The 230686-nt window shown below is 60.1% G+C and carries 210 protein-coding genes, 1 tRNA gene, 1 other RNA gene, 3 pseudogenes and 1 riboswitch (1 of these 216 cut by a window edge); of the genes and pseudogenes, 98 read left to right on the top strand and 117 right to left on the bottom strand.

Annotated features, from left to right (window positions below; all coding sequences use genetic code 11):
• Nucleotides 1-415: 415 nt before the first annotated feature.
• Entirely contained in the window at nt 416-1312 is an 897-nt protein-coding gene (locus ACN0SD_RS10050; protein ID WP_417808112.1) for a LysR family transcriptional regulator, read from the bottom strand.
• A 99-nt stretch (nt 1313-1411) separates the two neighbouring features.
• Here ACN0SD_RS10050 and ACN0SD_RS10055 point away from each other — a divergent pair, with 99 nt between their 5' ends.
• Complete coding sequence (locus ACN0SD_RS10055; protein WP_417808113.1) at nt 1412-1702, top strand: putative quinol monooxygenase; 291 nt, start codon at nt 1412-1414, stop codon at nt 1700-1702.
• Nucleotides 1703-1767: 65 nt separating this feature from the next.
• Complete coding sequence (locus ACN0SD_RS10060; RefSeq protein ID WP_417808114.1) at nt 1768-2781, top strand: zinc-binding alcohol dehydrogenase family protein; 1014 nt, start codon at nt 1768-1770, stop codon at nt 2779-2781.
• Between the two features lie 152 nt (nt 2782-2933).
• Here the strand turns inward: ACN0SD_RS10060 and ACN0SD_RS10065 are convergent, their stop codons facing one another.
• The 3 genes from ACN0SD_RS10065 to ACN0SD_RS10075 all read right to left on the bottom strand — a co-directional run bounded on the left by ACN0SD_RS10065 (nt 2934) and on the right by ACN0SD_RS10075 (nt 5147).
• Nucleotides 2934-3581, bottom strand: a complete 648-nt coding sequence (locus tag ACN0SD_RS10065; protein ID WP_417808115.1) for an SDR family oxidoreductase — start codon at nt 3579-3581, stop codon at nt 2934-2936.
• Nucleotides 3582-3730: 149 nt separating this feature from the next.
• Entirely contained in the window at nt 3731-4252 is a 522-nt protein-coding gene (locus ACN0SD_RS10070; RefSeq protein WP_417808116.1) for a hypothetical protein, read from the bottom strand.
• Between the two features lie 16 nt (nt 4253-4268).
• Complete coding sequence (locus ACN0SD_RS10075; protein ID WP_417808117.1) at nt 4269-5147, bottom strand: haloalkane dehalogenase; 879 nt, start codon at nt 5145-5147, stop codon at nt 4269-4271.
• A 72-nt stretch (nt 5148-5219) separates the two neighbouring features.
• Here ACN0SD_RS10075 and ACN0SD_RS10080 point away from each other — a divergent pair, with 72 nt between their 5' ends.
• Nucleotides 5220-5828, top strand: coding sequence for a TetR/AcrR family transcriptional regulator (locus tag ACN0SD_RS10080; RefSeq protein ID WP_417808118.1), 609 nt, complete (start codon nt 5220-5222; stop codon nt 5826-5828).
• A complete protein-coding gene (locus ACN0SD_RS10085) occupies nt 5825-6409 on the top strand; it encodes a 3'-5' exonuclease (RefSeq protein ID WP_417808119.1) in 585 nt (194 codons plus the stop codon). The genes ACN0SD_RS10080 and ACN0SD_RS10085 overlap by 4 nt, the downstream gene beginning before the upstream one ends.
• A 106-nt stretch (nt 6410-6515) precedes the next feature.
• On the opposite strand, the gene ACN0SD_RS10090 is transcribed toward ACN0SD_RS10085, so the two are convergent.
• The 4 genes from ACN0SD_RS10090 to ACN0SD_RS10105 form a co-directional block, all read right to left on the bottom strand.
• Complete coding sequence (locus ACN0SD_RS10090) at nt 6516-7040, bottom strand: GNAT family N-acetyltransferase (protein WP_417808120.1); 525 nt, start codon at nt 7038-7040, stop codon at nt 6516-6518.
• A gap of 345 nt (nt 7041-7385) precedes the next feature.
• Complete coding sequence (locus ACN0SD_RS10095; protein ID WP_417808121.1) at nt 7386-8315, bottom strand: calcium/sodium antiporter; 930 nt, start codon at nt 8313-8315, stop codon at nt 7386-7388.
• Between the two features lie 545 nt (nt 8316-8860).
• Complete coding sequence (locus tag ACN0SD_RS10100; protein ID WP_417808122.1) at nt 8861-9040, bottom strand: hypothetical protein; 180 nt, start codon at nt 9038-9040, stop codon at nt 8861-8863.
• Between the two features lie 145 nt (nt 9041-9185).
• Entirely contained in the window at nt 9186-9839 is a 654-nt protein-coding gene (locus ACN0SD_RS10105; RefSeq protein WP_417808123.1) for a DUF2461 domain-containing protein, read from the bottom strand.
• Nucleotides 9840-10119: 280 nt separating this feature from the next.
• Here ACN0SD_RS10105 and ACN0SD_RS10110 point away from each other — a divergent pair, with 280 nt between their 5' ends.
• Entirely contained in the window at nt 10120-10371 is a 252-nt protein-coding gene (locus tag ACN0SD_RS10110) for a hypothetical protein (RefSeq protein ID WP_417808124.1), read from the top strand.
• Nucleotides 10372-10484: 113 nt separating this feature from the next.
• Here ACN0SD_RS10110 and ACN0SD_RS10115 read toward each other — a convergent pair whose 3' ends face one another.
• Nucleotides 10485-11558, bottom strand: coding sequence for a site-2 protease family protein (locus ACN0SD_RS10115; RefSeq protein WP_417808125.1), 1074 nt, complete (start codon nt 11556-11558; stop codon nt 10485-10487).
• Between the two features lie 804 nt (nt 11559-12362).
• Here ACN0SD_RS10115 and ACN0SD_RS10120 point away from each other — a divergent pair.
• Nucleotides 12363-12586, top strand: a pseudogene (locus tag ACN0SD_RS10120) (aldehyde dehydrogenase family protein); the annotation flags it as partial.
• Nucleotides 12587-12833: 247 nt separating this feature from the next.
• On the opposite strand, the gene ACN0SD_RS10125 reads toward ACN0SD_RS10120, so the two are convergent.
• Nucleotides 12834-13181: a hypothetical protein gene (locus ACN0SD_RS10125; RefSeq protein ID WP_417808126.1), complete on the bottom strand. Its 348-nt coding sequence runs from the start codon at nt 13179-13181 to the stop codon at nt 12834-12836.
• Between the two features lie 417 nt (nt 13182-13598).
• Between ACN0SD_RS10125 and ACN0SD_RS10130 the strand changes: the two genes are divergently transcribed.
• Nucleotides 13599-14096, top strand: coding sequence for a helix-turn-helix domain-containing protein (locus ACN0SD_RS10130; protein ID WP_417808127.1), 498 nt, complete (start codon nt 13599-13601; stop codon nt 14094-14096).
• A complete protein-coding gene (locus ACN0SD_RS10135; RefSeq protein ID WP_417808128.1) occupies nt 14090-14476 on the top strand; it encodes a hypothetical protein in 387 nt (128 codons plus the stop codon). Before ACN0SD_RS10130 ends, ACN0SD_RS10135 begins: the two co-directional genes overlap by 7 nt.
• A 652-nt stretch (nt 14477-15128) precedes the next feature.
• Here ACN0SD_RS10135 and ACN0SD_RS10140 read toward each other — a convergent pair.
• Entirely contained in the window at nt 15129-15323 is a 195-nt protein-coding gene (locus tag ACN0SD_RS10140; RefSeq protein ID WP_417808129.1) for a hypothetical protein, read from the bottom strand.
• A gap of 125 nt (nt 15324-15448) precedes the next feature.
• On the opposite strand from ACN0SD_RS10140, the gene ACN0SD_RS10145 reads away from it, so the two are divergent.
• Complete coding sequence (locus ACN0SD_RS10145) at nt 15449-15733, top strand: nucleotide-binding domain-containing protein (protein ID WP_417808352.1); 285 nt, start codon at nt 15449-15451, stop codon at nt 15731-15733.
• An 89-nt stretch (nt 15734-15822) separates the two neighbouring features.
• Here ACN0SD_RS10145 and ACN0SD_RS10150 read toward each other — a convergent pair whose 3' ends face one another.
• Entirely contained in the window at nt 15823-16854 is a 1032-nt protein-coding gene (locus ACN0SD_RS10150) for an Ldh family oxidoreductase (protein ID WP_417808130.1), read from the bottom strand.
• A gap of 52 nt (nt 16855-16906) precedes the next feature.
• Nucleotides 16907-17536, bottom strand: a complete 630-nt coding sequence (locus ACN0SD_RS10155; protein ID WP_417808131.1) for a helix-turn-helix domain-containing protein — start codon at nt 17534-17536, stop codon at nt 16907-16909.
• Nucleotides 17537-17686: 150 nt separating this feature from the next.
• Between ACN0SD_RS10155 and ACN0SD_RS10160 the strand changes: the two genes are divergently transcribed.
• The 4 genes from ACN0SD_RS10160 to ACN0SD_RS10175 all read left to right on the top strand — a co-directional run bounded on the left by ACN0SD_RS10160 (nt 17687) and on the right by ACN0SD_RS10175 (nt 22579).
• Nucleotides 17687-19366 carry an aconitase X gene (locus ACN0SD_RS10160; RefSeq protein ID WP_417808132.1) on the top strand — a complete coding sequence of 560 codons (1680 nt, stop codon included), beginning with the start codon at nt 17687-17689 and terminating at the stop codon, nt 19364-19366.
• Nucleotides 19367-19381: 15 nt separating this feature from the next.
• On the top strand, nt 19382-20341 hold the full coding sequence (locus ACN0SD_RS10165; RefSeq protein WP_417808133.1) for a dihydrodipicolinate synthase family protein: 960 nt from the start codon (nt 19382-19384) through the stop codon (nt 20339-20341).
• Nucleotides 20332-21246: a proline racemase family protein gene (locus ACN0SD_RS10170; protein WP_417808134.1), complete on the top strand. Its 915-nt coding sequence runs from the start codon at nt 20332-20334 to the stop codon at nt 21244-21246. The genes ACN0SD_RS10165 and ACN0SD_RS10170 overlap by 10 nt, the downstream gene beginning before the upstream one ends.
• Before the next feature lie 82 nt (nt 21247-21328).
• Nucleotides 21329-22579, top strand: coding sequence for an NAD(P)/FAD-dependent oxidoreductase (locus tag ACN0SD_RS10175; RefSeq protein WP_417808135.1), 1251 nt, complete (start codon nt 21329-21331; stop codon nt 22577-22579).
• A gap of 60 nt (nt 22580-22639) precedes the next feature.
• Here ACN0SD_RS10175 and ACN0SD_RS10180 read toward each other — a convergent pair whose 3' ends face one another.
• From ACN0SD_RS10180 to ACN0SD_RS10190, 3 genes are all read right to left on the bottom strand, one after another.
• Nucleotides 22640-22984 carry a RidA family protein gene (locus ACN0SD_RS10180; RefSeq protein ID WP_417808136.1) on the bottom strand — a complete coding sequence of 115 codons (345 nt, stop codon included), beginning with the start codon at nt 22982-22984 and terminating at the stop codon, nt 22640-22642.
• 39 nt (nt 22985-23023) lie between these two features.
• Nucleotides 23024-24058, bottom strand: a complete 1035-nt coding sequence (locus ACN0SD_RS10185; RefSeq protein WP_417808137.1) for a trans-3-hydroxy-L-proline dehydratase — start codon at nt 24056-24058, stop codon at nt 23024-23026.
• Between the two features lie 130 nt (nt 24059-24188).
• Nucleotides 24189-25703 carry an aldehyde dehydrogenase (NADP(+)) gene (locus tag ACN0SD_RS10190; RefSeq protein WP_417808138.1) on the bottom strand — a complete coding sequence of 505 codons (1515 nt, stop codon included), beginning with the start codon at nt 25701-25703 and terminating at the stop codon, nt 24189-24191.
• Nucleotides 25704-25904: 201 nt separating this feature from the next.
• Here ACN0SD_RS10190 and ACN0SD_RS10195 point away from each other — a divergent pair, with 201 nt between their 5' ends.
• From ACN0SD_RS10195 to ACN0SD_RS10225, 7 genes and pseudogenes are all read left to right on the top strand, one after another.
• Complete coding sequence (locus tag ACN0SD_RS10195) at nt 25905-26717, top strand: transporter substrate-binding domain-containing protein (protein WP_417808139.1); 813 nt, start codon at nt 25905-25907, stop codon at nt 26715-26717.
• A gap of 74 nt (nt 26718-26791) precedes the next feature.
• Entirely contained in the window at nt 26792-27457 is a 666-nt protein-coding gene (locus ACN0SD_RS10200) for an amino acid ABC transporter permease (RefSeq protein WP_417808140.1), read from the top strand.
• A 12-nt stretch (nt 27458-27469) separates the two neighbouring features.
• A complete protein-coding gene (locus tag ACN0SD_RS10205) occupies nt 27470-28123 on the top strand; it encodes an amino acid ABC transporter permease (RefSeq protein WP_417808141.1) in 654 nt (217 codons plus the stop codon).
• Nucleotides 28116-28838: an amino acid ABC transporter ATP-binding protein gene (locus ACN0SD_RS10210; RefSeq protein ID WP_417808353.1), complete on the top strand. Its 723-nt coding sequence runs from the start codon at nt 28116-28118 to the stop codon at nt 28836-28838. Before ACN0SD_RS10205 ends, ACN0SD_RS10210 begins: the two co-directional genes overlap by 8 nt.
• Before the next feature lie 111 nt (nt 28839-28949).
• Nucleotides 28950-29057, top strand: a pseudogene (locus tag ACN0SD_RS10215) (IS481 family transposase); the annotation flags it as partial.
• Nucleotides 29058-29127: 70 nt separating this feature from the next.
• Nucleotides 29128-29229, top strand: a complete 102-nt coding sequence (locus ACN0SD_RS10220) for a hypothetical protein (protein WP_417808142.1) — start codon at nt 29128-29130, stop codon at nt 29227-29229.
• Nucleotides 29230-29631: 402 nt separating this feature from the next.
• A pseudogene (locus ACN0SD_RS10225) lies at nt 29632-30769 on the top strand (IS3 family transposase).
• A 162-nt stretch (nt 30770-30931) separates the two neighbouring features.
• On the opposite strand, the gene ACN0SD_RS10230 reads toward ACN0SD_RS10225, so the two are convergent.
• The 3 genes from ACN0SD_RS10230 to ACN0SD_RS10240 are packed head-to-tail and all read right to left on the bottom strand — an operon-like array spanning nt 30932 to nt 36244.
• Nucleotides 30932-34300, bottom strand: coding sequence for an error-prone DNA polymerase (locus tag ACN0SD_RS10230; RefSeq protein WP_417808143.1), 3369 nt, complete (start codon nt 34298-34300; stop codon nt 30932-30934).
• The gene (locus ACN0SD_RS10235) at nt 34297-35751 is read right to left on the bottom strand and encodes a Y-family DNA polymerase (protein ID WP_417808144.1); all 1455 of its coding nucleotides are present in this window, start codon (nt 35749-35751) and stop codon (nt 34297-34299) included. Before ACN0SD_RS10235 ends, ACN0SD_RS10230 begins: the two co-directional genes overlap by 4 nt.
• On the bottom strand, nt 35693-36244 hold the full coding sequence (locus ACN0SD_RS10240) for an ImuA family protein (RefSeq protein WP_417808145.1): 552 nt from the start codon (nt 36242-36244) through the stop codon (nt 35693-35695). The genes ACN0SD_RS10235 and ACN0SD_RS10240 overlap by 59 nt, the downstream gene beginning before the upstream one ends.
• A 539-nt stretch (nt 36245-36783) precedes the next feature.
• Here ACN0SD_RS10240 and ACN0SD_RS10245 point away from each other — a divergent pair.
• From ACN0SD_RS10245 to ACN0SD_RS10255, 3 genes are read left to right on the top strand one after another with little or no spacing between them, the layout of a single operon-like run.
• The gene (locus ACN0SD_RS10245; protein WP_417808146.1) at nt 36784-37767 is read left to right on the top strand and encodes an HlyD family secretion protein; all 984 of its coding nucleotides are present in this window, start codon (nt 36784-36786) and stop codon (nt 37765-37767) included.
• Nucleotides 37764-40490 carry a ribosome-associated ATPase/putative transporter RbbA gene (gene rbbA / locus ACN0SD_RS10250; RefSeq protein WP_417808147.1) on the top strand — a complete coding sequence of 909 codons (2727 nt, stop codon included), beginning with the start codon at nt 37764-37766 and terminating at the stop codon, nt 40488-40490. The genes ACN0SD_RS10245 and rbbA overlap by 4 nt, the downstream gene beginning before the upstream one ends.
• Nucleotide 40491: 1 nt before the next feature.
• Nucleotides 40492-41619 carry an ABC transporter permease gene (locus tag ACN0SD_RS10255; RefSeq protein ID WP_417808148.1) on the top strand — a complete coding sequence of 376 codons (1128 nt, stop codon included), beginning with the start codon at nt 40492-40494 and terminating at the stop codon, nt 41617-41619.
• Between the two features lie 81 nt (nt 41620-41700).
• Here ACN0SD_RS10255 and ACN0SD_RS10260 read toward each other — a convergent pair whose 3' ends face one another.
• From ACN0SD_RS10260 to ACN0SD_RS10325, 14 genes are all read right to left on the bottom strand, one after another.
• Entirely contained in the window at nt 41701-44172 is a 2472-nt protein-coding gene (locus tag ACN0SD_RS10260) for a plasma-membrane proton-efflux P-type ATPase (protein WP_417808149.1), read from the bottom strand.
• On the bottom strand, nt 44169-45296 hold the full coding sequence (locus ACN0SD_RS10265; protein ID WP_417808150.1) for an alpha/beta fold hydrolase: 1128 nt from the start codon (nt 45294-45296) through the stop codon (nt 44169-44171). Before ACN0SD_RS10265 ends, ACN0SD_RS10260 begins: the two co-directional genes overlap by 4 nt.
• A 59-nt stretch (nt 45297-45355) precedes the next feature.
• Nucleotides 45356-46135: a glucose 1-dehydrogenase gene (locus tag ACN0SD_RS10270; protein ID WP_417808151.1), complete on the bottom strand. Its 780-nt coding sequence runs from the start codon at nt 46133-46135 to the stop codon at nt 45356-45358.
• Nucleotides 46136-46146: 11 nt separating this feature from the next.
• Nucleotides 46147-47334 (bottom strand): thiolase family protein, encoded by a 1188-nt coding sequence (locus ACN0SD_RS10275; protein WP_417808152.1) that lies wholly within the window; start codon nt 47332-47334, stop codon nt 46147-46149.
• Between the two features lie 27 nt (nt 47335-47361).
• Complete coding sequence (locus ACN0SD_RS10280; RefSeq protein ID WP_417808153.1) at nt 47362-48555, bottom strand: acetate/propionate family kinase; 1194 nt, start codon at nt 48553-48555, stop codon at nt 47362-47364.
• A complete protein-coding gene (locus ACN0SD_RS10285) occupies nt 48552-49925 on the bottom strand; it encodes a bifunctional enoyl-CoA hydratase/phosphate acetyltransferase (RefSeq protein WP_417808154.1) in 1374 nt (457 codons plus the stop codon). The genes ACN0SD_RS10280 and ACN0SD_RS10285 overlap by 4 nt, the downstream gene beginning before the upstream one ends.
• A 39-nt stretch (nt 49926-49964) precedes the next feature.
• Nucleotides 49965-50732 carry an enoyl-ACP reductase FabI gene (gene fabI, locus ACN0SD_RS10290; protein WP_417808354.1) on the bottom strand — a complete coding sequence of 256 codons (768 nt, stop codon included), beginning with the start codon at nt 50730-50732 and terminating at the stop codon, nt 49965-49967.
• A 23-nt stretch (nt 50733-50755) separates the two neighbouring features.
• Nucleotides 50756-52492, bottom strand: a complete 1737-nt coding sequence (locus ACN0SD_RS10295; RefSeq protein WP_417808155.1) for a PHA/PHB synthase family protein — start codon at nt 52490-52492, stop codon at nt 50756-50758.
• Nucleotides 52493-52495: 3 nt separating this feature from the next.
• Complete coding sequence (locus ACN0SD_RS10300; protein ID WP_417808156.1) at nt 52496-52960, bottom strand: hypothetical protein; 465 nt, start codon at nt 52958-52960, stop codon at nt 52496-52498.
• Between the two features lie 489 nt (nt 52961-53449).
• Nucleotides 53450-53680 (bottom strand): hypothetical protein, encoded by a 231-nt coding sequence (locus tag ACN0SD_RS10305; RefSeq protein ID WP_417808157.1) that lies wholly within the window; start codon nt 53678-53680, stop codon nt 53450-53452.
• A 13-nt stretch (nt 53681-53693) separates the two neighbouring features.
• Complete coding sequence (gene cydB / locus ACN0SD_RS10310) at nt 53694-54842, bottom strand: cytochrome d ubiquinol oxidase subunit II (protein ID WP_417808158.1); 1149 nt, start codon at nt 54840-54842, stop codon at nt 53694-53696.
• Between the two features lie 15 nt (nt 54843-54857).
• Nucleotides 54858-56483, bottom strand: coding sequence for a cytochrome ubiquinol oxidase subunit I (locus ACN0SD_RS10315; protein ID WP_417808159.1), 1626 nt, complete (start codon nt 56481-56483; stop codon nt 54858-54860).
• Nucleotides 56484-56824: 341 nt separating this feature from the next.
• A complete protein-coding gene (locus tag ACN0SD_RS10320; protein ID WP_417808160.1) occupies nt 56825-57490 on the bottom strand; it encodes an FmdE family protein in 666 nt (221 codons plus the stop codon).
• Nucleotides 57491-57517: 27 nt separating this feature from the next.
• A complete protein-coding gene (locus ACN0SD_RS10325; protein ID WP_417808161.1) occupies nt 57518-58276 on the bottom strand; it encodes a sulfite exporter TauE/SafE family protein in 759 nt (252 codons plus the stop codon).
• A gap of 426 nt (nt 58277-58702) precedes the next feature.
• Between ACN0SD_RS10325 and ACN0SD_RS10330 the strand changes: the two genes are divergently transcribed.
• The 4 genes from ACN0SD_RS10330 to ACN0SD_RS10345 all read left to right on the top strand — a co-directional run bounded on the left by ACN0SD_RS10330 (nt 58703) and on the right by ACN0SD_RS10345 (nt 63995).
• Nucleotides 58703-60190: an amino acid permease gene (locus ACN0SD_RS10330; RefSeq protein WP_417808162.1), complete on the top strand. Its 1488-nt coding sequence runs from the start codon at nt 58703-58705 to the stop codon at nt 60188-60190.
• Nucleotides 60191-60265: 75 nt separating this feature from the next.
• On the top strand, nt 60266-61669 hold the full coding sequence (locus ACN0SD_RS10335) for a glutamate decarboxylase (protein ID WP_417808163.1): 1404 nt from the start codon (nt 60266-60268) through the stop codon (nt 61667-61669).
• 66 nt (nt 61670-61735) lie between these two features.
• Nucleotides 61736-63169, top strand: coding sequence for a dihydrolipoyl dehydrogenase family protein (locus ACN0SD_RS10340; RefSeq protein ID WP_417808164.1), 1434 nt, complete (start codon nt 61736-61738; stop codon nt 63167-63169).
• A 124-nt stretch (nt 63170-63293) separates the two neighbouring features.
• Entirely contained in the window at nt 63294-63995 is a 702-nt protein-coding gene (locus ACN0SD_RS10345) for a Crp/Fnr family transcriptional regulator (protein ID WP_417808165.1), read from the top strand.
• A gap of 68 nt (nt 63996-64063) precedes the next feature.
• Here ACN0SD_RS10345 and ACN0SD_RS10350 read toward each other — a convergent pair whose 3' ends face one another.
• Together ACN0SD_RS10350 and ACN0SD_RS10355 are read right to left on the bottom strand one after the other, a co-directional pair.
• Entirely contained in the window at nt 64064-66010 is a 1947-nt protein-coding gene (locus ACN0SD_RS10350; RefSeq protein WP_417808166.1) for a MacB family efflux pump subunit, read from the bottom strand.
• Between the two features lie 2 nt (nt 66011-66012).
• On the bottom strand, nt 66013-67176 hold the full coding sequence (locus tag ACN0SD_RS10355) for an efflux RND transporter periplasmic adaptor subunit (protein WP_417808167.1): 1164 nt from the start codon (nt 67174-67176) through the stop codon (nt 66013-66015).
• A gap of 698 nt (nt 67177-67874) precedes the next feature.
• On the opposite strand from ACN0SD_RS10355, the gene ACN0SD_RS10360 reads away from it, so the two are divergent.
• Nucleotides 67875-68585, top strand: a complete 711-nt coding sequence (locus tag ACN0SD_RS10360; protein WP_417808168.1) for a LuxR C-terminal-related transcriptional regulator — start codon at nt 67875-67877, stop codon at nt 68583-68585.
• 20 nt (nt 68586-68605) lie between these two features.
• On the opposite strand, the gene ACN0SD_RS10365 is transcribed toward ACN0SD_RS10360, so the two are convergent.
• Genes ACN0SD_RS10365 through ACN0SD_RS10385 form a run of 5 tightly spaced genes read right to left on the bottom strand, consistent with a single transcriptional unit; the run spans nt 68606 to nt 74680 of the window.
• A complete protein-coding gene (locus tag ACN0SD_RS10365) occupies nt 68606-70069 on the bottom strand; it encodes an oligosaccharide flippase family protein (RefSeq protein ID WP_417808169.1) in 1464 nt (487 codons plus the stop codon).
• Between the two features lie 20 nt (nt 70070-70089).
• Complete coding sequence (locus ACN0SD_RS10370; RefSeq protein WP_417808170.1) at nt 70090-71286, bottom strand: glycosyltransferase family 4 protein; 1197 nt, start codon at nt 71284-71286, stop codon at nt 70090-70092.
• On the bottom strand, nt 71283-72341 hold the full coding sequence (locus ACN0SD_RS10375; protein ID WP_417808171.1) for a UDP-glucuronic acid decarboxylase family protein: 1059 nt from the start codon (nt 72339-72341) through the stop codon (nt 71283-71285). The genes ACN0SD_RS10370 and ACN0SD_RS10375 overlap by 4 nt, the downstream gene beginning before the upstream one ends.
• A 45-nt stretch (nt 72342-72386) precedes the next feature.
• Complete coding sequence (locus ACN0SD_RS10380; RefSeq protein WP_417808172.1) at nt 72387-73787, bottom strand: sugar transferase; 1401 nt, start codon at nt 73785-73787, stop codon at nt 72387-72389.
• Nucleotides 73784-74680 (bottom strand): WecB/TagA/CpsF family glycosyltransferase, encoded by an 897-nt coding sequence (locus ACN0SD_RS10385; protein ID WP_417808173.1) that lies wholly within the window; start codon nt 74678-74680, stop codon nt 73784-73786. The genes ACN0SD_RS10380 and ACN0SD_RS10385 overlap by 4 nt, the downstream gene beginning before the upstream one ends.
• Nucleotides 74681-75006: 326 nt before the next feature.
• Between ACN0SD_RS10385 and ACN0SD_RS10390 the strand changes: the two genes are divergently transcribed.
• On the top strand, nt 75007-76536 hold the full coding sequence (locus ACN0SD_RS10390) for a mannose-1-phosphate guanylyltransferase/mannose-6-phosphate isomerase (RefSeq protein ID WP_417808174.1): 1530 nt from the start codon (nt 75007-75009) through the stop codon (nt 76534-76536).
• A 20-nt stretch (nt 76537-76556) separates the two neighbouring features.
• On the opposite strand, the gene ACN0SD_RS10395 is transcribed toward ACN0SD_RS10390, so the two are convergent.
• Nucleotides 76557-77759, bottom strand: coding sequence for an O-antigen ligase family protein (locus ACN0SD_RS10395; RefSeq protein ID WP_417808175.1), 1203 nt, complete (start codon nt 77757-77759; stop codon nt 76557-76559).
• 379 nt (nt 77760-78138) lie between these two features.
• On the opposite strand from ACN0SD_RS10395, the gene ACN0SD_RS10400 reads away from it, so the two are divergent.
• From ACN0SD_RS10400 to ACN0SD_RS10420, 5 genes are all read left to right on the top strand, one after another.
• Nucleotides 78139-79380, top strand: a complete 1242-nt coding sequence (locus ACN0SD_RS10400; protein WP_417808176.1) for a polysaccharide biosynthesis/export family protein — start codon at nt 78139-78141, stop codon at nt 79378-79380.
• Nucleotides 79381-79432: 52 nt separating this feature from the next.
• Complete coding sequence (locus ACN0SD_RS10405; protein WP_417808177.1) at nt 79433-80383, top strand: glycosyltransferase; 951 nt, start codon at nt 79433-79435, stop codon at nt 80381-80383.
• On the top strand, nt 80380-81480 hold the full coding sequence (locus ACN0SD_RS10410) for a glycosyltransferase family 4 protein (protein WP_417808178.1): 1101 nt from the start codon (nt 80380-80382) through the stop codon (nt 81478-81480). The genes ACN0SD_RS10405 and ACN0SD_RS10410 overlap by 4 nt, the downstream gene beginning before the upstream one ends.
• Before the next feature lie 106 nt (nt 81481-81586).
• Complete coding sequence (locus ACN0SD_RS10415; RefSeq protein WP_417808179.1) at nt 81587-82756, top strand: glycosyltransferase family 4 protein; 1170 nt, start codon at nt 81587-81589, stop codon at nt 82754-82756.
• Complete coding sequence (locus ACN0SD_RS10420) at nt 82753-84939, top strand: GumC family protein (RefSeq protein ID WP_417808180.1); 2187 nt, start codon at nt 82753-82755, stop codon at nt 84937-84939. Before ACN0SD_RS10415 ends, ACN0SD_RS10420 begins: the two co-directional genes overlap by 4 nt.
• A 174-nt stretch (nt 84940-85113) precedes the next feature.
• On the opposite strand, the gene ACN0SD_RS10425 is transcribed toward ACN0SD_RS10420, so the two are convergent.
• Both ACN0SD_RS10425 and ACN0SD_RS10430 read right to left on the bottom strand, forming a co-directional pair.
• Entirely contained in the window at nt 85114-86421 is a 1308-nt protein-coding gene (locus tag ACN0SD_RS10425) for an HlyD family type I secretion periplasmic adaptor subunit (RefSeq protein ID WP_417808181.1), read from the bottom strand.
• Nucleotides 86421-88154: a type I secretion system permease/ATPase gene (locus tag ACN0SD_RS10430; RefSeq protein WP_417808182.1), complete on the bottom strand. Its 1734-nt coding sequence runs from the start codon at nt 88152-88154 to the stop codon at nt 86421-86423. Before ACN0SD_RS10430 ends, ACN0SD_RS10425 begins: the two co-directional genes overlap by 1 nt.
• 337 nt (nt 88155-88491) lie before the next feature.
• Between ACN0SD_RS10430 and ACN0SD_RS10435 the strand changes: the two genes are divergently transcribed.
• A complete protein-coding gene (locus ACN0SD_RS10435) occupies nt 88492-89124 on the top strand; it encodes an acetyltransferase (RefSeq protein ID WP_417808183.1) in 633 nt (210 codons plus the stop codon).
• Nucleotides 89125-89177: 53 nt separating this feature from the next.
• Here the strand turns inward: ACN0SD_RS10435 and ACN0SD_RS10440 are convergent, their stop codons facing one another.
• Genes ACN0SD_RS10440 through ACN0SD_RS10460 form a run of 5 tightly spaced genes read right to left on the bottom strand, consistent with a single transcriptional unit; the run spans nt 89178 to nt 94089 of the window.
• Complete coding sequence (locus tag ACN0SD_RS10440) at nt 89178-90428, bottom strand: DegT/DnrJ/EryC1/StrS family aminotransferase (RefSeq protein WP_417808184.1); 1251 nt, start codon at nt 90426-90428, stop codon at nt 89178-89180.
• Nucleotides 90425-91426, bottom strand: coding sequence for an NAD-dependent epimerase/dehydratase family protein (locus tag ACN0SD_RS10445; RefSeq protein WP_417808185.1), 1002 nt, complete (start codon nt 91424-91426; stop codon nt 90425-90427). The genes ACN0SD_RS10440 and ACN0SD_RS10445 overlap by 4 nt, the downstream gene beginning before the upstream one ends.
• Nucleotides 91427-91430: 4 nt before the next feature.
• Nucleotides 91431-92552, bottom strand: a complete 1122-nt coding sequence (locus ACN0SD_RS10450) for a DegT/DnrJ/EryC1/StrS family aminotransferase (protein ID WP_417808186.1) — start codon at nt 92550-92552, stop codon at nt 91431-91433.
• Nucleotides 92549-93568: a Gfo/Idh/MocA family protein gene (locus ACN0SD_RS10455; protein ID WP_417808187.1), complete on the bottom strand. Its 1020-nt coding sequence runs from the start codon at nt 93566-93568 to the stop codon at nt 92549-92551. The genes ACN0SD_RS10450 and ACN0SD_RS10455 overlap by 4 nt, the downstream gene beginning before the upstream one ends.
• Entirely contained in the window at nt 93565-94089 is a 525-nt protein-coding gene (locus ACN0SD_RS10460) for an acyltransferase (RefSeq protein WP_417808188.1), read from the bottom strand. Before ACN0SD_RS10460 ends, ACN0SD_RS10455 begins: the two co-directional genes overlap by 4 nt.
• A 738-nt stretch (nt 94090-94827) precedes the next feature.
• On the opposite strand from ACN0SD_RS10460, the gene ACN0SD_RS10465 reads away from it, so the two are divergent.
• Both ACN0SD_RS10465 and ACN0SD_RS10470 read left to right on the top strand, forming a co-directional pair.
• A complete protein-coding gene (locus tag ACN0SD_RS10465; protein WP_417808189.1) occupies nt 94828-97728 on the top strand; it encodes a DUF4082 domain-containing protein in 2901 nt (966 codons plus the stop codon).
• A gap of 260 nt (nt 97729-97988) precedes the next feature.
• Nucleotides 97989-102149: a DUF4082 domain-containing protein gene (locus tag ACN0SD_RS10470; RefSeq protein WP_417808190.1), complete on the top strand. Its 4161-nt coding sequence runs from the start codon at nt 97989-97991 to the stop codon at nt 102147-102149.
• Nucleotides 102150-102198: 49 nt separating this feature from the next.
• Here ACN0SD_RS10470 and ACN0SD_RS10475 read toward each other — a convergent pair whose 3' ends face one another.
• The 10 genes from ACN0SD_RS10475 to ACN0SD_RS10520 form a co-directional block, all read right to left on the bottom strand.
• The gene (locus ACN0SD_RS10475) at nt 102199-102927 is read right to left on the bottom strand and encodes a Crp/Fnr family transcriptional regulator (protein ID WP_417808191.1); all 729 of its coding nucleotides are present in this window, start codon (nt 102925-102927) and stop codon (nt 102199-102201) included.
• 138 nt (nt 102928-103065) lie between these two features.
• Nucleotides 103066-103842: an enoyl-CoA hydratase-related protein gene (locus ACN0SD_RS10480; protein WP_417808192.1), complete on the bottom strand. Its 777-nt coding sequence runs from the start codon at nt 103840-103842 to the stop codon at nt 103066-103068.
• Entirely contained in the window at nt 103829-105481 is a 1653-nt protein-coding gene (locus tag ACN0SD_RS10485; RefSeq protein ID WP_417808193.1) for an AMP-binding protein, read from the bottom strand. Before ACN0SD_RS10485 ends, ACN0SD_RS10480 begins: the two co-directional genes overlap by 14 nt.
• 77 nt (nt 105482-105558) lie before the next feature.
• Nucleotides 105559-105927, bottom strand: a complete 369-nt coding sequence (locus ACN0SD_RS10490) for a DUF1850 domain-containing protein (RefSeq protein ID WP_417808194.1) — start codon at nt 105925-105927, stop codon at nt 105559-105561.
• Entirely contained in the window at nt 105924-108008 is a 2085-nt protein-coding gene (locus ACN0SD_RS10495; protein ID WP_417808195.1) for a TRAP transporter permease, read from the bottom strand. Before ACN0SD_RS10495 ends, ACN0SD_RS10490 begins: the two co-directional genes overlap by 4 nt.
• A gap of 70 nt (nt 108009-108078) precedes the next feature.
• Nucleotides 108079-109029: a TAXI family TRAP transporter solute-binding subunit gene (locus ACN0SD_RS10500; protein ID WP_417808196.1), complete on the bottom strand. Its 951-nt coding sequence runs from the start codon at nt 109027-109029 to the stop codon at nt 108079-108081.
• 196 nt (nt 109030-109225) lie between these two features.
• Nucleotides 109226-110377, bottom strand: a complete 1152-nt coding sequence (locus ACN0SD_RS10505; RefSeq protein WP_417808197.1) for an ABC transporter permease — start codon at nt 110375-110377, stop codon at nt 109226-109228.
• Nucleotides 110374-111312, bottom strand: a complete 939-nt coding sequence (locus ACN0SD_RS10510; RefSeq protein ID WP_417808198.1) for an ABC transporter ATP-binding protein — start codon at nt 111310-111312, stop codon at nt 110374-110376. The genes ACN0SD_RS10505 and ACN0SD_RS10510 overlap by 4 nt, the downstream gene beginning before the upstream one ends.
• Entirely contained in the window at nt 111309-112259 is a 951-nt protein-coding gene (locus ACN0SD_RS10515) for an HlyD family secretion protein (RefSeq protein WP_417808199.1), read from the bottom strand. The genes ACN0SD_RS10510 and ACN0SD_RS10515 overlap by 4 nt, the downstream gene beginning before the upstream one ends.
• Nucleotides 112256-112906 (bottom strand): TetR/AcrR family transcriptional regulator, encoded by a 651-nt coding sequence (locus tag ACN0SD_RS10520; RefSeq protein ID WP_417808200.1) that lies wholly within the window; start codon nt 112904-112906, stop codon nt 112256-112258. The genes ACN0SD_RS10515 and ACN0SD_RS10520 overlap by 4 nt, the downstream gene beginning before the upstream one ends.
• Before the next feature lie 136 nt (nt 112907-113042).
• Between ACN0SD_RS10520 and ACN0SD_RS10525 the strand changes: the two genes are divergently transcribed.
• Nucleotides 113043-114287, top strand: coding sequence for an Hsp70 family protein (locus ACN0SD_RS10525; protein ID WP_417808201.1), 1245 nt, complete (start codon nt 113043-113045; stop codon nt 114285-114287).
• 51 nt (nt 114288-114338) lie between these two features.
• Nucleotides 114339-115037, top strand: a complete 699-nt coding sequence (locus ACN0SD_RS10530; protein WP_417808202.1) for a DUF2161 domain-containing phosphodiesterase — start codon at nt 114339-114341, stop codon at nt 115035-115037.
• On the opposite strand, the gene ACN0SD_RS10535 is transcribed toward ACN0SD_RS10530, so the two are convergent.
• Both ACN0SD_RS10535 and ACN0SD_RS10540 read right to left on the bottom strand, forming a co-directional pair.
• Complete coding sequence (locus tag ACN0SD_RS10535; protein ID WP_417808203.1) at nt 115003-115635, bottom strand: DUF3047 domain-containing protein; 633 nt, start codon at nt 115633-115635, stop codon at nt 115003-115005. The two genes, ACN0SD_RS10530 and ACN0SD_RS10535, sit on opposite strands and share 35 nt — an antisense overlap.
• Nucleotides 115636-115706: 71 nt before the next feature.
• Nucleotides 115707-116138: an Lrp/AsnC family transcriptional regulator gene (locus tag ACN0SD_RS10540; RefSeq protein WP_417808204.1), complete on the bottom strand. Its 432-nt coding sequence runs from the start codon at nt 116136-116138 to the stop codon at nt 115707-115709.
• Between the two features lie 118 nt (nt 116139-116256).
• Here ACN0SD_RS10540 and rocF point away from each other — a divergent pair, with 118 nt between their 5' ends.
• The gene (rocF, locus tag ACN0SD_RS10545; RefSeq protein ID WP_417808205.1) at nt 116257-117183 is read left to right on the top strand and encodes an arginase; all 927 of its coding nucleotides are present in this window, start codon (nt 116257-116259) and stop codon (nt 117181-117183) included.
• Nucleotides 117183-118238, top strand: a complete 1056-nt coding sequence (locus ACN0SD_RS10550) for an ornithine cyclodeaminase (RefSeq protein ID WP_417808206.1) — start codon at nt 117183-117185, stop codon at nt 118236-118238. Before rocF ends, ACN0SD_RS10550 begins: the two co-directional genes overlap by 1 nt.
• Before the next feature lie 18 nt (nt 118239-118256).
• Here ACN0SD_RS10550 and ACN0SD_RS10555 read toward each other — a convergent pair whose 3' ends face one another.
• Nucleotides 118257-118820 (bottom strand): gluconokinase, encoded by a 564-nt coding sequence (locus tag ACN0SD_RS10555; protein ID WP_417808207.1) that lies wholly within the window; start codon nt 118818-118820, stop codon nt 118257-118259.
• Between the two features lie 269 nt (nt 118821-119089).
• Here ACN0SD_RS10555 and ACN0SD_RS10560 point away from each other — a divergent pair, with 269 nt between their 5' ends.
• Nucleotides 119090-120154, top strand: a complete 1065-nt coding sequence (locus ACN0SD_RS10560; protein ID WP_417808208.1) for an AbrB family transcriptional regulator — start codon at nt 119090-119092, stop codon at nt 120152-120154.
• A gap of 52 nt (nt 120155-120206) precedes the next feature.
• On the opposite strand, the gene rpmG is transcribed toward ACN0SD_RS10560, so the two are convergent.
• On the bottom strand, nt 120207-120374 hold the full coding sequence (rpmG, locus tag ACN0SD_RS10565; RefSeq protein ID WP_028719409.1) for a 50S ribosomal protein L33: 168 nt from the start codon (nt 120372-120374) through the stop codon (nt 120207-120209).
• Between the two features lie 194 nt (nt 120375-120568).
• On the opposite strand from rpmG, the gene ACN0SD_RS10570 reads away from it, so the two are divergent.
• Nucleotides 120569-121630 (top strand): bifunctional transcriptional activator/DNA repair enzyme AdaA, encoded by a 1062-nt coding sequence (locus tag ACN0SD_RS10570; protein WP_417808209.1) that lies wholly within the window; start codon nt 120569-120571, stop codon nt 121628-121630.
• Nucleotides 121631-121690: 60 nt separating this feature from the next.
• Here the strand turns inward: ACN0SD_RS10570 and ACN0SD_RS10575 are convergent, their stop codons facing one another.
• The 4 genes from ACN0SD_RS10575 to ACN0SD_RS10590 all read right to left on the bottom strand — a co-directional run bounded on the left by ACN0SD_RS10575 (nt 121691) and on the right by ACN0SD_RS10590 (nt 124689).
• Entirely contained in the window at nt 121691-122401 is a 711-nt protein-coding gene (locus ACN0SD_RS10575; protein WP_417808210.1) for a DUF533 domain-containing protein, read from the bottom strand.
• An 80-nt stretch (nt 122402-122481) separates the two neighbouring features.
• Nucleotides 122482-122865: a DUF302 domain-containing protein gene (locus tag ACN0SD_RS10580; protein ID WP_417808211.1), complete on the bottom strand. Its 384-nt coding sequence runs from the start codon at nt 122863-122865 to the stop codon at nt 122482-122484.
• A 154-nt stretch (nt 122866-123019) separates the two neighbouring features.
• Nucleotides 123020-123444: RNase P RNA component class A (rnpB, locus tag ACN0SD_RS10585), an RNA gene on the bottom strand.
• A 42-nt stretch (nt 123445-123486) separates the two neighbouring features.
• On the bottom strand, nt 123487-124689 hold the full coding sequence (locus ACN0SD_RS10590; protein WP_417808212.1) for an MFS transporter: 1203 nt from the start codon (nt 124687-124689) through the stop codon (nt 123487-123489).
• 189 nt (nt 124690-124878) lie between these two features.
• Here ACN0SD_RS10590 and ACN0SD_RS10595 point away from each other — a divergent pair, with 189 nt between their 5' ends.
• Together ACN0SD_RS10595 and ACN0SD_RS10600 are read left to right on the top strand one after the other, a co-directional pair.
• Nucleotides 124879-125313, top strand: coding sequence for a hypothetical protein (locus ACN0SD_RS10595; protein ID WP_417808213.1), 435 nt, complete (start codon nt 124879-124881; stop codon nt 125311-125313).
• Nucleotides 125314-125652: 339 nt separating this feature from the next.
• On the top strand, nt 125653-126108 hold the full coding sequence (locus tag ACN0SD_RS10600) for a hypothetical protein (RefSeq protein WP_417808214.1): 456 nt from the start codon (nt 125653-125655) through the stop codon (nt 126106-126108).
• A 344-nt stretch (nt 126109-126452) separates the two neighbouring features.
• Here the strand turns inward: ACN0SD_RS10600 and ACN0SD_RS10605 are convergent, their stop codons facing one another.
• Genes ACN0SD_RS10605 through gatC form a run of 4 tightly spaced genes read right to left on the bottom strand, consistent with a single transcriptional unit; the run spans nt 126453 to nt 129607 of the window.
• Entirely contained in the window at nt 126453-127139 is a 687-nt protein-coding gene (locus tag ACN0SD_RS10605; protein ID WP_417808215.1) for an N-acetylmuramoyl-L-alanine amidase, read from the bottom strand.
• Nucleotides 127136-127843 carry a hypothetical protein gene (locus ACN0SD_RS10610; RefSeq protein ID WP_417808216.1) on the bottom strand — a complete coding sequence of 236 codons (708 nt, stop codon included), beginning with the start codon at nt 127841-127843 and terminating at the stop codon, nt 127136-127138. Before ACN0SD_RS10610 ends, ACN0SD_RS10605 begins: the two co-directional genes overlap by 4 nt.
• 1 nt (nt 127844) lies before the next feature.
• Complete coding sequence (gene gatA / locus ACN0SD_RS10615) at nt 127845-129323, bottom strand: Asp-tRNA(Asn)/Glu-tRNA(Gln) amidotransferase subunit GatA (protein ID WP_417808217.1); 1479 nt, start codon at nt 129321-129323, stop codon at nt 127845-127847.
• Nucleotides 129320-129607: an Asp-tRNA(Asn)/Glu-tRNA(Gln) amidotransferase subunit GatC gene (gene gatC, locus ACN0SD_RS10620; RefSeq protein WP_038131791.1), complete on the bottom strand. Its 288-nt coding sequence runs from the start codon at nt 129605-129607 to the stop codon at nt 129320-129322. The genes gatA and gatC overlap by 4 nt, the downstream gene beginning before the upstream one ends.
• Nucleotides 129608-129751: 144 nt before the next feature.
• Here gatC and ACN0SD_RS10625 point away from each other — a divergent pair, with 144 nt between their 5' ends.
• From ACN0SD_RS10625 to ACN0SD_RS10670, 10 genes are all read left to right on the top strand, one after another.
• A complete protein-coding gene (locus ACN0SD_RS10625) occupies nt 129752-130444 on the top strand; it encodes a metal-dependent hydrolase (protein WP_417808218.1) in 693 nt (230 codons plus the stop codon).
• Between the two features lie 83 nt (nt 130445-130527).
• Nucleotides 130528-130896, top strand: coding sequence for a MerR family transcriptional regulator (locus tag ACN0SD_RS10630; RefSeq protein WP_417808219.1), 369 nt, complete (start codon nt 130528-130530; stop codon nt 130894-130896).
• A 238-nt stretch (nt 130897-131134) separates the two neighbouring features.
• Nucleotides 131135-131533, top strand: a complete 399-nt coding sequence (locus ACN0SD_RS10635) for a MerR family transcriptional regulator (RefSeq protein WP_417808220.1) — start codon at nt 131135-131137, stop codon at nt 131531-131533.
• 30 nt (nt 131534-131563) lie between these two features.
• Nucleotides 131564-133339: an acyl-CoA dehydrogenase C-terminal domain-containing protein gene (locus tag ACN0SD_RS10640; protein WP_417808221.1), complete on the top strand. Its 1776-nt coding sequence runs from the start codon at nt 131564-131566 to the stop codon at nt 133337-133339.
• 157 nt (nt 133340-133496) lie between these two features.
• Nucleotides 133497-133856, top strand: a complete 360-nt coding sequence (locus ACN0SD_RS10645) for a DUF6404 family protein (RefSeq protein WP_417808222.1) — start codon at nt 133497-133499, stop codon at nt 133854-133856.
• A gap of 80 nt (nt 133857-133936) precedes the next feature.
• On the top strand, nt 133937-134149 hold the full coding sequence (locus ACN0SD_RS10650; protein WP_417808223.1) for a hypothetical protein: 213 nt from the start codon (nt 133937-133939) through the stop codon (nt 134147-134149).
• Nucleotides 134150-134165: 16 nt separating this feature from the next.
• The gene (locus ACN0SD_RS10655; protein ID WP_417808224.1) at nt 134166-134696 is read left to right on the top strand and encodes a hypothetical protein; all 531 of its coding nucleotides are present in this window, start codon (nt 134166-134168) and stop codon (nt 134694-134696) included.
• 165 nt (nt 134697-134861) lie between these two features.
• Nucleotides 134862-135488: a glutathione S-transferase family protein gene (locus ACN0SD_RS10660; protein WP_417808225.1), complete on the top strand. Its 627-nt coding sequence runs from the start codon at nt 134862-134864 to the stop codon at nt 135486-135488.
• Between the two features lie 9 nt (nt 135489-135497).
• Complete coding sequence (locus ACN0SD_RS10665; RefSeq protein ID WP_417808226.1) at nt 135498-136709, top strand: acetyl-CoA C-acetyltransferase; 1212 nt, start codon at nt 135498-135500, stop codon at nt 136707-136709.
• An 11-nt stretch (nt 136710-136720) separates the two neighbouring features.
• The gene (locus ACN0SD_RS10670; protein ID WP_417808227.1) at nt 136721-138910 is read left to right on the top strand and encodes a 3-hydroxyacyl-CoA dehydrogenase NAD-binding domain-containing protein; all 2190 of its coding nucleotides are present in this window, start codon (nt 136721-136723) and stop codon (nt 138908-138910) included.
• A gap of 171 nt (nt 138911-139081) precedes the next feature.
• On the opposite strand, the gene ACN0SD_RS10675 is transcribed toward ACN0SD_RS10670, so the two are convergent.
• Complete coding sequence (locus tag ACN0SD_RS10675) at nt 139082-139750, bottom strand: Hint domain-containing protein (RefSeq protein ID WP_417808228.1); 669 nt, start codon at nt 139748-139750, stop codon at nt 139082-139084.
• Between the two features lie 190 nt (nt 139751-139940).
• Entirely contained in the window at nt 139941-140588 is a 648-nt protein-coding gene (locus ACN0SD_RS10680) for a sulfotransferase family 2 domain-containing protein (protein WP_417808229.1), read from the bottom strand.
• Between the two features lie 107 nt (nt 140589-140695).
• Between ACN0SD_RS10680 and ACN0SD_RS10685 the strand changes: the two genes are divergently transcribed.
• A complete protein-coding gene (locus ACN0SD_RS10685) occupies nt 140696-142333 on the top strand; it encodes an AMP-binding protein (RefSeq protein ID WP_417808230.1) in 1638 nt (545 codons plus the stop codon).
• Between the two features lie 107 nt (nt 142334-142440).
• The gene (locus ACN0SD_RS10690; protein ID WP_417808231.1) at nt 142441-143460 is read left to right on the top strand and encodes a hypothetical protein; all 1020 of its coding nucleotides are present in this window, start codon (nt 142441-142443) and stop codon (nt 143458-143460) included.
• A gap of 69 nt (nt 143461-143529) precedes the next feature.
• On the opposite strand, the gene ACN0SD_RS10695 is transcribed toward ACN0SD_RS10690, so the two are convergent.
• The 5 genes from ACN0SD_RS10695 to ACN0SD_RS10715 form a co-directional block, all read right to left on the bottom strand.
• Nucleotides 143530-144795 (bottom strand): SPOR domain-containing protein, encoded by a 1266-nt coding sequence (locus tag ACN0SD_RS10695; protein ID WP_417808232.1) that lies wholly within the window; start codon nt 144793-144795, stop codon nt 143530-143532.
• A gap of 67 nt (nt 144796-144862) precedes the next feature.
• Nucleotides 144863-145495: a uracil phosphoribosyltransferase gene (gene upp, locus ACN0SD_RS10700; protein ID WP_417808233.1), complete on the bottom strand. Its 633-nt coding sequence runs from the start codon at nt 145493-145495 to the stop codon at nt 144863-144865.
• Nucleotides 145492-146724 (bottom strand): phosphopentomutase, encoded by a 1233-nt coding sequence (locus tag ACN0SD_RS10705; protein WP_417808234.1) that lies wholly within the window; start codon nt 146722-146724, stop codon nt 145492-145494. The genes upp and ACN0SD_RS10705 overlap by 4 nt, the downstream gene beginning before the upstream one ends.
• Nucleotides 146721-148031 carry a thymidine phosphorylase gene (locus tag ACN0SD_RS10710; RefSeq protein ID WP_417808235.1) on the bottom strand — a complete coding sequence of 437 codons (1311 nt, stop codon included), beginning with the start codon at nt 148029-148031 and terminating at the stop codon, nt 146721-146723. Before ACN0SD_RS10710 ends, ACN0SD_RS10705 begins: the two co-directional genes overlap by 4 nt.
• Nucleotides 148031-148423: a cytidine deaminase gene (locus tag ACN0SD_RS10715; RefSeq protein ID WP_417808236.1), complete on the bottom strand. Its 393-nt coding sequence runs from the start codon at nt 148421-148423 to the stop codon at nt 148031-148033. Before ACN0SD_RS10715 ends, ACN0SD_RS10710 begins: the two co-directional genes overlap by 1 nt.
• A 242-nt stretch (nt 148424-148665) precedes the next feature.
• Here ACN0SD_RS10715 and ACN0SD_RS10720 point away from each other — a divergent pair, with 242 nt between their 5' ends.
• The 4 genes from ACN0SD_RS10720 to ACN0SD_RS10735 all read left to right on the top strand — a co-directional run bounded on the left by ACN0SD_RS10720 (nt 148666) and on the right by ACN0SD_RS10735 (nt 156179).
• Nucleotides 148666-150942 carry an NADP-dependent malic enzyme gene (locus tag ACN0SD_RS10720; RefSeq protein WP_417808237.1) on the top strand — a complete coding sequence of 759 codons (2277 nt, stop codon included), beginning with the start codon at nt 148666-148668 and terminating at the stop codon, nt 150940-150942.
• 200 nt (nt 150943-151142) lie between these two features.
• Nucleotides 151143-153035, top strand: a complete 1893-nt coding sequence (locus tag ACN0SD_RS10725; protein ID WP_417808238.1) for a propionyl-CoA synthetase — start codon at nt 151143-151145, stop codon at nt 153033-153035.
• Nucleotides 153036-153201: 166 nt separating this feature from the next.
• Nucleotides 153202-154728 carry an ATP-binding protein gene (locus ACN0SD_RS10730; RefSeq protein ID WP_417808239.1) on the top strand — a complete coding sequence of 509 codons (1527 nt, stop codon included), beginning with the start codon at nt 153202-153204 and terminating at the stop codon, nt 154726-154728.
• Entirely contained in the window at nt 154725-156179 is a 1455-nt protein-coding gene (locus ACN0SD_RS10735) for a sigma-54-dependent transcriptional regulator (RefSeq protein ID WP_417808240.1), read from the top strand. Before ACN0SD_RS10730 ends, ACN0SD_RS10735 begins: the two co-directional genes overlap by 4 nt.
• A gap of 22 nt (nt 156180-156201) precedes the next feature.
• Here the strand turns inward: ACN0SD_RS10735 and ACN0SD_RS10740 are convergent, their stop codons facing one another.
• Complete coding sequence (locus tag ACN0SD_RS10740) at nt 156202-156963, bottom strand: NAD kinase (RefSeq protein WP_417808241.1); 762 nt, start codon at nt 156961-156963, stop codon at nt 156202-156204.
• Between the two features lie 163 nt (nt 156964-157126).
• Between ACN0SD_RS10740 and glyA the strand changes: the two genes are divergently transcribed.
• On the top strand, nt 157127-158419 hold the full coding sequence (gene glyA, locus ACN0SD_RS10745; RefSeq protein WP_417808242.1) for a serine hydroxymethyltransferase: 1293 nt from the start codon (nt 157127-157129) through the stop codon (nt 158417-158419).
• Between the two features lie 52 nt (nt 158420-158471).
• Here the strand turns inward: glyA and ACN0SD_RS10750 are convergent, their stop codons facing one another.
• Nucleotides 158472-158840 carry a hypothetical protein gene (locus ACN0SD_RS10750; protein WP_417808243.1) on the bottom strand — a complete coding sequence of 123 codons (369 nt, stop codon included), beginning with the start codon at nt 158838-158840 and terminating at the stop codon, nt 158472-158474.
• A 126-nt stretch (nt 158841-158966) separates the two neighbouring features.
• On the opposite strand from ACN0SD_RS10750, the gene ACN0SD_RS10755 reads away from it, so the two are divergent.
• The gene (locus tag ACN0SD_RS10755) at nt 158967-159740 is read left to right on the top strand and encodes an alpha/beta fold hydrolase (protein WP_417808244.1); all 774 of its coding nucleotides are present in this window, start codon (nt 158967-158969) and stop codon (nt 159738-159740) included.
• A gap of 33 nt (nt 159741-159773) precedes the next feature.
• Here ACN0SD_RS10755 and ACN0SD_RS10760 read toward each other — a convergent pair whose 3' ends face one another.
• From ACN0SD_RS10760 to ACN0SD_RS10770, 3 genes are all read right to left on the bottom strand, one after another.
• A complete protein-coding gene (locus ACN0SD_RS10760) occupies nt 159774-160250 on the bottom strand; it encodes a hypothetical protein (protein WP_417808245.1) in 477 nt (158 codons plus the stop codon).
• Between the two features lie 100 nt (nt 160251-160350).
• Entirely contained in the window at nt 160351-160533 is a 183-nt protein-coding gene (locus tag ACN0SD_RS10765) for a hypothetical protein (protein ID WP_417808246.1), read from the bottom strand.
• Between the two features lie 112 nt (nt 160534-160645).
• A complete protein-coding gene (locus ACN0SD_RS10770; protein WP_417808247.1) occupies nt 160646-160963 on the bottom strand; it encodes a hypothetical protein in 318 nt (105 codons plus the stop codon).
• Nucleotides 160964-161205: 242 nt separating this feature from the next.
• Between ACN0SD_RS10770 and ACN0SD_RS10775 the strand changes: the two genes are divergently transcribed.
• On the top strand, nt 161206-161343 hold the full coding sequence (locus tag ACN0SD_RS10775; protein ID WP_295532888.1) for an entericidin EcnAB: 138 nt from the start codon (nt 161206-161208) through the stop codon (nt 161341-161343).
• A 46-nt stretch (nt 161344-161389) separates the two neighbouring features.
• Here the strand turns inward: ACN0SD_RS10775 and ACN0SD_RS10780 are convergent, their stop codons facing one another.
• The 3 genes from ACN0SD_RS10780 to lepA form a co-directional block, all read right to left on the bottom strand.
• Nucleotides 161390-161896, bottom strand: a complete 507-nt coding sequence (locus tag ACN0SD_RS10780; RefSeq protein ID WP_417808248.1) for a PhnA domain-containing protein — start codon at nt 161894-161896, stop codon at nt 161390-161392.
• 106 nt (nt 161897-162002) lie between these two features.
• Complete coding sequence (locus ACN0SD_RS10785; protein WP_417808249.1) at nt 162003-162683, bottom strand: hypothetical protein; 681 nt, start codon at nt 162681-162683, stop codon at nt 162003-162005.
• A 152-nt stretch (nt 162684-162835) separates the two neighbouring features.
• Nucleotides 162836-164635: a translation elongation factor 4 gene (gene lepA / locus ACN0SD_RS10790; protein WP_417808250.1), complete on the bottom strand. Its 1800-nt coding sequence runs from the start codon at nt 164633-164635 to the stop codon at nt 162836-162838.
• Nucleotides 164636-164777: 142 nt separating this feature from the next.
• On the opposite strand from lepA, the gene ACN0SD_RS10795 reads away from it, so the two are divergent.
• Together ACN0SD_RS10795 and ACN0SD_RS10800 are read left to right on the top strand one after the other, a co-directional pair.
• Nucleotides 164778-164966: a heavy-metal-associated domain-containing protein gene (locus tag ACN0SD_RS10795; protein ID WP_417808251.1), complete on the top strand. Its 189-nt coding sequence runs from the start codon at nt 164778-164780 to the stop codon at nt 164964-164966.
• Nucleotides 164967-165183: 217 nt separating this feature from the next.
• Nucleotides 165184-165498 carry a hypothetical protein gene (locus ACN0SD_RS10800; protein WP_417808252.1) on the top strand — a complete coding sequence of 105 codons (315 nt, stop codon included), beginning with the start codon at nt 165184-165186 and terminating at the stop codon, nt 165496-165498.
• Between the two features lie 13 nt (nt 165499-165511).
• On the opposite strand, the gene ACN0SD_RS10805 is transcribed toward ACN0SD_RS10800, so the two are convergent.
• Complete coding sequence (locus ACN0SD_RS10805) at nt 165512-165997, bottom strand: low molecular weight protein-tyrosine-phosphatase (RefSeq protein WP_417808253.1); 486 nt, start codon at nt 165995-165997, stop codon at nt 165512-165514.
• Between ACN0SD_RS10805 and ACN0SD_RS10810 the strand changes: the two genes are divergently transcribed.
• The 3 genes from ACN0SD_RS10810 to ACN0SD_RS10820 all read left to right on the top strand — a co-directional run bounded on the left by ACN0SD_RS10810 (nt 165996) and on the right by ACN0SD_RS10820 (nt 167898).
• Nucleotides 165996-166691, top strand: a complete 696-nt coding sequence (locus ACN0SD_RS10810; RefSeq protein ID WP_417808254.1) for an NAD-dependent deacylase — start codon at nt 165996-165998, stop codon at nt 166689-166691. The two genes, ACN0SD_RS10805 and ACN0SD_RS10810, sit on opposite strands and share 2 nt — an antisense overlap.
• Before the next feature lie 216 nt (nt 166692-166907).
• Complete coding sequence (gene rpmB / locus ACN0SD_RS10815) at nt 166908-167195, top strand: 50S ribosomal protein L28 (protein ID WP_038128638.1); 288 nt, start codon at nt 166908-166910, stop codon at nt 167193-167195.
• A 151-nt stretch (nt 167196-167346) separates the two neighbouring features.
• A complete protein-coding gene (locus tag ACN0SD_RS10820) occupies nt 167347-167898 on the top strand; it encodes a copper chaperone PCu(A)C (RefSeq protein ID WP_417808255.1) in 552 nt (183 codons plus the stop codon).
• A gap of 9 nt (nt 167899-167907) precedes the next feature.
• Here the strand turns inward: ACN0SD_RS10820 and meaB are convergent, their stop codons facing one another.
• Complete coding sequence (meaB, locus tag ACN0SD_RS10825) at nt 167908-168894, bottom strand: methylmalonyl Co-A mutase-associated GTPase MeaB (RefSeq protein WP_417808256.1); 987 nt, start codon at nt 168892-168894, stop codon at nt 167908-167910.
• A 128-nt stretch (nt 168895-169022) separates the two neighbouring features.
• Between meaB and ACN0SD_RS10830 the strand changes: the two genes are divergently transcribed.
• Together ACN0SD_RS10830 and hrpB are read left to right on the top strand one after the other, a co-directional pair.
• Complete coding sequence (locus ACN0SD_RS10830; RefSeq protein WP_417808257.1) at nt 169023-169772, top strand: DUF3108 domain-containing protein; 750 nt, start codon at nt 169023-169025, stop codon at nt 169770-169772.
• A 6-nt stretch (nt 169773-169778) separates the two neighbouring features.
• Complete coding sequence (gene hrpB, locus ACN0SD_RS10835; protein ID WP_417808258.1) at nt 169779-172211, top strand: ATP-dependent helicase HrpB; 2433 nt, start codon at nt 169779-169781, stop codon at nt 172209-172211.
• Here the strand turns inward: hrpB and ACN0SD_RS10840 are convergent.
• The gene (locus ACN0SD_RS10840; protein WP_417808259.1) at nt 172208-172633 is read right to left on the bottom strand and encodes a CoA-binding protein; all 426 of its coding nucleotides are present in this window, start codon (nt 172631-172633) and stop codon (nt 172208-172210) included. The genes hrpB and ACN0SD_RS10840 overlap by 4 nt on opposite strands.
• Before the next feature lie 177 nt (nt 172634-172810).
• Nucleotides 172811-173587: a 23S rRNA (guanosine(2251)-2'-O)-methyltransferase RlmB gene (gene rlmB / locus ACN0SD_RS10845; RefSeq protein ID WP_417808260.1), complete on the bottom strand. Its 777-nt coding sequence runs from the start codon at nt 173585-173587 to the stop codon at nt 172811-172813.
• A 144-nt stretch (nt 173588-173731) separates the two neighbouring features.
• Here rlmB and ACN0SD_RS10850 point away from each other — a divergent pair.
• Nucleotides 173732-173815: transfer RNA gene (locus ACN0SD_RS10850), tRNA-Tyr, on the top strand.
• A gap of 22 nt (nt 173816-173837) precedes the next feature.
• Here the strand turns inward: ACN0SD_RS10850 and ACN0SD_RS10855 are convergent.
• A complete protein-coding gene (locus ACN0SD_RS10855) occupies nt 173838-174245 on the bottom strand; it encodes a hypothetical protein (protein WP_417808261.1) in 408 nt (135 codons plus the stop codon).
• Nucleotides 174246-174318: 73 nt separating this feature from the next.
• Here ACN0SD_RS10855 and ACN0SD_RS10860 point away from each other — a divergent pair, with 73 nt between their 5' ends.
• From ACN0SD_RS10860 to ACN0SD_RS10880, 5 genes are all read left to right on the top strand, one after another.
• Nucleotides 174319-175323 carry a hypothetical protein gene (locus ACN0SD_RS10860; RefSeq protein WP_417808262.1) on the top strand — a complete coding sequence of 335 codons (1005 nt, stop codon included), beginning with the start codon at nt 174319-174321 and terminating at the stop codon, nt 175321-175323.
• 84 nt (nt 175324-175407) lie between these two features.
• Nucleotides 175408-176691, top strand: coding sequence for an O-acetylhomoserine aminocarboxypropyltransferase/cysteine synthase family protein (locus ACN0SD_RS10865; RefSeq protein ID WP_417808263.1), 1284 nt, complete (start codon nt 175408-175410; stop codon nt 176689-176691).
• Between the two features lie 188 nt (nt 176692-176879).
• A complete protein-coding gene (locus ACN0SD_RS10870) occupies nt 176880-179897 on the top strand; it encodes a hypothetical protein (RefSeq protein WP_417808264.1) in 3018 nt (1005 codons plus the stop codon).
• Between the two features lie 138 nt (nt 179898-180035).
• Nucleotides 180036-181928: a monovalent cation:proton antiporter-2 (CPA2) family protein gene (locus tag ACN0SD_RS10875; protein ID WP_417808265.1), complete on the top strand. Its 1893-nt coding sequence runs from the start codon at nt 180036-180038 to the stop codon at nt 181926-181928.
• Nucleotides 181929-181957: 29 nt separating this feature from the next.
• Nucleotides 181958-182572, top strand: coding sequence for a LysE family translocator (locus ACN0SD_RS10880; protein ID WP_417808266.1), 615 nt, complete (start codon nt 181958-181960; stop codon nt 182570-182572).
• A 64-nt stretch (nt 182573-182636) separates the two neighbouring features.
• On the opposite strand, the gene ACN0SD_RS10885 is transcribed toward ACN0SD_RS10880, so the two are convergent.
• From ACN0SD_RS10885 to ACN0SD_RS10905, 5 genes are all read right to left on the bottom strand, one after another.
• Nucleotides 182637-183149 carry a CarD family transcriptional regulator gene (locus ACN0SD_RS10885; RefSeq protein WP_417808267.1) on the bottom strand — a complete coding sequence of 171 codons (513 nt, stop codon included), beginning with the start codon at nt 183147-183149 and terminating at the stop codon, nt 182637-182639.
• 332 nt (nt 183150-183481) lie between these two features.
• On the bottom strand, nt 183482-183820 hold the full coding sequence (gene fdxA / locus ACN0SD_RS10890; RefSeq protein ID WP_417808268.1) for a ferredoxin FdxA: 339 nt from the start codon (nt 183818-183820) through the stop codon (nt 183482-183484).
• Nucleotides 183821-183925: 105 nt separating this feature from the next.
• Nucleotides 183926-184204, bottom strand: coding sequence for an RNA-binding S4 domain-containing protein (locus ACN0SD_RS10895; protein ID WP_417808269.1), 279 nt, complete (start codon nt 184202-184204; stop codon nt 183926-183928).
• A 12-nt stretch (nt 184205-184216) separates the two neighbouring features.
• A complete protein-coding gene (locus ACN0SD_RS10900; protein WP_417808270.1) occupies nt 184217-187042 on the bottom strand; it encodes a helicase-related protein in 2826 nt (941 codons plus the stop codon).
• A gap of 18 nt (nt 187043-187060) precedes the next feature.
• Nucleotides 187061-187585 carry a tetratricopeptide repeat protein gene (locus tag ACN0SD_RS10905; RefSeq protein ID WP_417808271.1) on the bottom strand — a complete coding sequence of 175 codons (525 nt, stop codon included), beginning with the start codon at nt 187583-187585 and terminating at the stop codon, nt 187061-187063.
• A 112-nt stretch (nt 187586-187697) separates the two neighbouring features.
• Between ACN0SD_RS10905 and ACN0SD_RS10910 the strand changes: the two genes are divergently transcribed.
• Together ACN0SD_RS10910 and ACN0SD_RS10915 are read left to right on the top strand one after the other, a co-directional pair.
• Nucleotides 187698-187985, top strand: coding sequence for an SCP2 sterol-binding domain-containing protein (locus tag ACN0SD_RS10910; protein ID WP_417808272.1), 288 nt, complete (start codon nt 187698-187700; stop codon nt 187983-187985).
• Complete coding sequence (locus tag ACN0SD_RS10915; RefSeq protein WP_417808273.1) at nt 187985-188962, top strand: alpha/beta hydrolase; 978 nt, start codon at nt 187985-187987, stop codon at nt 188960-188962. Before ACN0SD_RS10910 ends, ACN0SD_RS10915 begins: the two co-directional genes overlap by 1 nt.
• On the opposite strand, the gene ACN0SD_RS10920 is transcribed toward ACN0SD_RS10915, so the two are convergent.
• Genes ACN0SD_RS10920 through ACN0SD_RS10935 form a run of 4 tightly spaced genes read right to left on the bottom strand, consistent with a single transcriptional unit; the run spans nt 188943 to nt 192884 of the window.
• On the bottom strand, nt 188943-189668 hold the full coding sequence (locus ACN0SD_RS10920) for a peptidase (RefSeq protein ID WP_417808274.1): 726 nt from the start codon (nt 189666-189668) through the stop codon (nt 188943-188945). The genes ACN0SD_RS10915 and ACN0SD_RS10920 overlap by 20 nt on opposite strands.
• Before the next feature lie 33 nt (nt 189669-189701).
• Nucleotides 189702-190514 carry a transglutaminase family protein gene (locus ACN0SD_RS10925; protein WP_417808275.1) on the bottom strand — a complete coding sequence of 271 codons (813 nt, stop codon included), beginning with the start codon at nt 190512-190514 and terminating at the stop codon, nt 189702-189704.
• A complete protein-coding gene (locus ACN0SD_RS10930; RefSeq protein ID WP_417808276.1) occupies nt 190511-191467 on the bottom strand; it encodes an alpha-E domain-containing protein in 957 nt (318 codons plus the stop codon). Before ACN0SD_RS10930 ends, ACN0SD_RS10925 begins: the two co-directional genes overlap by 4 nt.
• A gap of 4 nt (nt 191468-191471) precedes the next feature.
• A complete protein-coding gene (locus ACN0SD_RS10935; protein WP_417808277.1) occupies nt 191472-192884 on the bottom strand; it encodes a circularly permuted type 2 ATP-grasp protein in 1413 nt (470 codons plus the stop codon).
• A gap of 201 nt (nt 192885-193085) precedes the next feature.
• On the opposite strand from ACN0SD_RS10935, the gene ACN0SD_RS10940 reads away from it, so the two are divergent.
• Nucleotides 193086-194903: a M3 family oligoendopeptidase gene (locus ACN0SD_RS10940; RefSeq protein WP_417808278.1), complete on the top strand. Its 1818-nt coding sequence runs from the start codon at nt 193086-193088 to the stop codon at nt 194901-194903.
• 76 nt (nt 194904-194979) lie between these two features.
• Here ACN0SD_RS10940 and ACN0SD_RS10945 read toward each other — a convergent pair whose 3' ends face one another.
• From ACN0SD_RS10945 to lgt, 5 genes are all read right to left on the bottom strand, one after another.
• A complete protein-coding gene (locus ACN0SD_RS10945; RefSeq protein ID WP_417808279.1) occupies nt 194980-195789 on the bottom strand; it encodes a Hint domain-containing protein in 810 nt (269 codons plus the stop codon).
• A 338-nt stretch (nt 195790-196127) separates the two neighbouring features.
• Complete coding sequence (locus ACN0SD_RS10950) at nt 196128-196289, bottom strand: hypothetical protein (RefSeq protein ID WP_417808280.1); 162 nt, start codon at nt 196287-196289, stop codon at nt 196128-196130.
• Between the two features lie 234 nt (nt 196290-196523).
• Complete coding sequence (gene pgeF, locus ACN0SD_RS10955) at nt 196524-197285, bottom strand: peptidoglycan editing factor PgeF (protein WP_417808281.1); 762 nt, start codon at nt 197283-197285, stop codon at nt 196524-196526.
• Between the two features lie 16 nt (nt 197286-197301).
• On the bottom strand, nt 197302-198378 hold the full coding sequence (locus tag ACN0SD_RS10960) for a class I SAM-dependent methyltransferase (RefSeq protein ID WP_417808282.1): 1077 nt from the start codon (nt 198376-198378) through the stop codon (nt 197302-197304).
• Nucleotides 198375-199280, bottom strand: a complete 906-nt coding sequence (lgt, locus tag ACN0SD_RS10965; protein ID WP_417808355.1) for a prolipoprotein diacylglyceryl transferase — start codon at nt 199278-199280, stop codon at nt 198375-198377. Before lgt ends, ACN0SD_RS10960 begins: the two co-directional genes overlap by 4 nt.
• 124 nt (nt 199281-199404) lie before the next feature.
• On the opposite strand from lgt, the gene ACN0SD_RS10970 reads away from it, so the two are divergent.
• Complete coding sequence (locus ACN0SD_RS10970) at nt 199405-199680, top strand: accessory factor UbiK family protein (RefSeq protein WP_038128706.1); 276 nt, start codon at nt 199405-199407, stop codon at nt 199678-199680.
• A gap of 80 nt (nt 199681-199760) precedes the next feature.
• Here ACN0SD_RS10970 and ACN0SD_RS10975 read toward each other — a convergent pair whose 3' ends face one another.
• The gene (locus tag ACN0SD_RS10975; protein WP_417808283.1) at nt 199761-200537 is read right to left on the bottom strand and encodes a transglutaminase-like domain-containing protein; all 777 of its coding nucleotides are present in this window, start codon (nt 200535-200537) and stop codon (nt 199761-199763) included.
• A 104-nt stretch (nt 200538-200641) separates the two neighbouring features.
• The gene (aroC, locus tag ACN0SD_RS10980; protein WP_417808284.1) at nt 200642-201742 is read right to left on the bottom strand and encodes a chorismate synthase; all 1101 of its coding nucleotides are present in this window, start codon (nt 201740-201742) and stop codon (nt 200642-200644) included.
• A 179-nt stretch (nt 201743-201921) separates the two neighbouring features.
• Between aroC and ACN0SD_RS10985 the strand changes: the two genes are divergently transcribed.
• The 4 genes from ACN0SD_RS10985 to ACN0SD_RS11000 all read left to right on the top strand — a co-directional run bounded on the left by ACN0SD_RS10985 (nt 201922) and on the right by ACN0SD_RS11000 (nt 206705).
• Nucleotides 201922-203283, top strand: a complete 1362-nt coding sequence (locus tag ACN0SD_RS10985; protein WP_417808285.1) for a dicarboxylate/amino acid:cation symporter — start codon at nt 201922-201924, stop codon at nt 203281-203283.
• Between the two features lie 82 nt (nt 203284-203365).
• Nucleotides 203366-203471: riboswitch (TPP riboswitch) on the top strand.
• A 36-nt stretch (nt 203472-203507) separates the two neighbouring features.
• Entirely contained in the window at nt 203508-204500 is a 993-nt protein-coding gene (thiB, locus tag ACN0SD_RS10990) for a thiamine ABC transporter substrate binding subunit (protein ID WP_417808286.1), read from the top strand.
• Nucleotides 204476-206026, top strand: coding sequence for a thiamine/thiamine pyrophosphate ABC transporter permease ThiP (locus tag ACN0SD_RS10995; protein ID WP_417808287.1), 1551 nt, complete (start codon nt 204476-204478; stop codon nt 206024-206026). The genes thiB and ACN0SD_RS10995 overlap by 25 nt, the downstream gene beginning before the upstream one ends.
• Complete coding sequence (locus ACN0SD_RS11000; protein WP_417808288.1) at nt 206010-206705, top strand: ATP-binding cassette domain-containing protein; 696 nt, start codon at nt 206010-206012, stop codon at nt 206703-206705. Before ACN0SD_RS10995 ends, ACN0SD_RS11000 begins: the two co-directional genes overlap by 17 nt.
• Nucleotides 206706-206720: 15 nt before the next feature.
• Here the strand turns inward: ACN0SD_RS11000 and ACN0SD_RS11005 are convergent, their stop codons facing one another.
• Nucleotides 206721-207422: a DUF599 domain-containing protein gene (locus ACN0SD_RS11005; protein WP_417808289.1), complete on the bottom strand. Its 702-nt coding sequence runs from the start codon at nt 207420-207422 to the stop codon at nt 206721-206723.
• A 79-nt stretch (nt 207423-207501) separates the two neighbouring features.
• Here ACN0SD_RS11005 and ACN0SD_RS11010 point away from each other — a divergent pair, with 79 nt between their 5' ends.
• The 6 genes from ACN0SD_RS11010 to ACN0SD_RS11035 all read left to right on the top strand — a co-directional run bounded on the left by ACN0SD_RS11010 (nt 207502) and on the right by ACN0SD_RS11035 (nt 213685).
• Entirely contained in the window at nt 207502-208935 is a 1434-nt protein-coding gene (locus ACN0SD_RS11010; protein WP_417808290.1) for an FAD-linked oxidase C-terminal domain-containing protein, read from the top strand.
• Between the two features lie 45 nt (nt 208936-208980).
• Nucleotides 208981-210060 carry an FAD-binding protein gene (locus ACN0SD_RS11015; RefSeq protein WP_417808291.1) on the top strand — a complete coding sequence of 360 codons (1080 nt, stop codon included), beginning with the start codon at nt 208981-208983 and terminating at the stop codon, nt 210058-210060.
• Nucleotides 210060-211334, top strand: a complete 1275-nt coding sequence (gene glcF / locus ACN0SD_RS11020; protein WP_417808292.1) for a glycolate oxidase subunit GlcF — start codon at nt 210060-210062, stop codon at nt 211332-211334. Before ACN0SD_RS11015 ends, glcF begins: the two co-directional genes overlap by 1 nt.
• 75 nt (nt 211335-211409) lie before the next feature.
• Nucleotides 211410-212186, top strand: a complete 777-nt coding sequence (locus ACN0SD_RS11025) for a trypsin-like serine peptidase (protein WP_417808293.1) — start codon at nt 211410-211412, stop codon at nt 212184-212186.
• A 13-nt stretch (nt 212187-212199) separates the two neighbouring features.
• Complete coding sequence (locus tag ACN0SD_RS11030) at nt 212200-213087, top strand: trypsin-like serine peptidase (RefSeq protein WP_417808294.1); 888 nt, start codon at nt 212200-212202, stop codon at nt 213085-213087.
• A 136-nt stretch (nt 213088-213223) separates the two neighbouring features.
• Nucleotides 213224-213685: an Hsp20 family protein gene (locus tag ACN0SD_RS11035; protein WP_417808295.1), complete on the top strand. Its 462-nt coding sequence runs from the start codon at nt 213224-213226 to the stop codon at nt 213683-213685.
• Nucleotides 213686-213821: 136 nt separating this feature from the next.
• On the opposite strand, the gene ACN0SD_RS11040 is transcribed toward ACN0SD_RS11035, so the two are convergent.
• The 4 genes from ACN0SD_RS11040 to ACN0SD_RS11055 form a co-directional block, all read right to left on the bottom strand.
• The gene (locus ACN0SD_RS11040; RefSeq protein WP_417808296.1) at nt 213822-214844 is read right to left on the bottom strand and encodes an aspartate-semialdehyde dehydrogenase; all 1023 of its coding nucleotides are present in this window, start codon (nt 214842-214844) and stop codon (nt 213822-213824) included.
• A gap of 76 nt (nt 214845-214920) precedes the next feature.
• Nucleotides 214921-215535, bottom strand: a complete 615-nt coding sequence (locus tag ACN0SD_RS11045; protein WP_417808297.1) for a glycosyltransferase family 29 protein — start codon at nt 215533-215535, stop codon at nt 214921-214923.
• Nucleotides 215532-216554: a glycosyltransferase family 4 protein gene (locus tag ACN0SD_RS11050; RefSeq protein ID WP_417808298.1), complete on the bottom strand. Its 1023-nt coding sequence runs from the start codon at nt 216552-216554 to the stop codon at nt 215532-215534. Before ACN0SD_RS11050 ends, ACN0SD_RS11045 begins: the two co-directional genes overlap by 4 nt.
• Before the next feature lie 9 nt (nt 216555-216563).
• Entirely contained in the window at nt 216564-217757 is a 1194-nt protein-coding gene (locus ACN0SD_RS11055; protein WP_417808356.1) for an MFS transporter, read from the bottom strand.
• A gap of 125 nt (nt 217758-217882) precedes the next feature.
• Between ACN0SD_RS11055 and ACN0SD_RS11060 the strand changes: the two genes are divergently transcribed.
• Nucleotides 217883-218233, top strand: a complete 351-nt coding sequence (locus tag ACN0SD_RS11060) for a winged helix-turn-helix domain-containing protein (RefSeq protein ID WP_417808299.1) — start codon at nt 217883-217885, stop codon at nt 218231-218233.
• A gap of 103 nt (nt 218234-218336) precedes the next feature.
• On the top strand, nt 218337-219938 hold the full coding sequence (locus ACN0SD_RS11065) for a mucoidy inhibitor MuiA family protein (RefSeq protein WP_417808300.1): 1602 nt from the start codon (nt 218337-218339) through the stop codon (nt 219936-219938).
• 6 nt (nt 219939-219944) lie between these two features.
• Here the strand turns inward: ACN0SD_RS11065 and ACN0SD_RS11070 are convergent, their stop codons facing one another.
• Nucleotides 219945-220442 (bottom strand): hypothetical protein, encoded by a 498-nt coding sequence (locus ACN0SD_RS11070; protein ID WP_417808301.1) that lies wholly within the window; start codon nt 220440-220442, stop codon nt 219945-219947.
• Between the two features lie 60 nt (nt 220443-220502).
• Nucleotides 220503-221153, bottom strand: coding sequence for a carbonic anhydrase (locus ACN0SD_RS11075; RefSeq protein ID WP_417808302.1), 651 nt, complete (start codon nt 221151-221153; stop codon nt 220503-220505).
• Between the two features lie 163 nt (nt 221154-221316).
• Between ACN0SD_RS11075 and ACN0SD_RS11080 the strand changes: the two genes are divergently transcribed.
• The 3 genes from ACN0SD_RS11080 to ACN0SD_RS11090 all read left to right on the top strand — a co-directional run bounded on the left by ACN0SD_RS11080 (nt 221317) and on the right by ACN0SD_RS11090 (nt 224011).
• Nucleotides 221317-221697, top strand: a complete 381-nt coding sequence (locus tag ACN0SD_RS11080; protein WP_417808303.1) for a hypothetical protein — start codon at nt 221317-221319, stop codon at nt 221695-221697.
• 62 nt (nt 221698-221759) lie between these two features.
• Complete coding sequence (locus tag ACN0SD_RS11085; RefSeq protein ID WP_417808304.1) at nt 221760-223172, top strand: leucyl aminopeptidase family protein; 1413 nt, start codon at nt 221760-221762, stop codon at nt 223170-223172.
• Nucleotides 223169-224011 carry a C40 family peptidase gene (locus tag ACN0SD_RS11090; RefSeq protein WP_417808305.1) on the top strand — a complete coding sequence of 281 codons (843 nt, stop codon included), beginning with the start codon at nt 223169-223171 and terminating at the stop codon, nt 224009-224011. Before ACN0SD_RS11085 ends, ACN0SD_RS11090 begins: the two co-directional genes overlap by 4 nt.
• 47 nt (nt 224012-224058) lie before the next feature.
• Here the strand turns inward: ACN0SD_RS11090 and ACN0SD_RS11095 are convergent, their stop codons facing one another.
• Nucleotides 224059-224403, bottom strand: a complete 345-nt coding sequence (locus ACN0SD_RS11095; RefSeq protein WP_417808306.1) for a DUF2794 domain-containing protein — start codon at nt 224401-224403, stop codon at nt 224059-224061.
• Nucleotides 224404-224742: 339 nt separating this feature from the next.
• Between ACN0SD_RS11095 and ACN0SD_RS11100 the strand changes: the two genes are divergently transcribed.
• Nucleotides 224743-225192 carry a cytochrome c gene (locus ACN0SD_RS11100; protein ID WP_417808307.1) on the top strand — a complete coding sequence of 150 codons (450 nt, stop codon included), beginning with the start codon at nt 224743-224745 and terminating at the stop codon, nt 225190-225192.
• A gap of 36 nt (nt 225193-225228) precedes the next feature.
• Here the strand turns inward: ACN0SD_RS11100 and ACN0SD_RS11105 are convergent, their stop codons facing one another.
• Entirely contained in the window at nt 225229-225591 is a 363-nt protein-coding gene (locus tag ACN0SD_RS11105) for an I78 family peptidase inhibitor (RefSeq protein WP_417808308.1), read from the bottom strand.
• A gap of 73 nt (nt 225592-225664) precedes the next feature.
• Here ACN0SD_RS11105 and ACN0SD_RS11110 point away from each other — a divergent pair, with 73 nt between their 5' ends.
• Nucleotides 225665-226795 carry an S-(hydroxymethyl)glutathione dehydrogenase/class III alcohol dehydrogenase gene (locus ACN0SD_RS11110; RefSeq protein WP_417808309.1) on the top strand — a complete coding sequence of 377 codons (1131 nt, stop codon included), beginning with the start codon at nt 225665-225667 and terminating at the stop codon, nt 226793-226795.
• A gap of 22 nt (nt 226796-226817) precedes the next feature.
• Here ACN0SD_RS11110 and ACN0SD_RS11115 read toward each other — a convergent pair whose 3' ends face one another.
• Together ACN0SD_RS11115 and ACN0SD_RS11120 are read right to left on the bottom strand one after the other, a co-directional pair.
• A complete protein-coding gene (locus tag ACN0SD_RS11115; RefSeq protein WP_417808310.1) occupies nt 226818-228923 on the bottom strand; it encodes a hypothetical protein in 2106 nt (701 codons plus the stop codon).
• Nucleotides 228920-230686, bottom strand: the 3' portion of a protein-coding gene (locus tag ACN0SD_RS11120) for a DUF4159 domain-containing protein (protein ID WP_417808311.1). 975 nt of this gene lie beyond the right edge of the window; 1767 of the gene's 2742 nt are visible here — the last part of the coding sequence; its start codon lies beyond the right edge, outside the window; it ends in the stop codon at nt 228920-228922. The genes ACN0SD_RS11115 and ACN0SD_RS11120 overlap by 4 nt, the downstream gene beginning before the upstream one ends.

Here is a 230686-nt window from a genome sequence, read left to right on the forward strand (position 1 = left end):
GCAGCCGCATGTGGGCTGGGTGGCGATGACACCGCGCTTCTATTGATCATCGAAGGGCTCACGCAGACATGGCCACTGCGCGGCGAGGCCGCAGTCGAGGCGGCAAAGCGGCTGGGTCATGCGCTGCGGGTTCCAGTCAGCTGAATAGAGCAATATCAGGTCATCGAACGCGTTTGCCCCTAAAACCCAATTTGTGACGCGGACTTTGCAAACTCGAGAGACGCTGGGACGCTGGGAGCGAACCGATTTGGCAAAATACCCCCTTTGACAGGCGGCGCGCCATATAGCGGCCTTGAACACAAAATCATGCGCGAGATCGGAAGACAGTGCCAAAAAGCATAGTTTTGGCTAACGAAAAAAACGTCTTTCATAGTCAACCAGCTTGCACGCGACCGTCCCGGTTTCTTGCATCGCGCTATCGCATTTCCCGCGCCGCCATGGCATCGCTGAGTGCATTTGCCAACGCGCGGACCCGTCGTGGCTGGGCCCTCCCGGGGGGAAACATCATTTGGAGCGGGTTCGGCGGCGCGGCGTGTTTTTCCAGCAGCGCGACCAGCTTTCTCGCTTCGAGATCAGGCGCAACGTCGAGTTCTGATTTCAGGATGATACCATATCCCTCAAGCGCCCATTGCCGCACCAAAGAGCCATCGTTTACGATCTTGTTGCCACGCACGGTCACGGTTTGCGGTTTCTTGTCTGTTCCAAATCGCCAGACATTGTCCAAGGTCGTCCCGAACCGCATGATCAGGCAATTATGTTGCGTCAGATCCGCGGGGGTCTGCGGCGCGCCATGCGCTGCGATATAGGACGGGGCCGCACAGACAATACGGCGGAAATGGCCGAGATTTCTGGTTCTCAAGGTGCTATCGGTCACCGTGCCAAAGCGCATCGCCAGATCAAATCCCTGGCCAACAATATCGACATAGCTGTCCGACAAAAGCAGCTCGATTGAAATCGCGGGGTGCTCTGCAGTAAAGGTGGAAATCACGTTTGAGACGATACTTCGGCCAAGATCAATGGGCGCGCTGATCCGGATCGGACCGGACAGGGTGTCTGCGCCGTGGCGGATACGCGTTTCGAGATCCTGAAGCTCTGCCAGAACAGCCTTGGCCCCGCTGAGCAACGTGCGGCCCTCGTCGGTCAGGCTTAGCGAGCGCGTCGTGCGGTTGAACAGGACGACACCGTAATGCGCCTCAAGGGTGGCAAGCCGCTCCGAGACCGTGGTGCTCGAAAGGCCGGCTTCGCGCGCGGCGGCGACAAGGCTGCCTTTCTCGGCAATGGTCAGAAACAGGCGGATATTGTCGATCAGCATTGTTCGGAAATACCGGATTATCATTTCGAATGATGGATGTTTATCCGGCTTTGACAGGTATGTATATCTTTGTCATCAAATCAAACAAGGATCAGCCCAATGTCCAAGCTTACCATCGTCGCCAACATCCACGCCAAAGCCGATAAAATCGATCTGGTGAAATCCGAACTTCTCAAGCTCGTCCCAATCACCCGCGCCGAAGCAGGCTGCATCAACTATGACCTGCATCAGGACAACGAAGATCCGGCGCATTTCACATTCTACGAGAACTGGGAAAGCCGCGAAATCTGGCAAGAGCACATGAACGCGCCGCATCTGGCCGCTTACATGGCAGCAACGGAAGGCGCGGTTGAGCAGTTTATCCTTGCCGAAATGACCCAGATCGACTGATCCAGTTCGCAGCCGGTTCTTAACGAACGGCGCCGCGCATCCTCCCCTAAATCCGGAGACCGAAAATGAAAGCCATCGGCTACACCACAAACGGCGCCATTGATCGTGCCGACGCCCTGCTCGATCTTGAGATTGAGAAACCCACCGCCACCGGCCATGACATTCTGGTCAAGGTTGCGGCCGTGTCGGTCAACCCTGTCGACACGAAAGTCCGCCAGAACCGCCCGGCAGAGGGCGACACGCCTGTGATCCTTGGTTGGGATGCCGTGGGCGAGGTGGTGGAAATCGGCGACAAGGTCAGCCAGTTCAAACTGGGCGACAAAGTCTGGTATGCGGGCGCGATCAACCGCACCGGCACCAATGCAGAATACCACCTCGTGGATGCCCGGATTGTCGGCCACGCGCCGAAATCAATCGACACCTCTGCGGCTGCCGCCCTGCCGCTGACCACGCTAACGGCGCAAGAGATGATCTTTGACCGCCTGAAAATCACCGATCCGGTGCCGGGCGCGACGAATGCCATCGTCGTCATCGGCGGTGCGGGCGGTGTTGGCTCTATCGCGATCCAGCTTTTGCGTGCGCAGACCGATCTGACGATCATCGCCACCGCCTCACGTCCCGAAACGCAGGACTGGGTCAAGGAACTGGGCGCGCATCACGTTGTGGACCACTCCAAGCCGCTGCCCGACCAGATTGCCGCCCTCAATATCTGCGCGCCTGCGTTCGTGTTCTCGACCAACCATTCGGAAACCTATGTGACCCAGATTGCCGAGTTCATCGCGCCGCAGGGCCGGTTTGGCCTGATCGACGATCCCAAAGGGCTCGACATCACGCCGTTCAAGGGCAAGGCCGTGTCGATCCACTGGGAGCTGATGTTCACCCGCTCGCTGTTCACAACCGACGACATCGCGCGCCAAGGTGAAATACTGGATACCATCGCAGGCCTGATCGATGCGAATAAGATCCGCTCGACCGCGACGGAAAGATTCGGGGCGATCAATGCTGAAAACCTCAAGCGCGCCCATGCCCTGATCGAAAGCGGCAAAGCCAAGGGCAAGATCGTTCTGGAAGGCTTCTGAAATGCAGGTGCGCAGGTTTGACCACGTCAATATCCAGACCACCCAGGTTGATGCGATGGTGGCTTTAAGGTGCCCTTGATCGTCGTTCATTGAAAGACAGCGCGCCCGGCCAAAGGTTTCCTCCTTTGGCCGAACGCTTTTGCTAAACCCGATTAGAAATCTTGCACTGTCGGGCGCAGGACGATCTGGTTCACATCCACATCTGCGGGCTGAGAGATGGCATAGGCGATAGCGTTTGCGATGGCAGAAGGCGCAATCGCCATCTTGTAGACCTCACCAACCATAGCGGCGCTGCCTTCGTGCGAACTGCCCAGCTTGAGATCGGTGTCGATCAGACCGGGCTCGATGATGGTCGTGCGGATTGCCCCGCCGATTTCCTGACGCAAGCCTTCGCTGATGGCGGCTACGGCAAATTTTGTGCCGCTGTAAACTGCGCCACCGGGCGAGACCTTGTGACCCGCGATAGAACCGATGGTGATCATGTGGCCGCTGTTCTGCGCCGTAAATTCGGGCAGCGCGGCGGCGATCCCATAGAGAACGCCCTTGATGTTGATGTCGACCATGCGGTCCCATTCCTCGACCAGCGTCTCGGTGATTGGGGCAATCGACATGACGCCCGCGTTGTTGATCATCACATCGACGCGGCCAAAGCTCTGCTTGGCGGTTTCGACCAGCGCCTTGACCTGCGCGGCATCCGCCACATCCGTCACGCGCATTTCGGCCGCGCCACCGGCGGCGCGGATGTCGGCCACGATGGCCTCCAGCTGGTCCTTTCGCCGCGCGCCCAGCGTTGTCGTCACCTACTCTTCCTTTAGCTCGGGGTATACTTCTCCCACTTGCTTCGGGATATCAGGTGCTTGAACGATCGCGCCGTGACAGGGCAACAAAATATCCGGCGGGTCTGAGGCAAGCAGCGCTTTCACGCTGTCGAGATAGGCCGCGCGATCCTTTATGCCAAAGTTTGGGAACACTTTGTTCGCGTGGATCTTGTCGCCCAGCTTGCCCTCGCGGTTGTTTTGGAGCCAAAAGCATCGACGACATGCCAAAGGTATCGCGCCTCGTTCTGGGCGATCAACCACATCTCGCCATTTTTCAACCCCTCAGGGCTATACAAGCGCATCCCCTCGGGCAACGCTGCGCGCAGCGCCTCCAGCCCGTCAAATGCCAGCCCGGTGCGCCCCTGAAGCCGCTCATGCATGGCAGGCGGTGCAACCAATGCTGCCTGCGGATAGGCTTGCGAATACTCGACCAGACCGCCGTTGTGATAGCCATTCGGCGCCAGAAGGAAGGCAACTTTGCCAATTTCGGCAAGGCTGGATTTTGCGCCATTGCTCAACCCTGATACGGGGCTGAACAGGCACAGATCACCCGACCGCAAAACAACCGCCGTGCAGCGAAAGTTGCTCTTAGTGGCCGTAGAGAGGCCAGGAAGACCTTGCACAGGGTCGAATGCCGATAGACTGGCTGCCATGATCCGTCTCCCGCGTTTATAGGCCCGCGTGCCAGTCGCGGATGGACTCGCCGATCTGATCGGGCGAATCCTCTCGGATGAAGTGCAGGCCGGGCACGGTGACTTCGGTCAGGTTCGGCCAGCTGCGCACGTACTCACGCGCCGGACCCGCGATCAGCACCCCGGGTTCGGCATTGACGAAGAGCTTCGGGATCGGCGTCTGCGTCAGCCATCGCGAATATGCCCCGACGATTTCGGCCACATCGGCGGGTTCTCCGCCAATCGGAATCTGGCGCGGCCAAGTAAGCGTCGGGCGCCGGTCCTCGCCCGCATTGGCAAAGGGGCGACGGTATTCGTTCATTTCTGCGTCACTCAGATCACGCAGGATCGAGGCAGGCAGGATAGCTTCAACAAACAGGTTGTTCTCAAGAACCATCTGCTCTCCGGCGGGGGACCGCAGGGCGCTGAACAGCTCACGGCTTTTCTCGGGAAAATTGTCCAGGCTTGGCACCGGGGCGACGACGGCCTCCATGAAGGCAATGCCCTTGACTGCTTCGGGGTGGGTATGAGCCCCGTGAAAGCCAAGGCCCGAACCCCAGTCATGGATCACCAATGTGACATTTTCCGTGACACTAAGCTGCTCCAGCAGCGCGAAAAGATACTTGCGCTGTTGGACAAAGGTGTAACTGTCCGGCCCGGAATTATCGAGCTGGTCGCTGTCGCCCATGCCAATCAGATCGGGCGCAATCAGCCGCCCTTTACCAGCCAGATACGGCATCACGTTGCGCCAGAGATAGGACGAGGTGGGGTTGCCGTGCAGGAACACTATCGGATCACCGGTGCCCTCTTCGATATAGGCCATCTGCTTGCCATAAACTGTGGCAAATTTCTTTTTGTCGCGGAATGATGGTGTCATGATGGGCCCTTCGGGCTTGTGATTCAGTCAATGTGGAAATAAAAGAACGAGCGTTCTAAAACAAGGCCGAAAATGTCCAGACCCAAATCCCGCTCCCGCGAAACGCTGCTCGACAACGCGCTGAATACGTTCTGGAAGACCGGCTACCACGTTGTTTCCATAGGGGATCTGGTGCGCGAAACCGGCGTTAGCCGCGCCGGAATTTACAGCGAATATTCTGGCAAGCAGGATCTGTTTCACGCCTGTCTGGACCGCTATCAGGAGGTGGTGGTAACGCCCGCCTTCTCCCCGGTCGAAGCCGAGGGCGCAGGGCTTGACGCGATCCGCACCTATCTGTCGAACCTGATGGCGCGGTTCGAGGCTGCGGGTGGGTTCGGCATCGGCTGCCTTGTCGGCAATACGCTCACCCAGATTCCCGAAGACGACACCGCAACCCGTGAAAAGCTGCTGGAGCATTGCACGCGGTTGACCAACGGTTTTCGCAAGGTTCTGGTCCATGAGAATGGCCCCAACGGGCCTTTGTCTGCCGATGAAATCGACGATCTCGCCCGCTACACCATGATCTCGGTCCAAGGGCTGTGGTCTTATGCCCGGCTCACCGATGACGTTGCCGCCCTGCGTGCCTATTCGGAGACGCTGGTCGCATCGTTGAAGGCGTCTCTGCGCGGCGCGTTACATTGAGCAACGAAATGCCCTCTGGTGATTTTCAGTTCATCGCACTTGATGTGGAAACCGCCTGTGGTGACAGCGCCAGCATCTGCCAGATCGGGCTGGCGTGTGTCGGATATGATGAAACCATTCAGACGTGGTCGGTTTATGTCGATCCGCAAATGCCCTTTGCGCCGTTCAACACTAAGCTACACGGGATCGGTTCGCAGACAGTGCGTGACGCGCAAACTTTTGCGCAGATCTGGCCCGACCTGTTGCCGCTACTGTCGCGCCACCCCATGGTGCAACACAGCAGGTTCGACGAACACGCGATCAACGCCGCCTGCATAGCCCGCGGCATGCCGCGCCCGCGCCTGACATGGCACGATAGTGTGGCAATTGCACGTGCTGCCTGGCCCGAGCTAAAGGGGAATGGCGGCCACGGGCTGGCCAATCTTAAGCAGGTTTTGGGCCTCGACTTTCACCACCACGATGCAGGCGAAGACGCCCGCGCCGCCGCGATGGTTGTGCTGCGGGCACAGGCGATCTGCTCAGGGCATCCGGTCTTGGAGGCATTGAAGTTGAAACCGTTCCAGCTGTCCTGGCCCTTTTAGGGATCAGCCTTTTAAGCCCACGCTTTGGTTCGTGTATCAGCTCCGGGCTGAGATCGGTGATGCACCCTACCCGCATCGAGTCTAGGGCAGGCGCGGTGTTGTTGTTTCAGTTATCAAAGTAGACATAGATGTCAGTGTCGGCTGTCGAAACTCCCGGATCAACAACGAACCCAGCTTTCTGAAGAACCCGAGCCGACGCTAAGTTACCGCGGCTCACACCTGCGACCAACCTCAGGGGCCGGTCTTCCTTTACGGCGGAAACCAGACCGTCCAAAAGCTCGGAGCCAAAACCTTGCCCCCATACCGCTTCGGAAAGCAGGTAGCCAATGTGCATGATGGGCGTTTTGTCCGCATCAGGGTCGGGCGCCAGTATCATGAGTCCCACGAGGTCGTCGCTGAATTTCGATTCAACAAGCAGGACTTCGCTTTCCTCTGCCCGCGCATCTATCCATGATGAAACACCACCAGACTGATCCCCCAATTGAAGAGGCGGTGGTAGATGCTCAAGCACAGGGCGGGTCAAGATCGACGACAGATTGGCTTCAAGCGAAAGGCGTGCTTTCCGATCTTCGATAACGGGCCGCCAACTATGAATAAATAGCCGCGCAGTGTCGAATTTCTCTAACCTCATGTTGGTTCCAAAACGGTTACACTGACGACAGATTATTCTGCAATCCGCTTTCTGGGAATAACCGTTTTGTCCTGCGGGCTTTCAACAGCCGGAATTGCTGCACGATGCACGGATGGCTGGTTCGGTGAAGCTGCGCTGCGGCGTGGCTTGGCTCGTCCAAGGGCAGCTCTGGGCCGTCTGCGACACCGATCCGGGCTCGCCTCGTGACGAGCTCGCCGCGCTGCATCCAAGGTTGGCATCGAGCCCATACTAACGCTACTATGCGTCGCGGCAGAGGCGCGTCTGCTCTATGGTCGCTGTAAAGGCGGCCGATTAATGCCAATGCTTGAAGCCTACTGCCTCTCCTTAATCTGTGCGCCACTGCGCCAACCACACATAGGCAACGTAAGCGACCAACACGACCAGGCCGATAACCCTGCCAATGACCGGTCGGGTCAGCAGCACTGCCGTCAGCGCCAGTGAGGCTGCAATCATGATTGGCAGGTCGAAGGTCAGGAACCTGTCGGCGACCGGCACAGGCTTGATCAACGCCGTCACTCCAAGAATTCCGAGCACGTTGAAAATGTTAGAACCAACTATATTGCCGATTGCGATTTCTGACTGACGCCGAAAGGCTGCGATGATGGACGTGGCCAGTTCAGGAAGTGACGTGCCCACCGCCACGATTGTCAAACCGATGAAAGCTTCCGAAACGCCAAAGCCCCGGGCAATAGACACCGATCCATCGACGAGAAACCGGGCACCGAACATTAAGACGACCAACCCACCCAGAACCCAGAGTGCAGAGACAAGCATAGAGGCAAGCACCGATGTGCCACCGTCGTCATCAATTGCAGCACCGGGTTGAATGTAGGCCCAAGTCAGGTAGCCCGCCAACGCGATGACCAACAAACCGCCCGACAGCCGCCCGATTTCGCCCATTGCAAAGATCGGCACCAACGCGACCGCCGCTGCGACCATGACAGCCGTATCGCGCTGCAGAGTCACGCCAGAGACACGAATGGGCCAGACCAGACTGGTCAGGCCAACGATCAGCAAGATGTTGGCGATATTCGATCCAACGATGTTGCCAACAGCGATGTCAGGCACACCGCGCAACGCCGCTTGAACCGAGACAAGAAGCTCTGGTGTGGAGGTCCCGAATCCCACGACGGTTAAACCAATCAGTAGTGGCGGAATCGCCATGCGCCGGGCAATCCCAACGCTACCGCGCACCAGCGCTTCCCCACCGAAGAACAGGCCGATCAGACCGGCGACGACGTAGATGTAATCCAACGAAAACCCCTCGCGGGCAGTCCATCCACCCTGAATGGAGATAGGTATGACATCCGGCTGACCACAACAGCTCTTGCTAAGAATTCCTCCTACGTTTCCCCCAAGTTCGGTAGCTGCTCTGACATGGGTGAAGTGCTGCGCACTGGCAATTCTGATTGTGACAGACCCGAAAGGGTCCAACGCCATGAGTTAACTTCATCTACAAGGACCGCACTGTCACTGAAGACAGCCAAGTCTTGGAAGCAGGCGGTATCGTCGATCCGTTTTGATACAGTCAAAATTGTTCGATCTCAGTGAATGTCTCAAAAGTCCGTTTTGCCGCCTCTTACTCCCTAAAAATGCTGCGCGATGCACGAATGGCCGGTCTGGTGAAGCTGCACCGCAGCGCTGGCCGTTGACATGAGTGGCGGCTCTGGGCCGGTCGCGTCTATCTACTCAAGCGGCAGATCTCAGACGATCGCCGCAACCGCGAAGTCCTCGGCACGATTGATCGAGAAGCGGGTTGCGCAGAGGAGGTGGCTTGATGAGGCGCCGAGCACATTGCGTCAGCGAACTTTTTGGATCTTCAACTTGTCTTGCTTTGCTCTACTCTTGATCGACTCCTCTGAGCGCGTGAGGGCTTTGGCAATCGACTTTAGGCTCATTCCCTTTTTTGCCAATAAATGCAATTTTCGAATTTCATCAGATGTCCAAGATTGGCGGTGACGTTCATAGCGTTCTGTCATTGGTTTTTTGCCTTATTGTTGTGCCGACGTGAGGATTGTGAGTGCCGCGCGCTGATGCCTATGGATCTCGAAATAATATGCTTTTGGGGTGTAAGCACCATGCGCTTCGATCGTCTCAGATCTGACCGCAAGGAGGAGGGAACACTCAATCAAAGTATAGCACGAGTGGGCGTGCTGAACGAAAGATTTCAATCAACAGATCGATCACGTCGTCGTCCAGAAAAAGCGCGTCCGGAATGTCTGTGCGGCATCCCAAACCGACCATCTTTAGATAGGGTGCTGCTGGATTATTGCTGTCAAAACCATCTGGTAGCGCATTTGACGCCTTTCGCGTGATAATACCATCTGGAAACGCCACCTTGAACTGAGCATCGTTAACGATTTCCTCAAAGCCCTGCGAGTCATCGACCAAACGTGTGCGTAATTTTGCAAGCGCTGCTTTGCTGGGGTGAAAAATTCCAGCCCCTGCGTGACAATTCCCCGGCTCGATGTGAAGGTAATATCCAACGTCTTCGGCGGGATCTCCAGCATTGGCAAACACATCTACGTCAGTGCGGTAAAGGCCGGGCCCGACACGATCTCGTGCCTCCTGAAAGAACTTGGAATAACTTTGCTTGGGTTTGATCCTTGCCTCTGCCACGTGCGGGTCAAAACGACCCGCATAATCGTGGAGCGTCGTCGCAATGCCCGTGAAATTGCGCAACGCGTCGTCACGTTCTTCTCGATGGGCGTCCATCCAAACTTTGCGGTTGTTCGATGCAAGATCGGCAAGGAACACAAACGTTTCTGGTTCTACCATGGGATCGGCTCCTGTCTCGCAGTTGCGCAGCGGGGGCGCTGCTTTTGTATCCTAGCCTCAAGCAAACAACCATGGGCTTGTAGTCCGACTGCCATATTTTCAAGTTTCCGCCTCATGGCGATCGGCATGAATGCGTCGCTTCAATCGAACATCCACTTTGGACCGATTGAGTGTGAGGTCAAAGGGTCCACGAGAGGTCTATGGAGGTGTTCGCGTGCGGCTCTAACGCTGTGTCAAACTTTGCAGTTCCAGCCTGTCCGCAAGCGGTGCGCTGCCAGTCATGCAGCAAAAGCGAGAGGCAGGCCGTGTGAAAAGTGAGAAGCGCCAAGCCAAAACGAAAGAGTTTTTAAATGCCGAGCTGTTAGGGCTTGAGTGTGACGTGTTGGTGCCCGCAGCATTGGAGCGGCAGATCACGCTCGACAACTGCGCCAAGATCAATGCCAGCATCATCCTTAAAATGGCGAACGGACCCGTGTCACCGGAGGCCTACAGAAAGCTGAGCGAAGCAGGTAAATCATCGTGCTCGATATAGAGTGGCGCAGACGATAGCGTCAGTAGCATCAATTAGGGGGGGGGGGGGGGGGGCGAGATTTTCACACACTCCAGATTTCTTGGCGAATGGGGCCTATGCGCCGCTCCACGCTTTCAGCGTCTTGTGAGGATGATCCACTCACCAATATTTTCACGATTGATGAAGCCCACAAGACGTCCCGCCCGGTCCAGCACCGCAACGACGGGGGCTTGTCCTGCCGCCAAAGCGTCCAGCACCGCGTCCATCCCGGTCTCAAGCGTCACGGTTGGAACGTCTTCGATCATAACCGTTGAAACAAGTTCGGCACGATGCTCGGCCTCTGGGCGGGCCAACACGCTTGCCCGCGTCAGCACCCCGACAAGCCGACCGTCGGCGGCCAGCACGGGAAATTCCGATTGAGAACTGTGCAAGATCGCCTGCGCGGCCATCTCGAGCGTCGCGTCCGGAGCAAGGGTCTGGAACGTGGTAATAACCGCATCACGCGCCTTTGCGCGATGGGCCAGACCGCGCATCACCGCATCCGAGCTTTCCGCCCCGGCGGCGAAAAAAATGAACACCGCGATCAGAACCAGAATGGGATTGCCCCCGGTTATCCCCCAGAATGCGAACAGAAAGGCAATGATTTGCCCGGTGCGCGCGGCAAGTTCTGTGGCCTTGATCCGATCCATAAAAATCGAGAGAACGGCGCGGAACACCCTGCCGCCATCCATCGGGAAGGCCGGGATCATATTAAAGGCAACCAGCAGGAAATTGACCAAGGCCAGCCGCCCCCAGAAATCCTGTGAGGCGTTCTCAAGCGATTGCAGATCGCCCAGCCGGGTCGCCGCGCCCAGAAGCACCGTCAGCAACAGCCATATCACGACATTCACGGCCGGGCCCGCAAGCGCGATCAGAATCTCCTGCCGCGGATTTTCGGGAAACCGCTCAAGTCGCGCCATCCCGCCAATCGGCAAAAGCGTGATATCGGGCGTCTTCACCCCGAAGCGGGCCGCCATCGTGGCATGACCAAACTCATGCAAGACCACGCAAACAAAGACGGCCAGAATGAACAGCACGCTGGTCGTTGCGGCTTGTGGGCCCTGCGTGGCCCAAGCACCTGCCGCGATCCAGATCAGCAGCAGAAAGAAGGTGACATGCACCCTGAGTTCCGTGCCCCGGATCTTCCCGATCGAATAGGACCAACGCATATTATCCCCCGCTTCAGAGGCCTGGAGATTGCACCAATCGCGCCCCTTCGCCCCGTCATTTCATGTACCAACAGTCTGGGCGTGGGAGCAGCATAGGGCAAGACGTTCCGCGATCCGTCTGTCGATTTGCTGTCCAAGACGCAGGGGTTGAAACGTAAGCAGTGCGCCATCCCAGTGGTTTCGGCTTGATATGAGTTCAGGCATTGCAGCTCGCAACTGAGTTTGCGGGAGGTTGACGGTGGAACACCAAAAACGAGCTCCGAAATGAGGCTGGCAGGTTGCAGGGAGTGTCGCGGATCAATGTCCTTGATGGCCCGACCGGACGGCGCCGCTGACACAGACGCCACGGCATCGGCAGACACAGGCGTTGTCAAGATCGAGATCTGTGGTGCAACTCGGCATGTGATGCCCGATTGCAGCCCGGAACGTGCAACGGTTTTTAGCCGCGCCATTGGGGAAGGTGTAGCTGCGCACTTGAGTGGCAACAGCCGTGCCGACGGTGCTGTTTCTCTTAGTATATTCGAGCAGGAATTGAACGGCCCTCAGGTTACCGGTCTTTCTGTCGATTAGGTGCCCCCCTGTGCAGCCGCGCAACGTTCGAAAATTCTGCGCGATGTAAAAATGAGTAAGCGGTGCGCTGCCCCCACCTTCCTTGTGAGCCCCTGATCTGAGATTCAGTCCTGATGGATGGATTATCAGGAAGTTTCTCCATGGAGCGCTCAACGGAGTTTCTCAGTAACATTGATATGGTTGTGGGGCCGCGTGGTCACCGCCGCTGGCCTGATGCGGTGTCGCGAGGGCGTGGGGCGGCGCTGGCTGGAGAGCGCGGCCAAATCGAACCTCAAGCGGGTTTGTCTGGAACTGGGCGCCAAATCCCCCAATATCGTTCTCGCCGATGCGCCCGATCTCGACGAGGCGGCCAAGATGTCCGCCAACTGAATTTTCGCAACTCGGGTCAAGTCTGCATCGCGGGCTCGCGCTTGCTGGTGAAGCGCTCAATCCACGATGCGTTCGTTGAAAAGCTTATTCGATGCATGGCGGGCGGATGGTGTGATGGCCGCTGTTGATAGATTGGTTTCCCCCTCTCGACAGCATCGCAATTTTCTATTGTGGTAAGTAGTAAAGCCTTCACATACGGAAGGAAAATTCATGTCTGAGGTGGCCCTCATCGGCATTGAGTAGCAAAGCGCGTTTCTCAACCGAATGGCGCTCGCAATGACGGATCGGAGCAGTTCAACCGCCCGGATGATTTGTTTTGAACTGGTCGTCGAAGGATCAATCCTGAACGGTCATGGTGGCACCTTCGGAGTTGAGGAACTGGTTGCCGTTGAGATGGCTGATCGTAACGCAATTCCTGCCCTTGCGCGGGCCGCTAGTCATGACCATGCAGATGCCGCCTCGGTCATATTCCCATTCGCCAGAATACGACATCAGCAGCGCTTTCATCGTCACGTTCCCGTTCGGCAGATATTTCAGTTTCACGTTCATCCCCATTCTCTTAACGGTGATGTCTTTGCCGATGATTTGATGGGAAATCTGCTCTTGGGTCAGGGGTTCACCTGCCAAGGCGGACAAGGGGATTAAGGCAAGCAGAATTGCGACCAGAGTACGATGTTTTTGCAATTTCCATATCTCCCGTTGGTTAGGTCCAGTCATGTCGTTTCAAGATGAGAGCGCAAGAGGTTTACTGCACAGGCCTGAACCCACCCCACGCACAAACGACGGCCTACTCATCAATAGATAGTAATTAATTACTTTCTTTTTTCAAGCCATACTGCAATTGCTGGCGGAGGTTGGCCCGCATGCAGAACTTGGGGATCGCGATGGCGCTGTTGCACGAATCTGAAACTGGCCGCAGCGCCCCTTTCTCCGGACACACTTATCCTGCGGCCATTCGATCTCTGCTGGCCACTGGTGTTTATCTCGTCTCAACTTTTCGCGTTGATCCTGTAGGGACAGCAATTGACGACGTCACATTCCTCCGTCACAGGTAAAGCAATCTTTCCATTATGCCCCCTTAAAAAGCAAAGATAGTTTTACATGCCTGAACTCCCTCTCCTGCGGAATCGCCGCCGCGACCTCGCCTTGACCCAAGCAGCCGTGGCCAAAGCGGCGGGCATCAGCATCCCGACACTGCGCAAGCTCGAACAGAGCAAAGGTAGCATCGGGTCGCTGTCGCGCGCCCTGCCCTGCTTGCAGCTCCGGTGGTCTTGGTTTCACGACATCGATGCCGGGCCGGACCTTGCGCGGCGGCGGCGAATACGCGGGCTCAGCCAGCGCGCGCTGGCGGAAAAGGTCGGCTGCTCACGGCCAACGATCATCGCGCTCGAGCGAGACCTGACCGGCAGGGTTGAGACGTTGCTGCGGGTTCTTCCGATCCTCGGGATCCGTCAGGCCCTGCGTCCGGAGGCAGCAGCTAGGAGGCCCGGGCTGGTCCCGACAACGAACGATCCCGCCCGAGATCTGGTGATTACGCCCCCTGATCTGGCGGCCAGGATCATCGCACATTTCGCAGACCGGATGTCCGGCATGTGCTAGACCCGGCCCGGGGCGCGGGCGCGTTTTACGACCAGTTTCCCGATCATGTCGAACGCTCCTGGTGCGAGCTGGCGCTCGGTCGGGATTTCCTCGCGTGGGGCGATCCGGTCGATTGGATCATGACGAATCCGCCTTGCTCGAAGATCCGCAGTTTCACCCGCCATGCGATGACAATCTCCGAGCATATCGTCTGGCTGGTGCCGATCGTGAATATCACCACCAAGGCGCGGCTACGGGATTTGGCTGAGCACGGATACGGCATCGCGGAATTGGTGCTCCTCGAGACCCCGCGCGGCTGGCCGCAGAGTGGGTCCCAGCTCGTCGCGGCGCATCTGCGGCGTGGCTACGTCGGCGACTGGCGCGTGTCGCGACTTGCGTAAGCCCGCGATCTGACGTGCTGTTGATCCATCGCGCGTGACTGATGATGATGGGATGAGCTCGGGGTGTCTCGCCCGCATGGTGATCGCAGGTGTGGCCCCGGAAAATCGTGCGCGGCTCGACAGACGACGCAAGCCCGCAGCTGATCAGGCATGCTGGAGATGATCGTGCGGCAGAGAGGACCGGTCCATCCTGACGCACCGCAATCGCGCACGCGGCCTCCCTGCGCTGCTCGAAGACCCGTGGCAATCTGGACGCGCTGTTGATGGGGCGCTGACGACGTCCACGCCCGTAGTGCGCCTGCTGATCGGCCAGACGTATCACGCGCCGAGCCACACGGCCCCCGCTTCGCGAACACCTTTGCCCCTGAGCAATCGCGTTGAAAGCAATCAGCCTTTTTTGTCGCCGCGCCTTGGCGTGGCGCTGGTGCAAGGTTGGCATCGCCAGCCGCGCAGTTGGCTCAATAATATATGCACCGCATATTATCGAGCCGACGGAGCGCCTCCCCGGCGTTAGGGGCAGACAGGTAGCTTTAGCTACCTACAGTCTGTCCATGTGCCTGGCTTTGACCGGACCCATTTGCGAAATAGAATTTCGCAAACTTATCAATACGCTAGGTTATCCACATCCCATATCAAGACATTCATTTTTTCGCTACGGATTTTCATTCACCGACTCTAAATGAAGTGCCATGACGCGCAATGAGAGACGCATGCCATGGCTTACCAGTTCGTCCATATCGAGACTTATAGCCTCAAGCCGACCAGGGTGGCCGGCACGAAGGATCACTTCAATGACCTCAATCAGGTCTTCGGTGAAGCTCTGCGTGAGCCGCGCTACTGTGAGCATGTTCCGTCGCCACGCCCCCCCGTCGCGATAAGGGGGGCGGCGCGATCCCTCTGACCGATCTGCGCGCCCACCATGACGCAAGGCGCGCCGCGATCCGGGAGACCGTGGCAAGTAGCGCCGTCTCAGTGTATCGTTGCGACCCCGATGTTGCCGTCACTGCAATCGCTGGAAATCGGCGGTGGAGCGGGTTCAATGAAATCGGACCGATCCCAAGAGGATGTGAGCTCTCATTTGCTATTGCGGAGCCGGAAAAGCTTCTTGAAGGTTGCCAAGTCACATGGATGGTTCGCAATGACGGGGCAGAGGCTGAGTCTGTGAACGATTTGGGCACGTCGCAGGGACAGGTGTTCGAAACACAGAAAGCAGCGCCTACAAAGGAGGCCATTTCATGGATGTGGTGGTCAAACTGAACGGGCGGCAGGTGGGCAGGCGCGGCGTAAAAGTGCGTGTTTCTGGTTTGGGCACCCGCCACGACATCTGCCCATCACTCTGACCGACGTCAAAGCGCTGCAAGACCCTTTGCTTCAAACTGATCAAGTTGTTCAATCTCTGCCTGGCTCAGATGAATGCCATCACGCAAAGATTGGTCGCGCGCCTTAAAGCGGCGTTGGGACGGAAGCCGTGCGCCCTGTGCGCCGATTGCGGTCAAAAGCCTTTCTCCCTCTGTCAGAGGATCACGCCCGCTGCGGGCTGAAAAAGTTGCCGGATCAAGGGCTAGAACCAGCGCCCCATGACGCGGCAGCAAATGGGTCCCTCCCATGAAATCGAGGGCTTCTTTGCTCATGAATTCGCCCAGCATCGCCCCCGCGAGCAACTCGACCATGGTTGAAATTGCAGATCCCTTGTGGCCTCCAAAGGGCAACATAGCACCGGCCAGCGCCGCATCGGGATCATTGGTGGGGTTGCCCTCACGGTCCACGGCCCATCCATCCGGGATTTGCGTACCAGCGCGACGGTGTAACTCGATCTCGCCACGGGCGGCAACCGAGGTGGCAAAATCAAAGACGTAGGGATGGGAATTCGGGCGTGGCCAACCAAAGGCAATCGGGTTCGTGCCCAATAATGGCTCTTTCCCGCCCGTTGGCGCGACGGATGCATAGCTTGGGCACATGGACAGAGAGGCAAGCCCGTCTTCGGCGAGCGCCTCCACATCATGCCAAAGCGCCGAGAAATGCAGGCAATCCCGGATAACCAAGGCCGCCAGACCGGTCTCTTTGGCCCGTGCCACAAGAGCATCTTTCGCTGCATAAAAAGCCGGATTGGAGAACCCGCCTTTCGCATCGACCTCAATTACGGCTTTGCCCGTGTCAATCACCTCCGGCACCGCATCCGGCACAACCTTTCCTGCCATCAGTACACGCAAACAGCCCTCAATCCGGTAAATCCCGTGAGATTTGCAGGCGTCGCGCTCACCGGCCACAATAACACTCGCGACCGCTTCGGCATTTTTCAGGCTTAACCCACAGCCCTTGAAGATAGATTGAACGCGGGCGTGCAGCGCCTCGACAGAAATGGGTTTGGGCCCGGCCATATGCGAATTCCTATTTTTATCTGGGAAGGGCTGGCCTATCCGGCTAGGTTCACTATGCAAAATCGGTGTAGGTACAGGCCCAGAATACTCTGGTTTCCGTATCATCAAGCGCCCGCAAGCCATGTTTCAGAGTGCTATCGAAATAGGCGCAATCGCCCTGTTCCAAAATCACGGGTTTGTAGTGTTCGACCACAAGCTCAACCCGACCCGAGAGCACATAAAGAGTTTCTTCTCCGGTATGGGATTCGAGATCTTCCACACGCAACTCGTCCCGTTGCTCAACTGTGGTGACCAGCGGGATGATCTTCTTTTCAGCCAGCGCATTACACAGCACCTCATATTCAAAGTGCTTGGCCCGCACCACGCGGCCCTCACCGGCCTTCGTCACAGTCATGCGCGTGGTTTGATTCGTGTCATGATCTTCGGAGAAAAGCCGCTCCATTCCGATATTATAGGCCCGTGCAATTCGCACCAGATTCTCATAGCTGGGTGACACCCGCCCATTTTCGATTTTGTGGATCGTCGATAGGGCCACGCCGGATTTCTGGGCCGCGCCCTCTAATGTCAGATCAGCAGCTTGACGAACCGCCTTCATTCGGCTGCCGAGCTCGGCCCGCAAATGATGGCGTTCGGTCTCCCAGTCCGTTTCAACGGATAGGTTCGCGACTTTTTCCATTTTCATCATAATTTTTCTTTTCTTACCAGTCGTGATTGTTTAAGCATATGATTGCATCAATTACAACAATAGCAATCCAAAGCCCATTTGCGGAATACAAATGTCGGGGATACGGCACCGAACGCGGGGCACGGGCTAAGCCAACTGGAGGACAGCATGTCTGAGGTGATCGTCTCTGCCGAAGTTTCGGGACCGATACTCTTGTGCGAAGAAGGGCTGAGTGTCTGGGGCGGCGTCGATCCCGTCACGGGGCAAATCATAGACGCGCATCACCCTCAGCACGGGCAGTCTCTGGCGGGACATATCGTCATGATGCCTACAAGCCGCGGTTCGTGTACGGGAAGCGGTGTCCTGCTTGGGCTGGCATTTGCGGAACACGCGCCGAAAGCGCTTATTTTTCGCGAGAATGAAGATATTCTGACGCTCGGAGCCTTGGTGGCGACCAAGTTGTTCGACCGCCCGATCGCCGTTCTGCGCCTCTCTGCGCAGGAATATGACGCGCTGGCCCGTGAATCGCGGGCAGAGATCGTCAAAACGCATTTGATTGCAGGGGATTTGCGCTGGCCGTTGACGCCCAAGGCGGATGCGCTTGATTTGACAGATCAGGATCGTCAGTTCCTTGCGGGAGAGTTTGGCGAAGCGGCGCAAGTGGCAATGGAGATCATCACCACCATGGCCATCGCGCAAGGCGCCACACAACTCATCGATGTCAGCCGCGTGCATATCGACGGTTGTATCTATGCAAGCCCGGCCTTTCTCACCTTTGCCCGCGCAATGGCGGATAAGGGCGGGCGCGTACGTGTCCCGACCACCATGAATGCTATTTCTGTCGATCACGCAAACTGGCGCGCACAAGGGGTGGCCGAAGACTTTGGCCGACCCGCAAGTCAACTGGCTGATGCCTATGTCGAAATGGGCGCAAAGCCGAGCTTCACCTGTGCGCCCTATCTTTTGGCTGATAAGCCAAAAAAGGGCGAGGATATTGCATGGGCCGAAAGCAATGCCGTGGTCTATGCCAATAGCGTGCTTGGTGCGCGCACCGTCAAACATGCAGATTTCATGGATCTCAGCATTGCCCTGACCGGACGCGCGGCCTTGTCCGGCGTATATCTGGATGGAAATCGTGCTCCGGAACGGATTTTGGATGTCACTGTGCCCGAGGGCATCGATGACGCGTTCTGGCCCATGCTTGGCTGGCTCGTAGGTCAAGCCGCGCCGGATCGCATTCCTTTAATCCGTGGACTGGAAACCACCAGCCCCAGCGAGGATGATCTCAAGGCGCTTTGTGCCGCTTATGGGACCACCTCGGCGGCACCTATGCTGCATATTGCGGGGATTACGCCAGAGGCCGATCTCCCTCCACTGGCTCATGCAGATCAAATGGATATCCAGCCGAAGGACTTTGCCCAGCTTTGGGACGGTTTTAATCAAGGTGCCGAAAAAGTCGAACTGGTTGCCCTTGGAAGCCCGCATTTCTCCACCGTTGAATGCAATGCCTTTGCCCATCTTATGACGGAGCGGCGGGTCAGCCCCGAGGTCACAACAATCATCACTTTAGGGAGGCAGAGCCTTGCCCAAATCACGGCAAGCGGCGTCAAATCACGGTTAGAGGCGGCGGGCGTCAAAATCGTGCCGGACCTGTGTTGGTGCTCCATATCCGAGCCGGTTTTCCCACCGTCGGCCCGCACGCTTATGACCAATTCTGGCAAATACGCCCATTACGCCCCCGGCCTGTCAAAACGCGCCGTGCGCTTCGGTTCCTTGTCACAATGCGCCCAAACGGCTTGTACAGGAGTAGCTCCTGCACAGCCCCCGCATTGGATCACACCTGAATAACCACGGAGACATGATATGAATAAAGATGTGTTTTGGGGCACGATCCCCGCCCTTTTGACTCCCTGTACAGAGGACCGACAGCCCGATTTTGATGCGCTCGTGCGCAAAGGCACGGAGATGATGAGCGCGGGCATGTCCGGCGTTGTCTATTGCGGTTCCTGTGGCGACTGGCCGCTCATGACTGACGAACAGCGGATGGAAGGCGTCGAGCGCCTGACCGAAGCTGGCGTGCCCGTGGTTGTCGGCACAGGTGCGGTGAATTCTAAATCTGCCGTTGCACATGCCGCCCACGCCCAGAAAGTCGGCGCAGCAGGCCTCATGGTGATCCCGCGGGTGTTGTCTCGCGGCCTGTCTGTCGCGGCTCAGCAGAACCATTTCAAGGCCATTCTGGACGCGGCCCCGGGTGTTCCTGCGATCATCTACAACAGCCCCTATTACGGCTACGCAACCAAAGCCGACCTGTTCTTTACGCTGCGTGCAGAGCACAAAAACCTCATCGGGTTCAAAGAATTCGGGGGCAAGTCCGATCTGAGCTATGCCGCCGAACATATCACATCGAAAGATGACGACGTTCTGTTGATGGTTGGCGTGGATACAGAGGTCTATCACGGTATCGTCAAATGCGGTGCGGTTGGCACTATCACCGGCATCGGCACGATCTACCCGAAAGAAACGCTTTTGCTGACAGCGCTGTCGAAAAAAGCCGCCGAGGGAGATCCCGAAGCTGATCAGCGCGCGCGCGAATTGACCGAGGCCTTCTCTGTCTTGGCAAAATTTGATGAAGGCGTTGACCTGGTGCTGTATTTCAAACACCTCATGGTGCTCAAAGGTCATGAGGAATACCGTTTGAACATCTATGAGACCGACGCGCTTTCTCCGTCACAAGCGCATTTCTGTGAGGCTCAGTTCCACCAATTCAACCGCTGGTTTGAAAACTGGGCGAAACAAGGCGGAGTGATCGCTGAATGCATGTGATTGACAGTCACACTGGCGGAGAACCCACGCGGGTAATTCTAGAAGGTGGTCCGGACCTTGGGTCCGGGCCGCTGGCCGACCGCGCGGCCCGCCTCGCGGCAGAGCACAAAGAATTCTACCAATCCGTCATTTTGGAACCGCGCGGACAAACCGCGATGGTCTGTGCGCTTTTGGTCGAGCCTGTAGATCCCGAATGTGTGGCAGGCGTAATCTATTTTGATTCCGAAGCTGTACTTGGCATGTGTGGTCACGGGACAATCGGATTGGCCGTAACACTTATGCATTTGGGTCGGATTGGGCCGGGGAAGCATAAAATCGAAACCCCCGTGGGCGTGGTCATTGTCGAGGTGCATAGTGCCAATACGGTGACGGTAACCAATATCGAAAGCCGCCGCATCAAAAGCGGCGTGTCAATTCAGGTGGACGGGTTGGGCACTGTGACTGGCGATATCGCCTATGGCGGCAACTGGTTTTACATTTTGGACCCATCGCCGGTTCCGGTCACGCCCGCGCAAATCCCTAAGCTGACACAAGCGGCACTTGATCTGCGCGAGGCGTTGCAGAGTGCGGGTGAAAATATTGACCATGTGATCTTTTGTGGCCCGGCCCTGACTGATGGCGGGCATAGCCGCAATTTCGTCTTTTGTCCTGACGGTGCCTATGATCGCTCACCTTGTGGCACGGGCTGTTCGGCGCGGCTGGCCTGTCTAGCGGCAGATGGACGGCTCTCGGAAGGCGAAGAGATTCTGCAAGAAAGCATCATTGGTAGCTCCTATCGCCTGTCTTATCGCGCGGGTGCAAATGGCGGGGTGATCCCTTCCATCACGGGACAGGCTTGGATCATGGCCGAAAGCAATTTGATTTTTGACCCGACCGACCCATTCCGACACGGGATTAAAGGGTAAACTCTGTCATCCCGACCTCTGTTCGGCGCGCGACCACCTAGCGCCGGCCGGATTTCATTTCCATGCTCTGTGAGGCACAAAAATGTCCCATTCCGGATCTTCCGAAATCGTCATTATCGGCGCCGGAATCATTGGCGTTTCAACCGCTCTGGCCTTGCAGAACGAGGGGCGAAAGGTGCGTATTTTGGAGCGCAAAAGCGTTGCCGCAGAAGCTTCGCGCGGCAATCAAGGAGCTTTTGCCTATACGGATATCGAGCCGCTTGCGACGCCGGGCATCATGCGCAAGGCGCCAAAATGGTTGCTCGACCCCTTGGGGCCGCTGTCCCTGCGCCCGGCCTATGCCCTGAAAATCGCGCCGTGGATGTATCATTTCTGGCGGGCGACTTCCAAATCCCGCTATGCCGCTGCGATTAAAGCTCAGTCCGATCTCATGCGTCTGTCGCAGGCAGCTTTGGAGCGGTTAATTACCGCGACGCAAGGCGAATCTTTCATACGACGTGAAGGGCAACTGCAAGTTTACGAAGGGGCCGCCCAGTTTCAGGCCAGTTTGCCCTCCTGGGAATTACGTCGCCATCACGGGATTGCTTTTGACCTTTTGAAGAGCCCGAAAGAAATCGCGGAAATTCAACCCGGTCTGCACCGGCGTTTTACCCATGCTGGCTATACGCCGACCTGGATGAACGCCGTCGATCCGGCGCTTTGGACTGAATATCTCGCGGAACGCTTTGTCAAACGCGGCGGGACAATCGAAATAGCCGATATACATGCGTTGTCCCCCATTGAAAGCGGGGTGGAGATTAAAACCGCCGCCGGTGATATTAGGGCCGCGCAGGTTGTCGTCGCAGCTGGCGCATGGTCACACCATCTGGCGCGGACATTGGGCGAACGTATCCCGCTTGAGACCGAGCGGGGGTACAATACCACATTCCCAACCGTGAACTTTGATCTCAAAACCCATCTCACCTTTTCCGACCACGGCTTTGTCATCTCTAAGATCGGAGATGGGCTACGCGTTGGCGGGGCGGTCGAGCTTGGCGGATTGAAACTCCCGCCGAATTACAAACGTGCCAAAATACTTGTGGAAAAGGCCAAGAGATTTCTTGATGGTTTTGACCCGAAAGGCGGCATCGAATGGATGGGTTTCCGTCCCTCTATGCCCGACAGCCTGCCCGTGATCAGCCAGTCATCTATAACAAAACAGGTGATTTATGCATTCGGGCACGGGCACCTCGGGTTGACGCAATCTGCGGGAACGGCGGAACTTGTATGCGCACTGGCCGCAGGACGTGATCCGGAGATTTCTCTGTCCCCCTTCGACGCGGCACGGTTTTGAAAGATACGCCCCCAAGGTTGACCTCTGGCGGGCGTCTGTTTTCCAGGGTGCAGTTTGCGATCAATCGACGGCGGCTATAACCATGAACTCCACAAGATAGTCCGGCGTTGCCAAACGCGCCTCGCCACAGGCCCGCGCGGGCGGGGCTTTCGGATCGACCCAAGCATCCCACACAGCATTCATTGCGGCGAAATCATCCATTGTGGCCAGCCAGATCGTTGTCGATAGGATCTTCGATTTGTCTGAACCGGCCTCGGCCAAAAGACGCTCGACCGACGCCAAAGCATCCTTTGATTGCTCCGTCACATCGGCACCATGTCCGACCTGACCGGCGAGATAGATGGTTCCGTTATGCACCACCGCTTGGCTCATTCTTGCGCCGGGTTCGATACGTTTGACTGTCATATTGTAGATGCCTTTTCACTGTTGCGCTCTCGCGCGGAGTTATCCTGTGATCCGAGGCCAAGTGTCTGACAGGCGATAGCCTCCCGGCCACGGATCAGATGGGTCCAGCATGTGTTGATGTGTGCCCGTGATCCAAGCCCGCCCGTTGATCTCCGGCCGGATCGCCTCAAAGCCACCAAGCGGCACGGTCCCCAAAATACGACCATGAAACTCCGACCCGATGATGGACACGCCTGTAAAGCGGTCCTCCGGCCCCATTTCGCCGCGTGCATGCAAAATAGCCATGCGGGCCGAAACCGCCGTGCCGGTCGGAGATCGGTCGAGTTTCCCCGGCTGGATGGCAACAACGGATTGCGCGCGCAGGCTGTGGCCCTCGCGGGTGATCGGTCCGGCAAACAGACAGAAGGAATGATGCGCCCAGTCCGGCTTTTCAGGATGTTCGAAACGGTATTGCGCATTCGCCGCATTGGTGATGCGGATGCCCAGTTCAGCAATTTCGCGGGCATTGCCTTGTATCAGTTCCACGCCTAGGGCCTGTGGATCGACGACAACGAAACTATCACCTCCAAAAGCTGTGTCTACCGTGATCTCCCCCAGACCGGGCACAGTGAGCGGCACGTCCAGACGGCTGGCAAAAGAAAGGAGGTTCTCTACATAAATCCGCTCCGCCTTGCCATTGGCGCAATCGGCACGCACACGGACCAAACCGCCGGGGGCCTCCAGCACCATCTCCGTGACGGGTTCCTCCATAGGAATGATCCCACTGTCGAGCAAAACCGTCGCAACGCAAATTGAGTTGGACCCTGACATGGGAGGCGTGTCTTCTGGCTCCATGATAATCCACGCGGCTTGTGCCTCTGGATGCTTGGGCGGGACCAAGAGATTGACGTGGCGAAATACCCCGCCGCGAGGTTCGTTTAGAACAAAATTGCGCAGGGTCTCATCTTCTGCGATCCATTTTCGCTGGTCCCAAATTGTATCGCCGGGAGGCGGTGCTACACCGCCAATAATGACATCCCCCACCTCGCCCTCAGCATGACAAGACACCACATGAACGACTTTCTTGCTGCGCATTTGTTTTGCCCTCGTATGTCTTGTTTCAAAGGTGCCACGCATCCCATCTTCGTCCAACCGCCATTTGTCGTTCGGTCATGGTCGATTACGTTGGATGCAGATGGCGACCAGTGCGGCGTGATATTGTGCGTCACACAAGATCAACCGGCAGAACTGCTTCGGGGATATCTTGATAGCACACCGGTCGCAGGAAGCGGCGAATGGACAAGGTGCCAACCGAGGTGGCTCCAAAGTTGGTTGAGGCCGGATAGGGGCCGCCGTGGACCATGCTGTCACAGACTTCAACGCCAGTGGGGAACCCATTAGCCAAGATGCGGCCAGCCTTGCGTTCGAGCACGGGCAAGAGGCGGCGGGCCAGAGCAGTATCGTCCTCATCCATATGCAGGGTTGCCGTCAATTGCCCGTCAAAGCTCCGGGCAATTTTGTGCATTTCATCGGCATCCTTCGCGACTACCACAAGGCCCAGAGGTCCGAACACCTCATCTGAGAGCGCATGATTGCCTAGCCAGTCAGAGGCGGACACTTTGAACAGGAATGGTTTGGCCTCCCGCTGGTCACACATGGATGTGAGCAAATCCTGCACGCCCTGTTGCGCACCGATCTTGGCCGCGCCGGAGGTGTAAGCCTTGGCGATACCGTCGGTGAGCATGACCTGAGCGCCCAGTTCAGAAAGCGTCGCACGGGCCGATTCGACAAAGGCATCGGCCTCGGACCCATCGATCACAACCGCGATCCCTGGGTTGGTACAGAACTGTCCGGCCCCCATGGCGAGCGATCCTGCCCAACCTTTGCCGAGGTCTTCGCCGCGTGCGGCAATCGCTTCGGGCAGCATGAACATCGGATTGACCGAACCAAGCTCACCGAAAAACGGGATCGGTTCAGGGCGTTTCATACACAGATCAAACAGGGCGCGCCCACCCGCCAATGAACCCGTAAAGCCCACAGCTTTGATAAAGGGATGCTGAACCAAAGCTTGACCGACAGAAAGGTCGCCGCCTTGGACGAGGGAAAACACGCCTTTTGGCATATTGCATTTTTCGACAGCGGCATGGATGGCCTCTGCGATGATTTCGCCTGTGCCAGGATGGGCGTCATGGCCTTTGACCACAACCGGACAGCCCGCTGCAAATGCCGCCACAGTGTCGCCACCCGCAGTCGAGAATGCCAGCGGAAAGTTTGACGCGCCAAAGACAGCAACCGGCCCAATAGGGCGCTGCATCATCCGCAAATCTGATCGGGGTAACGGCGTGCGGTCTGGCAAGGCTATGTCGTGGCGACGATCGAGATAGTCACCTTTTAGAATGTGGTCTGCAAACAGGCGTAGCTGGCCGGTGGTGCGCCCGCGTTCGCCCTGAAGTCGTCCGGTAGGCAGGCCCGTTTCCTGTGTGCCGATTTCCGTGATCGCCTCGCCGCGCGCTTCAATCTCGTCGGCAATGGTGTTGAGGAACGTAGAGCGGGTTTCGCGACTAGAGTAGCCAAACTCCCAAAATGCCTCTTCTGCAGCGGCGCAGGCCTGCGCAACCAGATCTGGCGTGCCGACGGAAAATTTATGCGACGTACCCCGTACGGGCGCAGAGACAAATGTGTCTTCCGTCGAAATCCATGTTCCAGCGATCAAATGCTTGCCATGTGGGGTGAAAGTCATGCTGTACCTCTTTGAAATCACGAACAGGGCGCAGCAAGCGCCATCATTTTTGGTCACGCTACCGCCTACCAAAATTTTTCCTCGAAAACCAGCATTTTTCTTATAGGAAAATTATTGCCAAAAAGAGCAAAGTAACCTTATGGTGAGCACAGGGAATCAAAAGAATACCCAAAAAGACCCAACAGTTGAGGATAACTAACCATGAAAAAATATACTTTGGCGACCCTTCTCGTTGCTGCCGCAGGATTTGCTGGCACCGCAGCGCAAGCGGACAAACTGGACGACGTGATATCGTCGGGCAAACTGCGCTGTGCAGTCGTTCTCGATTTCCCGCCGATGGGGATGCGCGATGAAAACAACAAACCCATCGGGTTTGACGTGGATTATTGTAATGATCTTGCCGCAGCGCTTGGCGTTGAGGCCGAGATTGTGGAAACCCCCTTTCCCGAACGCATTCCGGCACTGATGTCGGGTCGGGTGGATGTGGGTGTTGCCTCTACGTCTGACACGTTGGAACGTGCCAAGACCGTTGGTTTCTCTATCCCGTATTTCGCGTTTGAAATGGTGGTGACTGCGAATACCGGAACAGACATCGATTCCTTTGAGGCGATGAAGGGGCACACTGTTGGCGCCGTGGCCGGGACTTATGAGGCCATCGCTTTGGAGAAATATGTGAACGAATGGGGTGATGGCTCTACGTTCCGTCCCTATCAAACACAGGCGGATGTGTTCCTTGCGTTGAGCCAAGGCCAGCTTGATGCCACCGTGTCCACCTCCACTGTGGCAATGGCCAACGTGAAATCGGGAAATTTCGACGGGATTTCTGTTGTCGGCAGCGCACCGTTTGACATCGACTACGTCGGCCTGTTCGCCAAGCGGGATGAATATGGGTTCATCAATTATCTGGACCTTTTCGTGAACCAACAGATCCGCACCGGTCGTTATGCCGAGCTTTACGAAAAATGGGTCGGTGGCGATCTTCCGTCCCTCGTCGTGCCGGGAGCCTATCGCTGAACCCGAGTTGATCTCTAGAGCGGCGCGGTTTTTTCGCGCCGCTTTTCTTCTCTTCAGCAGGGCATACAACAGAAATGTTTGATTATACCTTCCAATGGAATCAGGCCTTGGCCCGACTTCCCAAAATGCTGGATGGCGCGGTGATCACGATGGAGATCGCGATTATATCGATGCTCCTGGGCATTCTATTCGCCATCATCCTGACGATGTTTCGCCAAACCAACTCCCGACCGCTCAACGCCATCGCAACTGCTTGGATTGAGATCGCCCGAAACACCCCCGCCCTGTTCCAAATCTATATGGCACATTTTGGGGTTGCGAGTTTCGGTATTCACTTCTCTCCTTTCACGTCGCTATTGATTGGCATCACCTTCAACAACGCAGGCTATCTGGCCGAGAATTTCCGTGGCGCTCTGAAAGCTATCCCGGAGACACAGGCCCGTGCAGGGCAATCTCTGGGAATGTCTCCAGCGCAATCGTTCCGCTATATCGTCATGCCGCAAATGTTGCGGATTTCTTTCCTGCCGATGACGAACCAGATGGTATGGGCCATTCTTATGACCTCCTTGGGCGTTACCGTGGGCATGAATTCGGACCTTTATGGTGTCACACAAGACTTGAACGCGCTGACCTTCCGGACTTTTGAGCTTTTCGCCATCGCCGGTGTGATTTTCTACATCATCACCAAAATCATCACTCTGAGCGCGCGCCTGATCGCAACGCGCCTGTTCAGGTATTGAGGGACAATCAGAATGTTTGATACCGCTCTCTCTGTGAATGATCTGGTCTTTCTCGCCAAAGGTGCAGGCATTACGATTGTGGTGACGGCAATCTCCGTCATGATTGGCACGATCCTTGGCATCCTCTTCGGGGTGATCCGTGTTCAATTGGGCGCTGTGTTCTCGGCGCCATTGACCTTCTTCTTAGACATCTTCCGCTCGGTGCCTTTACTGATCCAGTTAGTGTTGGCCAATGCCTTCGTCGGGATGGTGCTCCAGCTTCAACTCTCCGGCTTTTTCGTCGCCTGTATGGTGTTGTCGCTCTACACCTCTGCCTATTGCTCCGAGATCGTGCGCGGCGGCATTGATGCGGTGCCGACGGTCACACGCCGTGCAGCGCGCTCGCTCGGGATGACATGGGGTCAAGACATGCGTCATATCGTGATGCCTCTGGCAACGCGGGTGGCTTTGCCCTCATGGATTGGTCTGGCGCTTGGCGTTATGAAGGACTCTGCGCTCGTCTATGTGGTTCAAGTGACTGAGCTATTGAAATCCACGCAGATTCTCATCACGCGTCTACAGGAGCCTTTGTTCCTGTTGCTGATCTGTGGCGCGTTCTACTTTATCATCAGCTTCCCGCTTGCGCGGTTTGGCGGATATCTCGAAAAAAGGTGGTCCAATGATTGAGATCCAAAATGTCCGTAAATCCTTTGGCCGACTCGAGGTTCTCAAGGGCATTGATTTAAATGTCAGTAAAGGCGAAGTGGTCACCGTGATCGGCGGCTCCGGTTCGGGGAAATCCACACTTCTGACCTGTATCAATGGGTTAGAGCCGATTGATACAGGCAAGATTCTGGTGGATGGCACCGAAGTTCATGCCAAATCCACCGACCTGAACAAGTTGCGCCAAAAAATCGGGATCGTGTTTCAGCAGTTCAATGCCTTTCCGCATCTCACCGTTTTGGAAAACGTCACTCTGGCACCGCGCAAAGTATTAGGGATGGGCAAGGCCGAGGCCGAGGCCATCGCCGAAAAGCATCTTAATCATGTGGGGCTGGGTGATAAGTTGACCGCCTATCCGACACGTTTGTCGGGGGGGCAGCAACAGCGAATGGCCATTGCCCGTGCTTTGGCGATGTCGCCCGATTACATGCTCTTTGACGAGGTAACCTCTGCGCTTGATCCACAATTGGTTGGCGAAGTTCTTGAAACGCTCAAGATGCTCGCTGAAGAGGGGATGACAATGATTCTTGTCACCCATGAGATGAGCTTTGCACGGGACGTGTCCGACCGTGTGGCGTTTTTTCACCAAGGGATCATGGTAGAGATCGGGAAACCTGAACAGCTTTTCGGGGATCCGCAGCACCCTGAAACGCAAAACTTTTTGGCCAGCGTGCGTTGAAAGGTAAAACCGCATGTATGTCGATGCCACTGGCTCTGATGATGTGTAGATATGCCGTTACTCGCGGGACATTTCCTTTAACCTTCCAGGATTGGGAAGAAGGAGATGTTCATGACCAAGGATCAACGCGAAATTCAGCGAAAACTACGGATACTGAGATACGCAGAAGAGATCGGTCACGTTGCGAAAGCCTGCCGTTATTTTGGGATTGGCCGATCAATGCCTATGGTTTTCCTTCCTGGTGCCTAAGAAAGACAACCTGCAGCCACTCTCCTGACTGCTGAAGAATGTGAGGGTTGCCGAGTTCAAGGCCGTCAAAATGTCACAAGGGCAGAAGACGAGCCGGTTTATTGCCTGGACCTATTATCCTGAATCGCAGCGATCCCTTTAGGGGATCGGGTTCGTCAACAGGACGTAGGGCTAGCGCCTTCACCCGACGCTCGCTGGCTGTTGCAAGCTGCGGCGCAGCGCAACACGGCCAGTGTCCGCTAAGGGCCGGTTTTTCCTTAGTCTGAGAAAATCCGAAACATCACCGCTCAATCCGAACTTCGCTTAATCCGGTGAAATAGTGTCTAAGTCGAGCCCCCACAACCAATAAAATTCCCTGTAAAATTCTTGCGAGCAATGCCACGTCTCTTGTTGCCTTTGGCAAAATAGGCGGTGCTACACTGGCGCTACAAATTTGACCACCAAACCTATTACGCCCTGACAAGCGGGGCGATTGTCGCTGTGACCTGAGCCCCTAAACCTCCTCCAAATTTGTGTAGAGTCCGCCCAACAAAAGGACGGATAAATGAAGGCACGATTCACAGACGAGCAGATCATTGCGATGATCAAAGAACAGGAAGCTGGCGAGAAGACCGCCGATGTATGTCGGCGGCATGCACTGCCAGGCAGGCGATTGCAAAGCAATCTGCCGAGATGGGGATCAGCTCGGCGACGTTCTACAAATACAAATCGAAGTATGGCGGGATGGAGCCTTCTGACGCAAAGCGATTGCGGGTTTTGGAGGACGAGAACGGCAAGCTGAAGAAGCTGTTGGCCGAACAGATGCTCGACAACGCCATGCTCCGAGACATCAATTCAAAAAAATGGTGACGCCCGTTGGGAAGCGGAAAGCGGTGGCGCATTTGATGGAGGTCCATCAGGTCAGCCAGCGACGGGCGTGCGATGTGCTGCAAGTTGATCGGTCATCGGTGCGATACCTGACGCGCCGTGGCGATGACACTGAGCTACGCGATGCGATCAAACGGGTATCCAGAGAACGGCGACGGTTTGGTTGTCGTCGTGTCCATGTGATGATTGCCCGGGAAGGTTTTGCGGTGAACCACAAAAAGGTGAGGCGCATTTATACCGAAGAGAAGCTTCAGGTGCGGCGCAGAGGTGGCAGGAAGCGTGCGTTGGGCACGAGAAAGCCGATGGTCCTGCCCGATGGCCCAAACCAACGTTGGAGCTTAGATTTCGTGTCTGACGCGCTGACAGATGGACGTCGGTTTCGCATTCTGGCAGTTGTCGATGACTTCAGTCGCGAGAACTTGGTGCTGGTCGCGGACACATCATTGTCGGGCCAAAGGGTTGCCAGAGAACTGGACCGTGTGATCGCTGAGCGGGGCATGCCAGAGACGATTGTATCGGACAACGGCACTGAGTTCACCAGCATGGCGATCCTCAAATGGGTTCAGAAAACCGGCATCGATTGGCATTACATCGCGCCTGGAAAGCCTCAGCAGAACGCCTTCATTGAAAGCTTCAACGGCAAACTGCGAGACGAATGCCTCAACGAAACGCTGTTTGGAACATTGCGCGATGCCCGCAACACGCTTGAAGAATGGCAGGAGGATTACAACTGGCGCAGACCACATTCAGCATTGGGCAACCTGACACCGATGGAATTTTTGCAGAGAAAGGCAATGGACAAGATGGCGGCCTAACGCCAAAGATTTAACCCTAAGGACTCCGCCCAGAGCTGGAGGGAACTTGGGGCTCAGGTCAGGGGCAAGAGAAGAGTTCTCCAAGGCGGCGTGGTGTCAGTCGTCAGTATCTAAAGCCCTTGTCGCGGGAGCAAGCATATCCCAGCAGCGCTACACATGGCCTCAATGAAAATCCCGGCTCGGGAACAATCGCTTGGCCTGATCGCGGGGATGCATGGCGCGTGGGGCGGGGCGCGACCTTGGAGCGTTGTCGGTTTGCGCAGTGGTCTGGCCGATGGCCTCTTCCATCGGGTGGCCCAGATCAGACAGGCGGTGCGAGACGTCTTCGATCTGCTGCGCGATCAGATGGACGACAATGCCCTCGCGCTGGAGCGGACCCGTCACCCGCAGGAGTCGCCCGCTCATCACGGCGCGGCGGAAGCGCTCGAATACCTGCTTCCAAACTACTACATTGCTGACCCCGGTCTCGTCCTCCAACGTCAGAAATATCACGCCCGAGGCAGTGCCGGGCCGCTGGCGTGTGATGACGAGGCCGCAGACGGTGGTGCGCTGCAACGGCGCAACGATCAGCGCATCGTGACGGGTGAGGCCGGGCATCGAAGGGCGCAGCAATTCCATCGGGTGGGCGCGCAGCGTAAGGCGCGTGGCGACGTAATCCTCGACCACCTCTTCGCCCAGATGCATTTGCGGCAGGGTTACAGCGGGTTCCCGGATCGCCTCGCCGTCGATTGGATCGTTGAACAGCGGCAACTGCGATGGCGCACGGATCGCGCGAACCTGCCATAACGCATCGCGGCGGGTCAGCCCCATGCCAGCGAAAGCATCCGCCTCGGCGAGCCGCTCAAGGGCGGCGGGCGCGACGCCGGCGCGCAGCCAGACGCTTTCGGGGTCACGATAGCCATTGCGGCGGGCGGCAGTGATCCATGTGGCATCCTCTTGCTTGAACCCTTTGATCTGGCGAAACCCGAGCCGCAGCGCCAGCGCGCCGTCGGGGCGGCGTTCCAACGTGTTATCCCATTCGCTGTGGTTGACGCAGATGGGGCGCAGTTCGACCTGATGCTCGCGGACGTCACGCACAATCTGGGCCGGAGCATAAAAGCCCATCGGCTGGGAGTTCAGCAACGCGCAGGCAAAGATCGCCGGATGATGGCGTTTCAGCCAGGCCGAGACATAGACCAGAAGTGCAAAGGCCGCCGCATGGCTTTCGGGAAATCCGTAATCGGCAAAGCCCTCGATCTGGGAGAAGCAGCGCTCTGCCACGTCCGGACCATATCCATTGGCGAGCATGCCGGCAATGAACTTGTCGCGGTGTTCACCAATGGTGCCCATGCGACGAAAACTGGCCAGCGAGCGGCGCAGGTGGTCGGCCTCTTCAGCGCTATAGCCCGCACCGACCACTGCGATTTGCAGGGCCTGTTCCTGAAACAACGGCACACCAAGCGTGCGGCGCGTGACCTCTTCCAATGCGGGACCGAAGGGCTCGGAGCGCTCCAGTCCCTGACGGCGCTTGATATAGGGTTGGACCATGCCACCCTGAATCGGGCCGGGCCGCACGATGGCAACCTCGATCACCAGATCGTAGAACTCCTTCGGCTTCATCCGGGGCAGGAAATTCATCTGCGCCCGGCTTTCCACCTGAAACACGCCGACCGCATCGGCGACCTGCAACATCCGATAGGTTTCGGGATCCTCGGGGGGCACGCTGTCCAGCGTCAGATTTTGCTTTTCGTGATCTTTCAAAAGATCAAACGCCTTGTGGATGCAGGTCAGCATTCCCAGAGCCAGCACATCGACCTTTAGGATGTTGAGCGTGTCTATGTCGTCCTTGTCCCATTCGATCAGGGTGCGATCCTTCATCGCGGCATTCTCAATCGGGGCCAACTCGTCCAGCCGTCCCTTGGTGATGATAAAGCCGCCCACATGCTGGGACAGGTGACGAGGAAAGCCGATGATCTCGCCGATCAGATGCAGGGTTTGCGACAATCGCCGGTCGCCGGGATCAAGACCCAACTCGCGGATACGTGCCATGTCGGGGCCGTTGCTGGAATAGCCCCAGATCTGGCCCGAAAGTCCGGCGGTTACGTCTTGGCTGAGCCCCATCACCTTGCCCACCTCGCGGATCGCGGCGCGGGAGCGGAAATGGATCACCGTCGCGCATAGCCCCGCGCGATGGCGGCCATATTTGGCGTAGATCCACTGGATGACCTCCTCGCGCCGCTCATGTTCGAAATCGACATCAATATCGGGCGGCTCTCCCCTGTGACGGGACACGAAGCGCTCGAACACCATGCCGATCAGGTCGGGGGAAACATCGGTGATGCCCAGCAGATAGCACAGGATCGAATTGGCCGCAGAGCCTCGCCCTTGACACAGGATACCTTGGGAGCGGGCAAATTGCACAATGTCGTGGACGGTCAGGAAATAGGCCGGGTAGTTCAGCTCCTGCACGACAGCCAGTTCCTTGGCCAGCAACGCCTTTGCCTTCTCTGTGGCGCCCGCCGGGTAGCGGCGGACCAACCCCTCTTTGGCAAGTCGGGTCAGGCGTTCCATCGGGGTTTCGCCGCCCTCTGCGATCTCGTCGGGGTATTGGTAGCTGAGTTCCGAAAGGTCGAAACTGCAACGGCCCGCGATCTCCAGCGTTCGGCGCAGGGCCGCGGGATGGTCGCCAAACAGCCGTTGCATATCCTGCGCCCCTTTCAGACGCCGTTCGGAATTGGGAAGCGCCCGAGTACCGATGGTGTCGATCGTGCAGCCCTCGCGCATGCAGGTCAACACATCGGCCAGTTGCCGCCGCATGGCGCGATGCATCAGCACATCGCCCACCGCGACCATGGGCGCGGCACAGCGCAAGGCAAGCCGGGCGCAGGCGGCCAGATAGACTTGGTCTGACCCGTCGTAGCGCGGAGCTGCCCCCAGATAGACATGGCCCGGAAAGCGGCGCCGGACCCTTTGAAGATCCGGCGCGACCGCGTCCAGATCACCGGGCAGCGCAATTAGGATTATCCCCGCGCAGCCGTCCAAAATATCCGCCATAGCCAAATCGCATTCGCCTTTCTCGGCGCGCCGCTTGCCAAGTGTCAAAAGGCGTGTCAGCCGCTGATAGGCGGCAAGATCGGTGGGCAGCGCGATCCACTCGACCTTGCTGTCGTTCAACCGCAGACGGCAGCCAATGATCAGTTTGGGCAGGCGCGGAACGTCGGGGTTGGGGATATCCCTTGGCGTCCCGATTGCCTGTCTAGAGCAGCTATCCACGCGGTGCTGAGACCGGATTTGCACGGTGTCGGCGACCTGTTCCTTGAGGATTTGCAACGCGCGATAGGCCCGCACCACTCCGGCCAGGGAATTGCGATCTGTGATGGCGATGGCATCAAGGCCCAGTTCCGCCGCACGGGTGACAAGTTCCTCGGGGTGGGATGCACCCGTCAGAAAGGTGAAATTGCTCGTGACGCACAGCTCCGCATACCCGCCCGGCGCGCCTAGGGGCGCAGCAGGCACGACATGCTGCCCGTCGGTGCGGGGGGCCTCGCTCATGCAAACACCCCCTGAACGAACCAGCTGGGATTTTGCGGGGTGTAGAACATCCACAGCCGCCGCCCCTGCAATGTCTCGACCCGCCAATAATCACGTATGCCGCTTTGCCAAGCATCGTCGATCAGCCACCATTCCGGGGCGATCCGCTCGGGCCCCGTAGCGCGGCCCGTGCTCAGAGCCATCCTGCGCCAGCGGAAATATCTGGGCGGACGCAGGCCGGTGGCGGCGATGGGTTCGGGCGCGAAAAGCAGGATGGGGCGCGGACGCAGGCAGGCCCAGCCCCGTTCGGGTTTGGAAAACGCCGCCGGGGCGATGGTGAAACTGCGTTCGGGGATATGGCTGTCGGCAGGTAGGAAACGCTGCACGTTCTCCAGCCCAATCCGTGTGCCGATCCGCGTGATCAGGTCATCAAGCCGCCCCGGATCGCGCACGCGCCCATGCGTGACCTGCTCGGCGGGTAGAGGTTCGGTCTGAACCGCCTGCAGCCGCATCTGGTCGATGCCAAAGCCCGCATCCACCTCGGCAACGCCGCGCTGAAACAGCGGCAGGATACGGGCCGGATCACGCAATGGCCGCGCCAAACGCAGTTCCACATCCTGCGCATCGCCATCCACCCGGCGCAGAGTCAGGCACAACACCCGCGCCCCCGCCTGATGATCTTTCAGCTTGTCGCATAGCCGTTCGAGCAACCGTTCCGTCCCGGCCATGACGTCACCGGCCAACCCAATCGGCTCGGGCAAGGTCATGCGCACGGCGTAATGGGGCGGCTCTGCCTCGGGGCAGATTTGTTCCGGCTGTGCACCAAGCGCCTGATCCAGTCGCAACAACACGGTTGGCCCAAATCGGCGCGCCAAGGGCGCACGCGGGCTGTCTGCCAACTGGCCAATGGAGCGCAAACCCATGCGCTGCAGGGCTGTCACCGTGTTAGCCTCAAGCCTCAAGGCGTCCACGGGCAGTTTCTCAAGCACCGCACCCTCGCCATAATGCGCCCGCGCCCACGCCGCCCCGCGCGTGTTGCCACTGCCAATCTGCACCGACAGCCCCGCACGGGCGAGGCGTGCGCGCATCGTGGCAATCATCGCCTCCTCGTCCCCGAACAGGTGTGCCGACCCGGTGATGTCCAGAACCAGCCCGTCACGCCCCTCGAACCCCACCCAAGGGCACCAGCGCGTCGCCCAGCGGCGCAACACAGTCAGAAACTGCATATCCGCCTGTGGGGCCGCCGGGCGGCTGGACAGGTCCGGGCAAAAGGCACGCGCATCAGAAAACGGCATCCCGCGATAAAGCCCCCGTGACTGAGCAGCCACGTTCAGGCAGTAAATCCGGTTGGCATTGTTTTGCGACAGCGTCAGAACAAGCGGGCCATCGGTTGGATGCGGGCCTAGAACCCGGTCACTCGCGAGCCGAGGAAACCACAGCGACACAATGCGTTTCTGCGTCCCATCGAACATGCCAGACCCCAATCGTTCCTGATTTGTTCTTAATAAGACTCCAGCGTTGTCGAGTCGAGTCCCGAGCCTCGAACACCGGCGTGCAATGCCACCGCGTCTCGACCGCGTTACTGCCCATTCCTTCGGGAATCAGACACAGCCCCGTCGTGCCTCCCGTCTTGGCCGCGAGTTGCAGCCGTCGCCCGGCGGTGAGGCTGATCGGGGCCGTCATCTCGAGAACGATAAACGGCACGGCGCCATCGCGCAGCGCTTCCTCCGCCACCGCAAGCGTGTCAATCTGATCCTTCGTCCGCGCTAGGATCAGTCTTGACGGATCGAACCCCTCGAACCCCAGCGGATAGAGCTGTTCGGACCGCCAGCGCTCCCGCACCCAAAGCACATCAACCCCGATTTGCGCAGCAGTCCACAGCGCAAAGCTGGCCGAGGCAGGTCCGCAGGCCTCGTGCACACGAGCGCGATTGGGAGGATAAGCGATCATATCAGACGATGACATTGGGAGGCTCCGGCAAGGTCAGATGCACCAAGAATACACAATATGAATTCAGGGTCGATCAAGTATCCACCTAAGCCAGACAGGGAAGCACGACGCAGCATTTGGCTAATAGAGTTCTCGACGGACCTTCGCCGCGTGCCGATAGCCTGTGCTAGCATATCGCCCCATCGTGGGTTGGTATCGTGGCAGGGCGTGGCGGATGCGAGGGTCTATCAAGACTATAGCAAGCCTATAGCAAATCCACCCGCCATAGGGATAATCGTGGCAACCTCAAGCGGGTGTTTCCAGCTATCAAAGCTGAATGCGGCCGATACTGATTTGCGCGTCTCAAGAGCCCCTGACCCCTTTAAAACAAAAGCGAAACGCGCGTAAAATTCAGCACAATCGCATAGCAGCTATGCGAACATCGTCACGTTGACTTCAACAATGCGCTACTGATATGCCAATTCCAAGCATTCTGCGCCGCAGCGCGATTTCGCGCCCCACGGCAGGGCAACCGAAGTTCCAGTTGCAAGCCGCAAAACCTGGAGATCGAACCCATGCAGTGGAAGCGTTTGAGCCTGATCCTCGCCGCCCTTCTAGTGATCGCGGGGGGTGGATATTACTACTGGCTCAGCACCAAGGCCCCGGCCTTGCCCGCCGGTTTCGCGATGAGCAATGGACGAATCGAGGCCGAGCGGATCGACGTATCCACCAAGCTTGCGGGGCGGATCGCCAAAGTGCTGGTCACCGAGGGGCAATGGGTGAAGGCTGGCGACGTGATCGCGCAGATGGACACAGCCGAGATTGACGCCCAGTTGCGTCAGGCTCAGGCTGCCGTCGCGCAGGCCGAGCAGCAAAAACTGCAAGCCGAGGCTTTGGTTAACCAGCGCGAGGCGGCATTGGAATTTGCGCAATCCGAATTCAAGCGCACCGATCAATTGGTTAAAAATGGTCATACCACGCAAGAGCGACTCGACTTAGCACGTACCGCATTGACCACTGCCGAGGCGGGGCTGGCCGAAGCGAAGGCGGGCATCAACCTTGCGGCGGCGACGATTGCATCGGCCCAAGCAAGCATGGACCGGCTGCAAAGCGTGCGCAATGACGCCGATCTGGTCGCCCCCCGTGATGGCCGGGCGCAATATATTCTGGCGAAAGCGGGCGAAATTGTGGGTGCGGGCGGCACGGTGGTGACGCTGACCGACCTCACCGATATCTACATGACGATCTTTTTGCCTGCCGCCGATGCCGGTCGCCTGTCGATCGGGGCGCAGGCCCGCCTGATCCTTGATCCGATCCCGGAATATGTGATCCCCGCGACGGTGACTTTCGTGGCCAGCTCAGCGCAATTCACGCCGAAATCGGTGGAAACCTCGGATGAGCGCGAGCAGCTGATGTTTCGCGTCAAACTGACAATCTCGCCCGAGTTGCTGGCGAAATATCAGGAACAGGCCAAGGCCGGGGTGGCAGGGATCGGCTATGTGCGCGTCGATGACAGCGCGCAATGGCCCGAGACGCTTCAGGTGAAGCTGCCGCAATGACGCGCGCACCGGTCGCAAGCCTGTCGGGGATCACGCATCGCTACGGTGCCACTTGCGCGCTGGACAATGTAAGCCTCGACATTCCGGCGGGCTGCATGGCGGGGCTGATCGGGCCGGACGGGGTGGGAAAATCCTCGCTGCTGGCGCTGATCGCAGGCGTGCGCAAGTTGCAAACCGGTAAGGCGATGGTGCTGGGCGGCGATATTCGCGAACGCGCCCATCTGCAGGCCTGCAATCACCGCATCGCCTATATGCCCCAAGGCTTGGGGCGCAATCTTTACCCGACGCTAAGCGTGCGCGAGAACCTTGATTTCTTTGGTCGCCTGTTTGGGCAATCGCAGGCGGAACGGCGCGCGCGCATCGACGATCTGTTGCAATCGACCGGTCTCGACCCATTCCCCGACCGTGCGGCGGGCAAGCTCTCGGGCGGGATGAAGCAAAAGCTGTCGTTGTGTTCGGCGCTGATTCACGATCCCGATTTGATGATTCTGGATGAGCCGACCACCGGCGTCGATCCGCTGTCGCGCCAACAATTCTGGGATCTGATCGACCGCATTCGCGGTGAGCGCCCCGCGATGAGCGTGATCGTCGCCACCGCCTATATGGACGAGGCCGAGCGCTTTGACTGGCTGGCCGCGATGTCGGATGGCAAGGTAATCGCCACGGGCGTGCCCGCCGAGATCCGCGAACAGGCTGGGCAGCCGACGCTGGAATCGGCCTTTATCGCGCTTTTGCCCGAAGAAGAGCGCGCCGGACATCACGAGGTAATCGTGCCCCCGCGTGTGCCTAGCGACGGCCCGCCCGCGATCGAGGCGCAGGGGCTGACCTGTCGTTTCGGCGATTTTACCGCCGTCGATCACGTCGATTTCCAGATCGAGCGTGGCGAAATCTTTGGCTTTCTCGGCTCAAACGGTTGCGGCAAGACCACGACGATGAAGATGCTAACCGGGTTGCAGCCTGCCAGCGAAGGCAAGGCGCTGCTATTTGGCGAAGTGCTGGATGCGGGCGACATGGCGACGCGGCGGCGCGTGGGTTACATGTCGCAATCCTTCTCGCTTTACAGCGAGTTGAGCGTGCGGCGAAATCTTGAACTGCACGCCCAACTTTATCAACTGCCCGTCGAGAAACGCGCGTCGCGGGTGCGCGACATGCTGGAGCAGTTCGACCTCACCGAAGAGGCCGACAAGCGCCCCGATGCGCTACCTCTGGGCATTCGACAGCGCCTGCAACTGGCCGTGGCGTTGATCCATTCCCCCGAGGTGCTGATCCTTGACGAGCCGACTTCGGGGGTCGATCCGGTGGCGCGTGACAGTTTCTGGCAGCACCTGATCGACTTGTCGCGCAATCACGGCGTGACGATTTTTGTCTCGACCCATTTCATGAACGAGGCCGAGCGTTGCGACCGGATATCGTTGATGCATGCAGGGCGCGTTCTGGCCGTGGGCACCCCGGCGGATCTGGCACATAGCAAGGGCACGGACAGCCTTGAAGAAGCCTTCGTCAGCTATCTACGCGAGGCTGAAACGACGCCGGATCGCGCCCCTGCCCCGCCCGCGATCCACGCCGCGACCGAAAGCCCCGCGAGCGTGCATCGCAGCTTTGACCCCGCCCGGCTATGGGCTTTTGCGCGGCGCGAAAGCATTGAATTGCTGCGCGACAAGATCCGGCTCAGCTTTGCTTTTCTCGGTCCGCTGATCCTGATGCTGACTTTCGGCTATGGCATTTCCTTTGACGTGCAGGATCTGCCCTATGCGGTGTTCGATCAGGACCAAAGTGCTGAAAGCCGCGCATTGATGGAGAGCTTTTCGGGCTCGCGCTGGTTTTCCGAGCAGCCCCCCGCGACCAGTTCCGCCGATCTGAGCGCGCGCATGAAAAGCGCTGAACTTGTCGTCGGCATCGAGATTCCGCCCGAGTTCGGCAAGGACTTGTTGCGTAGCGAACGCCCCGAGGTGCGGGTCATGGTGGATGGCGCGATGCCGTTTCGCGCCGAGACCACGCGTGGCTACCTGTCCGGGCTTGCCGCCTCTTACATGTCCGATCAGATTGAACGCACCTACGGGCGCGTGATCAATACATCAGCGGCCAGCGTCGAGACCCGATTTCGCTATAACCAGTCCTTTGAAAGCGTCTATGCGATGATCCCCTCGGTGATCATGCTGATGCTGATCCTGATCCCGTCTATGATGTCCGCGATGGGCGTGGTGCGCGAAAAAGAGACTGGCTCAATCGCCAATTTTCGTTCCACCCCGGTGACGCGGACCGAGTTTATCTTGGGCAAGCAACTGCCCTATATCGTGATTGCGCTGATCAGTTTCGTCACGCTGATGATGATGGCTTACGGGGTGTTTGGCGTCACGGTTAAGGGGTCGATCAGCACGCTATTGCTGGGCACGTTGCTGTATGTGATGGCGGCGACCGGATTTGGCGTGCTGATCTCGGCGTTTACGCGCACGCAGGTGGCCGCGACCTTTGCCGCCGCCGTTATCGCGATCATTCCGGCGGTCAATTTCTCGGGGCTGCTGGTGCCGGTGTCGTCACTATCGGGCAGCGGGCGGCTGATCGGTCTGGCCTTCCCCTCGGCGTGGTATCAGCAGATCAGCGTGGGCACCTTCACCAAGTCGTTGGGCTTTGGCGAGCTGTGGCAAAACCACCTGATGCTGGCGGGGTTTGCGGTGTTTTTCATCGCCGTGTCGATCCTTGCGCTGCGCAAGCAGGAGAAATGAGATGATGCGCTGGCTCACCAATGTCTTCCGGCTCGGGCTCAAGGAACTCAGCAGCTTGCGGGCCGATCCGGTGCTGATCGTGCTGATCGTCTATATCTTCAGCTTTGCGGTCTATTCGGTGGCGACGGGGGCCAAGCTCGAGGTGCTCAACGCCTCGGTCGCCTATGTCGATCAGGACCGCTCGGCGCTAAGCGGGCGCATCCTAAGCGCGATCCTGCCCCCCGAATTCAACCCGCCCGAAGAGATCGCCGCGAGCGACGTGCAAAAGGTCATGGATCGCGGGCAATATGTTTTCGTGCTCACGATCCCGCCCCATTTCGAGGCCGATGTGCTGGCCGGGTATCAGCCCGAAATCCTGCTGGATGTCGATGCCACGGCGATGGTGCAGGCGGGCAATGGGTCGGTTTTTCTGCAAGAGATCATCGCCGCCGAAGTGACCAAATTCGTCTCCGGGAATGACACCGACAGCGTCCTGCCCATCGATCTTGTCGTGCGCACGCTGTTCAATCCCAACCGCAACACCGTCTGGTTTTCCTCGGTGATGCAGATCATCAACAATATCACCATCCTGTCGGTGCTACTGACCGGTGCCGCCCTGATCCGCGAGCGTGAACACGGCACGATTGAGCATCTTCTGGTGATGCCCGTCACGCCTTCGGAAATCATGGTCGCTAAGATCTGGGCCAACGGGCTGGCGATCATTGTCGCGGCGATCCTGTCGATCTGGCTGGTGGTGCAAACACTCCTGAGCGTGCCGATTGCCGGCTCGATCCCGCTATTTGTGCTGGGCGCGGTGCTGTATTTGGTGTCGGTCACGGGGCTGGGCATCTTGCTGGCCACCTTCACCACCTCAATGCCGCAATTCGGGCTGCTAGCCTTGCCGGTGCTGGTGGTGATGAACCTACTGTCAGGCAGCACGACACCAATGGAGTCGATGCCAGTCTGGCTGCAAAATGTGATGCAGATTTCGCCCTCGACGCATTTCGTCGCCTTCTCGCAGGCGATCCTCTATCGCGGCGCGGGGCTGTCACTTGTCTGGCCCGGCATGGTGATCATGGCAGCGCTGAGCGCGGTGTTCTTTGCCGTCGCGCTCAAACGGTTCCGCCTGACCATGGCCACCGCGCATTGAGCCATCGCTAGATCGCGCTTCAAGACTGCCGCGACGGCGCAAATACCTGCGACGTCGCGGTTTTCAGAGACGCGCGACAACCTAGCTATGCCTGTGCGCGCCATGCGAGAATAGCGGCTGGTTGGTCTTATCCAGCAGCACCTGCTTGAAGCGCGGGCGATGCGCCATCAGGCTGTCGGCCCCGAGCTTGACAAAGTCCAGCACCACCATCCAGACGAGGTTATAGACCCAGACCCAAGCGATGATATGCCATGGCAACGCGGGCATCAGCCAGCCAAAGCCTGTCATCAACACCGCCAACACCTGCGTCGCAAGAATTGCCGAGACCAGCGGCCAGGCCGGATAAGGCTTGCGCCAAAAACTCTTGCGATTGCGGGTGACAAACAGCATCAGGTGGCCACCGACCACGAGTTGCAAAAAGATCATCGTTTGCAGATGCGGCGTGTCCATCGCGAACGGGATCTTGCCCAGATACATCAGGCCAAAGGTCTGGACCACCGACAAAAACCCTAGCAGAGACGAGACACCCAGCACCCAAGGCATGTTCCAGCGCACCGGTTTCTTGCTGAGCCAGGTATTGTCATAGGCGATGGTCATGATCGGAATGTCATCCAGCAAGGCAAGCAGGATGATCATCACAGCGGTCAGCGGATAAACCCCGAAAATCAGCATCGCAAGCACCACGAACAGCATGATGTCGATGGTCATCGCGATGCGGTAGATCGTGTAGGAGGTCATTCGCTCAAAGATCCGCCGCGCCTCTTCCACCGCCGAGATAATGGTCGAAAGCCCCGGTGTCGTCAGGATCAGATCGGCTGCGGCGCGCGCGGCATCGGTGGCGCCGGACACGGCGATCCCCACATCGGCCTGCTTGATCGCGGGGCTGTCGTTCACCCCGTCCCCCGTCATGCCGACAAGGTGGCCGCGATCCTGCAACGCCTTGACGATGCGGTATTTATGCTCGGGGAAGACGCGGGCGAACCCGTCGGCGGCCTCGACCTGTTGGGCGACGTCCGCAGGCACCTGATCGCCATCGCTCCCGAACAGATCGGTGGCAGGGCGGATATTCGTGCCCAGCCCCAGCTTACCCGAAATTTCGCGCCCGATGGCGGTATCGTCGCCAGTCACCATCTTGACCTCGATGCCATGGGCGCGCGCCTCGGCAATGGTTTGGGCGGAATCTTCGCGCGGTGGATCAAACAGTGGCAGGATGCCAAGGAAAGACCAACTTTTCCCGTCATCATCCGAGCGCGCGACGCCCAGCGTGCGAAACCCCTTGGTGGCGAGGCTATCCACGATTCCCTTGGCACGCGTGGCGCTGGCGTCATCGAGCGCGCAGAGATCAAGGATCACCTGCGGCGCACCCTTGCTAACGCGAAAGGCGCCCTGCGGGCCGGTTACATCGGCAATCGTGCGTTTGCCCACCGGATCGAAGGGGATAAAGGAGGTCTGCGTATAGCCAGCAAGAGCTGCCTCTTTCAGCCCACCGATCACGGCAAGGTCGATGGCGTCCTTGTCTTCGGCCTTGGAGGCAAGCGCGCCCGCAAGGATCAGCGCGGGCGCATCGGTGGCCGCGAACAGTTCAGGATCGCCGAGCGTCAGCTTGTTCTGGGTCAGCGTCCCGGTCTTGTCCGAACACAGAATGTCGATCCCAGCCATTTCCTCGATGGATTGCAGACGCGACACGATTGCCTTCTTCTTAGACAACGCAAGTGCGCCAAGCGCCATCGTCACCGACAACACGGCGGGCATCGCCACCGGGATCGACGCAACGACAAGGATCAGCACGAACTGCAACAGCCTCGAGGGGCTTTCTCCGCGAAACAGTTCGACCAAGATCAGCACCGCCGATAGAACCAGCGCCACGAGGATCAGGAAATCGCCGATCCGCATCACCGCTTTCTGGAAATGCGACACCGCGCCCGCGCCTTCCACAAGCTTGGCGGTGCGACCAAAAAAGGTATTAGAGCCGGTCGCGGTGACCTGCGCTACCATCTCGCCCTGCTTGGTAATCGAGCCGGAATAGGCGTCTTCGCCGGGCTTTTTCGCCACCGGCAGGGATTCGCCCGTCAGTGCGGCCTGATCAATCGATAGATACGCACCCTCTCGCAGGCGCACATCGGCAGGAATCACGTCGCCAAGACGAATGCGGATCACATCGCCGGGCACCAGATCGGCGGCGTCGATCTCTGCCCATTTTCCGTCGCGCAGGGCGCGCGCCTTGAGCGCCAGTTGGTTTTTCAGCGCAGACAGCGCATCATCCGCCTTGCGTTCTTGCCAAAACCCGACGCCTGCATTGAACAGCAGCAGCACCAGAATGATCGCCAGATCCGCCCAATGCGCATCCAACGCCGAGAGCACCGCCGCCGCCTCGATCATCCACGGGATCGGCCCCCAGAAATAGCCAGCCAGCTTTTTCAGCGGGCTGACATGGTGCTCTTCGAGCGCGTTGGGGCCGAATTTCTCATGCCGCTTGCTGGCCTCGGCCGCGCTCAACCCTGCCGTCAGATCAGTTTCCTCGATCGGCGCGGCGGCAGTCGCCCGCGCCGTCATGACACCGCCTCCATGATCCACTTGGCGATCCCCGGCCAGGTGTCTTTCAACGTGTTGGAGCCCATGAACAGGCCGATATGCCCACCCGGCACGGTCTGCTTAACCATCTTCGCGGGATCGGTGCCAACGAGGTGTTCAGCGGCGTAGACCTGCTCCCATGTGGTGATGTCGTCGCTTTTACCCGCCAGCATATACAGCGGACAGGTGATCGCTTTGAGATCAAGCGTCCGTCCCAGCCCGACGAACTTGCCCTTGGCAAACATGTTTTTCTTGAACAGCAATTCGATCGATTGAAGATAATAGGGTCCCGGCAGGTCGATCGGATTCTCATACCAACGCTCGAACGTCTTGGTGCGCTTAAGGTATTTTTCATCCGTTGCGTGGGCGTAGAGATCGATGAACTTGCCCAGATATTGCTTGCCCGGGTGCATGTTTTTCCACCCCGCCAGCATGTATTTGCCCAGCATCCGCCCACCGCCGCTTTTGACCATCTCGCGATACAGATCGAGCGGCATTTCATGGGCCAGCTTGCGGATCGGGCCGTGTCCGGCATTGGTGTCGATGGGCGATCCGGCCAGCACGAGCGCGGCCACCTTTTCGGGGAAGCGCGCGGCATACATCGCCGACATCCAGCCGCCTTGGCACAGCCCGACCAAGGCCACGCGCCCGCCCAGATCATCCACCACCACGTTGATCTCGGCGAGATACTTGTCGATGTCGAAATCGCGCATCTCGGGCGTGGCCGGCTTCCAGTCCATCGCCAGCAGACGCGGCACCCCCGCATCGAGCAGCGTCTCGATCAGGCTTTGCCCTTTCTGGTAATCTGCGATGGTCGAGCTGTGCCCGGCATAGGGCGGATCGATCAAGACCGGCACGCCGTCTTGCGCGGCCCCCTTGCGAGAGAAATCGCGCAGCCGCATCGTGTCCATATCCTGAACAATGCGGTTTTCGGTGGCCCAAACCGAGGGCGGAGGATCACTGATTTCGGCGATCTCGGCCACTGCCTTCATGTTATCGCGAAACATTTCCAGACCGTCCTGCCCCATCTCCATGCTCATGGCCAAGGGCCAGAACCACGGAACGGAATGGTCGATTTTCGGGGCCTTAACAGATGATGTCGTCATGATCTTTCCTTTCAAGAAATCTACACGCGCTTCCTCCCCAAGCGCGGCACTTGCTTGCGTTATTGAGCAGTATAGCCGCCATCAACCACCAGCTCGCTGCCGGTGGCGAATTTCGACTCATCGGATGCCAGATACAGCACCGCATAAGCCACATCGTCGGGTTCGCCGAGATGGCCCAGCGGATGGCGGGCTTCTAGGGCCTTTCGTGCCGCCTTAGCATCACCATCCTCGGCGATATTGGCAAGAAAACCGCGCACCATCTTGGTGTCGATGAACCCCGGGTGCACAGTATTTACGCGAATATTGTAGCGATTGGCCGCGCAATGCAGCGCCGCCGAGCGGCTGAGCAAAACGATCCCAGCCTTACTGGAATCATAGGCAACCATGCGGCTATCGCCGACCAACCCCTCGATCGACGAGATATTGACAATCGAGCCACCGCCCCGCGTCTTCATTACGGCAATCGCGCGTTGCGTGCCCAGCATCGTCCCCTCAAGGTTGATGCCCATCACCCAGCGCCACTCATCCAGCGTCACCTCTTCAATGTTTTCGCCAGCACCGACGCCTGCATTGTTCACCAGAATGTCCAGCCCGCCGTAGCGCCTAATCGTTTCAGCAATTGCCGCGTCCCAGCTTTCCGGACTGGTGACGTCAAGCGTGACGAAACTCGCCTCGCCGCCCTCTTTGGCAATCGCGGCTAGCACCTCTTGCGAGCCATCCGCCTTGCGGTCACTCAGCACGACCTTGGCACCCTCACGCGCCAACATTGCCGCAATCGCTGCCCCAAGCCCCCGGCGCGCGCCAGTGACCAGAGCAACCTTGTCTTTTACACGATCCATTTTGTGTCTCCTTAATTCAATGCCTCAAGGGCCAGCGCGATGCCCTGACCGCCCCCGATACACAGCGTCACCACGCCGCGCCGGATGCCGTCGCGTGCCATCGAATGCAGCAGCCGCGTTGTCAGCACCGCGCCGGTCGCCCCGATCGGGTGGCCATGCGCGATCGAGCCGCCCTCGACATTCACGATGTCTTCGGGGATCGAAAGTTCCTTCATCACGGCCAGCACGATGGCCGCAAACGCCTCGTTGATTTCAAAGCGTTCGACATCGCCAACGCTCCAGCCCGCGCGATCAAGCGCCTGACGCACCGCCGGCACCGGACCAAGGCCAAAGAACCCCGGCTCGACCGCGCCGATACCGTAAGACACCAGCCGCGCCATCGGGGTGATGCCTTTGCTCTCGGCCCAGCCGCGTTCGGCCACCACCATCGCCGAACCCGCCGAGTTCAGCCCCGGCGCATTGCCTGCGGTGATCGTGCCGTCCTTGCGGAACGCAGGGCGAAGTTTGGCGAGCGATTCCATCGTCGTTTCGGGGCGGTTGTGTTCGTCTTTCTCAAACATCACCGACCCTTTGCGCGATTTGATCTCGACCGGGGTGATTTCGGCCTCGAACTTGCCCGCCGCCTGCGCCGCCGAAAACCGTTCCTGCGAGCGCAGCGCAAAGCGGTCCTGTTCCTCACGGGTAAGGTTGAACTTCGTCACCAGATCCTCGGTGTGCCAGCCCGAATGCTTGTCGGAAAACGCATCGTTCAGCCCATCGAGCAGCATCGAGTCGTAAATCTCGGCGTTGCCCATCCGGTAGCCCCAGCGCCCGCCTGCCATCAGGTAGGGCGCGCGGTCCATGTTCTCCATGCCGCCGCCGATGGCGCTGGAAAGGTTACCAAGCCAGATTTCCTGCGCCGCACTGGCAACCCCCTGCGCCCCCGAGCCACAGACCCGATTGACCGTCATCGCGGGCACCTCGACAGGCAGCCCGCCCCCGATTGCGGCCTGACGCGCCGGGTTCATCTTGTTGCCGGCCTGAATGACATTTCCCATCGCGACCGTGCCGATATCGGCCCCGCTTAACCCCGAGCGTTCCAGCGCGGCGCTGATCGCCACGGCGCCAAGTTCCGTCGCCGGTGTGCCCTTGAGCGTGCCATCGTAAGTGCCGATTGCGGTGCGTGTGGCAGCCGCGAGAATAACTTCGATCTTAGACATGATTAGCTCCTTGATTAAATTAACCTATTATTTCGCCCGGCCCTCCGCGTCCGGGCGCAGAACACGCAACGTGTGGCGCGCGATCATCAGGTCTTCGTTGGTGGGAATGACGAACACGGGAACCGCGCTGTTCGCGCCGCTGATGCGGGGACCGTCGGTTTCATTCGCAGCCGCATCCAACCGGATGCCCAGCCAGTTTGCGCCCTCGCACACACCCGCGCGCACCGGGGCTGCGTGCTCACCAATGCCGCCGGTGAAGATCAGCGCATCCAGCCCACCCAGTGCCGCGACAAGCGATCCGAGTTCCCGCCCGATCCGGTAGATGAACAGCTCGACGGCCTCGCGGGCCTCGGGGGCGGCGCTAGCCAGAAGCGTGCGCATATCATCGCTGATCCCCGACACACCCAAAAGCCCCGAGCGGCGATAGAGAAGATCGCTGAGCGCAGCCTCATCCATGCTCCGTTCGCTCATGAGATACAGCAATACACCGGGGTCAATCGCGCCCGAGCGGGTGGCCATCACCAGCCCGTCAATCGCCGAAAACCCCATGCTTGAGGCGACCGAGCGCCCCTTATGGATCGCGCACATGCTGGCCCCGCCGCCCAGATGCGCCACCACGACCCGGCCATCGGCCTTGTCCCCCAAATATTCGGGCAGGGTTGAGGCGATGTATTCGTATGACAGCCCGTGAAAGCCGTAGCGCCTAATCCCCGCGTCATGCATCTCGCGCGGGATCGCGTAGCGGGTAGTCAGCGGCGCATTGGTGGCATGAAAGCCGGTGTCGAAACACGCGACCTGCGGCAGATGCGGATGGCTTGCGCTCAGCACACGCACCGGCACAAGGTTATGGGGCTGATGCAGCGGCGCCAGCGGATTAAGCGCGGCCAGTTTGCGCGTTATCGACTTGTTCAGGCGCACGGGTGCGGCAAATTCCGGCCCGCCATGCACGATCCGGTGGCCCGCCCCGATTAGGGTCATGCCACTGTCATGGCTCTCGATCCAGCTTAACACCCGCGCCAGCACCGACTCATAGTCGCCCGACTTCAACGCGGTATCGATGCCGCCATTAACCGCCTTGATCTTGAGATGGGGCGCATCGCCCAACCCGTCGGCCTCGCCATCGGCAAAGGGCGTCGGATCGACCCCATCAGGCCCCACCGCGAACAGCGAAAACTTGAGGCTGGTCGAGCCAGCGTTGAGGGTGAGAATGACGTCGCTCATGCTACGCCCCCCGCCTGATGCGCGTGAATCAACGCCGCGACCGCACAGGACGCCAACCGACTTTGTGCGCTATCGGCGCGGCTGGTAAGGATGATCGGGATGCGCGCTCCCAGAACTACGCCCGCCGCCTCACTGGAAGCGAGATATTCCAACTGCTTGGCAATCATGTTGCCCGCATCCAGATCGGGCGCGAGCAGGATATCTGCCCGCCCAGCCACATCGGAATGGATATGCTTGATTTCCGCAGCCAGCGTCGAGACCGCATTGTCAAACGCCAATGGTCCATCCAGCACCGCGCCGGTGATTTGCCCGCGTTCGGCCATCTTGCACAGGGCGGCGGCATCCAGCGTCGAGGGGATGCGCGGGTTCACCACCTCGACCGCTGACAGGATCGCGACGCGCGGGTTTGCGACCCCCAGCGCATGCGCCATCTCAATGGCGTTCTGGACAATCTCAGTCTTGGCCGCGAGATCGGGGGCGATGTTGATCGCGCCATCGGTGATAAACAGCAGGCGGTCGGTGCCCGGCACATCCATCAAGAACACATGGCTAAGGCGGCGCTTGGTGCGCAGGTTCATCTCGGGCTGCAGGATCGGGTGGAGAAATTCGTCGGTATGCAGACTGCCCTTCATCAGCGCGTGAACACGGCCTTCATGGGCCATGCGCGCGGCCGTTTCGGCGGCAGCGTCAGAATGTTCGGTATCCTCGATGGGCCAGTTGGACAGATCAACGCCCGCCTCTTTCGCAGCGGCCCGGATGCGCGTCTCGGGGCCGACGAAGACGGGCGAGATCAACCCAGCTTGCGCGGCCTCGATGGCGCCTGCAACGGCGTTGGGTTCGACCGGATGAACGATGGCCGTGAGGATCGGCTTGAAGGTTTTCGCCTGCGCGATCAGTTTGCGAAATTTTGCGCCGCGTTCGCCGATGATGAGGTTGGGGCTGTCCGCTGGGGCGCGGGTGATCTGGTTGGCCGGGGCGGTGACTTGCAAGCTGCCCTCGACCACCCGTTTGCCCTCATGCCCGGTGCCGGTGCACTCGAACACGACAGCCCGCGTCGCGACATCGACACTGCGCACGCTCACCTCGAGATCCAGCGTGTCCCCCACCGCGAGGCCCGCGTGAAAGCGCAGATTCACTGCGTCGATCCGGCTGCCTGCACCGGGCAGACGCGTGCCGATCAGCGCCGCCAGACTTGATCCGGCCCAGGCGATTGGCCCGGTTTCGCACGCAACAGGCCCGCCGCCGCCACCAAGGGCTGAGATCAGCTCAAGATCGCGCACGGTCAGCTTGCGGCTTAGCCGGGCGCTGTCGCCGGGCTTGATCTGCTCGATGGTGCGATTGGCGATGAAATCTGTCTCGGTCTGAAGCATTTGCTCTCTCCATTTTCGCTGTCTCATCGGCGCGTCAGATCAGTCGATGACGTGATAGCCCCCGTCGATATAAAGAATGTCGCCAGTCACGCTGCGCGCACCGTCACTGACTAGAAATGCAGCCATCGCGCCGACGTCTTCGATTGTCACCAAACGATGCGCCGGGGCCTTGGAAACCGCCTTTTCCATCAGCGAGTCGAAATGCGCGATCCCAGAGGCTGCGCGGGTCTGGATTGGCCCCGGCGACAGGCTGTTGACGCGAATGCCGCTGCCACTAAGTTCAGCCGACAGAGAGCGGGTCGTGGCCTCCAGCGCAGCCTTGACCGGTCCCATCAGATTGTAGTGATCAACAACCTTTTCAGCGCCGTAATAACTCATGGACAAAAGCGTGCCGCCCTTGGACATCAGCGGTTCGGCCAGCCGCGCCATGCGGATGAAGGAATGCACCGAAATATCCATCGCGCGCGCAAATCCTTCGGCTGAGCAATCCGTCACCCGGCCATGGAGATCGGCAGCGGGCGCGAAGGCGATGGAATGCATCGCAAAATCAAGCCGCCCCCAGCTGTGTTCGATCTGCTCAAACACGGCTTCCAGCGCGCCGGGCTCTTCGACATCGCAGGGCGCGATAATCGGGCAAGCAAGAGCCTCAGCCAGCGGGCGAACAAAGGGCTCGGCCTTGTCGTTGAGATAGGTCAGCGCCAATTCCGCCCCCGCGTCGCGAAACGCACGCGCGCAGCCATAAGCGATGCTCGTCTCGTTGGCGACACCGATGACAAGGCCCTTTTTTCCACTCAGGGGGAGGTGCATCGGTGTCATTGGCGTCTCTCCTGTTAGCGTTCGAACACGTATTCGCCCGGCGCGGGGCCTAGCACGGGATAGCCGGCCTCATCGCTACCCATTTGCGGCAGCGCCCCCGGTTCGCCTGAACGGGCCGCCAGCCAGCTTTGCCATGCGGGCCACCAGGACCCTTCATGCTCAGGCGTACGGTTGCGCCATTTTTCAGGCGGCACAAAGCAGGATCGGGCGGCATGATCGCCAATTCGATAATGGCGATGCGGGTGGCCGGGTTCGCTGATGATCCCGGCATTGTGACCACCGCTGGTCAGCAGGAAGGTGACATCGACATCCGTCAGTAGCGTGACCTTGTAGACCGAATGCCAAGGCGCGACGTGATCGCGCTCGGCACCGACGGCAAAGATCGGCGCGATGATATCAGGTGGCGCGACGGTGACATCGCCCAGCTCGAACCGCCCTTCGGCGAAGTCATCGTCAATAAACAGTTGCTGCAGATATTGCGAATGCATCTGATACGGCATCCGGGTGGCATCCGCATTCCACGCCATCAGATCGTTCAACGGGCGGCGCTCGCCCATCAGGTAATCATGCACGACGCGCGACCAGATCAGATCGTTCGCGCGCAGCATCTCGAAGGCGCCCGCCATCTCGCCGCCACCAAGATAGCCGCGCTCGGCCATCATATCCTTGAGAAACGCGACCTGACTGTCATCGACAAACAGCAATATTTCGCCCGCGTCGGTGAAATCGATCTGCGCGGCAAACAACGTGAGTGACGCCAGCCTGTCCTGCCCGGTCTTACCCAGCAGCGCCGCAGCAAGCGATAAAAGCGTGCCGCCGATGCAGTAGCCCACCGCGTGAACCTTGGGCCCCGGAACAATGGCCTGCACCGCATCGAGCGCCGCCAGAACCCCTTTTTCCACATAGGTCTGAAGGGTGAAGTCGCGCTCTGCCTCGCCGGGGTTCTTCCATGAGATCATGAACACCGTGTGCCCCTGCCCGACCAGATAGCGCACCATCGAATTCTCGGGGCTAAGATCAAGGATGTAATATTTCATGATCCATGCGGGCACGATCAGGATTGGCTCGGGATGCACCTTTTCGGTGGTCGGGGAATATTGGATCAACTCGATCAGTTCGTTGCGATAGATCACTTTTCCGGGCGTTACGGCGACCTCTTGGCCGGGGCGGAAATGCTCGGCACCTTCTGGTGGCTTACCCTCTGCTTCGCGTAGTAAATCCGCGAAGAAATGCTGCGCACCCTTGATCAGGTTCTGGCCACCGGTTTCGCGGGTGCGGGCAATGACCTCGGGGTTTGTTGGCAGGAAGTTGGACGGGGACATCATATCAAGCCACTGGCGGCCCCCAAATTTCACCAAATCGAGATGGTGACTCGAGACACCCGCGATCCCGTTGGTCAATTCTTCCCATAACTTCTCGGTCGCAAGGAACGACTGGGCATAGGCCGCGAAGGGCCATTTTTGCCATGCCGGGTCATCGAAACGATGATCCCCGGGGCGTGGGGAAATCGGTGCCTCGCCCTCTTTGGTGTGATCAACGGCAAGCGCAGAAAGATACCACGCCAACGCTACTTGCCGCGCAAGCGCCGCGCGCAGGATTTCGGATCGTTTGCCCGGCGCATTGGCCAGATGCAGCGCCCAGTCGAGATAGGCGAGTGCAGCAGATGCTGGCGACAACCCACCCGTCAGGCGCCCCTCACTGGCATGCAGCATAAGATCGAACGGATTGGCGGGCGGTGTTGTCTTTGTCATGGCTCAGTTACTCACCTTTGCGGCAGCGCGCTTGCCAGCCCCGACCTCGGGGGCCTTTTTCGTTGCGGCTTCCGCTTGCAGATTTTTGGACATCTCGCGAACAAGCTCGGCATAGCGATGGCCCACCTTATTGGCCAACTCACCCCATGTTTCGGCGCGCATCGAGGCAGTTTCCATCATCATCCCAAGCAGCTCAAGTTGAAAATCGGCGAGGTCTTGGGGATTACGGCTTTGCGTCAGCTTCGCAAAGTGCTTGGAAACGTCAGCGTTGCCTTTCAGCAGCGGGTCCATGTGATGCTGAATGGCGTCGGTATAAAGTCGTTGCAGATCAGTGGCGAAATCCGTGAGGTGGTCAAGCTTTTCACTTCCGCCCGCGACCGTTTTGGTTCCCGAAGGGGCCAACCAGCTCTGGGTCAGCGCGGTCATCTGGTCAAGGCCTTGTTTGAAGACATCCTGCGTATCGGCCATACGTATCTCCTTTGTTGCTATCTGCGGCGGGGAAGCGCTCCGCCCATCGCTGCAATGACACAAGCATCACGCCTTTTTAAGATTAGATGGTGTTCGCTTTGGCCGCTGTCATCCACCTGACGCTTTGCTTCAGCACTTTGTGAAACTTGATCAGGAAAATGAGATGCGACACTGGCGTTGTCTCGGGTGCGCCGGGAGATGCCGAGCACCACAGCAAGGAAACGCCACGGAAACGTGCCTCTACATTCTTGCGAGCCATCTGCGCATCACCTGATCTTGCCGGTGCCAATCCCTGTTGGGCGGGACTGACACCGACTGGATGTTCACGTCTTCGACCTTACGTTCGGGAACGCCAGGTCAGCGTGTCAAATTACGACACAGGTCAGGCTCATTCCCCGTCAGCGGGAAAGTTGCGCCGGGCATAGAGCCAGGCAATCAGGTAGAACCCCAGATATATCAGAGGCACGAAGAAGATGATCTGAACCAAATTCATGCTTTGTTTTCCTTCTGACGATTGGCCAGTTCTTTTTTCTCTGCGAACTGGGTTTCAAACATTACGCCCCCCGCGACGGACAGCAGAATGATCATCATCGTCCCCAGCAACCAGGCGAAATACCATGGCCCCTGATCACTAGCGACGACGGCAAGCAGCAGACAGAACGCGGCGATGGCCGAGAACGCGACGAACTTGAAGAAACCTCTCATAGTCAAACCTTTCATTTGCAGGAGCCTGTCAATAGGCCTCATCCTCTTCCGAGGTATCATCAAAATCAGTGACGCGCCGTTTGCCGCCCATCAACGCGTATATCCAGCTTGTGTAGGCGATAATCGCGGGCACGAAGATCAGCGCCATTGCAAGCATCCAGCCAAGCGACATCGCACTGCCACTTGCGTTCCAGACTGTCAGGCTTTGTGCCGGGTTCGACGTTGATGGCATGAGGAACGGGAACATCGACACGCCAACCGTCCCGATCGTGCACACCCATGCCAGCGCGTTCACCCACCAGCCAAGGATCGGGCGATCAGACCGGAGCAAGAACGCCGCCGCCAGCATCGCAATCACGCCAATCGCGGGCACCGCCCAAAGAAGGGGCACAGCCGCGTAGTTATCAAGCCACGCACCCGCCTGCATCGCAACGGCGGGGCCGTGCAACGGGGTCGCCGGGGCACCAGCATCGACGAGACCGGTGATGGTGAAGCCCTGAATAAACGACACCCAGACACCACCGATCACGAACAGCACCGCCGCGATCATCCCCGCAATCGAGCCGTAACGCTTGGCGCGACCATAGATAGGATCTTCGCTGCGGATCATCAGCATCGCAGCCCCTTGTTGAAGCGCCAGACACAACGACAAAACGCCCGCAAGGATCGCAAAGGGGTTGAGCAGATACCAGATAAACGACTGCTCCAGCACATATTGCCCGTTCCATTCAAAATGATAGGCGACGCCTTGCATCACGTTGCCCATGGCTGCGCCATAGATGATCATCGGCAAAGCCCCCGAAATCAGGAACATCCAATCCCAAGTTTCGCGCCATTTGCTACCTTCAAGCTTGGAGCGATATTCAAACGCCACTGGGCGCAAGATCATCGAAAACAGCAACAAGATCATCACGACATAGAAAGTGGAGAACGAGGTCGCATAAAGTGTCGGGAAGGCCGCGAAAATCGCGCCCCCGCCAAGGATGAACCACACTTGGTTACCATCCCAATGCGGGCCGATGATGTTCAGCGCAACGCGGCGTTCCTTGTCGTTTCGCCCGACAAAGCGGAGCAACGCGCCGACCCCCATATCCATGCCCACCATCACCGCGATGCCCATCAGCAACACGCCAAGCAGCACGAACCAGATCAATTTGAGTATGATGTAGATTTCCATGTGTCTCTCTCCGGTTCACTGCCAGTTCTTCGCCGCAGGTGCAGCGCTGGGAATGGTGCCCGCCCCACCCGATGTTCCGAGCGCCGCCATATCAGCGTCGTCGCCGCCATCATCATCGGGCCCTTTGCGGGCGAATTTGAACATCAGATACAGTTCGACCGCGATGAACGAGCTGTAAAGCAGCACGAAGCCCGCAAGCGAGAAGATCATGTAGCCCACCGAGTGGGTCGATGCCGAAATAAAGGTCGGCAGCTTCTCATAAACCGTCCAAGGCTGACGCCCCGCTTCGGCAGTCACCCAGCCATAAAGCGTCGCGAGCACCGGAAGTGGAATCGACCACATGGCCAGACGCAACACCCAGCGGCGGCTTTCAAGCTTGCAGTTCAAGCTGTAATAGGCCCCAAAGGCGAACAGGAAGAGGAAGAAGAAGCCAAGCGCCACCATGACGCGGAAGGCGTAGAACTCGACCCAAACGTCAGGAATCGAGGCTTTCGCAGTCTTGTCGATGATCTGCTGGCGATTTTCCGGGGTGATATTGCTGAGATCGAAATGCGGTGAAAATTCGGTGGCCAGCAAGCCATAACCCAAATCTTTCGCATTCACCTGATAGGCCACCAGATCGGTCGGGTCTTGCGTTTCCGAGTACTTCTTCAGCGCAATGGCTGCGTCGATCCCGCGATCAATCTTGGGTTTGTTCTCATCGACAATGGTGCGCAGACCCTTGACCGGCTCGTTAATGGTGTGCGTCAGAAGCGGCGTCAGCACATAGGGAATACCGATCGCGAAATCGTTCTTCATCTCTTTCTGGTTCGGCCAGGCGACGATGTCCCAAGATGCCGCTGGCGGCTTGGTATTGTCCCAAATGCCTTCCATCGCGGCGACCTTCGCTTCTTGCATCAGAACGTCCGTGCGCCCCGAGGCGTCCCCCAAGGTGATCACAGCCATTGTGGCCGTAACCCCAAAGATCGCCGCCATACGGAACGAGCGCAGCGCGAACGCGCGATGACGCTGGCGCAACAGGTAAAAGGCGCTGATCCCCATCACCAACATCGCCGCCGAAACATAGCCGGCAACGGTCGTGTGCACGAATTCCGCCTGCGCCTTGGAGTTGAATACCACTTGGGCGAAATTTGCCAACTCGAAGCGCATCGTGTCGGGATTGAACTTGTCACCGACGGGATGCTGCATGAAGCCATTGGCGATCAAAATCCACAGCGCCGACAGATTGGACCCCAGCGCAACCAGATAGGTCACGGTCAGGTGGCCGTATTTGCTCATCCGGCTCCAGCCAAACATCATCAACCCGATGAACGTCGATTCCATGAAAAACGCCATCAGGCCCTCAATCGCGAGCGGCGCGCCGAAGATATCGCCGACCGCATGCGAATACAGCGACCAGTTCGTGCCGAACTCGAATTCCATGGTGATCCCGGTGGCGACACCAAGCGCGAAGTTGATGAGGAAAAGCTTGCCCCAAAACTTCGCCATCTGACGGTAAACGTCCTTACCGGTTACGACATAAACCGTCTCGATCGCAGCAAGCATGAAAGACAGGCCCAGCGTCAGCGGGACGAACTGGAAGTGATAAAGCACCGTCAATGCAAATTGCAATCGTGACAGCTCAACGACGAGATAATCCATGCGCTGTTCTCCTGGAGTTAGTAGATCAATGCTTAAAGCGCGAAAAGCGACCTAAGCAGCATTCCCTGCACGCTTGGAACTTTGGGCGTTGCCGATCATTGATCCAGATCAATGTCGGTCAGAAACTCTCAGGGTTGTGAACGACATGTGATGGGCGCAGCGTTGTTTTTTGCCGCGAAATACAGGGGCGCCCGCGCCTTCCATCCGCGCCTAACTGCGATCAACAAACGGTTCGCGAACGGCGCGGGAAAGATGAAACGTCTCACCCGTGCCCGCATTACATTCGCCCGTCTCGCTCAAAGATGGTGTGATTTGTCAGGCTGATATTATCGCCCGCGCCGCTAAGCCCGATACCCCGAGCACGGCAAACACAGCGCCTTGCCATCTTTGAGATGGGCCTTGTTTTCGGCGACAACCTCGCCACAAGACTTGCAGACGACAAGATTGAAGTTCGCCTCAGGAGCCTCGGGGAGCGGGTAGTCGAACACCTCAGACATTGTGAACAAGTCTTCGTCCTGCTTCGCCAACAGGTTTTCGACCAGAGGCTTGCTGACATCCAGCGGCACCTCGGTGGGCGCGACACCTTTGTGCCGCATCTGAACGAAGGGCGAGGCAAAGGACGCCTGCATGACCTCGGGTAGCACCGATACGCGCACCGCCTTGTGGCTGGCCTTCTCGATCAGATTGATCGCCCATTTGCCATATTCTGATCGCTTGATGAGCCCCTTGCCAAAAGTGCATCCCGTGGCCATCTGCGCGCCGTCGGCAAAACAGCCCGCCGCGTGGCCAGTGCCGGTTTCAACCACGACCAGTTTGGCCATGTTCAACTCGCGCTCGGCCCCTAAGGCCTTGAGCGCGGCCAATCCCGCGCGATACCCAAGCGGCATCCCGCCGCAGATATGGCCGTGAATAAAAAAGGACGAGGTGAAAAGAGTGTCGCCCATCTCGCCAAAAGCGCTCCCCTTGGCACCTAGTTCCATGATGGTTTCGATCTGTTCAGGTTTCATAAGACTGTTTCCTTTTCAGCTTGAAATTTAATGGGAGAAGATTGGCCAGACGAATTTGATCGCGACACCGATCAGCAGCACGCCAAACAGACGCTTTATCCAGCGCGCTTTCATCTTTTCGTTCATGACCTTGGCGCCGATTTGAGAACCGATGATAACCGCAACAAGACAGATCCCCATCAGCCACCAGTTGTAGTTGCCTTGCGCCACATGTCCGGCGAACCCTGAGAACGACGAGAAAATCACGACGAAGGAAGAGGTCGCAGCCGCCTGTTTTGTTGGATAGCCCATGGCGATCAACATCGGCACAAACAAGAAGCCTCCGCCGATGCCAAGCAGCCCGGCGAGAAAGCCGATCCCCAAGCCTGCCACGCCGGTCAAGATCGCGCGTTTGCGAAATGGCATCAGGGCCGTGGGTTCCGGTTTGCCCGAACTCAACAGCATCTTCGCGCCCGAAAGCACCATAGCTATGGCAAACAGTACTTTTAGCGCATCGGTGGATACATAGGGCGTTACCTGCGCGCCGATCGGGGCCGCGATTAGCGATGTCACGATCAGCGGGACAGAGCCACGGATATCGACCATATTGGCGCGCAAGTAGTAGGTTGCCGCAGAAAGCGCCGTCACCCCGTTTAGCAACAAACCAGTCGGGATCGCCACGGTCTTCATATCGAAGCCGAACCAGGTAAAGGCCGGGATATACACCATCGCGCCTCCAAGCCCTAACATCGAAAAGATGAAGGCCAGCACACCGATGACGAGACCGGTCAGGACAAGCAAATTCATGGACACCTCCAAGCAGCAACTATGGCAGACAGCAATTCTGGGTTTTCGGCGTGGGGCAACGAAACGCGACGACGCCGAGACCGGAAAGGACAGAAATACGGCCCGCCCGGTTTTCGACCCATAGCGAGGAACGGCTCTGACGCATGTCAGCCAGATTACCCGATTGGTCACATCCTGTTGACGAGGCGGGCTGTTTAAGACGCGGGGCCTTGCGATCTCATCATCGTGACAGACGCCACGTTGAAAACCGCCAGTGCTCCGCCAATTGAGCCCCTGTAGCGCAAGCTGCCACCAACCTCCCTCGCGATTTCGCTACCGAGGCTGTCAGACAGCTAACTGCGCCGTCACTGCCCTTTCCAGTAACCGGGTGGGGGCAGAGTGGCCGTCGTGATCTGCCCGATCCGTAGCAAAAAGGAGGATTTCAGCATGTCTCAATCATCTTCACCGGGCGCGCCGCATAAGGCTCACCGATTCACGGTCTGGGGGGTCGCCTTGATGACCGCCGCTGCCGTTCTTAGCCTGCGTGGCTTGCCGATGATGGCCCAGGAAGGGCTGACGATGTGGTTTTACATCGGCTTCGCTACGCTGTTTTTCCTGATCCCCGGCGCCTTCGTCTCCGCCGAATTGGGCGGGATGTTCACCAAAGATAAGGGCGGCGTATACACGTGGGTCAAGGAAGCGTTTGGCAGTTCTTGGGGCCTCGCGGCCGTCTGGATGCAATGGATCCAAAACGTCGTCTGGTATCCGGTGGCCTTGGGCTTTACCGCTGCGGCGCTGGCGTATGTGATCGGGAAACCCGATCTGGCCTCCAGCCCGATTTACAATTTCTCGGTGGTGGTCGTGGTGTATTGGCTGGCGACCTTCATCGCGATGTTTGGTGAGAAATCCTACGGCAGCTTCAGCCAATGGCTCTTTGTCCTTGGCACGGTGCTGCCCGGCCTGTTCCTGATGGTGCTGGCGGTTGTCTGGATTATGCTTGGCAACCCGATCGAGTTGATCTCTGCAAGCACGACCGTTGCAGATGCGGCCTCGGCCACGGCGCAACAGGTCCACCCGTGGTTACCCCACATATCAGGCCTTGGCTCGATCGCCTTCCTCGCGGGCACCGTTCTGTTATTCGCCGGGGTCGAGGTGCAAGGCGTGCGCGCGGCCCAAATGGAGCATCCCGCGCGCGAATTTCCCGAGGCGATGATCCTTGCTGCAATGATCGTTTTTGTCATCTTTACCTTCGGCTCGCTTGCTATCGCTGCGATGTTCCCGGTCAAGGAACTCAGCCTAACCGCCGGGATAATGCAGGCCTACAAGGCCGCGCTGGACAAGTTCCACCTTGGCTGGATGGTGCCTGTCGTCGCGGCGTTTCTGGCCGCGGGGGCCTTGGGCCAGATCGTGACCTGGATCGGCGGTCCAAGCCGGGCCTTGCTGCAAACCGCTGAGAATGGTGAAATCCCGCCCCATTTCGCCGCAACCAACAAGGCGGGTGCGCCAAAAATGATCCTGTTCATTCAGGCACTGATCGTCACCGTGCTGGGAAGTTTCTACCTGATCTTTCCCAACCCCTCAGCGGCATTTTACCTGCTCAGCGCGATGACGGTGTCGCTGTATCTGCTGATGTATCTCATGATGTATGCCGCCGCGATCCGTCTGCGCTACAGCATGCCCGAGGCTGATCGCCACTTCCGTGTCCCCGGCGGGCGTCTGGGGATGTGGCTGATCGCGGGCTTTGGCTTTCTAGCTGTGGCTTTCGCGTTGGTGGTGTCGTTCTTTCCGCCCAGCCAAGTGCCCGTTGGATCGCCCGGCCTTTACACCGGATTGGTTATTGCGGGGCTGGTCGTGTTTGGCGCAGCACCTTTCCTAATTCATGCCCGCAAACGGCCAGAATGGGTTCAACACGCTGCGAAACCCCAAGAAAACTAAGTCCCTCTCGGCGCGCCCGCTTGACCAGCGCGCCGATTCTCCCAACTATTCCCGATATATGAAGGAGCTTCCGCAATGCCACTTCACCACAAAAACACCATTCGCGACGCGCTGCTTGACGATGTTTATGCTGCATCCGACCTGTCGCATGCGCTGCCCAAATACCGCCTGCCACTTAGCGAGCGCAGCCCGCGCCACGCTTATACACTGGTGCATGACGAGTTGATGATGGACGGCAATGCGCGCCAGAACCTTGCAACCTTTTGCACCACCTGGATGGAGCCAGAGGTGCGCGCGCTGATGGCCGAGAGCGTCGATAAGAACATGATCGACAAGGACGAATACCCCCAGACCGCCGAGATTGAGGCGCGCTGCGTGCATATCCTTGCCGATCTGTGGAATTCGCCCGAGGCCGCCGACACGATGGGCTGCTCGACCACAGGATCCAGCGAGGCGGCGATGCTGGCGGGCATGGCACTTAAATGGCGCTGGCGGAATCGGCAGCGCGCCGCCGGAAAGCCGACCGACAAGCCCAACCTCGTGACCGGGCCGGTGCAGGTCTGCTGGCACAAATTCTGCCGCTATTGGGATGTCGAACTGCGTGAAATTCCGATGGAAGGCGACCGGCTGTTGATGAGCCCGCAAGAGGTGCTCAAGCGCTGTGACGAAAACACCATCGGCGTGATGCCGACGCTGGGCGTGACCTTCACCGGTCAATATGAGGATGTGAAAGGCGTCAGCGATGCGCTGGATAAATTGCAGGCCGACACCGGGCTCGACATCCCGATCCATGTCGATGCAGCCTCGGGCGGGTTTCTTGCGCCCTTTGTGACGCCTGACCTGCTATGGGATTTCCGCCTGCCCCGCGTCAAATCGATCAACGCCTCGGGGCATAAATTCGGGCTGGCACCACTGGGCGTTGGCTGGGTCGTGTGGGGTGATAGTGCGGAACTGCCCGAAGACCTGATCTTTAAGGTTAACTACCTTGGGGGTGATATGCCGACCTTTGCGCTCAACTTCTCGCGCCCCGGTGGCGAGATCATCGCGCAATATTACAACCTGATCCGTCTGGGCTTTGAGGGTTACCGCAAGGTTCAACAGGCTTGCTATGATACCGCGTTTCGACTGGCCGAGGCGATTGATCAGATGGGGTTGTTCGACATCATCCACGACGGCGGCACGATGGGTATCCCGGCAGTGTCGTGGTGTTTCAAACCCGGTATCGATCCCGGTTTCAGCCTGTTCGATCTTGCCGATCGCTTGCGCACGCGCGGCTGGCTGGTGCCCGCCTATGCCATGCCACCCGAGCGCGAAGACTTGGTCGTTCAGCGCATCCTCGTGCGCCACGGGTTCTCAGAAGACATGGGCAATCTGCTGATCGAGGATATGCGCGCAGCACTCGCCCACTTCGAGAAACATCCCGTCGGTGTGCCGCTGACGCAGTTTGAGACTGGCAGTTTCGATCACAGCGGACGCTGACCTTTGGCCCCGCCGGATCGCGGCGGGGCTACATCTTTGATAAACGCCAAAACAGGACGTAATGCCATGACCACCAAAGCAGACAACACATCAACATCTTCCGTTGAAACCCTTGTTATCGGCGGCGGGCCGGGGGGAACTCCTGCGGCGATGGCACTGGCGCAATCCGGTCGCCGCGTGATGCTGGTCGAGGCGGGAAAAGGTCTGGGCGGAACCTGCCTGTTTTCCGGCTGCATCCCGTCGAAGATTTTCCGCGAGACCGCGTTTCGACGCCATGAGGCCGCGCGCGCAAGTGACTTCGGGCTTGGCAGCGCGACCGATACCTTGCCCGAGGTGAACTGGTCCACCGTTCAAAGTCGCCGTCACCGCATTCTCGCGCAACGCTCGGGCGGCGCACTGGCCAAGACTAACGGCCTGAAGGGGTTAGAGGTCGTCTTTGGCCGTGCCCGCCTCACCGGCCCGCGCAGCGCCGTGATCGAGCGCGCCGGCGAACCGCCGCGCACCGTCACCTTTGAAAACGCGATCCTGTCGACGGGGTCGGTGCCCAGCCCCCTACCCATCCCCGGCGCGGATTTGCCCGGCGTGCTGGATTCCGAAACGCTGATCGGCATCGGTTTCGTGCCTAAATCTATGGTGCTGATCGGGGGCGGCCCGATTGGTATCGAGATGGCGCAGATCTTTGCGTTGCTTGGCACGAAAGTGACAGTGCTAGAGGCTGCGCCGCGCATCCTGGGGCCAGTGGACGCCACGCTGGCCGATCTGTTAGCGCAACACCTGGCCAGCTCCGACATTGGGCTGGAAACCGGCGCCAAGGTCGAGCGGATAGAGGGCAACGAAGATTCCCATCAGGTGCATTACACACGCAACGGGCAAAGCCGCAGCGTAGAGGCACAAGTGGTCGCAATCGTGGCCGGGCGTCACCCCAATGTCGCGGGGCTCGGGCTGGAAACCACAGCCGTCACGCATGGCCCGCATGGCATCAAGGTTAGCGACACGTTGGAAACGGATGAACCGGGCATCTTTGCCATCGGCGATGTCGTGGGAAATCCGATGTTTGCGCATTGGGCCACCGCACAGGCGCACGCGGTGGCGCGCCATATCCTTGGGCAGCCCGCCGCCTTCCCGAGTTCCGAACACAACAGCGCAGTGATCTTCTCGTCGCCCGAAATCGGAATGGTCGGACTGACCGAAGAAGCTGCGCGTGCGAGCGGCGACAAAATAGGCGTGGCTGAATATGACTACCGCATCGACGCGCGCGCCCAAATCACGGGCGATACGCTGGGGCGGTTGCGCATCGTTTATCGTATTGAAGATCATCGCATCCTTGGCATCCACGTCTTGGCCGAGGGCGCAGCGGATTTGATGGGCGAGGCCGCATTGGCGGTGCGCAACGCCCTGACGCTGGAACAGATGGGCGCCAGCATCCACCCGCATCCAACTTTGACCGAGGCATTTGGCATAACCGCGCTGTCCGCCCTTGCCAAACAGCCCCACGGCTAAGGCATCGCCTGAGGGCGGGTCTATCTGCATCTGACGGGGAAAGACGCCGATCTTTTTCCCCGCCATTTTCTATTGCGGACAATGCCGCTAGGGTGCTCGCATAAAGCACTTTGCGGAGTTCCCCTTGACCCATTGGCATTTGGAAAGCATCGACTGGCTCGACAGCCTGCCCGATCCATCCCTGCGGCGATTGCGCACCCAGTCGACGACGCTCGAATTCCGTGATGGTCAGACCATCTTTTCGCCAATTCCAGACCCAGACGCGGTTTTCATTCTGGAACAGGGACTTGTGCGCATCTACCGACTGTCCAGCGCGGGCGGCGAGTTCACATTCGGGTATGTCAAACCCGGCGAGGTCTTTGGCGAATTGGCCGCCTACGACACGCATGAGCGCGATAGCTTTGCCTGCGCGATCGACCGTTGCACCGTGTTGAAAGTGCCGGTGCCATTGTTTCGCGACTTGCTGCAAAGCGTTCCCGAGCTTGGGTTTTCAATCACGAAACAGATCGAGAAGCGTTTCAAGCAAATCGAAAGACGGGCCGAAGATCTTGTGTTTCGTTCTGTTGCGGCACGGCTTGCGGATGTGCTGCTGATGCTGATGGAGGAATTCGGCGAGGACCGAGACGAGCGTTGCTATATTCGGTTGCACCTCACCCAAGCCGAATTCGCCACTCTGATTGGCGCGGCCCGACCGACCGTGAATCAAACCTTTCACCAGTTTCGCAAAGCCGGGCTTGCGAGTTTCGAGAAAGGCCATGTCGTGATCATTGACGCGGCCGGGTTGCGCCAAATCACCATGAGCGCCGAGCCCCTTTCGCATGCCTGATCCGCAAGCTGAGGCGTGTTGCTCAGCAGAGAACACGGCTGGCCGTCGGTTTTGAAGTTGTTGCCCGTTCACGCGTGGTTAAGTGCTACCACCGGGTCAAGCCTCGCTGCCGCCCGTGCTGGCAAATAGCCAAAGGTGATCCCGATCAGGGTAGAGGACAGGAAAGCCACAACAATCGCCGTGGTCGAGAAACTCAACTGCACATCGGTCGAAAAATACCCCACCATCTGCCCGCCGATTAGCGCTCCAGCGATTCCGATGACGCCACCTGTCAGGCAAACCAGCACGGCCTCGATCAGGAACTGCGCCACGATATCGGAGCGCCGCGCGCCAATCGCGATACGCACGCCGATCTCCTTCGTGCGCTCGGTGACGGATACCAACATGATATTCATCACCCCGATCCCCCCGACAATCAGCGAGATCACCGCGATCATCGCCACCAGAAGGGTCAGTGTTTCAGTGGTCGAGGTCATCGTATCGCGGATCGTGTCGGAGTTTGTTAGGAAGAAATCCTTGGTGCCGTGGCGGGTGGTCAGCAAAGCGTTGATTTCTGTCTCGGCAAGCGAGGTGTCGTAATCATCGCTCACCCGCACCTCGATGCTATCAAGGAAATTCTGCCCGGAAATCCGCGTCATCACCGTGGTATAGGGAACCCATACATTCAGTGATTCCGGGCCAAAGGTCGCCCCGCTGGACCGCACCACCCCAATCACCCGCACCGGCACGCCACCCAGAAGCAGAACCTTGCCAACCGGGTCGTCGCCCGCGTCGAAAAAGGTGTCGCGCGTATCCTCGTCGATCACCGCGACTTGGCTGCGGTCGATAACATCGTCGGACGCGAAGGTGCTGCCGGTCACGGTGTTGTAATTGTGGACCTGAAAATAATCCCCGCTCACCCCGTTGATCGACGCATCCGAGGCGGTCCCGCGATAGACAACGTTGCTTTTGGTCGCGACCGAAGGCGAGGTGCTGTCGGCATAGGGTTGCAGCGCCAGCGCATCAGCATCCGAAGGCATCAGCGTTTCCACCTTAGCCGCATCGCGCGCGCCGAACCCCGTGCCCGAGCGAACAGTGATCGTGCTGGTCCCAAGCGATGAAATACTTTCGAGCACCTTCTGCTGCGTGCCTGTTCCCAATGCGACCACCAGCACCACAGAGGCGATACCGATGATGATGCCCAGCATCGTCAGAACTGAGCGCACCCGATGCGCCAAAAGCGCCTTGAACGACATTTCAAACGCCTCGCGCAGCCGCAACAGCGCAGCCCCGGTGCCCGTTTTCCGCGGGGCGTGCTCCAATCGGTTGGCATCCGTTACATCCTTGGCGGCCGTCTGTGTATCCGAGATGATCCGCCCGTCACTGATCTCGATCGTGCGATGGGCATGCTGGGCGACCTCGGGGTCATGGGTAACCATGACGATGGTGTGGCCTTTGCGGTTCAATTCCAACAGCAACTCGATCATTTCCCTGGAACTTTTTGTATCAAGCGCGCCGGTGGGTTCATCCGCCAGGATCACCTCGCCGCCGTTCATCAGTGCGCGCGCCACGGAAACCCGTTGCTGCTGGCCCCCTGAAAGCTCACCGGGGCGGTGGTCCAAACGGTCTGCCAAGCCAAGCTGGCCCAGCAGATCAGAGGCGCGTTTGTGCCGGGCCGCGCGGCTCTCTCCGGCATAGATCGCGGGCACCTCGACATTGCCCACCGCGTCAAGATCGGGCAAAAGTTGATAGCGCTGGAAGATAAAGCCGAAATGTTCGCGCCGCAGTTGGGCAAGCTGATCGGGTCCGAGTTCGCTCACATCTTGACCGGCAAAGCTGTAGCTGCCCGAACTGGCGCGATCGAGGCAGCCGAGGATGTTCATCAGCGTTGATTTACCCGAGCCAGAAGCCCCGATGATCGCCACCATCTCCCCCGGCCAAATGTCAACATCGACATCGCGCAGGACGGTGATGGTTTCATCGCCAGCCTGAAAGCTGCGCGAAATCCCCTTTGCGGAAATCAGCGGTTCCTCCATCGTCACAGCCTCACCCGAGGCGTGCCGGTATTGCTCTGTGACGCAGAGGGGGCCACGACGGAGGTGCCGGTAACAACCTCGTCGCCCTCACTCAGCCCCGATGTGATCTCGGCCCTGATTTTGTTGTTCAGCCCGACCTCAACTGGCACCGTCGTCGTTGTGCCGTCCGTGGCATCATACAGTTTGACGGTGTAGCCATCAGCGCCATTGGTCAGCGCCGAGGACGGCACCGTCAGCACGTTTTCCGCCTTGTTCAGAATGATCGAGACTTCGGCAGTCATGCCGATGCGCAGCAGATGGTCTGGATTGTCCACGTCCAGCAACCCATTGTAATAGATCGCCACATCGGTCGAGATGGTGTCGCTGGTCTCAATTGCCGAAGGCGCAGGTTCGACAGCGCGCACGGTGGCGGTGAATTCGTGTTCCGGCTCGCCCAGAATGGTGAACACCACCTGCTGGCCGGGCTGCACATGCACCACGTCGGCCTCGGATATTTCCGCCTTCACCACCATCTGATCCAGATCCGCCAGTTTGACGATTGTCGGCGCACTCTGCGAGGCGTTTACCGTCTGGCCCTCATCATTGACGATTGCCACGACCGTGCCCGAGATCGGCGCGGTGATCTTGGTTCTGTCCAGCGCAATCTGGGCGGTCGAAACGGTCACCTCGACGCTTTGTTTCTGTGCTTCCAGCGCGTCGAGCTCGGCCTTGTAGACATCCACATCGGCCTGCGCCGCCTCAAGATCTTCTTGCGAGACATAATCCGAGGTCACCAGCTTGGTTTGACGTTCAAGGACTAGCTGGGCTTTGACCAAGCTGGCATTCTTGGCGGCGATCTGCGCCTTGATATTGGCCAGGTTCGCCTTTGCCGTCAGCACGTCGTTTTGCTGGTCCTGATTGTCGATCAGCGCAATTTCGTCGCCTTTCGTGACCGTATCGCCAAGCGCAACCGACAGCGTCTCGATCTGCCCTGAGACCCGCGCGCCGACGCTGACCAACTGCTTGGCCTCCATCGTCCCCGACGCCAGCACCGTCTCTTCAACTGTGCCGAGTCTGACAAGAGCCGTCGTCGGCGGGGCCTCTGCTTCGTTCTGGGCGAAATAGAACCAGCCCCCCACCGCGACCGCCACAAGGACAAGCGGTATCAGTATGCGCATCTTTTTCATGATTTTAGGGCCTTTCCGACGAATACTTTACGGTTACGCCATCATACGGAGAAACATGACGTTTCCGTCGTGATGACGTTGGGTAAACTTGACCTAAATGTGCGCGACCAAACTCTTTCGTGTTGATCCCATCCTCGCCCAGTCCTTCATGACGACGCACAGAATGCCCTCTGCCGTCACCACCTGTTCGACGACCGGGTGGTTCGATTCGCACCCGTCACTTTGACTGCGTTTGTGCAGCCGATGCTAAGCGACCTAGCCGAGGTTGCAGATCGCAAGGCGGTGCATCTTGAATTTGAGAAAACCGCCCCCAGCCCGTCAGTGTATAGGCCGCGGATTAAAATAGTTAATACATTATTAACTTTTGTTAGTGCGGCGGTTTCGGTATTACACAACGATATAAATTAAGCCATACGGCGATTCTGGAAATCAAAAGGTTAAATAAATGAAAAGGTTAATATCAAAATATGTAGCCCAATAGGTTAATAGCAATTAAATTGCGTTAACTTACTGAAATTGTGTCTCTATCCGGCCCCACACGGACGACGCTCAATGTCCACGCCATGAAAGGGATCAAACGAATGAATAAGGAAGTAATCGAACGGTTTAAACCGGCTTGCTATAGCGAAGCAGTTTCAGGATCAAACCTGCGGCCTGCGCCATTTATTCCTCAACAGCAGGAGCGGCGTGCATCAGGAATGGCGCGTTTGTCGCCTCTGACGGATCGTGCGCCCGATTTCGACATTTATGTTGTGATCGACAACCGCGCGCTTGAGAGGGCCTGCTTTGTTCAATGTCTCCAGCAACGCTGCGAAGGCTCCACCATCGTTGACTATGAAACGCTGGCGGATTGGCGTGATGACATCGGATCAAGCGATGCGCGCCAGGTCATTCTCAGCAACCTCGGGTCGCGTTCATTGGCCGATGAAAAAGTCCGCGCCGATTTGCAGAATCTGGTTGCGGAGGCAAAAGATGTGCCCGTCGTCGTGCTGGGCGCTTGCGAGGATATCGAGGCCAGCATTTCAGCGCTGGAATGTGGCGCGGCGGGCTATATCTCGCCCTGTGTGCGCTTTGTCGATATCGTCGAGGCAACGCGCCTTGCCGTTGGGGGTGGGATCTTCCTGCCGCGTGCCGCGCTGATGGCGCTGCGCAAAGCGCCCCCCGAACCCGTCGAAGGGCGCGTGACGGTGCTGGATCAATTCACCGACCGCCAGCTTGCAGTCGCCAATGCGTTGCGCTGTGGCGCAGCAAACAAGATGATCGCCTATCAGCTGCAACTGCGCGAAAGCACCGTAAAGGTTCACATCCGCAACATCTTTCAAAAGCTAAAAGCGACGAACCGTACCGAAGCTGCCTTCTTGCTCAACCAGATGACCGGTTGGCCTGAAGCCGCCGAGAGCGCCCCGTGAAAACGGGGCGCCTTCGCGCGTCAGGGCTGGCGAACTCCGCGCAATAGCGGGAGCTTGGTGCGCAAGAAACTGCGCGCGGCATCAAGTTCCTGCGACAGCGGGTGGCGCAGCACCATCAGCCCCACAACCCAACCAATCGCCGCCCCGAGGATCGCCAGCACCGTGCTTGCCACATCGAGCGCATTCCATGATCCCACAGCCAGAACCACCAGCGCAGGCAAGGCCACCGTCGCAAGCGTGACGCCACCGCTGCGCGCCATCACCAGACCCAGTTCGGCTAAGGTGAACGGCACTTTGCGGCGCACGAAAACCATCACGGTAATGACCTGAATCGGGCCTGTTAAAAACAGGCTCAGCGCCATCGCATGCAATCCGAAACTTGACGCGCCCAACATGATCACGAAACAGGGCGGCAGCGCGATCATCATTGCCACGGCCATATCGCGCACCCGCCCAAGCGTCACCAGAACCGGATAGCACAGATAGACCGGGAAGAGACAAAAGAACGCCAGCGCCACGATCCGCACCAGCGGCACGACCTCTAGCCATTGCGACCCCAAAAGCAGGCGCACGATCGGATCAGCCAAGACCGCGATCATCGCCAATGCGGGCCATTGCAGCCCCGAAATATACGACAGCCCCATCAGCAGAGGCGCTTTGAGTGCGCCATTCTCACGCGAATGCCCCGCGAGTGCTGGCAGCAAAACGGGCTGCACCGCGCTTAGAATTAAGCGATCCGGCAATTGCGATAGCGAGATCGCGCGCGCAAACAGCCCCACCGCACCAAAGCCCAGCACCCGCCCCAAGATCAAACGCGGGAACGCATCATAGAGCATGCCCAAAAGCGTAACGATGCTCGACCATGCGCCAAAGGGCACAACCAGCCGCCAATCGCGCAATGTGGGGCGAAAGATCCACCATTGCGGTCGACAGATCATCGCCCCCATAGCCGTGACACAAGCCGACAACACAGACCCCCACACAAGGCTGAACGGCCCGAACCCGGCAAGCGCTAGGCCGATAGTCGCGCTGGCATTTACGAACCCGGCGGCAACACTGATCGCCGCCACTTTGCCAAACGCCATATCCCGACGCAGCAGCGCCAAAAGCGGGGTGCTGATCGGCGCCACCAAAAAGGCCATCGCCGCGATGCGGATCAATCCGGCCAAGTTCGGGTCTGCGTAAAACCGCGCGATTGCCTCGGCCCCGATCACGGCCAAGCCACCCAAGACCAGCGACATACACCCAATGATCGTAACCGCTGTGCGCACCAGTCGCGGCGGCAAGTCGGGCTCGCGAATCAAAAACGTGCCGATTCCAAAGTCGCGGAAGGCCTCGATCAGGATCACGATGGTGCTGGCGACCAGAAACAGCCCCACTTCGGCCGGAGTCAGGATGCGCGACACGATCGCCATCGTGAGGATGCTCATCACCACGACCGAAAGCTTGTCTGCAAGCGCAAAGACAAAGGAGCGACGGACCATGTTCAAGGCTCCTTTCTGGTTCAGGGTTTGGCATGTTGATCGCGAGACGCTACGCGAAAGCGCCGCTCGCGCAGGTAATAATACGAGGTTCGACAGACATCGCGGACCGTTTGCGTCACGCGCGGGCGCGCAGTTGCCGCCTCGCGACAGAACCGCGCCAAGCCATCGCCGACGGCCTCGAGGCCGTGATGCTCAACAACGAAGTCACGGCCAAAGTCACCCAGCGTGCGGCGCATCTGCGGGTCTTGGGCGAGCGTGGTGAACGCTGCGGCCATCTCAAGATTATCCGCTGCACCATCCCCGACGCCAAACATGCCGTTTTGCAAAAACTCCGGCACAGTTCCGGGCGTGAATAGACGCGCAAAGCCGCGCTCGCCGATCATGACCAGCGGCTTGGCAAAGGCCAGCCCGCGCAGTGCCGAGCCACCCATCCCAAGCACGATATCACTTGCCGCATAGGCCGGGCGCGGATCACGCAGCGCGCCGATCAGCAGCACCGCCGCGCGACCCAGCCGGGCGTTCACCTTATCGGCCATTTGCTGCAACGCGCCGCGCGCCTCGCCATCCCCGACAATCACCAATTTCAGCGGTAGCGTGGCCCCTAGTTCGCCGATCACCCGAATGGCACGCACCAGCCCTTCAGATTTCATCACCTTAGCAAGGCGCGAGACCGAGACTACCACGATCTCATCCTCATCCAGTCCGTAATGCTGGCGAAACGCCCCCCCATCGACGACGCCGGGCGCGTTGGCCAGCGTATCGACGGGCGGCAACAGCAGATGCGTGCGCCGCCAGCCACTTTGCACCGCGCGATCGCGTTGTCCCACAAACCCAAAGGTCGTGGGCACCTCACGTGGCATCGCCCGCGTGAGCTCCATCATCATATCCGAGATCACCAGCGGCACGCCCATTGGCAGGTGCACGCCGCTATAGGCCTCAAGCCCCTGCCACCAATCCCAAGCGTGAATAAGATCGGGCTGCTCGCGCGTCACCAACGCCCGCAGCGCCTTGATGCGCGCCATTGACGGGTGCAGCCGCACATCGGGTGCGGGCGAATAGACTAGCTTATGCGCCGCGACCAGATCCAAAGCTGGACCTGGTGCGGCGTGAAACACGATATCAAACCCGTGGCGATCCCGCAGATGGGCCGCAAGTTCAATCGCGTTGATCTGCGTTCCTCCGAGTTCCAGCCGATGGCCGAACACGATGAGTTTCACAGACGTGCTCCGTTCGAGACCACGCCACGCGCCAGCGCCTCGGCATGGGGTTGAACGGGGCGGGTGCGGCGCACCAGCGGAGTCTTGCGGGGCTGCTGGAGGCGTGCGGGAGCAGACAATTCGCCCTCGAAATAGGCAATTGTGCGTTGCAGCCCTTCGCGCAGCTCAATCGTGGGTGCCCATCCCAGATGCTCGCGCGCCCGCGAGATATTGGGCTGGCGCTGCGTTGGATCATCTTGGGGCAGCGGGCGCATCGTCAGCTCCGAGCGCGAGCCGGTCAGATCGAGGATCGTCTCGGCTAGCTGGCGCATCGTGAATTCCACCGGATTGCCCAAATTGCAGGGCATCGGCATGGTAGCAGGCGCATCCATCAGCGCCATGATGCCGCGAATGAGATCATCGACATAGCAGAACGAACGCGTCTGCATCCCGTCACCATAAAGCGTGATCGGCTCACCGCGCAGCGCCTGCATGATGAAATTCGACACCACCCGCCCGTCATCCGGGCGCATCCGCGGACCGTATGTGTTGAAGATCCGCGCCATCCGGATATCGACGCCATATTGGCGGTGATAATCGAAGAACAACGTCTCGGCGCAGCGTTTTCCCTCGTCGTAACAGGCACGCGGCCCGATCGGATTGACGTTGCCGCAATAGCCCTCGACCTGCGGATGCACTGCCGGGTCGCCGTAAACTTCGCTGGTGGAGGCCTGAAAGATCTTGGCGTTGGCGCGCATCGCCAAATCCAGCATGTTGATCGCGCCATGCACGTTCGTGCGCACGGTCTGCACCGGGTCGATCTGGTAATGCACCGGAGAGGCAGGACAGGCGAGGTTGTAGATCTCGTCGATTTCGGCGCAGATCGGCACAGTCACGTCGTGGCGGATCAACTCAAAGCGGTAGTCGTCCAGCAAATGCCGGATATTGTTCCGGCTGCCGGTATGGAAATTGTCGAGGCACAGCACGTCATTGCCAGCTTCCAGCAGGCGTTCACACAGATACGAGCCGAGAAACCCCGCGCCCCCCGTCACGAGAATTGTCTTATCCGCACACATTTTACCTTCTCCTATTCCCAGATCAGCGCGCCCAACCACGCGCGTTTAGTAAGCCCCCTTGCGACCGAGCAGTGCCGCAAAGGTTCCCAGAACGATCCACAGGTCGAGCCAAACGGACCGGTTATCGATGTAATGCTCGTCGAGTTGCTGCTGCATCGCGAGATCGGCATCGCTGCGCGCCGTGATCTGCCACAGCCCGGTGATGCCCGGTGCCACAGCTCCGCGCTTGGCACGAAAGTCTGCGGGCATCGCGGCAAGGTGATACTCGGGGAATGGGCGCGGGCCGACGATGCTCATCTCGCCCGCGATCACGTGCAGCAATTGCGGCAGCTCATCGCAGCTTGAACCCCGCAGGAACTTTCCGATAACGGGCAGGATGCGCGGATCATTTTGCAGCTTGAAATGGGTTTCCCACTCGGCGCGCGCGGCAGGATCATCGCGCAGCAGCGCCTGCAGCCGCGCATCGGCGTCACGATACATCGTGCGCAGCTTAAGCATACGTAACACGCGGCCATTATGTCCGTCACGGGTTTGACGATAAAAGACCGGGCCGGGATCAACCAGCCAGATCGCCGCACTCGCCAGCGCAAGCACCGGTGCCGCCACGATCAGGGCCGGCACCGAAATCGCGAGATCGAAGGCACGTTTGCGCGGGCTGATCGGAACGAAAGACGGGTCTGCTATCCACTCTCCGACTGCGCCACGCAGTGCGCGCGGGCCAATCCCCGATACGCGCTGTTGCGGCAAATCGGCCAGCACGAGAACCTTGTCGTAACGGCGATGCAAATCAATCGCGCCCTCGCGCGTCGGAACGTAATCAAGCGCGACAATCGCGCCCGTGTCTTGCGTCGGAAGCAACCCAAACCGCCAGTTGAGCGTAAAGAACGTCTCAAGCGCGCGCGTCTTTTCAGCGTCTGCGATAAAGCGGGTGGGCGTACCCCATAGTCCGATGTGGTGCAGGAAATGCTGCACCAGATAGCGCGCGGGAACCTGCAAAATCATCGCGATCATCAGGAACACCTCGGACATCGCGACGCCGGGCCACCCCCCTTGATCAAACCCGCCAATGGCCGCCACAAGCAGAGCTGCCGCCAGAAACGCCAAAGCGTGACGGCGCAATATTTCTTGGGGCTGCAAGCGGTCACCGGGGTAAAATCCGATCATCCAGTGCAGCGCCACAACCGTGAGCGCGATCATCACTGGAGCAATGCCCAGCATTGCGGGATTGGCGATAAAACTGAGATGCAAATAGGCCGCGCCAAAGGCCACCAGATCCGCCAGCGCGACCGCGCCTGCGCAAATCGCGCGCCGTGTCTTTAGCGACATCGCACGCGTGTAGGTTACGCTTTGCGCGGCAGCCGGATCGGCATGCACGTCAGCAGATCCAGCCTCGCTTGATTGCCACGTGATCGGTGCGCTCAGCAGGTCTTTCTCGGGTTTACTCATTGCGCGGCCCCCTTTGGCTTCGCAAGGTCAGAAACTGGCGCAGCAGGCACGATCGGAAAGCGCCGCAGCCCGGTTTTTTGCAAGACCCGCAGCCAGATGTAGGCGGGCACACACTTGGCATAGCGCCGCCACAACCGGCGCGGCTCTGTCACCAGACGAAAAGCCCATTCCAGCCCGGCGCGTTGCAAAAATGCGGGCGCACTTGCCTTATTGCCACCAATGAAATCAAACGCCGCCCCGACACCGATCAGTACCGGCGCCTCCAGCTTGTCGCGCATCGCGGCCATCCATCTTTCCTGCTTGGGCGCGCTTAACCCGACCCAAACCACATCAGGCTTGACGGCATTGATCACCGCGCTGACCTCGCGCTCTTCTTGCGCGCTCAAAGGGCGGAACGGCGGCGCGAACACGCCCACGATCTCAGCCCCTGGATACTGATTTTGCAGCGCCACACTCAGCCGCTTCAGCGACTCGGGCGTGGTGCCATATAGGAAATGGCGCATGCCGCTGGACACGCCCTTGGCAAACAGCAAACGCATTAGATCGGGGCCATAGACCCGCCCGGCATACTCATGACCATCGCTATGCAGCGCCCAGACCAGCGGCATCCCATCGGGCGTCACGGCCATCGCGGCGTTGTAAGCATCGCGCAAACCGGGATCGCTCTGACATTCGACAAGCCCATGGGCGCCAGCGACGCAGATATAACCACGCCGACGCGTGCGCACCGCGTCCTGAATCAGATTCAGCGCCTGATCCATATTCAGAGCAGACACCGCCACCCCCAGCACATTGGTCGTCTCAAGGGCAGGCGCAAGCGGGGGCAGCTGCACCGCATTGCTTTGCCGCGCACCGTTGATGGGCATGTCCGAAATCTGATCTTGCAGGGCCATCGCACGCTCCGAGATATTTCCAGATTCAGAGCCTAGCCGTGCCCCAAGCACAGAAAAACTTGGATGAATGACACAATGCTGCGCTTTCTGGCTGCGCGCCCTCCGTCATTGGGCGCAAGCGTGCCACGAGAGGGTGAGCCGCCTACGCCAAATGGGGGAGCCTGCGAGCCCCAGAGGGTAGCGCGCGCAACGATCGGTGAGATTTACAAGCCTGCCGCAATGGGGGTCGATAGAGAGGAGGCGCGCGCTCTCAACCTCGGCCCGCAGGTGACTGCCGCATCGGGCTTGCAGACCCGTTGCCTCGCTTTGCAAAAGGATGATCGAAAATGGCACATGACATCGACCTGACAGATGCGCAGCGCGTGAATGATGCGCCCGACAGTCGCCCCGACAAGCGTGCAGATCGACATCGCAGCAAAGGCACGGCGACGATCACCCCAGCCTTGTTATGTGGCGGCTCTGGCACGCGTCTTTGGCCGCTGTCGCGCAAAAGCTATCCCAAGCAATTCGCGCCTTTGATGGATGACCAGACCTTGTTTCAAGCGGCGGCGCGGCGGCTGTCGGGCGCAGGTTTTCACGCGCCAATCGTGCTTACGCATACCGATTTCCGCTTTATCGTGACCGAGCAACTCGCTTCGGCGGGCATTACCCCCTCGGCTGTGCTGATCGAGCCGCTGGCGCGCAATACGGCCCCAAGCGTGCTGGCCGCCGCTGTCCACCTTGAGCGCACCTCCCCCGATGGCCTGCTGCTAATCGCGCCCTCCGATCATGTGGTCGCGGACACCGAGCGTTTGCTTGCTGCAATTGACGCCGCACGCCCCGCCGCGATGGCGGGCAAAATCGTCACCTTCGGCGTCACCCCGACACGGCCTGAAACGGGATATGGCTATATCGAACCCGCGTCTGATGCGCCCCAAAACGCGGGCAGCCAAGAGCCGCGCGATATCGTGCGATTCATCGAAAAACCCGAGGCCACGCGTGCCGCCGACATGCTCGCGCAGGGCGGGTATCTGTGGAACACCGGCATTGTGCTGGCCTCTGCGCGCACGATCATCGCGGCATTTGCCGAGCACGCACCAGAGTTGCTGGAACCCGTCACGTCTGCGGTTGAATCGGCGCGCCCTGATCTTGATTTTATCCGTCTGGATTCCGCCTCTTGGGCCGAAGCCGAAGAGATTTCTTTCGACTACGCAATCATGGAACGCGCGCACAATCTTGCCGTCGTAACCCTAGAGACCGAATGGTCAGATCTGGGCGATTGGGACGCGGTCTGGCGGGCCTCAAACCCGGACTCGCGCGGCGTTGTGCTGTCAGGCGCTGCGACCGCGATTGATTGCGATATGAGCTTGCTGCGATCTGAGGATGAGGGGCTGCAACTGGTTGGACTTGGCCTGCAGGGCGTGATCGCCGTGGCGATGCCCGACGCGGTGCTTGTCGCCGATGCCTCACGCGCCCAAGAGGTCAAAGAGGTGGTCTCCAAGCTGCGCGCGCGCAAGGCCAAACAGGCCACCGAATTTCCCAAGGATCACCGCCCTTGGGGCTGGTTTGAAAGCCTCGCCACGGGCAGTCGTTTTCAGGTCAAGCGCATCGTGGTGCATCCGGGCGCTGCGCTGTCGCTGCAATCGCATCATCACCGCTCGGAACATTGGATCGTGGTGGCGGGCACCGCGCGGGTCACCGTGAACGACACTGTCAGCTTGGTCAGCGAGAACGAGTCGGTCTATATCCCGCTTGGGGCCACCCATCGCATGGAAAACCCCGGCAAGTTCCCGATGGTGCTGATCGAGGTGCAAACCGGCGCCTATTTGGGTGAAGACGATATCGTGCGCTACGAAGATGTCTATGCGCGCAAGTGACGGCCCTGCGCGCGCCAAACCTAGCGCGGCGCGCGCAGCCCGAACATCGCAATGACAGTCATCATCATCAGCGACTGAATATCGTTTTGTGCAAGGAAGTTGCTTTCCGAGAGGTTCAGCACGACCATCACGCCGATGCTGACATTCATCCAGGCCCAGCCTGCCTCGGGTTGCGCACACAGCAGCACACCGCCCCGCCGGATCGCGCGCGCAATTGTCAGCACCAGCAGCACCAACCCCGGAATTCCGAAATTCAGCAACATATCGCGATAGCCGTTATGGGCGTGCGGCGGTGTCCATTGCAGGGTCTCTTCGATGGTATATTTGGCCGGGTTACCTGCGCTCCAGAACGCGCCATAGCCATAGCCATGCCAAGGCCGCTGCGCGATATAGCCATCCACCAGATGCCACAACGGCACACGACCCGTCAGCGTCGCGTCCTTACCCATTGATTCCAGAAACGACACCAGAAACTCGCCCAAAAACAGCAATAGCAATGCGGCGAGTTGCAATACCACCAACACCAAAAGCGCGCGCGCCATGCCGCGCTTGCGGTGCAACAGCGTGTAAAAGCCAAACAGCACCAATCCCGTGATCGCGGCAAGCAGACTGGTCGAAGACTCCGACAGCACGAGGCACGCAAGGCTGGCCAGTAGCAAGGCGACCCCACGGCGAAACAACCGCCCTCCGGCATCCGCCATCAAGCCCAGCGCCAGAATGAACCCCAGACACGCGGCCCAGCCCAGAACATTCTTATGGGTATAGACGCCGCGCAACCCGGTATCATCGGGCATGAACGCGATCTGGGGCGCGATCACGCCCACTACCAGGCTCAGCCCAAGACAGGCCCCCAAGATTGATGAGAAAAGCACTAAAAGCTGACGCGGGGTGAACCGGATCGCCAGCAAATAGGCCAGCAACATTGCCGCCAGCAGCGCGATCGCGCGGCGCAGGGAGATCGAGGAAGAAATCGACCAAAAGATCGACGCAAAGGCCATCAGCGACAGCGCAAACATTGGCAGCGTCCGACGAATGGCCAGCAACAGCGCCCCCAAATGACGGCTCAAAAGCACCAGCGTGATCGCGATCACCGGCAATTGCAGTAGCCGCAACAGGCCGCGCTCTGAATCGCCAAGACTGCCCGATTGCGCCATCAAGAGCAGCGGAAACACCGCCCCCGACAGCAAAAACAACGCAATCGCAACACCCCACCATTCTAGCAAACGCCAGCTCAGACGAACGCTATGACGGCGGGGTCTGGGCCTGCGATATCTGGGGGCCGGTCGGGCTGCGGGCAGGAATGCAGGCAAGGGCGAGGCTCCGTCAAATCATTCATGACACTCGCCGCGCTGGCGCAACAGGCTGCGCACCTACACGGGCGGGTGCTGCCAAGTTTGCGCGCGCGCCGCCCGTCACGATAGCCCCCTTTCCGCATGGCATCGCATCATACGGATGAGGCCCCATGCCCCGCGCGGCGTCAAAAGAGGTAGAACCCTGCGCCGCTTACGCCTGATAGGCATGTTAGGTCTGGGCCACGAACCCGCTAGGGTGATGGCTAGGCCACGTCAGCCGCTGGAGGAAACCGTGGGGATATCTTTCCAAGTGAAAAGAGCAATGAAGGGCGCGCGGGCAGCGGTCGCCCTTGCCGCGTTGTTGCTGGTGCAAACATTCGTCGCGCCAGCCCATGCTGAGACATTGGTTGAACGGGGCGATGTGCTGTATGTCTCGGTCGTGGGCACCCCCGAAATGACGCGCGATGCACGCGTGGATGCCGATGGCCGCGTGCGCCTGCCCCTCGTCGGCGGTATCGCAGTGGCGGGCAGAAATCTTGACCAGATTAGCGCGCGGATCAAAGCCGCGCTGGTGGATGGCAATTTCCTGCTAGATCCCGTGGTGCTGGTCGAAATTTCGACCTACCGCCCAATCTATATCGGCGGTGCGGTCAAACGCAGCGGCGCTGTGCCTTATGAACCCGGACTGACGGTGCGCCACGCGCTGATCGCGGCAGGCGGGCTAGAAACCACCACGAGCGTCGAGCCGGTCGGCATCGGTCAGGTTCTGGAATTGCTTGCCCGCCAACGCGCCACGTCGCTGTCTCTGGCCCAAACCGAGAGCGAGATCTTGCGGCTCAAAGCCCAGCTTGCGCTCGCGGACGCGCCAGCCCAAACCACGCCTGACTCGGTGGAAAACACGCCCGCTGACAGCGCCCCATCCGCTGACCCGAGCACCCCGGTCGAAACCATCCAGACACTCGACAGCGCGCTGCTGCGCGACCTGACCTTTCAACGCGCAGCGAACCTTGCCTATGCCAAAACCGCTGTGAAATTGGCCGAGGTCGAAATCGACGTTCTGGAACAGCAAGCTACCTTTCAAAAACACGAGCAACAACTTCAACATGATGAGGTGGAAAGAACCCGCAAGCTCGTTGAACGCGGGTTGGTGCCGCTACCGCAGTTGATGGAACAACAACGCGAAGACTCCCGCCTGTCACGCGACTTGCTGGAAAATTACGCCTTTGCCGCGCGCGCACGACAGTCGATGGAGCGCATCCGCCACGAAACGAGCCTTGAGGCCACGCAGACCCGCATCAAAACCCGTGAGGCCTACCGCGCAGCACTCAGCCAACGCGCCACGCTGCAATCGGAGTTGGATATCATCGCCGGGCATCTCCTGGCCGCTGGGCAAAAGAGCGATCCGCAATCGGGGATCTCTGCTGTGGTGCCCGATGTCGTGATCTACCGCCGCTCTGGCAATGAAACGCGCCAAGTGCAGGCGAACATGGAGAGCAATCTTGAACCCGGCGATATCGTGGAACTCAGCCTGCCCGACCTGCCGCGCGGCTAGGCACGCGCCCGACCCGTAATTTCCAGCCCCTTGCGCACCGGAGCATTGCCGCATGACCGCACCTTTGATCAGCGTCATCATCAACAATTACAATTACGGCGCGTATCTGGCGCGCGCCGTGCAAAGCGCGCTGGATCAGACCGGTGTGCACGCCGAGGTGATCGTGGTGGACGATGGCTCGGGCGATAATAGCCGCGCGGTAATCGAAAGCTTTGGCGATCAGATTGCGGCTGTATTTCAAAGCAATGCCGGGCAGGCCGCCGCGATCAATACCGGCGTGCGCCATAGCCGTGGCAAGATTTTGTGCTTTCTGGACGCCGATGACTGGTGGGCGCCCAACAAGCTGGCCGCCACTGCCGCCGCCTTTGACGCCGATCCGCGCGTGGGGCTGGTCTATCACCGGCTGCAACCGATCAACACCGATGGCAGCAACGCCTTTGCGCCGATCCCGCGCAGCCTGTGTCAGGGTGATCTGGCCCCGCTGATGGTGCGCTCGGGGGGGCGTTGGCCGTTTCCGATGACCTCTGCGGTGTCAGTGCGCCGTGACCTGTGGAACCAGATCGGCGACATCCCTGACAGCTTTCGCATTTCCGCCGATGCATGGCTGGTCGGGCTCTATCCGTTTTTCACCCGCGTCGCGGCACTGCCTGAACCATTGGGCTATTATTTCATCCACGCAAACAACTGGTATCGTGCGCAAGACGATGCCGCAATGTTGCAAAAGCGCATGGCCCATTGGGACGCCACCGTTGCGGCCACCAACGCGTTTTTGACCGACCGAGGGCAGCCCCATCGCCTCGATCTGGCGGAACACTTCCCCTATCAGAGCGCGCGCGCGCGTCTTGAGGGAGCCTCGCCGGCGGCGCGTTTGGCACTGTTATGGGATGGGCTGCGCGATCCTGGTGAACCGGTTCTGGCACGCCGCATCCGTGATAGTTTGCGCGCGATCCGTGAGGTCTCAGGCGCAGGCATGGACAACACTGATCCGGTCCGCGCGCCATGAAAGTGCTGCTGATCGGCGCTGAACCGCTTGATTACACCATCGCATTCGCCAATGGAGTTGCGGCCAATATGGCCGTGACGCTGGTGGCCCCGCGCGCGCGGTTCGCGGCGCTGCGCGAGGCGCTGGACCCCGCGATTGATTTGGTCTTGATGGACTGGCCACGCCATCGAAGTCTAGCTAATCTGGCGTTTTTGATCCGCCTCACGCGGTTGACAAAACAGCGCAAACCCGACCTGATACACCTGCTCAGTAACACGGCCCTTTGGCTTAATCTGGCCGTGCCGTTCTGGCGGCCGATCCCCTTGCTGACGACGATCCACGACACCCGTCTGCACCCCGGAGATCGCGACACCGCCACGCTGCCCGCATGGGCACCGCGCCTGATGGTGCGCCAGTCAGGCGATGTCGTGGTGCATGGCGAAGGCTTGCGCACCAGCGCGGCCGAAACATTTCACAAACCCGGCGATCGCATCCACGTGCTACCCCACCCCGCGATGCCGCGTTACGCCGATCTGGCGCGCGCGAATGGGCTGACGCGGCGCACACCGAAAGGCAGTTTCATGGTTTTGCTGTTTGGCCGTGTTTTTGCCTATAAGGGCCTCGATACGCTTTTGCGCGCCGAGGCGCTTCTGGGTGATCGCGTTCCGGGCTTGCGCATCGTCGTGGCCGGGCGGGGCGATGATCCGATGGCGCTGCGCGATCTGATGGGGCGGCCCGAGCGTTACGATATCCGCCACCGCTTTATCGAGGATAGCGAGGTCGCGCAGCTCTTTCTGGACGCTGATCTGGTGGTGCTGCCTTACCGCGAAGCCTCGCAAAGCGGCGTGCTGCCGGTGGCGGCAACCTTTGGCAAGCCCGTTGTGGTCAGCGATGTGGGCGAGCTGCGTGCCAGTGTCGAACCGCATGGAACGGGGCTGGTCGTGGCGCCCAACGACCCCGCGCAACTCGCCGATGCAATTGCACAAATGGCGCAAGATAGCGATTTGCGCGCGCAATGTGGCGAACGGGCGCGCAAATGGGCGGACACCGTGGTTGCCCCTGCAATCGTCGGTGCGCAGGCGCAACAGCTTTACGCCCGCATCCTCCAAAGGGTCTAGGGCGTCCACCAAACAGATGGGCGCGATATCGGGAAGTTACGTTGTTCCGCACGCGCCACTGCCGGACAGTTAAAGCCAAGAAATATCAGCGAACGGATGGGGAAACGTGCGCAAGATCAGCCATAAGCGTCCTAAACCGATGCCAGAGCCAAGCGTGCGCCACTATGTGGCGGGCGGCACAGAGCATGGCGGCGGGATCGGGCGTTTGATTGGCTATATTCTGGCATCGCAATCCCAAGGCACCCATGATCACCGCGTCACCGACACGCGCGGGGCACGGTGGGACAAACTGCGCTCGCCACCCGTCCTGTGGACAGCGATGACTTTGATGATCAAAGATCGCCTGCTAGCACCGGGCCGGGTGCATCATCTGCATATCGCCGGGCGGGGCAGCACGTCGCGCAAGCTGATCCTCGGGGGCTTGGCGCGTGGGTTGGGATGCACCCATGTGCTGCATTTGCATGATTTCGATTATGCCGCCGATTTCCTGCGCCGCCCAAATTGGCAAAGACGCGCGATCCGCACCCTGTTTCGCGGCGCCGATCGTGTCATCGTTTTGGGGGAGCGTGATCGTTCCACCGCCACGGATTTGCTGGGCGTGCCGCCGCGCAGTATCGGCGTGTTGCACAATGCCGTGCCCGACCCGCAACAAGATGCCAGCGACGTTGCGTCCGCCGATTTGCCCCCCGCAAACGCTCCAACCCGGATCGTGTTTCTGGGGCAATTGGGGCCGCGCAAAGGTGTGCCGGAACTGCTAGGCGCCTTAGCCCATCCCTCCATGCAGTCGCTGCACTGGTCCGCCGTGTTAGCGGGCGATGGTCCCGTGGATCACTACAGCGCCGAGGCGGCGCGTCTGGGGCTGTCCGAGCGCGTGACGCTGCCCGGTTGGCTGAGCAGTGCGCAGACCCGCACGCTGTGCGAAAGTTCGGATATTTTGGTTCTGCCATCGCATGGCGAAGGCATGGCGATGGCGGTGCTTGAAGGGCTGGCGCATGGGCTTGCGGTGGTGACGACGCGGGTGGGCGCGCATGAAGAAATTCTGTGCGATGGCAAGACCTGTCTGTTCGTCCCCGTCGGCGATGTCGCCGCGTTGGCCCACGCCCTGAGCGACCTGATTTCCAACCCCGAAAAGCGTGCGCAAATCGCGCAGGCGGGACGGGCGCAATATCTGAACGCCCTCAGCATCGAAGCCTATGTCGGCAAGCTCGACGCCTTGCTTCAATCCGTCTCTCAAGGCGCATTGCAAGGCGCGCCGACCCAGCGAGGAACGGCATGAACCAGCTTCAACCCAAGCGACCCTCACACATGACCTTTGCTGCCCCCGATCCCGCCCAACCGCGCGAGGCCGATTTCGACCTGGGCGCAATGGTGCGGATGGTGCGGCGCAATGCCCGGTTTATTGCGATGGTAACGGGCGTTTTGACTGTTCTGGCGCTGCCTTTCATCATCGCCATTGAACCGGTCTATCGCGCGCAGGCCCGGTTTCTGATTCACCCGACACTTGCCATCGACACCGGCACCGAAGCGAGTGCTCCAGACCTTAGCGATGAGGTCGAGCGCCTGCGCTCGCGCGCGATTGCCGATCAGGTCATCACCCAGTTTGATCTTGCAGCCCTCCCGGCGTTTAATCCGCAGGCGCAGCCCCCCAGTGCGATCAGCCGGGCCTATACGGGGCTGAAATCGGCCCTGTCTGGCAAATCAGAAACCGCGCAACCCCTTGGCACACAAGAGCGCGTACTGTCATCTTATTACCAGCACCTCTCGGTCTGGCATGAGACCAAAAGTCAGGTCGTACAAATTAGCTTTAGCGCACCCGATCCAAAGCTGGCCGCCGAGGTGCCAAACGCGATGATCGGCATCTATCTGAAAGATCGCGAGGCCAAGCACCAACAGCGCATTTCTGGCGCGCTTGAACTTTTGGATGCCCAGATTGCAGCTCAGAAAACCAACGTCGCGCAAGCCGCCGCCGAAGTACAAAACTATCAAGAAGAAAGTGGCGTCACCTCGGTCGGACGCTCGGAAACGTTGGAGCAAAGCCGCATCGTTCTGGTCAATGAACAACTCTCCGATCTTCAGCGCAAAACGTCGGAACTGCGTGGCAAAATTCGCTCGGTCGAAGCTGCGTTGGCCGGAGATAGCGGGATCACCCAAGACGAGCCTGAGGAACTCAGCGATCTGCGAAAGGCGCTACAATTGCGCAAACGCTCGCTCGCACAGCTGACGGCAAGTTACGGTGATGCTTACGGCGGGGTCCTGGTGGAGCGCGCCCATATCGCCGAGATCGAAAGCTCGATCCGCGATGAGCTGACCTCTTGGGCGGCCTCAATGCGCGCCCAGCTTGGTCAGCTTGAGGATGAGCAAGCGATCCTGACGCAGAACCGCGATGCGTTGCAGGGCACGTTGTCAAAAACGACAGTAGCCGAACTGAAACTGATCAACCTGATCCGGCGCGCGGATGCGCAGCGCACTATTCTGGATGGCTATGAGGGTCAGCGCCGCCAGCTTGAGGCACGCCTGTCCCAGCCCGCGCTTGACCTTGAAATGATCGCCCCGGCAACGCCGCCGCTTTGGCCTGAAGGGCGCGGGCGCAAGATCTATCTGTTCTTCACGATGCTCGCCTCGGGGCTATTCGCGCTGACTTTGGCGGGGGCGCGGGATCTGACGGATCGCACTGCGCGCTCGCATGTGCAATTTGACGACGACCCCGATCTTGTCCCCGTCGGAATGCTGCCAGCAGTGGCGCACAGGGGCAAAGCACAGGGCAAGGAGAAACATTTCAAGCTAGCACTGAATTCTGTGATACGGATGATCGCCGGGCAAGAGGGCGGCGCGCTGCCTCGCAGCCTGATGATTACGCCCGTTCAGGCCCATGACGGTGCGCGCTTTGTCGGCTACCGGCTGGCGCGCGAATTGGTTGCAAGCGGTCAGGGCGTGCTACTTATTGATACGGTTGGCCCGCGTGAGCCTTGGTATATCGAGCACCTGCCCGCGATTTTGCATCCCGACAAAGCACACTCCGAGATCGCCCCGGCAGGTCTGGCCGAGCATCTGCGCGAGGGTCGCGATCTGGGCGAGCTGGTCGATTGTACGGACCCCGATGGTCTGCGGATCCTGCATCGCGGAAACAGCCCCTTGCCGCCGCTTGAAGATGCGCAGGCCATTCGCGCTATTCTGAAATATGCCTCTACGCATCGGTTGATGGCGATCTTCATCTGCCCCCCCGCGCTAAGCAGCGCCTCGACGACGCAGATTGCCGCGGTGATGGAGCAGGTCTTGATGGTGATCCGCTGGGGACACTCACCCCAAGACGCGGTGCGCGCGAGTGCCGATCATCTGCAACTGGCGGGCGTGAATCGCGTGCTAAGCGTGCTGAACCGCGTCGATGCACGCCGCCAAGCGCTGTATCCGTTCGGGGATGGCACCGCCTTCGCCCACGCGGCGCGCGCGGATGCGTGGTAGGCGCGCGATGCTTTCGTGAGCCCCGCCGCTAAAGACGCGCCAACTGCGCCGCGATGCGCCTGATCTTGGGCATTTGCACGTTGCGTAAACCGGTTCAGACGACTTCCAAACCAAACCGAGCCCCACAGAAATCGCGCCGCCCACGCGGCACCGCGCTGCGCTTTCCCCAACCGCTTAGCCGCGAAAGGCGCGGGCGAAATAGTCGCTGAGCGGCTTGACCAAATAGGCCAGCGGCGTGCGATCCTGAGTGCGGATGAACACCTCTACGGGCATGCCGGGGATCAACGTCACATCGTCAGGCAGCCGCTCCCGCTCATTCTCGCTCAGGGTGACTTCAACGCGGTAATAGCTTGTCTTCGAGGCTTCATCCTGAAACGCATCCGCCGATATCTGCACGACATTGCCCGTCAGTTCGGGCGTTGTGTGACGGTCCAGCGCCGAGAACCGCACGCGCACGTCCTGCCCGATGCGGATCTGGTCGATATGGTTTGGCGCCACCTGTGCGTGGATCACCAAAGGCCGATCCTGCGGCACGATATAAAGCACCGGCTCCGCCGGCTTCAGCACCGAGCGCGGCGCAAACACTTGCAGCCCGTAAACCACACCAGACACCGGCGCGACAATATCCAGCCGGTTGATCTGTTCGATCAACGACGAGCGCTGCTCGCGCAGTTCAAGCTCGCGATATTGCAAATCTTGCAACGTTGTGTTGGTCTCTTCGCGCAGACCCGATTGCAATTTCAAAAGCTCGATATCGATTTCCGTCATGCGGCCTTCAGACTGAGCCTTTTGCGCGGTCAACTCGCCGAGACTGCCCTGCAGCCCGGCCGCTTCGCGCTGCAATGACAACACGCGCGAGGCCTGTGCCAGCCCTCTGTCCAAAAGCGATTGCTGATCGGCCAGTTCCGAAGCGATCAGGTCATTTTGCTGGCTCAGCGCGTTTTGCTGCGCCACGATACCCTTGATCTGATCGGCAATCTGCAACTTGCGTTTCGTAAGCTGTGAAATCTCGTTCTTCTGGGTCTCGGCACGCGCAGCCAGCAACCGCTTCTGTCCCTCCATCAACCCTCGAACATCGGCGTTTTCAGTTGCGGCTTGCATGAGCAGCGGATCAAAGGAGATCGTCGCGATCCCATCCCGTTCGGCCTCTAGCCGGCCACGACGCGCCATCAGCTCAAACAACTCGTTTTCGGTGATCAAGAGCTTGGATTTGAGCGTCGTCGCATCAAGGCGCAACAAAGCCTGACCCGTCTTTACCATCTGCCCCTCATCGACCAAAATCTCGGACACCACCCCGCCATCGGGATGCTGTACCACCTGACGGTTTTGATCGACCTCGATACGCCCGCTGGAAATGACGGCACCGGAGATATTGGTAAAGGCAGCCCAGCCGCCAAACCCGCCAAGCAGCAGGACCAAACCGATAATCCCAATCGAAATCGGCCAGCGCGCCGACCATGCCGTGTTCTGATCGTGGTCCATTATTTGATCCCTCCGGTGCCGACAGATTGCACGATTTTGCTGCGGTTCTGAACAACCTCGCGCAGCACATCGTCTTTTGGCCCAAAGGCGCGCACAGCACCGTTTTCTAGCATTAACAAAATGTTGCATTCTTTGATCGCGGCCGGGCGATGGGCCATGATCAGCACCGATTTTCCGGCCTCCTTGAAGCCTCGGATCGCTGTGTTCACGGCGGCACTTCCTTCACTATCAAGATTGGAATTGGGTTCGTCGAGCACCAAGATCACCGGATCACCATACATCGCGCGCGCCAGCCCGATGCGCTGCATTTGCCCCCCCGACAACCGTCCGCCATTGGCTGACACCAGCGTGTCATAGCCCTGCGGCAGTTTGAGGATCATCTCATGCGCATCAGCCTTGACCGCTGCCGCGACGACCGCTGTGGGGTCGGGTGCATCCGACAGGCGGGCGATATTTTCGGCAATCGTGCCCTCAAACAACTGCACCCGTTGGGGCAGGTAGCCGATGTGACGCCCCAGCATATGGGGCGCGAACTGATCCAGCGTCGCGCCATCCAGCCGGATCGTTCCCGAGCGCGGCCGCCACACTCCGGTGATCGCGCGCGCCAGTGTAGACTTGCCCGAACCCGACGTGCCAATCACGCCGATGGCTTGGCCCGGCTCAACCTTGAAGCTGACGGCTTTCAGCACCGGCTCGGCTTCGCCGGGGGCCAGAATAGTGAGGTTATTCACCTCAAGGCGGGCTTTCGGGCGGGGCAATTCGGTGCGCGCGCCTTCGGGCGGGACTTGCTCAAGCAGCACTTCCAAGCTGCTCCAGCCTTTGCGCGCGCGCTGGATCATCGCCCATTGACCAACGATCTGCTCGACCGGGGCCAAGGCGCGCCCCAACAGGATCGAGGCCGCAATCATCGCGCCCGCCGTCATCTCGCCGCGCAACACCAGATAGGCCCCGAGCCCCAGCATTGCCGACTGCAAGAACAGCCGAAACGTCTTGGTGGTAACGCTGAACGTGCCGCCCAGATCAGAAGCGCGGATCTGCGCCCCAAGCGCACGTCCGCGCGCTTTATGCCAGCGATCAAACGCGGCGTCGCGCATCCCCATCGCCTGAACCATTTCGGCCTCGGCGCGGATCTGATTGGCCATCACCCCGGCTTGCACCGCCGCTTGATTTGCACGCCCAAGCGAGCCGCTTGTGGCAAACTGGTTGACCAGCGCAACCACCACCAAAATTGCCCCCCCGATCAGCGCGAGCGTTCCAAGCCAGGGGTGGAATATCCAGATCCCCGCCAGAAAAAGGGGCGTCCAGGGCAGATCGAAAACCGAGGTCAGCACAGGTGATGAAATCAATCGTTGCACCACCTCCAGATCAGCCAGCCCGGTCGTCGTGCGCTCATCCGGCGCAATCGCGGATTTGCGCACTACTGCGTCAAACACCCGCCGATCAAGGCGCGATTGAAACCGCGCGCCCACCCGACCCATGATGCGCCCGCGCGCATAATCAAGAAGCCCCATCATGCCATACAGAAACGCCACCAGCGCCGTCAGCGCCACCAGCGTTTCGACCGATCGGCTACCGAGCACCCGGTCATAGACCTGCAGCATGTAAAGCGGCCCCGTCAGCATCAACAGGTTCACGAAAACGCTGAACACCCCGACAAAGACATACAGGCCCCATGACTCCCTGCGCGCCGCGCGCAGTTCGGCTCGACCATGAATGGGGACTTGCTGGGACATCTTGGGTTACCTTCAATTAGCGGCGGATCGGATAGGCGAAATGGTGGGTTTGAAAGCTATCGCAAGGTGGGCGCGACGCGAGTTAGCACTTGTTTGGAAACTTGCGGCGAGAGGTGCCGTGAATCGGGACTGCGCACTCCGGCGGACCTTGTGTTACGAGGTTGGGGCTTTGATCATGAAACCTCCGCTCACGCCATCGCAGCCTTACCAGACAAGCCATTTCCCGCCATCCGATCGGCGGACAGCTAGGCGATGACCGAAAATCGCGAATCGTGCTATGACGACGGGAACGCCAGCTTGATTGGCCAAACCCATCTAAATGAAACGGAATTTCGCGGTGACACGCCCACACATTATTCTGATCGGTCTGAGCGGAAATACCCGCGAGATATTCGAGGCCGTGCAGACGCAGTTCGAAATCACCGCGATCCTGTCGGATGATCCCACGCATGGCCCGACATTTGAGGGCATCCCGGTTGCCCCGTTGTCGCGCGCCCATGACTATGGCGAGGCGCAGTTTCTGTTTCTGATTGGCTCGCAGGCATCTTATCTGCAACGACGTGAATTGATTGCGCGGCTCGACATTGCACCCGAGCGCTACGCCCAGATCATCCACCCACGCGCAACCATGTCGCGCTTTGCCCAGCTTGGTGCGGGCGTGGTTTTGCATTGCGGCGTTACGGTGACCTCGAATGCGGTCTTGGGGGCGCATGTGATGGTACTGCCCCATTCGGTCATTCATCACGATGTGAGGATCGGGGATTATTCGCTGATCGGCTCGAATGTGACCATCGCGGGCTCGGTTGAGATTGGCGAGAGTTGTTATATCGCCAGCGCCTGCTCGATCCGCAACGGAGTGCGGATCGGGGACGGGGCACTGATCGGGATGGGGGCGAATGTACTGAACGATGTCGCGCCCGGCGCGGTGATGGTGGGCAATCCGGCACGCGAGATCCCGCGCCGCAGCTAGGGGCGATGTCGCCCCAAGGTCGCCCGCGCCCCGCCGATACCCGTCCCGTCTCATCATCCCGGCTCGCGCATTGGCTGAGCAGCGCGCGCCGCCTGTGCGGGTGCCATCGGAGCAGTCGCGACCCTCAAAGTCCCGCGCTTGCGCCCGGCTGTCCCTGCCCCGCGCGCCTTTGCCATCTCGTCGCGCAAGGTGTCGGCGACCGTCGCGACCTCGTCATCACTTATCTGCACATAAAGCGGCAGCAGGATCGCGTGATCGCGCGCCTGTTCGGAACGCATCAGTGAATGACGCAACTCAACATCCGACTGCGCCAATTCCATATGCATGCACATGATGCCGCGCCGCGTGGTGATGCCGCGATCTAGCAAGCCCTGCATCAAGGCGCGCTGATCAATCTTGGGGTCAAGGCGCACGCAATAGCTTTGCCAATTCGAGCGCGCCCACGCCGGTTGAACCGGAGTGGTCAGCCCGTCGATCCCGGCGAGCATCTCGCCGTAAAGGGCTGCGATCTCACGGCGGCGACGCACGATATCGGCCAGCCGCCCCAACTGCACCCGCCCGACCGAGGCTTGGATATCGGTCATGCGATAGTTGTAGCCTCGCTCGATATAGCTTTCGAATTCTACGCGGGCAGCGGCGTGACGGGCGGTGTCGGAAATCGACATGCCGTGCTGACGCCACAACCGGAATTTCGCGTCATATTCAGGGTTGCGGGTGGTCAGCATTCCACCTTCGCCCGTGGTGATGACCTTGCGCGGGTGGAACGAGAAACACGCGATATCACCATGCGGCGCGCCGATTTTTTCCCACTGCCCGTCGATGCGAATTTCCGAGCCGATAGCACATGCGGCATCCTCGATCAGCGGCAGATCATGGGCGCGCGCAATCGCCAGCAGCGCCGTCAAATCACACGGCATCCCGATCTGATGCACACACATGATCGCCTTGGTGCGCGGCGTGATCGCCTGCGCGACTGCCTCGGGGTCGATGTTGTAGCCACCCGTCTCGATGTCGACGAAGACCGGCATCGCACCGCATTGCCGGATCGCGTTGCCCGTCGCGACAAAAGAATGGCTGACGGTGATCACCTCATCGCCGGGCCCCACGCCCACTGCCTGACAGGCCAGATGCAGCGCGGTCGTACAGTTGGACACGGCCACCGCATAGGGCGCATCCACGAGGGCGGCGAAATCAGCCTCAAACGCGGCGACCTGCGGCCCTTGCGAGACCCAGCCCGACAAGACCGCGTCATGGGCGGCCTGCGCCTCGGCCTCGCCCAACAGCGGTTTGGCAATCGGTATCATGCGAACATCTCCCGCGTTTGCTTAGTCGTCGTTTCACCCTGCCACCACGCAATCAGATCGGCGAGACCCTCGGCGACCGGGATCTGCGGGGTAAAGCCAAGCTGTTTGGCGGCCAGCACGCCAGAGGCCAGACGGCGCGGCACCGGATTGACGTTGCGCTCGGGCGCGTGGGTCGGCACCAGATCGGGTCGCCCCATCCCGGCCGACAGCAATTTTGCCAACTCAAGCAGCGAAGTTTCGGTTTCGCTGCCCACGTTGAACACCGTGTCCGAAACCGGCATGCTGGCGGCCAAAATGTTGGCCCGCGCCACATCGCGCACGTCGATCATATCCATCGTCTGAAGCCCGTCGCCGAACACAATCGGCGGCTCACCATTGGCGATCCGCTCCATCCAGCGCACCATGACCTCGGTGTAGCGGCCATGCAGATCCATGCGCGGACCGTAGACGTTGAAATAGCGCAGCGCGACATATTCCAGCCCGTACATATCGTTGAACGAGCGCAGCAGCCCCTCGCCAAACGTCTTGGCCGCACCATACAGCGTGCGATTGGGATAGGGCGGCTCTACTTCGGTGGTCGGGAAATGCTCGGCCATGCCATAGATCGAGGCCGAGGACGCCATCACCACCTTACGTGTGCCCGCGCGCTGACACATCTGCAGCAGGTCATAGGTGGCCTGCACCATCACCGACATCGCCTCGTCAGGTTCGGCGGCGCAATGGGTGATGCGCAGGGCAGCCTGATGAAATACGGTATCGGTGCCTGCGACCAAACGCTCCATCAGGTCGGTGTCGCGAATATCGCCCTCGATCACCGTCACCCGCTTGTCGCCCAACGCCGCAGCCAGGTTCTCGCGCCGCCCGCGCACCATGTTGTCAATGACGATAATCTCGCCGCAGTTCTCGGCCAGCAGAAGATCGACGATATGAGAGCCGACAAAGCCACTGCCGCCGGTGACCAGAATGCGCTTGTTTGCCAGAATAGACTGCGTGCTCATAGGATTATCCTTGCATTTCCATTGGGGCCATCGCGCTGGCGAAGCGGTTCACCGACTCCACGATATGCTCGACATGCTTGTCCGTCAGATCGGGATGGATCGGCAGCGAGACGGTGGTGTCGGCATAGGCCTCGGCCACCGGGAAATCGCCGCGCGCATAGCCCATGCGGGCATAGGCGGGTTGCAGATGCACCGGGAGGGGGTAGTGGATGCTGGTGGGCACGCTGGCGGCTTCCAGATTGGCCTGAAACTCGGCACGGTTGGCCACGCGGATCGCATAGACATGGCCCACATGATCCTCGCCGAACGGCCCCTTGGCACGCGAAATGTCGGGCGCAAGACCTTCGTGATACATGTTGACGATCCGACGCCGCGCCGCGTTCCACGCATCCAGATGGCGCAGCTTCACATCAAGGATCGCACCCTGCACCGCATCCATGCGAAAATTGTAGCCCTCTACGACGTGGTTGCCTTTGCCCTTCTGACCCCAGTCGCGCAGACAGCGCACCTTGGCATCCAGATCGGCCGAGCTGGTGACAACCGCACCACCCTCGCCGCACGCGCCAAGGTTCTTGCCCGGATAAAAGCTGAAGCAGCCGATATCGCCGAATGTACCCGCGCGCTGCGAGCCGCGTTGCGCGCCGTGCGCCTGTGCCGCGTCTTCGATCACCAGCAACCCATGACGGCGCGCGATGTCGACGATGGACTCCATATCGGCCAGCCGCCCATGCAAATGCACCGGCATGATCGCGCGGGTGCGCGGCGTGATCGCGGCTTTGATCCGCGCGGGGTCCATGTTCCATGTCTCGGGGTCGATATCGACCAGAACCGGGGTCGCGCCAGTATAAAGGATCGCGGCCACCGTGGCGACGAATGTAGAGGGCGTGGTGATGACCTCATCGCCGGGCCCAATCCCGGCAGCCAACAGCGCCAGATGCAACGCCGAGGTACCACTACTGACGCCAATCGCAGACCCCGCGCCGCAATAAAGCGCAAAGTTCTCTTCGAACGACTCGACAGGCTCGCCCAGCACATAATTGCCGCTGCGCAAGACCTGCAGCACGGCTTCTTCTATCTCGGGGGCGATGGCGCGATATTGGGCGCGAAGGTTCAGGAACGGGATCATGACGCCTCTCTTTTCTGGCCAAGTTCGACGGGAAAGCCCCGGCGGGTTGTGGAAAGGGTTGCCGCAGCAAGCAGCTCGACGACGCGCAAGCCACCGACGCCATCGGTCAAAGGCGTGGCTTTGGTGTCGATGCACCGCGCGAATTCCTGAACTTCGGTGACCAGCGCCTCTTTCGAGGACAGCGCGGGCGCGCGCATATCCCCAAGGCGATACGAAACAAGCGGCTCATAAGGGTCGCTGCCCGGCGCCGCACCACGGTCATAGACCTTGACCTTCTCACTGGTCTGCATGTCGTCATAGATCACCATGCGCTGGCTGCCCCCGATCACCGTCTGGCGGATCTTTACCGGGGCAAGCCAATTCACGTTGAGATAGGCCATCACACCGTCATCATAATAGATCGACAGATGCGCCATATTGGCCGGGCTGCCCGCGATGCAGGTCGCCGCACTGGCAGACACCGCAATCGGACTGGCCCCCAGAAGGTGGTCGAGAATAGCGATGTCATGCACCGCGAGATCCCATATCACATCGACATCGCGCTGGAAAATCCCAAGGTTCACCCGCGTGGAGTCGTAATAGTACATCTTGCCAAGTTCACCTGAATGCATCAGCTCTGAAATTTTCTGAACCGCTCCGGTATAGATGAAGGTGTGATCGACCATCAGGATCACGCCTTTGCGGGCGGCAGCCTCGACCAGCTGCGCGGCGCGTTGGGGGGTATCGGCCATCGGCTTTTCCACCAGCACATGCTTACCCGCCTGGATCGCGGCCATGGCCAGCGCGAAATGGCTGGCAACGGGCGTGGCGATCATCACGGCATCGACTTTGGGATCTGCGATCATTTCCAGAATATCATCGGTCAGCCGTGCCGCCGGATGGCGCTGCGCCGCGCGTCCCCGCGCCTTGCTGTCGCGATCCGCGATCATCTCGACGCGCGCACAGCCCGATTCCGAGACCGCCCGGGCGAGGTTCGGGCCCCAATAGCCGTATCCTGCGACTCCTACGTTGATCATGTCCGGTCCTCCGGTTGCTGCGACTGATGTGTCTGTGAATGGCCGTTGCTTTGCGCGGGCACCTCGCCGATGACCCGCGCGGGCACACCCGCCACGATGGCGCGTGCAGGCACATCACGGGTGACGACGGCGCCTGCCCCGATCAAGGCGCCTGCGCCGATCGAGATGCCGCATAAAATGGTTGCGTTGGACCCGATGGACGCGCCGCGCCCAACCAAGGTCTCAAGGCATTCCCAATCCTGCGCACCTTTCAGCGCGCCATCAGGATTGGTACTGGCGGGATACATGTCATTGGTGAACATCACGCCGTGACCTACGAACACACCGTCCTCAAGCGTGACGCCACTACAGACGAAACTATGCGAGGAAATCTTGCACCGCGCACCGATGGTGGTGTCTGCCTGAATCTCAACGAACGGTCCGATTTGGGTCTGGCTGCCAATCGTGCAGCCATAGATATTCACCAGATCTGGGTGCGTGATCTTTACGTCTGCGGCGAGTGAGCAATTCACAATTGGCACATCAGTGATCCGTAGCTGGGCCGCGGGGTCTTTCTCAGGGCCTCTCGCGGCGATTATCCCTAGGACAAAGTTGACAAATCACGCGTCATTTAAGAACCGCGCTATTGGGCGTAGCGCGCTGCGGATCGGGGGATTTGGGGGATATATGGCCACCGCCAAACGCCGCGCGCGCACCGCTGATTTGCGTTCGCGCGCGTCAAAAGGGAGAGGCGCGCCTTCGTGCCTACGCCCTTTCGCCATCCTGACTTCGGTCAAATGTGCCCGCACTACGCCTTTTGATTAAGGTCGCCGAATCGGCTCTCAAAGGCGCAAATCACCTCATCGTGGCAGGGCAAGCCCGAGTCACGTTCAACGTGAAAGATCCAACCAGATATTGCCGTCGGCAAGCGGATCGTCGCCAAATAGGGGGATTTTAATTCTCTGAAAGATGCTTTTTTTGCTTGACCGGCAGAAATCCGCCCATTGCGACTGACCTTAACTTCAACGGGCAAGTTGCTGAGGTTTGGCTGAAAAATAAGGCCGATTTGGCTCCTAAACTCCCGATCGGCGCAAAATGCACACGCGTTTTGTCAAGTTGCCGCTTACCAGCACGGCCCCGCCTCACGTTTTATTAATGCTAGTGCTATCTAATCCTCGCAATATGCAAATGATCGAAGCAAATGATCTTTTGGCCTATGCATATACCTCTTTCGAGGTAGCAAAATGCAAAGAATGGTCGAAAGCCCCTCGGAGGCGAAGATGACAGTTTACTACGTCGATACGAACGGCAACGATAACGCGAACGGCAGCGACGGTTCTCCGTTTCGAACGATTGGACAGGCGCTCAATGCCGATCTCAATCCCGGAGACGAGATTGTAGTGCGCGCGGGCACCTATAACGAGTCCCTCAATATCGACCAAGGCGGATCGGCTGCGGGCGATATTACGATACGCGCCGAAGAACCCGGCACGGCCCTGATCCGCCCGAGTTCAGGCTCTGGGAATGCAATCAGCGTGAACGCGAACTATGTAACGATTCAGGGGTTCGACATCGCGAATGCCGGCGCAGACGGGATTGAGGCCAACAGCGTCCACCACATCACCATCGCCGACAATATCCTTCATGGAAACGGTGAGTCGGGCATCCAGTTCAACTACTCGGAATTCATCACGGTTGAGGGGAACGAGACCTATGACAACGCGTCGTCAGGCTGGTTCTCGGGGATCTCAATCTATCAGAACCGCAATGTCAGCGGCGACACCACGACGCCCGGATATCGCACGATCATCCGCGACAACATCACCCATGACAACGTGACCCAAAGCGGCGCGCATACCGATGGCAATGGCATCATCATCGATGATTTCCAAAGCACCCAGACCGATGGCTACCCAAATTACACCTACCCGACGCTGGTGGAAAACAACGTCGCCTATGGCAATGGCGGCAAGGGTATTCAGGTCACCTGGAGCGACTACGTGACGGTGAGCAACAACACCGCCTATCACAACAATGTCGATCTGCAGAATGACGGCACTTGGCGCGGCGAAATCTCAAATGCGCAGTCGAGCAACAACACCTTCATCGGCAATATCGCCGTGGCCGATCCCAGCGTCAATAGCAACAACACCGCAATTGATAACAACTCCTACGGCGGCTACTCGAACGACAATGTCGTTTGGGAAGACAACGTATTGTACAACGGCAAGGCTGGGCAGCTGTCTGTATCCACCGATGGCGGGAATGACGCCCCGAGCGCCGCTGACGGCAATCTGATCGGCGTTGATCCGGGTTTCGTGAACCCCGCGAATGGCGATTTCAGTATTTCCGCAGGATCGGTCGCGGTTAATCTTGGGGCCAACATCGACGGTTCGAGTTCAGTGAGCTCGCCCCCCACTACGTCTACGCCCGACCCGGTCGTCACTCCCGACCCCGACCCTGTCGTGACGCCCGACCCGGCCCCCACGACGCCCGCAGTCGATAACGCAGCCCCCGTGGCGCATGACGACATCAACTTCGAGACTACGCCGAATGCACCGTTGGTCTTGCAACAATCGCAACTTCTGTCCAATGACAGCGATGCGGATGGCGATGCTCTCATTCTCACGAATGTCGTGGGCTCAACACAGGGCACCGCGAAAATGACCTCGGGGAACAACATCTCGTTCACGCCCGACAGTGACGCCAGCGGCACGGCAAGCGTGACATATACGGTGTCTGATCAAAACGGCGGCACGGATACCGCGACGGCGTTTATCGACATCGTGGCCGCGACTCCTTCGGGACCGGGCGGCGCGGTAAACTACGGCCCCACCCCCGCGACAGATGACGCTCTGCATAGCGTTTGGTCGGCTTCGGATACGCCTGATGTCACCGCTGAAAACGATCACGATTCAGTCGAGCTAGGGATGCGTTTTACGGTGGATAACGATGGCGAAATTGAAGCCGTGCGCGTCTATCGCGGTGAAGGTAACGATGCCTCGATGCCTGCCACGCTTTGGGATGCAGATGGCAACAAGATCGCTACGGCAACCTTTGATGACAACGGAACCACGGGCTGGCAACAGGTCGCGTTCGACGCTCCGGTGCAGGTGAATGCAGGCGAAAGCTATGTGATCTCCTATCACGCGCCAGAGGGACAATACGCGGTGAGCGAGAACTACTTCGACGACACAATGTCGACGGGTCCGATTTCGACTCAAGCCGATGCCGGGGTCTACGCTTACGGTGATCAAAGCACGCTACCAACCCAAAGCTATCACGAAAGCAACTACTGGGTGGATGTGGTCTTTGATGAGGGCGATGAGAGCGCCACCCCATCAACCCCTGCGCCAGAGCCAGAGCCGGTCGTTGATCCGGTTGTTGATCCGGTCGTTGATCCCGTCACGCCGCCTGCACCTGACCCGGTCGCCGGGCCAACACCCGACCCGAGCGCCCCGGCCAATGACGCCCTTTATAGCGTTTGGTCAGACACGGATACGCCCAACGTCTCCGCCGAAAACGATCATAGTTCGGTCGAGCTCGGGATGCAGTTCACGGTGACCAGTGATGGCGAGATCGAAGGTGCGCGTGTCTATCGCGGCGCCGGAAATGATGCCTCTATGCCTGTCACGCTTTGGGACTCAGAAGGCAACAAAATCGCCACGGCAACCTTTGACGACAGCGGAGACACGGGCTGGCAACAGGTTGCGTTCGACACCCCGGTGCAAGTGAACGCGGGCGACAGCTATGTGATCTCGTATCACGCGCCCGAAGGCCAATATGCGGTAAGCGAGAACTACTTCGACGATGCAATGTCGACGGGGCCGATCTCGACGCAGGCTGACGCGGGGGTTTACGCTTACGGTGATCAAAGCACGCTACCAACCCAAAGCTATCACGAAAGCAACTACTGGGTGGATGTGGTCTTTGATAAGGGCGATGCCTTGGATGCCAACGCAGATGAGTTTGTGTTCACGCCGAACACGCAAACCGCAGAGGCCGCTAACCTGTCCGAAGTTCCTCTGGATGTCGCGGCTCCCGCCGAGGAGGTTGCAGCAGCACCCGCCGATCAAGCTCCGGCTGATGATGTAGCAGTGGATGATTTGCCCGCCTTTGATGTCTCGCACCAATTCGGAGGTCACTCGGGCTGGTCGCACTGGGGCGATCTCGCAAGCTAAACCGCACCACGCCAACGGCGCATTGCACAACCTTGACGTGTCCGGCATCATAGTGCCGGGCGCGTTATTCGTTGCCCCAATTGATCCGCCCCTCCCCCATTTGAAGGCGACCACGCGCCACCACCACCTTTTGCGCCCCACTGCGATCAATAGGAGAAGCGGACTTAGCCGTGCGGTGAATTTTCCCAAGCCGCAATCACGCGCAGACTAAGCCCCGATTGGGCTGATTTTCGGCCGGACGCAAATGGGGACGACACGTCATGGCAGATAACCCGATTGTCATCGAAAACCAGAAACAAGGCACCGCCCGCGAAATCTGGGATGCACCTGCAAGCAACCAGATCGAAGGGTTTGCAACCGATATCAGCGTCGATACGGGCGATGAAATATCGTTTAAAATCAATGTAAATGCCGCAGCGGGCGTCGATGTCCCCTATCATATCGAGATTTACCGTCTGGGCTATTATGGTGGCGATGGCGCCACGCTGGTGACCACGATCAATGGGCTGACCGGCAACGCGCAGCCCGATCCGATCACCGATGATCGCGGGTTGGTCGATGCCGGAAACTGGAGCGAATCGGCCTCGTGGCTGACACCTGAAACCGCCGTGTCAGGCGTGTATCTGGCCAAGCTGGTGCGCGATGACAATGGTGAGACAAACCAGATCCCGTTCATTCTGCGCGAGGACGATCTGCGCGCCGATGGTAGCCGCAGCGACATCGTGCTGCAGACCTCGGACACGACTTGGCAAGCCTACAACGGCTGGGGCGGCAATAACGGAGAGATCGCGGGCAACTTCTACGGCGGCTATGGCGACGCGGCCCCACCGCCCGAAGATGCCGGCCCGTTCGGAGCTGATCGCGCTTTTGCGGTGTCCTACAACCGCCCGATTACGACGCGCGATGGCGGCGGCTATGCTTCGGGGGCGCAGGATTATGTGTTTGGCGCCGATTACGCCGCGATCTACTGGCTGGAAAAGAACGGCTACGACATCAGTTATATTTCCGGGGTCGATACAGATCGCCTTGGCCCCGAGGCGTTGCTGGGCCATGAGGCGTACATCTCGGTCGGGCATGACGAATATTGGTCGGGCGATCAGCGCGACAACGTCGAGGCGGCACGCGATGCAGGGGTAAACCTGCTATTCTGGGGCGGCAATGACGTTTACTGGAAGACCCGCTACGAGCCGAGCATCGACGGCAATGATACCGATTACCGCACGCTCATCACCTATAAGGAAACATGGGCGAATTACTCGCTTTCGGCGGGCCCGGATGATTACGCCAATATCGACCCGTCCAACGAGTGGACAGGCACGTGGCGCGATATGCGTTTTGTCGATGCGGTAGATGCACAGGGCAACCCGACCGCCGAGGGTGCGACCCCCGAAAATGCGCTGACCGGCCAGTTGTTCATCGGCGATGGCGGCGTGTCCGATGTGGGTCTTGATGTGCCTCAGGAATTGTCCGGGCTTCGGCTGTGGCGCGACACCTCGGTCGAGGGGGTGGGCGCGGATGACATCTCACCCGCGATAATCGGCTATGAGTGGAACACAGTGCCAGATGACGAATATCGCCCCGCCGGGCTGATTTTGCTCTCCAGCACCGAGGTGACATGGGATGAAATCCTTGTCGATCAAGGCAGCCGGACAGCGCCGGGAACCGGCACGCACAGCCTGTCGCTTTATCGCGCACCAAGCGGGGCGCTGGTCTTTGGCGCGGGCACCGTGTTCTGGAGCTGGGGTTTAAGCAACGAGCATGACTCCTCGCCCTATGGCGGCAATCTGGAAAATCTTGCGCTGCAACAATTCACCGTCAATCTGTTTGCCGACATGGGCATCCAGCCCGGGGTCTCCGATCTGGTACTGGCCTCACAAAACTTGGTGCGTGCGACGGCCTCGACCGATACGGTGGCGGCGACTGCGACGCTCAACGATCTGCCCGAGGAAGTCGTCGCCCTTGCGCCCTTTGTCATCTCGGGTACGGCGACCGATGACGATGGCAATCCTCTGACCGATGACGGGCAGGTCGCGATGGTCGAGGTCTCGTTTGACAATGGCGTGACGTGGAGACCCGCATCGGGTTTTACCAACTGGACCTATGAGTGGACGCCCGCCGAAGTGGGTAGCTATCAGATCGTCGCACGCGCGATTGATGATAGCCTCAATATTCCTTCATCGATCGGGCTTGCCAATGATGTGGTCACGGTCACCCCGGCACCACTGCCTGACACGTTCTCGCTGTTTAATGGCGCTGCGGTGACCCCGACTGCGCTGAATGAAGGCGCCTCGCTGGAGCTTGGTGTGCGCTTTGCCCCCACCCAAAGCGGGATCATCACCGAGCTACACTATTTCCGCTCTGTTGCTGATTCCAATGATACTGATACACGCGATGGCCATTTGTGGGATGCAAATGGCAACCTGCTGGCGACCGTGAATTTCACCTCTGCGCCCGGGGAAAGCGGCTGGCAGACGGCGACGCTTTCGGCCCCCGTCACGGTAATCGCGGGCACGACCTATACCGCGTCTTATCACACCAATGATGCCTATGTCGGCACGGCTGGGTTCTTTAGCAGCGATTTCAGCGATCCCTATGATCAACTGACTGCACCCACCGGAATGAACGGCGTCTATGCCTATAGCGCAACGCCGGTTGTGCCCGAAGGCTCATACGAGGCGACGAACTACTGGGTCGATGTGACCTATGAAATCGGCGTTCCAGGCAATGCGGCTCCAGTGTTCACTTCGGGTAGCGGGTTCTACATGGCTGAGAACCAGACCCTGGCCACAATTCTGGGCGCGGATGATCCAGACGATGATCCGCTGGTCTTTTCGATTGTAGGCGGAGACGATGCAGCTTTGTTTTCAATCGGATCCAGCAGTGGTGCGCTGTCTTTCCTGAATGCGCCAGATTACGAAGCCCCGACTGATGCAGGCGCGAACAATATCTATAATGTGACCGTCGGCGTCACCGATGGCATCACGGCACCGGTCACAAAGGCGGTCCAGGTCGCGGTGATCGATGTCGACCCCGAGACGCCGCCCGCTGATGTCTATTCGCTGTTTAATGCAGGCGCGGTTTCGGCCAATACGAACAACGATTCCTCGACTGTGGAATTGGGGGTGCGTTTTGCACCAACTCAGACCGGCACGATCACCGAGTTGCGCTATTTCCGCGCGGCGGGCGATTCCGCCGATACCGATCTGCGCGCCGGGCATCTTTGGGACGCGAATGGCAATCTGTTAGCGACTGCGCAGTTTGACTCTGCCCCCGGAGAAAGCGGCTGGCAGACGGCCGAGCTGACCTCACCGATCGTTGTGATCGCAGGCCAAACCTATACCGCGTCGTATAGCACCGAAGACAATTACGTCGGCACGCAGGGCTATTTCGCGACAGATATCACCGATGCTTCGGGTAATCTGACCGCGCCCGGAGTGGTTAATGGCGTCTATGCCTATGGCAGCACCCCTAGCGCCCCGACGGCAAGTTACAACTCGACCAATTATTGGGTCGATGTCGGCTTTGAACTGGGCGTGCCGGCCAATGACGCGCCTATCATCACCTCGCAAGCCACCTTTGATGCGGCAGAGAACCAACTTGGCGCGGGCACAATTACCGCCTCGGATGCAGATGGCAATCTGCTGAGCTTTGCGATTGCGGGTGGGGCAGATGCGGCGCGCTTTGCGATTGATGCGCAAAGCGGCGTGCTCAGCTTTGTCTCCACACCCAATTTCGAGCTTCCCGTCGATACCGGGGGCGACAATATCTATGACGTGACCGTCAGCGTGTCGGATGGCATCGCCTCCCCCGTCACGCAGGCGGTGCAGGTCACAGTGACCGATGTCGAACCCGAAACCGCCCCGACATTCGCAACCCTCTTTGAGGCAAGCGACGCGCCAGACAGCACGATCACCAGCGAGGCGACCGACTACGAGTTGGGGGTAAAGTTCACCGCCAATGCCGCAGGCGAAGTGACCGAGCTGCGCTATTATCGTGGCGCGGCGGATTCCGGCGATACCGATATCCGCACGCTCAATATCTGGGATGACGCTGGCGTGAACCTTGGCTCGGTCACAGTGCAATCTGATCCCGGCGACAGCGGCTGGCAGGTCGGCACGCTGACCACGCCGGTCGCGCTAACGCCGGGGGCATCCTACGTCGCCTCATACGGGACCACGCAGAACTATGTCGCGACCAACGACTATTTCGGCACGGGTCATGATGGCACCGATGGGCTGCTGAGCGCGCCGGGGGGCGATAACGGTGTGTTTGCGGCCAATACGACAGGTATTTTCCCGACCCAAAGCTGGGCCTCTTCGAACTACTGGGTCGACGTGGGGTTCACCCCTGATCTGCCCGAGGATGAATTCATCTTTGCCACCGATCCCGCCCCCGCGGATTCAGGCGACTTCCTGTATTAACCATCATCGCGCCGTTTCTCCTTTGGGGATGCGGCGCGCCAGCGCTGCGTTAGAAAACCGGATGCGCCTTAAGATAGCCCGGATCGAACCCGGCCAATGCGCAAAGTTGATCGGGATCTTCGATGAACACTTCGCCCTTGCGAAAGGTCAGATGCCCCTCCTCGCGCAGCTCGCGCAAGACGCGGTTGACGTGGATCGCACTTAGGCCCAACGCGTCCGCCAAATGATATTGCGTCAGCGGGCAGGCGTAATTGTCCTTGCGTCCCAGCCCCGCCTCTTCCAGCCGCGAGCCCAATTCCAAGAAAAAATGCGCCATGCGTTCCAACGCGCCGCGCCGCCCGATGCTGACCAGATGTTCAACGGTAATCGCCTGATCGCGCGCCAATGCCGCCAGAATGGCCGACATCAAACGCGGAACCTGCGTGCCCACGTTAAGCAGCTTTTCGATCTGGAACTCCGTGACTTCGATATCCGTCAGCGGCTCGATAAACAGGTCCGACATTGGCGACAGCAACCCGCGCAGGCCCAGAAAATCCCCTGCAACGCGAAAATCGACAATCTGACGTGAGCCATCTTGAAGCAGGATATAGGAAAACGCCCAACCCCGCGTGAGTATAAAGGCTGTGTGATTGGCCTGCCCTTGCTCGGTCACGCCCTGATCGGTCCTCAAGGTAATCTGGCGCTGCGTCAAACCCGCCAAAGCTTCGGTTTCTCGCGCTGTGAGGTCCAGAAACCGGTTTAGCTTTTGCGCAAGAGCGTTGGGATGTGAGCGGTCCATGGGCGGGATCTCGAACTGAATTTCTGGCGCCGCGCCAGCCTGTTGGGCCTAGTGGCAGCGGCGGTCAGCGCAGCCTAACGCAAGGTCAGCCCGCGCCAAAGAAAAAGTTTTAGCGCCCTCGCCCTTTCCTCGACGCAGCTATGTTCCAGACCAGTCTGGCGCGCGTTTTTCAAAGAACGCAGCGATCCCCTCGGTCACGTCCTGAGTGTCCGACAGCGCCGCCAATGCACTGTCATTGGCCTGCCAAAGCGCGCCCTCTTGGCTGCGAAACAGCCGGTCTGATAGCGCGAGGCAATGTGTCACGCTCAAGGGCGCATTGCGCGCGATCTCACTGGCCAGTTCCAGCGCCGCATCTGCCAATTCGTCCTGCGCCACCACGCGATTGATCAGCCCCCAGCGCAGCATCTCCGCCGCCGGATAGGTCTTGCCCGTCAAAAGTAACTCGTTGGCCAGCACGCGTGGAACGCGCTGCGCCAGCCGGATCGCCCCGCCACCGCCCGCGACCAACCCCAGCGTCACCTCGGGCAGACCAAAAATCGCCTCTTGCGATGCCACAACCAGATCGCAGGCCAGCATGATCTCAAACCCACCTGCCAAGGCCGCGCCATGCACTGCGGCGATCACCGGCTTGCGCCGTTCCCGCGCCACGAACCCGGCAAAGCGGTGTGGGCCGTTCAGGATCGCGTCGGCCTCGCCCTTGGTGAAACTTTTCAAATCCATCCCGGCACAAAATACTGGTCCTGCGCCGCTTAGAACCGAGACGCGCACCTCTGGATTTGCCTCAATCTGATCAAACGCCGAGCGCAACCCATCGGCCATCTCGGGGTTGATCGCGTTGCGTTGGTCAGGACGGTTAAGCACCACCGAGGCAACCCCCGCTGAAATCTCGACTCGAACCAAATCACTGTTGCTCATTGTCTGCCTCCTCTTGGGCCATAAGGCGCAATTGCGCACGGATAATCTTGCCCGTCGTGGTAGCGGGCATCGTCTCGATAAAGCGCACCACGCGCGGAAATTCATAGGCGGCAAGCTTATCTTTGACATGAAGCGCGATCTCATCAGCCAGCGCCGGGCTGGGATCAACCCCTTGCGATAGCTGGATATAGGCCGCCACGATTGATCCGCGCACCGGGTCAGGCTTGCCCACCACCCCGGCCAGATGCACCGCCGGATGGGTCAGAAGGCAATCCTCGATTTCTGCGGGGCCGATGCGATAGCCAGATGAGCTGATCACATCATCATCGCGCCCGATGAACGCGATCCGCCCCGAAGGCGTCACGCGCCCCTTATCTCCCGTCACCAGCCATCTCTTATCGCCTACGCTCAGAAATTTCGCCGCCGTAGCCTCGGGGTTGTTCCAATAGCGCAGGAACATCACCGGATCGGGCGCACGCACGGCGATGCTGCCCTCGGCCCCCCGTTCGACCTGCGTTCCGGTCTCCTCATCCAGAATCGCCAGCGTATGACCGGGCACGGCAAAGCCCATCACACCGGGTTCCGCAGGCTCAAGGGCGGCGCAAGAGGACACGATCATGTTGCACTCGGTCTGGCCGTAAAACTCGTTGATCGTGCAGCCAAACACCCGCTGCCCCCACGCGATCAGCTCTTTGCCCAAGGTTTCACCGCCGCTGGCGACCGAGCGCATCTCAAGGCGCTGAGCTTCGGCTTCGGGCCAAAGCCGCATCATCTTGAGCGCGGTGGGGGGCAAAAACGCGTTGCGTATTTTCTGGGCGCGCATCAGATCAAACGCAGCCTGCGCGCTGAATTTGCGAAACCGGCAGGCGACGACCGTGACCCCGTGATGCAGCGCGGGCATCATCACATCCAGCAAGCCGCCGATCCACGCCCAATCGGCGGGCGTCCAGATGCGATCACCCGGTTGAGGAAAGAAATCATGGCTCATCTCGACGCCGGGCAGATGGCCGAGCAGCACACGATGGGCGTGCAGCGCGCCTTTCGGATTGCCCGTGGTGCCAGAGGTGTAAATCAGGATCGCGGGGTCTTCGGCGAGTGTCGGCTTGAAGGCGAAATCTGCACTTTCAGCGGCGCAAAGCTGCGCGAAATTCAGCGCGGAGGCGGGCGCGGGCTCGACGCAAATGACATGTTTCAGATCGGGCAACTCGGCGCGGATCGCAGCAAGTTTGGCCGCGCCCTCGGCATTGGTGATCACCACGTTGGACCCGGAATCGCGCAGCCGATGCAGCAGGGCATCCGGGCCAAACAGCGTGAACAATGGCAGGGCGATGCGCGCAGATTTGGTGATCGCGATATGGGATTGCGCGGTCTCGATGGATTGGGGCAGCAAAACGCCGATCCGGTCGCCCTTGGCGCTCAGCTTAGCCAGCGCATTGGCCAGTTGATTTGAACTTTGCCGCAGGGTTTCGAAACTACATTGACGGGTGGTGCCGTCCTCAGCCACGTCGATGATCGCGATGGCATCGGGGCGCGCGGCGGCGTGGCGGTCACAGATATCCACGCCGATATTATAGTGCTGCGGGATGTCCCAAACGAAAGCCTCGCGCGTGAGCGCATTTCTTGCCTGTTGTTCTAGCATCGGTCCTCCCCTTCCGAATAACTGAACTTACGTTCAATTAAACGCTAGCGCCTGACAGAAAGCCATTCAAGGCTTTGTCATTTCACTGAACAGGGTGCGACGGTGATCGCGGCCTCGCGCTGCGGGCCAATCACCGTGCAGCCAAGCGAACACAGCGTCCAGCCCGACACTGTCGCGCCCGAGGCTGCAAGTTCGAGATCGGGCACCTCGGGGCCAGTCGTGGACCAAACCCACCAGCCATCTTCAAAATGCCCGCCCGGCCCCGGTTCCATCCCAGCGCCCGAGCCCTTGACCGCCGCACCGACCAGCCGCAGCATTTGATGATCGGTGAGCTGCCAATGCTCGCGCCAACCCTCGTGTTCGACCGAATGGGTCCATTCCAGACTGAACTGGCCGTTCGGAGCCAGCGCGATCATCATCGCACCGACCATCAAGCACGCGCTCATGCGGTGGCCGCTCCCTTGCGCATCCACAACACGGCGCCAAAACCCGCCACCAGCGCAAAGCCGATTTCGTCGGTGAGCGGCAGCGCGGCGATCAGCGTAAAGGCCGCGACCATCGCAAGTCCGCGCTCCCATAGCGCCAGCGGACGACCCAGCCAGCCGATCACCGCAACACCCCATAGCGCAATCGCGATCACCGCCTTTAGAATGACGTAGGCGACCGCCGGCCAATAACCGATTGCCGCCGCCAGCGGTCCGCCATCTTGCAGCATAAGCGCGGGCGTATAAACGGCCATGAACGGCACGACAAAGCCAGCGGCGGCGACCTTGATCGCCTCAAAGCTGATTTTGAGACCGCTTTCCTTGGCAATCGGCGCGGCCGCAAAACAGGCCAGCGCCACAGGGGGTGTCAGATCGGCCAGAATGCCGAAATAGAATACGAACATGTGGCTCACGATCAGGGGCACGCCCAGCGCCAGCAGCGCAGGCCCCGCAATCGACGAGGTGATGATGTAATTCGGGATCGTCGGAATCCCCATGCCCAGCACGATACAGGTAATCATCGTCAGGATCAGCGACAGGAACAGGCTTGTTTTGCCAACACCTACGATAAACTGCCCGAATGTCGTGGCTGCGCCCGTCAGCGTCATCACCCCGATGATCGTGCCCACCAGTGCGCAGGCGATGCCCACCGGCAGTGCTGTGCGCGCGCCTTCGGCCAGACTGTCACGGCATAAAGCCAGCGTCGCATGACCACCTTTGATAAACGCGTTGATCGCGATTAGCACCGCCACGGCAGCCAGCACCGCCCAGATGCCGACCTCAAAAAACGCGCCCGCCACCAGCGCGATGAGGATCCAGAAGATCACCCGCAACACCTGATTGGGCAAACCCAGCGCAATCGAGCCGCCGAGGATCAGAAGCCCCGTCAGCGACAGTCCCACGGTGCCCGCGAATAGCGGCGTATAGCCCGAGAACAACAGATAAACGAGCACGACCAGCGGCAGCAGCAGATACCAGCCCTCACGCAATGCCTTGCGCGGGCTAGGCAGTTCCGATTTCGCCAAGCCACGAAGATCGCGCTTGCCCGCCTCAAGATGCACCATCCAGAACGCACCCAGAAAATACAGGATCGCCGGGATCAGCGCAGCCTTGACCACCTCGACATAATCGACGCCCAAAGTCTCGGCCATGATAAAGGCCACAGCCCCCATCACCGGCGGCATGATCTGCCCGCCCATCGAGGCCGTGGCCTCTACCCCGCCAGCAAAAGCGGACCGGTAGCCAAAGCTTTTCATCAGCGGGATGGTGAATTGTCCGGTGGTCACGACATTGGCCACGCCCGAGCCCGAAATCGTGCCCATCAGCCCCGAGGACAGCACCGAGACCTTGGCCGCGCCGCCCATCCGGTCACCCACGAGGCCCAGCGAAACATCGGTGAACAGCTTGATCATCCCGGCCTTTTCTAGGAACGAGCCGAACAGGATAAACAGGAAAATATAGGTCGCCGAGACGTAGGTCGGGATGCCGTAAATGCCCTCGGTGCCATAGCTCATCTGCTCAACCACTTGCTCAAACGCGTAGCCGCGATGGTTGAACGGTGAGGGCAGATATTGGCCAAACATCGCATAGGCCAGAAACGAGCCCGAGATGATCGGAAGTGCAGGCCCCATCAGCAGCCAAGCGGCGGTGAACACAGTGATCAACAGCACCACGCCAAAGACTAGATCGACGTTGTTGGGATCGCCTGCGCGCAGCAAAAGCGGCGTGTATTCCACCCATTGATAGGCCGCGACGGCGACCCCGGAGGTAGCGAGCACATAGCATATCGACTTACCCAGCGTGCCATAGCCCTTGGCAATCGACAGCAACGGAAAGCCTAGGGCGAGCAGAAAACCCACATGCACCGCCCGCGCGACCTGACTGGAGGGCGTTACGATATGGGCGGCAAACGCGATTTGCCAAACCGAGAACGCCACGGCGAGCCAAAACAGCGCGCGCCCCTCAAAGCTGGCTGGAAAGCCCCCGGCCAGCGGATCGTGCTGGGCGGTCTCTGCCGGTGCGGTTTGTGTCGTATCTGTCATGCGCTCCCCTTCCCCGAAAGCAAGGGGCGACCCGCCGATGCGCGCCGCCCCTGCTCGTCTTACTTCAGCCTTACTTAATCAGACCTTTTTCGCGGTAGTATTTCTCAGCCCCCGGATGCAGCGGGATCGGCAAACCTTGCACCGCCGCCTCAAGCGAAATTCCTCCAGCCGCCGCATGCGCCGCCTTGAGCGTATCGAGATGCTCAAACAGCAGTTTGGTCATCTGATAGGCCTCCTCGTCGGACACATCCGACTGCGTCACAAGGATATTGGTGATCGCCACGGTAGGCACATCCGCATCCTGCCCCGGATAGGTGCCAGCCGGAATGACACCCGGCTTATAGGGCGCGCCCAGCTTGTCGGCGATCTCAGCCGGGATCGACACGAAAGTCACGTCCTGCGTGGTCGACAGATCCTTAAGCGCCGCATTGCCCAGACCCGACGATTGGAACGTCGCATCAAGCTGGCGGTTTTTCATCAGCTCGACCGATTCCGAGAACGGCAGATATTCGACCTTACCCAGATCATCATAGCTCATCCCGGCCGCGTCAAAGATCTTGCGCGCATTCAGCTCGGTGCCCGACTTTGCCGCGCCGACCGAGATGCTTTTGCCCTTCAGATCGGTGATCGTGGTGGCATTGGCGTCTTTCAAAGCGGCGATCTGAATGAAGTTGGGATAGATTGCGGCAATCGCGCGCAGCTTGCTTAGCGGTGCTTTAAAGCCCGCATCGGCATTGCCTTCCCACGCGTCTTTGACCGAATCCCCCAGCGCAAAGGCCAGCTCACCGCGGCCCTGTTGCAACAGGTTCAGGTTCTCGACCGAGGCCTTGGTAGATTGCACCTGAACGCGCGTATCAGGCATCGCCTGACCATAAATCTCAGACAGTGCCACGCCCAGCGGATAGTAAACCCCCGAGGTGCCCCCAGTCAGAATGTTGATGAATGTCTCGGCCTTGGCGACCGGAGCCGACAGTGCCATGACCCCGGCGACCAGCGCGCCGAGCTTGATGTTGTGAAACATCGTCTCCTCCCGTTTTGTCAACGCCCGCATTGGATTGCAGGACTGCCCCCAGCGTGACCAAATTCGCGCGTAGTTCAATGCAATTCACGCCCACGCGATGAGAAAATTAACGGCAATGCTGCGGTAGCCCAAGTCATGTGCAGCTTACCCGACGTCGCTCGGCGTGGTATTTCGGCAAAAAGCGCGCAGGGTTGGTTTAATCCAGCGTTTGACGATAGCGGCGCAGCGCGACGATCACGATTACGGCCATGATTGCAGCGATGCCCAGCATGTTGCCTGCAATGTCACCCATCCCCGCGCCCTTGAGCATGACTTTGCGCACGAGGCGCAGGAAATGGGTCGTCGGAATTGCGCTGCCGATCGCCTGCGCCCAGCTCGGCATCGCGGCAAAGGGAAACATGAATCCGGACAGCAGGATCGAGGGCAGCAGCGTGAAGAACGACAGTTGCATCGCCTGCATCTGGCTGCGCGCCAGCGTCGAGATCAGGAACCCCAGCGCCAGATTGGTCACGATGAACAGGTTGAACCCGGCGAAAAACGCCAGTGGCGATCCGGTGAAGGGCACGTTGAACAGCAGCCGCGCAGCCAGCAGGAACACAAACGTTTGCACATAGCCCACCAGCACATAGGGCGCGATTTTGCCCAGCATCACCTCGAACGGGCGCACCGGCGTGGCGATCAGCGTCTCCATCGTACCGCGTTCGGATTCGCGCACGATGGCGACGGCGGTGATCATCACCATCGTCATCGACAAGATTATGCCAAGCAGCCCCGGCACGATGTTGATCGAGGTCGAGCCTTCGGGGTTATAGGCGCGATGCACCACCACCGAAAACGGCGCAGGCGATTGCGCGGCAAAGGCCAGCGGGCCGGTCATCGTTTCGCTCATCGCGGTGTCCACGATGCCCGAAATCGCACTCGCAGCGCCCGCGACGGCGGTCGGGTCAGACGCGTCGGCAGACAGCAGAATCTGTGGCGAGAGTCCGCGCATAACGTCGCGCTCAAGATCGGGCGGGATCACGACAACGAAATTCGCGCTACCATCGCGCAGCGCCGCCTCGCCCTGCGCGGGGCTTGTCACGACGCCTTCGAAATCGAAATAGCTTGAGGTTTTCATCCCCATCAGCACCGCGCGGCTCACCGGGCCATCATCGGCCATCTCGACCAAGGTCGGTAGATGGCGCGGGTCGGAATTGATCGCATAGCCAAAGATCAAAAGCTGCATGATCGGCACCCCGATCATCATCACAAAGGTGATCCGGTCGCGCCGCATCTGAATGAATTCCTTGCCCAGCACCGCAAGAAAGCGACGCATGGAGAAGTTCAGACGGGGAAATCTTGCGCTCATTTAGGATCACCGCGAAAGTTATCTGCGGCTCCGGCCATTAGATAGATGAATGCTTCTTCCAGCTCGGCGGGCTTGTGTTCCCAGCGATGCGGGCCCTTGGCGCGGTAGCGACCGGCCAGCGCCTTGAGCGCGCCCTCGTCCGTGCCCGACACATGCAGCACTGCGCCAAACCGCGCAACCTGAGCCACAGCGGGCTCGGCGCGCAACGCGGTCTCGAGCGCTGCAATATCGGGGCCAGTGACGCGATAGGTGTGCAGCCCGATCATCGACGGGATCTCTTGCGCCACGCCCGAAATCAGCTTTTTGCCATAGGCGATATAGGCGATAAAATCACATTGCACCGCCTCGTCCATGTAATGGGTCGAGACCAGCACCGTCACGCCTTGCTTCGAGAGTTTGCGGATCTCATCCCAGAAATCGCGCCGCGCCTTGGGATCAACCCCCGCAGTCGGCTCATCCAGCAGCAACAGCGAAGGGTTGTGGATCATGCAGGCCGCCAGCGCGAGGCGTTGCTTCCACCCGCCCGACAATGTGCCCGCCAGTTGCCCTGCGCGATCGGCCAGCCCTAGATCCTCAAGCGCCGCCTGAACCCGTTTCTTGCGCCCCGTCACGCCAAACATCTGCGCGATGAAATTAAGGTTCTCGCGGATCGTCAGATCCTCATAAAGCGAGAACTTCTGCGTCATATAGCCGACATTGGCCTTGATCAGCTCTTGCTGGGTCAGGATGTCATAGCCAAGGCAGGTGCCAGTGCCATCATCGGGCGTCAGCAGCCCGCACATCATGCGGATCGTCGTGGTCTTGCCCGAGCCGTTCGGCCCCAGAAACCCGTAGATCGCGCCCTTGGGCACGTCCATATCGAAGTGATCGACAACCGTGCGCCCCGAAAACCGCTTAGTCAGCCCCGAGACGGAAATGGCGGGCGCGTCACTCATGGTTTTGCGCTGAGCGTGAGGGGTTGACCGGGCAGCAGCCCTTGCGGGTTTTGCACCCGAGCTTCGACGCGAAACACCAGCCGCGCGCTTTCCTCGCGGCTGTAGATGATCGGCGGGGTGTATTGCGGGCTGGAGGCCATTCGCGTGACCTTGGCGGTGATGCCGCTCGCGCAACCGGCACAGCTGACGTTAAACTCCTCGCCCAGCTTAATCTGCGCGCGATCCGGTTCCGGCACAAAGAACAGCGCCTTAAGCGCGCCGGGCGGCAAGATCGACACCACCGGCGCGCCTGCGCCCGCCACCTCGCCCGCGTCATAGTAAACCTTGTCCACCAGCCCACCGACGGGCGCGTCAACGGTGCGATCCTTTAGCGCTGATTTTGCGCCCTCTTCCTGTGCCAGGGCCGCCGTGTGACTAGCTTCGGCGGCAATGCGTTGAGCATCGCGCGCGGGCAACTCGGCCACCTTGAGCTGCGCTTCTAGCTGGGCGACATGGGCGCTAGCGCTGTCATAGCTGGCCTGATCGACATCGACCTTAGCCTGCGACACCGCCCCACTTGCGCGCAACTGTTTCGAGCGCGCCAGAGTCGAGGCCGCAAGCGTCTGATCGGCGCGCGCCTGATCAAGCGTGGCGCGGATCACCGCAATCTCTGGCTGACGGCTACCGGTCGAGAGGTTTTCCAGATTGGCCTGCGCCACCGCCGCATTCGCACGCGCCGCGTTCAGCGCAGCAATCTGCTGGGAATCCTCCAGTTGAAACAGCAAGTCACCCTTTTGGACCTGCCCGCCCTCGACCACAGCAATCTGCGCGATGCGCCCGGCAGCCGCAGGCGCAGCATAAACGTAATCGCCCTCAGCATAGCCGTTGTAATGTGGCGCCCCGTCGCTCCCCCAACCGGGAATCACTGCCGCCGCAATGGCGGCCACCCAATCGACGAATGCACTCATGGCGCGTCTCCCTTATCGGGTTCAAGCCCCGCGAATAAAAGGGTCAGGTGGTTCTCGACCAACCGATCCATTTGTAAGCCACCCTCGGGATGAACGCCAAAAATTTCGGACAGCAAAAGATGCGCAATTACCGGACCGATCACGCTGCGCGCCGTCAATTCCGGGTCAATCGAGCGGATATGCCCACCCGCCACGCCTTGCGTCAAAAGCGCAGTCATTGCAGGCAGTGCGCGATCCAGAACCGATTTGCGATAAAGCGCTGCGATGTTTGGGGCAGTTGCTGCCTCTTGCAGGATGATTATCGTCACGGCGCGCGTCCTTGGCTCTGCCATTGCCTGCGCCATTGCCCGCAAGAACTGCGCCAGAACGGGATGCGGATCACCGCGATAATGCGTCATCGTCTCGAAAGCCGCCTCTGCGATCGGCTCGACCGTGCGCTGCACAAGCCCCTCAAGGATGGCCTCTTTCGAGGCGAAATACAGATAGACCGTGCCCTTAGAGAACCCCGCCCTCTTGGCCACCTGATCGACAGTCGTGCGCGCATAGCCTTTTTCGGTGAATAGGCTTAGCGCGGCATCAAGCACCTCATCAGGACGCGCCTCGGCACGTCTGCGGAATTTCGGCTCTTTAGACGTTTTCGTGATCATGCGACCTTTACTAACTGACTGGTCAGTTAGCAACAAGCAAAACCCGCGTGCGCTCATTGCAACTGGCTTGGGCCTTGCAGCGCCGGGCGAAATTGGATAGCCGCGCAGGCTCCGCTTTTTGATGAGGCCGCTGAACATGACCGCCCCGACGCTTGCTATCGACTTTGGCACCTCCAATTCGGCTGCCGCGATCCTCGATAAGGGCCGCGTGCGCCATCTGCCCATCGAACACAACGCGCTGACATTGCCCACGGCGGTATTCTTCCCCGCAGATGAACCCGAAATGCTGATCGGCACGGCGGCGGCACAAGCGCTGATGGCGGGGGATGAGGGGCGCTATATGCGCGCGCTCAAAAGTGTGCTCGGCCTGCCCTTGCTGCATGAATCGCGCCTGATCGGGGGAAAACGGCGCACGCTGGCCTCAATCATCACGGCGTTTCTGACGCAGATAAAGGCGCGCGCCGAGGCACAGGTCGGCGAGCCGCTCCCGCATGCGCTTTCTGGTCGCCCCGTGCATTTCCATTCCAACGATCCCGACCGCGATACCCGTGCGCAAGACGACCTGCGCGCCTGTTATCTGGCAGCTGGATTCAAGTCGGTCGATTTTCAGTTTGAACCCGAGGCCGCGGCCCTCGCCTATCAAAGCCGCGGCGCGGCGGGCGAGATCGGGCTGATCGTGGATATCGGCGGCGGCACCTCGGATTTTACGGTGTTTCGTAGCCACGGCCCGCGAATTGAGGTGCTAGCCAGCCACGGTATTCGCCTTGGCGGCACCGATTTCGATCAGGCCGTGTCGATGGCGCATGTGATGGCCCATCTCGGGCATGGCGGCACGCTCAAGCGCAGCTTTGGCACCGGGCTGCTTCCCGTTCCCAATGCGATTTATGTCGATCTTTCCACTTGGGCCAAAATCCCGTTCCTTTATACCCGCGACACCGAACGCGCGGTGGAAGACATGGTTAAACACTCCAGCGAGCCACGCAAAATGCGGCGTCTGGAAAAGGTGATTGAGGATCATCTAGGTCACACGCTGGCTTTCGCGGTCGAGCGCGGCAAGATCGAGGCCAATGGCGCAGCCGCAAGCGAGATCGCGATGAGCTTTATCGAACCTCGATTGAACGCACCGATCACGCCGGGCTCTCTGAACGCGGCGCTGCAGGTGTATCGCCCCGATCTGCGCGCGGCGATGGCGCAAACGCTTACCCTCGCGCAGGTTGACGCGGGCCAGATTGACGTGGTGATCCTCGTGGGAGGTTCCAGCCTGATGGGGATGATTTCACAAGAGGCGCAAGCGCTGTTCCCCCACGCCACGCAGGACCGCGCCGATGCCTTTACCGCCGTCGTGGACGGGCTGGCGCGCGCGACCGCCCTGCGCGGATAGATCAGCGCGCATCTTTGCGTTATGGCTAGGGCGCAGCCAGCTGGAGGGGACATGCGCGAGGCCGATCTATATCCGCCCATAAAGACCTATCTTGAAGCTCAAGGCTATGAGGTCAAAGCAGAAATCGGTGCCTGCGATGTGATGGCGCGGCGCGGAGATGAACCGCCCCTCGTGGTCGAGCTGAAGACGACATTCTCGCTGGCACTGATCTTTCAGGGGATCGAGCGCCAAACCCATAGCGATCTGGTCTATCTTGCCGTTCCGGTGTCGTCGGAACGCGGCTGGAAGCTGCGCTACAAAGACATCGCGCGGCTGTGTCGTCGCCTTGGACTGGGTCTGCTGGCGGTGGATGTGGCGCGCGCAAAGATCGAGGCGCATCTTGATCCCGGCGATCACACGCCGCGCAAGAACCGCAAGGCCGCCACCCGTCTGCTGCGAGAGTTTGAACGCCGGGTGGGTGATCCGAATGTGGCGGGCACAACGCGCACCAAACGCATGACGGCCTATCGCCAGGACGCGCTGCGCTGTGCCGCCTATCTGGGCACGAATGGCGCCGCAAAACCCGCCGATCTTGCCCGCGCCACCGGCGTCATGCGCGCCGCTACCTTGATGCGCGCCGATCATTACGGCTGGTTCGATCACCCCGCGCGCGGGCTTTATGCGCTCTCTCCCAAGGGGGACGCCGCGCTGATAGAACATGCCGCCGAACTGGCGGTTATTGCAGCCGCAACCCCGCCAGAGATGCCCTGAGCGTGCTATCTGTATCATCGCTATCAGCCGAAACAGCCAGCCCGACGAGCGTGGTTTTCGCCCCACCAAACGCCTTGGCATAATCCGCCGTCAGATCGACGTTTTCGCGATGCGCACCTGTGCCCGCCTTGCGCATGATCAGCGTTTTGCCACGCGCGCCAAGGTAGGGTGAGGGCAGCACCGCGCCGCGCGCATGCTCGCCGCCCCAGACATACATCAACACCCGCGCTTCCTTGACGCTTAGCAGCTTACGGATCGAGGCGTTGCGATTTTTCGTGGCCACGTCTTCGGGCATAAACACGAGATACAGCGACAGATTGCGGTCATCCCCGCCCTTTTGAGACAGATCGGTCGCGGGCACGCTTTGATCTACGGACCAACGCCATGACGCTTTGCGCGCGTCGCCCTGCGCAAGGGGCAGCGCCGTCCAGATCAGCGAAACAGCCCCGTCGGACACCACCGAAACGCCATCTGCCGATTGGTTCCATTTATTGCCGGAAAACAACGAAAAGCGCTGCTCTTTCCAGTTTCCGAAGGGTTGCGCCAGTGCCAGACCCGGCACCATCATTGCCAGCGTTACAGCCAGTATACGTTTCATTGCGATCTCCTTGCGTGTCGGGGAGGAGGTACGTTGGCCTGTGCTTTTGCGATCACTTGCTCACGTCGAGCTTAACCTACAACGGGCGCCAATAGCAGGCAGCTTTCGCTATTCTGCACACCGGGAATTTCGCGGATTTCCCGCAGGGCGCGGTCAAAATTCGCCAAGGAGTCGGTGCGGATTTCAGCCACCAAATCCCAGTTGCCATTGGTGGCGTAAACCGTCGAAACATCGGGAATACGATGTAGCGCGCGGATCACGGTGCGCGACATGCGCCCTTGCAACTGTACCAACGTAATCGCGCGCACCTGCCCCTCGGCGTCGATATCGGTCTCTATGGTGAAGCGGCGTATCCGTCCGTTCTCCATCAGCGATTGCAACCGCACCCGCGCGGTGGTGCGCGAGACTCCGACTTTATGCGCTAACTCGGTCACCGAGACCCGTGAATCTTGACGCAAGGCAGCGATGATCGCGCGGTCGATATGGCTGGGCGTTTCGTTCACTGCTCACTTCGCATAAATGAATACTCAATTTGATTATTAATACCTTCGTTTCGCGCAAATTGCCAATCGAAACCGTAAGAAATCTCCTCCATCTTGGCGCGTAACAAGGGAGATAACGATGAAAAAAACCTGTTCACTTCTCGGCGCCCCTATTCAAACCGGCGCTTCGCAGCCGGGTTGTGTGATGGGACCGGCGGCGTTGCGTACGGCAGGGTTGGCGCACGCGCTGGCCGATCTCGATTGGACCGTCACTGATCTGGGCGATCTGGCGATTGCCCCGCAAACACCGCTGCCCCATGCCAACCCCGCGATCCATGATCTGGCCGAGACCCGAGCCTGGATCACGATCCTTGCGCAAGCCGCACAAGACGCTGCGCGCGCTCACGACCTGCCCGTCTTCATGGGCGGCGATCACGCGATGGCGGCGGGAACCGTTAGCGGCATCGCGGCGCATGCGGCCAGCCTGAACCGCCCATTGTTCGTGCTCTGGCTTGATGCCCATCCCGATCTGCACACGCTCGACACCACGACCAGCGGCAATCTGCATGGCACGCCGGTCGCCTATTTCACCGCTCAGCCGGGGTTTGATGCCTATCCGCCGCTGAAACATGCCGTCGATTCGGCCAATATTTGCATGCTGGGCATCCGCTCGGTCGACCCAGAAGAACGCGACCGCATCACGGCCACCGGCGTCGAGGTGCATGACATGCGCGCGCTGGACGAAACCGGCGTGCTGGCCCCGTTGCGCGCATTTCTAGCGCGGGTGCGCGCTGCCAACGGGTTGCTGCATGTCAGTTTTGATGTAGATTTCCTCGACCCTGCCATCGCGCCTGCCGTGGGCACCACCGTGCCCGGCGGCGCGACCTTTCGCGAGGCGCATTTGATCATGGAGGAACTATGCGACAGCGCCCTTGTGACCTCGCTCGATCTGGTCGAGCTGAACCCGTTTCTCGACGAACGCGGGCGCACCGCGAAACTGATCCGCGACCTCACTGCCAGCCTGTTTGGCCGCCGCGTTCTTGACCGCATGACCCGGAGCTATTGATGACCTCGCACGCCCCTACCCCTTCGGCACTGGCCTTTGTGCCCTTCGTCTCTGTCGCCAACATGATGCGGTTGGTGAATTCAATCGGTCCCGAGCAGGTGATGCGCGAGCTTTCTGAGTATATCGAGCAGGATTTTCGCCGCTGGCCGGAATTTGACAAGACCCCGCGCGTCGCCAGCCATTCGCAAGAGGGCGTGATCGAGTTGATGCCGACGGCGGACGCCGAGAATTACGGCTTCAAATATGTCAACGGCCACCCCAAGAACGGGCGCACCGGGCGTCAGACAGTGACGGCCTTTGGCGTGCTGTCGTCGGTCGCGACGGGCTATCCGTTGTTGCTGTCGGAAATGACAGTGCTGACGGCGCTGCGCACGGCGGCGACCTCGGCACTGGTGGGTGAACATCTTGCGCCAAAAGGTGCAACCGTGATGGCGATGATCGGCAATGGCGCGCAATGCGAATTTCAGGCGCTAGCGTTCCGCGCGATCTGCGGAATCAAAAGTCTGCGCCTGTATGATATTGACCCTGCGGCGACCGCGAAAGCCATGCGCAACCTGCGCGCGCAGGGCTTTGACGTCACGCCCTGCACCTCGGGCGCGCAAGCCGTAGAGGGCGCGCAGATCATCACCACCTGCACCGCCGACAAGCAATGCGCGACGATCCTGACCGATAACATGGTCGGCGCGGGTGTGCATATCAACGCAATTGGCGGCGATTGCCCCGGCAAGACTGAGCTGCATCGCGATATCCTCACCCGCTCGGATATTTTCGTGGAGTACCCGCCGCAAACCCGGATCGAGGGTGAGATCCAGCAACTCGACGCAGATCATCCCGTGACCGAGTTGTGGCAAGTGATGCGCGGCGAGGCCGAGGGGCGGCGCGATGCCAAACAGATCACGCTGTTTGATTCCGTCGGCTTCGCAATCGAGGATTTCAGCGCCCTACGCTACATCCATGACCGGATCAAGGGCAGCGATTTCTATCAGCCGCTTGATCTGCTGGCTGACCCCGATGACACGCGCGATCTGTTTGGCATGCTGACCCGCGCGGCGTGAGGCGACAGGCGCACCCCGTCAAACGGGTGCGCCGCTTTCATCGCGCTTGATCGCGAACTGTTCTTCAAACTGGTGGCAAATCGCGGTGATGATCTGCTCGGGCGACTGCGCGATGTCGCAAACAAGCGCGTTCTCGCTTGGCGTCGGGGCCTCTAAATCCGCCAGTTGACTGTCAAGCAGGCCAATCGGCATAAAATGGTTTGGTCGCTGCGCCAGACGTTGCGCAATCAGCGGTCGTGCCCCAGTCAGATGCACGATGCGCATTGCGCCAAGATTGCTGCGCAACCGGTCGCGATAGGCCTCTTTCAATGCCGAGCATGCAAAGACAACAGGATGCCGGGTCAACATGCCGACCCGGAGCACCTCGTTAGACACCCGGTCAAGCCAGTCCCGTCGCATCGCGTCATCCAGAGGAAGCCCCGAGGCCATGTGCGCCAAATTTTCCGGCGAATGATAGTCGTCGGCATCCAGAAACTGCCCGCCCAATGCCTGTGCAACGCCCTCGGCAATCTTGGTTTTGCCCGTGCCGCAAACGCCCATCACGAGCATTGACGAAATTGAGCATCTTGAATTCGAAGCCATTTTCCACGTCCCAGATTTGCAATGCTGCCCATGCTGATTGAACTCGTGTAGCCACTTGCCTTGGTCAAACTCAAGGCATTGACCACATTTGCATATTAGATAAAAAAATAGATCAGCGAACGAAAAAGGCACGAAAAATTTCGAGGAAGCTCGGAAAACTTTGCCACTGGGCCCAGCGGGCAACGTCATCTCCGGTGCGAATTTCTACCATTGGCGCGCGGGGCAACTGTGCTATCTGACATGCGAAACGCCTAAATGACTGCACATACATGCCCGCCCCTTTGTTGCCCCATCCTGCGACATGGCCTGCGCCGCTGCGCTGGGTCGTGCTGATCCTCGGCTCCAGCGTGTTGGCGTTGGTTCTGGGGCGCGCGCATCTGTCGGCGGCGCTGCTTTTGGGGCCGATGATCGTGGCGATTGCGATGGCGGGGAGCGGCGCTGGCGTGGCAATCCCGCGCATTGTTTTCATCGTCGCGCAAAGCGTGGTGGGCATGATGATGGCCTCGAAATTGCCGCCCGAACTGTTTCCCGAGATCGCGCGCGACTGGCCGATTTTCGCGATGGGAATTCTGTCGACAGTGCTGGGGGCGAGCAGCCTTGGCTGGCTGCTCTCGCGCAGCGGTATGCTACCCGGCACCACGGCGATCTGGGGCTCGTCACCGGGGGCTGCGACGGTGATGACCCTGATGTCAGATAGCTATGGCGCCGATATGCGGTTGGTTGCGATGATGCAGTATTTGCGCGTGGCCTGCTGTGCGATTGCCGCGACGGCGGTGGTCAAGATTTTTGGCATCACGCCAAGTCAGACAGTGATCGCCGCGCCACCCGAGACCACGCTAAACACGCTTGATATCGCCAAAACACTAGCGCTGGCAATTGGCGCGGGGCTGCTGGGTTGGCGGCTGAAAGTGCCCGGAGGCGGCTTGCTGACGCCGCTGATCGCCGGGATGATCTACAATCTTAGCGGGCTGGGCGACATAGCCTTGCCGCAGCCTGTGCTGGCGCTCAGCTATGCGATTGTCGGCTGGGGCATTGGGATGCGCTTCTCGCGCGAGGTGCTGCGCCATGCCGCGCGGGTGTTGCCGCTGGTGCTGGGCATGATCGTGACGCTGATCGCGCTATGTGCGGGATTTGCGGCGCTCTTGGTGCGATTTGCGGGGATTGAGCCGGTAACGGCCTATCTGGCCACCAGCCCGGGCGGTGCGGATTCAGTGGCGATCATCGCGGCTGGCACGCAAGTGGATATTCCGTTTGTGATGGCGATGCAGATCGGGCGGTTCCTGCTAGTGCTGATCGCGGGTCCTGCACTGGCGCGCTACCTTTCGCGCAAATAGCAAAAGGCCGCGCTGAAAAGCACGGCCCTGCGATAGTCCATGAAAGGCGATCTTACTTGATCTTGCCTTCTTTGTATTCAACATGCTTGCGCACGACCGGATCGTATTTGTTCACGGCCATTTTTTCCGTCATGGTGCGGGCATTCTTCTTGGTCACATAGAAGTGCCCGGTGCCCGCCGTCGAGTTCAGACGGATCTTGATCGTCGTCGGCTTCGCCATTTTAATTCTCCTAGCTCCGGGCACATCGGCGCGCCCGCGGAATCCTTGAAGCCCGCCTTTTAGCTATACGGACTGCGGAGTCAACACCAAAACCCGGTGCGCGCCCAAGATTTCCCGCGCTGCTTGATGCAGAAAATGAAATAGACGCCCGTTTTCCGACAGCCGCGCGCGCAAGCAAGTGCTAGGCATATGTCATGCTATTTGATTTGCCAGATCACGCCACGCTCTATCGCGCCCTGCTACAGCGCGACGCGCGCTACGACGGGCAGGCGTTTGTCTGCGTTGCGACCACTGGAATTTTTTGCCGTCTGACCTGTCCTGCGCGCAAACCGCTGTCTGAAAACTGCACCTTTCACGACAGCATCGGGGCCTGTCTTGAGGCCGGGTTTCGCGCCTGCAAACGCTGTCATCCGATGCAAGCCGCCGCCCGCGCCGAGCCGGTAATCGCCGCGCTTCTTGCAGCCCTCGACGCCGATCCCGCGCGGCGCTGGCGTGAGGGTGATCTCGCGCAGATGGGCTATGATCTGTCGACCGTGCGGCGCGCTTTTAAGCGTCATTTTGGGATGACATTTCTGGACATGGCCCGCCAGCGCCGCCTGCGTGACGGGTTCGAAACGCTTGGACAGGGCGGCAAGGTCATCAGCGCCCAGCATCAGGCCAGCTTTGAGTCGCCCAGCGCCTTTCGCGCGGCCTTTGCGCGGCTGCTGGGATCTGCCCCGAGCGCCCTGACCAAAGATGCCGTTTTGCGCGTCAGTTGGATCGAAACGCCGCTGGGAGACATGATCGCCGTGAGCAGCGCGACTCATCTGCATCTGCTGGAATTTCTCGACCGCAAGGCGCTGCCTGCGGAGCTGAAAAATCTGAACGCAGCAGCGCCGGGCGGGATTGGGATCGGGCGGTTTGCCCCGACCGATCAGGCCGAGACAGAACTGGCGGACTATTTCGCTGGCCGCAGCGCGCGTTTCACGACGCCGCTGGCACAGCATGGCTCGGCTTTTGCGCGCGATGTCTGGGACGCGTTGCGCACCATTCCCGCAGGTCAGACCCGCAGCTATGCCCAAATTGCCCAAGCCATCGCCCGCCCCAGTGCCACCCGTGCCGTGGCGCGCGCCAACGGGGCCAATCAGATCGCGCTGATGGTGCCCTGCCATCGAGTGATCGGCGCGGATGGGTCGCTGACAGGCTATGGCGGTGGGTTGTGGCGCAAGCAGCGCCTGATCGAGATCGAGCGCAGCTTCAAAACCGCCATCCCCTAAAACGCAAGATGCGGGCCAAGGCGTTTTGCCCCGACCCGCGTCCCAATGCCATCGCGCCGTTCAGGCCAGCGGCTTGCCCATCGACTGATGGATCAGCGCCACTTTCTCAGTTTCCAGCCCAAGCGCCGCCGCCAAGTTGGCGAGGTATTGCTTTTCGGCCTCGGTATCGACGGTGATCGCCATCAGCGCGGCGGAATAGACCTGCGCTTTCATATTTTCAGCTGTGTCACGGGCCAGCCCCGAAACGTCGATCTCGGCGTCGAGCTCGGATTTCACGAAGGCGATTTCATCATCGGAGGCATCCGACAGGTGATCAAGAATCGTCGTGCGTTCCTGATCGTCGATCGAACCATCGGCCTTGGCCGCCTGAATCATCGCGCGGATCATCAGCTTGGCCTGATCCTCCATCGCGGGCCCTGCCGCAGTGCCGCCCGTGATGGCACTCAGCATGTCACCCAGACCGCCTGCGCCCGTCTTGGCTGCACCCGTCAGCGCGCCCATCAACGAACCAAGGCCCGCCTCTGCCGCGCCTGTCGCCGAAGCCGCTTGCGTGCCGAATTTGGAAAACATATCGCGCACGCCCTCTTTGCCGCCGGGCACGCCCATCTTTTCGGCCATATCGCCGATCTGATCGGCCACGCCGCCGGGTTGTCCGGCGCTGCCAAGGGCGTCTTTCATGCCCTGCATGCCGCCCATCTGGGTGAATTTCTGCGCGCCTTTTGCAGCGGCAAAGCCCACCGCCAACGTTGCCAATGTCTTGACGAAGCTCATGTCAGCCTCCCGAGTTAAGTTACCTTCGCGCCAGTCTTGCGTGTGATCCCCCGAAAGGCCAGCAAAAACGCTATATCGGGTCAAAGTGCAGCGATGACGTCCTTGAGCATTGCGCGAACCTTGGTTGCGACGTCGGCAAGCCCGTCACTTTCGACCGCCTGCATCGACGCCACCGGATCTACGGCCGACACCTCGACCCCGCCGTCGACCTCGCGCAGGATCACGTTGCAGGGCAGCATCGCGCCAATTTTCGGCTCGTGCTGGATCGCGGTAAAGGCCAGTTTCGGATTGCATGCGCCAAGGATTTTGTAGCGCGCCATGTCTTCGTTCAGCTTGGCCTTCATCGTGGCCGCGATGTTGATGTCCGTCAGTACACCAAAGCCTGCATCGGCTAAAGCTGCGCGCACCTGCGCCTCGACTGCATCGAAATCTCCGTCCAGCGTCTTGTCGATCGTATAAGTCATGTTCGCTCCTCCTGAAGGTTTTATAACTCTACTCTTGCAGCTTGGGTTCCGGGGCAAAAAGGAAAGGTCCGCTCGCGCAGAGGTGCGATTACATTCGCGCACAGAACAAGGCGCGCAGGCAGGCGAACGCCCTAAGTCTCAAAGCCATGAAAATACGCGCGGATGGCCTGTAAGCCGGATTCTGTCCAAGGGTTGCCCCTCTGGATGACCATTCCTCTCGCCCTACGATTGCTCGCAGGGTCCAGCCGCCAACCCGGACCGCTCGGGGCGAAGTTCCCCTGCCGTCACCCATTGCTGGGGCGGCGCACGATCCCTATTCGGCGTTGCTCCCGGTGGGGCTTGCCATGCCAGGTCTGTTACCAGCCCCGCGGTGGGCTCTTACCCCACCGTTTCACCCTTACCCACAAGATCCGCCGAAGCGAACCGATTGGGCGGTTTGTTTTCTGTGGCGCTTTCCGTCGGGTTGCCCCGCCCGGGCGTTACCCGGCACCGTCACTTCATGGAGTCCGGACTTTCCTCGGGCACCCAGCTGTCCGCAGAAACGGAGCTATGGGCACTCGCGGTCATCCGGCCATCCGCGCATGGCTGCAGATAGGCAATCGCACGCAGCGGGTCAATCGCCTAAGCGCGTGCCGTCCGTGTCTCGCGTGCCAGCAAGACCAGCGTGATCAGGCACAGCAGCGCGACGACCCCCGCAAAGCCGATCGCGCTGGCGTAAAGCCCGAAGACCGCGCTGGCCACGCCAACCCCGACCACTGGCAGCGACAACGCAACGTAGGACACCGTGAAGAAAGTCGAGGTGACGGCGGCGCGTTCGTCAACGGGTGCAGCCTGCGCGACCCGGCCCAGCCCGGCACGCAGCACCAACCCGTTCCCCACGCCAGCAATCATCGCCCCAACGATAATTACCGATAACAGCGCCCCTCCAAGCCCGACGCCCAAGACCAACACCCCCGCCAAAAGCAGACCAACCCCGATGGGCAGGCGGCGGTGGGGCGGAAAGATCGGCAACAACACCTGCCCCAACACCGCCATAAGCAGGAAAGAGGCCACATCCAGCCCGACCAGAATCGCGCTGTGACGCCCCAGAACCTCGCCCAGAAACGCGGGGGAAACGGCCGTGAAGAACCCCGCGACCATAAATCCCGCAAAGGCCGCCGTGGCGGCGGGCACAAAGACCGGGCGAACCTCGGGCGGCACTTCTAGGCGCTGCATGCGCAACTGCGGGTGGGTCGGTTTGCGCACTGTTTCGGGCGCGATCACGATGAAAACTGCGCCGATCACCGCGAGCACCAGATGGCTAAGGTAGGGCGCAATCAGAGGGTCAGGCACGTCTTGCAAGATCAGCGCGGCAAATAGCGGCCCCAACCCCAGCCCGCCCAGATTGGCGGCAACCGCTACAAGCGGGCCATGGGCGCGCCAGCGCTCTGGCATCAGTTCGATCACCGAAACGGTCGCAGCACCGGTGTAGATCCCCGCCGACATCCCCGAGATCAACCGCCCCAACAACAGCCAGCTTAGCCCGTCCGCCTGCGCCAAGATCACATCGCTCAGCGCCGCACAGCCAAGCCCAGCAAGCAACATCGGTCGCCGCCCGATCTGATCCGACCAACGCCCCATGCCCAACAGCGCGCCAATCACACCCACCGCATAGACCGCGAAAATCACCGTGATGATCGGCTCGGAAAACCCGAATTCTTTTTGATACAGCGGATAAAGCGGAGTTGGCACAGTAGTGCCCAGCATCACGGTAAAAAAAGCGAAAACCGTGCCGGGGAACCCAAATAGCTGGCGCAATCTGGAGGCGGCATAAAAGGACTTCATACGAAAAACTCTCCGGAAATTTGGGCGATCGGTTGAGCGCGGGGCGCGCGCGCACGCCCAAGCGTTCAACTTGGCGCGGCGGGGCAGCAGGGCCATTCACGAATGGGTGATCGAAATTCATTGGTTTTTGTTGCAATTCGCAAACGCTCAGACAAGGCTGAAGATCCAGAATGTGAAAGGGAGAGTCACATGATTATGGGAGGAACCCGCCTCGGGCTTGCGCTCGCGGCGATGATTTGGGCGTTGCCGGCCTTTGCCGAGCAGAAAGTTGCTATTCAGGTCGATGAGGCAGATCCGAAAACGATGAACATCGCTTTGAACAATGCGCAAAATATCATCAAATACTATGAGGAGAAGGGCGAAAAGGTGAGTGTGGAGATCGTCACCTATGGCCCCGGTTTGCACATGCTGCGTTCTGACACCTCGCCAGTGAGGGCGCGGATCGAAGAAATGGCGATGATGGAACAGCCGATCCACTTTCGCGCCTGCGCCAACACGATTGCCGGAATGACACGCCATCAGGGCAAAGCCCCGCCGATGATGGAAGAGGCCGAGGTTGTGCCCTCGGGCGCGGTATATCTGATGGAGTTGCAAGGTCAGGGCTACGCCTATTTGCGCCCGTAAGTGCCTGGGCAAGAGAACACGAATGGGTCGAGTTCAGTCCCGAACCCGACCCACAGCGCGCGATCCTCGACCGTGTTGAGGGCCTTCTTGGGCTGATACGTTACAAGGCGGGAAAGACTGGAGGCAGTGCTGACACAACCAGAAATCTGCGAGAGCGCAATGCGACCAGCGTGCCTGCTGTGCGGACCTTTCAGACCTTCGCTGCAAGTGCCCCAAAGTCCGGTTCCGCGAACAGTTCAACAAACGGTGGTTTTTGGAACATCGTGCAGGGGGTGGTGCAGTCGAACCCTTTCTGTCAGGCAAAATTATAAGTACGCGTTGGATCAGGAGGTAGTGGCAGTGTGCAAAATTATCGACGGGCTACCCCTAAGTCTCAATCTGGACGATCTCAGGCCAAAAAAACAACTTTCTCCGTGGACCCGTGACCAGACAGTAATTAGTCCTGATGGCCAATTCTTCGCAGTGGCTTTCAACATTGAGGAAGTCACAATGATGAATGAGATGGGCGGCGTAGCGTGGGGTGGCTTCTATAATGGTACACCCAAGATTGCAGGCCATTTGGCTGCATGGAGCATTCACTGTTGGTCGCGGCCGTTTTGTGAATGGGTTACGCCCAACATCTTCGTTGTAAAACTCGCTGAACAAAAGCGGCACTGGCCGCTCTTGGCGATCGACATGGAACGGGGCTTTCAGATCGTTGGCAAAGGCGGACTTGAAACGCGGCCATCAGACATTTTGTCTCAGGACATTCCGCAAAATGGCTGGTCTAGTATCGCGCCTATTGAAAGAAACTGAACTTCAAATCTACCCGGCACACAGGACCTTCCAAAAACGCTCGTTTTTGGCACAGGCAAAAACCACGCCGATCTACGCTGCCAAAAACCCCGTTCAAAACCCATGTAGTTGTTGAAGGTTTTGGGCAACTTTCATGATAACGGTCATTCGTGCAATGCGCGGCATCGGACACGATGGGGCTCAAACCTGCCATTCGTTGCAATGCGCGCGATCATAGATCTCGAACAAGGCGCCCCGACGAAAAAATCTCTGGCACTTTCTCGTGTCCAAAGTCCCGGAATGCGGCAAGGCAATGTCCCCCGGCCTTTCTTAATAGGCAACGATCTGGGGCTATTGCACAGGCGTTAACTTGACCGCCAAGCGCCCCCGTCATCACCAAAGCGCATCGCGAGATCGGCCATCAGGGCCATATCCGTGCGATCCAGCGGCCCATCATGGCGTGGGCGGAACCGCAAACGGAACGTCGCGAGCAACAGATCCAGTCCCATATCTGCGTAGCCAAAGCTTTGCGCCAGCGCGCAGAACGTGTCGCCATCAGGCGCAGGCGCGCCGCGCGACTCGGGCCAGATCGACAGGCCCTGACGCGCCAGACGTTGCCAATCAAACCGCGAACCGGGATCGATCTTGCGCCCCGGTGACATGTCGGAATGGCCGATGATATTTTCAGGCGGGATCGCCCAGCGCGTCATGATGCCGCCCAGCAGGTCTTCTAGCGCAGCCATCTGCGGCTCGGGGAACGGGCGCTCGCCCAGATTGTCCAACTCGATCCCGATAGAGCGGGAATTTACATCGTCACAGCCCCGCCATTGACCCGCTCCGGCATGCCAGGCGCGCATTTCCTCGGCCACCAGTTGCTCGGCCAAACCATTGCTGCCGATCAGCCAATGCGCCGAGACCTCGGCCTCGGGCAGACACAGTCGCGTGCGCGCCGAGCCAAATCCCGGCATCGCGGTGTAGTGGATTACGACCAATTCGGGGCGCGCACCGCCCCGCCGCTCACCGAAATTGGGCGAAGGCAGCGCAAGGCTCACTGGCGCGCTGTCTGAAACGGCGTCGGATCCCAGCTACAGGCAAAGCCATCACCATCGGGATCAAGATTCAGCTTGTCGCGCTGCGGCCCGCCCGAGGCTAGAAACGCAATCTGCGCCTGATCGGCCGAGATATATTTCGCGCAAGCCTTGCCGGTCGAGGTAAGGTGAATTCCGCCGCGCTTATACACGGACTCGCCCGGACGGTTGGACACCGATAACGCATAAGCCGCAAGGTTTGGCCCTGATGCGTCATTGTTCATGATCGGCTGCGCCGCAATGGGCGCGGCGGGCAAGCTTGACGCCATCGAGGTCGACCCGCTCGTGGCGTTCATCGTATCGCCTGCGGGCGCCGTCTGTTGCAGTGCCGCCATCGCATCCGCACCAATCGAAGTCCCTGCGCTTCCCGACATTGCGGGGGCGGACACGCTTGGATCAGATCCAATCGTGCCCGTGGCATCGATTGAAGGGGCCGAAAGCGCATCGGTCGAGCCCGGCATCGCCGTACCCGTCGCATTGAGCGGCGCGCCATAGGGCGAAGGGTTAGTGCCCGGCGCAGTTGGCAGAACGCCTTGCGCTGAGGGCGGCACGATGGCCTGACCGCGCAGCTGCGCTTCGCGCTGCGCCTCGGGGCCGGAATCGGGCATCGACGTCACACAGCCCGCAAGGGCCAAAACGCCGCCAAGAACTGCAAATGCGCGCATCATATCACCACCATTTATTCGGTTTCGCGGCAAAGCCTGCCGCCTGCTCCAAAACGTGTGCGTGGTTCAAAAGTTCCCCTTCTTCCCACGGACGCCCGATCAGTTGCAGACCCAGCGGCAAGCCCTTGGCATCCAGACCGCAGGGCACCGAAATGCCCGGCAGACCCGCAAGGTTCACCGTTACGGTAAACACATCATTGAGATACATCGCGACCGGATCGGCATTTGCCATCTCGCCCAGACCGAAGGCCGAAGACGGCGTGGCGGGCGTCAGGATCGCGTCAATCCCTTGGGCAAAGACCTGCTCAAAATCGCGTTTGATCAGGGCACGCACCTTGCGGGCGCGGTTGTAATAGGCGTCGTAAAAGCCCGCGCTCAGCACATAGGTGCCGATCATCACGCGGCGCTGAACCTCGGCGCCAAAGCCCTCGGCGCGGGTTTTTTCATACATGTCGGTGATGCCCTCACCCGCGGCCAGCTTGGCGCGGTGGCCATAGCGCACGCCGTCATAGCGTGCGAGGTTCGAGGACGCCTCGGCAGGAGCCACCACGTAATAGGCGGGCAGCGCGTATTTCGTATGCGGCAGCGAGATATCGACAATCTCGGCGCCTGCATCTTTCAGCATCGCGATGCCGTTTTCCCAGAGGGTTTCGATCTCGGCGGGCATGCCATCCAGACGATATTCCTTGGGGATACCGATCTTCTTGCCGCGAATATCGCCCGTCAGCGCCGCTTCGAAATCGGGCACAAGGATATCGGCAGAGGTCGAATCCTTGGGATCATGGCTGCACATCGTGCCCAACATGATCGCCGCATCGCGCACCGATTTCGTCATCGGCCCGGCCTGATCGAGGCTGGAGGCAAAGGCCACCACACCCCAGCGCGACACACGCCCGTAAGTCGGCTTGATACCCACGATGCCGGTGAACGCGGCAGGCTGGCGGATCGAGCCGCCGGTATCGGTGCCCGTCGCGGCCAGGCACAAATCTGCTGCCACAGCCGCTGCCGAGCCACCCGAAGAGCCGCCCGGCGTCAACTGCCGATCATCGACCTTCCACGGGTTCACGACATTGCCATAGCAAGCGGTTTCGTTGCTCGAGCCCATCGCGAATTCGTCCATGTTGAGCTTGCCCAACATCACCGCGCCCGCATTCCACAGGTTCTGCGTCACGGTCGATTCGTATTCCGGCTCGAACCCTTCGAGGATGTTCGAGGCAGCCTGAGTCGCCACACCCTTGGTTGCGAACAGGTCCTTGATGCCCAACGGGATGCCGCACATCGCAGGCGCATCGCCAGATTTGATCCGCGCATCGGCAGCCTTGGCCTGATCCAGCGCGATCTCGGGAGTTTTGTGCACAAACGCATTCAGCGCCCCTGCCCCTTCGATTTCGCCCAAACACGCCTCAGTCAGTTCCACCGAGGTCAGATCGCCCTTGGCCAATGCATCGCGCGCATCGGCAATCGTCAGTTTATTCAGGCTCATTCGACCACCTTCGGCACAGCAAAGAAGCCCTCGCGGGCATCGGGGGCGTTTTTCAGAATTTTCTCAGGATAACCGCCATCGGTGACCACATCTTCGCGCCGTTTCAGGCGCATCGGCGTCACCGAGGTCATCGGCTCGACACCCTCGACGTCAACCTCGTTGAGCTGCTCCATGAAGGTCAGGATGTTGGACAACTCGGATGCAAGCGCGGGCAGGTGATCTTCGGGCACCCGGATCCGGGCCAGATGCGCCACCTTGCGCGCGGTGTCGATATCAATGGACATTGGGTTTCTCCGCTATTCTTGGATCGCGGTTTAGCCCGTGCATCAACCGCTTTCAAGCGCCCCGCCAGATTGTGAGCGGCTACCCCCCTGTCACGCGCGAATTTACGCCCTAAACTTAGGACAAACCCAAAAGGAGGACCAAAGATGAAACTGACTTGGCTCGGCCATTCCGGCTTTCGCATTGAGACGGGCGACACAGTGATTTTGCTCGACCCGTTTCTGACTGGCTCACCCGTATTTCCCGCAGACAAGCGCGGCGAGGCAATCAAGGGAGCAACCCATATTCTGCTGACGCACGGCCATGGCGATCACGCTGGCGACGCAGCGCCAATTTCCAAGGAATTGGGCATTCCGGTCTATTGCATCCATGAACTGTCGATAATTCTGGGCGCGGATGGCGCACAAACGGTGGGTTTCGGCAAAGGCGGCACGGTCGATATCGGCGATGCAAAGGTGACGATGGTGAACGCCACGCATTCGGCCTCGATTGATTATAAAGAGAGTGGCTTGGTGTATGCCGGGCAGCCTGCAGGATTTATGATCGCGGCAGAAGGGCACACGATTTATATTACCGGCGACACCGACATTATGGCGGATATGGCGTGGATGGGTGAGTTGCACACACCCGATATCGGAATTCTCTCGGCGGGCGGCCACTATACGATGGACATGGCGCGCGCGGGCTGGGCGGCGAAGAAATACTTTGATTTCAAGGCCGTAATCCCGTGTCATTACAAAACCTTCGACCTGCTTGAACAATCGGCGCAACCGCTGATTGACGCCTTGCCGGACGTTGATGTGATTGAACCTGAAATCCTCAAACCCATCAAGATTTAACAAATCGCGTTTCCGGGCAGCGCAGGATCGCTTGAAGAGCGCCGCCCGGCGCGCTAGATTTCGGCCTCAAGAGGAGAGGCAGTATGTCCGATTTGCTGACATTCAAGGAAATGTGCGAGCGCTTTGACGTGACGCCACGCACCTTGCGCTATTACGAGTATATCGAACTGCTAAGCCCGCAAAAGGAGGGGCGCTCGCGGTTCTACGGCCCCCGTGAGATCGCCCGCATGACCCTGATCCTACGCGGTCGTCGCTTTGGATTTTCCCTCGAAGAGTTGCGGCAATGGCTGCAAATCTACGACCAGAAGGGCACGGACGAGCAAAACCGCGTCTGGATCGAACTGGCCGACCGCCAATTGGATGTGCTCAAAGCGCAACGAGACGAACTCGACAGCGCAATTGAAGACCTGCGACAATTGCGTGATCAAGTCGCACATCCTCTTGATTCCTGATCGCAAAATGCATTCCTTAACATCATCCTGCTCGAAAACACTCAAGCGGGCTTGATAATTTGTGTTGCATTCGGCGAAAGAATATTTCCTAACCGAATGGTAAAAAGTTTCTGACATCACGTCACTGTATGAGTGACGCCACGTTACGGTGACGTGCGCGTCAAGAAGTCTTGTAATGTGGGGGCGGTCGTATGATTTGCCCCTTTGCATTACGCTAAGGAAGCACGGGGCTGTGAGCATGACCGAAGACGAAGTTTTGACGATCCGCGAGATGTGTGACGCGTTCAACGTGACGCCGCGCACCTTACGGTTCTACGAAAGTAAGGAGTTGCTGTTTCCCATTCGCGAGGGACAGAAACGGCTATTTACGCGACGTGATCGCGCAAGGCTGAAACTGATCCTGCGCGGCAAGCGTTTCGGGTTTAGTCTGGAGGATATCCGCCAGCTGCTGGATCTGTACGAAATGGGCGATCAGCAAAAGACGCAGCTGAACGAGACGATCAAGATCGCTCAGCAACGTATGTCGGAGATGTCCCGCCAGCGCGATGAGCTGGGGCAAGCCATTTCCGAACTGGCCGAGCAAATCGGCTGGGCCGAGAAACAACTGGATAAGGCGCGCCAAACCGACGCGGCCTAATCCGCGATTGACGAAAACCGGGAGGACGCCATGCCGAATTTCACCGCCAACACCAAGGATATGCAATTCGTTCTGCAAGAGGTTCTGAAAATCTCGCAGACCGATATTCCGGGCTACGAAGAGATGGAGCCCGATTTCACCGAGGCCGTTCTCGAAGCCGCTGGCAAGGTCAGCGCCGAGGTGCTCGCACCGCTCAACGAAGTGGGCGACAAAGAAGGCTGCGTGTTGGAAAACGGCGTGGTGCGCACCCCCAAAGGATTCGACAAGGCGTTCGCCGCGATGAAAGAGGGTGGCTGGACCGCGCTTGATTGCGACCCCGAATATGGCGGTCAGGGCATGCCTTATGTGCTCAACTGCGCAGTCGGTGAGATGTTCGTCTCGGCCAATATGGCGTTCAACATGTATCAAGGCCTGACGCACGGTGCCTATTCCGCGATCCATACGCATGGAACGGGCGAGCAGAAATCGACTTACCTGCCCAAAATGGTCACCTGCGACTGGACCGGCACGATGAACCTGACCGAGCCCCATTGCGGCACCGATCTGGGCCTCATGCGCACCAAGGCCGAGCCGCAGGATGATGGCTCGTATCTGATCACTGGCACCAAAATTTTCATCTCGGCGGGCGATCATGATCTGTCCGAGAACGTCATCCATCTGGTGCTGGCAAAAACGCCGGGCGGCGGTGAAGGTCTCAAAAGTGTGTCGCTGTTCATCGTGCCGAAAATCTTGGTGAACGACGATGGCTCCTTGGGCGAGCGCAACGGCGTCTCGGTTGGCAAGCTTGAAGAAAAGATGGGCATCCACGGCAACGCAACCTGCGTGATGAACTATGACAGCGCCAAAGGCTGGCTGCTGGGCGATCTGCACAAAGGCATGCGCGCGATGTTCACGATGATGAACGAGGCGCGTCTAGGCGTGGGCCTGCAAGGCTACGCCGTGGGCGAGGCCGCCTATCAAGAGGCCGTGGCCTATGCCAAAGACCGTCTACAAGGCCGCGCCGTGACCGGTGCCGTTGCCCCGGACAAGGCCGCAGATCCGATCATCGTGCACCCCGATGTGCGCCGTAGTCTGATGGATCAGAAAAGCTTTGTCGAAGGCGCGCGCGCGTTTACTTTCTGGGGCGCACATCTGATCGACCGCGTTCATAAGGCTAATGATAAAGAGGCCGACGGCCTGATCTCGCTGATGACTCCGGTGATCAAAGGGTTTCTGACCGACAAGGGCTTTGAGACTGCGGTGCAGGCCCAGCAAGTGTTTGGCGGGCATGGCTACACCGAAGATTGGCCGATGTCGCAGCATGTGCGCGACGCCCGCATCGCAATGATTTATGAGGGCGCGAACGGCATTCAGGCGCTTGATCTGGTCGGACGCAAGCTGGCGCAAGACGGCGGCAAGCACGTCATGGCCTTCTTTGAGATGGTCAAGACCGAGTGCAAGGCGCATGACGATGACGAACGCATGAAACCGTTCACCGATGCGCTAAAAGCGGCCAGCAAACAGCTTCAGACAGCGGGCATGTTCTTTATGCAAAACGGCATGAAAAACCCCAACGCCGCGCTGTCGGGTAGCTATGATTTCATGCATCTGATGGGCCATGTCTGCCTTGGCCTGATGTGGACGCGGATGGCAAAAGCAGCCTATACCGCGCTGGATAATGGCGCGAGCGACACTGCGTTCTACGAGGGCAAGATCGCCACGGGGCGCTACTATATGGCGCGCCAACTGCCTGCCTGCGCGACCCATCTGGCCCGCATTGAAAGCGGTGCCGATCCGGTTATGGCGCTGGCTGACGATCAGTTCTGATCACGCCAAGCGTCTCACAATTGCAACAAATCGCGGCGGGCTTAGGCTCGCCGCTTCAATTTTATCTCACTGTCATGTGCGGGCGCGTGTGCGCTCTGTTCATTGCGCGCGCCGCCCTGCGCGCTACCCTTGGACGCGTCAGGGGAATGATATCGCCATGCAGATGGGAATCGCTGAAACCAATCGCCGCTATGCGGCCGCGCGTGCCGAGTTGAGGGCGCGCGGAGTGCTTCGTGCTTCAGGCCCGGATATATGGACGCATCTATTACATTGGACGGGGCTAGAGCCGCGCCCGGTCCTGTATCTGTCTTGGCAGCAAAGTCTGCTGCTGTATGCGATGGGCTTTGCTATTACGCAGATCCTCGTGGATCACTTGCTTAGCTGGACGACCGGCCTGACCTTCGGGGCGCATACGGTGGCGCTTGTGATGGGCGCGCTGCTTTTGGGCAGCCTCAGCACGATCATGCAACTCTGGCGCAAACGCAAGCTGGGGCTGAGCGACTGGGAACAGTTTTGATCCCGGCTATAGGAAACGGGCATGGTCAGGCCCTGCTATGTTCCTTAGATTGGCGCAAATCCTGATTGCCGGAGCCATCCATGCCCAAACGCCTGAAACTGACCCGTCGTTTTCCCGTGGCGATGACCAATGACGCCTATCGCCGCCTCAATCGGTTCGCTCAAGAAGCCGAGATCACCCCGGACGAGGCCTTGACCTTTATCTTCGAACATTTCAATTCCGTGACCGATCACGAGAACCTCAACCACAGGCTGCGGCTGTTCAAAGCGGAACTGCCCGAGCGCAAAGCCTAGGCGCGAAAGATTCGAAATGCCCCGTCTGATCCTTGCGAGTGTGCTATTTTTGGCAACCAATTTGCCCGCGTTTGCCTTTGATGCGACGGATCGCAACACGATCATCCAAGAGGCTGCGGGGTTCGTGCGCGCGGTGCAACACAAGAATTACGATGTGTTTTTCGACACCGTGCCGCCCAGGATGATGCGCGCCTTGGCTGCGCAATCTCACCTTGGCGTCGATGCGCTGGAAAGCCAGATGGAAACGCAGATCGACAAGGCGATGGCGCCGGTTGTGATTGATAGTTTCGACATGGATGTCTCGGCGATGCAAAGCGGGCACACCAAGGCGGGGCGCGCCTATGCCACGATCCCGACGACCTCGGTTATCGAAATTCCCGGTCGCGGCGCCTTGCGGCGCACCGACACCACCTTGGCGCTACAAGACAATGCCGAATGGTATCTGATCCGCCTAGATAGCCCCGCACAGCTGGCGCTGTTGCGCAAAACCTACCCCGATTTCCGCGCCATCACCTTCCCCAAAGACACTGAAGAAGCGCTGCAATAGCCGCCCGCACTTCACCTTAACTTCATCTTTCGCAACGGAACGTCACGCGCGCTCTCGCGTTGGACGCGACGTCGTGGTGGAATGACGTTGCGGCGAAATGCCTGCAAGGGGCTTACGTTTGCGTCACTTACGCGCCAGATTGATGGTAGACGAGGGGGAGGTCGCATGACCGCAAAACTGTACTGCTTTGGAGAATCGGGCAACGCCTATAAGGCGGCGCTGACGATGGAGATGGCGGGCTATGACTGGCAGCCGCACTATGTCGACTTCTTCAATGGCGAGGCGCGCAGCCCCGACTATCGCGCGCTCAACGAAATGGGCGAGGCCCCCGTTTTCGTTGAAGCCGATCTGACGTTGACCCAATCGAGCGTGATCCAGCTGCATATTGCGGAAAAGACCGGCAAATTTCTGGCCGATGACCGCAATGAGATGCTGCGCTGGATGTTCTGGGACGCACAGAAGGGCACGGGCCAACAAGGCGGCTTGCGATTCCTGATGAACTTCCTTCCTGAGGACAAGCGCCCTCAGGAGGCGATCAAATGGCTCAAGGGCCGCGTTTTGACCGCACTCGCCACGCTTGAAGCCCATCTGGCGGGTCGCGACTGGATCGTGGGCGATGCCCCGTCCATCGCGGATTTCGCCTGCTGCGGCTACCTGTATTACCCCGAGCCCTTCGGGTTCGCGCGTAAAGATTTCCCCAATATCAGCCATTGGCTGGACGGCATCGCCGCCCTGCCCGGCTGGAAACACCCCTATGATTTGATGCCCGGCAATCCTTCCGACCGGGCGTAAGGAGGAACCATGACGGAAGCCTATATTTATGACGCAGCGCGCACCCCTCGGGGTAAGGGCCGCAAAGACGGATCGCTCCACGAGGTCACCTCGGTGGCGTTGTCCGCCCGACTGCTGAACGCGGTTAAGGAACGCAACGGCCTAGAGGGCCACGCGGTCGAGGATGTGATCTGGGGCAATGCCACGCAGGTCATGGAGCAGGGCGGCTGTCTTGCCCGTTCGGCGGTGTTGCTGTCGGATTTGGATGAACGCATCCCCGGCCTGTCGATCAACCGCTTTTGCGCCTCGGCGATGGAGGCAGTGAACATCGCCGCCAACCAGATCAAGGGCGGCGCTGGCAATGGCTATATTGCAGGTGGCGTGGAAATGATGGGCCGTGTTGCGATGGGCTCGGACGGCGCAGCGATTGCCGTTGACCCGCAGCTCGCGATGAAAACCTATTTCGTCCCGCAGGGTATTTCGGCGGACATTATCGCCACCGAATACGGCTTTAGCCGCGAAGACGTGGACGCGCTTGGCGTTGAAAGCCAGCGTCGCGCTATTGAGGCGATCAAGGATAACCGTTTCGCGAAATCCATCGTGCCGGTTGTCGATCAAAACGGCCTCGTCATTCTTGATCATGACGAGTTCCCCCGTCCGGGCACAACGATGGAAACCTTGGGCGCGCTGAAGCCGAGCTTCAAAGACATGGGCGAGGTGATGCCGGGTTTTGATAAGGTCGCGATGCTGAAATACCCCCATCTCGATCACATCAACCACGTCCACCACGCGGGCAACTCGTCCGGCATCGTGGATGGTGCCTCGGCAATCTTGATCGGCAACAAGGAATTCGGTGAAGCGCATGGCCTGAAACCGCGTGCCCGCATTCGCGCCACCGCCAAGATCGGCACCGATCCCACGATCATGCTGACCGGCCCGGTGCCGGTGACCGAGAAGATCCTGAAAGACAGCGGCATGTCGATTTCCGACATCGACCTGTTCGAGGTGAACGAGGCCTTCGCCGCCGTTGTCCTGCGCTTCATGCAGTTCTTCAATGTCGACGCGAGCAAAGTGAACGTGAATGGCGGTGCAATCGCAATGGGTCACCCGCTGGGCGCCACGGGCGCAATCATCATCGGCACGCTTCTGGATGAATTGGAACGGCGCGATCTGAGCACCGGTCTGGCAACGCTGTGCGTGGCGTCCGGCATGGGTGCCGCCACCATCATCGAACGCGTGTGAGGGAGGGACAAATGGCTGATTTCAAATACGAACTGGGCAGCGACGGCGTTGCCATCATCACTTGGGACGTCCCCGAGAAATCAATGAATGTGATGAGCATGGAGGGGTTCACCCTTCTCGACAGCTTCATCGACAAAGCGCTGGCCGATGACGCCTGCAAAGGCGTGGTGATCACCTCGGGCAAGCCCGATTTCGCAGGCGGAATGGATCTCAATGTCATCGCGCAGATGCGCGAAGGCGGCGCGCAGGCGATCTTTGACGGCGTGATGAGCATGCACCACGTCCTGCGCAAGATTGAGCGCGCCGGGATGGACCCGAAGACAAATAAGGGTGGCAAGCCGATTGCGGCCGCCCTTCCCGGCACCGCGCTGGGGATCGGTCTGGAACTGCCGCTCTCGACCCATCGCATCTTTGCTGCCGACAACCCCAAGGCCAAAATCGGGCTGCCGGAAATCATGGTCGGTATTTTCCCCGGCGGTGGCGGCACAACGCGCCTTTCGCGCAAGCTGGGCGCAATGGTTGCGGCCCCCTTCCTGCTGGAAGGCAAGCTGTCTGACCCGAAGAAAGCCAAAGCAGCCGGTCTGATCGACGAGGTGGTCGATGATCCGGTTGCGGCTGCGAAAGACTGGGTCTTGAACGCCAAGGACGCCGATCTGGTGAAACCTTGGGATGCCAAGGGCTACAAAATGCCCGGCGGCGCGCCCTATCACCCGGCGGGCTTTATGACCTTTGTCGGCGCTTCCGCGATGGTGCATGGCAAGACCAGCGGTGTGTATCCCGCCCCGAAGGCGTTGCTTTCGGCGGTGTATGAGGGCGCGCTTGTGCCCTTCGATCAGGCGATCAAGATCGAGGCGCGCTGGTTCACCAACGTTCTGCTGAACCCGTCTTCGACGGCGATGATCCGTTCGCTCTTCATCAACAAGGGCGCGCTGGAAAAAGGCGCAAACCGCCCCGATGCACCCGATCAGACCGTGAAAAAGGTCGGCATTCTGGGTGCGGGCATGATGGGCGCGGGGATTGCCTATGTCAGCGCCAATGCCGGGATTGAAGTCGTGCTGATCGACAACGCCCAAGAGGCCGCCGATCGCGGGAAATCTTACTCCGAGGGCATCCTCGACAAGGGGATCTCGCGCAAAAAGGTGACTGAGGAGAAGAAAGCCCAAGTGCTGGGCCGCATCACCGCGACCACCGATTACGCCGCCCTTGAGGGCTGCGATCTGATCGTTGAGGCGGTGTTCGAAGATATGGGCGTCAAGGCTGAGGTCACCAAGAAGACCGAAGCGGTCATTCCCAAAACCGCGATTTTTGCCACCAACACCTCGACCCTGCCGATCACCGAACTGGCCAAGGCCAGCGCGCGCCCCGAGCAGTTCATCGGCATTCACTTCTTCTCGCCTGTCGACAAAATGCTGCTGGTCGAGATCATCAAAGGCGAACAGACCGGTCCGGTGGCCGTGGCTAAGGCGCTTGATTTCGTGCGCCAGATCCGCAAGACGCCGATCGTGGTCAATGATGCGCGCTTCTTCTACGCCAACCGCTGCATCATTCCCTATATCAACGAGGGTATCCGCATGCTGGCCGAAGGGGTGAACCCGACGCTGGTTGAACATGCCGCGACGCAGGTGGGGCTGCCGCTGGGGCCGCTGCAACTGGTCGATGAGACTTCGATTGATCTGGGCGTGAAAATTGCCAAGGCGACCAAGGCGGCGATGGGCGATGATTACCCGGATGGGGCGATCGATGACGTGCTGTTCTGGATGGCCGATCAGGGCCGGATGGGGCGCAAATCCAATGCGGGCTTTTACGAGTATGACGACAAGGGCAAGCGTCAGGGTCTATGGGAAGGTCTGGATGCCAAATTCCCGCGCGCCGATGAGCAACCCGATGTGACCCACGTCCAGCACCGCCTGTTGATGGCGCAAGTGCTGGAAGCAGTGCGTGCCTTTGAACAGGGCGTGCTGGAAGACATCCGCGAGGGTGACGTAGGCGCCATCCTTGGCTGGGGCTTTGCGCCGTGGTCAGGTGGCCCGTTCTCATGGCTCGATATCCTTGGCGCAGGCAAAGCGGTCGAGATCTACGACGCGCTCACCAAGCAATATGGTGCACGCTTTGAGGCCCCGGCCCTCCTGCGCGACATCGCAGCCAAGGGCGACACGTTCTATGGCCGCTTTGGCAAAGGTCAGGCTGCAAAAGCCGCCTGATCGCAACACGACAGACCGGGGCAAGGCGCGGTTCCCTGCACTTTCCCGGGTCGATATGAAGCGCCGGAGTCTGCAAAGACCCCGGCGTTTTCATGCCACCAAACCCGCGAACGCAAACCGCCGCGCCCTTTTCGGGTCGCGGCGGTTTTGACTATCGGGAAAGCAGGACGCTTATTCGGCGGCGTAGGCGTAGCTTTCAGAAATCATATCGTCTTCGATCATCTCCGCCACGATTGAACGCGCCATTTCAAGCGGCAGCGCCTCATACATCGCGGGGGCGGGTTCGATCATCGCGTTCAGGCTGCCTGCACTGACCGAGCTGCAATGGATCATGCCGGTGCCATTGGCGTAAATCACCTCATCGCGATCAAATTCCAGCACTACGACCTCAACCTTTTGGTGCGGCGTGATGCGGTCAATGCCGCGATACCCTTCAAGGGCAGCCGCCGGGATCAGCGCAAAGGGGTCGCCAAACACCGACTCCGCCAGATCACTTTCCACCAAGACGGTCTGCTCGGGCAGGAGAAGCATCGCGGTGGCATTGCCTAGCGCGCCGACGGGAACGGCGAGCGGTTGCAAATGGCGCGGGCAGTTATTGGAGCCAAGCCATAGCTGCATGCGTTTGACAGCCACCACCGGGCGCGGACCGTGATCGAATGTCATCACGATGTCGCCCGCCACGATCCCCTCAACCGGACGCCAGCCCATCTCGGTCGCAATCCGCGTGCCAGCAATGATCCCCTCGCTTTGGTTCACACCCGAGGCGTGCCCTGCGGCATTCGACAGCATGGCGTCGAAGTCATCGGCGTCTTGACGAGCTTTGGCGGCAGTCCCGAACATATCCGTCTTCCTTCTGAAGAGCCCCGAAGGGTGCATTTCCCGATGTGTTCAGTCGAAGTGATTCCCGCGATGATTCGTGGGCGCAAAAGCGGCGCAAAAAAGGCACTGTGCAAATTGCGGCAACAATTCGGCGCGATTAAGCGTGATTGCGACTTGCGCGGCGATTAATCAGCAGATTTTCAACTCGGGATTAAAAAGAATATCCAAAGCGCGCGATGTCGGGCGCACAAAGTCGCGCGACAAGGGCGTGATCGGCGTCGCTGTAATAGCCCCGCCAATCGGGTGCCCGATCCGAGGCATTGCTTTGAGCGAAGGGCGTGATGGAGAAACCCAGATGCGCCTCAAGCGGGGCGGCGTCTTGCTCTGCATGCTCAAGGCGTATGAACGCATTGCAATGTTCAACGCGATCCGGTCCGGTCAAATAGCTGCCATAGGGGGAAGCCGCGATTGAGGCTTGAGTATGCGGCGCGGTCAAAAAATCCGAGAAGTCCCGCGCCTTGGCCAGTGTCACCGCCGGATGGTCAAACCGCTGTTTGCGCAGCCAGTGATAATAGCTCACCAGCCGATCCCACGGATTGCGCACCAGAGTGAAGGTGAAATAGCTCTGCGCCTCGGCCGCACTATAAAGCCCGATCCCATCCGCCAGCGTGCTGTGTTTCCACAAGCGCCCCGCCGTTTGCACGTCCGCCAGCCGTCCCTTGCGACGGCGCGCCTTGGGCGTGTCCCCGATCAGAATATCATCGGCCATCGCGCGCGCCTCCAGCGCCAGCGCCAGCGCCGTGCCCCCCGTCTTGGGAATATGAACAAAGATATAGCGGCGGCCATGCGAGACGATCATGCCGGCAACTTTAGCGTCAAGTGTGATCGACGAAAAGCATTCTGCCCCCTTCACATTCCGTCGTCAGAGGCAGTAAATATGCAAGGATATTACCGGAGGAGGAATTCATGGGCTGGCTTGCTGACGAAACAGGTCTGGAGAAATGCGCGGCGAACTACGTTCCTCTGACTCCCTTGTCCCACCTGAACCGCGCGCTTGACGTATTTCCCGAACGCACGGCGGTGATCTACGGGACGCGCCAACTGACTTACGTCGATTATCACGCACGCGTCAGCCAGCTTGCATCGGCGCTTAAGGCGCGCGGGATCGCGCCGGGCGATGTGGTGGCCACGCTGCTGCCCAACACCCTACCCCAAGTCGAGGCCCATTTCGGTGTGCCCGCCTGCGGTGCCATCCTGAATGCGATCAATACCCGGCTCGACGTCGCGACCATCGCCTATATCTTTGAACATGGCGGAGCCAAGCTTGTGCTGTGCGACACGGCGCTTTTGCCGCTTGCCGAAGAGGCGCTTAAGGCGATGTCCGGCGCAGCACCCCAGATCATCGAGGTCGCCGATCCTGAGCACGGGTTCGAGCCGACCGGCCATTATCTGGAATACGAGGCGCTGCTGGCCAAGGGCGATCCGATGTTTGACTGGACCATGCCGCAGGATGAATGGGAAAGCATCGCGCTGAATTATACCTCGGGCACGACGGGGCGCCCCAAGGGCGTGGTCTATCACCATCGCGGTGCCTATCTGTCCACCATCGGCAATATGGTGTCGTGGCGGATGCAACTTTACCCGGTTTTGCTGACCATCGTGCCGCTGTTTCACTGCAATAGCTGGACCCATCCCTGGATGGTGCCGATGCTAGGGGGCACGGTTGTTTGCTGTCGTGACGTCACCGCCAAGGCGATCTATGACGCAATCGCCGATCATGGTGTCAGCCATTTCGGCGGCGCGCCGATTGTTCTCAATACCATCGTCAATGCCAAAGACGCAGACCGCCGCGCTTTTGATCACATCGTCGAGGTGTTCACCGCAGGCGCACCGCCCCCGGCCTCGACTTTGGCCGCCGTTGAACCGCTGGGCTTTAACGTCACGCAAACCTACGGCCTGACGGAAACCTACGGGCCCTCGGTGGAATGCACATGGAAGCCCGCATGGGATGGCGCCGCGGGCGACGAACGCGCCAGCCTGAAGGCACGCACCGGCGTTATGATGGCAATGATGGAAACCGTGACCGTGCATGATCATGGCAAAGAGGTGACGCGCGACGCCGCCCATCTGGGCGAGATCGTGATGCGCGGCAATATGGTGATGAAGGGTTATTACAAGAACCCGCAAGCCACGCGCGAGGCGTTTGAGGGCGACGTTTTCCATTCCGGCGACATCGCGTTCATGCATCCCGATGGCTACATCAAGATCACCGACCGCGCGAAGGACATCATCATTTCAGGGGGCGAAAACGTCTCGTCTGTCGAAGTCGAGGGTGTGATCGCCGCGCACCCGTCGGTGTCGCTGGCCTCGGTCGTCGCCAAGCCGGATGAAAAATGGGGCGAGGTGCCTTGCGCGTTCGTCGAACTCAAGGACGGGGCCGAGGCCACCGAAACCGAGATCATCCAGTTCTGCCGCGAACGCCTTGCGGGCTTCAAGACGCCCAAGCGCGTGATTTTTGCCGATCTGCCCAAGACCTCGACTGGCAAGATCCAGAAATTCGAGCTACGCGCCGTGGCGAAACTACTCGATCAGGAACAGGTCTGAGCGCGGGTGCGGCGCGGTCGGGGACTGCGCCGCGAAACCCGGCAACTGATTGACGCATCGGCAGGATCGGCTATCCTGCGCGTCAACAAGAGCAGCAACAGGTCCCAATGACCGCCCTAAGCGAATATGAACGTCTTGAAGCCATCGGGCTTTGGCGCGCCGATCCTGAGGCGCAGCGCCGCGATGTGATTTTATCACTGGGCGATGCAAGTCTGGTGATTTCCGATGCCAAGGCAGGCTCGGCGCTGGCGCATTGGTCGCTGCCCGCGATGATCCGGCGCAATCCCGGCGCGCGCCCTGCAATCTACGCCCCCTCGGATGAGCCCGGCGAAACCGTGGAACTTGACGACGAGGTGATGATCGCCGCGATCGAAAAAGTGCACACCATCATTGAGTCCAAACGCCCCCATCCGGGCCGACTACGCTCGTTTCTGATTGGCGGCATTGTGCTGTGCGTTGGTGCGGTGGCGCTGTTCTGGCTGCCCGGTGCCCTAGTCGATCACGCCGCGCGCATTACGCCACAGGCCAAACGCGTCGAGATCGGGCGCAAGCTGTTGACCGAACTGTCCACGATGGCAGGACAGCCCTGCACCAGCCCCTCGGGCGATCAGGCGCTGGCCGCGCTATCCAAACGCCTGCCCGGCCATGACACGATTGTCGTGCTGCCCGAGGCGTTGATGGGCGCGCGGCTGCTGCCGGGCAAACTGGCCGTCATAGGGCGCAACGCGATTGAGGGGCCAGACACTCCCGAGGTCGTCGCGGGCTACCTGATCGCGACCGAGGATGCGGCAGCAGGGCAATCGCCGCTCAAACGAATGCTGCGCGAACTTGGCCCCGGTGCAGCGCTGCGTTTGCTGACCACCGGCAATCTGCCCGATAGCGGGATCAACACCTACGCCGAGCAATTGCTGCGCCAAGAACCCACGCCACCGCCGACAGACGGGTTGCTGCGCGCCTTTCGCAGCGCCGGGGTTAGCTCGACGCCCTACGCCTATGCGCTGGACCAGACGGGCGAAACGGTTCTGGGGCTGATTGAGGCCGACCCGTTCAAAGGCCAACCCTCCCCCCGTCCGGTGCTGGCAGATGCGCAATGGGTGGCGTTGCAAGACATCTGCACGGGGCGCTGAAACGCGCAGCCGCGATAAAAAAGGCAGCCCCGCAGGACCGCCTTTTTCGATATTCGTCCGGGTGTAAACCTAGCGTAGCAGCGCATCCGTGAACCCGGCCCGACGTACCTGTGCCAGCGCGTTCTGCAACGCGGACGAGGCGGCAAACGGCCCCGCATAGATCACCGTCAAACCGCCCGAGCGCCCTGTCGCGACCGGCAGACCCAGCGCGCGCAACCGTTCCTTGGCCCCTGCGGCATTGCTGGGAACGCCAAAGCTGCCGACCTGCACGAAGCGCTTACCCGACATCACAGGCTGGCGCGTTTGCGTGGCTGCGGGCGCAACCGATTTCGTCGATACGCCCGCGCGGGCGACAGGCACATAAATCACCCGTTGCTTAGGCGCGGGAACCAGCCCCATCGGCGTCTTGGTATTCCAACGCTGCGCCATCTGAGCATTGCCTGCCTGCGTGCGTGGTCCACGATAAGGGTTGAGCCGCCCGTCTTTGAATGCCGGTTTCCAGCCACCAGCCGGTTCAGGAGAGGTGGTCACGACAGACGCGAGACCGCCCACGCTGACTTCACGCGGGATCTGTTGCACAACGGGCTGCGCCACAGCGATTTGCCCGCGCGGGGCCGTCGCGAACACCGCATCTTGCGGGCCGCAGCGCACGGTGCGACCGTTGCTGGACTGCATATAGGCCTGTGCGACCGGGTCGAGATCGGCGCAAACGCTTGCAGAGGCGACCTGCATCGGCGCGCGGTAACGTTGGGGCGCAGCCGCGCGCGCCACCGTCACAGGTGGCGCGGGCATACGCTGATCGCCCGTCATCGAATAGGGCGAGACATAACCGCGCTGCGTGGTGGCGGGGGTGGTTGCAGCCGCTTGCGCCACCGCGCGCGGGGCAAGCGTTTTCACCGGGTAATAGGGCGAGTTACTGCGGCCCGTTTCGGGCATCATATTCGACGCAACCGTGGCCATCGGGGCCTTCGCCGCGCGCCGGGTAGGGGTATAGCTGCGCGTCACCGGCGCAGCCACTTTCGAGGTCGGGGCGGCTTTTGCAATCACGGGTTTGGGGGCTACAACCTGCGCGGGGGCCGCAGTGGCGACCTGCGCGGCAGGCAAGCTGGGCTTAAAGCCACAGACGGCGGTACGGTCCCGGTTGATCCGAGGCACCCATTTGGTGGCATTTCCATAGCCCGCGCGCACAAAAACGCAGCCCGCGCTATCGACATATTGCCGCCCCTTGAACGAGGCTGGCGGGATCTCCTCGGGCGAATAGCTTTGCGCCATCGCACCGCTTGTACCCATCATCGCCCCGAAAACCGCAGCCGTTAAAATCCCACCAAAACGCATACATGCCCCCATGTCCAATGAGACCGGAGAATGACGGAACCTTGCAGGCGAGTAAAGGAAAAATGGCTTATTTTGTGCCAAACATCCGGTCACCCGCATCCCCTAGGCCGGGCACGATATAGGCGTGTTCGTTCAGCTTTTCGTCAAGCGAAGCGGTCACGATCGGCACATCGGGATGGGCCTCACGCATCCGCGCGACACCTTCCGGGGTGGCCAGCAGGCACAGGAAGCGAATATTCGTCGCCCCCTTCGCCTTGATCAGGTCAATCGCCGCGACCGAGCTGTTGCCCGTGGCCAGCATCGGATCGACGACGATCGTCAGGCGCTCGTCCAGATTGGCGGGCAGCTTACAGTAATATTCGACCGGCTGGAGCGTTTCTGGATCGCGATATAGGCCAACAAAGCCCACTCGCGCCGCCGGGATCAGCTCCAGCACGCCATCAAGCAGCCCGTTGCCCGCCCGCAGAATCGACACCAGCGCCAGCTTTTTGCCCTCAAGGATTGGCGCCTCCATTTCGCACAAAGGCGTCTGGATGGTGCGGGTCGTCATCTCCAACTCGCGCGTGATCTCATAGGCCAGCAGCAAGCTGATCTCGCGCAATAATTGACGAAAGGAATTGGTCGAGGTTTCCTTGTCGCGCATCAAGGTCAGTTTGTGCTGCACCAGCGGGTGATTCACCACGGTCAGATGATCGGTCATATAGTGTCCCTCACGAAAAACGATTTGCCCGGACCTTGCGCCGGAATGTTGAGATGATCCGCGACCGACGCCGCGATATCGGTGAACGCTACCTGCCCGATGGTGCGCGCGCCCTGCCCCGGCGCGTAGCCCAGAACCGGCACGCGTTCGCGGGTGTGATCGGTGCCAGTCCAGGTCGGGTCATTACCGTGATCGGCGGTAAAAATCGCCAGATCGCCGGGGCGCAGCCGTGTCATGAACGCAGCTGCAACGCTATCAAACCATTCGAGCGCGCGCGCATATCCCGCCACGTCGCGGCGGTGGCCATAGAGGCTGTCGAATTCGACGAAATTGGCGAAGGTCAGGCTGCCTTCCTCGGCGTTCTCGGCCAAATTCAGCAGGTGATCAGCCAGATCGGCATCACCCTTACCTTTATGCAGGTGGGTGACGCCGCGCTTGCTAAAGATGTCGCCGATCTTGCCAATCGCATGGGTCACACGCCCCGCGTCATAAGCCCAATCCAGCAACGTCGGCGCCGGTGCCGCCATCGCAAAATCGCGCCGATTTGGAGTGCGGGTGAAGACCCCGTTTTCGCCAATGAACGGGCGCGCGATCACGCGGCCCACCTTCATGCCGTGCAGCGTTGGGGCAAGCCCCTCGCACAGCGCAAGCAAGCGATCGAGACCGAAATGCTCTTCATGGGCGGCGATCTGAAACACGCTATCGGCCGAGGTGTAACAGATCGGCCAACCGGTACGGATATGTTCGTCGCCCAATTCCTCGATGATATTGGTGCCCGAGGCGTGGCAGTTGCCCAAGATCCCCTCGGTGCCGGCGATCTCGCAGGCCTCAGCCACTAGATCGGGCGGAAAGCTGTTGGTCTTATCGGGGAAATAATGCCAGTCCCACGGCACCGGCACGCCCGCCATTTCCCAGTGCCCCGAAGGCGTATCCTTGCCCGGCGAGACCTCGGTTGCCGCGCCCCAAAATCCCTGCGGCGCAGCGCCCAAGCCCGGCGCATCTACGCCAGAGGCCAGCTTAATCGCAGCCCCCAGACCCAATGCATCCAGATGGGGCAGCTTCAGCGCCCCTTCGCGGCCCTTATCGGCACGCCCCTCCGCACAAGTCTGCGCGATATGGCCCACCGTATTGGCACCGGTATCGGGCGTGCCATCGTTGAAAAACCGATCCGCATCGGGGGCGCCGCCAATACCGACGCTGTCCATGACGATCAAGAAGGCCCGGCTCATGCCCCGATCCTTTCGTGAATAAGCGGCGGCTCCTCGGGGGGCTCGTCGCTGAATTGATAGGCCGCGCGCACCGCCGCCTCGGCGGCATCGGCATGGGCAGAGTCGCTGGCATGCACCAGCATTAGCGGATCGCCCTCTCCCATCGCCTCGCCAATCATGCGCATCTCGGAGAGACCGACCGAGGGATTGATCTTGTCGCTGCCCACCAGTCGCCCGCCGCCCAGATGCACCACCGCCTCACCCAAAGCGCGCGTGTCGATGCTGGCGATAAAACCGTCACGCGGCGCGGTGATCGCGCGCAAGATAGGCGCTGCGGGTAGCCGGTCGGGGTAGCGTTCAACGAAATCCACGGGGCCACCAAGCGCCGCGACCATCTTACCGAAAATCTCCGCCGCGCGTCCGGTTTCAAGCGCGTCGTCGATCCGCTCCGCGCCCTCCTCGGCATCTGCCGCCAGACCCGCCAGCACCAGCGCCTCACCGCCCAACGCCGCCGTGATATCCCACAAAGCGCCGCTAACGGCTGTGCCGGTTAGCGTCTCCATCACCTCAATCACTTCAAGCGCATTGCCCGCGCACAGGCCAAGCGGCTGGTTCATGTCGGTGATCAGTGCGGTGGTCTTGCAGCCCGCGCCATTGGCGGTCTCGACCAAACTTTTCGCCAAAGCACGCGCGTCATCCGCGCTGGCCATGAACGCACCAGAGCCGACTTTGACGTCCAAGATCAGTCCTTCCAACCCGGCAGCCAGCTTCTTCGACAGGATTGAGGCGGTGATCAGGTCGATGCTTTCCACCGTCCCAGAGATGTCGCGAATACCGTAAAGCCGCTTGTCAGCGGGTGCGATTTCTTCGGTCGCACCGACGATGGCGCAGCCGACCTCGCCCACCACCTTTCGCAAGACCTCGATGCCGGGCAATGCGCGATAGCCGGGGATCGATTCCATCTTGTCCAGCGTGCCGCCCGTGTGGCCCAGCCCACGCCCCGAGATCATCGGCACATAGCAGCCACACGCAGCCAGCGCCGGCGCCAGCAGCAACGACACGCTATCGCCCACCCCGCCAGTCGAATGTTTGTCGATCACAGGACCGGGCATGTCCCATTGCAACACTGAACCGCTGTCGCGCATCGCCTGCGTTAACGCCACGCGCCCCGGCGCACCGATACCTTTGAGCAGCACCGCCATCGCAAACGCGCCCGCCTGCACGTCTGACACTGCGCCGTCGGCCAATCCGCGTGCGAACCAAGCCGCACCTTCAGCCGTTAAACCATCTCCATCGCGCACCGCACGAATGACCGAACGCGCGTCCATTACACGTTATCCATGTGGCTAATGTCGAAGCGCCCCGGCAGCAGATCACCCACTGTCGTGTCAAGCCGCTCACCCTCAGTCGTGGCCAAAGTCACTGGCGTGTCATGGCGCGCAAACTCCGCCAGTTTCTGGCGACACCCACCACAGGGCGGCACCGGACTGGGGCAATCGGCAATCACCGCAACCTCTGTGATCTCGGTCTCGCCCGCTGCGATCATCGCCGCAATCGCGCCCGCCTCGGCGCAGGTGCCCTCGGGATAGGCCACGTTCTCGACATTGACGCCGCGATAGATTGTACCCGAAGCGCCGCGCACCGCCGCCCCCACCTTGAACTTCGAATAGGGGGCATAGGCGTTTTCGCGCACCTGACGCGCGGCATCGAGAAGCGACATGGCCGTCTCCGGGCTGGGCCGGACGGTGAATTTTGTCCAGCCGGTTGAGTTTTGTCGATCCTGCGCCGGGCGCGCGGATGATGCAAGCGGGGAGGCAGCGTCAAGCGCCTTGCCTCGCGATCAGTTCATGCCGCAAGGTCAGCGTCGGGGTTGCATTTGCGCCCCCTGTGGTATCTAGAACAAGATAGACATGCGCGGTCGCAAATATAGTTTAGCGCTAAACCAGTTTGGGAGAGGGATCTATGGAAGAGGTTCGTCACGACAATACCCGGCAATCGGCACTGGACTATCACGCCCATCCCAAGCCCGGAAAACTGGAGATCCGCGCCACCAAGCCGCTGGCCAATGGCCGCGATCTGGCGCGCGCCTATTCCCCCGGCGTGGCCGAGGCCAGCCTTGAGATTAAAGCCAATCCCGACACCGCGCGCGACTACACCGCTCGGGGCAATCTAGTAGGTGTAGTGACCAATGGCACCGCCGTTCTTGGGCTGGGCAATATCGGCGCACTCGCCGCCAAGCCGGTGATGGAAGGCAAGGCGGTTCTGTTCAAGAAATTCGCCGATATTGACGCTTTTGATATCGAGTTGAATGAAAACGATCCCGAAAAACTGGCCGAAATCGTCTGCGCGCTTGAGCCCACCTTTGGCGCAATCAATCTAGAAGACATCAAGGCGCCTGAATGCTTCATCGTCGAGAAAATCTGTCGCGAGCGGATGAATATTCCGGTGTTTCACGACGATCAGCACGGCACCGCGATTGTTGTGGGGGCAGCGGCCACAAATGCGCTGCATCTGAGCGGCAAGAAATTCGGGGATATCAAGATCGTCTCGACGGGTGGCGGGGCGGCGGGAATTGCCTGCCTCAATATGCTGCTCAAGCTGGGCGTTAAGCGTGAAAACGTGTGGCTGTGTGACATCGCGGGACTGGTCTACAAGGGCCGCACGACCGAGATGACCGCACAGAAGGCAGATTATGCGCAAGACAGCGAGTTGCGGACGCTGGACGATGTGATCGGTGGGGCAGATATGTTCCTCGGGCTTTCCGGCCCCGGCGTCCTGACCCCCGAAATGGTTGCTAAAATGACTGATAAACCGATCATTTTCGCGCTGGCCAACCCGACCCCGGAAATTCTGCCCGATCTAGCCCGCGAGGTCGCGCCCGGTGCGATTATCGCGACAGGGCGCAGCGATTTTCCCAATCAAGTCAACAATGTGCTGTGTTTTCCCTATATCTTCCGCGGCGCGCTAGATGTAGGGGCCACCACGATCAACGATGAGATGCAGATCGCCTGTATCGAAGGCATCGCCAAGCTGGCGCGCCAAACCACCAGCGCCGAGACCGCCGCCGCCTATCGCGGTGAAAAGCTAACCTTCGGGACCGAATACCTGATCCCGAAGCCCTTTGATCCGCGTCTGATGGGTGTTGTGGCCAGCGCCGTGGCCAAGGCTGCGAAGGAGACAGGCGTTGCGACCCGACCGCTGGAAGACCCCGCCGCCTACAAACTCAAACTTGACGGGTCGGTGTTCAAATCAGCGCTGCTAATGCGCCCGGTCTTTGAGGCTGCGGCTACCGCCACGCGCCGCATTGTTTTCGCCGAGGGCGAGGATGAGCGTGTGCTGCGCGCGGCGAACGCGATGATTGAGGAAACCACAGATACGCCAATTCTGATTGGGCGCCCTGAGGTGATCGAGATGCGTTGCGAACGCGCGGGTTTACCGCTGCGCCTGTCCGATCTGGAAATCGTGAACCCGCAAAACGACCCGCGCTATCGCGATTACTGGGGCACCTATCACGAATTGATGGCGCGCCGTGGCATCACGCCTGATCTGGCGCGCGCGATCATGCGCACGAATACCACCGCGATTGCGGCCATCATGGTGCATCGCGAAGAAGCGGATTCGATGATCTGCGGCACCTTCGGACAGTATTTGTGGCATTTGAAATATGTGCGCGAGATTCTTGCGCGCGGTAAGTTGCGCCCAGTTGGCGCATTGTCACTGATGATTCTTGAGGACGAGCCGCTGTTCGTCGCGGACACGCAGGTGCATCATACCCCGACTGCCGAGCAGATCGTGGAAACGGTGATCGGTGCGGCGCGTCATGTCTGCCGCTTTGGATTGCGTCCAAAAATCGCGCTGTGCTCGCACAGCCAATTCGGCAATCTCGACACCGATAGCGGCGAGCGGATGCGCGAGGCAATGAATTTGTTGTTGCTCCGCGAGGTCGATTTCGATTTCGAGGGCGAGATGCATGTCGATGCCGCACTCGATCCCGAAACGCGCACCCGGCTGATGCCTGACTCGCGCTTCGAGGGCCCGGCCAACGTGCTGGTCTTTGCCAATACCGATGCCGCGTCGGGGGTGCGTAACATCCTTAAGATGAAGGCAGGCGGTCTGGAAGTCGGGCCGATCCTGATGGGAATGGGCAACAAGGTGCATATCGTGACCCCCTCGATCACCTCGCGGGGCTTGCTGAACATGTCAGCCATCGCAGGCACCCCGGTTTCGCATTACAGCTGAGTCGCGCGCGGGTTTGCAAAGCCCCTGCGCGCTGCGCCTCGCGATGCATAGTTCCGCAGGGTTTGCAAAACTTTGCGGGGCTACTTTGGGCAATTCTGCAAAAGTTTCCCCCTTCCCGCCAATGTGCGCGGTAACATTCTTGCGCCAATCCCCCCCGCCGCCTTACAAATTCTTCACATTCCTGAGGAGGAGGCATTCGCATGGATTACAAAGAGGTTTATTCCGCCTGGCAGGCAGATCCTGACAAGTTCTGGATGCAGGCTGCTGAGAAAATCGATTGGGACAGCAAGCCCTCAAAGGCGCTGTTTGATGGCGATGCCCCTCATTACGAGTGGTTCTCAGACGGGATGGTCAACACCTGCTGGAACGCGGTGGACCGCCATGTCGAGGCCGGGCGCGGCGATCAGATCGCGATCATGCATGAAAGCCCGATCACCCATTCCACCAAGGGTATCACCTACAAGGAATTGCAAACCCGCGTTGCCAGCCTCGCCGGGGCGCTCAAGATGCGCGGCGTCGAAAAGGGCGACCGCGTCATCATCTACATGCCGATGATCCCCGAGGCGCTAGAGGCGATGCTGGCCTGCGCGCGCATCGGTGCGATCCATTCGGTGGTGTTTGGGGGCTTTGCGGCCAACGAGCTGGCTGTGCGGATCGACGATTGCACCCCCAAGGCGATCATCGCCTCCAGTTGCGGGCTCGAGCCGGGGCGGGTGGTGCATTACAAACCGCTTCTGGACGAGGCGATTGAACTGGCAACGCACAAGCCCGAATTCTGCGTCATCTTTCAGCGTGAACAAGAAGTCGCCAAGCTGATCGAAGGGCGTGACTTTAACTGGCACGGCTTCCAATATGGCGCGAAGCCTGCGGATTGCGTGCCGGTTGAGGGCAACCACCCCGCCTATATTCTCTACACTTCCGGCACGACGGGGCAGCCAAAGGGCGTGGTGCGTCACACTGGCGGGCAGCTTGTCGCCCTGCAATGGTCGATGAACAACATCTATAAGATCGAGGAAGGAGATCGGTTCTGGGCAGCTTCGGATGTGGGCTGGGTCGTAGGCCACAGCTATATCTGCTACGGCCCGCTGATTGCGGGCGCTACGACCGTGGTATTCGAGGGCAAGCCGATCGGCACGCCCCATCCCGGCGTTTTCTGGCGCATCATCCAGAACAACCGGATCAAATCGTTTTTCACCGCCCCCACCGCCCTGCGCGCGATCAAGCGCGAAGATCCGACCGGCGAATGGATCAAGCGCTACGCTTTGCACGATCTTCAGGCGCTGTTTTTGGCGGGCGAGCGTGCAGATCCTGACACCGTGGAATGGGCGCAAAAGCATCTCAACGTGCCGGTAGTGGATCACTGGTGGCAGACCGAAACCGGTTGGGCGATTGCCGCCAATCCCATCGGAATCGAGGAATTGCCGACTAAGGTAGGCAGTCCGTCCGTGCCGATGCCCGGCTACGATGTGCAGGTTCTGGATGAAGGCGGCCATCCGCTTCCGCCCGGCGAATTGGGCGCAATCACGATCAAGTTGCCGCTGCCTCCGGGCACGCTGCCGACGCTGTGGAATGCCGAAGAGCGGTTCAAGAAAAGCTATCTCGAGCATTTCCCCGGCTACTACGAAACAGGCGACGCGGGCTATATCGACGAGGACGGCTATCTTTACATCATGGCGCGCACCGATGACGTGATCAACGTCGCAGGCCACCGTCTGTCCACCGGCGCGATGGAAGAGGTTCTCGCAGGCCACCCCGATGTTGCGGAATGCGCGGTGATCGGGGTCAGCGATGACCTGAAGGGGCAAAGCCCGATGGGGTTCTTGTGCCTCAATTCCGGCTGCAACCGCCCCGAGGCCGAGATCGTGAAGGAATGTGTCAAACGCGTGCGCGAAAAGATCGGCCCGGTGGCTGCGTTCAAGCTCGCTTGCGTGGTCGATCGGTTGCCCAAAACCCGCTCGGGCAAGATCTTGCGCGCGACGATGGTCAAGATCGCCGATGGCCAAGAGTGGAAAATGCCCGCAACGATTGACGATCCCGCCATTCTGGACGAGATCACGCAAGCATTGAAAACGCTCGGCTATCCCAGAGGGTGATACCCAAAATACTCGGGGCGCGGGTTTGAAAACTGCCGCGCCCCGAGACAAATTGACATGATCAGTATCACAATCGCAAGAAAACACCCGCTCAAGCCCGCTCTGATAGAAAGCGTTACTTGATTTACGCGTCCGTCACCCGGATGATCTAAACCGGGATGTACATATGAAAACACCGCGTCATTCACGCACAACCGATCAGATCTTGGACGAGCAACACGCAAGGCATGACCGTGTCTCGATGCTCGCGCATGACGCACGCTCGGCGCTTGCCGATATTCTTGGCGGGCTAAGCCTGTTTCCAGATGCATCGCTTGACCCTCAAACCCACCAACAGCTTGAACGCATCCAAAGTGCCAGCGAATACCTTGCACGACTTCTCGAACTGGGGCTGGATATTTCCATCCCGCACTATCGGGCAGGGGCGGATTATCCGCTTCGGCTGTTCGACTTTCTCACCGCGCTAGAGCGGCGTTGGCGCGGCGCGGCGGAAGCGGCTGGGATGGAGTTTCACCTTGCGGTGGCCCCCGATGTGCCCGCGATTTTGGGGATCGACGCTTTGGCGCTGGAGCGGATCTTGGCGAATGTGATTTCCAATGCGATCGCCTATGCGGGATCGGTTCCTATCCACATATTGTTCGAAATGCGGTCTGCGACGGGATTGCGCGTGTATATGCGCGATGCCGGGCCGGGATTTGCCCCTGACAACTTGGCCACCCTCTTTGATCGCGGCCAGCGCGGGGCGCAGGCGCATCTGCGTCAAGGCGACGGGCTTGGCCTGTTTATTGCGCGCACCCTGACCCATCAGTTGGGTGGCGATATAACCGCGCGCAATCGCAGCGGGGGCGGCGCCGAGATCCGGCTGGACGTGCCGCTGTCCACGGCGCGCCCCACGCGCCGCCTTGCGCACCGCCACGACGACATTACGCTGCCCGATCTGACAAACTGCCGCGTGTTGGTCGCCGATGACAGCCTGACCAATCAGGCAGTTTTGGAAAAGATGCTCAGCGCCTTTGGCGCGCGGATTGAGACGCAATCTGATGGGATCGGCGCGCTTACCGCACTCCTTGAAGCCCCGTTTGATCTGGCGGTCCTTGATATTGATATGCCCGGCGAATCGGGGCTTGGCGTGATCGCAGCATTACGTGACTCGGGGCGTGATTGGGCCGATCTGCCGATCATTGCCTGCACCGGTTTTGTCCTGCGCCCGGACCATGAAGCAATCATGGCAGCGGGTGCCGATGCCATTTTGACCAAACCAATCAATGGCATGCTCCCCTTGGCGTGTGCCATCAACAAAGCACTCGCCGCGAAACCAGCGTTTTGCAAGGCACGGCGCGGCGCGCAAGATCTACTGTTTTCAGCATTGCAACAGCGCGCAGAAGAGCCGGAAAGCAAGACTTTAGCCCTTTATATTATTGCTGACCTCAAGATGATTGCCCGTGCCATGATGCACTCTTGGCAGCAGGTCGATACTGCCGATATCCAGCGCCAATGCCACAAGCTGATCGCCGTCGCGGGGGCCGTCGGTGAAACAGCGCTCAGCACGCAGGCCCGCGCCTTGCACTGCGCAATCGAGCAAGAAACACAGGACGATATTCACGAACGCGTGCGCGAAGCCCCTGATCGCACGGACAGTTTGATCCATCAGATAACCAGTCAATTTTCCATAAAAGAATATATCCTCCCATGAATGACTCACAGGCAAAGTCCGAAAGCTGTCTTGAAGAAGATAAACGCGCAGGACAATCGACGCAGAACGATCCCATTCCCCGCGGGCGGATTTTGCTGGTAGAGGACGTGGCCTCTCTGCGCGCGATCTATCAAACACATTTGCGTAACGCGGGATTTGAAGTTCATACAGCGGCCTCGGCCAGCGACGCATTGGCGCTGTTTCGCAGCCACCCCGTTGAAATTGTGCTGCTGGATTTGATGCTGCCGGATCGCGATGGCGATGAGCTGATCCCGGAAATGCTGGCCCTGCGGGCGCGCACAGCTATTTTAGTACTTACGGCAGATCGCTCGGTTGATCGGGCGGTCAATGCGATGCGCTTGGGCGCGTTGGATGTGCTAATCAAACCCGTCAGTGAGACCCGCCTGAGCAATGCCATTGAAAATGCACGCAGTTTCGCAATGCAGGCCAACCCGCAAAGCGATGGGCAAAATACCGCGACCATAGGCGCGTTCATCGGGCAGTCGCCGCGCATGCAAAAGGTCTATGACCAAATCCGCTCGGCGGCGCGCTCTGTCGCCCCGCTGTTTATCTGGGGCGAAAGCGGCACTGGCAAAGAATTGTGCGCCCATGCGATCCACGCGCTAGGTTCACGCGCCAAGGCACCTTTCGTGACGCTGGATTGTGGTGCCCTGCCCGCCGACCGCCTTGATAGCGAGTTGTTTGGCCATAGACAGGGAGCCTTTCCCGGCGCGTTAAACGACAAAGCCGGCGCTTTGCTCAACGCCAATGGCGGCAGCTTGCTGCTGGATAATGTGTGCGAACTTGATCCGACGGTGCAGACAAAACTTTTGCGTTTTCTGGAAAGCGGTTGCATCAAACCCTTTGGCGCGGATGAGCCGGTGCAAGTTGATGTGCGCGTGATCAGTGCCGCAGCGCACCCGCCGATGGAGGTCGTGAACCTAGGCCGGATGCGCGAAGACCTGCAATATCGCCTGCATGTTCTGTCAATCGAAATGCCCCCCTTGCGCGAGCATCCCGAAGACATTGAAACGATCGCGCGCGCAGCCCTCGATCGGTTTTCCGCCGAAGAGCAACGCAGCTTTACCGCGATCAATCCAGACGCCATGAGCTGGCTGCAATCCCATTCATGGCCCGGAAATGTGCGCCAGCTGATGAACGTCTTGCGTGCGGCGGTGGTGATGCATGACGGTCCTGAACTTAGCGTCGAAATGCTGCCTGATAGCGTCAATCGCGCGCCCAAATCCCCGGGCGCAAGCCCGTCCACGCCCTGTGCCAATGCTCAACCTGTGATCCGCACGCTGGCGGAAATCGAACGCGAAGCGATTGAAGCCGCCATCGAGCGCCATGACGGCTCAATTCCACGCGCCGCGCAGGAATTGGGCGTGGCCCCCTCAACGATCTATCGCAAGCGTGAGACGTGGGAGCACGAAGCGCCAAGCACGCACTGAGCGAAAGCCGCGCATCGCGCGTTCAGGCGAATTGCTCGCGCATCAGGCGCTCTTCCAGCCCATGGCCGGGATCAAACAGGATATGATGCGCGATCTCGGGTTCCGATCTTATCTCGACCCATTTCACCGGCTTGACCGAGCGTGAATCCGCATCTGCCATCACCGGACGCTTGCCCGATTCCAGCACGTCAAAGCGCACCAGCGCCGAGGAGGGCAGGATCGCCCCCTGCCAGCGCCGGGGCCGGAAACTGGCGATGCCGGTCAGCGCCAGAACATCCGACCCGATCGGCAGGATCGGCCCATGCGCCGAGAAATTATACGCCGTAGATCCCGCAGGCGTGGACACGATTGCGCCGTCGCAAATCAGCGCCTCCATGCGCACTTTGCCGTTGATCGAGATCCGCAGCTTGGCCGCCTGCGGACCCGCGCGCAGCAGCGACACCTCGTTGATCGCAAGCGCCTCGTGCAGCACGCCATCTTCAGTTTCAGCCTTCATCGAGAGCGGGTTGATCATCGCCTCTTCGGCGGCGGCCAACCGTTCGGGCAGATCACTTGGTACATAGTCGTTCATCAAGAACCCGACCGTGCCGCGATTCATCCCGTAAACCGGCAGGCCCGTGCCCTCATGCAAGCATTGCAGCATAAAACCGTCGCCACCCAGCGCCACGATCACATCGGCCGCATAGCGCGGCACCTGCCCGTAGCGGTCGATCAAATCAGCCAGCGCAGCTTGCGCAGGCTCACCCGATGCGGCGGCGAAATGGATGTGGTCATACTGGCTCACAGCGGCGGCGTCCTCTCTCCTTCCTGTAGGTGTTGCAAGCACTTGGGCGAAAGACAAGCGCCAATCGGGTGGGGAAAAAGCGGATTTACGCGTTTGCCCGCTTCCTGCCTTGGAAAAACTGCGCTAAACGGGCGACAAACCGGAAATTTGCGAGGAGTGCCCAATGACCGAGCAACGCGACGCTGGCTTTTTCACCGAAAGCCTCGCCACCCGTGACCCCGAGCTTTACGCCTCGATCACCGACGAGCTGGGTCGCCAGCGCGACGAGATCGAGCTGATCGCCTCTGAAAACATCGTCTCCGCGGCGGTGATGGAGGCTCAGGGCTCGGTGATGACCAACAAATATGCCGAGGGCTATCCGGGGCGTCGCTATTACGGCGGCTGCCAATATGTCGACGTGGCCGAAAATCTGGCGATTGATCGCGCCAAGGCACTGTTTGGCTGTGAGTTCGCCAACGTGCAGCCCAACTCGGGGTCTCAGGCCAACCAAGGCGTGTTTCAGGCGCTGATCCAGCCCGGCGACACGATTTTGGGCATGAGCCTTGATGCGGGCGGTCACCTGACCCACGGCGCCAAGCCCAACCAGTCGGGCAAATGGTTCAACGCGGTGCAATATGGCGTGCGCAAGCAAGACAGCCTGCTTGATTACGAACAGGTGCGCGAATTGGCGCTGGAGCATAAACCCAAGCTGATCGTCGCTGGTGGGTCCGCCATTCCGCGCCAGATCGACTTTGCCAAGTTCCGCGAGATTGCGGATGAGGTGGGCGCTTATCTGATGGTGGATATGGCGCATTTCGCGGGTCTCGTGGCGGGCGGGCAGCACCCCTCGCCCTTCCCCTATGCCGATGTTGCGACGACCACGACGCATAAAACCCTGCGCGGCCCGCGTGGCGGCATGATCCTGACCAATGACGAGACGATCGCCAAGAAAGTAAACTCGGCGATCTTCCCCGGCATTCAGGGTGGCCCGCTGATGCATGTGATCGCGGCCAAGGCTGTGGCGTTTGGCGAGGCACAGCGCCCCGAGTTCAAAGTCTATGCCGAGCAGGTTGTGAAGAACGCCCAAGCCTTGGCAGATGAGCTGATGAAAGGTGGCCTTGATATCGTCACCGGCGGCACCGATACGCATGTGATGCTGGTCGATCTGCGCCCCAAAGGCGTGAAGGGCAACGCGACCGAAAAGGCACTTGGACGCGCCCATATCACCTGCAACAAGAACGGCATCCCGTTTGATCCCGAAAAACCGATGGTGACGTCTGGCGTGCGTTTGGGCACCCCGGCAGGCACCACGCGCGGCTTCGCCGAAGACGACTTCCGCGAGATCGCGCGGCTTATCGTCGAAGTGGTCGATGGACTGGCCGCCAATGGCGAAGAGGGCAATGCCGATGTCGAAGCCGCGGTGCGGGCCAAGGTCGCCAAGCTCTGCGCGCGCTTTCCGATCTATCCCAATCTGTGATCCGAGTTTGATCGCGCTGGAAAGGCTCCCGATTTCGGGGGGCTTTTTCATCTTACCAGCCCGTCAGCCACATCGCGCCAAAAATCATCACACCAACCACGATCACGATAAAGGCGACCGAGCTACCAAAGGTCAGGGCAGCCGCGCGAAAGCGTTCGCCCGCCCCCAATGGCTCGAGATAGTGGGTGCAGGTCGCATAGGCGGCCTGGATGGCGCGCGCATCAAGCTGGCGCGCTTGTTTGGGTGAGTGCGCCAGACGGTCCGCCTTGGCCAGTTGCAGCGCGGCACGGCGGACCTTGCGCGGCAGCGCGCGGGCGCGATGGGCAACGCGTGCCTCAAGCCCCGCGCCCTTCGCGCCCAAGCGCTGCGCTAGCAGGCGCGACACCTGCTCCGTCATCTGCGTGATCTGCTCTGGCCCCATGCCCATCCCTCAAACTGCCCCTGCGCACGCTATCCATGCGCCGCGCACCACGCAAGTCGCCCCCCCTCGCAAGTTTTTCATCTTTGCGCACTGGTCGCCCCCGCCTCGGCGCCCTAACTGATAAGTATGTTAAATACGCTCATCCATGGCGCCAAGACCGATGCGCCCCCGCTTATAGTTGCGCCCGGCCTATTCGGATCAGCGCGCAACTGGACTGCAATCGCGAAACAACTCAGCGAGAAACGCCAAGTCATCGCGCTGGATATGCGCAATCATGGCGACAGTTTTTGGGATGATGATCACAGCTATCCGGCAATGGCAGATGATATAGCTGAGGTGATCAAGGCCCATGGCGGGCAGGCCGATGTGCTGGGTCATTCAATGGGCGGCAAAGCGGCGATGATGCTTGCGCTCAACCACCCCGATCTGGTGCGCCGCCTGATCGTGGCCGATATGGCGCCCAAATCCTACAAGCATGGTGACAGCCACGGCGCGCTGATTGAGGCGATGCAGGCGCTACCCCTTGAGGAGATCGAAACGCGCTCACAGGCGGATCGTTTGTTGAGTGTGCAAATCCAAGATCCCGGCACGCGGGCGTTCTTGCTGCAATCGCTGAGCCTGCGCGATGGGCCCGTGCATTGGAAATTCAACCTTCAGGCCCTGAAAGACAATCTGGATACGATCCTTGACTGGCCTGACATGCCGCTCGGCTGCTCCTACGACGGCCCCGCCCTGTTCTTGTCAGGTGCGAATTCGCATTACGTTGAGCCGGACGATCATGACCTGATCCGCGCGCTGTTTCCCCAAGCGGAGTTTGTGGAGATCAAAAACGCGGGCCACTGGCTCCATGCCGAGCGCCCGCGCGAAGTTGAGGCAGAGGTGGAGCGGTTTCTCAGCTAGGCCTCCAAAGGCGCGCTCAGTCCACCGGCCTCGTCATCCGGCGCAAAAGGTTATCTTTCGGGTCTTATTGGTGAAATCACGCTGCAACACCACAAGCCCCAAGCCAATTACCTGCACCGAATTCAGATCAGAATGTAGCTTTGCCACCCAACTGATATTGAAGAAAAACGCGACCCCACCCGTCACGGTCGGCAAGATAAGGACGAGAAATACCACCACCCAGTGAACCGGCGTTGCACCAGAGTCCATCAGTTCTGGATTATCACGCGGCGGCTCGGGCGCGCCGCGCGTTATGCGCAAAATCAGCGCCCACGCGGCCAGCACAAGGATTGTGACACCGACGCCGATATAGGAATAGGTCAGCAAACCGGGTGTCACCACGCTTCCGCGCACCACCTGGTGAATCGTGTGCTCCATCCCGGAACTGAGTAGCCATTGCAGGATAGATAACAAAACGATCAGCCGAACGAGGCCGATCTGCGTCTTGAAATAACCGAATACGTTGGACATAAAGACTTTTGCGAATGAAATAAAAGAAGCGCGGCGCACTAAGCGTTACACTGAACGTATAGCCGCCGCAGTCCCGTCTGTCACTTTCGCAAGCGAACGATCACATGTTCTCTTTGATTTGCTTGGCAACGAACCAAGCGATCGGCAGCGCCACAAGGAAGCCGACCACTGCCGAGGCAATCATGGCGCGCGACGTGAACATGTTCATCGTCAAGGCTGCGGTGATCAGGATTCCGGCCAGCGTGGGCCCAGCGAGCGAATAAATAATGGCGAACAGACGCATGTCGCTTCTCCGTTTACGATACATTTCTTAGCGGCGAAATGATCACGTTCACGGATTTGTTACCTTGATACGGGTCAAGTTTCGCACCCTTCGCATGCGGCAAGGGGCCGCATCAGCAATCCAGTTGAAATCGCTGTTCTCCGGTGTCGCCGGGCAGCGAGGGCGATTTGTTCCATCCCTCTGCAGGCCCCGCCACCTTGCACCCCGAGGCCAACTCGGCCGCGCGCACCATCAAGGGCGGCACGCGGTTACGGTCTTTGCGCGACAGATAACCGAGCCGGATTACCTCGGCCTTGTCAGCCTTGACGAAGACGGCGAAATCGATGCCGTCCAGCATCATGTCATGGCGGATCGCGCCCATGAATTGCGGCGCGGGTGAGGCACCGCAGCCGATCAGGAAAAGGCAGACGAAAAGGGGGGATCGGGACATAGAAAGGCTCCGGGGAGGGACAACCCGGAGCCTTTCAGAGCTTGGTTAACATTGCGTTAACCTGCTAGGGCGGAAAGACGCGATCCAGAGCGAGGCGTGCGAAAAATCGCTCAACGAGACCTTCATCACACGCCTCTTCTTCTTGTGTTCATCCTGTAAACGTCGATTAATACGGATGGTTCCGGGGAACCGTATTTTTTTTCGCACGTTCGGCTGTATAGCCTTCAAAGGAGAGCACTATGATGAGTTCGGTTAAACTGTCTGGCGTGATGCTGCTGGCGCTTTTGGGTCTTGCGGCCTGCAACACGGTGCAAGGCGCGGGTCAAGATCTGTCGGTTGCAGGCAACACCATTGCCAGCGAAGCACAGCAGGCGAAGTGACGCCTCAGAAGGCCCCGGATCGACCGGGGCCTTTTTGCCTCTGGACTTATTTCTTTTTGACGAATTCGGTCAGGATCACGATGCGCTGACCCTCGACCCGGCCCTCGATATGGCCCGCATTGTCAGCCACCAGTGAGATCCCCCGCACCGCCGTGCCGCGCTTGGCCGTAAAGCCCGCGCCTTTGACCGGCAAATCCTTGATCAGCACGACAGTATCGCCGCGCGCCAGCAACGCACCGTTGGAATCGCGATGCTCCAGCGTTGTTTCGACATTATCGACCCAAGCGCGCGTCTCGTCATCGAGATACATCTGATCGGCGAGATCATTCGCCCAAACTTCATCAATGCGCCCCAGCATCCGCGCCGCAAGCACCTGCACCGCGGGTTCCTCAGACCAGATCGCACCCGCCAAACCGCGCCAATGGGCCGGATCGGGCGTGCCCTCGATCTGCTCGACGCAGGTGGCACAAATCGCCGCCGTTGCGCCCTCGGCGCCTCCGGTGACGGGAAAATCTTGCAGCGGGGCATCAGCAGAGCAAAGCGGGCAGGTCATGGTGTGGTCCTTTGGAGTGGGTTTGGACCTGTCTTAACGGGTGGCGCGAGGGGGGTGCAATGGGGGGGCAATATCCAATGAACGAACAAACGCATTTGCTGCATCACTATTCGTCGGAATAAATGTCAGGCTTCGCTCTCCACACTTGCTCTAGGGGCACGTCAAAGGCTTCGACGACATTTTCCCGCAACCAGCCAACCAAAGCATCGAAATCACCCCAAGCAAGGCTAGCGAGGCGGTTCGATTCTTCAATCTCGTTGTAGTGTCGCTGAGGGACAGCTTCCGAAATTTTCGTGCGATACGGGATCACATGCTGAAGGGTAACCGAACCATAGCGCTCTGGCGTGGAATGCAGACTAAAATAGCAAACAAATGCAGACAGGCTTTGTTTGAAGGAATCCAAAAGGGTTTGCGCAGAACTGTTATGGAAAAAGAATGCGCCAGTCTCCATTTCATGGAGGAGCATACCCGCCTCACTGAGATATCGCGGTTCAATTCCTGCCCCCAAATCCTGATCATGCAGGATATGCCGAAGTTGAAACCTATGATATGCGGCGAGTTCTCTCGTTCGAGCAATATCATTGCCTGTAGAGGGCACAGCTCGAACAAACTCCTCGCTCGTTTTGAACTCTGTGAACCCCCAAACTGCCAGCGCAGTCAAAAACGTGAAAAGCGGCTCAGGCTCAAGTGAAAACCCTGTCGAACGCGGCCAAAGCAGCCACGCCAATGCGCCCATCGCAGAAAGCGCGAATCCTATCCGCGCAATTGTTTGTTTAGGAAAACTCATTTGTCTCAATCAAGTATACACGCTGTGGGCTTAAGACTGTCACCTAATCGGGACAACGACAATAACGCCCAGCCCTCGGCATAGCCTCGGGCGTTCGACACTCAATTCTTTCCACTGGAAAGAATTGACCCCGCCGTTAGCGGGGTCGTGTCTCACTCATCCATCTTCAACGCAGCAATAAACGCTGACTGGGGAATCTCTACTTTCCCGAACTGGCGCATCTTTTTCTTACCCGCTTTCTGCTTTTCCAGCAGCTTCTTCTTGCGGGTGGCGTCGCCGCCATAGCACTTCGCGGTCACGTCCTTTCGCATCGCTGACAGCGTTTCGCGCGCGATCACGCGGCCTCCGATGGCGGCTTGAATCGGGATTTTGAACATGTGGCGCGGGATCAGGTCCTTAAGCTTTTCGACCATCGCGCGGCCTCGGGCGTCGGCGCGGTCGCGGTGCACCATGATCGAGAGCGCATCGACCGGCTCATCGTTCACGAGGATCGACATTTTCACGAGGAAATCCTCGCGGTAGCCGGTGATCTGGTAGTCAAAGCTGGCATAGCCCTTTGTGACCGATTTCAGACGGTCGTAGAAATCAAACACCACCTCGGCGAGCGGTAGGTCATAGACCACCATCGCGCGCGAACCGGCATAGGTCAGGTCCATCTGGATGCCGCGCCGGTCTTGGCACAGTTTCAGCACATCGCCCAAGTATTCGTCGGGCACGAGGATCGTCGCCTTGATGCGCGGCTCTTCGATATGATCGACAAGCGTCAGGTCGGGCATGTCGGCGGGGTTGTGCAGATCGATGACCTCGCCGTCGCGCATATGCAGTTTGAACACAACGCTGGGCGCGGTGGTAATCAGATCAAGATCATATTCGCGCTCAAGGCGGTCGCGGATCACCTCTAGGTGCAACAGCCCCAGAAAGCCGCAGCGAAAGCCGAAACCCAGCGCCGCCGAGGTTTCCATTTCCGAACTAAAGCTCGCATCGTTGAGTTGCAGCTTTTCGATGGCGTCGCGTAGCGCCTCAAAGTCATTGGCATCGACCGGGAAGAGGCCGCAGAACACCACCGGAATCGAGGGCTTAAAGCCCGGCAACGCCGTGGTGCAGGGTTTCTTTTCATGCGTGATCGTGTCGCCGACCTTAGTATCGCGCACCTGCTTGATCGAGGCGGTGAACACGCCGATCTCGCCCGGCCCGAGTTCGGCAATCTCGACCATCTGCGGTTTCAGCACGGCCAGACGGTCCAGCTTATAGGCCGCGCCCGTCTTCATCATCTTGATCTGGTCGCCCTTTTTGACGACACCGTCCATGACGCGGATCAGCACGACAACGCCGAGATAGCTGTCATACCAGCTATCGACCAGCATCGCCTTGAGCGGCGCATCGCGGTCCCCTTTGGGCGCAGGCAAACGAGTGACAATGGCCTCAAGCACATCGGGAATCCCAAGCCCCGTCTTGGCCGAAATCATCACCGAGTTCGACGCGTCGATCCCGATCACGTCCTCGATTTGCTCCATCACCCGCTCGGGTTCGGCGGCGGGCAGGTCGATCTTGTTCAGCACCGGCACGATTTCGTGGTCGGCATCAATCGCCTGATAGACATTGGCGAGCGTCTGCGCCTCGACCCCTTGGGAGGCATCCACGACCAGCAAAGACCCCTCGACCGCCTGCATCGAGCGGCTAACCTCATAGGCAAAGTCGACATGGCCGGGGGTGTCGATCAGGTTGAGCACATAGGTGTGCCCGTCCTTGGCCGGGTAATCGATGCGCACCGAGTTGGCTTTGATGGTGATGCCGCGCTCGCGCTCGATATCCATCGCGTCGAGCATTTGCGCCTTCATATCGCGTTCGGCCACCGTCCCGGTCAGCTGGATCAGCCGGTCCGCGAGGGTGGATTTACCGTGGTCGATATGGGCCACGATGGAGAAGTTTCTGATGCGTTCAATATCGGTCATGGCGCGCGTATATCGTGGAAATTGGGGGTCGGGAAGAGGGATTGCGCGCCCGTTCCAGCAAAGCCTACCAGCCCGACGCACATGCAGCCCTTGACCTTTGCTCATGTCGCGCGCAGGCAAGGTCAGGACAAGGAGAGCTGTGATGATCTATTCCGTTCCCAACATGACCTGCGGCCATTGCAAAGCCGCCATCGAGGCCGCCATTGAAGAGGTCGGCGGGCGCGCCGATGTCTATCTTGAAGATTGCGAGGTCGAGGTGTCCGGCCTCCCCCCCGCCACCGTTCTCAGCGCACTCAAGGCCGCAGGGTATGAGGCAACGCCGACAGAGTAGCTCTGCCGCGTGCCCTGAGTTCGGCATTTCTCAAACCACATCTTGGGGCGCGAAAGGGGACACCCCCGACAGATTGAACACGAGTTCCTTCACATCGATAAGATGGGCCTATTTTTGCCACCCGCATTGCCTAAACCTAGATTTGCCGCTATAAATTAAGCAATTAATAAGCAGATCAGGCGAAAATCAGCCGGTCGCATAAATGAGGGCAGTGCAAATGACTATCAAAAAAATGAAGCTCGCACTCTGTGCATTCGGTGCCACCATCGGGTTTGCCTCGATGGTTTCGGCTGGGCCAATCGACAGCGCTTGCATGAAAGCAGGGCGCAGCAATAGTGCCGCGACCTGCGGCTGCATCCAGCAAGTGGCAGACATGACGCTGAGCAATCGTGACCAGCGCCGCGCCGCTGGCTTCTTCCATGATCCCGACCGCGCGCAAGTCGTGCGCATGTCCGACAGCAAATCGGACAATGACTTCTGGGCGCGCTACAAGAACTTCGCCTCGACCGCCGAAGGCTATTGCAGCCAGTAATCCGCCGGGCAGTTCACTTTGCCTGATCGGCCAGCAGGTCTGCCACCAACGCATCGGCACCCGCCTCGATCAGGTCGAGCGATGCTTCGAAATCGCGCCTAAAATAGGGGTCGGGCACGTCTTGCGGGCCTGCCGGCCCCTCTAGAAACATCTGCACCTGTGCTTGCATGTCACGCGGCGCTTGATCAAGCACATCGCGCAGATTGTTCTCATACATCGCCAGAATCAGATCAAAGCCCGCATAATCTCGCGGGTCAATCTGGCGTGCGCGCAGCGTGCTGAGGTCATAGCCGCGCGCCTGCGCCGCCTCGATCATCGGGTCGTAGGGCGGTGCGCCGATATGCCAATCGCCCGTCCCCGCGCTATCAAAGGTGACATCCAGCCCAGCGGCTTGCGCCTTGGCACGGGTGATCGCCTCTGCGGCGGGAGAGCGGCAGATGTTGCCAAGACAGAGAAACAGGATACGCATAGGGGCACAGTTAGCAGAAGGGACGGGCATGGCCAAGATCGTCATTTTGACAGGCGCCGGGATTTCAGCCGAAAGCGGGATTCGCACCTTTCGGGCCTCAGATGGGCTGTGGGAGGAACACCGAATCGACGATGTCGCGACGCCCGAAGGGTTTTCGCGCGATCCCGCCTTGGTACATGAATTCTACAACGCCCGCCGCGCCGCCGCGCGTGTCGCCCAGCCCAACGCCGCCCACCTTGCCTTGGCCGAGTTAGAAGCCGATGCGCGCTACGACGTACTAATCGTCACGCAAAATGTCGATGACCTGCACGAGCGCGCCGGATCGCAAAACGTAATTCACATGCACGGCTCGCTATTTGGAGCGCTATGCCATGCCTGCGGGCATCGCTGGCCCGCCCCCGAGGTGATGACTGCAACCGATTCTTGCCCTGCCTGCAGACGCACTGCAACGCGCCCCGATATCGTCTGGTTTGGAGAGATGCCCTATCAGATGGAGCGAATCGTTGCCGCACTCGAAGACGCGGATTTGTTCGTCTCGATTGGCACCTCGGGCAACGTCTATCCGGCTGCCGGGTTCGTGCAAGGCGCGACTGAGGCCGGGGTCGAGACGCTAGAACTGAACCTAGAGCCATCAACGGGTACTCAGCTTTTCGACACGTCCCATCACGGGCCAGCCACGCAGATTGTGCCCCAGTGGGTGCGCGAACGACTGGCGCGCGCGTAAGCAGCGCATTTGCTATGGCAGAAATGGCAGCAGATTATTTCGACGAATTCGCAGAATAGACAGGCAAAAACCGCGCTGACCCGCTTGACGCGGGGCGCCATTCCTCGTATCTCCCGCCAACAGAATTCTGGGCGCTGCCTAACGCGGCGCCTTTCTATGTTGGGGCCGAGGCGCGATTCGCATCTTAGGCCAGGTAAGAAACGAAGGAAAAATGCCATGTCGCGCGTTTGCGAACTGACCGGCAAGGGCCCCATCACGGGCAACAAAGTGAGCCACGCGAAGAACAGATCGCGTCGTCGCTTCCTGCCGAACCTGAATGATGTCACCTTGATCTCGGATGCTCTGGGTCAAAGCTTCAAACTGCGCGTTTCGGCTGCTGGCCTGCGCTCGGTTGACCACCGTGGTGGCCTTGATACCTATCTCGCCAAGGCGAAGGACATTGAACTGTCCGACAAGGCGCTGAAAATCAAGAAAGCGATTGCCAAGGCACAGGCCACCGCCTGAGTTTTGCCAAACGACGAATTTGTAGAAACCTCGTGCCTCTGGCGCGGGGTTTTTGCATGTCGCGGCTGTGGTGAGTGACTTTTCATCGCACGCCGCGCTCGCTAGGGTGCCAGCAACGCACAGAACACCTATCCCCCCAAAAGGAGACCACATGTTTCGCCAAACCCTGATGGCCGCCGCACTAACCGCGCTGGCTTTGCCCGCTTTTGCCGATCAGATCGAGATCACCGATCCCTATGTCCGCGTCTCGACCCCGATGTCGAAATCGGGCGCAGCGTTTATGGAAATCAAGAACGTTACCGATCTCGACGACCGTCTGGTCTCTGCCAGTTCCGATGTGGCCGCGCGTGTCGAACTGCACACCCACAAGGATCTGGGGGATGGCAAGATGCAGATGCTTGAGGTCAAAGAGGGCTTCGTGATTCCCGCTCATGGCGAGCATGACCTGAAACGCGGCGGCGATCATGTGATGTTCATGGGCCTGAACCACGGGCTCAATCAGGGCGATCTAGTGCGTGTGACGCTGCACTTTGAGAGGGCTGGCAATATGACAATCGAGATTCCGGTCGATCTTAAGCGCGATCAGGGCATGGAAATGGACGACGACCCGGTGACCCACGGCACGATTGAGCACGGCACGATGACCCATGGCGAGATAACCCATGGCGAGCCCAAGATGAACAAAACCGAAAGCGATATGTAAGCGGAGGGTTTAGTGACGCAACAGATCAAGCATTTTCGCTGCGGCGGCTGACGGGGCACTTTCCCCGGCCGCCACGGTCGCACCCAACGCTTCCATCTGTGCACGGATAGTCGGATCATCGCGCAACCGCGCCAACAGCCCCTCGCGCACCTCGGCCTCAAACCAATGGCGCGCTTGTTCGGCGCGGCGGCGTTCCAAATAACCGTTTTCACGCCGCCAATCGGCGAGCGTGGTCATCTCTTCCCACGCCTTCGCCAAGCCCTCATCTTCCAACGCTGAGACCGGCAATGCCTTGGGAAATCCTGGCGGGTCTTGCGGTCGTTTGCGCAGCAGATGCAGCGCGCCAGAATAGTCCGACACGGTGCGCATCGCCGCGGGCTTAAGATCGCCATCTGCCTTGTTCACCAAGATCAGATCGGCCATCTCCATGATGCCGCGCTTGACCCCTTGCAGCTCGTCTCCGCCCGCCGGAGCCATCAGCAAAACGAACAGATCGACCATTTCGGCAACCAGCGTTTCCGACTGACCCACGCCCACCGTTTCGATCAGAACCACGTCGAAGTTGGCTGCTTCGCATAGCGACACTGCCTCGCGCGTGCGCCGTGCCACGCCGCCCAGATGCGTTTGCGAGGGCGAGGGGCGGATGAAAGCGTTGGGATCGCGCGACAGCCGCTCCATCCGGGTTTTATCCCCCAGAATCGAGCCGCCCGAGCGCGACGAACTGGGATCAACCGCCAGCACCGCCACCTTGAGACCCTGCCCCGTCAGCATCAGGCCGAACGCCTCGATAAAGGTGGATTTGCCCACACCCGGCGTGCCCGACAGCCCGATCCGCAACGCCTGACGCCCCGATTGCGCCAGCACCTCTAACAACTCACCCGCCTGCGCGCGGTGATCTGCACGCCCCGATTCCACCAGCGTAATCGCGCGCGCCAAGGCGCGGCGGTCGCCGTCAAAAATTCGTGGGGCAAGGTCGGCGGGTGTTCGATTAGTCATCGGCGGGCTTTCGCTGATTTTCGAGATCGTGTCAGGTTTGATACGAAAGGTGAAGGCTTTGCGGTTACTTGCCCGCTCTGCGCAGGCTATGTCCAGTCTCAAAGACGATTTGCCCCATGAGGAGCATCATGATTTCCGCCCTAATTCGCGCCCGCCGCGCGGCTGTTTTGCCGTTGCTTTCAGCTCTCGCGTTTATTCAACCTACCCTGCCCGTCCGCGCAGATCAAAGCGATCAGATCGTGTTCGACGTTGTCCTCAAGGGATTGCGCGCGGGCGAATTGGTGATCAACGGCAAAATTGTGGGCAACTCCTATGGGGCCAATGGTGTATTACAAACCGCAGGGCTTGTCGGCTTTCTACGCAAGATTCGCTATGACGCAACCGTCTCGGGCAGCTATCGCAACGGGCAGTTTACTCCGATGCGGTTCTCCGAGAAATCCGACACGCCGCGCGGAAAATCCACCCATGAAATCGTGTATAAAAACGGCACACCTGTTGCTGTTAGCCAGAACCCTCCGCGCAAGCCCCGCGACACAGATGTGGATGCCGCGAAACAAGGCGGCACGATTGACCCGCTGACCGCGCTTTATGCCGTGCTGCGCAATGTTAACCGCGACGAGGCCTGCAAGCTGGACGTGAAGATGTATGACGGATCAAAGCGCTCGCAGGTGCGACTGTTTGATGCCCGCCCTGAAGGGGATGGCGTGGTGTGTTCGGGCGAGTATCGCCGTCTTGCCGGATTTTCTGCCAAGGACTTGGCCGAGAAAAGCCGCTTTCCCTTTACCCTGCACTACGCCCCGACCGCCAATGGTCGTCTTGAGGTGAATGAGATCGAAACCGACACGATCTATGGCAAAGGCCGTTTGAAACGGCAATAAAGGGGCGTGAGCCCAACCGACGCCCCTCTTCCGATTGACGCGGTGCTGCCCGATCTGCGGGCGGCCATATCTGCACATGGCCGCGCGGTTCTGATGGCGCCGCCGGGTGCGGGGAAAACCACGCGGGTGCCGCTGACGCTGCTTGAGCAGATCAGCGGTCGCATCGTGATGCTGGAACCGCGCCGCTTGGCCGCGCGTGCTGCCGCAGAACGCATGGCGCAAAGCCTTGGCGAGAGCGTGGGTCAGCGCGTGGGCTATCGCATCAGGGGCGAAACCAAAACCTCGAACGCCACGCGAATCGAGGTGGTGACCGAAGGCATCCTGACCCGCATGTTGCAATCTGATCCCGAACTGGCGGGCGTGGGATGCGTAATTTTCGACGAGTTTCACGAACGCTCGCTAAATGCTGATCTTGGCCTTGCGCTCATTTGGGAGGCGCGCGCCGCGTTGCGCCCCGATCTGGCGCTAGTCGTGATGTCGGCCACTTTGGACGCAGACCCCGTGGCCGCCCTGCTAGATGATGCCCCGATCATCACCTCGCAAGGGCGCGCCTATCCGGTTGAAACCCGTTGGTTGGCCCGCCCGGTGGATCGCACGATGCGCTTTGAGGGCGCGATGGCAGGGCTGATCGAGCAGGCCGCTGGGGAAACCAACGGTTCGCTGCTGGCGTTTCTGCCCGGCGAGGGCGAGATTCGTCGCGTCGAAAGGCTGCTGAAAGGGCGTCTGCCTGCCGATATCGCAATTCGTCCACTGTTTGGCGCGATGGAATTTGCCGCCCAGCGCGCAGCGATTGCGCCTTGCGCTTCGGGGCGCAAACTGGTGCTGGCGACCTCAATTGCGGAAACCTCACTGACCATCGAGGATATCCGCGTGGTGATCGACGGCGGACGCTCGCGCCGGGCGCGGTTCGATGCGGCCTCGGGAATGGCGCGGCTTGTCACCGAACCCGTCAGCCGCGCCGAGGCCGAGCAGCGGCGGGGTCGCGCTGGGCGCGTGTCCGAGGGAATTTGCTATCGCCTCTGGACCAAAGGGGCCGAGGGTGCGCTGCCCGCTTTTGCGCCGGCCGAGATTGAGGTCGCCGATCTGACGGGCCTTGCGCTGGAACTTGCACTTTGGGGCAGCGACGGCAGCGATCTGGCCTTTCTGACGCCGCCCCCCGCGCCTGCACTGGCCGAGGCGCGCGCCCTGCTGGCCGATCTGGGCGCGCTAAGCGGCACGCAGATCACCGCGCACGGGCGCAAACTGACCCGCCTGCCGCTGCATCCGCGCTTGGGTCATATGCTGTTAACGGCGGGCGCGCAGGCGGCACCGCTGGCCGCGCTGCTGGCCGAACGTGACCCCTTGCGCGGCGCGCCTGCTGATTTGTTGCTGCGCCTCGCCGCGATCCGCACCCCCGGCCCCGAGGCCCATCGCGCTACGATTGAGCGCATCCGAACCGAGGCCAAACGGTTGGCCCGCCTCGTCGAAAACAGCCCCGACTCGCTTCCGCCCGAGGCCCAAGCTGCGCTCGCCTATCCTGACCGCATCGGGTTGCGCCGCAAGGGCGATGCGCCGCGTTATGTGTTGTCGGGCGGCAAGGGGGCCGTGGTGGCCGAGGGCGATCCACTGGGTGCGCAACGCTTGATCGTAGCGACCGATCTGGACGGCGATCCGCGTGAGGCGCGCGTGCGTCAGGGCACGTCGATCTCCGAGGCACAGATCCGCGCGCTGTTTGGCGATCAGATCGACTGGCACGATGTGTGCGAATGGTCCAAGCGTGAGGGCCGTGTGGTAGCGCGCAAGCAGGAACGCTTTGGCGCGCTGGTGCTGGATGACCGGATTTGGAAAGACGCCCCGCGTGAGGCGATTGCACTAGGCGCGCTGGACGGGTTGCGCCAGATCGGGCTGCCGATGACGCCTGCCGCCCAGCGCTTGCAAGCGCGCGTCGAGTTGCTGCGCGGCCAAGGCGCGGAATTGCCAGATTTCACCGACGCGGCTCTTCTGGCGCGCGCCGAAGACTGGCTGCTACCCTACCTGAAGGGCAAGCGCACGGAATCAGACTTGCGCAAGCTCGACGTGACCGAGGCCCTGCGCGCAAGCCTTGATTGGGAGCAAATGCAACTGATCGACCGCCTCGCGCCCGGGCATTTCGAAACGCCCTTGGGGCGGCGCGTGCCGATTGATTATGCAGGCGACGCGCCCGGCATCGAGATCCGCCTGCAAGAGATGTTTGGCGTCACCACCCACCCCACGGTTGGGCCGAAATGCCTGCCGCTGCGTGTCACGCTGCTATCACCGGGGCAGAAACCGATTCAGGTCACGATGGATTTGCCGGGGTTTTGGGATGGGTCCTATAGCGATGTGCGCAAGGATATGCGCGGGCGCTATCCAAGACATCCGTGGCCCGAGGACCCGCGTGAGGCCGACCCAACGCTGCGCGCGAAACCGCGCGGCACTTAGACCCCTGCCATCACTCGCGGATAGTCGATTTTCGGGCAGCGGTTCATCACCACGCGAATCCCCTTGGCGCGCGCCTGTTCGGCAGCGCCCTCATGCACCACGCCCAACTGCATCCAAATTGTGCGCAGGCCGGGCAAATGCGCCAAAGCGTCGTCTACAACCTCGGGCACGGTCTCAGATCGGCGAAAGATGTCGACCATATCCACGCCCAAATCATCGGGAATCGCGCCCAAATCGGCATACACCGTCTCGCCCAGCAGTGTTTGCCCCGCTAGCCCCGGATTGACCGGCACAATGCGATAGCCCTTGGTTTGCAAATACTGCGCAACCTCATGCGAGGGACGTTCAGGTTTGTTCGAAATCCCCACCACGGCAATCACGCGGGTTTCGCTGAGGATATCACGCAGATCAGCATCGGTCATCAAAGCCTCCAAGTCAGAAAAAAGCGCCCGAACCATCACTGGTCGGGGCGCTGAAGTGGCGGAACGAGGGACAGTGAACTTGAAGCACGAAGGTTCCGAGATCGCGCTTCCGTTTAATAACATGGGTATCAATTTGCACCGTTAAAGGGGCGCACCTGTCCGCTCGCATTTTTGTGATCACATCCGGCTTGCCGCGGCATACAGCGATACCGCCGCCGCGTTGGACACGTTAAGCGAGCCAAATTCGCCCGCAAACGGGATTCGCACCAGCCGATCGCAGGTCTCTTGTGTCTTCTCACGCATGCCCGGCCCTTCGGCCCCCAGCACTAACGCAATCGGATCAGCGCCCGCCTCGGCCAGCCCGTCGGCGAGCGTCATCTTGGCCTCACCTGCAAGTCCCAGCAGCCGGAAGCCCATGCCGCGCAACTCCTCCATCGCATCCGACAGGTTCTTGACGCGCATATAGGGCTGACGTTCCAACGCGCCGCTTGCGGTTTTCGCCAAGGCCCCGGTTTCAGGTGCAGAGTGGCGATGCGGCGCGATCACCGCCGCCGCGCCAAACACCTCGGCAGAGCGCAACACAGCACCCACATTATGGGGGTCGGTGACGCGATCCAACACCACAACAAGACGCGCATGCGAGCACGCATCGCGCAGCTTACCCCAATCCAGCGGTTTGACCTCTAGCGCGACCCCTTGGTGCACGGAATCAGTCGCGATTGGCACATGATTGCCGAATTTGCGCACATCGACGATCTCGGGTTCCATGCCCGATACCGCAATCGCCTCGGCCAACTTGTCGGCGGCATTCTTGCCACAGACCAGCCGCAGCCGTTCGCGCATCGGGTTTTGCAACGCATCGCGCACCGCATGCAGCCCGAAAAGCCACACCGTTTCCGAGGCCGACGCGCGCCGCGCACGTTCTTTATCGATCACCCAAGTCGGTTTTTTCATCGCAGCTCTCCTTTGGCCCCGCAATGGCGTCTCAACGCCCGCTTGGCAAGCCCGGCGCGCCTAGCACGCATGCGACGGGCTAATATTTCGTCAAACTCTCTCTTGACGCCCCCTGCCCCCTTTTGTATCTCCCGCCCCAGCGTCGGGTGACGTGCTGCAAGGTGCGGCAGCGGACTGTAACTCCGCCGGGGCGACCCACGCCTGGTTCGATTCCAGGGTCACCCACCATTTCCCCCTTTGGAATTGGTGATTATTGTATCAAGATGGCGTCGCGTGCAAAGCGGGCCTCTTCGCTGCTGCCATCGTCGTAAATCAGCTTCACCTGTACCTCTGTGACCGATCCTGCCGGCTGCGTGACATACACGTCATCGCCCGACAATGCGTTGGGCTGCGCGCTACCCTCGTGGCAGGGCTCCATCTTGAACGCGATGCTGGGGGCGGCGCCGTTCAATCCATAGCGGATTTCGCGCAAGCCGCAGCGCCATGCCAAGAGATGCGTAAAGTAAATCAGGTCTTTTCCGCCATAGTCGCGGATCGCCACCCAAGAGCCGCGCGTCATATCCAAGATCGGGCGAACCTCTCCAGCGGTGGTAAAGTTCTGTGCGCCCACTGGGGTTGCGCAAGAAATCATCAGTATCGCCAATAGCTTGCGTATCATCCGCCCTCACCCACTTTCGCCCCCTAACATTCGCGCTATACTGCGCAAAATTCGAACCGGGGACAGGTCAAGTATGGCCGCGAAACGCGCTAAATCACAACCCTTCAACGTCTTCTGTATCGCACAGAACGGTCGGCTCGAATACGAGGCAATCCCCTTTGTCCTTAGCTTCTTTGCCGCCAATCCAGATTTCAAAGGTCGCCTGATCGTGGCCGAGCCTCAGCCCGGACCATTGTGGAAAGGCGAGACGCGGATCTCCGACCCGGTGCGCGCGATTCTGCAAGGCGCGGGGGCAGAAATCGTGCCGTTTGAAAGCAAGGTGTTCGGCCAGTCCTACCCCTATGGCAACAAGATTGAGGCGCTCGCCGCTCTGCCCACAGGCGAGCCGTTTGTGTTTTTCGACACGGACACGGTGTTCACCGCGCCGCTGTCGAACGTGGCGTTTGATTTCAACCACCCCTCAGCCTCGATGCAGCGCGAGGGCACATGGCCGATCCCGCCGCTTTACGGCCCCGGTTTCGCGGATATCTGGAAATCCCTATATGACAGGTTCGGCTTGAAGGGGTTCGACAAGACCCTTGATACCAGCCAGCCCGATGAATACTGGCGCCGCTACATGTATTTCAACGCGGGTTGGTTCTTCGGGCCGGATCCGGCGGAGTTTGGCAAGCGTTTCCTGACCTATGCGCGCGAAATCCGCGATGATCCGCCGGATGAGCTAGCCAGCCAAGTGTTTGACCCGTGGCTTGATCAGATCGCGCTGCCGCTGGTGATCCACTCTTTTGGCGGCGGGCGTCCGGGGCCGGAACTCGATGGGCTGGACGGCGATGTGTCCTGCCATTACCGCGCCTTACCGCTGATGTATGCGCGCGAAAGCGATGCGGTGATCGACACCATCGAGGCGCTGGTCGCCCCTAATCCGATCAAAAAGGTACTCAAGGTCTACGAGCCTGCGAAAAAGCTGATTTTTCAGGGTAAGGGGCGCAAGCTGCGTACGATGTTCGCCGCAGAGGGCCTGCCACGCACCGAAAAAATGCTGCGCAACCGGCTGCGGCGCGAAAAGCTGTGGATGCGCTAGGCCTCATCACAAAAACTGAATGTGTTTGAAGCCCCTCGAGCGTGGCGATAACGTCCCGCTAACGCATTCACCACGGAGACGACGATGTCCGATTACAAATTCGATACGCTGCAAATCCACGCTGGCGCTGCCCCCGACCCCGCAACTGGCGCTGTGCAAATTCCGATCTATCAGACCACGGGCTACGTTTTCAAAGACGCCGATCACGCCGCGCGTTTGTTCAATCTCGAAGAGGTCGGCTACATCTATTCGCGTCTGACCAATCCGACCGTGTCGAAACTCGCCGAGCGGGTGGCAGCACTTGAGGGCGGCGCGGGGGCGGTGTGTTGCTCATCCGGGCATGCAGCCCAGATCATGGCGCTGTTTCCGCTGATGGGGCCGGGGTTGAATATCGTCGCCTCGACCCGGCTTTACGGTGGCTCGATCACCCAATTCAGCCACACGATCAAACGGTTTGGCTGGTCGTGCACCTTCGTTGATTTCGATGATCTGGACGCTCTGGAAGCCGCCATCGACGACAACACCCGTGCGATTTTCTGCGAGTCGATCTCAAACCCCGGCGGTTATATCACCGACATTCCGGCCGTGGCGAAACTGGCCGATAAAGTGGGCCTGCCGCTGATCGTGGATAACACGCTCGCCACGCCCTACCTGTGCCGCCCCATTGATTTGGGCGCGACCTTGGTGGTGCATTCGCTGACCAAATATATGACCGGCAATGGCACGGTCACGGGTGGTTGCGTGATTGATAGCGGCAAGTTCGACTGGTCGGCGAGCGACAAATTCCCTTCGCTCAGCGCCCCCGAGCCCGCCTATCACGGGTTGAAATTCCACGAGGCGCTAGGGCCGATGGCCTTCACCTTCCATTCCATCGCAATCGGGCTGCGCGATCTGGGCATGACGATGAACCCGCAGGGCGCGCATTACACGCTGATGGGCATCGAAACCCTGAGCCTGCGGATGGAGAAACACGTCGCCAACGCCAAGGCCGTCGCGGAATGGCTGGAAAACGATCCCCGGATCGAGTTGGTAACCTATGCCGGTCTGCAAAGCTCGCCTTGGCATGAGCGGATGAAAACCGTCAGCCCGAAAGGCGCGGGCGGGTTGTTCACCGTGGCGGTAAAGGGAGGCTATGAGGCTTGCGTGAAGCTGGTGAACAACCTTCAGCTGTTCGCCAATGTCGCCAACCTTGGCGATACGCGCTCGCTGATCATCCACTCTGCCTCGACGACGCATCGCCAACTCAGCGAGGCGCAACAGATCGCCGCGGGCGCTGCGCCCAATGTGGTCCGACTGTCCATCGGGATCGAGGATGCCAGCGATCTGATCGCCGATCTTGATCAAGCACTCAGCGCCGCAACCGCCTGACCCCTGCCCCCCTGCGCGCAGAAACGCGCGGGGGGCTTCCCCCGATGCCGCTCAACCACGACAAAATCCGTTCCAATAGCGGCAAGAGGTCGCCACCGCCCCCCAGAGCGCTTTTCAGGGCGCAGAAAACCCTTTACGAAGATGGGAACACCCCACGGTTTTCCATCTTCGTATCGGTTTGAGTTGCCATGAAGCCCGAATTCGCACTGATCCTCTCACATGACGGCATTGGCCTGGCGCATCGCACACGTGCGGGTTGGGCGCGCCTTGGTGAGGTTTCGCTTGAGGCCGAGGATTTGGCGGGCGAATTGGCGGCCCTACGACGTCAGGCGCAAAGCCTTGCGCCCAAAGGGCTGCTGGCGAAATTGGTCATCCCGGCCTCGCAGATTCTCTACACCGCGATCTATGCGCCCGGCCCCAGCCCCGCGCAGCGCCGCACCCAGATTGAGGCTGCCTTACAGGGCATGACACCCTACCAAGTGTCTGATTTGGTGTATGATTGGGTGGGCACGCGTCAGACTGTGCAGGTCGCGGTTGTGGCGCGCGAAACATTGACCGAGGCCGAGACCTTCGCGCAATCGCACGGCTTTGCGCCGATCTGTTTTGTGGCGATCCCGATGGCAGGCGACTTCACTGGCGAGCCTTGGTTTGGCCTCAGCTCAAACGCGGCAAGCTATCTGCCCGAGGGCGCGCAGGTCGAGCGTGACTCGGTGCCGTTGACGGAGTTCACTCAGCAGACACCCGAGGCGCAACCCGAGCCGCAAGAGGCTGACGTTGCACCTGCCTCAGAGGCCGAGCCAACCTCGGAGATTGGGCCTGCGCGTGTCGAGGAGCCGTCTGAGGCTCCCGCCGAAATAGACACGGCTACCGCGCCGGGTGTGGCGCAAGCCGATGAAGCGGTTGAGGCGGAGATTACGCCCGAGGGCGCGGATCACGAACAGGCGGAGGATGCGGCTGAGCCGGACGTCGAAACAAAGACGACCGACGCCATTCAAACCGAGGCCGAGCCTGACGCCGAAATCGAGGCGGAGCCGGAAGCTCAGATAGAACCGGAAGCGCCCACCGAAGACACGCTACCGGAGGTGACGGACGCGCCGCTTGATCCAACGCCGCCGAGTGAGCCCGCCGCGCCAGATCTGCCCCCCGAGGTCACACAAACCGCGGCGCCTGATGCCTCCGCCGCGACGCAGACGCCCGATCCCGTTGATCCGCCCGAAGAGATCAGTCAAGACGATCTCGCCGACCTCGCCGCTTTGGATCAGCCCGCGTCACCGCCCGCCGAAGCGCCCGAGCCAGCGCAAAACGATGCGGTAAATGACGCGCCAGACCCCACGCCGGAGCCAGCGGAACCAGAAGCCGCCCAATCCACCGCCAAGCCCTTATCCAGCGAGGCCATTGCCGCGCTCGCCGCCGTAAGCGCATTCTCCAGCTCGCGCGGGACGAAGGGCCAAAGTTCAGTCGAACAACCCCCCGGCGAGCAAAAGCCAACCGAGCCGACGAACACGAATGTGCCCAAGCTTGGGGGCGTTGGCCGCCTCAGCCCGCCGCAGCCCGAGCCCAAGAAAATCCTGACAGGAGAGGCGGGAATCACCGCTCCGGGGCTGGATCTGCCCGAATCTGAGCCCGTTCCTGACAGCCAAACCGCGCTGAAATCCAGTAAAAACACGCTAAAGCAGGTCGCGAAAAAAGGCCTCAGCGGAACTGCCGCGCTTGGCGCGGCTGCCCTTTCCGCCAAGCCGCGCTTGGCCAACGCCAAGGCCACGTCACCCAACATAGCGTCACCGAAACCGGCGCAAAGCAACGTCGAAAACTCGCCGGAAACCACTGTCTTCGGGGCGCAAAAACGGCGCGATGTCGGGGGAAAGCCGCGCTATTTGGGCGCAAGCCTGATCGGCGCGCTGGTGCTGTTTCTTGCTATCGTCGCGTTGTGGACGAACTTCTTAAGCAACGATATTGCGCCTGCGCCGCAAGACCAAATCGCCGTGGTTCCGCCCGCAGCGCTGAGCCCCGATGTGTCCACTGCGTCAACGCCGATGATGGCACCAACGACAAGCACGCCAACGCCGCCCGCCCCCGAGACGCCAAGCGCCAGCACCACCGCCGCCACGCCCGCGCCCGAAACCCCAGATGTCGACGCGTCAGAACCGGCTGAGGACACGCAAACGGCGGCGCTTGCGCCTTTGCCGCCCAGCGAGATGCCGGCCTTTGATGCAGCACCTCTGGCACCGCCCAGTGTGCCACAAGAGAGCGCCACGGTTGCCCCCGAACCTGCGCCGCCCGCAGCGCCTCTAGTTACACCCACACCCGAAGGTGTGCCGATGCCCGGCGGCTTCACGCTATTTTCGGGAAAACCGGATGTTGTGCCGGGCGCGCGCCCCGAAAGTGTGACGCAAGCGTGGCGTGCGACGCAACCACCTGCGCCGTTGCGCCCCAGCGATACGCTTGCGGCACTGCCCGAGCTCGCAGGCTTTCGCCCCACAAGCCGCCCTGCCGCGCTGGCGACACCTGCGGCGGTGACCCCCGCGACGCTGCCTGCAGCCAATGACCCGGCGCTGGCAGAGGCGCGCCCGGTGCTGCGACCGGCGGCGATCTCGAGCAAGGCTCAAAGCGCGCCTGATGAGGATGCGGCCCTGACGCCCGCGCCGACTGTGGCCGACACGCGACTGGCCGGATTGCGCCCGGATGCGCGGCCCGAAAGCGTACAATCGAGCGCGCAACCGGCTCCTGCGGCTGCTGACGCGCCAAGCGACCCGTTTGCCGATGCCTCGCCGCTTGCCGTCGCGGCCTCGGCCCGCCCGCCGATCAAGCCGCGCAATTTTGCGCGCTCGGTCGAAAGCGCGCTGGCCGCTGCCATCGCAGCCGAACCCGCGCCCAGCAGGCCCACAGCCGCAGCAGCGCCCGCACGCAAAGCCGCGCCGGTGGAGATCGACGAGCCTGAACCGGTGAAACCCGCGCCGCGCTTGCCCACCTCGGCCTCGGTCGCCCGTCAAGCCACCGAAAAGAACGTGATCAACCTACGCCAGGTCAACCTGATCGGGCTTTACGGATCGTCCTCCAGTCGGCGCGCCTTGGTGCGTCTCAAGAACGGGAAATTCGTGAAAGTCGGGGTTGGCGACAGGTTGGATGGCGGCAGGGTTACAGCGATTGGCTCGACGCAATTGACCTACACGAAAGGGTCACGCAGCTACACGCTTCAGCTACCTTAAGGCGGCTCGTCTTTTGGCAAAGCGCTTGGGCTCTTGCGCCTGCCCGCACTGTGATTACCCTTGCGCGAGGACTGCCAAAGCGCCGCCCAGCGTGTGCGTTTCAAGGCGCCTCCAAGCGCATCAAGGACCATCAAGGCTATGGAAAGCTTTCTCTTTTACGCAACGCTCTATCTGATTGCGATGGTTGTCGCCGTGCCTTTGGCGACGCGCGCAGGGCTGGGATCGGTGCTGGGCTATTTGCTGGCGGGCATCCTGATCGGGCCGGTCACTGGTCTGTCGGGCACAGAGATGACAGATTTGCAGCATTTCGCGGAATTTGGCGTGGTGATGATGCTGTTCCTGATCGGGCTGGAACTGCAACCCCGCGCGCTTTGGGCAATGCGCGACAAGCTGATTGGTTTGGGAGGCTTGCAGGTCGCAATCACGATGACGCTGGTCACGGGGATCGTTATGGCAATGGGCGAGGATATTCGTGTCGCCCTTGCGCTTGGCATGGTGATGTCGCTGAGTTCGACCGCGATCGTTTTGCAAACGCTCAATGAAAAGCGACTGATGCAGACGGCGGGCGGGCGATCAGCCTTTGCGGTGCTGCTGACGCAAGATATCGCGGTCATTCCGATGTTGGCGCTGATGCCGCTGCTGGCATTGCCGGGCGCGCGGGCAGTGGCCAAGGCCGATCACGGCACTCATGTCGTGGGGCAGTTGATCGACTCGTTGCCAGGATGGGGTGTCACGCTGATTACGCTGGCCGCCGTCGCTTTGACGGTGCTGATGGGGCATTACCTGATCCGCCCGCTGTTTCGCTTTGTGCAAACCGCCAAGCTGCGCGAGATCAACACGGCGATGGCGCTTTTGATTGTCGTAGGCATCGCGAGCCTGATGAACCTTGTCGGCCTGTCGCCCGCGCTTGGCACATTTCTGGCAGGCGTCGTGCTGGCCGATAGCGAATTCAAGCACGAGCTGGAAAGCGACATCGAACCGTTCAAGGGCCTGCTGATGGGGCTGTTTTTCATCACGGTCGGTGCGGGCATCAATTTCGACGTGATTGTCGCGCAGCCATGGGATATCGCAGGTCTGGTGATCTTGCTCGTCGCGCTGAAATCGGCGGTGCTGTACGGGCTGTCACGGCTGTTCAAACTGCGCGGATCGGATCGCTCACTATTCACGCTCAGCTTGGCGCAGGCGGGTGAATTCGGCTTTGTCCTAGTGTCTTTCGCGGTAGTGCAGCGCATCCTGCCCACTCCGCTGGCGGAAAAGGTGCTGGTGGTGATCGCGCTGTCGATGCTGATCACCCCGCTGCTGTTTATCCTGCATGATCAGATCGCGCGATTTGCGCGCACCGACAAAGCGCCTGACCCCGATGATATCGACGAGCACCAGCCGGTGATTATCGCGGGCGTGGGCCGGTTTGGTCAGGTGGTGAACCGTTTGGTGACAATGTCGGGGCTGCGCACCACCGTGATCGACAATGACCTGCGCACGATCCAGCTGATGCGCACGTTCGGGTTCAAAGGCTATTTCGGCGATCCGACGCGCCCCGATCTGCTGGCCGCTGCTGGCATTGCAGAGGCGAGCGTGCTGGTCGTAGCACTAGACGGGCGCGACAAGACGACGGAACTGGTGCGCTATGCCCGCCGTATCCGCCCCGATCTGCATATCATCGCGCGCGCGCGCGACCGCACCCATGTTTTCGATCTTTACAAGGCGGGGGCCAACGACATCGTGCGCGAGATGTTCGATTCCAGCCTGCGCGCAGGGCGCTATGTTCTGGAAAATTCCGGCCTGTCAGAATTTGAGGCGGCGGAACTGGAAAAGCTGTTCTTCAATCTTGACCGTGCGGCCGTGCGCGATCTGGCGCAGGTTTGGAAACCGGGCGTGCCAGTCGAACAAAACGCCGCCTATATCGCGCGCACCAAAGAGCTGAACGCCGAGTTGGAAGCCGCGATGATGGAGCAATACCGCAGGCGCGACGCTAAGGAAGACGACGATCACGAAAGCCCCGGCACGCTGGAGGGCGGTCAAGATGCGTGATCTGTCGAAACCGGTCTCGCGAGGCGCTCATGTCCGTTGAAACTTGGCTAAGCTATGTCGTGATTTACGCCGTTATCTCGATCATTCCCGGCCCGAGCGTGTTGATGGTCACGGCGACAGCCCTTAGCCACGGGCGCGCTTCAGCGATGCGCTGCATCTTGGGCGATCTGCTGGGCGGGGTCGTAATTATGGCAGCCGCCTATTTCGGCGTCGGCGCAATTCTTGCAACGTCGGCCAGCGTTTTCGCCATCCTCAAATGGCTGGGCGTCGCTTATATGGCCGGGCTTGGCCTGATGCAGATCCAGCGCGCGTGGAGCGCCACGGGGGCATTGTCTGACCGACAAGGAGCCCCTGCAAAAAGCCTACGGGCCGGGTTTTTGACGGGCGTTCTGAACCCCAAAGCGATCCTCTTTTACATGGCGTTCCTTGCGCAATTCGTTGACCCAAGCAGCCCTGCACTACCGCAATTCTTAGTTTTGATGATCAGCTCCAGCATGATCGTCGCACTTGTCTTGGGGGCTTACGCGTTTCTGGCCGCAGGGATCGCGCGCCATCTGCGCACCGTGCGCGCTCAACGACGCGTTGCCCTAAGCAGCGGCGCGATGCTGTTGGGCAGCAGCGCGTGGATGGCCGCCACACGCTAAGCCCCAAACGCAAAACGCGAGGCCCCGTAAGCCTCGCGTTTATAACTTAATCGTAGATCGCAACTCAGGCGGCGGCGCGGCTAATCAAGACATCGCCGACAGTTTGCGCAGCGTGCGTCTCGTCCGTGCCAGAAACCGCGGCAACTTCGCGGGTCAAGCGCTCAAGCGCGGCCTCGTAAAGCTGACGCTCGGAGTAAGACTGCTCGCGCTGATCGTCGCTGCGGTGCAAATCGCGCACCACTTCGGCAATCGCCAAAAGGTCGCCAGAGTTGATCTTTTGCTCGTATTCCTGAGCGCGGCGCGACCACATCGCGCGCTTGACCTTGGCCTTGCCCTTGAGTGTCTCAAGCGCCTTGGTCACGATATCGGGCGAAGACAGGCTGCGCATGCCCACTTCGGTCGCCTTGTGCGTGGGAACACGAAGAGTCATCTTGTCCTTCTCGAAGGAAATCACAAACAGCTCAAGTTTGAGCCCGGCGATTTCCTGTTCCTCAATGGACATGATCTTGCCAACCCCATGTGCCGGATAGACGACGAAATCATCGGGGCGGAATTCGGACTTTTTTGTTTTGGTCATGCGGTTCGCTTCCTTGCAGCGAGAATCCAACCCCGGCATCAAGCGAGCGCAAAACGGCCACAACGCTAACTGCGCTGCGCTCGTTTTTGCGCTGAGAGATCGGCTTCCACTGGCGAGCGGGCGTAGGGGAAGGTGGGGTCGACGCTCTATTCGAAGAGTAATATAGCAAGAAATGCATGCGTTTTAAAGCGCGATGCGCTCGCGCTTTTGTGAGGCCACATCTTTTCAACAGGTTACGCAGCGATTTCGATCAAGTTGCCGCAACGTAACAGCCGCATGACAGAGTGCGAATCACCCCCTACACACTGATTGTTACAGAATCACTGCGCAGATCAATCGCCTTCGCCCGGCGCCTCGGAAAAGTATTTCTCCAGCTTGCCTGTCTCGCCATCGTATTTCTCGGCCTCCGGCAACGGATCTTTTTTCTGCGTGATCACCGGCCAAAGCTCGGAGTATTTCCGGTTCAACTCGACCCAGCTATCCATTCCCGGCTCGGTATCAGGGCGAATCGCGTCAGCCGGGCACTCGGGTTCGCACACACCGCAGTCGATACATTCGTCAGGATGAATCACCAAAGTGTTCTCACCCTCATAGAAACAGTCCACCGGACAGACTTCGACACAGTCGGTATATTTGCAATTGATGCAGTTATCGATGACGACATAGGTCATGGCGAAACCCCGGTGTTATAGCCTCTTGTTCTGTCCTATCGGGGCTAGAGGCGCGTTTCAAGAGATTGGCACCGTTTTCCCTGCGACATCGCGCGCGTTCCCCATTCAGGGCGTGGGGTCGAGCGGCTCATACAGGGATTGCGCCTCGCTGGCGGGGCCGCGGCGTATGCCACAGTCCAGCACGCGCACCAGCCGCAAATCCGTCCCGATCCGCAAGGTCAGCACATCGCCCGGCCCCACCACGCGCCCCGGCTTGTCGATGCGCGCCCCGTTCACGCGCACCCGCTTTCCGCTCACCAGTTCCTGCGCCAGCGCGCGGGTTTTGCAAAACCGCGCATGCCACAGCCACTTGTCGATGCGTATGCGATCAGGGGCGTCAGCCATGGCCGCGCGCGCTTACTTCTTGTCCTTGAGAGCGGCCAGCACGGCGAACGGGCTGTCCGGGTCGATCGGTTTGTCTTTCTTCGGGGGGCGCGCCTCAAAGTTGCGGGCTTGCTCGGGTTTGCCGCCCTTCTTGCCGCCCTTTTTGTCAAAGGACTTGCCTTGCGGACGTCCGCCTTTGCGGTCGCCACGTGGCGCATCGGATTTGCCCCCCTCACGACGGGGCGGGCGGTTGTTGGCACGCGGGCGCGGTGCCCAGGTGAAGGTGTAAAACACCTCAAGTTCATCGCTGGGCACGTCCGCAGGCGCGATCAAATCACCACCTGCTTCGGCAGCCGCCTCGGCTTCGGGATGAGTTTCCGGGGCCGCTTCACCGCCGCCCGTTTCCGCCTTGGCCTCAACCGCTTGCTCTTCGCTCACCGCCTCGGCGCTGGCAGCCTCTTCGGCCTTTTCCAGAGCCGCAGGTTTGACTTTGGCGCGCTCACCTTTTTCGGCCTTGTAGCCCAAGCCGCCCATCAGATCGGCAAATTGTTCCAGGGTCATGCCGGTGATCGACAGCATGTCGGGATTGCCCTCAAACCCGCCACGGCTGTCTTGAGCGCGCAGCAGATCGGCAAGGCGTTCCAGCATGTCGATGCGGATCGCGCGCGCACCTGCGGGGCGATAGCCCGACAGACGATACGCCTCAGGTTCAAAACCCTCGATATTGGGGATCGTGACCAGACCGGGGGGCGGGCTTTCGGGGAATTCGTCGCGCCCATCCCAAAGCGAGGCCAGAACCAGCCGCAGTCGGGTCGGCGCGGGTTTCAACAGCACAGGCATAAAGATCGTATATTGGCCAAAACGCACGCCATGTTTGCGCAAGGCACCGCGCGCCTCTTGATCCAGTTCTTTGACGTCAGAGGCCACCTGTTCGCGCGGTACGATGCCCAGCGCCTCAACCAGACGGAAGGCAAATCCACGCGCCAAACCGGTCAGCGCTTCATCCCGGCTCATTGCGAGAAGCGGCTCGAACAGGGCGGCAACCTTGCGGTCGATGAAATGCTGCAAACGGCGCGTGACCTTTTCGGCCACATCGGACCCGGCTTCTTCGTCAACGAATGCCTGCACGGTCGGTCGCATCACATCGCCACCTTTGACCAACTTGCCCACCGCTGTGGTGCCCCACATCAGGCCCCCCTGTTCGGTGAAATCCATTTCCGTATCGGGCGCGTTGTAGAACCGATCCGCGCGCAGATTAAATTCGGGTGCGAGCGCTTCATAGGCCGCACGAGCGAGCATTTTAGCCTCATCGGGTGAGCCGGTTTCATCCTGACGGAACCGGAACCCTTCAAGACGGCCGGCGAACTCGCCCTCAACCGTCACTTCGCCCTTGTCGTTCACCTCGGCCACGAGGGTCTCCTTCTGCTTGAGCCGGCGCAGCAACACGGATGTGCGCCGATCCACAAATCGTTGGGTCAGCGCGCTGTGGAGCGCGTCTGACAGACGGTCTTCTACAGCGCGAGTCGCCTCGCGCCAATGGCTTTCGTCATCGACCCAGCCTTTGCGTTGCGCAACATAGGTCCAGGTGCGAATAAAAGCGAGCCTGCGCGAGAGCGTATCGATATCGCCCCCCGTGCGGTCAATTCGCTCTATCTGACGCGCCAGCCAATCAGATGGCACCCCACGCCCGGAATGCAAAAAACCGAAAATCCGCGTCAAAAGGGTTGCATGCTCTGCCTCGGAAATCGAGCGGAAATCAGGGATTCGGCACACGTCCCACAGCAGTTGCACATCTTTCGGACTGGTAATGCGGTCGCGGGTCTCGGGATCATCCCCAAGCTGCTTAAGCGCGCGCAGATCGTCCGCCTCGCGCCCCTTGGTCAGCCATTCGCCCTCGGGGCGGGCCTCAAGCGAGGCGATCAGGCGGCCCAACGTGCCAAATTCCAGCCGGGAATTGCGCCATTGCAGCCGTTGCAGCGGCGCAAAGCGGTGATTCTCAATCGCATCGACAATCTCGGGATCAAGCGCACGCGCCTCACCCGTCACGCCAAAAGTGCCATCGGTCGTGTGCCGCCCGGCGCGTCCCGCAATCTGCGCCAACTCATAGGGAAACAACGCGCGCATCCGGCGGCCATCGAATTTCGCCGTGGCGGAAAAGGCGACATGATCAATATCGAGGTTCAGCCCCATCCCGATTGCGTCGGTGGCCACCAGATAATCGACATCGCCGTTTTGATACATTTCGACCTGCGCATTGCGGGTGCGCGGGCTGAGCGCTCCCATCACCACAGCACAGCCGCCCTTTTGACGTCGGATCAGTTCCGCCATCGCATAGGTATTTTCCACCGAAAACCCGACAATGGCCGAGCGCGGCTTCATCCGGCTGATCTTTTTCGATCCCGCGTAGGTCAATTCAGAAAACCGCTCGCGTTTGGCAAATTGCGCCTTGGGCACCAGCGCCGCAATCGCCCCGCGCATGGTTTCCGAACCCAAAAACAGCGTCTCATGCAGGCCCCGTGCATTCAGCAATCGGTCGGTGAAAACATGGCCCCTCTCTGGGTCGCCGCACAACTGGATTTCATCAATCGCCAGAAAATCAGCGCCGATTCCCGTGGGCATCGCCTCAGTCGTGGCGACCCAATATTGCGTGCGATCCGGCACGATTCGTTCTTCGCCGGTGATCAGCGCGACCACGGAGGGCCCGCGCTGTGCAACGATGCGGTCATAGACCTCGCGCGCCAGCAGACGCAGCGGCAAGCCGATCACCCCGGTGCGATGCGCCAGCAGCCGTTCAATCGCGTAATGGGTTTTGCCGGTATTGGTCGGCCCCAGCACGGCCGTGATCCGCCCGGTTTGCATAACAGATTCCTGTCGGGCCTAAAGCGCCGTTCCCTGATGCGCCTTTTGCAGACGCGCGATAGCGTCTTTCACATCCTGTTGATGCGGGTTCAAGGCGAAAGAGGCTTGATAAGCTTCCAAAGCGCGCGGTGTATCGTTCATCTCTTCCAGCATCGCCCCCAAACCCGCCAACGCCCCCCAATGGCGCGGCTCAAGTTTGAGAACTTGGGCGATGTCATTGGCAGCAGGGCCATACAGTCCGGCCATGAAATAAGCGGTCGCGCGCCCATTCCAACCCTCGGCGAAATCGGGTGCGTGATCGGTCAGGGCGGTGAAATGCTCGATCGCGGCATCGGTATCGCCCTCGTCCAGTGCCGTCTCTCCGCGTTTGAGCAGCAGATCCATACTCGCCGAGCCGGAACGCGACCATGCCCGGCGGATATCCGCCTCCGCGCGCGCCCAGCCCTGTTCGTTGGGATCGGCGAGCTCTTTGAAATAGGGATCAAGCCCCACCGTTTCGGCGCGGGCGGGGAAAGCCGCCATTGCCGCAAGCGAAGCGCTCAAGCAAAATGCCGTGACGGCATATTTGTATCTGTAGATCACGTGCCACATAACACTAGAGTAATACATATGCCGGAAAATGCGAGAGCCCGGCTATCAAATCTGGAGGACGATGATGAGCGAAGTGATCAACAAGGCTGTCGAGGCGCTTAAAGTGAAACTGCCCGATGGTTTTTCGTCGACTGCGAAATTCGTGATCGAGGATGAAGGCTCGATCATCGTGGATGAAAACGGTGTGCGCGAAGGCGATGACGACGCCGAAGTCGTGATGATCGCGGATCGCGAGACCTTTGAGGGGATGCTGAACGGTGACGTGAACCCGACGGCGGCGTTCATGTCGGGCAAGCTGAAGGTTGACGGCTCGATGGGGCTGGCCATGCAACTTGGTGCGGCCCTCGCCTAATGGAACGTGCCCCCCTAAATGACGCGATTGCACGCGGCCCCGAGGGGGGCGCGGCCTATTGGCTGAAAACCGAAGACGATCTGCGCATCCGATTTGCGCATTGGCCGAGCCCCGCGCAGCCGCGCGGAACGGTTTTTCTGCTATGCGGACGCACCGAATATATTGAGAAATACGGCCCCACTGCGGTGGATCTAGCCGCGCGCGGCTATGCCATGCTCGCGGTGGACTGGCGCGGTCAGGGGCTGGCCGACCGTCTGTTGCCCAACGACCCGATGAAGGGGCATGTCGGCGGCATTTTGGACTATCAGCTTGATCTAAAAGCAGTGGTCAAAGCAGCGCGGGGGCTGGATCTGCCGCGCCCGTTTTACTTTATCGGTCATTCTATGGGCGGCGCGATCGGGCTGCGTGCGATTCAGGGCAAGGATCATCCTTTTGCCGCCGCCGCGTTCTCCGCGCCGATGTGGGGCATCAAAGTGCCCGCATTGTTGCATCCGCTCCGCATCATCATTGCGCAACTGTTCGGGGATTCCCCCTTTGCCGAGGGCTTCCCGCCGGGCATGAACGCGCAAACTTATGTTTATCGCGACAGTTTTGAGAAAAACCGACTGACGCGCGACCCCGAGATGTGGGCTTGGTTGCTTGATCAGGCAGCCAAAGAGCCTGCGCTGACGCTGGGTGGGCCGACGATCCATTGGGTCGCTGAAAGTATTCTGGAATGTGAGGCGCTGGCCGCCCTGCCCTCGCCCGATTTGCCGTGCTATTGCGCGCTTGGGGGCATCGAGAAAATCGTCCACACGCCTTCGGTCCATGACCGGATGGGGCGCTGGCCCGGTGCCACGTTCGACGTGATCCCCGGTGCCGAGCACGAGCTCATGATGGAAGTGCCCGCCACGCGTGCGCGGTTCTATGACAGCTGCGTGGCGGTGTTTGATGCGGCCGGCGAAGCGGCAGCAGCGGCTAAAGCTGAATTTGCGTAAAACTGTCGCGCAGCGCGATTGACCACTCCTCAGACATGCGCGCGAATTCGGCGTCACCCGCCTCTAACCGGCGCTGCATCGAGATTTTGCAGTCATTGTTGGCAATCACTGCCAAATCAAGCGGCATCCCAACCGACAAATTCGAACGCAATGTCGAATCCATCGACAGCAGCACCGCCTTTTGCGCATCCTCAAGGCTGGTTTCCGAGCGCACCACACGGTCAAGAATCGGCTTGCCGTATTTATGCTCGCCAATTTGCAGGAACGGCGTGTCCTCGGTCGCTTCGATGAAATTGCCCTCGGGGTAGATCAGGAACATCCGCATCTCGCCACCCGCACGCTGACCGGCGACAATCATCGAAGCCGAGGTCGAGACACGCTCCATCTCCATCCGGCTGACGATCTCCTTGCGCACGCCCGCCATGGTGTTACCGATGATCTCGGCCACCTTAAGCATTGTCGGCGCAAGCATAATCGAGGTTTCGCCTGTCGCATCCGAAGAGTCGATATCTTCGCGCAACCGCGCCAGCGTGGTTTGCGTCACCGACAGCGAACCCGCCGTCATGATCGCGACCACCCGCTCGCCGGAGTCTTCAAAGGTGAACATCTTGCGATAGGTCGCAATATTGTCCAACCCACCATTGGTACGAGTATCTGACAGCAGAACCATGCCCGCATTCAAAAGCAAGCCGACACAATAGGTCATAATTTTCCCCTGATCCCCCTGATCGGCGCGACCTTATTGCTGGACTTGCTCAAGAGCAACTGTGACGTCCAGTCGCTCCTCCGATCCGCCTTGGGTGATACCGCGAATCGGCGCGGCCTCGTTGGCGTCTAAACCAGAGCCAAGACGGATGTAGCGGTCATCGGGGCAACAGCTATTGGCGGCGTCAAAGCCGATCCATCCCATGCCTTCGATCCAGATTTCCGTCCAAGCATGGGCCGCCTCATGGGGCGCACCGTCCTCGGTGGCAAACAGATAGCCCGAAACATATCGGGCTGGCAGATCGTTGGCGCGCGCAACCGCGATTAGGGCATGGGCGTGATCCTGACACACGCCTTTGCCTTGGCTCAACGCCTCGGCGGCGGTGGTGTGGGCGTCGGTCGTGCCGGGTTCATAGGCTATTGCCTCGGCCACGGCGGAACTTAGGCGATGCGCGCAATCAAGCGGCTCGGTGCAATCGCCGATCGCCTCGTTTGCAAGTTTTGTCAGCCCATCGTCGATCCATGTCGCTGTTGTTTCGCGCAGGTAGGCCATCGGATGCACCAATTCGCGGTGACCGCGCAGCACGCCTGCCGTATCGGTGGTTTCGATCTGGCCGCGCACAGTCACAACGACTTCGGTAACGGGCGGGCGGATCGACCAGCTTTCCACCTTGTCGCCTGCGCCATCGCGAAACTCGCCACCGCGAATACCGCCCTCGACTGCGACATGCCACTCAATCTCGCGTTGGCCGTCAAAGCGCGATGGGAACATGCGCAGCGATTGCACCGAAGCCCCCATCGCCGCGTCATACGAATATGTCGTCACATGATCGACCGTGAGAATCATCGCGCCTCTCCACTCAGGTAGTTGCGCTGCACCAGACCGGTCAGCCCGCCGATATCGTGAATGAAACGTGTCAGGAATTCATGCAACCCCTCGTCGAAGATCTCGGGGACACGGGCGGCTGACAGCGCGGCAACCAAGGCATGTGCGCTTTCTTGCGCGGGGCCAGCGGGTTTGTTGTAATAAGTCGCCAGATTGTCGAGATGGCGCATCGCCTTCTTTGTCGACGAAAGCAGAGAGCGCGGGCTGGCCGGATTGAGGATCAGGAAATCGACGATTTTGGCCGAGGTAATCTCGCCGCCATAAGCCCAATGGAAAGCGCGATGCGCATTCAGCGCGCGCAACAGCACCCGCCACTGGTGATTGTCCAGCCCCGAGCCGACCATCTCGACCGAAGGCAGCAGTACGAAATATTTCACGTCAATCAGACGCGCGGTATTGTCGGCGCGCTCCAGCGCGTAGCCCAGATTCATAAAGAAGAAGCCGTCATTGCGCAGCATTGTGCCATCCATCGAGCCACGCAGCAGCGCCGATTGACGGTTCACCCAGTCGCACAGCTCGCCCAGCTCCATTTCAGAACGCGGCTGGCGTTCAATTTGCCGGATCTGCTGAAATGCGGTGTTGAGCGTATCCCAGACCTGCCCAGTAATCGCGGTGCGCACGATGCGAGCGTTTTCGCGCGCCCGTTCAATGCAGGAAATGACCGACGATGGGTTATCGCGATCAAAGAACAGGTAGCTTTCGATATTACGCTGCACCGGGTCGCCATATTTCGCCGCAAACCCTGCGGCTGTGCCCGAGGCTTGCAGCAGACTTTCCCAGTCCGATCGATGCCCATGCCCCGCAGAGGGCGTCAGCGAAATACGCGATCCGACCTCTAGCAGCCGTGCCATCGTTTCCGCGCGCTCCATGTAGCGCGCGACCCAAAATAGATTTTCCGCCGTCCGGCTTAGCATATCATCACTCCGCCAGAACCCAGGTATCTTTGACGCCGCCACCCTGGCTTGAATTCACCACGAGCGAGCCTTCGGTCAGCGCCACGCGCGTCAACCCGCCCGGCACCAGTTCGATTTTATCCCCGACAAGACAGTAGGGCCGCAGATCGACATGGCGCGGTGCCACTCCTTCCTCGACAAATGTCGGGGTGGTGGACAGCGCCAAGGTCGGCTGCGCGATGTAGTTGTCGGGGTCTTCCATGATCTTGTGACGGAAGATTTCGATCTGCTCTTTGGTGGATTTCGGCCCCACCAACATCCCGTAACCGCCTGATCCGTGAACCTCTTTGACGACCAGTTCGCCAATTTTATCAAGAACATATTTCAGATCGTCCGGCTTTGCGCATTGCCATGTCGGCACGTTTTCCAAAAGCGGCTCTTCGCCCAGATAAAAGCGGATCATTTCCGGCACGAAGGTGTAGATCGCCTTGTCATCGGCCACACCGGCACCGGGCGCAGAGGTGATCGTCACCCCGCCAGAACGGTAAACATCCATCAGCCCCGGCACGCCCAGCATCGAATCCGGACGGAAGCACAGCGGATCAAGATACGCATCATCCAGCCTGCGATAAATCACGTCCAGCTTTTGCGGCCCCTCAGTGGTGCGCATCCAGCAGAACCCGCCCTCGACAAACAGATCTGCCCCTTCGACCAGATCCACACCCATCAAATCGGCAAGGAAGGAATGTTCATAATAGGCCGAGTTGAAATGCCCCGGCGTGAGAATAGCAATCGTCGGCTCGCCACTGCATTTCGCGGGCGCAACCGAGGCCAGAGTGCGCCGCAGCGCCTCCGGGTAGCCCTCAACGGGTTCAATCCGGTTGTCGCGAAAGAGCTGCGGGAACATCCGCATCATGATCTCGCGATTTTCCAGCATATAGGACACACCCGAGGGCGTGCGGCAGTTGTCTTCAAGCACGAAGAACTGATCGCGCCCGGTGCGCACCAGATCAATGCCGACAATATGACTATAGATACCGCGCGGCGGCACAAAGCCGCTGACAGCACGCTCATAAGCCTCGTTTTGATAGACCAGACGGGCGGGGATGCGTCCGGCGCGCACGATTTCGCCGCGGCCATAGACATCAAGCAAAAAGGCATTCAACGCGCGGGCACGTTGTTTGATCCCGCGTTCAAGTTTGCGCCATTCCATCTGCGTAAAAACGCGCGGGAACATGTCAAACGGGATCAAACGATCCGGGTCGCCGCCCTCACCATAAACTGCAAATGTGATCCCGATCCGGCGAAACATCGCCTCGGCCTCAGCCTGCTTCATGGCACGGAATTCGGCGGGCATTTCGCGGGTCCAGCCGTCAAGCGCGCTGTAGGGCGCACGCACTTGGTCACCGTCGAACATCTCGTTGAAATACTCTGTCATTACGATCGCGGCTACTCCTGCTTCCCTACCTCATTTCTAAGGCTAGAGCTTCTTGAGGGAAAGGCAATCACGGCGGTTGTGGGGCGCAATGGGGCTAACGATGCTTTATTTGTGGCGTACTGCCCAAATTTTACGCACCCCTTGCCATTCCCGCCCCAAGCCCCCTATCTCAAGGCCAACATGCCAGACCAAGAGGACACCATGACACTTACGCCCCGCCGCCCCATCTATGATGCCAATGCAACTTCGGGGGGCTTTGGTGCGCTTCCCGACTGGGATCTGAGCGATCTCTATCCCGCGCCCGATGCGCCTGAACTTACCAAGGACATGACGTGGCTTGAAGAAAACTGCGCCGCTTTTGCGCACGATTATCAGGGCAAGCTGGCCGATCTGGATGCGCAGGGCATGGCAGACTGTATCGCACACTATGAGGTGATCGAGGAAAAAGCGGGCCGCGTGATGTCGTATGTCGGCCTGCGCTATTATCAAAACACCTCCGAGGCCGCGCGCGTCAAACAGATGGCGGATGCGCAGGACAAGATCACCACATTCACCACGCCGCTGGTGTTCTTCAGCCTTGAGTTCAACCGCATCGACGATGCCCGCTATGAATCGGTTTTCGCCGATCCTCTGGTTGCGCGCTACAAGCCCGTCTTTGACCGAATGCGCGCGATGAAGCCCTATCAGCTTTCCGATGAGATGGAGAAATTCCTGCACGATCAATCGGTCGTCGGGGCCTCGGCGTGGAACCGGTTGTTTGACGAAACCACCGCCGCGCTGGAATTCGAGGTGCTGGGCGAGACCCTAAGCCTTGAGGCCACGACAACGCTTCTCTCCGATCACGACCGCGCCAAGCGTGAAGCGGCGGCGCAAGCGCTGGCCAAAGTGTTTGGCGAAAATATCCGCACCTTCTCGCGCATTCACAACACGCTGGCCAAGGAAAAGGAGATTGAGGATCGCTGGCGCAAAATGCCCACGCCGCAGACCGGCCGCCATCTGTCCAACGATGTCGAACCCGAGGTGGTCGAGGCATTGCGCAATGCCGTGGTCGCCGCCTATCCGCGCCTGAGCCATCGCTACTACGCGCTCAAAGCCAAGTGGCTCGGCCTCGACAAGCTGCAAATCTGGGATCGCAATGCCCCGCTCCCCGCCGAAGATCCGCGCGAGATCAAATGGGACGAGGCCAAAGCCACGGTGCTTGACGCTTACGCGGGATTTGATCCGCGCATGGCCGAGATCGCGCAACCCTTCTTTGAGCGCGGCTGGATTGATGCGGGCGTGAAACCGGGCAAGGCTCCGGGCGCGTTTGCCCATCCGACCGTGACCACCGTGCACCCCTATGTCATGCTCAACTACCTTGGCAAACCGCGCGATGTGATGACGCTGGCGCATGAATTGGGCCACGGCGTGCACCAAGTGCTGGCAGCGAAACAGGGTGAAATGCTGGCCTCTACCCCGCTGACACTCGCCGAAACCGCCAGCGTCTTTGGCGAGATGCTGACCTTCCGCAAACTGCTGGCGGGGGCCAAGACGCAAGAGGAACGCAAGACCCTTCTGGCGGGCAAGGTCGAGGACATGATCAATACGGTCGTGCGCCAGATCGCGTTTTATGATTTCGAATGCAAGCTGCACGCAGCACGCGCAGAAGGCGAGCTGACGCCGGAAGATATCAACGCGTTGTGGATGTCGGTGCAGGGCGAAAGCTTGGGTCCGGTGTTTGAATTCATGCCTGGATACGAGACCTTCTGGTCCTACATCCCGCATTTCGTCCACTCGCCTTTCTACGTCTACGCCTATGCGTTCGGCGATGGTCTGGTGAACGCACTTTATGCGGCTTACGAGGCCGAGCCGCAGGGCTTCCAAGACAAGTATTTCGCGATGCTCGAAGCGGGTGGGTCAATGCACCATAAGGCGCTGCTCGCGCCCTTCGGACTGGACGCCACCGACCCCGCGTTCTGGGACAAGGGCCTGTCGATGATCGAAGGCTTTATCGACGAACTAGAGGCGATGGAGGGCTAAAGCCCACCCCAAAAATAAGCAAAAGCCGCGCGAACCCCACTTCGCGCGGCTTTCTGATACTGGCCTGCTTCCCTCTTCAGACCAGCATGTCCTCAACCTCGTATCGCGTCAGGCGCGGATGGCTCAGGCGACCGAACTCGCGCAGATGCGAGATTTGCGGAAAGACGCCGGTGAACAATTGCAACATGCGCGCGTCGATCATCCGCTCGGCCCCCTCGCCGGGGTGATAGCTTTCCACCTCAAGCCCGCCGACCTTGAGCGAGCCTTGGGTTTCCAACACCAGATGATAGACGCTGACGGGCGAGGCGGGTTGCACCTCGATTACGCTCACCCCGTCGATAAAGCCCGAGATAGGCACATAGGCCTGCTCAATCCCCAAGCGTCCGCGCAATCGCGCATCGCGCAGCCCGATGCGGGCATGCGGGCCCAGCACCAGATCGAGCATCGGGCGCGCTTGACCGAACGCCTCGGCAGCCACACGGATCAGCTTCGCCCCCGCCTCCGCACCAGTCGGAAACTTCGTCATTGAGCCGATCCAAGTGACCGTCTCGATGCGCCCCTCGGCGGTATGCACGCGCATGCCCGGCACGAGATCTTCGATTGCGACCGGACCTTCTTCGGTGGCCAGAACCGAGCCGCGCGCCATCGCAGAGAACGCCTCTTCGAATAGCGGTATCGCAGGGGCGATGCGGGTTTCGTCTTCGATCATCCCCCCCTCGCCGAGCCACATTGTAGAGTAGCGCCGCGTCAGCGCCGACGCCTTAAGCGCGCGCTTGGAGCTAGGCGGAGAGGCCCGCAAAACCCGCGCGGGCGCCTGCGAGACATGCGTATCAGATGCCGTGTGGAGGGGTGACAGCCCCGACACCGAGCGGTGGGTATTCCTCATGCGAGCAGCCTTCCGGTCTGTTCACATCTGCGACGGCCCCCACCGGATGCAGAGTGTTCAACGATAATGCCTATCGCTGCCACAGCCGTCAAATTTCAGCGTAAATTGTCGCTTGAGACGCGTGCAATGCGCCTACTCACTGCGGCATCGTTTCAGCCTCGGGAACGCGCCACCAAAGTCTTGCCATAATCTGAAGCGAATCACCCCGCGCCCCGGGGCAGGCCGGGACGCGGGGATATTTGGAACGAAAGTGGCAGCCTTCGCCCCGATTCCTCTCAACGACGCGCACGGATGTATCACTACAAGCCCCGTGTAGGCCGGAAAGGAAACTCAGACCCTCAAGACGCCGCGACGCGGCGTGCTGGGGCAATTTCGTGTTCGCTGCGCCGTTCGGACAGCGATTTGCGCGCGCCGCGTGCGAAGGGCGTTTGCACCTCGGTCACGGCGGCTTGGCGCAGTGCGGATTTGATCCAGCGGCTTTGGGTCGTTTTGCGGTTCATAGTTTGCTCCTGCCTCAGAATGCGTTTCCGGTTTCTCCGGTTTCACCCTGTATGGCGGGCTTTTGCGGCCAGTGTTTGGCGGTAGCAAAAGTTTTTTGCGAAATGCGGGCGTCAAATGTGGCGGGCGCGATTGTTTCAATATCCTGCGCAATCAAGGGTTTTTGCAGCGATTGCCGCGCGTGACGCCGAAAGTAAGGCCGATCAAAGGCGAGCCGCCCCCCATTCCTGCCGTAATCACAGACGAATCGCAGACAACAGCCGTCCATAATCTGCCTCACCGGCATGGGTCGTGCGACGATACGAGAAAAACAACTCGGGTTCGCTATAGGTGCAGCGGCGGATCCATTGTGCAGACCCGATCCCGGCGTCGCGCAGACGCTGCAGGCTAAAGCTTGGTAGATCGAAATGCGCCTTGCCGCCCGGCCCGCCCGAAAAGAAGCGGCTATAGGCGGGGTCCTCGATGATAAAGCGCTCCATGAATTCTTCGCCCACCTCATAGGCTTGCTGTGAAATACAAGGGCCGATCACGGCGGTGATATTCTCGCGCTGCGCTCCAAGGCGCTCCATCGCATCAAGCGTATTTTCCAACACCCCGTCCAGCGCACCGCGCCAACCGGCATGCGCCGCACCGATTACCCCCGCCTTGGCATCGGCAAACAACACCGGCTGGCAATCGGCCGTGAGCACCGAAATTGCGAGGCCCGGTGTGGCGGTCACGATCGCATCCGCTTCAGCAGAGGCCTCGGGTGGCGCGTCAATGGTCAACACATCTGCCGAGTGGACCTGATGAACGCCCACAAGTGCGCCGAGGGAAACCCCCAGCGCACAGGCCGCGCGGGTGCGATTGGTGCGCACAGCATCGGCTTGATCCGAGGAACCGGGGCCACAATTCAGCCCCCAGAAGATGCCCGAAGACGCCCCGCCCTTGCGCGTAAAGAACCCGTGCTGCACGCCGCTCAGCGCAGGGGCCGTCAGGATTTCAAGGGTGGTCTCCATCGCATTTCCTTGCCAATCAGAGCGCATCAAAGCCGGGGGGCAGCGCCACACCTTGAGGCACAATCGCCAGCGTTTGGAATAGGTGACCCATTTCCGCGGGATGGGTCAAGCGGCGATGCGCGGCGATATGGGCGTCGAGGGCTTGGCCCGTCATCGCTTGCGCCAAGGTTTGCGCACGCGCGGTGATGCCCAGCCGTTCCAGCAGCACACCCTGCGCGGTCATGGCGCTGGCCTGCGCACGCGCCGCGCGGGCGGCTTGAGCGAGCGGTTCAAAGTCGACATGCGCGGTCAGATCGGCCTCGCCGGGGGTGGCGAACGGATCGACGGGTTGATGGGCGCGCAGGGCTTGGAACGTATCGCCCAAGCTGTGCCAATTGCCGTAATCTATCAGGATCGCCGCGCCGCCTTGGGCTGCGATCTGCGCTGCCAGATCGCCAGCAAATGCCACAGCAGGCGCGCAGGTTTCTACCACGTCGCCGGGTTTGGTGTCGCCAAACCGTGCCTCAAGCGCGGCCAATCGCGTCGGTGGCGCAAGACCGGGCAGCAGCGCGCCATCTGCCCCAAGCCCGACTTGGCGTTCTGACCAACCCGCTTCGACCCGCTGAAATTGCCGGATCGGCAGCGCGTCGAGAAATTCATTCGCGACCAGAAACACCGGTTGATCGGGCAGCGAGGCGAGGCTGTCATGCCACGTCACCTGATGCCCCGCCAGCGTCGCACGTTGAATGTCGCGCAAAGCTGGCGAAGCCTCGATTAGATGGATCTGCGCCGCCGCGACCATCCCCGGCACAGCCCGCATCGCGCGCACCATATCGGCCATCAATGTGCCCCGCCCCGGCCCGGCCTCGGCCAGAGTGAACGGCGTTGGGCGCCCCTGATCGACCCAAGCCTGCGCAAGCGCCAGCCCGATCATCTCGCCAAACATCTGTGAAATTTCAGGCGCGGTGATGAAATCGCCAGCGGCCCCGAACGGATCCCGCGTGGCGTAATAACCATGCGCGGGATGCAGCAGGCACGCGCCCATGTAGCGGTCAAGCCGCATCGGGCCTTCCACCGCGATCTGCCCCGCCAAAAGCTGCCCTAGCGGCGTCATAGCGCCTTAGGCGCACGCATCGCGCGGATCACGAAATACAGCCCGACCAAGATCATCGGGATCGACAGCACCTGCCCCATCGTCAACCCCAGCCCATCGGTGAAGCGGATTACATGGCCGTAGGGGTTGCCAAGGGTGACAAATTGCGGGTCGCCTTGGCGAAACAGTTCGACAAAAGCGCGCGCCGCGCCGTAGCCCGTCAGGAAGATTCCAAGGCTTAAACCAGGGAGTTTCAGCGAGCGGGCAAAACGCATCATACCCCACAGGATCAGGCCCAGGAAAAGGCCCTCCAGACCCGCCTCATATAGCTGCGAGGGGTGGCGCGCGCAGGTTCCATCGACCTGCCCTGCAAGCCCCAGACAGGTCTGCGCGGCTTCACCTGGAAAGATCACACCCCAAGGCACATCGGTCGGACGACCCCACAGCTCTGGCTTGATGAAATTCGCAATCCGGCCCAGAAACAGCCCGATTGGCGCAACCAAAGCCATCGCATCTGCGAGTTGCAGCTTGGGCACTTCATGGCGGCGCGCGAACCACCAGCCCGCAACCAGCGTGCCCAGAAAGCCGCCGTGAAACGACATGCCGCCTTGCCAGACCTTAAGCACATCCAGCGGATGCGCCAGATACCAAGCCGGTTCGTAAAACAACACAAATCCCAGACGCCCGCCCAGCACCACGCCCAAAATCACCGCCGTCAGCAGGTCTTCGACCTTGCCCGGTGCCATTGGTGCTGCGTTGTTTGGCCACAAACCCGGGCGCTTCATCAACGCCACGATGATCCGCCAGCCCAGCACCAGCCCCGTAATATAGGCCAGCGCATACCAACGGATCGGCAGGCCCACGAACGGGATGGTCAACGCGACCGGATCGAATTGCGGAAAGGGAATGGCAAGGGGCAGCAATGCGATCTCCTCGGGATGATGCGCGGCGAGAAAGCCTTGTCGCGTCGGGGAAGTCAACCTTGCACCCCGGCCCCGCGCGGCCCATATAGGCCTTAACCTATTACGTTCACGCGAGGGGATGCCCATGCAACCGCCAAACAAGATTTTCGATGAAATGTCCAAGCTGATGACCAATGCGATGGGCGTGGCCCAAGGTGCCAAGGACGAGGCCGAAACCGCGATGAAATCGTGGATGGACCGCTGGCTGGCGGATCGTGATTTCGTCACCCGCGAGGAATTCGACGCGGTGCGCGCGATGGCGCAAAAAGCGCGCGAGGAAAACGAGGCGCTTAAGGCGCGGCTTGATGCGATGGAAGGGGCGAAAAAGCCCGCCGCGAAAAAGGCCAAGCCTGACGCCTAAAGCGATTGATGGGATTGAAATTGAAAAGGCCGCTCGTTTTCAGAGCGGTCTTTTTCATGTTCAGACGGGTGCGGCGTGCCTTAGCAGCGCTGAACCGAAACCGTCTGCCAGATCAGATTAGCCGGGGCTTGGGACTCCATGAAGGCAATGTCATAGGCGTCTCGGCCCACTACGATCACGGCCATCGCATCGGCGCCGCACATACCGGTCGCATCAACAAGATGCCATGCGCCGTCTAGCCAAACCTCGGCCACCGCGTGGAAATCCTGCGGCTCCACATCCGGCCCATAGGCCGAGACCGCGCGCGCCGGAATTTGCGCCGCCCGCACCATCGTGCACAGCAGATGCGCATAGTCGCGACACACGCCCTGACGCCCCGCGAAGGTTTCCAGAACATTGGTGTCCGAATCAGAACTGCCCGGAACATAAGACAAGTTCGACTCGATCCAGTCGCGAATTGCGGCAACCTTGCTGCCCCCTTCAAGATGCCCAAACCGCTTGTTCACGAACGAGATGAACTTGTCAGACTGGCAATAGCGCGAGGGACGCAGATAGGGCGCGGCTTCGGCCGTGATCTCATGCAGCGGCATCGCGCGCAAACCATGAAGCGACACGGGATCGCGCGTAACGTCGACCTCTGCATGATACTGCAACCACATCTCATTTCCCGGCACCCGCGCCCAGATACGCTCCCCGACATTGCTATCGGCAGCGATGCGAAACACCTCGGAATAGCCGAGATTCATCGTTACATTGCTGATGATTTGCCCGGGAATTTGCGCCGCCTCGACCGCCAGCGCGACCGTGTTCGGGCAGGGAAAGCTGTAATGCATCTGAACGTCGATCAAAAAGCGCATGGCTGTCCCTGTTCTCGTCTTGTTGGATAGGCAATCGGCGAACGGTCGGAAAGGTTCCACACTATAGTGAAACGTCCCGAGTCAGGGCAGTGTAACGCCCATGTTTAGCCGATTACACCGCGCGCGCCACCGGTTTGCCCGCGATCCATCAGCAATTGATCAAGGATCACGCAGGCCATCATCGCCTCGGCCACCGGCACGGCGCGGATGCCGACACAGGGGTCGTGGCGGCCTTTGGTGATCACCTCAACCTCTTCGCCCCGCGTGTTGACCGAGCGGCGTGGCGTCAGGATCGAGCTGGTTGGCTTTACCGCGAAACGAACGGTTATCGGCTGGCCGGTGGTGATGCCGCCTAAGATTCCGCCCGCGTGGTTGGACAGGTATTCCACCCCACCTAGCCCCATCACCATCTCATCGGCATTGTCCACGCCAGTCAAGGCCGCTGCAGCCATCCCCTCGCCGATCTCAACGCCTTTGACCGCGTTGATCGACATCATCGCGGCAGCTAGTTCGGTGTCCATCTTGGCATAGATTGGCGCGCCAAGACCGGCAGGGCAACCCTCGGCCACGACCTCAATCGCGGCGCCGACCGAGTTTTGTCCCTTGCGGATCGCGGCGAGGTAATCGGCCCATTCATCAACCGCGAGTGCGTCGGGAATGAAGAACGGGTTTTGCAGAATCTGGTCGCGATCAAAGCGGGCGCGGTTGATATGCTTGGCCCCCATTTGCACCATGTAGCCGTAGATTTTTAGATCGGGCACCAGTTGCGCCAGCGCGGCCTGCGCCACGCCCCCCGCCGCCACTCGCGCGGCCGTTTCGCGCGCGCTGGAACGCCCGCCGCCGCGATAATCGCGCACGCCATATTTCTGGTGATAGGTAATGTCGGCATGGCCGGGGCGGAACTGCTGCGCGATCTCGCCGTAATCCTTGGAGCGCTGATTGGTGTTCTCAATCATCAGCTGGATCGGCGTGCCGGTCGTGCGCCCCTCGAAGGTGCCCGACAAGATACGCACCGCGTCGGGCTCCTTGCGCTGCGTGGTTTCCTTGGACTGGCCCGGTCGGCGGCGATCTAAAAATTGCTGGATGAACGCTTCGTCCAGCGCAACGCCGGGCGGGCACCCATCGACCGTCGCGCCCAAAGCTGGCCCGTGGCTTTCGCCCCAAGTGGTGACGCGGAACAGGTGACCGAATGAGTTGAACGACATGGAGCACGGCCTTTGCGGGTTTCTCTGCCTCCGCATTATCAACTTGCCCGCTATAGGGCAACGCGCATCCCCCCAAGATCCAAATTGCGCCAAGGGCGCCGCAGATCGCACGTTAAGGTTGATCAATATCAAAACTGCGTCATGCTGAATGAAACGGATGGAAGCAGGGAGACGCGCCGATGACCACCACAACGACACCGCCCCCATCTGGCGGGAGAAAGAAAATTTCACTGACAACGCAGATCATGGTCGCGATGGTCGCGGGTATCATCGTCGGGGTCATCTTTAACGCCATCGATTCCAATTTCATCAACACCCAGATCGTAGGCGGGTTGTTTGCGATGGTGGGCAAGATGTTCGTCAACGCGCTTAAGATGCTGGTGGTGCCGCTGGTGTTTTTCTCGCTGATTTGCGGGGTCACGGGAATCGGCGACATCCGCATTCTCGGTCGCGTCGGGGGCAAAAGCTTTGGGCTTTACATGATGACCACCGCAATCGCGATTGCCGTGGCGATTGCGATTGCCACGCTGATCGGGCCGGGCAAAGGCTTTGATATGGCGGGTGTTGATACCTCTGGCATCACCGGCAAAGAGGCCCCCTCGGTCTGGGATGTGTTTGCCGGGATCGTGCCGACCAACCCGGTCGCAGCCTTTGCCAACGGTGAGATGCTGCAGATCATCTTCTACACGATCATCCTAGGTATTGCCGTGCTGATGCTGGGTCATCAATCCAAAGGCTTCGTCGAGGCCTCGGAATATATGAACGAGGTAATGATGAAGATCGTCGCCATCGTCATGGCCGCCGCCCCCATCGGGGTGTTCGCGCTGATTGCCAAGACCTTTACCGAGCAGGGGATCGACTTGTTCGTGCCGGTGCTGGCCTATGTGCTGACGCTGGTCTTCGCGCTGCTGCTGCACCTGTTCGTAACGCTGATGATCCTTCTCAAGGTGTTTTCGGGCCTCAGCCCGATCACGTTCCTGAAGAAAATCCGCCCCGCGCAGATCTTTGCTTTCTCGACCGCGTCATCCAACGCCACCATCCCCGTCACGCTGCGGTGCGTCACCGAAGGGATGGGGGCGAAGAACTCGGTTGCGTCCTTCTGTATCCCGTTCGGGGCGACGATCAACATGGATGGCACCGCGATCATGCAGGGCGTCGCCACGGTGTTCCTTGCCAATGTCTATGGCATTGACCTCGGGCTGGGCGGTTATCTGACGGTGATCGCGATGGCCGTGCTGGCCTCTATCGGGACGGCGGGCGTGCCGGGTGTGGGCCTCGTGATGCTGACCATGGTGCTTAGCCAGGTCGGCCTGCCGATTGAGGGGATCGCGCTGATCCTTGGCGTCGACCGGTTGATGGATATGATCCGCACGGCGGTGAACATCTCGGGCGATGCGGTGGTGACGGCGATTGTCGCCAAGACCGAGGGGCAGCTGGATATGGCTGTGTTCAACGACCCCAACGCCGGCACTGTCACCGACGATCTGGACATTGACGAGGCCGCCGAAGAGGAACTTGCCCAATATGCCAAGCCGCATTAGCGGCACCTGTCGCAAAACGCGATAGATAACAACTGTCGCGCCGGGAAAGCCCTTGCACCCCGGCGCGGCGCTCTTTAGTTTGTGGCCTACCTCGGGGTGCCAGTGAACTCTGGCTGAGATGCGATCCGCGCGAACCCGTTGAACCTGAACCGGTTAAGACCGGCGGAGGGAAGGTAGTCGGATCTCCCGGCCCCACTCCGCCCGGCAAGCCCTTGGAGTGAGACATGAAATCCACCCTGATGCTTGCGGGAGCCCTGAGCCTGATCGCCACTTTGGCGGTTGCGCAGGACAAGCCCGTGCTCACAGTTTATGCGCCTGATTATTTCACCAGCGAATGGGGCCCCGGCCCCGCGATTGAAAAGGACTTTGAGGCGATCTGCGGTTGCGATCTGAAATTCGTCGCTGGCGACGTACTGCCCCGCGTGATGCTGGAAGGGGAGCGGACCTCGGCTGATGTGGTGATCGGTCTGAACACCGATGTCACCGCCAAGGCGCGCGCCACCGGCCTGTTCGCGCCCCATAACGAGGACACCTCGGATCTGACCATGCCCGTGAAATGGGACGATCTGATCTTTCTGCCCTTCGATTGGTCCGATCTGGCCTTCATCTATGACAAGACCAAGCTGGAAAACCCGCCCCACAGCTTTGCCGAACTGCTGGATGCCCCGAAAGACGCCTATAAAATCGTAATCGAAGACCCGCGCAGCTCCGCAGCCGGGCTGTCGCTGCTGCTGTGGGTCAAGGCGATCTATGGCGATCAGGCTGACGCGGCATGGGAAAAGCTCGCGCCGAAAATCCTGACCGTGACGCCGGGCTGGTCCGAGGCCTACGGCATGTTCACCGATGGCGAGGCCGATATGGTGCTAAGCTACGTCACCTCGCCCGCCTATCATATCATTGCCGAGGACGATGACAGCAAGGTCGCCGCGATCTTCCCCGAGGGGCACTATTTCACGCCCGAACTGGCGGCCCAGCTCAAAGGTTCAAAGCACCCGGAACTGGCGCAGAAATTCATGGACTACATCCTGAGCCCCGAGTTCCAGAAGATGATCGTCACCGCTAACTGGTCCTTCCCGGCCAAGCTGCCCCATGACCAACTGCCCGAGGTGTTCCAAACCCTGCCGATGCCCGAAAAGTCGCTTTATATCGGCGAGGTCGAGGCCGAAAAACTGCGCGGACCGGCGCTGGAAGAATGGCAACGCGCGCTCGCGAAATAGCCCCGGCGGCCCTTGCGGGCGCGGTGTTGACCGCGCTCGTTCTGGGCACGCTGGCGGCTGTAGCGATCCGCGCGGGCGGGTTGAGCGGGTTGCGCGCCAGCGATCTGGCCGCGATCCGCTTTACGCTGTGGCAGGCGGCGCTGTCGGCATTACTGTCCTGCGCGCTGGCGATCCCGGTGGCACGCGCGCTGCACCGACGCCGCTTTGCCGGGCGTGATCTGCTGATCTCGCTGATGGGCGCGCCCTTTATCCTGCCAGTGATCGTGGCCGTTTTCGGGCTGATCGCGGTGTTCGGGCGGCGCGGATTCATCAACGCAGCGCTGGGACATTTCGGGATCGAGCCGCTCTCGATTTATGGCGCGCAAGGGGTGATAACGGCACATGTGTTTTTCAACCTGCCGCTGGCCACGCGGATGATCCTGCATGGCTGGCAGGCGATCCCGTCCGAGCGCTTCCGCCTTGCCGCCAGCCTTGGATTTGGCCCTGTCCAAACCGCGCGCCAGCTAGAGCGCCCGATGCTGCGTGCCGTTCTGCCCGGTGCGTTTCTCGCGATTTTTCTGGTCTGCCTTACATCGTTTGCGGTGGCGCTGACGCTGGGCGGCGGGCCGCGCGCAACTACGGTGGAGCTGGCGATTTATCAGGCCTTTCGGTTTGATTTCGACATGGGTCGAGCCGCCAGCCTTGCGCTGGTGCAGGTCGCGATTTCGGTTACAGCGCTGCTGATCGCGGCGCGCGTGACGCTGCCCGCCAGCTTTGGTGCGGGCAATGACCGGAGTTTCGCGCCGATTGCGCAACTCTCGGGCGGGGCGGCACACACCGCGCTGGACGAGGCCGCGATCGTGCTGGCCGCCGCCTTCCTGCTGACCCCGATTGGCGCAGTTTTCGCCCGCGGCCTGCCCGCACTAACCAACCTTCCGCCGATGATCTGGAGCGCCACGGCGACCTCGCTCATCATCGCGCTGGCCTCGACGATTGCGACTTTGTGCGTCGCGCTGCCCCTCGCTCTGGCCGCGAACCGTCATCGCTGGGCCGAGATCGCGGCAATGCTGCCGATGACCGCTTCGGCGCTGGTGATGGGCACGGGGGCGTTCCTGATCGCGCGGCCATTTGTGAACCCCACCAACCTTGCACTGCCGATGGTTTTGCTGACCAATGCCGCGCTGTCGGTGCCTTTTGCCACCCGCATCCTGCTGCCCGAGATTCGCACGCTTCAGACCGATTACGACCGGCTCGCGGCCTCACTGGGCTTGCGCGGGATCGCCCGGTTACGCCTGCTGACGCTGCCCCGCCTTGCCCGCCCCCTTGGGTTTTCAGCCGGGCTGGCGGCGGCGTTTTCGATGGGCGATCTGGGGGTGATAACGCTATTTTCTGACGGGCAGACCCGCACCCTGCCGCTGGCCTTGTTCCAGCTGATGGGATCGTATCGCATGGATCAGGCGGCAGGCGCGGCAAGCCTGCTCTTGATCCTTACCTTCGCGCTGTTTTGGGCGCTTGACCGATTGGGACATTATGCTGACCCTCAATAAGCTGCTGATCGAGCAAGGAGATTTCCGCCTGACGGCCGATTTTTCGATCCCTGTCGGTGCGCGGGTCGCCGTGATCGGTCCCTCAGGGGCGGGCAAATCCACGCTGCTTTCGGTGATCGCGGGGTTTTTTGCACCGCGCGCGGGGCGTGTTCTGTGGCACGGCGAGGACATCACCAATACCGATCCCGGCACACGCCCGCTCTCGATCCTGTTTCAAGACCAAAACCTGTTCCCCCATCTCAGCGTGACCCGTAATCTCGCGCTCGGGCTGAACCCCGATGGCAAAGTCGATGCGCAAGACCGCATCCGCATCGAAACCGCGCTGAATCGCGCGGGGCTGGAGGGGATGGGCGCACGCAAGCCCGGCCAGCTTTCTGGCGGCCAACAAAGCCGTGCGGCGCTCGCGCGGGCCTTACTGCGCGCGCGCCCAATGCTGCTGCTGGACGAACCCTTCGCCGCCCTTGGCCCGGCACTGAAGGCGGAAATGCTGGGGCTGGTGGCGCAGATCGCGCGCGAACAGGGCACAACGGTCTTGATGGTCAGCCACGACCCAGACGACGCCCGCGCGCTATGTTCGCAGACGGTGCTGGTGGCTGATGGCGTAGCGCTTGCCCCCCAAGACACGCAGAGCCTGCTCAATCACCCGCCCCCCACTCTGCGCGCCTATCTGGGAGAGTGACCCGGCGCGCGGCGCTCAATCAGGGCGATTATCCAGCAAGGCGCGGCGCGATTCAGATGCAAACTCGCGCCGCCACAGCATCGCGGTGGTAAACACCGTCGTGGCGATCAGCGCCAAGGGCCCCAGCAACCAAGCCAGCGTCGCCAGCGCGAAATAGACCGAGCGCAACCCGCGATTGAAGCTTTTGGCAGCATTAATATTGATCTGCGCGGCCTGATCCGCGCGCGGATAGGCCAGCGGATCGTCGGGATCATTTGGCACCGCCGCCATCGCAATCGCGGCGTAAGAAAACAGCCGATGCGACCAGACGAATTTCAAAAACGCATTGGCGCCAAACAGCACCGCCGTAAGAATGCGCGCCTCCCAAAGCAGCGTTGGTCCCTGCGACAGCGCAAAATCGCTTGCGATATCCGTCAGCGGCTTGGGGTTCGCCATCAGTGCCAGCCCGCCGCCAATCGCGATCAAGGCGGTCGAGGCGAAGAACGTCGTCGATTGGCGCAGCCCGTCCACCATCGCGCTGTCAAAGATTCGCGGTTGGCGCGTCACCAACTGGCGCATCCATTCGCGGCGATAGCTCTCCATCAATTTCCCCATCGAGGGGCGATGGCTGGGCGAGTGCTCGGTCAGCCAGCCAATCGCAAGCCAGCAGATCACCAGCACGACAAGCGCGATCAAATCGAGCGGGGTAAGCGGGCCAAAGAGACTGTTTTCTGTCATGCTCTCTGTTAGCGTGAGAGGAGTTGACTTGTCACGCGCCAGAATTGGTTATAATTTCTGACCAAAGGGAGGAGACGCCATGCAAATGCCGATACCCGATGCCGATTTGCTTGCCAACAAGGCGCAGATCGTAGCGCGCCTACGCGAGGTTCTGCCCCGCGATGCCGTGATCGACGATCCCGCCGAGACGCGCGCCTATGAATGCGATGCGCTTTCGGCCTATCGCTGTCAGCCGCTTGCGGTGGTCTTGCCGCGCACCACCGCCGAGGTCGCCGCCACGCTGAAGCTGTTGCATGATCTGGGCGTTCCGGTCGTGCCGCGCGGGGCGGGCACGTCGCTGGCGGGTGGGTCAATGCCGCAGGCCGATTCGGTGGTGCTGGGGCTGGCGCGTATGAATGGCGTGCTGGAAACCGATTACGACAACCGTTTTATTCGCGTGCAAGCCGGACGCACGAACCTGTCGGTCACTGGTGCCGTGGAAAGCGATGGCTGGTTTTACGCCCCCGACCCGTCCAGCCAGTTGGCCTGCGCGATCTCGGGCAATATCGCGATGAATTCGGGCGGCGCACATTGCCTGAAATACGGGGTGACGACGAATAACCTGCTGGGCGTTACGTTGGTCACGATGCAGGGCGAGGTGGTCGAAATTGGCGGGGCCTATCTAGATTCCGGCGGGCTTGATCTGCTCGGGCTAATCTGCGGCTCGGAGGGGCAACTTGGTGTCGTCACCGAGGCCACACTGAAAATCCTGCCCAAGCCCGAAGGCGCGCGCCCGGTCCTGATCGGGTTTTCCTCCAACGAGATCGCGGGCGCTTGTGTCGCCGATATCATCCGCGCCGGGATCTTGCCGGTCGCGATCGAATTCATGGACCGCCCCTGTATTCGCGCCACCGAAGCGTTCTGCCACGCAGGCTATCCCGATTGCGAGGCGCTGCTGATCGTGGAATGCGAGGGCTCAAAAGCCGAGATCGACGAGCAAATCGGCATGATCCGCCAGATCGCCACGCGCCACGATCCAGTGGAGTTCCGCGAGGCCGCCTCGGCGGATGAGGCCGCGCGGATCTGGCTGGGGCGCAAATCGGCTTTCGGCGCGATGGGCCAGATCAACGATTACATGTGTCTCGACGGCACGATCCCGGTCAATGAACTATCCTTCGTGCTGCGCCGGATCGAAGATCTGTCGAAGGACTACGGCCTTGATGTCGCCAATGTCTTCCATGCGGGCGATGGCAATATGCACCCGTTGATCCTGTATAACGCCAACGAGGCAGGCCAGCAGGAGCTATGCGAGCAGTTGGGGGCCGAGATCCTCAAGCTGTGCGTCGAGGTCGGCGGCTGTCTGACTGGCGAGCATGGCGTGGGCATCGAAAAGCGCGATCTAATGAGCGTGCAATTCGCCCCCGTCGATCTTGAGGCGCAGCTGCGCGTTAAGGATGTGTTCGATCCGAAATGGTTGCTGAACCCGGCCAAGGTGTTTCCGCTTGGCATGACCGAAAGCCGACGCATCATCTAGGGGCACTGCCCCGGAATATTTCAAGAATTTGGAAGGCAGAGCTTCATGAAAATTGAAAGCGAGGCGCAACTGGTCGAGGCAGTGCGCGATGCGACCGGGCCACTCATGGTGCGCGGAGGGGGCACGCGGCCCGTGGGGCGATGTGTTGGCGAGACACTTGAGATCGCGATCTCGGGGATTTCGCTTTATGAACCGGGCGCTTTAACGATGGTGGTCGGCGCGGGCACGCCCTTGGCCGAGGTCGAGGCCGCTTTGGCCGCCGAGGGGCAGCGTCTGCCGTTTGAGCCGGGCCAATGGGGCGCGGTTTTGGGAGCGGCGGGGCAAAGCACGATCGGCGGCGTGGTGGCGGCCAATGTCTCGGGGCCGCGTCGTGTGCAGGCGGGCGCGTGCCGCGATTCCCTGATCGGGGTGCGGTTCGTCGATGGCCGGGGCGATGTGATCAAGAACGGTGGCCGGGTGATGAAAAACGTCACCGGTTATGATCTGTCGAAACTGATGGCCGGGTCTTGGGGAACTTTGGGTGTGCTGAGCGAGGTCGCGTTCAAGCTTCTGCCCGCCGCGCCAACGCAAGCCACGGTCATCGTCGATCTGCCCGCCGGGGCGGCGCAGGTGGCGTTGGCAGCGGCGCTTGGCTCGCCTTTTGATGTGTCGGGCGCGGGCTGGGTTCCGGGCGTGGGCGCAGTTGTGCGTGTAGAAGGGTTGGCGCAATCGGTCGAATATCGGGCCGCCAAGCTGGCCGCCCTTCTTGAACCTTTCGGAGCGACCCGGATTGAGCAAGACGGCTCGGGGGCGATCTGGGCGGATCTGCGCGATCTGGCTCCGTTTATCGGCAAGCCGGGCGACTTATGGCGGCTGTCCGTCAAGCCCTCAGAAGCCGCTGATATCATCGCGCGTTTGGGTGGCGAAGTGATGCTCGATTGGGGCGGCGGGTTGATCTGGGCGGTATTGCCAGAGGGCGCCGATGCCCGCGCGCTGGCCGCACCCTATAGCGGCCACGCCACCTTGATGCGCGGCACTCAAGGGGCGGCATTTCAACCCGAACCAGCGCCCGTCGCAGCCCTCTCAGCTGGGTTGCGCGCACAGTTCGATCCGCGCGGCATTTTGAACCCCGGAAGGATGAGCTGATGCAGACGAATTTCACCGAGGAACAGCTGAAAGATCCGGGTACTGCGCATGCCAATGACATTCTGCGCGCCTGCGTGCATTGTGGTTTCTGCACCGCGACTTGCCCGTCTTATCAAGTGCTTGGCGATGAATTGGACAGCCCGCGTGGACGGATTTATCTTATCAAGGACATGCTCGAAAGTGGGCGTGACGCCGATGAAAAGACCGTGAAACATCTGGATCGCTGCCTGTCCTGCCTCGCCTGCATGACCACCTGCCCCTCGGGCGTGAACTACATGCATCTGATCGATCACGCGCGCGTCCATGTCGAAAAAACCTACAAGCGCCCGCTGATGGACCGGATGCTGCGCTGGACGCTGGCCAAGATTGTGCCTTATCCGGGACGGTTCCGGTTGGCGATGGGCGGGGCAAAGCTGGCGAGGCCCTTTGCGCGGTTTTTGCCCGACAAACGCCTGCGCGCAATGATCGCCATGGCGCCGAAATCTATCCCGCCAGTGTCGCGCAATGACGACCCGCAGGTCTTCGCCCCTATCGGCGCCAAGAAATACCGCGTGGCATTGCAGATCGGCTGTGCGCAGCGCGCGCTTAACACCGATATCAACGATGCCACGATCCGCCTGCTGCGCCGACTTGGTTGTGAGGTAGTCGTGCCCAAGGATCTGGGGTGTTGCGGCGCGCTCAGCCATCACATGGGCCGCGAAATCGAGGCCCATGCCCAAGCGGCGCGCAACATTCACGCTTATCTGGGCGAGGGCGATCTGGACGCGGTGATCATCAATACCTCCGGCTGCGGCACGACCGTCAAAGACTATGGCCACATGTTTCGCGATGACCCGCTGGCCGAACAAGCTGCGCAGGTTTCCAAGCTTGCTTTCGACATTTCTGAATTTCTCGAAAAAATTGGAATTCCTGAAGCGAGCGGAAATATGCGCGTCGCTTATCATGCTGCCTGCTCGCTTCAACATGGCCAGCAGATTAAATCTGCACCTAAAGACTTGCTGAAACGCGCCGGGTTTGAGGTGGTCGAACCTGCCGACAGCCATCTGTGCTGCGGCTCTGCGGGCACCTATAACCTGCTGCAACCCGAGATCTCGGACGAGCTGAAGCGGCGCAAAGTTGCGACCCTTGAGGCAAAATCACCGCAGGTCATCGCGGCGGGCAATATCGGGTGCATGGTGCAAATCGGCGGGGGCACCGATGTGCCTGTGGTACATACAGTCGAGTTGCTTGATTGGGCGCTAGGCGGGCCGAAACCGCCCGCTCTGATCGGGTAACTTCGCGCAAACCGCGCCACAGTTCAGCCCCATTCGCGCGATACCTATTGGCCAACACACCAGCGGAGTCCTCGAATGCGGCTGATCGCCTTTCTCACTGTCTTGCTCGCGTCAGCGCTGCCCGCGCTGGCCGATCAACCCTTGCAAGCACTTGAGACAGGGGATGCGTCACGCGGCTGGGAAGCTGTAGGCAAGCTGGATCTTGGCCATGGAGGCTTTTGCACCGGCACGTTGATTGCGCCCGATCTGGTGCTGACGGCAGCGCATTGTCTGTTTGACAAACGCACCGGTGCTATGGTTGACGCAAGCGACATCGAGTTCCGCGCGGGCTGGCGCAATGGGCGCGCGCTGGCCTATCGCAAGGTGAAACGCGCGATCGCCCATCCGTCCTATCACTATGACGGGCCAAGACAGCTGGCACGGTCTTCGTTCGACCTCGCGCTTGTCGAGCTGGCGCTACCGGTGCGCCTGCCGCAGTTGCGCCTATTCGAACTCGATCAAAATCCGCCAACCCGCAACGAAAGTGTCGGCGTTCTATCCTATGCCAAAGGGCGCTCCGAGGCGCCATCGCTGCAACGCGCCTGTCGTGTCATTGAGCGCGAAAACAACACAGTCGTGCTAAGCTGCTCGGTCGATTTCGGGTCTTCAGGTGCGCCAGTTTTCACGTTGGATAACGGTGTGCCGCGCATCGTTTCGGTCATCTCGGCCAAGGCGGAAATCGGGCGCGAGAAGGTCTCGGTCGGGGCTTTGGTGCGCGGCGTCGCAGATCTGCGCGCCGATCTCGCCTCACGCGAAGTCACTGATGGCGCGAATGAAATCCGCGTCAAAGGCGCAAAATTCCTACGTCCCTGATAGGAGCCCCCCCATGCATCGCCGAAATTTACTACGCATGATTTTACCCATGGCGCTTGGGTTGACTCTGCTCGCTCCATCCGTATCTGCGCAAAGCGGGCTGGATGCGCTGTCACGGCGCTCTGATCTGTTTGGCTGGGAGGCCGTGGGCAAGGTTCGCATCGGGAAAACCGGATATTGCACGGGCGTGTTGATTACGCCAGATCTGGTACTGACGGCCGGGCATTGCATCTTTAATCGTGGCGCGAAAAAGCCGCGTAATCCGTCGGAACTGACCTTCTTAGCGGGGCAAACAGGCGACCATAATATCGCCGCGCGTCCGGTCGTGCGCATGATCGCTGATCCGCAATACACGCCCTACGCGCCACTCTCGGCTCAGACGGTTCGCCACGACGTCGCTTTGCTGCAACTTGCGACGCCGATTCCGAGTTCGATCGCAGCATGGTTTCGCGTCGGAACCGCAGGAGACAAAGGCGCACAGGTAAGCGTGGTGTCGTATGCGCGCGGACGTGCTGACACGCTATCTTGGCAGCGAGATTGCACAGTGTTCGGCCGTGCGCAGGGGCTGATCGGGTTTGATTGCGATGTCGATCACGGCTCCTCTGGCGCGCCGGTTTTTGACCGCTCGGGTGTCTCGGCCGGGCAGCGCGCGCAGATTGTTTCGCTCGTGTCGTCTGGCGAACGTTCTAACGGGAAAGTGCAGGCCTATGGTATGGAGCTGCCAAGCATCGTGGCGCAGCTCAAGTCAAATTTGCGCTCAGGGCGGGGCGTGATCGAGGGGAAAGCCGCCCCAGCCCAAAGCGCGCGTATGATAAAGCCAAATCAGCGGAGCGCACCCGAAACGGGCAAGCCGCGCATCTTGAACGGCGGCAGCTCAGGGGCGAAATTCCTGCGCCCTTGAGGGTGCGTCCCCCTCTTGAATTGGCAAATCGCGATCCCCAAATTCCTCTCATCGGGATGCCATAACGGGTCTCGAGTTGAAAACTGCCCGGCCCGGAAGGGCGGGCGCTTAGCATCGCTCAAGAGAGGATGATGACATGCGAAACTTTGACCTATCTCCGCTGTATCGTGCCACTGTCGGCTTTGACCGGGTGGCGGATCTGATGGATCGCGCGCTGACCAGTGATGTCGCACAGCCGACCTACCCGCCCTATAATATCGAGAAGATCGACGAGAATTCTTATCGAATTTCCGTTGCCGTTGCTGGCTTTGGCAGCGACGAGTTGGGCGTCGAAATGAAGGAAGGCAGCTTGATCGTAACGGGCCGCAAATCCGAGGATGACAAACGCAGCTACCTGCATCGCGGCATCGCGACCCGTGCGTTCGAACGCCGCTTTGCGCTGGCCGATCATGTGAAAGTCACCGGTGCCAGCCATGAAAACGGCATGCTGCATATTGATCTAGTGCGCGAAGTGCCCGAGGCGCTGAAACCCCGCAGGATCGAAATTGCAGGACCGGAAACCACCGGTGCCAAGCAGGTCGAAACCGTCGAGGCATAACGCCGAAAGCGCTTGAAAATTACGGGCGCGGGGGGGCAACCTCCCGCGCCTTTTCGCTGCGCCGATCCGTGTCCTGTGAAAAGCAAAACGCCCGAGGTTTCCCCCGGGCGTCCTTAAAACTCTCGACTAAGGGCGATCAGCCCTTTTTCAAACAGCGATTGCCCAGCGTTTCTGCGATTTGCACCGCGTTCAGCGCGGCACCCTTGCGCAGGTTGTCAGATACGCACCAGATGTTCAGCCCGTTCTCAATCGTCGAATCCTGACGGATGCGCGAAATATAGGTCGCGTAATCACCAACGCATTCGATCGGGGTGATGTAGCCGCCGTCCTCGCGCTTATCGATCACCATGATGCCGGGCGCTTCACGCAAGATGTCGCGCGCTTCGTCCTCGTCCAGAAACTCTTCAAACTCGATGTTGATGGCTTCCGAATGGCCCACAAACACCGGCACGCGCACACAAGTGGCGGTCAGCTTGATCGACTTGTCGATGATCTTCTTGGTTTCAGCGACCATTTTCCACTCTTCTTTGGTGGAGCCATCGTCAAGGAACACGTCGATATGCGGGATCACATTGAACGCGATCTGCTTGGGGTAAACCTTGGGTTCGACCTCTTGGCCGGGCACATACATGCCCTTCGTCTGGTTCCACAGCTCGTCAATCGCATCTTTCCCCGAGCCGGAAACCGACTGATAGGTCGACACCACAACGCGCTTGATCTTAGCGCGGTCATGCAGCGGTTTCAGCGCCACAACCATCTGCGCGGTCGAGCAGTTCGGGTTCGCGATGATATTTTTCTTGGTGTAGCCATCGACCGCCTCAGGGTTCACCTCCGGCACGACCAGCGGCACATCGGCGTCATAGCGATACAGCGAGCTGTTATCGATCACTACACAGCCCGATTTCGCTGCGATCGGCGCATATTTCTTGGTCGCATCCGAACCAATCGCGAACAGCGCAATATCCCAGCCTGTGAAATCAAAGCCTTCTAGGTCCTTGGTCTTCAGGGTCTTGTCGCCAAAGCTGACCTCAGTGCCAAGCGAGCGACGCGACGCAAGCGCGACGATCTCGTCGACCGGGAACTGGCGCTCAGCCAGAATGTTCAGCATTTCGCGGCCCACATTACCCGTGGCACCAGCGACGACGACTCTATAGCCCATCAAGACCTCCTTGCCCAAAAAGAACAAAGGCGCACATATCGCCTTCGAGCGGAAAATAAAAGGGTTATGGCGCAGATCAGTTGCGAATGATGCGCGAATCTTGTGCGATCAGAGTGCCCACTAGTGCAGCCTCGGCGGCGAAATCATGTGGCACCTTGTCAGCGCTACGCGATCCTGACAGCGACAGCGAGGCGAAGAAGTCAAAGCCGTACAGATCCAACCGCGCAAGGTTGGAGCGCGCGAGCATATCAATTAGCATCACCCCAGTCGTGGGCTGCGCCCCAAGACGGGTCTTGAGCGCCTCGTAATCGTCAAGCGGATGCAGATAAAACCCATCGCTTTGCGCGCTTTGCCAGTCAAGACGCTTGCGTTTATGGCCCATCCACAGGATGCGCCCCGGCTTGATCCGCGCGCGATCCGCGGCGCTCAACGAGGTCGCCAGCGCCAGCCAATCGGTGCGCGTGCCGTGGCTTCGTACGCTTGGCATTGGCGCGCGGTTGATGCGGATCACCACGTCATGCCCGTCGATTTCCGCACCCGCATCGCCCTCGGCCAGCGCGCGCGCATTGCCCACCAGCGCCACCGACTTGCCCGCCAGATCGCCCGACAACTCCGCTTGCGACACTGAAAGCGCCGCCAGCGGTGCCTCTTGGCGCATCAGACGCGCCATCAGAAACCCGAGCCGCGTCACGCCAGCATCTCACGATAGATCGCGACCAATGCGGCCGCCTCGCCCTCAATGCGAAAATCCGTCTCGGCGTGCGCTCGTGCTGCGATTTTCGCCGCGGCGAGACGCGCAGGATCGTCCAGAAACGGCGCGGCAGCCGTGGCCAGCGCAGCGGGATCACCCGGGTCGACCAGCGCGCCGGTCTCATCCGTCACGATTTCTTCGAACGCGCCGACGCGGGTCGCGACAACCGGCACCCCACAGGCCATCGCCTCAATCGGCGTCAGACCAAAGCCTTCCCAACGCTGCGGCGCGATATACAGGTCAAGCACGCGATACCAATCGGCCATCTTGTCGACGCTCACCTCGGGCAGAAACAGGATGCGACCCGCCAGGCCGGACTTAGCCACGCGCGCCTTTAACCCCTCAAGAAATGCGCCATGTTCCCCAACGGCGCGCCCCATCACCAACCCCGTGACGTTGGGGCGCGAGGGCAGCACCGCGATCATCGCATCGACGAACGCATCCGTGCCCTTTTGCGCGCGAATACGCCCGTAGCACCCTACCAGTAGTCCCCCAGGCAGCCCCAGCTTGGTGCGCAATGCCGCACGATCCGGCGCGGGCGTGAAGCTGTCGGCGTCAATGCCGTGCAGAATAACGTCGCAATTTCGCTCCAGATAAGAGGCCGTGCGCTGCGAGGTCGCCACAACGCGATCCATCTTTCCAATCAACCATTTCGTGTAGCCGCTATGCTGACGCTGGCTTGCCGAGGTGAACAACAGCTTCAGCCTCATCCGCAAGACATCACGCAAAAATAGCCCCAGCAGCATCTCGGTATTGCGTCGCGCATGCCAAACCCGTTTGCGCCGTGGCAGAAACGGCAGGCGCCAGAGCGGCACATGCGGCACCTCCGCCGGCAGCCCCGGTCCCGTCGCCACAATCCCGATCTCACGCGCCTGAATGGGCACCAGCCGCACCACGGTGGCGGTGACGCCCGACAGGCGCTGTTTGAGGTTTGGGGCGATCACGTCAATCTGGGTCATGTGTTCGTTCTAATTCAGACCATCGCCAGTGTCGCGGGTGAAAACGTAAAACCCCAGACCAACGACGAGCGGCGCCAAGAAGAACGCAAACAGCAGACCATAGGCGGTCGCAGGCGCAAACTGCGCCGAGGCAAAATCAAACACCGGACGCGACGCAAACTGCATCGCCGCTACCCCCATGATCGAGAACATATTGTGCAGCGTCACGCCGCGCCCGGTCAGATGGGGCGGATAAAACGTGCGCCCATGCGCCATGATTACCGGGAAAGACGCGCCGGAAAATCCGATCAGCGCCAAAATCACCGTGGCCAACGGCAGCGATTGCGCGCTCCAGAAAACCAGCGCCGCGAGCGCCAGCACAAGCGCGCCGTTGCCCGCCAAGATCACCCGCTTGTGGCTGCCAAAGAGACGATCCGCAGGGCCGTAGGCGAAATTGCCCGCGATCATCGCAAGTCCCATCACCAGCGTCACCCGGCCAATCACATGCGCATCCGCGCCAAACACATCAGCCAGATATGGCCCCGCCCAGATCCCGCGAATCCCCGCCGCCGCCGTGTAATTCGCCATCGTCAGGGGCAAAAGCATCCAAAACCCCGGCAGCTTTAGCACATCCAGCGCCGAACCGCGCCGCACGCCGGGCGGCTGCACAATACGCTCGGGATCGCGCGCGAAGATCAAGATCAGGGCCGCCACGGCCAGCGTCACCCCCGCCAACACCCAAAGCGAGGGACGCCAGCCAAACTGCCCCACCGCCCAAGCCAACGGCGCCGCCCCCGCCAGATTGCCCAAACTGCCCACCCCCATCATCGAGGCCGCAAGCGTGCCAAACAACGCCGGTTTGAAGCTGCGCGCAAATATGAAATAGCTGCCCACAAGGATCGGCCCGCAGCCCATCCCGATCAGCACCATCGCGATGTGAATGCCCATCGGCCCCTGCGCCAACGCGAAGGCCGCCGCCCCGCCACCGCCACCAAGGGCCAGCGTCCAGCCCACCGTGCGGCGCGGCCCGATCCGGTCCAGCGCCTCGCCCACCGGGATCTGCACCAGCGCAAAGGCTCCATACCAAAGCCCCAGCGACACCGCCAAATCCCCCGCCGTCACGCCAATCTGATCATGCAGCACAGGGGTCAACACGGCCAGACAGGTACGATAAAACTGGCTCAGCAGATAGGCTGCAACCAGACAGGCGATGGATAGGCGCATATAGGCTCCGGGGCGAAAACTCGCGCCAAGCTGCAAGATGGCGCGGATAAGCACAAGGGGCGGCCTTGCCAAGGCGCGCGCGGGCTTACAGGATAGGGCGAACCACCTGACAGGAGCCTCACGCGATGGAGTTGACCCGACTGATGCTGCGCCTCTATTTCGGGGATGCGATGCTGGGGCCCGGCAAGGCCCGACTGCTCGAGTCAATCGCCTCTGAGGGCTCAATTTCAGCAGCCGGGCGCGCGATGGGCATGAGCTATAAACGCGCCTGGTCTTTGGTAGACGAAATGAACGGCGCCTTTCGCGCACCCTTGGTCGACAGTGTGCGCGGTGGTCCGCAAGGCGGTGGCGCGGCCCTGACCGAGACGGGCGAGGCCGTTCTGTCGACCTATCGTGCGCTAGAAGCCAAAGTCACGCAAGCCGGTGCGCCCGAAATCGCGGCGCTCGCGGCGTTGATCGCCCCGCCAAAGGCGTAATCTGGGCAAGTCCACGCCGATTTCGCCCAAACTGCGCTATTCTCCCCATTGCCATCCCGCGCGTGCCAGCCCACCCTGAACCCGCTTAAACCGGAGGAATTCCATGCGTATCACGCTCGTCGCCGCGCTGCTTTTGGGCGCGACACCCGCCCTTGCCGACACGATTGAGGCCCCCGCCACGATCCGCGCCGTGACGCTGTTTCCGCGCGGAGCCCAAGTGGTGCGCGATGTCACGCTGAAACTGCCCGAGGGATCGCACGAAGTGCTGGTGCCGGGATTGCCCGAAGGCACCGAAATCTCGACCTTGCGGGTGATGGGCGAAGGCGTGCAAATCGGTGCGGTCAGCCTGATCGACGGGCGCACACCGGAGCTGGCCAACACCGACAGCGCGCAAATCAAAGCCGCACGCGCGCGCCTAGATCAAACCCGCGAAGCGCTTGCGAACGCGCAAGATCAGGTCGCCACGATCCGCGCCAAAGCTCAGGCCGCGCAAGATCAGATCGACTTTCTCAAAAGTGCTGGCACGCAGGTCAGTGATCCCGCGCAACTACAAGCTATGGCGCAGATGGTGGGTGATCAAATTCTTGCCGCATCCGAGCGCGCGATTGCCGCGCAGGCCGATGCGCGCCGCGCCGAAGCCGCGCTTAAACCGCTACAAACGGCGGTGAAACAGGCGCAGGCAGCGCTAGATGCCTTGCAAAACCCGGCGAAAAACCACGATGTGTTGCGCGCGATGGTTCAGGGATCTGGCACCCTCACGATCACCTCTTACGCGGGCAATGCGGGCTGGCAACCGAGCTATGATCTGCGCCTTGATGCAGCATCCAACACGCTGGATATGGAGCGGTTTGTGTCGGTTCATCAAGCCACTGGCGAGGATTGGAGCAACGTCGATCTAACACTCTCCACCGCGCGCCCGGGCGGGCAATCTGCGCCCGCACCGGTTTATCCCCGTCTTGCGCGGATTGGGCCGCCAATGGTCGTACAGCCGCTTAGCAAAGATCTCGCACGCGCGGATTCGGGGATGGCAGCGCCGGAACCGATGATGGCCGAAGCCGCGATGACGGATACTGCCGCGCTGCAAATGCAGGGTGAAACCGTGACCTATCATTACCCGATAGCCGTTGATCTGCGCGATGGCGTTGATGATCTGCGCCTGAAACTGGATGCCAAAACGCTTCCCGTCAGCGTGCTGGCCGAGGCTGTGCCGCTAAGCGATCCGCAGGCCTACCGCGTGGCCGAAGGAACCAACGACACCGGTGAGATTTTGCTGCCAGGCCCGGCCAATCTGTTTGCCGACGGCGCAATGGTTGGGCAAACGCACCTGCCGATGATTGCGGCCGGGGATAAGCTGCGCCTTGGCTTTGGTGCCATTGAGGGGATTCGCCTGACCCGCACCATGCCCGACACCACCGAGGGCGATCGCGGCATCATTTCCAAGTCCAACGAGCGACGCGAAGTGGTGCAGATCGACGTCAAGAACCTGACCAATCGCGACTGGCCGATGCGCGTGATCGACCGCGTGCCCTATTCCGAACAGGACGATCTGAAAATCTCATACAAGTTCAGCTTGCAGCCCAGCGCGACCAACTACGACGACAAACGTGGCGTACTGGCTTGGACATTTGATTTGCCCGCCGGACAAGAGAAACAGATCCGCACCGAGACCACGCTGAGCTGGCCGACAGATCAAATCCTGCGCTAATTGCGCTCAGGCAGCGGGGCGCAGAGGTGGCAGCACAAAACGGCGCGAGATCGAAAGGTTTTGCGCCGCTTCGGTGAGGGTGCCAGCCTCCCCTTTCGCCTCGAACATAGGCCTTCCCGGAAATGGCGCACGATAGCGTAGCACCAGCTCCCCAAGGTTGGGACCGATCTCCTCCAGCGCGATCATGAACCGATCCGAGGGCCATTCATGGACACCTAAACGCCCATCCGACCCGCCCGCCCGCAGCACCAAACCTGCACGGCGCAATCGCATCTGCAGATCAATCCACCCCTCGGCAAGATCCAGCGCCTCTTGCAGCGCAGCCATCTCGGGCAGCGGGACGGGGTGAAAATCATCCTCAGGCTCAGCCGCGGGAGTCAAACCGATGCGCAAGGCACGGCGGATCACCTCTGCGGGAGAGGTGTCAAACGCATGCGCCTCCTGTTCGATCAAAGCGATCAAATCAAGGGAGAGGCGCATGGAAACGAGTCGGGTTTGTGTCATGCCCCCAGTGTGGCCCGCGCTTACTTAACACCGGGTGAACGCGCGTCAGATTTGGGGCAATCAGATCGTTTCAAACCGATCTGTTGCCGAGTCATACTGCTCAAGCAAGCCTTCGCTGATGTCATGGCGCAGCCCATGGAGGGTCATGCGATCATCATTCAGCGCCTCGCGCACAAAAGGAAACGTCATCAGGTTTTCAAGACTGATTTTAACCGCCTCACGCTCCAATTCCGTCAATGGATCTGCAGGGTTGCGTTCCGTCACGCGCTCATATCCCGGGCGCAACAGGTCTAGCCAAGCCCCGGTGAACGAGGTCTTCTCCTCAAGTTCGGGGGCCTGACCCGAACACATCGCATGACAGCCCTCCACGCCGCCGCAACTAGAATGGCCCAGCACAATCATATGGGCAACGCGCAGATTTTTGACGGCATATTCCACGGCCGCCGAAGTACCATGGTGATCGCCATCGGGCGTAAACTGCGGCACCAAGTTGGCGATGTTGCGGTGAATGAAAAACTCGCCCTGATCCGCGCCGAACATCGAGGTCACATGCACACGCGAGTCACAACACGCGATGATCATCGAACGCGGGCGCTGCCCCTCTTCGGCCAGCCGACGATACCAGGCGCGGTTTTCGGTATATGACGTGGCGTGCCAGCCCCGATAGCGGCCCACCAGGTAGCTTGGCAGCGGTTTGGCATGCTCTCTCATCGAATCCTCGCGTGGTTTACCCTGTCACCTTGGGTCAAATAACCTGCCTAGCGAAAGAATTCGAGCAATTTTCGATATCGCATAACCCTTTCTTGAGACCTTCTTGTCAAACTGCCCGCACTGGTGGGGACCAGTAGATCAATTGGCTCAAAGGGGTTTTGGGGTGGCACAAGTATCGCGGTTCACATGTGACGAGGCAAGCGCACTCGATCCAGCACGCATCGTCGTGCTTTATGCGCAGCTTGGCGACGTAGCGGCAGAGCAGGTGATTTCAACTGCGATGGAGGACATCGCACAATATCTTGTTGCAGTCGAGAAGGCCGCGAAAGCGCATCAATGCGCCAAGATGATTGCGGATCCGGACGCGACGATCACGCTGGCGGAACAGATCGGGCTTAGCTCGTTGGTGCTGGCCGCGCAGAATTTGCAAGTCTGCATTGAGGCGCATGATCACATTGCGCAAGCGGCGGTTCTGGCGCGGCTGATGCGACTTGCGGATCGCTCGCTCACAGAGGTGTGGGATTTAGGCGATCTGCGGCTTTGATCCCTTGCGGGTGCGGCTGGCGGCGCTAGTCTGCGCAGGTCAGCCAGCCCCAAGGAGCCGCAATGTCCGCCGATTTTTCCTTTCTCGCCGAACGTCCCGAACTACGCTTTGCTGATAGCATTAAGGACGCGCGCCCGCTGATCTTGGTCAGGCCCGACGCGCTTGAGGTCCAATTGGCATCGCTGCCCCAAGCGCAGGCCGATTTTGTACGCGCACAGGGGTTTGGCGCTGCGGCGGGCGCCGTGGTGCTCCTGCCCGGCGCAACGGGTGTAGCGGGCGCGTTGCTGGGTTTGGGCGATGCACAGGCTTGCGAGAGAGTGCGCTTTGCACTTTCGCTTGCAGCCACGGCATTGCCTGAAGGGGCGTGGCAATTGCAAGGCGACCTCCGGCAGGACGCCTTATACGAGGCAGCTTTGGGCTGGCTTCTCGCGGGTTACCGCTTTGCCCGCTACGCCCCCGATGCCCCCCCAAAGGCCCGACTAGTCTGCCCCGAAGGGCTGGACCGCGCGCGTCTTGAGGCAATGGCGGCGGGCGAGGCGTTCACCCGCGATCTGATCAACACGCCCGCCTCTGATATGGGCCCGGATGAGCTAGAGGCTGCGATCCGCCTGCTTGCCGATCACCACGGCGCGCAGGTCTCGACCATATCAGGCGATGACCTGCTGACGCAAAACTTCCCGATGATCCACGCGGTCGGGCGCGCCTCGCCGCGCACGCCGCGTCTGATTGATTTGCGCTGGGGCGAGAGCGGCCCGACACTGACGCTGGTTGGCAAGGGTGTGTGTTTTGACACCGGCGGGCTGAATCTCAAACCCGGCGCGTCGATGGGGTTGATGAAAAAGGATATGGGCGGCGCGGCCACGGTGCTAGGGCTGACCCATATGATCATGCAATTGGGGTTGAAACTGCGCCTGCGCGTGCTGATCCCGGCGGTGGAAAACGCGGTATCCGGCGATAGTTTCCGGCCCGGCGACATCCTCATCTCGCGCAAGGGGCTTAGCGTTGAGGTCAATAATACCGATGCCGAAGGGCGTTTGGTGCTGGCAGATGCCCTCGCCTTGGCAGATGAAGAATGCCCCGATCTGCTGATCTGCATGGCAACGTTGACAGGCGCTGCGCGGGTGGCCCTTGGCCCCGATTTGCCCCCCTTCTACACTGATGACGATGCCCTCGCTGCGGCCCTCTCCAAAGCCGCGCAAGCCGCTGCCGACCCGCTTTGGCGCATGCCATTCTGGGCGCCCTACGAATCCAAAATCGAACCGGGCATCGCCGATCTCGACAATGCACCCTCGGGCGGGATGGCGGGCTCGATCACGGCGGCCTTATTCCTGCGCCGCTTCGTCACCCAAACCCCGCGGTTCGCACATTTCGACATCTATGGCTGGCAACCAGCCCCCGCGCCCGCGCGTTCAAGGGGCGGCGTTGGCCAAGGCGCACGCGCAATCCTCACAGCCCTGCCCGAGGTCTTGCTATGAGCGATCGCCGCCGCCTGCCGTTCTCGGGAACCGTCGCCTTGGTAACCCTGCGCGACCACATCAAAGCCGAGCACTACACGCAAGGCACACCCGCCAGCATCTGCACCCCGACCGCAGATCTTTGCCCAAACCCCGGCGTCCAACGCGACAGACAAGTGCTGTTTGGCGCGGCGGTCACAGTAATCGAGGCGAACGAAACGCATGCCTTCGTGCAGGCCGCCTGGGACGACTATTGCGGATGGATCACAAACGCCGCCCTTGGTCCAAGAACCGCGCCCAGCCACATCGTGACCGCGCCCGCCACTCATCTTTACCGCGAAGCCTCGATTAAGCGCGGCGAAGTGATGGCGCTTTCCCTCGGCGCAAGGCTGACCGTAAAGGGCGAAACCCCCGAATTCTTGATTGCCGCACAAGGCTTTGTCCCCCGCCAACACGCGACACCACTGGACGCCCCTCTCACCGACCCCGTCACCGTGGCCGAGGCGCTGCTGGGCACGCCCTACCTGTGGGGCGGCAACTCGCGCAACGGGATTGACTGCTCGGGGCTCGTACAAGTTGGCTATGCACTTTGCGGTCAATCCGTGCCCGGCGATAGCGATATGCAATGGCGTGAACTGGGCGAACCGCTGCCCGAAGGCGCGCCCCTACAGCGCGGCGATCTGATCTTCTGGAAAGGCCATGTCGCGATGGTCTGTGACCCCGAAACGCTGATTCACGCCAATGGCCACACCATGAGCGTTGCCTATGAACCCATCCGTGCCTGCCTTGCGCGGATCGCCAGCGCGGGCGACAGCCCCTATCTGGGCTGCAAACGTCCCGCCTTTTCATCTAGCCAATAAATACTCCCGCCGGAGGCTCCGAGAGACACCACACGCGCGCTCATCGATTAATCGACGGCCCGGATCAGCTTTCGATCTAACTCGCGCAGCACCACGCGCAGATCTCCGCCGCGTTTCAAGACCTGTCCCTGCGGCCCGATGACGGCATACAACCCTTGGCGATTGCGTAACGCAGGGCGTTTCTCGATACGATAAAGCGGCGTCTCGGCGGCGCGCCGAAAGATCGAAAACACGGCTACTTCGCGCAGAAAACTCATTGCGTAATCGCGCCATTCCCCGGCCGCGACCGCACGCCCGTACAGCGACAGGATCACGTTCAACTCGCCACGATCAAACGCGACCTGCGGCTCGGCAGGGCGTGGCGGAAAAGGGGTGGGCGGTTGCACCGTCATATCCCGATGGTATCGCGGCGCGCGCACAAATCAAGACCGGTCAAAACAGTCGCGGCGTTTGATCCCACGACGCCCGATACACGCCGTGAAAAGGCCTTGGATTTGCCCAAAATAGCACCCGTTCCCGCCCCTTTTACGCGCAATAAAGGGTTTAGCGGAAAACGCTGACAGTTTCGGCGGTGCGGTTAACAGCCCCCACTCAGTTCGCACCGTCGAAACGCTCTGCTCCGCAACCAAAGCCCCGACCAATTTGGTCGGGGCTTTCGTTTTCGTGATCGTTGCGTGATTGCGCTTTTGCCCTATAAACGGCAGGTTGCGCTAAATCACCGGAGCACCGAAATGAGCCGATCCGTCCTGACTGCCTCGCTCAGCCTGTCGCTGGCACTCATCCTGACTGCCTCGATGACGCCAGCCAAAGATGTGGCGAAAGACCCGACCGTGCGTGCGCGCATGGAACTGATGGATCGCCTCAAGGACAACCTGACAATCGTAGGCGATATGGCCACCAAGAAAGCGCCGTTTGACGCGACCGCCGCTGCCGCCGCAACCGCTGCCTTGCGCGAAGATGCCGCAAAAGTCACCGATGCCTTCGCAGACCCTGCCACAGATCCGGCATCCAAAGCCCTGCCCCGCCTTTGGGATTATGAGGGCGAGTTCTGGCAAAAGACGCGCCGCTTACAAAAAGCCGCCGATGAGATGGACCCGTTCAGCGCAGGCGGTCTGGCCGATGGGCTCAACGCTTTGGGCGCATCGTGCAAGGATTGCCACGGTCGCTTTAAGGCAGACTAATCCCCTGCAGCCATAGGTGCAGGGGGTCGATCGGGCTTATCCGCAATCGATATTGTAAACATTGCCGCGCGAATCGAGGCGGAACACCACGCGCTGCGGGTTGTAGACCTGATCTTCAACGCCGCGCCATTCTACGATTCGCATTGGCTTGGTGATGCCAAGCGTCTGGATCTGCGCCGCAGGTTGGCCGAGCACCGAAACATAATTGACCGCGCCGCAGGTGTCGGGCTCACGCTCTTGCAGTCCACCTGCCGTCACAGTGGTCTGCGGCGTCAGATAGGGCGCCGGCACAGCCGCGCCTTGGTCTGGGGTTTGCTCAACCGGGCCTGCGGGGTCACACGCCGCAAGCGCCAGCACCGACAACAACACAACAGGCAAAGCGGAAAATCTGGTCAACATATCACACCCTTTATTGCATTCACCCACGCATTCGCGCAGGTTCTTGGCCTGTTTATACCTTGAGGAGACGCCCATGAGAACCCGTGCCGCAGTCGCATTGGAAGCTGGAAAGCCACTTGAAATCATGGAGGTGGAACTCGACCCGCCGAAAGCGGGCGAAGTTCTGATCGAAATCAAGGCCACCGGCATCTGCCACACCGATGAATTCACCCGCTCGGGTGCCGATCCCGAAGGGCTGTTTCCCTGCATCCTTGGCCATGAAGGCGCAGGCGTAGTGCTGGAAGTGGGCGAGGGCGTCACCACGCTCAAACCCGGCGATCACGTCATCCCACTTTACACGCCCGAATGCCGTGAATGCCCGTCCTGCCTGTCGGGCAAAACCAACCTGTGCACCGCGATCCGGGGCACGCAGGGCCAAGGCCTAATGCCCGATGGCACGACGCGCTTTCACATGCTCGATGGCACGCCGCTGTTTCACTACATGGGCTGCTCGACATTCGCCAATCACACCGTGATGCCCGAAATCGCGCTGGCCAAAGTGCGTGAGGACGCACCGTTCGACAAGATCTGCTACATTGGCTGTGGCGTCACGACCGGCATCGGCGCGGTGATCAACACGGCGGGCGTTGAGATCGGTTCAACCGCAGCAGTGTTCGGCCTTGGCGGGATCGGCTTGAACGTGATCCAAGGCCTGCGTATGGCCGGGGCCGATATGATCATCGGCGTCGATCTGAACGACGACAAAGAGGAAATGGCGCGCAAATTCGGCCTCACCCATTTCGTGAACCCGTCAAAGATCAAAGGCACCGTTGTCGAGGAAATCGTCAACCTGACCAAAAAGGGCGCCGATCAAATCGGCGGCGTGGATTACAGCTTTGACGCGACTGGCAACACCAAGGTCATGCGCGACGCGCTGGAATGCAGCCATCGCGGCTGGGGCGTGTCGGTGATCATCGGCGTGGCGGCGGCGGGCGCTGAAATCTCGACGCGACCGTTCCAACTGGTCACCGGACGCGTCTGGAAGGGCACGGCCTTTGGCGGCGCCAAGGGGCGCACCGATGTGCCGAAGTTCGTCGAGTGGTATATGGATGGCAAGATCGAGATCGACCCGATGATCACCCACACCATGCCGCTGGAAAAAATCAACGACGCCTTCGATCTGATGCATGAGGGCAAGTCGATCCGCTCGGTCGTAATCTACTAATAACCGGTCGGGCGGCGTAGCTTTAGACCGCGCGCCGCCCGCGACCCTCAAACATCCAAGCGCCAAGCGTCAGTAGCGCCGCCAGCAGCAGCCACGCCCAAGCGGGCAGAACGGGCTGCACGCGAATGTCGGTCGTGGTGCGCGCGCCGCGGGGCGTAATGCCGATCCAGCCGCGCCCCGACGTCACACGCCCCGCCGCAACCTCGCGAATGCGCGGTATACCCTCTTCCAGCCGCGTCACCGCCCCGTCCGACTCTGCAATCGCGTTGGCCAATGGGCTTCCGCTGGCGATGGTTTGTTCAAACTCGCGCGGACTGGCAGGCCCCATCGCAACAACGCGCTCCAGTTTACCATCCTTGAGCGTATAAAGCCCCGCCCCCGGCGCGGTCCAACGCGCAGTGAACCGCCCCGGCGCGGTCTGGCTCAGCGGCACCTCTTGCACCGTGCCATCGGGCAGCGTCACGCTTGCGGGGGGTACATCGTCTTTCATCGAGCGGCGCACGATCGTCATCGATAGCGCGCCGGGATCGATCTCGGCATATAGCGCCTCTTCCTCCAACTCGGGTTCTTTCATCTCCCAATGCGCAATCCGGCGCAGCAATTCCAACTGCGGCCCGCCACCATCATATCCGCGATCCCACAGCCATGCCTGATCCGAGGCCAGCAGCGCCACGCGCCCCTTGCCCTCTCGCGAGAGCACCAGCAATGGCTTGTCCTCGGCCCCTGACATCACGACCTCACCCTTCGGATCGCTTAGCTCAATCTGGCGCAGCCAATGGCCCCAATGCGGTGTTTTGTCATCGTCGCTGGCCTTATCCGCAGGGGGCGGCGCGCCCTCTAGCCCCGCCGTCACCGGGTGGCGCAAACCTAACTCGGTCGGACGGGGCAGGAAGCTTTCAGACAGCACCCGCCCCGTCGGACGCGCGGGCATGATCGACCCCAAACTGGTTTGATAAAGACTTTCAACGGTCGCATATTCCGGCCCGGCCGCGACCAAAATCGCGCCGCCGCGTTCGACATAGTCGCGAATATTGTCGAAATACGCCGAGGGCAGGATGCCGCGCGCGCCATAGCGGTCAAAGATGATCAAGTCGAACTCGTCGATCTTATCAATGAACAGTTCTTGCGTCGGGAAAGCGATCAGCGACAGCTCCGACACCGGCACCCCGTCCTGCTTTTCGGGCGGGCGCAGGATGGTGAAATGCACCAGATCCACCCCCGCATCCGATTTCAGCAGGTTGCGCCAAGTGCGCTCGCCCGCATGAGGCTGACCCGACACCAACAACACCCGCAAGCGGTCGCGCACACCGTTGATCTGCACGGTGGCCGTGTTGTTGCGCGTGGTCAACTCGCCCTCAATCGGGGTAAGCGTGAACTGCACCACATTCTGCCCGCCATGATCCAGCGTCAGCGGCAATTCCAGATCACGCCCGACATTCACTTCGTAGGTTTTCGGGTTCTTGCCATCAATCGAGATCGTCAGCTTGGCCTTGGTCCCGATATCAGCTGGCACCTTGCCCTGATCCTCTACCTTGAGGCGGATTGAGCTTTCCTCGCCGATAATGCCAAAGGCGGGCGCGGTTTCGATCAACAAACGGCGATCCCAATCATCGCCTCGTCCGGTCAATAGCAGTTGCAGCGGCGCGGGCAGATCGGGCGCAAGGGCGGCGTCATGGGCCTGCCCATCGCTGACCACCACCGCCCCGGCAATCCGTGCGCGCGGCTCGGACGCAAGCGCCTCGGACAGCGCCGCGCCCAGTTCGGTTCCGGAATTTTCGGCGCCATTCTTGACCGTAATCCGGCGTGTTTCGACATTGGGCATCGCGTCAAGTTGGGCCTGCACATTCGCCACGGCAGTATCGGTCTGTTCCGCGCGATCCGATAGCGTCTGCGAGGCAGAACGGTCATCCACCAGCAGCACGATATCAGACAGCGGCGCGGTTTGTTCGCGTTGCAGCGAGGGCTGAGCAATCGCCGCCAACAGCACCATCGCCGCCAGCGCGCGCAACGCCCAGCCACGCAAGCCGCGCCATAGCGCCAACGCCAGCAGCACCAAAGCCACCCCACCCGCAACCCAGATCGCGGGCCACGGCAGCAGCGGCGCAAAGATCACCGACATCCCGCTCATTGCCCCAGCCTTTCCAGTAACGCCGGCACATGCACCTGATCGGACTTATAATTGCCTGTCAGCACATGCATAATCAGATTGACGCCAAACCGATTGGCAATCTCGCGCTGACGCTCTCCGGTGCGGCCCCGGCCAACTGGAAACGTTGGACGCCCGCGCGCGTCAATCGCCCACGCCTCGGTCCAATTGTTGCCGCCGATCACCACCGGCGTCACCCCGTCATTGAGGTTGCGAAACGGCATGCCATCGGCGCGTTCGGCATCGGCGGGTGGGGCCTCGACCCAGATCGTGCCATCGTAGCGACCGGGGAAGTCTTGCAGCAAATAGAACGTCCGCGTCAGAACATGATCGGGCGGGATCGGCGCGAGCGGGGGAATATCAAGCGGAGCGGCCAGCGCTTGCAAACGACGCCCGGTCGGCGTGGCCTCACCAAAGCCCGCAACATCGGCGTCGCGCGTATCAAACAAGATCATCCCACCGCCGCGTAAATAGCGGTTTAACTTAGCGTATTCCAGCGGCGTCGGGGCGGTTTGGCCCTCGGTGATCGGCCAGTAAATAAAGGTGAAAACCGCCAGATCATCGTTTTCCAGATCCACCATCATCGGGGCAGAGGGTTCAACCGTCGTGCGTTGGCGCAGCACCGCGGAAAGGCCCCGCAACCCGGCAAGCGAGATCTTATCAACCTCTGGATCACCCGAGGGCATCGCGGCCAGCACCACGTTCGACGCCGCCTCAATCGCGCGTGCTTCGCTCATTTCAGCGCGGGCTTGCGGGGGCGTGAACCCCGCCAATACCAGCGCTGCAACCAGCGCCGCCATCTTGATCGCGCGCGGCCCCCACAGCTTGCCCGACAGCGCAAGTGCGGCCAAAATATCAAGCATCAGCGCCCCAAGTGCCAGCGCCAAAAGCCAGCCCTTCAGCGGCGTTTCTTGCGTCACCGTCGCGCCCTCAACCACTACAGTCGCAGGCCATCTCGCAGGCGTTAGCGTCGCATCGCGGCCCAGCGCATTCAACGCAACCGCGCGATCATCGGCGGCATAAATCCCCGGCTGCAGTTTCGGCCCTGCCACGGCCTTAGCTAAGTCTTCGCCGGGCACGCCTGCCGCCTCGCCCGCATCGCGCAACCGCCCGAACCCATCAAGCAGCTTTTGCGGCACCCAAGTTTGGCCCGCCAGATCCGCCACCTCAGGCGCATTGGGGCGCGCCGACACCGCCAGCCGCTCTAGCATCTGGGGAAACAGCACCGATAGCGGCAGGCTGGACCATTCCGCATTGGCGCTGACGTGAAACAGCACCAACGCCCCCTGCCCCAGCTTGGCGCGCGTCACCAACGGCGTGCCATCGACGAGCGAGGCAATCGTGTGCTCTGCCAGATCTGGCGCTGGTTCGGCCATGATCTGCGCCTTTACGGTCACATCGTCGGGCACAGAAAGCCCTGCAAACGGAGAGCCCTCGGGGAAAGGGGCCAGACCGCGCGGTGCCCCCCAGCTCATTGCGCCGCCAATCGAGCGCCCACCCGCGCGCAGCCGCACCGGAAGCAGAGTGTCAGCGTCCAGATCGGCATTGGCCATGCGCGGCCCGGCGAACCGGATCAGCAAACCGCCCTTCTCCACCCAGTCGTGCAGTTTCGCCTGTTCAGGAAGATCGGCCATATCGGCAAGGATAATTACGTCGGGATCTGCACCAAGGACATCCTCAAGCGTGCCGTCGATCAGATCCGCCGTGGGGGCCAGCGCCTCGTGCAGGTAATGCGTAGGCGACAA

The sequence above is a fragment of the Thioclava sp. genome, from assembly GCF_048263065.1.
Classification (GTDB): domain Bacteria; phylum Pseudomonadota; class Alphaproteobacteria; order Rhodobacterales; family Rhodobacteraceae; genus Thioclava.

Bases quoted from the DNA above. Each gene is read 5' to 3' on its own strand.
- rpmG (WP_028719409.1), bottom strand. From the start codon at position 120,374: ATGGCGAAGCCGACGACGATCAAGATCCGTCTGAACTCGACGGCGGGC.
- ACN0SD_RS10885 (WP_417808267.1), bottom strand. From the start codon at position 183,149: ATGACCAAAACAAAAAAGTCCGAATTCCGCCCCGATGATTTCGTCGTC.
- ACN0SD_RS10820 (WP_417808255.1), top strand. From the start codon at position 167,347: ATGTTTCGCCAAACCCTGATGGCCGCCGCACTAACCGCGCTGGCTTTG.
- ACN0SD_RS10875 (WP_417808265.1), top strand. From the start codon at position 180,036: ATGGAAAGCTTTCTCTTTTACGCAACGCTCTATCTGATTGCGATGGTT.
- thiB (WP_417808286.1), top strand. From the start codon at position 203,508: ATGAAATCCACCCTGATGCTTGCGGGAGCCCTGAGCCTGATCGCCACT.
- ACN0SD_RS10055 (WP_417808113.1), top strand. From the start codon at position 1,412: ATGTCCAAGCTTACCATCGTCGCCAACATCCACGCCAAAGCCGATAAA.
- ACN0SD_RS10970 (WP_038128706.1), top strand. From the start codon at position 199,405: ATGCAACCGCCAAACAAGATTTTCGATGAAATGTCCAAGCTGATGACC.
- ACN0SD_RS10735 (WP_417808240.1), top strand. From the start codon at position 154,725: ATGAATGACTCACAGGCAAAGTCCGAAAGCTGTCTTGAAGAAGATAAA.
- ACN0SD_RS10175 (WP_417808135.1), top strand. From the start codon at position 21,329: ATGTCCCATTCCGGATCTTCCGAAATCGTCATTATCGGCGCCGGAATC.
- ACN0SD_RS10550 (WP_417808206.1), top strand. From the start codon at position 117,183: ATGACCTCGCACGCCCCTACCCCTTCGGCACTGGCCTTTGTGCCCTTC.
- ACN0SD_RS10210 (WP_417808353.1), top strand. From the start codon at position 28,116: ATGATTGAGATCCAAAATGTCCGTAAATCCTTTGGCCGACTCGAGGTT.
- ACN0SD_RS10080 (WP_417808118.1), top strand. From the start codon at position 5,220: ATGTCCAGACCCAAATCCCGCTCCCGCGAAACGCTGCTCGACAACGCG.
- ACN0SD_RS10075 (WP_417808117.1), bottom strand. From the start codon at position 5,147: ATGACACCATCATTCCGCGACAAAAAGAAATTTGCCACAGTTTATGGC.
- ACN0SD_RS11090 (WP_417808305.1), top strand. From the start codon at position 223,169: ATGAGCGATCGCCGCCGCCTGCCGTTCTCGGGAACCGTCGCCTTGGTA.
- rpmB (WP_038128638.1), top strand. From the start codon at position 166,908: ATGTCGCGCGTTTGCGAACTGACCGGCAAGGGCCCCATCACGGGCAAC.
- lepA (WP_417808250.1), bottom strand. From the start codon at position 164,635: ATGACCGATATTGAACGCATCAGAAACTTCTCCATCGTGGCCCATATC.
- gatC (WP_038131791.1), bottom strand. From the start codon at position 129,607: ATGTCCATTGATATCGACACCGCGCGCAAGGTGGCGCATCTGGCCCGG.
- ACN0SD_RS10750 (WP_417808243.1), bottom strand. From the start codon at position 158,840: ATGGGGCCAGAGCAGATCACGCAGATGACGGAGCAGGTGTCGCGCCTG.
- rlmB (WP_417808260.1), bottom strand. From the start codon at position 173,587: ATGAAAAAACCGACTTGGGTGATCGATAAAGAACGTGCGCGGCGCGCG.
- ACN0SD_RS10455 (WP_417808187.1), bottom strand. From the start codon at position 93,568: ATGATCAACGTAGGAGTCGCAGGATACGGCTATTGGGGCCCGAACCTC.
- ACN0SD_RS10165 (WP_417808133.1), top strand. From the start codon at position 19,382: ATGAATAAAGATGTGTTTTGGGGCACGATCCCCGCCCTTTTGACTCCC.
- ACN0SD_RS10355 (WP_417808167.1), bottom strand. From the start codon at position 67,176: ATGAAAAAGATGCGCATACTGATACCGCTTGTCCTTGTGGCGGTCGCG.
- ACN0SD_RS10285 (WP_417808154.1), bottom strand. From the start codon at position 49,925: ATGCTTCAGACCGAGACAGATTTCATCGCCAATCGCACCATCGAGCAG.
- ACN0SD_RS11095 (WP_417808306.1), bottom strand. From the start codon at position 224,403: ATGACGGTGCAACCGCCCACCCCTTTTCCGCCACGCCCTGCCGAGCCG.
- ACN0SD_RS10465 (WP_417808189.1), top strand. From the start codon at position 94,828: ATGACAGTTTACTACGTCGATACGAACGGCAACGATAACGCGAACGGC.
- ACN0SD_RS10860 (WP_417808262.1), top strand. From the start codon at position 174,319: ATGGCCGCGAAACGCGCTAAATCACAACCCTTCAACGTCTTCTGTATC.
- ACN0SD_RS11035 (WP_417808295.1), top strand. From the start codon at position 213,224: ATGCGAAACTTTGACCTATCTCCGCTGTATCGTGCCACTGTCGGCTTT.
- ACN0SD_RS10865 (WP_417808263.1), top strand. From the start codon at position 175,408: ATGTCCGATTACAAATTCGATACGCTGCAAATCCACGCTGGCGCTGCC.
- ACN0SD_RS10770 (WP_417808247.1), bottom strand. From the start codon at position 160,963: ATGTCCCGATCCCCCCTTTTCGTCTGCCTTTTCCTGATCGGCTGCGGT.
- ACN0SD_RS10050 (WP_417808112.1), bottom strand. From the start codon at position 1,312: ATGCTGATCGACAATATCCGCCTGTTTCTGACCATTGCCGAGAAAGGC.
- fabI (WP_417808354.1), bottom strand. From the start codon at position 50,732: ATGCACCTCCCCCTGAGTGGAAAAAAGGGCCTTGTCATCGGTGTCGCC.
- ACN0SD_RS10995 (WP_417808287.1), top strand. From the start codon at position 204,476: ATGGCAACGCGCGCTCGCGAAATAGCCCCGGCGGCCCTTGCGGGCGCG.
- ACN0SD_RS10840 (WP_417808259.1), bottom strand. From the start codon at position 172,633: ATGACCGATGCTGATCTGCGTGATATCCTCAGCGAAACCCGCGTGATT.
- ACN0SD_RS10895 (WP_417808269.1), bottom strand. From the start codon at position 184,204: ATGGCTGACGCCCCTGATCGCATACGCATCGACAAGTGGCTGTGGCAT.
- ACN0SD_RS10830 (WP_417808257.1), top strand. From the start codon at position 169,023: ATGATTTCCGCCCTAATTCGCGCCCGCCGCGCGGCTGTTTTGCCGTTG.
- ACN0SD_RS11100 (WP_417808307.1), top strand. From the start codon at position 224,743: ATGAGCCGATCCGTCCTGACTGCCTCGCTCAGCCTGTCGCTGGCACTC.
- ACN0SD_RS10870 (WP_417808264.1), top strand. From the start codon at position 176,880: ATGAAGCCCGAATTCGCACTGATCCTCTCACATGACGGCATTGGCCTG.
- ACN0SD_RS10630 (WP_417808219.1), top strand. From the start codon at position 130,528: ATGTCCGATTTGCTGACATTCAAGGAAATGTGCGAGCGCTTTGACGTG.
- ACN0SD_RS10280 (WP_417808153.1), bottom strand. From the start codon at position 48,555: ATGAGCGACGTCATTCTCACCCTCAACGCTGGCTCGACCAGCCTCAAG.
- ACN0SD_RS10610 (WP_417808216.1), bottom strand. From the start codon at position 127,843: ATGATGCGCGCATTTGCAGTTCTTGGCGGCGTTTTGGCCCTTGCGGGC.
- ACN0SD_RS10685 (WP_417808230.1), top strand. From the start codon at position 140,696: ATGGGCTGGCTTGCTGACGAAACAGGTCTGGAGAAATGCGCGGCGAAC.
- ACN0SD_RS11085 (WP_417808304.1), top strand. From the start codon at position 221,760: ATGTCCGCCGATTTTTCCTTTCTCGCCGAACGTCCCGAACTACGCTTT.
- ACN0SD_RS10690 (WP_417808231.1), top strand. From the start codon at position 142,441: ATGACCGCCCTAAGCGAATATGAACGTCTTGAAGCCATCGGGCTTTGG.
- ACN0SD_RS10570 (WP_417808209.1), top strand. From the start codon at position 120,569: ATGCTATTTGATTTGCCAGATCACGCCACGCTCTATCGCGCCCTGCTA.
- gatA (WP_417808217.1), bottom strand. From the start codon at position 129,323: ATGAGCCTGAATAAACTGACGATTGCCGATGCGCGCGATGCATTGGCC.
- ACN0SD_RS11000 (WP_417808288.1), top strand. From the start codon at position 206,010: ATGCTGACCCTCAATAAGCTGCTGATCGAGCAAGGAGATTTCCGCCTG.
- ACN0SD_RS10320 (WP_417808160.1), bottom strand. From the start codon at position 57,490: ATGAAACCTGAACAGATCGAAACCATCATGGAACTAGGTGCCAAGGGG.
- ACN0SD_RS10365 (WP_417808169.1), bottom strand. From the start codon at position 70,069: ATGGTCCGTCGCTCCTTTGTCTTTGCGCTTGCAGACAAGCTTTCGGTC.
- ACN0SD_RS10625 (WP_417808218.1), top strand. From the start codon at position 129,752: ATGAAACTGACTTGGCTCGGCCATTCCGGCTTTCGCATTGAGACGGGC.
- ACN0SD_RS10070 (WP_417808116.1), bottom strand. From the start codon at position 4,252: ATGGCAGCCAGTCTATCGGCATTCGACCCTGTGCAAGGTCTTCCTGGC.
- ACN0SD_RS10425 (WP_417808181.1), bottom strand. From the start codon at position 86,421: ATGGACCACGATCAGAACACGGCATGGTCGGCGCGCTGGCCGATTTCG.
- ACN0SD_RS10635 (WP_417808220.1), top strand. From the start codon at position 131,135: ATGACCGAAGACGAAGTTTTGACGATCCGCGAGATGTGTGACGCGTTC.
- ACN0SD_RS10590 (WP_417808212.1), bottom strand. From the start codon at position 124,689: ATGAAGTCCTTTTATGCCGCCTCCAGATTGCGCCAGCTATTTGGGTTC.
- ACN0SD_RS10450 (WP_417808186.1), bottom strand. From the start codon at position 92,552: ATGATCCCGTTCCTGAACCTTCGCGCCCAATATCGCGCCATCGCCCCC.
- ACN0SD_RS10405 (WP_417808177.1), top strand. From the start codon at position 79,433: ATGACCGCACCTTTGATCAGCGTCATCATCAACAATTACAATTACGGC.
- ACN0SD_RS11005 (WP_417808289.1), bottom strand. From the start codon at position 207,422: ATGACAGAAAACAGTCTCTTTGGCCCGCTTACCCCGCTCGATTTGATC.
- ACN0SD_RS10195 (WP_417808139.1), top strand. From the start codon at position 25,905: ATGAAAAAATATACTTTGGCGACCCTTCTCGTTGCTGCCGCAGGATTT.
- ACN0SD_RS10440 (WP_417808184.1), bottom strand. From the start codon at position 90,428: ATGATACCGATTGCCAAACCGCTGTTGGGCGAGGCCGAGGCGCAGGCC.
- ACN0SD_RS10805 (WP_417808253.1), bottom strand. From the start codon at position 165,997: ATGCCCGTCCCTTCTGCTAACTGTGCCCCTATGCGTATCCTGTTTCTC.
- ACN0SD_RS10160 (WP_417808132.1), top strand. From the start codon at position 17,687: ATGTCTGAGGTGATCGTCTCTGCCGAAGTTTCGGGACCGATACTCTTG.
- ACN0SD_RS10130 (WP_417808127.1), top strand. From the start codon at position 13,599: ATGCCTGAACTCCCTCTCCTGCGGAATCGCCGCCGCGACCTCGCCTTG.
- ACN0SD_RS10180 (WP_417808136.1), bottom strand. From the start codon at position 22,984: ATGACAGTCAAACGTATCGAACCCGGCGCAAGAATGAGCCAAGCGGTG.
- ACN0SD_RS10575 (WP_417808210.1), bottom strand. From the start codon at position 122,401: ATGAGCTTCGTCAAGACATTGGCAACGTTGGCGGTGGGCTTTGCCGCT.
- ACN0SD_RS11115 (WP_417808310.1), bottom strand. From the start codon at position 228,923: ATGAGCGGGATGTCGGTGATCTTTGCGCCGCTGCTGCCGTGGCCCGCG.
- ACN0SD_RS10385 (WP_417808173.1), bottom strand. From the start codon at position 74,680: ATGGCCCTGCAAGATCAGATTTCGGACATGCCCATCAACGGTGCGCGG.
- ACN0SD_RS10940 (WP_417808278.1), top strand. From the start codon at position 193,086: ATGACACTTACGCCCCGCCGCCCCATCTATGATGCCAATGCAACTTCG.
- ACN0SD_RS10915 (WP_417808273.1), top strand. From the start codon at position 187,985: ATGGAACGTGCCCCCCTAAATGACGCGATTGCACGCGGCCCCGAGGGG.
- ACN0SD_RS10200 (WP_417808140.1), top strand. From the start codon at position 26,792: ATGTTTGATTATACCTTCCAATGGAATCAGGCCTTGGCCCGACTTCCC.
- ACN0SD_RS10305 (WP_417808157.1), bottom strand. From the start codon at position 53,680: ATGAAAGGTTTGACTATGAGAGGTTTCTTCAAGTTCGTCGCGTTCTCG.
- ACN0SD_RS10265 (WP_417808150.1), bottom strand. From the start codon at position 45,296: ATGACGACATCATCTGTTAAGGCCCCGAAAATCGACCATTCCGTTCCG.
- ACN0SD_RS10930 (WP_417808276.1), bottom strand. From the start codon at position 191,467: ATGCTAAGCCGGACGGCGGAAAATCTATTTTGGGTCGCGCGCTACATG.
- glyA (WP_417808242.1), top strand. From the start codon at position 157,127: ATGACCGAGCAACGCGACGCTGGCTTTTTCACCGAAAGCCTCGCCACC.
- ACN0SD_RS10530 (WP_417808202.1), top strand. From the start codon at position 114,339: ATGCGCGAGGCCGATCTATATCCGCCCATAAAGACCTATCTTGAAGCT.
- ACN0SD_RS10115 (WP_417808125.1), bottom strand. From the start codon at position 11,558: ATGCGTTGGTCCTATTCGATCGGGAAGATCCGGGGCACGGAACTCAGG.
- ACN0SD_RS10485 (WP_417808193.1), bottom strand. From the start codon at position 105,481: ATGCTAGAACAACAGGCAAGAAATGCGCTCACGCGCGAGGCTTTCGTT.
- rbbA (WP_417808147.1), top strand. From the start codon at position 37,764: ATGACGCGCGCACCGGTCGCAAGCCTGTCGGGGATCACGCATCGCTAC.
- ACN0SD_RS10240 (WP_417808145.1), bottom strand. From the start codon at position 36,244: ATGTCATCGTCTGATATGATCGCTTATCCTCCCAATCGCGCTCGTGTG.
- ACN0SD_RS10880 (WP_417808266.1), top strand. From the start codon at position 181,958: ATGTCCGTTGAAACTTGGCTAAGCTATGTCGTGATTTACGCCGTTATC.
- ACN0SD_RS10430 (WP_417808182.1), bottom strand. From the start codon at position 88,154: ATGTCCCAGCAAGTCCCCATTCATGGTCGAGCCGAACTGCGCGCGGCG.
- ACN0SD_RS10190 (WP_417808138.1), bottom strand. From the start codon at position 25,703: ATGACTTTCACCCCACATGGCAAGCATTTGATCGCTGGAACATGGATT.
- ACN0SD_RS10720 (WP_417808237.1), top strand. From the start codon at position 148,666: ATGGAAGAGGTTCGTCACGACAATACCCGGCAATCGGCACTGGACTAT.
- ACN0SD_RS10800 (WP_417808252.1), top strand. From the start codon at position 165,184: ATGACTATCAAAAAAATGAAGCTCGCACTCTGTGCATTCGGTGCCACC.
- ACN0SD_RS10755 (WP_417808244.1), top strand. From the start codon at position 158,967: ATGTTAAATACGCTCATCCATGGCGCCAAGACCGATGCGCCCCCGCTT.
- ACN0SD_RS10560 (WP_417808208.1), top strand. From the start codon at position 119,090: ATGCCCGCCCCTTTGTTGCCCCATCCTGCGACATGGCCTGCGCCGCTG.
- ACN0SD_RS10580 (WP_417808211.1), bottom strand. From the start codon at position 122,865: ATGACTTATACGATCGACAAGACGCTGGACGGAGATTTCGATGCAGTC.
- ACN0SD_RS10655 (WP_417808224.1), top strand. From the start codon at position 134,166: ATGCCCCGTCTGATCCTTGCGAGTGTGCTATTTTTGGCAACCAATTTG.
- ACN0SD_RS11025 (WP_417808293.1), top strand. From the start codon at position 211,410: ATGCGGCTGATCGCCTTTCTCACTGTCTTGCTCGCGTCAGCGCTGCCC.
- ACN0SD_RS10505 (WP_417808197.1), bottom strand. From the start codon at position 110,377: ATGAGCGCAAGATTTCCCCGTCTGAACTTCTCCATGCGTCGCTTTCTT.
- ACN0SD_RS10255 (WP_417808148.1), top strand. From the start codon at position 40,492: ATGATGCGCTGGCTCACCAATGTCTTCCGGCTCGGGCTCAAGGAACTC.
- ACN0SD_RS10360 (WP_417808168.1), top strand. From the start codon at position 67,875: ATGGCGCGTTTGTCGCCTCTGACGGATCGTGCGCCCGATTTCGACATT.
- ACN0SD_RS10535 (WP_417808203.1), bottom strand. From the start codon at position 115,635: ATGAAACGTATACTGGCTGTAACGCTGGCAATGATGGTGCCGGGTCTG.
- ACN0SD_RS10515 (WP_417808199.1), bottom strand. From the start codon at position 112,259: ATGAGTGCATTCGTCGATTGGGTGGCCGCCATTGCGGCGGCAGTGATT.
- ACN0SD_RS10475 (WP_417808191.1), bottom strand. From the start codon at position 102,927: ATGGACCGCTCACATCCCAACGCTCTTGCGCAAAAGCTAAACCGGTTT.
- ACN0SD_RS11030 (WP_417808294.1), top strand. From the start codon at position 212,200: ATGCATCGCCGAAATTTACTACGCATGATTTTACCCATGGCGCTTGGG.
- ACN0SD_RS10420 (WP_417808180.1), top strand. From the start codon at position 82,753: ATGAACCAGCTTCAACCCAAGCGACCCTCACACATGACCTTTGCTGCC.
- ACN0SD_RS10760 (WP_417808245.1), bottom strand. From the start codon at position 160,250: ATGTCCAACGTATTCGGTTATTTCAAGACGCAGATCGGCCTCGTTCGG.
- ACN0SD_RS10185 (WP_417808137.1), bottom strand. From the start codon at position 24,058: ATGCGCAGCAAGAAAGTCGTTCATGTGGTGTCTTGTCATGCTGAGGGC.
- ACN0SD_RS10375 (WP_417808171.1), bottom strand. From the start codon at position 72,341: ATGTGTGCGGATAAGACAATTCTCGTGACGGGGGGCGCGGGGTTTCTC.
- ACN0SD_RS10495 (WP_417808195.1), bottom strand. From the start codon at position 108,008: ATGACAGATACGACACAAACCGCACCGGCAGAGACCGCCCAGCACGAT.
- ACN0SD_RS10780 (WP_417808248.1), bottom strand. From the start codon at position 161,896: ATGACCTGCCCGCTTTGCTCTGCTGATGCCCCGCTGCAAGATTTTCCC.
- ACN0SD_RS10205 (WP_417808141.1), top strand. From the start codon at position 27,470: ATGTTTGATACCGCTCTCTCTGTGAATGATCTGGTCTTTCTCGCCAAA.
- ACN0SD_RS10555 (WP_417808207.1), bottom strand. From the start codon at position 118,820: ATGGCTTCGAATTCAAGATGCTCAATTTCGTCAATGCTCGTGATGGGC.
- ACN0SD_RS10390 (WP_417808174.1), top strand. From the start codon at position 75,007: ATGGCACATGACATCGACCTGACAGATGCGCAGCGCGTGAATGATGCG.
- ACN0SD_RS10470 (WP_417808190.1), top strand. From the start codon at position 97,989: ATGGCAGATAACCCGATTGTCATCGAAAACCAGAAACAAGGCACCGCC.
- ACN0SD_RS10155 (WP_417808131.1), bottom strand. From the start codon at position 17,536: ATGAAAATGGAAAAAGTCGCGAACCTATCCGTTGAAACGGACTGGGAG.
- ACN0SD_RS10765 (WP_417808246.1), bottom strand. From the start codon at position 160,533: ATGCGTCTGTTCGCCATTATTTATTCGCTCGCTGGGCCCACGCTGGCC.
- ACN0SD_RS10275 (WP_417808152.1), bottom strand. From the start codon at position 47,334: ATGTCTAAGATCGAAGTTATTCTCGCGGCTGCCACACGCACCGCAATC.
- ACN0SD_RS10910 (WP_417808272.1), top strand. From the start codon at position 187,698: ATGAGCGAAGTGATCAACAAGGCTGTCGAGGCGCTTAAAGTGAAACTG.
- ACN0SD_RS11110 (WP_417808309.1), top strand. From the start codon at position 225,665: ATGAGAACCCGTGCCGCAGTCGCATTGGAAGCTGGAAAGCCACTTGAA.
- ACN0SD_RS10235 (WP_417808144.1), bottom strand. From the start codon at position 35,751: ATGTTCGATGGGACGCAGAAACGCATTGTGTCGCTGTGGTTTCCTCGG.
- ACN0SD_RS10810 (WP_417808254.1), top strand. From the start codon at position 165,996: ATGGCCAAGATCGTCATTTTGACAGGCGCCGGGATTTCAGCCGAAAGC.
- ACN0SD_RS10335 (WP_417808163.1), top strand. From the start codon at position 60,266: ATGCCACTTCACCACAAAAACACCATTCGCGACGCGCTGCTTGACGAT.
- ACN0SD_RS10665 (WP_417808226.1), top strand. From the start codon at position 135,498: ATGACGGAAGCCTATATTTATGACGCAGCGCGCACCCCTCGGGGTAAG.
- ACN0SD_RS10140 (WP_417808129.1), bottom strand. From the start codon at position 15,323: ATGCTCACAGTAGCGCGGCTCACGCAGAGCTTCACCGAAGACCTGATT.
- ACN0SD_RS10380 (WP_417808172.1), bottom strand. From the start codon at position 73,787: ATGAGTAAACCCGAGAAAGACCTGCTGAGCGCACCGATCACGTGGCAA.
- ACN0SD_RS11105 (WP_417808308.1), bottom strand. From the start codon at position 225,591: ATGTTGACCAGATTTTCCGCTTTGCCTGTTGTGTTGTTGTCGGTGCTG.
- rocF (WP_417808205.1), top strand. From the start codon at position 116,257: ATGAAAAAAACCTGTTCACTTCTCGGCGCCCCTATTCAAACCGGCGCT.
- ACN0SD_RS10660 (WP_417808225.1), top strand. From the start codon at position 134,862: ATGACCGCAAAACTGTACTGCTTTGGAGAATCGGGCAACGCCTATAAG.
- ACN0SD_RS10695 (WP_417808232.1), bottom strand. From the start codon at position 144,795: ATGCGTTTTGGTGGGATTTTAACGGCTGCGGTTTTCGGGGCGATGATG.
- ACN0SD_RS10480 (WP_417808192.1), bottom strand. From the start codon at position 103,842: ATGAGCAACAGTGATTTGGTTCGAGTCGAGATTTCAGCGGGGGTTGCC.
- ACN0SD_RS10525 (WP_417808201.1), top strand. From the start codon at position 113,043: ATGACCGCCCCGACGCTTGCTATCGACTTTGGCACCTCCAATTCGGCT.
- ACN0SD_RS10900 (WP_417808270.1), bottom strand. From the start codon at position 187,042: ATGCAAACCGGGCGGATCACGGCCGTGCTGGGGCCGACCAATACCGGC.
- ACN0SD_RS10675 (WP_417808228.1), bottom strand. From the start codon at position 139,750: ATGTTCGGGACTGCCGCCAAAGCTCGTCAAGACGCCGATGACTTCGAC.
- ACN0SD_RS11050 (WP_417808298.1), bottom strand. From the start codon at position 216,554: ATGACCCAGATTGACGTGATCGCCCCAAACCTCAAACAGCGCCTGTCG.
- ACN0SD_RS10785 (WP_417808249.1), bottom strand. From the start codon at position 162,683: ATGAGTTTTCCTAAACAAACAATTGCGCGGATAGGATTCGCGCTTTCT.
- ACN0SD_RS10295 (WP_417808155.1), bottom strand. From the start codon at position 52,492: ATGACAAAGACAACACCGCCCGCCAATCCGTTCGATCTTATGCTGCAT.
- ACN0SD_RS10935 (WP_417808277.1), bottom strand. From the start codon at position 192,884: ATGACAGAGTATTTCAACGAGATGTTCGACGGTGACCAAGTGCGTGCG.
- ACN0SD_RS10950 (WP_417808280.1), bottom strand. From the start codon at position 196,289: ATGAACCGCAAAACGACCCAAAGCCGCTGGATCAAATCCGCACTGCGC.
- ACN0SD_RS10410 (WP_417808178.1), top strand. From the start codon at position 80,380: ATGAAAGTGCTGCTGATCGGCGCTGAACCGCTTGATTACACCATCGCA.
- ACN0SD_RS10445 (WP_417808185.1), bottom strand. From the start codon at position 91,426: ATGAGCACGCAGTCTATTCTGGCAAACAAGCGCATTCTGGTCACCGGC.
- ACN0SD_RS10500 (WP_417808196.1), bottom strand. From the start codon at position 109,029: ATGTTTCACAACATCAAGCTCGGCGCGCTGGTCGCCGGGGTCATGGCA.
- meaB (WP_417808256.1), bottom strand. From the start codon at position 168,894: ATGACTAATCGAACACCCGCCGACCTTGCCCCACGAATTTTTGACGGC.
- ACN0SD_RS11060 (WP_417808299.1), top strand. From the start codon at position 217,883: ATGGAGTTGACCCGACTGATGCTGCGCCTCTATTTCGGGGATGCGATG.
- ACN0SD_RS10705 (WP_417808234.1), bottom strand. From the start codon at position 146,724: ATGAGCCGGGCCTTCTTGATCGTCATGGACAGCGTCGGTATTGGCGGC.
- ACN0SD_RS10975 (WP_417808283.1), bottom strand. From the start codon at position 200,537: ATGCGCTTTTTGATCGACGTTCAGATGCATTACAGCTTTCCCTGCCCG.
- ACN0SD_RS10945 (WP_417808279.1), bottom strand. From the start codon at position 195,789: ATGAGGAATACCCACCGCTCGGTGTCGGGGCTGTCACCCCTCCACACG.
- ACN0SD_RS10510 (WP_417808198.1), bottom strand. From the start codon at position 111,312: ATGAGTGACGCGCCCGCCATTTCCGTCTCGGGGCTGACTAAGCGGTTT.
- ACN0SD_RS11065 (WP_417808300.1), top strand. From the start codon at position 218,337: ATGCGTATCACGCTCGTCGCCGCGCTGCTTTTGGGCGCGACACCCGCC.
- ACN0SD_RS10230 (WP_417808143.1), bottom strand. From the start codon at position 34,300: ATGAGCGAGGCCCCCCGCACCGACGGGCAGCATGTCGTGCCTGCTGCG.
- ACN0SD_RS10270 (WP_417808151.1), bottom strand. From the start codon at position 46,135: ATGGATCGTGTAAAAGACAAGGTTGCTCTGGTCACTGGCGCGCGCCGG.
- fdxA (WP_417808268.1), bottom strand. From the start codon at position 183,820: ATGACCTATGTCGTCATCGATAACTGCATCAATTGCAAATATACCGAC.
- ACN0SD_RS11010 (WP_417808290.1), top strand. From the start codon at position 207,502: ATGCAAATGCCGATACCCGATGCCGATTTGCTTGCCAACAAGGCGCAG.
- pgeF (WP_417808281.1), bottom strand. From the start codon at position 197,285: ATGGAGACCACCCTTGAAATCCTGACGGCCCCTGCGCTGAGCGGCGTG.
- ACN0SD_RS10645 (WP_417808222.1), top strand. From the start codon at position 133,497: ATGCAGATGGGAATCGCTGAAACCAATCGCCGCTATGCGGCCGCGCGT.
- ACN0SD_RS10330 (WP_417808162.1), top strand. From the start codon at position 58,703: ATGTCTCAATCATCTTCACCGGGCGCGCCGCATAAGGCTCACCGATTC.
- ACN0SD_RS10105 (WP_417808123.1), bottom strand. From the start codon at position 9,839: ATGGTAGAACCAGAAACGTTTGTGTTCCTTGCCGATCTTGCATCGAAC.
- ACN0SD_RS11055 (WP_417808356.1), bottom strand. From the start codon at position 217,757: ATGCGCCTATCCATCGCCTGTCTGGTTGCAGCCTATCTGCTGAGCCAG.
- ACN0SD_RS11075 (WP_417808302.1), bottom strand. From the start codon at position 221,153: ATGAGAGAGCATGCCAAACCGCTGCCAAGCTACCTGGTGGGCCGCTAT.
- ACN0SD_RS10260 (WP_417808149.1), bottom strand. From the start codon at position 44,172: ATGACGGCGCGGGCGACTGCCGCCGCGCCGATCGAGGAAACTGATCTG.
- ACN0SD_RS10170 (WP_417808134.1), top strand. From the start codon at position 20,332: ATGCATGTGATTGACAGTCACACTGGCGGAGAACCCACGCGGGTAATT.
- ACN0SD_RS10920 (WP_417808274.1), bottom strand. From the start codon at position 189,668: ATGACCTATTGTGTCGGCTTGCTTTTGAATGCGGGCATGGTTCTGCTG.
- ACN0SD_RS10245 (WP_417808146.1), top strand. From the start codon at position 36,784: ATGCAGTGGAAGCGTTTGAGCCTGATCCTCGCCGCCCTTCTAGTGATC.
- ACN0SD_RS11040 (WP_417808296.1), bottom strand. From the start codon at position 214,844: ATGGGCTATAGAGTCGTCGTCGCTGGTGCCACGGGTAATGTGGGCCGC.
- aroC (WP_417808284.1), bottom strand. From the start codon at position 201,742: ATGTCGTTCAACTCATTCGGTCACCTGTTCCGCGTCACCACTTGGGGC.
- ACN0SD_RS11070 (WP_417808301.1), bottom strand. From the start codon at position 220,442: ATGACACAAACCCGACTCGTTTCCATGCGCCTCTCCCTTGATTTGATC.
- glcF (WP_417808292.1), top strand. From the start codon at position 210,060: ATGCAGACGAATTTCACCGAGGAACAGCTGAAAGATCCGGGTACTGCG.
- ACN0SD_RS10730 (WP_417808239.1), top strand. From the start codon at position 153,202: ATGAAAACACCGCGTCATTCACGCACAACCGATCAGATCTTGGACGAG.
- ACN0SD_RS10650 (WP_417808223.1), top strand. From the start codon at position 133,937: ATGCCCAAACGCCTGAAACTGACCCGTCGTTTTCCCGTGGCGATGACC.
- ACN0SD_RS10060 (WP_417808114.1), top strand. From the start codon at position 1,768: ATGAAAGCCATCGGCTACACCACAAACGGCGCCATTGATCGTGCCGAC.
- ACN0SD_RS10110 (WP_417808124.1), top strand. From the start codon at position 10,120: ATGCAGCAAAAGCGAGAGGCAGGCCGTGTGAAAAGTGAGAAGCGCCAA.
- ACN0SD_RS10100 (WP_417808122.1), bottom strand. From the start codon at position 9,040: ATGACAGAACGCTATGAACGTCACCGCCAATCTTGGACATCTGATGAA.
- ACN0SD_RS10715 (WP_417808236.1), bottom strand. From the start codon at position 148,423: ATGTCGCTTCTCGATGCCGCGCGTCAGGTGCGCGAAAACGCCTATGCC.
- ACN0SD_RS10710 (WP_417808235.1), bottom strand. From the start codon at position 148,031: ATGGACGCGCGTTCGGTCATTCGTGCGGTGCGCGATGGAGATGGTTTA.
- ACN0SD_RS10670 (WP_417808227.1), top strand. From the start codon at position 136,721: ATGGCTGATTTCAAATACGAACTGGGCAGCGACGGCGTTGCCATCATC.
- ACN0SD_RS10775 (WP_295532888.1), top strand. From the start codon at position 161,206: ATGAGTTCGGTTAAACTGTCTGGCGTGATGCTGCTGGCGCTTTTGGGT.
- ACN0SD_RS10795 (WP_417808251.1), top strand. From the start codon at position 164,778: ATGATCTATTCCGTTCCCAACATGACCTGCGGCCATTGCAAAGCCGCC.
- ACN0SD_RS10315 (WP_417808159.1), bottom strand. From the start codon at position 56,483: ATGGATTATCTCGTCGTTGAGCTGTCACGATTGCAATTTGCATTGACG.
- cydB (WP_417808158.1), bottom strand. From the start codon at position 54,842: ATGGAAATCTACATCATACTCAAATTGATCTGGTTCGTGCTGCTTGGC.
- ACN0SD_RS10855 (WP_417808261.1), bottom strand. From the start codon at position 174,245: ATGATACGCAAGCTATTGGCGATACTGATGATTTCTTGCGCAACCCCA.
- ACN0SD_RS11015 (WP_417808291.1), top strand. From the start codon at position 208,981: ATGAAAATTGAAAGCGAGGCGCAACTGGTCGAGGCAGTGCGCGATGCG.
- upp (WP_417808233.1), bottom strand. From the start codon at position 145,495: ATGACCGATCATCTGACCGTGGTGAATCACCCGCTGGTGCAGCACAAA.
- ACN0SD_RS10090 (WP_417808120.1), bottom strand. From the start codon at position 7,040: ATGAGGTTAGAGAAATTCGACACTGCGCGGCTATTTATTCATAGTTGG.
- ACN0SD_RS10960 (WP_417808282.1), bottom strand. From the start codon at position 198,378: ATGACGCCGCTAGGGCAGCTTTTGGCGGGGCAGATCGCGGTGGAAGGC.
- ACN0SD_RS10595 (WP_417808213.1), top strand. From the start codon at position 124,879: ATGATTATGGGAGGAACCCGCCTCGGGCTTGCGCTCGCGGCGATGATT.
- ACN0SD_RS10490 (WP_417808194.1), bottom strand. From the start codon at position 105,927: ATGAGCGCGTGCTTGATGGTCGGTGCGATGATGATCGCGCTGGCTCCG.
- ACN0SD_RS10325 (WP_417808161.1), bottom strand. From the start codon at position 58,276: ATGAATTTGCTTGTCCTGACCGGTCTCGTCATCGGTGTGCTGGCCTTC.
- ACN0SD_RS10340 (WP_417808164.1), top strand. From the start codon at position 61,736: ATGACCACCAAAGCAGACAACACATCAACATCTTCCGTTGAAACCCTT.
- ACN0SD_RS10640 (WP_417808221.1), top strand. From the start codon at position 131,564: ATGCCGAATTTCACCGCCAACACCAAGGATATGCAATTCGTTCTGCAA.
- ACN0SD_RS10150 (WP_417808130.1), bottom strand. From the start codon at position 16,854: ATGGCCGGGCCCAAACCCATTTCTGTCGAGGCGCTGCACGCCCGCGTT.
- ACN0SD_RS10300 (WP_417808156.1), bottom strand. From the start codon at position 52,960: ATGGCCGATACGCAGGATGTCTTCAAACAAGGCCTTGACCAGATGACC.
- ACN0SD_RS10680 (WP_417808229.1), bottom strand. From the start codon at position 140,588: ATGATCGTCTCGCATGGCCGCCGCTATATCTTTGTTCATATTCCCAAG.
- ACN0SD_RS10725 (WP_417808238.1), top strand. From the start codon at position 151,143: ATGGATTACAAAGAGGTTTATTCCGCCTGGCAGGCAGATCCTGACAAG.
- ACN0SD_RS10520 (WP_417808200.1), bottom strand. From the start codon at position 112,906: ATGATCACGAAAACGTCTAAAGAGCCGAAATTCCGCAGACGTGCCGAG.
- ACN0SD_RS10350 (WP_417808166.1), bottom strand. From the start codon at position 66,010: ATGGAGGAACCGCTGATTTCCGCAAAGGGGATTTCGCGCAGCTTTCAG.
- ACN0SD_RS10985 (WP_417808285.1), top strand. From the start codon at position 201,922: ATGACCACCACAACGACACCGCCCCCATCTGGCGGGAGAAAGAAAATT.
- ACN0SD_RS10925 (WP_417808275.1), bottom strand. From the start codon at position 190,514: ATGATTCTCACGGTCGATCATGTGACGACATATTCGTATGACGCGGCG.